General features: G+C 71.0%; 207 protein-coding genes (1 of these 207 running past the window's edge). 64 read left to right on the top strand and 143 right to left on the bottom strand.

Annotation, left to right across the window (positions count from 1 at the left end):
• Positions 1-203: 203 nt before the first annotated feature.
• The 4 genes from ABCS02_RS03245 to ABCS02_RS03230 form a co-directional block, all read right to left on the bottom strand.
• A complete protein-coding gene (locus tag ABCS02_RS03245; RefSeq protein WP_345834165.1) occupies positions 204-773 on the bottom strand; it encodes a protein tyrosine phosphatase in 570 nt (189 codons plus the stop codon).
• A 304-nt stretch (positions 774-1,077) separates the two neighbouring features.
• Positions 1,078-2,277: a trypsin-like peptidase domain-containing protein gene (locus ABCS02_RS03240; protein ID WP_345834164.1), complete on the bottom strand. Its 1,200-nt coding sequence runs from the start codon at positions 2,275-2,277 to the stop codon at positions 1,078-1,080.
• A 254-nt stretch (positions 2,278-2,531) separates the two neighbouring features.
• The gene (locus ABCS02_RS03235; RefSeq protein ID WP_345834163.1) at positions 2,532-3,809 is read right to left on the bottom strand and encodes a chloride channel protein; all 1,278 of its coding nucleotides are present in this window, start codon (positions 3,807-3,809) and stop codon (positions 2,532-2,534) included.
• Positions 3,810-3,853: 44 nt separating this feature from the next.
• Positions 3,854-4,477: a DUF4232 domain-containing protein gene (locus tag ABCS02_RS03230; protein WP_345834162.1), complete on the bottom strand. Its 624-nt coding sequence runs from the start codon at positions 4,475-4,477 to the stop codon at positions 3,854-3,856.
• Positions 4,478-4,558: 81 nt separating this feature from the next.
• Between ABCS02_RS03230 and ABCS02_RS03225 the strand changes: the two genes are divergently transcribed.
• Both ABCS02_RS03225 and ABCS02_RS03220 read left to right on the top strand, forming a co-directional pair.
• Positions 4,559-5,656, top strand: coding sequence for an ionic transporter y4hA (locus ABCS02_RS03225; RefSeq protein WP_345834161.1), 1,098 nt, complete (start codon positions 4,559-4,561; stop codon positions 5,654-5,656).
• A gap of 25 nt (positions 5,657-5,681) precedes the next feature.
• Positions 5,682-6,074, top strand: coding sequence for a DUF1801 domain-containing protein (locus tag ABCS02_RS03220; protein ID WP_345834160.1), 393 nt, complete (start codon positions 5,682-5,684; stop codon positions 6,072-6,074).
• Here ABCS02_RS03220 and ABCS02_RS03215 read toward each other — a convergent pair.
• Positions 6,058-6,639, bottom strand: coding sequence for a TetR/AcrR family transcriptional regulator (locus tag ABCS02_RS03215; protein WP_345834159.1), 582 nt, complete (start codon positions 6,637-6,639; stop codon positions 6,058-6,060). The two genes, ABCS02_RS03220 and ABCS02_RS03215, sit on opposite strands and share 17 nt — an antisense overlap.
• A gap of 87 nt (positions 6,640-6,726) precedes the next feature.
• Here ABCS02_RS03215 and ABCS02_RS03210 point away from each other — a divergent pair, with 87 nt between their 5' ends.
• Complete coding sequence (locus ABCS02_RS03210) at positions 6,727-7,431, top strand: SDR family oxidoreductase (protein ID WP_345834158.1); 705 nt, start codon at positions 6,727-6,729, stop codon at positions 7,429-7,431.
• Here ABCS02_RS03210 and ABCS02_RS03205 read toward each other — a convergent pair.
• Positions 7,410-8,342, bottom strand: a complete 933-nt coding sequence (locus ABCS02_RS03205) for an aldose 1-epimerase family protein (protein WP_345834157.1) — start codon at positions 8,340-8,342, stop codon at positions 7,410-7,412. The two genes, ABCS02_RS03210 and ABCS02_RS03205, sit on opposite strands and share 22 nt — an antisense overlap.
• A gap of 16 nt (positions 8,343-8,358) precedes the next feature.
• Positions 8,359-9,141: a DeoR/GlpR family DNA-binding transcription regulator gene (locus ABCS02_RS03200; protein ID WP_345834156.1), complete on the bottom strand. Its 783-nt coding sequence runs from the start codon at positions 9,139-9,141 to the stop codon at positions 8,359-8,361.
• A gap of 82 nt (positions 9,142-9,223) precedes the next feature.
• Here ABCS02_RS03200 and galT point away from each other — a divergent pair, with 82 nt between their 5' ends.
• The 4 genes from galT (at position 9,224) to ABCS02_RS03180 (ending at position 13,056) form a co-directional block, all read left to right on the top strand.
• Positions 9,224-10,435, top strand: coding sequence for a galactose-1-phosphate uridylyltransferase (galT, locus tag ABCS02_RS03195; protein ID WP_345834155.1), 1,212 nt, complete (start codon positions 9,224-9,226; stop codon positions 10,433-10,435).
• A complete protein-coding gene (gene galK / locus ABCS02_RS03190; protein WP_345834154.1) occupies positions 10,432-11,592 on the top strand; it encodes a galactokinase in 1,161 nt (386 codons plus the stop codon). The genes galT and galK overlap by 4 nt, the downstream gene beginning before the upstream one ends.
• Positions 11,593-11,636: 44 nt before the next feature.
• A complete protein-coding gene (locus tag ABCS02_RS03185) occupies positions 11,637-12,425 on the top strand; it encodes an MBL fold metallo-hydrolase (protein ID WP_345834153.1) in 789 nt (262 codons plus the stop codon).
• A gap of 118 nt (positions 12,426-12,543) precedes the next feature.
• On the top strand, positions 12,544-13,056 hold the full coding sequence (locus ABCS02_RS03180) for a gamma carbonic anhydrase family protein (protein ID WP_345834152.1): 513 nt from the start codon (positions 12,544-12,546) through the stop codon (positions 13,054-13,056).
• A gap of 72 nt (positions 13,057-13,128) precedes the next feature.
• Here ABCS02_RS03180 and ABCS02_RS03175 read toward each other — a convergent pair whose 3' ends face one another.
• From ABCS02_RS03175 to glyA, 3 genes are all read right to left on the bottom strand, one after another.
• Positions 13,129-13,626, bottom strand: a complete 498-nt coding sequence (locus ABCS02_RS03175) for a YbaK/EbsC family protein (RefSeq protein ID WP_345834151.1) — start codon at positions 13,624-13,626, stop codon at positions 13,129-13,131.
• Positions 13,623-14,504 carry a bifunctional methylenetetrahydrofolate dehydrogenase/methenyltetrahydrofolate cyclohydrolase gene (locus tag ABCS02_RS03170; protein WP_345834150.1) on the bottom strand — a complete coding sequence of 294 codons (882 nt, stop codon included), beginning with the start codon at positions 14,502-14,504 and terminating at the stop codon, positions 13,623-13,625. The genes ABCS02_RS03175 and ABCS02_RS03170 overlap by 4 nt, the downstream gene beginning before the upstream one ends.
• An 89-nt stretch (positions 14,505-14,593) precedes the next feature.
• The gene (glyA, locus tag ABCS02_RS03165) at positions 14,594-15,919 is read right to left on the bottom strand and encodes a serine hydroxymethyltransferase (RefSeq protein WP_345834149.1); all 1,326 of its coding nucleotides are present in this window, start codon (positions 15,917-15,919) and stop codon (positions 14,594-14,596) included.
• Between the two features lie 288 nt (positions 15,920-16,207).
• Between glyA and ABCS02_RS03160 the strand changes: the two genes are divergently transcribed.
• Entirely contained in the window at positions 16,208-17,719 is a 1,512-nt protein-coding gene (locus ABCS02_RS03160; protein ID WP_345834148.1) for a family 20 glycosylhydrolase, read from the top strand.
• Positions 17,720-17,834: 115 nt separating this feature from the next.
• Here the strand turns inward: ABCS02_RS03160 and ABCS02_RS03155 are convergent, their stop codons facing one another.
• Together ABCS02_RS03155 and ABCS02_RS03150 are read right to left on the bottom strand one after the other, a co-directional pair.
• The gene (locus ABCS02_RS03155; protein WP_345834147.1) at positions 17,835-18,497 is read right to left on the bottom strand and encodes a hypothetical protein; all 663 of its coding nucleotides are present in this window, start codon (positions 18,495-18,497) and stop codon (positions 17,835-17,837) included.
• 51 nt (positions 18,498-18,548) lie between these two features.
• A complete protein-coding gene (locus ABCS02_RS03150) occupies positions 18,549-20,390 on the bottom strand; it encodes a DUF4012 domain-containing protein (RefSeq protein WP_345834146.1) in 1,842 nt (613 codons plus the stop codon).
• Between the two features lie 151 nt (positions 20,391-20,541).
• Here ABCS02_RS03150 and ABCS02_RS03145 point away from each other — a divergent pair, with 151 nt between their 5' ends.
• The gene (locus tag ABCS02_RS03145) at positions 20,542-23,001 is read left to right on the top strand and encodes a helix-turn-helix transcriptional regulator (protein ID WP_345834145.1); all 2,460 of its coding nucleotides are present in this window, start codon (positions 20,542-20,544) and stop codon (positions 22,999-23,001) included.
• A gap of 11 nt (positions 23,002-23,012) precedes the next feature.
• On the opposite strand, the gene ABCS02_RS03140 is transcribed toward ABCS02_RS03145, so the two are convergent.
• From ABCS02_RS03140 to ABCS02_RS03125, 4 genes are all read right to left on the bottom strand, one after another.
• Positions 23,013-24,257 carry a mannosyltransferase family protein gene (locus tag ABCS02_RS03140; RefSeq protein ID WP_345834144.1) on the bottom strand — a complete coding sequence of 415 codons (1,245 nt, stop codon included), beginning with the start codon at positions 24,255-24,257 and terminating at the stop codon, positions 23,013-23,015.
• 107 nt (positions 24,258-24,364) lie between these two features.
• Positions 24,365-25,267, bottom strand: coding sequence for a carbohydrate ABC transporter permease (locus ABCS02_RS03135; RefSeq protein WP_345834143.1), 903 nt, complete (start codon positions 25,265-25,267; stop codon positions 24,365-24,367).
• Positions 25,264-26,220: a sugar ABC transporter permease gene (locus ABCS02_RS03130; RefSeq protein ID WP_345834142.1), complete on the bottom strand. Its 957-nt coding sequence runs from the start codon at positions 26,218-26,220 to the stop codon at positions 25,264-25,266. The genes ABCS02_RS03135 and ABCS02_RS03130 overlap by 4 nt, the downstream gene beginning before the upstream one ends.
• 7 nt (positions 26,221-26,227) lie before the next feature.
• The gene (locus ABCS02_RS03125; RefSeq protein ID WP_345834141.1) at positions 26,228-27,469 is read right to left on the bottom strand and encodes an extracellular solute-binding protein; all 1,242 of its coding nucleotides are present in this window, start codon (positions 27,467-27,469) and stop codon (positions 26,228-26,230) included.
• Positions 27,470-27,785: 316 nt separating this feature from the next.
• Here ABCS02_RS03125 and ABCS02_RS03120 point away from each other — a divergent pair, with 316 nt between their 5' ends.
• The 9 genes from ABCS02_RS03120 to nagA (ABCS02_RS03080) are packed head-to-tail and all read left to right on the top strand — an operon-like array spanning position 27,786 to position 35,872.
• A complete protein-coding gene (locus tag ABCS02_RS03120) occupies positions 27,786-28,691 on the top strand; it encodes an SIS domain-containing protein (RefSeq protein ID WP_345834140.1) in 906 nt (301 codons plus the stop codon).
• Entirely contained in the window at positions 28,688-29,662 is a 975-nt protein-coding gene (locus ABCS02_RS03115; RefSeq protein WP_345834139.1) for an ROK family protein, read from the top strand. Before ABCS02_RS03120 ends, ABCS02_RS03115 begins: the two co-directional genes overlap by 4 nt.
• Positions 29,659-30,567, top strand: a complete 909-nt coding sequence (locus tag ABCS02_RS03110; protein WP_345834138.1) for a 1-phosphofructokinase family hexose kinase — start codon at positions 29,659-29,661, stop codon at positions 30,565-30,567. Before ABCS02_RS03115 ends, ABCS02_RS03110 begins: the two co-directional genes overlap by 4 nt.
• A gap of 22 nt (positions 30,568-30,589) precedes the next feature.
• Positions 30,590-31,462 carry a class II fructose-bisphosphate aldolase gene (locus ABCS02_RS03105; RefSeq protein ID WP_345834137.1) on the top strand — a complete coding sequence of 291 codons (873 nt, stop codon included), beginning with the start codon at positions 30,590-30,592 and terminating at the stop codon, positions 31,460-31,462.
• Positions 31,459-32,244 carry a DeoR/GlpR family DNA-binding transcription regulator gene (locus tag ABCS02_RS03100; RefSeq protein ID WP_185276578.1) on the top strand — a complete coding sequence of 262 codons (786 nt, stop codon included), beginning with the start codon at positions 31,459-31,461 and terminating at the stop codon, positions 32,242-32,244. The genes ABCS02_RS03105 and ABCS02_RS03100 overlap by 4 nt, the downstream gene beginning before the upstream one ends.
• Positions 32,241-33,401: an N-acetylglucosamine-6-phosphate deacetylase gene (nagA, locus tag ABCS02_RS03095; RefSeq protein ID WP_345834136.1), complete on the top strand. Its 1,161-nt coding sequence runs from the start codon at positions 32,241-32,243 to the stop codon at positions 33,399-33,401. The genes ABCS02_RS03100 and nagA (ABCS02_RS03095) overlap by 4 nt, the downstream gene beginning before the upstream one ends.
• A 40-nt stretch (positions 33,402-33,441) precedes the next feature.
• Entirely contained in the window at positions 33,442-34,314 is an 873-nt protein-coding gene (purU, locus tag ABCS02_RS03090; RefSeq protein WP_345834135.1) for a formyltetrahydrofolate deformylase, read from the top strand.
• Between the two features lie 53 nt (positions 34,315-34,367).
• Positions 34,368-34,727 (top strand): YrdB family protein, encoded by a 360-nt coding sequence (locus ABCS02_RS03085; RefSeq protein ID WP_345834134.1) that lies wholly within the window; start codon positions 34,368-34,370, stop codon positions 34,725-34,727.
• Positions 34,724-35,872 carry an N-acetylglucosamine-6-phosphate deacetylase gene (gene nagA / locus ABCS02_RS03080; RefSeq protein WP_345834133.1) on the top strand — a complete coding sequence of 383 codons (1,149 nt, stop codon included), beginning with the start codon at positions 34,724-34,726 and terminating at the stop codon, positions 35,870-35,872. The genes ABCS02_RS03085 and nagA (ABCS02_RS03080) overlap by 4 nt, the downstream gene beginning before the upstream one ends.
• A 268-nt stretch (positions 35,873-36,140) precedes the next feature.
• Here the strand turns inward: nagA (ABCS02_RS03080) and ABCS02_RS03075 are convergent, their stop codons facing one another.
• From ABCS02_RS03075 to ABCS02_RS03035, 9 genes are all read right to left on the bottom strand, one after another.
• Positions 36,141-36,926 carry a glucosamine-6-phosphate deaminase gene (locus tag ABCS02_RS03075; protein WP_345834132.1) on the bottom strand — a complete coding sequence of 262 codons (786 nt, stop codon included), beginning with the start codon at positions 36,924-36,926 and terminating at the stop codon, positions 36,141-36,143.
• Entirely contained in the window at positions 36,919-37,821 is a 903-nt protein-coding gene (locus ABCS02_RS03070; RefSeq protein WP_345834131.1) for an ROK family protein, read from the bottom strand. The genes ABCS02_RS03075 and ABCS02_RS03070 overlap by 8 nt, the downstream gene beginning before the upstream one ends.
• The gene (gene nagZ / locus ABCS02_RS03065; RefSeq protein ID WP_345834130.1) at positions 37,818-39,347 is read right to left on the bottom strand and encodes a beta-N-acetylhexosaminidase; all 1,530 of its coding nucleotides are present in this window, start codon (positions 39,345-39,347) and stop codon (positions 37,818-37,820) included. Before nagZ ends, ABCS02_RS03070 begins: the two co-directional genes overlap by 4 nt.
• Before the next feature lie 5 nt (positions 39,348-39,352).
• Complete coding sequence (locus ABCS02_RS03060; protein WP_345834129.1) at positions 39,353-40,222, bottom strand: carbohydrate ABC transporter permease; 870 nt, start codon at positions 40,220-40,222, stop codon at positions 39,353-39,355.
• The gene (locus ABCS02_RS03055) at positions 40,219-41,175 is read right to left on the bottom strand and encodes a sugar ABC transporter permease (protein ID WP_345834128.1); all 957 of its coding nucleotides are present in this window, start codon (positions 41,173-41,175) and stop codon (positions 40,219-40,221) included. Before ABCS02_RS03055 ends, ABCS02_RS03060 begins: the two co-directional genes overlap by 4 nt.
• A 112-nt stretch (positions 41,176-41,287) precedes the next feature.
• Positions 41,288-42,637 carry an extracellular solute-binding protein gene (locus ABCS02_RS03050; protein ID WP_345834127.1) on the bottom strand — a complete coding sequence of 450 codons (1,350 nt, stop codon included), beginning with the start codon at positions 42,635-42,637 and terminating at the stop codon, positions 41,288-41,290.
• A 99-nt stretch (positions 42,638-42,736) separates the two neighbouring features.
• Positions 42,737-43,918, bottom strand: a complete 1,182-nt coding sequence (locus ABCS02_RS03045) for an ROK family transcriptional regulator (protein WP_345834126.1) — start codon at positions 43,916-43,918, stop codon at positions 42,737-42,739.
• A 70-nt stretch (positions 43,919-43,988) separates the two neighbouring features.
• Positions 43,989-44,354, bottom strand: a complete 366-nt coding sequence (locus ABCS02_RS03040) for a cupin domain-containing protein (RefSeq protein WP_345834125.1) — start codon at positions 44,352-44,354, stop codon at positions 43,989-43,991.
• Positions 44,354-45,085 (bottom strand): alpha/beta hydrolase, encoded by a 732-nt coding sequence (locus ABCS02_RS03035; RefSeq protein ID WP_345834124.1) that lies wholly within the window; start codon positions 45,083-45,085, stop codon positions 44,354-44,356. Before ABCS02_RS03035 ends, ABCS02_RS03040 begins: the two co-directional genes overlap by 1 nt.
• A 158-nt stretch (positions 45,086-45,243) precedes the next feature.
• On the opposite strand from ABCS02_RS03035, the gene ABCS02_RS03030 reads away from it, so the two are divergent.
• The gene (locus ABCS02_RS03030; RefSeq protein WP_345834123.1) at positions 45,244-46,032 is read left to right on the top strand and encodes a glucose 1-dehydrogenase; all 789 of its coding nucleotides are present in this window, start codon (positions 45,244-45,246) and stop codon (positions 46,030-46,032) included.
• An 84-nt stretch (positions 46,033-46,116) separates the two neighbouring features.
• Here the strand turns inward: ABCS02_RS03030 and ABCS02_RS03025 are convergent, their stop codons facing one another.
• Positions 46,117-47,331: an NADP-dependent isocitrate dehydrogenase gene (locus tag ABCS02_RS03025; protein ID WP_345834122.1), complete on the bottom strand. Its 1,215-nt coding sequence runs from the start codon at positions 47,329-47,331 to the stop codon at positions 46,117-46,119.
• 149 nt (positions 47,332-47,480) lie between these two features.
• On the opposite strand from ABCS02_RS03025, the gene ABCS02_RS03020 reads away from it, so the two are divergent.
• The 3 genes from ABCS02_RS03020 (at position 47,481) to ABCS02_RS03010 (ending at position 48,799) form a co-directional block, all read left to right on the top strand.
• Positions 47,481-47,933, top strand: coding sequence for a GNAT family N-acetyltransferase (locus ABCS02_RS03020; protein ID WP_345834121.1), 453 nt, complete (start codon positions 47,481-47,483; stop codon positions 47,931-47,933).
• On the top strand, positions 47,917-48,273 hold the full coding sequence (locus ABCS02_RS03015) for an MGMT family protein (protein ID WP_345834120.1): 357 nt from the start codon (positions 47,917-47,919) through the stop codon (positions 48,271-48,273). Before ABCS02_RS03020 ends, ABCS02_RS03015 begins: the two co-directional genes overlap by 17 nt.
• A gap of 85 nt (positions 48,274-48,358) precedes the next feature.
• Entirely contained in the window at positions 48,359-48,799 is a 441-nt protein-coding gene (locus ABCS02_RS03010) for a hypothetical protein (protein WP_345834119.1), read from the top strand.
• Between the two features lie 21 nt (positions 48,800-48,820).
• Here the strand turns inward: ABCS02_RS03010 and ABCS02_RS03005 are convergent, their stop codons facing one another.
• From ABCS02_RS03005 to ABCS02_RS02995, 3 genes are read right to left on the bottom strand one after another with little or no spacing between them, the layout of a single operon-like run.
• Positions 48,821-50,611: an ATP-binding protein gene (locus tag ABCS02_RS03005; RefSeq protein WP_345834118.1), complete on the bottom strand. Its 1,791-nt coding sequence runs from the start codon at positions 50,609-50,611 to the stop codon at positions 48,821-48,823.
• A gap of 7 nt (positions 50,612-50,618) precedes the next feature.
• Positions 50,619-51,302, bottom strand: a complete 684-nt coding sequence (locus ABCS02_RS03000) for a response regulator transcription factor (protein ID WP_345834117.1) — start codon at positions 51,300-51,302, stop codon at positions 50,619-50,621.
• A 4-nt stretch (positions 51,303-51,306) separates the two neighbouring features.
• Entirely contained in the window at positions 51,307-51,654 is a 348-nt protein-coding gene (locus ABCS02_RS02995; protein WP_345834116.1) for a response regulator transcription factor, read from the bottom strand.
• A gap of 169 nt (positions 51,655-51,823) precedes the next feature.
• Here ABCS02_RS02995 and ABCS02_RS02990 point away from each other — a divergent pair, with 169 nt between their 5' ends.
• Together ABCS02_RS02990 and ABCS02_RS02985 are read left to right on the top strand one after the other, a co-directional pair.
• Positions 51,824-52,822 carry a hypothetical protein gene (locus tag ABCS02_RS02990; RefSeq protein ID WP_345834115.1) on the top strand — a complete coding sequence of 333 codons (999 nt, stop codon included), beginning with the start codon at positions 51,824-51,826 and terminating at the stop codon, positions 52,820-52,822.
• A 145-nt stretch (positions 52,823-52,967) separates the two neighbouring features.
• Positions 52,968-54,659 (top strand): SdrD B-like domain-containing protein, encoded by a 1,692-nt coding sequence (locus tag ABCS02_RS02985; RefSeq protein ID WP_345834114.1) that lies wholly within the window; start codon positions 52,968-52,970, stop codon positions 54,657-54,659.
• A gap of 64 nt (positions 54,660-54,723) precedes the next feature.
• Here the strand turns inward: ABCS02_RS02985 and ABCS02_RS02980 are convergent, their stop codons facing one another.
• From ABCS02_RS02980 to sucC, 10 genes are all read right to left on the bottom strand, one after another.
• A complete protein-coding gene (locus tag ABCS02_RS02980; RefSeq protein WP_345834113.1) occupies positions 54,724-56,538 on the bottom strand; it encodes an ABC transporter ATP-binding protein in 1,815 nt (604 codons plus the stop codon).
• The gene (locus ABCS02_RS02975) at positions 56,535-58,379 is read right to left on the bottom strand and encodes an ABC transporter ATP-binding protein (protein WP_345834112.1); all 1,845 of its coding nucleotides are present in this window, start codon (positions 58,377-58,379) and stop codon (positions 56,535-56,537) included. The genes ABCS02_RS02980 and ABCS02_RS02975 overlap by 4 nt, the downstream gene beginning before the upstream one ends.
• 446 nt (positions 58,380-58,825) lie before the next feature.
• Positions 58,826-60,028 (bottom strand): dimethylargininase, encoded by a 1,203-nt coding sequence (gene ddaH, locus ABCS02_RS02970; RefSeq protein ID WP_345834111.1) that lies wholly within the window; start codon positions 60,026-60,028, stop codon positions 58,826-58,828.
• A gap of 104 nt (positions 60,029-60,132) precedes the next feature.
• Positions 60,133-61,188 carry a Glu/Leu/Phe/Val dehydrogenase dimerization domain-containing protein gene (locus ABCS02_RS02965; protein WP_345834110.1) on the bottom strand — a complete coding sequence of 352 codons (1,056 nt, stop codon included), beginning with the start codon at positions 61,186-61,188 and terminating at the stop codon, positions 60,133-60,135.
• Between the two features lie 101 nt (positions 61,189-61,289).
• A complete protein-coding gene (gene purH / locus ABCS02_RS02960; RefSeq protein ID WP_345834109.1) occupies positions 61,290-62,870 on the bottom strand; it encodes a bifunctional phosphoribosylaminoimidazolecarboxamide formyltransferase/IMP cyclohydrolase in 1,581 nt (526 codons plus the stop codon).
• Entirely contained in the window at positions 62,867-63,460 is a 594-nt protein-coding gene (gene purN, locus ABCS02_RS02955) for a phosphoribosylglycinamide formyltransferase (protein ID WP_345834108.1), read from the bottom strand. Before purN ends, purH begins: the two co-directional genes overlap by 4 nt.
• Before the next feature lie 59 nt (positions 63,461-63,519).
• The gene (locus ABCS02_RS02950; protein ID WP_345834107.1) at positions 63,520-64,794 is read right to left on the bottom strand and encodes a DUF6350 family protein; all 1,275 of its coding nucleotides are present in this window, start codon (positions 64,792-64,794) and stop codon (positions 63,520-63,522) included.
• A gap of 55 nt (positions 64,795-64,849) precedes the next feature.
• On the bottom strand, positions 64,850-66,235 hold the full coding sequence (locus ABCS02_RS02945; RefSeq protein WP_345834106.1) for a hypothetical protein: 1,386 nt from the start codon (positions 66,233-66,235) through the stop codon (positions 64,850-64,852).
• A gap of 149 nt (positions 66,236-66,384) precedes the next feature.
• A complete protein-coding gene (sucD, locus tag ABCS02_RS02940) occupies positions 66,385-67,272 on the bottom strand; it encodes a succinate--CoA ligase subunit alpha (protein WP_179605066.1) in 888 nt (295 codons plus the stop codon).
• An 18-nt stretch (positions 67,273-67,290) separates the two neighbouring features.
• Positions 67,291-68,454 carry an ADP-forming succinate--CoA ligase subunit beta gene (sucC, locus tag ABCS02_RS02935; RefSeq protein ID WP_345834105.1) on the bottom strand — a complete coding sequence of 388 codons (1,164 nt, stop codon included), beginning with the start codon at positions 68,452-68,454 and terminating at the stop codon, positions 67,291-67,293.
• A 234-nt stretch (positions 68,455-68,688) separates the two neighbouring features.
• On the opposite strand from sucC, the gene ABCS02_RS02930 reads away from it, so the two are divergent.
• Both ABCS02_RS02930 and ABCS02_RS02925 read left to right on the top strand, forming a co-directional pair.
• On the top strand, positions 68,689-70,188 hold the full coding sequence (locus ABCS02_RS02930) for a hypothetical protein (protein ID WP_345834104.1): 1,500 nt from the start codon (positions 68,689-68,691) through the stop codon (positions 70,186-70,188).
• Complete coding sequence (locus ABCS02_RS02925) at positions 70,185-71,024, top strand: oxygenase MpaB family protein (protein ID WP_345834103.1); 840 nt, start codon at positions 70,185-70,187, stop codon at positions 71,022-71,024. The genes ABCS02_RS02930 and ABCS02_RS02925 overlap by 4 nt, the downstream gene beginning before the upstream one ends.
• Here the strand turns inward: ABCS02_RS02925 and ABCS02_RS02920 are convergent.
• The 3 genes from ABCS02_RS02920 to ABCS02_RS02910 form a co-directional block, all read right to left on the bottom strand.
• Positions 71,021-72,073 (bottom strand): FUSC family protein, encoded by a 1,053-nt coding sequence (locus ABCS02_RS02920; RefSeq protein ID WP_345834102.1) that lies wholly within the window; start codon positions 72,071-72,073, stop codon positions 71,021-71,023. The genes ABCS02_RS02925 and ABCS02_RS02920 overlap by 4 nt on opposite strands.
• Positions 72,070-74,592, bottom strand: a complete 2,523-nt coding sequence (locus ABCS02_RS02915) for a UvrD-helicase domain-containing protein (RefSeq protein ID WP_345834101.1) — start codon at positions 74,590-74,592, stop codon at positions 72,070-72,072. The genes ABCS02_RS02920 and ABCS02_RS02915 overlap by 4 nt, the downstream gene beginning before the upstream one ends.
• A 90-nt stretch (positions 74,593-74,682) precedes the next feature.
• Positions 74,683-75,750 (bottom strand): glycerophosphodiester phosphodiesterase family protein, encoded by a 1,068-nt coding sequence (locus ABCS02_RS02910; protein ID WP_345834100.1) that lies wholly within the window; start codon positions 75,748-75,750, stop codon positions 74,683-74,685.
• 64 nt (positions 75,751-75,814) lie between these two features.
• Here ABCS02_RS02910 and ABCS02_RS02905 point away from each other — a divergent pair, with 64 nt between their 5' ends.
• Entirely contained in the window at positions 75,815-76,414 is a 600-nt protein-coding gene (locus tag ABCS02_RS02905; protein WP_345834099.1) for a hypothetical protein, read from the top strand.
• A 26-nt stretch (positions 76,415-76,440) separates the two neighbouring features.
• Complete coding sequence (locus ABCS02_RS02900) at positions 76,441-77,223, top strand: Bax inhibitor-1/YccA family protein (RefSeq protein ID WP_345834098.1); 783 nt, start codon at positions 76,441-76,443, stop codon at positions 77,221-77,223.
• Positions 77,224-77,289: 66 nt separating this feature from the next.
• On the opposite strand, the gene guaA is transcribed toward ABCS02_RS02900, so the two are convergent.
• From guaA to ABCS02_RS02875, 5 genes are all read right to left on the bottom strand, one after another.
• The gene (gene guaA, locus ABCS02_RS02895; RefSeq protein WP_345834097.1) at positions 77,290-78,903 is read right to left on the bottom strand and encodes a glutamine-hydrolyzing GMP synthase; all 1,614 of its coding nucleotides are present in this window, start codon (positions 78,901-78,903) and stop codon (positions 77,290-77,292) included.
• A 10-nt stretch (positions 78,904-78,913) separates the two neighbouring features.
• Positions 78,914-79,363 (bottom strand): DUF3817 domain-containing protein, encoded by a 450-nt coding sequence (locus ABCS02_RS02890; protein ID WP_345834096.1) that lies wholly within the window; start codon positions 79,361-79,363, stop codon positions 78,914-78,916.
• A 4-nt stretch (positions 79,364-79,367) separates the two neighbouring features.
• Positions 79,368-80,174 carry an SURF1 family cytochrome oxidase biogenesis protein gene (locus ABCS02_RS02885; protein WP_345834095.1) on the bottom strand — a complete coding sequence of 269 codons (807 nt, stop codon included), beginning with the start codon at positions 80,172-80,174 and terminating at the stop codon, positions 79,368-79,370.
• Between the two features lie 69 nt (positions 80,175-80,243).
• Positions 80,244-81,608 (bottom strand): cation:proton antiporter, encoded by a 1,365-nt coding sequence (locus ABCS02_RS02880; RefSeq protein ID WP_345834094.1) that lies wholly within the window; start codon positions 81,606-81,608, stop codon positions 80,244-80,246.
• A gap of 3 nt (positions 81,609-81,611) precedes the next feature.
• Positions 81,612-82,139, bottom strand: coding sequence for a TrkA C-terminal domain-containing protein (locus tag ABCS02_RS02875; RefSeq protein ID WP_345834093.1), 528 nt, complete (start codon positions 82,137-82,139; stop codon positions 81,612-81,614).
• A 114-nt stretch (positions 82,140-82,253) separates the two neighbouring features.
• Here ABCS02_RS02875 and ABCS02_RS02870 point away from each other — a divergent pair, with 114 nt between their 5' ends.
• Both ABCS02_RS02870 and ABCS02_RS02865 read left to right on the top strand, forming a co-directional pair.
• Positions 82,254-82,514 (top strand): type II toxin-antitoxin system Phd/YefM family antitoxin, encoded by a 261-nt coding sequence (locus tag ABCS02_RS02870; RefSeq protein ID WP_345834092.1) that lies wholly within the window; start codon positions 82,254-82,256, stop codon positions 82,512-82,514.
• Complete coding sequence (locus ABCS02_RS02865) at positions 82,511-82,765, top strand: type II toxin-antitoxin system RelE/ParE family toxin (RefSeq protein ID WP_345834091.1); 255 nt, start codon at positions 82,511-82,513, stop codon at positions 82,763-82,765. Before ABCS02_RS02870 ends, ABCS02_RS02865 begins: the two co-directional genes overlap by 4 nt.
• Before the next feature lie 5 nt (positions 82,766-82,770).
• On the opposite strand, the gene ABCS02_RS02860 is transcribed toward ABCS02_RS02865, so the two are convergent.
• Positions 82,771-84,648, bottom strand: coding sequence for a glycerol-3-phosphate dehydrogenase/oxidase (locus ABCS02_RS02860; protein ID WP_345834090.1), 1,878 nt, complete (start codon positions 84,646-84,648; stop codon positions 82,771-82,773).
• Between the two features lie 35 nt (positions 84,649-84,683).
• On the bottom strand, positions 84,684-85,820 hold the full coding sequence (locus tag ABCS02_RS02855) for a GuaB3 family IMP dehydrogenase-related protein (protein WP_345835161.1): 1,137 nt from the start codon (positions 85,818-85,820) through the stop codon (positions 84,684-84,686).
• 45 nt (positions 85,821-85,865) lie between these two features.
• Between ABCS02_RS02855 and ABCS02_RS02850 the strand changes: the two genes are divergently transcribed.
• Positions 85,866-87,008 carry an aminotransferase class I/II-fold pyridoxal phosphate-dependent enzyme gene (locus ABCS02_RS02850; protein ID WP_345834089.1) on the top strand — a complete coding sequence of 381 codons (1,143 nt, stop codon included), beginning with the start codon at positions 85,866-85,868 and terminating at the stop codon, positions 87,006-87,008.
• Between the two features lie 4 nt (positions 87,009-87,012).
• Here the strand turns inward: ABCS02_RS02850 and ABCS02_RS02845 are convergent, their stop codons facing one another.
• The 6 genes from ABCS02_RS02845 to groES all read right to left on the bottom strand — a co-directional run bounded on the left by ABCS02_RS02845 (position 87,013) and on the right by groES (position 93,650).
• Positions 87,013-87,402 (bottom strand): tautomerase family protein, encoded by a 390-nt coding sequence (locus tag ABCS02_RS02845; protein ID WP_345834088.1) that lies wholly within the window; start codon positions 87,400-87,402, stop codon positions 87,013-87,015.
• Between the two features lie 36 nt (positions 87,403-87,438).
• On the bottom strand, positions 87,439-89,127 hold the full coding sequence (locus ABCS02_RS02840; RefSeq protein ID WP_345834087.1) for an ATP-binding cassette domain-containing protein: 1,689 nt from the start codon (positions 89,125-89,127) through the stop codon (positions 87,439-87,441).
• A 321-nt stretch (positions 89,128-89,448) separates the two neighbouring features.
• Complete coding sequence (gene guaB, locus ABCS02_RS02835; protein ID WP_345834086.1) at positions 89,449-90,951, bottom strand: IMP dehydrogenase; 1,503 nt, start codon at positions 90,949-90,951, stop codon at positions 89,449-89,451.
• Between the two features lie 81 nt (positions 90,952-91,032).
• Entirely contained in the window at positions 91,033-92,220 is a 1,188-nt protein-coding gene (locus ABCS02_RS02830) for a Fic family protein (protein ID WP_345834085.1), read from the bottom strand.
• Positions 92,221-92,296: 76 nt separating this feature from the next.
• Entirely contained in the window at positions 92,297-93,232 is a 936-nt protein-coding gene (gene rarD / locus ABCS02_RS02825; protein ID WP_345834084.1) for an EamA family transporter RarD, read from the bottom strand.
• A gap of 121 nt (positions 93,233-93,353) precedes the next feature.
• Positions 93,354-93,650 carry a co-chaperone GroES gene (groES, locus tag ABCS02_RS02820; protein ID WP_055894868.1) on the bottom strand — a complete coding sequence of 99 codons (297 nt, stop codon included), beginning with the start codon at positions 93,648-93,650 and terminating at the stop codon, positions 93,354-93,356.
• Positions 93,651-93,802: 152 nt separating this feature from the next.
• On the opposite strand from groES, the gene ABCS02_RS02815 reads away from it, so the two are divergent.
• On the top strand, positions 93,803-94,990 hold the full coding sequence (locus ABCS02_RS02815; RefSeq protein ID WP_345834083.1) for an SAM-dependent methyltransferase: 1,188 nt from the start codon (positions 93,803-93,805) through the stop codon (positions 94,988-94,990).
• Between the two features lie 6 nt (positions 94,991-94,996).
• Here the strand turns inward: ABCS02_RS02815 and ABCS02_RS02810 are convergent, their stop codons facing one another.
• The 4 genes from ABCS02_RS02810 to tsaB form a co-directional block, all read right to left on the bottom strand.
• Positions 94,997-95,632, bottom strand: coding sequence for a DUF4190 domain-containing protein (locus tag ABCS02_RS02810; RefSeq protein WP_345834082.1), 636 nt, complete (start codon positions 95,630-95,632; stop codon positions 94,997-94,999).
• Between the two features lie 103 nt (positions 95,633-95,735).
• Positions 95,736-96,830, bottom strand: coding sequence for a tRNA (adenosine(37)-N6)-threonylcarbamoyltransferase complex transferase subunit TsaD (gene tsaD / locus ABCS02_RS02805; RefSeq protein ID WP_345834081.1), 1,095 nt, complete (start codon positions 96,828-96,830; stop codon positions 95,736-95,738).
• Positions 96,827-97,333: a ribosomal protein S18-alanine N-acetyltransferase gene (gene rimI / locus ABCS02_RS02800; protein ID WP_345834080.1), complete on the bottom strand. Its 507-nt coding sequence runs from the start codon at positions 97,331-97,333 to the stop codon at positions 96,827-96,829. The genes tsaD and rimI overlap by 4 nt, the downstream gene beginning before the upstream one ends.
• Entirely contained in the window at positions 97,330-97,950 is a 621-nt protein-coding gene (gene tsaB, locus ABCS02_RS02795) for a tRNA (adenosine(37)-N6)-threonylcarbamoyltransferase complex dimerization subunit type 1 TsaB (RefSeq protein ID WP_345834079.1), read from the bottom strand. The genes rimI and tsaB overlap by 4 nt, the downstream gene beginning before the upstream one ends.
• A gap of 68 nt (positions 97,951-98,018) precedes the next feature.
• Here tsaB and ABCS02_RS02790 point away from each other — a divergent pair, with 68 nt between their 5' ends.
• The 3 genes from ABCS02_RS02790 (at position 98,019) to ABCS02_RS02780 (ending at position 102,167) form a co-directional block, all read left to right on the top strand.
• Positions 98,019-99,272 carry an ROK family transcriptional regulator gene (locus tag ABCS02_RS02790; protein ID WP_345834078.1) on the top strand — a complete coding sequence of 418 codons (1,254 nt, stop codon included), beginning with the start codon at positions 98,019-98,021 and terminating at the stop codon, positions 99,270-99,272.
• A gap of 80 nt (positions 99,273-99,352) precedes the next feature.
• Positions 99,353-100,660: an MFS transporter gene (locus tag ABCS02_RS02785; protein ID WP_345835160.1), complete on the top strand. Its 1,308-nt coding sequence runs from the start codon at positions 99,353-99,355 to the stop codon at positions 100,658-100,660.
• Positions 100,661-100,673: 13 nt separating this feature from the next.
• On the top strand, positions 100,674-102,167 hold the full coding sequence (locus tag ABCS02_RS02780; protein WP_345834077.1) for a carboxylesterase family protein: 1,494 nt from the start codon (positions 100,674-100,676) through the stop codon (positions 102,165-102,167).
• Positions 102,168-102,296: 129 nt separating this feature from the next.
• Here ABCS02_RS02780 and tsaE read toward each other — a convergent pair whose 3' ends face one another.
• The 4 genes from tsaE to glmS are packed head-to-tail and all read right to left on the bottom strand — an operon-like array spanning position 102,297 to position 106,140.
• On the bottom strand, positions 102,297-102,764 hold the full coding sequence (gene tsaE, locus ABCS02_RS02775; RefSeq protein ID WP_345835159.1) for a tRNA (adenosine(37)-N6)-threonylcarbamoyltransferase complex ATPase subunit type 1 TsaE: 468 nt from the start codon (positions 102,762-102,764) through the stop codon (positions 102,297-102,299).
• A gap of 44 nt (positions 102,765-102,808) precedes the next feature.
• The gene (gene alr / locus ABCS02_RS02770) at positions 102,809-103,930 is read right to left on the bottom strand and encodes an alanine racemase (RefSeq protein ID WP_345834076.1); all 1,122 of its coding nucleotides are present in this window, start codon (positions 103,928-103,930) and stop codon (positions 102,809-102,811) included.
• Complete coding sequence (locus tag ABCS02_RS02765) at positions 103,927-104,283, bottom strand: holo-ACP synthase (RefSeq protein ID WP_345834075.1); 357 nt, start codon at positions 104,281-104,283, stop codon at positions 103,927-103,929. Before ABCS02_RS02765 ends, alr begins: the two co-directional genes overlap by 4 nt.
• Before the next feature lie 6 nt (positions 104,284-104,289).
• Positions 104,290-106,140: a glutamine--fructose-6-phosphate transaminase (isomerizing) gene (gene glmS, locus ABCS02_RS02760; protein ID WP_345834074.1), complete on the bottom strand. Its 1,851-nt coding sequence runs from the start codon at positions 106,138-106,140 to the stop codon at positions 104,290-104,292.
• Positions 106,141-106,181: 41 nt separating this feature from the next.
• Between glmS and coaA the strand changes: the two genes are divergently transcribed.
• The 3 genes from coaA to ABCS02_RS02745 all read left to right on the top strand — a co-directional run bounded on the left by coaA (position 106,182) and on the right by ABCS02_RS02745 (position 107,946).
• Positions 106,182-107,150: a type I pantothenate kinase gene (gene coaA, locus ABCS02_RS02755; protein ID WP_345834073.1), complete on the top strand. Its 969-nt coding sequence runs from the start codon at positions 106,182-106,184 to the stop codon at positions 107,148-107,150.
• Positions 107,151-107,232: 82 nt separating this feature from the next.
• The gene (locus tag ABCS02_RS02750; RefSeq protein WP_345834072.1) at positions 107,233-107,541 is read left to right on the top strand and encodes a helix-turn-helix transcriptional regulator; all 309 of its coding nucleotides are present in this window, start codon (positions 107,233-107,235) and stop codon (positions 107,539-107,541) included.
• An 81-nt stretch (positions 107,542-107,622) separates the two neighbouring features.
• Positions 107,623-107,946, top strand: coding sequence for a helix-turn-helix transcriptional regulator (locus ABCS02_RS02745; RefSeq protein WP_345834071.1), 324 nt, complete (start codon positions 107,623-107,625; stop codon positions 107,944-107,946).
• 22 nt (positions 107,947-107,968) lie between these two features.
• Here ABCS02_RS02745 and glmM read toward each other — a convergent pair whose 3' ends face one another.
• The 7 genes from glmM to ABCS02_RS02710 all read right to left on the bottom strand — a co-directional run bounded on the left by glmM (position 107,969) and on the right by ABCS02_RS02710 (position 114,496).
• Positions 107,969-109,330: a phosphoglucosamine mutase gene (gene glmM / locus ABCS02_RS02740; protein ID WP_345834070.1), complete on the bottom strand. Its 1,362-nt coding sequence runs from the start codon at positions 109,328-109,330 to the stop codon at positions 107,969-107,971.
• 27 nt (positions 109,331-109,357) lie between these two features.
• Positions 109,358-109,858: a 30S ribosomal protein S9 gene (rpsI, locus tag ABCS02_RS02735; protein ID WP_345834069.1), complete on the bottom strand. Its 501-nt coding sequence runs from the start codon at positions 109,856-109,858 to the stop codon at positions 109,358-109,360.
• A 49-nt stretch (positions 109,859-109,907) separates the two neighbouring features.
• On the bottom strand, positions 109,908-110,354 hold the full coding sequence (gene rplM, locus ABCS02_RS02730; RefSeq protein WP_345834068.1) for a 50S ribosomal protein L13: 447 nt from the start codon (positions 110,352-110,354) through the stop codon (positions 109,908-109,910).
• A 199-nt stretch (positions 110,355-110,553) separates the two neighbouring features.
• The gene (locus ABCS02_RS02725) at positions 110,554-111,420 is read right to left on the bottom strand and encodes a tRNA pseudouridine synthase A (RefSeq protein WP_345834067.1); all 867 of its coding nucleotides are present in this window, start codon (positions 111,418-111,420) and stop codon (positions 110,554-110,556) included.
• Between the two features lie 22 nt (positions 111,421-111,442).
• A complete protein-coding gene (locus tag ABCS02_RS02720) occupies positions 111,443-112,483 on the bottom strand; it encodes a GNAT family N-acetyltransferase (RefSeq protein WP_345834066.1) in 1,041 nt (346 codons plus the stop codon).
• 9 nt (positions 112,484-112,492) lie between these two features.
• Entirely contained in the window at positions 112,493-113,797 is a 1,305-nt protein-coding gene (locus ABCS02_RS02715) for an MFS transporter (protein ID WP_345834065.1), read from the bottom strand.
• A gap of 57 nt (positions 113,798-113,854) precedes the next feature.
• Positions 113,855-114,496: a TetR/AcrR family transcriptional regulator gene (locus tag ABCS02_RS02710; protein WP_345834064.1), complete on the bottom strand. Its 642-nt coding sequence runs from the start codon at positions 114,494-114,496 to the stop codon at positions 113,855-113,857.
• Positions 114,497-114,590: 94 nt separating this feature from the next.
• Between ABCS02_RS02710 and ABCS02_RS02705 the strand changes: the two genes are divergently transcribed.
• Positions 114,591-115,484, top strand: a complete 894-nt coding sequence (locus ABCS02_RS02705) for a shikimate dehydrogenase (protein ID WP_345834063.1) — start codon at positions 114,591-114,593, stop codon at positions 115,482-115,484.
• Entirely contained in the window at positions 115,484-117,268 is a 1,785-nt protein-coding gene (locus tag ABCS02_RS02700; protein WP_345834062.1) for a TIM barrel protein, read from the top strand. Before ABCS02_RS02705 ends, ABCS02_RS02700 begins: the two co-directional genes overlap by 1 nt.
• A 69-nt stretch (positions 117,269-117,337) precedes the next feature.
• Here ABCS02_RS02700 and rplQ read toward each other — a convergent pair whose 3' ends face one another.
• The 29 genes from rplQ to rpsJ all read right to left on the bottom strand — a co-directional run bounded on the left by rplQ (position 117,338) and on the right by rpsJ (position 133,124).
• A complete protein-coding gene (rplQ, locus tag ABCS02_RS02695) occupies positions 117,338-117,898 on the bottom strand; it encodes a 50S ribosomal protein L17 (protein WP_345834061.1) in 561 nt (186 codons plus the stop codon).
• Positions 117,899-117,948: 50 nt separating this feature from the next.
• Positions 117,949-118,947: a DNA-directed RNA polymerase subunit alpha gene (locus ABCS02_RS02690; RefSeq protein WP_345834060.1), complete on the bottom strand. Its 999-nt coding sequence runs from the start codon at positions 118,945-118,947 to the stop codon at positions 117,949-117,951.
• Positions 118,948-119,065: 118 nt separating this feature from the next.
• The gene (rpsK, locus tag ABCS02_RS02685) at positions 119,066-119,464 is read right to left on the bottom strand and encodes a 30S ribosomal protein S11 (RefSeq protein WP_018191944.1); all 399 of its coding nucleotides are present in this window, start codon (positions 119,462-119,464) and stop codon (positions 119,066-119,068) included.
• Positions 119,465-119,493: 29 nt separating this feature from the next.
• The gene (gene rpsM / locus ABCS02_RS02680) at positions 119,494-119,868 is read right to left on the bottom strand and encodes a 30S ribosomal protein S13 (RefSeq protein WP_055914002.1); all 375 of its coding nucleotides are present in this window, start codon (positions 119,866-119,868) and stop codon (positions 119,494-119,496) included.
• 150 nt (positions 119,869-120,018) lie between these two features.
• Positions 120,019-120,132 carry a 50S ribosomal protein L36 gene (gene rpmJ / locus ABCS02_RS02675; protein WP_011186712.1) on the bottom strand — a complete coding sequence of 38 codons (114 nt, stop codon included), beginning with the start codon at positions 120,130-120,132 and terminating at the stop codon, positions 120,019-120,021.
• Positions 120,133-120,211: 79 nt separating this feature from the next.
• The gene (infA, locus tag ABCS02_RS02670; protein ID WP_011186713.1) at positions 120,212-120,433 is read right to left on the bottom strand and encodes a translation initiation factor IF-1; all 222 of its coding nucleotides are present in this window, start codon (positions 120,431-120,433) and stop codon (positions 120,212-120,214) included.
• Positions 120,434-120,604: 171 nt separating this feature from the next.
• Positions 120,605-121,435, bottom strand: a complete 831-nt coding sequence (gene map, locus ABCS02_RS02665) for a type I methionyl aminopeptidase (RefSeq protein ID WP_345834059.1) — start codon at positions 121,433-121,435, stop codon at positions 120,605-120,607.
• A gap of 4 nt (positions 121,436-121,439) precedes the next feature.
• A complete protein-coding gene (locus ABCS02_RS02660) occupies positions 121,440-122,048 on the bottom strand; it encodes an adenylate kinase (protein ID WP_345834058.1) in 609 nt (202 codons plus the stop codon).
• Positions 122,045-123,367: a preprotein translocase subunit SecY gene (secY, locus tag ABCS02_RS02655; protein ID WP_345834057.1), complete on the bottom strand. Its 1,323-nt coding sequence runs from the start codon at positions 123,365-123,367 to the stop codon at positions 122,045-122,047. The genes ABCS02_RS02660 and secY overlap by 4 nt, the downstream gene beginning before the upstream one ends.
• An 80-nt stretch (positions 123,368-123,447) precedes the next feature.
• The gene (rplO, locus tag ABCS02_RS02650; protein ID WP_345834056.1) at positions 123,448-124,131 is read right to left on the bottom strand and encodes a 50S ribosomal protein L15; all 684 of its coding nucleotides are present in this window, start codon (positions 124,129-124,131) and stop codon (positions 123,448-123,450) included.
• A complete protein-coding gene (rpmD, locus tag ABCS02_RS02645) occupies positions 124,131-124,316 on the bottom strand; it encodes a 50S ribosomal protein L30 (protein WP_185276507.1) in 186 nt (61 codons plus the stop codon). Before rpmD ends, rplO begins: the two co-directional genes overlap by 1 nt.
• Positions 124,316-125,035 (bottom strand): 30S ribosomal protein S5, encoded by a 720-nt coding sequence (gene rpsE, locus ABCS02_RS02640; protein WP_055913991.1) that lies wholly within the window; start codon positions 125,033-125,035, stop codon positions 124,316-124,318. The genes rpmD and rpsE overlap by 1 nt, the downstream gene beginning before the upstream one ends.
• A complete protein-coding gene (gene rplR, locus ABCS02_RS02635) occupies positions 125,032-125,403 on the bottom strand; it encodes a 50S ribosomal protein L18 (protein ID WP_345834055.1) in 372 nt (123 codons plus the stop codon). The genes rpsE and rplR overlap by 4 nt, the downstream gene beginning before the upstream one ends.
• A gap of 2 nt (positions 125,404-125,405) precedes the next feature.
• Positions 125,406-125,942, bottom strand: coding sequence for a 50S ribosomal protein L6 (gene rplF, locus ABCS02_RS02630; RefSeq protein ID WP_345834054.1), 537 nt, complete (start codon positions 125,940-125,942; stop codon positions 125,406-125,408).
• 7 nt (positions 125,943-125,949) lie between these two features.
• Positions 125,950-126,348: a 30S ribosomal protein S8 gene (gene rpsH, locus ABCS02_RS02625; RefSeq protein ID WP_345834053.1), complete on the bottom strand. Its 399-nt coding sequence runs from the start codon at positions 126,346-126,348 to the stop codon at positions 125,950-125,952.
• Between the two features lie 111 nt (positions 126,349-126,459).
• Complete coding sequence (gene rplE, locus ABCS02_RS02620; protein ID WP_345834052.1) at positions 126,460-127,047, bottom strand: 50S ribosomal protein L5; 588 nt, start codon at positions 127,045-127,047, stop codon at positions 126,460-126,462.
• Entirely contained in the window at positions 127,047-127,406 is a 360-nt protein-coding gene (rplX, locus tag ABCS02_RS02615; RefSeq protein ID WP_158865608.1) for a 50S ribosomal protein L24, read from the bottom strand. Before rplX ends, rplE begins: the two co-directional genes overlap by 1 nt.
• Before the next feature lie 2 nt (positions 127,407-127,408).
• The gene (gene rplN / locus ABCS02_RS02610; protein WP_018191958.1) at positions 127,409-127,777 is read right to left on the bottom strand and encodes a 50S ribosomal protein L14; all 369 of its coding nucleotides are present in this window, start codon (positions 127,775-127,777) and stop codon (positions 127,409-127,411) included.
• Positions 127,774-128,079, bottom strand: a complete 306-nt coding sequence (rpsQ, locus tag ABCS02_RS02605) for a 30S ribosomal protein S17 (protein WP_018191959.1) — start codon at positions 128,077-128,079, stop codon at positions 127,774-127,776. The genes rplN and rpsQ overlap by 4 nt, the downstream gene beginning before the upstream one ends.
• Positions 128,079-128,411 (bottom strand): 50S ribosomal protein L29, encoded by a 333-nt coding sequence (rpmC, locus tag ABCS02_RS02600; protein WP_345834051.1) that lies wholly within the window; start codon positions 128,409-128,411, stop codon positions 128,079-128,081. Before rpmC ends, rpsQ begins: the two co-directional genes overlap by 1 nt.
• Complete coding sequence (rplP, locus tag ABCS02_RS02595) at positions 128,411-128,830, bottom strand: 50S ribosomal protein L16 (protein ID WP_055894786.1); 420 nt, start codon at positions 128,828-128,830, stop codon at positions 128,411-128,413. Before rplP ends, rpmC begins: the two co-directional genes overlap by 1 nt.
• A 2-nt stretch (positions 128,831-128,832) precedes the next feature.
• Positions 128,833-129,612: a 30S ribosomal protein S3 gene (rpsC, locus tag ABCS02_RS02590; protein WP_345834050.1), complete on the bottom strand. Its 780-nt coding sequence runs from the start codon at positions 129,610-129,612 to the stop codon at positions 128,833-128,835.
• Positions 129,612-130,004 carry a 50S ribosomal protein L22 gene (gene rplV / locus ABCS02_RS02585; protein WP_345834049.1) on the bottom strand — a complete coding sequence of 131 codons (393 nt, stop codon included), beginning with the start codon at positions 130,002-130,004 and terminating at the stop codon, positions 129,612-129,614. Before rplV ends, rpsC begins: the two co-directional genes overlap by 1 nt.
• A 24-nt stretch (positions 130,005-130,028) precedes the next feature.
• Entirely contained in the window at positions 130,029-130,310 is a 282-nt protein-coding gene (gene rpsS / locus ABCS02_RS02580) for a 30S ribosomal protein S19 (protein WP_018191964.1), read from the bottom strand.
• 12 nt (positions 130,311-130,322) lie between these two features.
• Positions 130,323-131,162: a 50S ribosomal protein L2 gene (rplB, locus tag ABCS02_RS02575; protein ID WP_345834048.1), complete on the bottom strand. Its 840-nt coding sequence runs from the start codon at positions 131,160-131,162 to the stop codon at positions 130,323-130,325.
• A gap of 24 nt (positions 131,163-131,186) precedes the next feature.
• A complete protein-coding gene (rplW, locus tag ABCS02_RS02570) occupies positions 131,187-131,486 on the bottom strand; it encodes a 50S ribosomal protein L23 (RefSeq protein ID WP_055913959.1) in 300 nt (99 codons plus the stop codon).
• A complete protein-coding gene (gene rplD / locus ABCS02_RS02565) occupies positions 131,486-132,136 on the bottom strand; it encodes a 50S ribosomal protein L4 (RefSeq protein ID WP_345834047.1) in 651 nt (216 codons plus the stop codon). The genes rplW and rplD overlap by 1 nt, the downstream gene beginning before the upstream one ends.
• Positions 132,137-132,141: 5 nt before the next feature.
• Positions 132,142-132,801 carry a 50S ribosomal protein L3 gene (gene rplC / locus ABCS02_RS02560; protein ID WP_345834046.1) on the bottom strand — a complete coding sequence of 220 codons (660 nt, stop codon included), beginning with the start codon at positions 132,799-132,801 and terminating at the stop codon, positions 132,142-132,144.
• Between the two features lie 14 nt (positions 132,802-132,815).
• Positions 132,816-133,124, bottom strand: a complete 309-nt coding sequence (gene rpsJ, locus ABCS02_RS02555; RefSeq protein ID WP_005050520.1) for a 30S ribosomal protein S10 — start codon at positions 133,122-133,124, stop codon at positions 132,816-132,818.
• Between the two features lie 454 nt (positions 133,125-133,578).
• Between rpsJ and ABCS02_RS02550 the strand changes: the two genes are divergently transcribed.
• Complete coding sequence (locus tag ABCS02_RS02550; RefSeq protein WP_345834045.1) at positions 133,579-134,517, top strand: hypothetical protein; 939 nt, start codon at positions 133,579-133,581, stop codon at positions 134,515-134,517.
• 577 nt (positions 134,518-135,094) lie between these two features.
• On the opposite strand, the gene tuf is transcribed toward ABCS02_RS02550, so the two are convergent.
• The 4 genes from tuf to rpsL all read right to left on the bottom strand — a co-directional run bounded on the left by tuf (position 135,095) and on the right by rpsL (position 139,449).
• Positions 135,095-136,288 carry an elongation factor Tu gene (gene tuf, locus ABCS02_RS02545; RefSeq protein WP_055913937.1) on the bottom strand — a complete coding sequence of 398 codons (1,194 nt, stop codon included), beginning with the start codon at positions 136,286-136,288 and terminating at the stop codon, positions 135,095-135,097.
• A gap of 114 nt (positions 136,289-136,402) precedes the next feature.
• Entirely contained in the window at positions 136,403-138,517 is a 2,115-nt protein-coding gene (fusA, locus tag ABCS02_RS02540; protein WP_345834044.1) for an elongation factor G, read from the bottom strand.
• An 87-nt stretch (positions 138,518-138,604) separates the two neighbouring features.
• Positions 138,605-139,075, bottom strand: a complete 471-nt coding sequence (gene rpsG / locus ABCS02_RS02535) for a 30S ribosomal protein S7 (RefSeq protein ID WP_345834043.1) — start codon at positions 139,073-139,075, stop codon at positions 138,605-138,607.
• Positions 139,075-139,449, bottom strand: a complete 375-nt coding sequence (rpsL, locus tag ABCS02_RS02530; RefSeq protein ID WP_055811472.1) for a 30S ribosomal protein S12 — start codon at positions 139,447-139,449, stop codon at positions 139,075-139,077. The genes rpsG and rpsL overlap by 1 nt, the downstream gene beginning before the upstream one ends.
• Before the next feature lie 418 nt (positions 139,450-139,867).
• On the opposite strand from rpsL, the gene ABCS02_RS02525 reads away from it, so the two are divergent.
• Complete coding sequence (locus ABCS02_RS02525; RefSeq protein WP_345834042.1) at positions 139,868-140,710, top strand: WecB/TagA/CpsF family glycosyltransferase; 843 nt, start codon at positions 139,868-139,870, stop codon at positions 140,708-140,710.
• 15 nt (positions 140,711-140,725) lie between these two features.
• Here the strand turns inward: ABCS02_RS02525 and ABCS02_RS02520 are convergent, their stop codons facing one another.
• From ABCS02_RS02520 to ABCS02_RS02415, 22 genes are all read right to left on the bottom strand, one after another.
• The gene (locus tag ABCS02_RS02520) at positions 140,726-141,835 is read right to left on the bottom strand and encodes a hypothetical protein (RefSeq protein WP_345834041.1); all 1,110 of its coding nucleotides are present in this window, start codon (positions 141,833-141,835) and stop codon (positions 140,726-140,728) included.
• Positions 141,836-141,926: 91 nt separating this feature from the next.
• The gene (locus ABCS02_RS02515) at positions 141,927-142,418 is read right to left on the bottom strand and encodes a DUF6121 family protein (protein ID WP_345834040.1); all 492 of its coding nucleotides are present in this window, start codon (positions 142,416-142,418) and stop codon (positions 141,927-141,929) included.
• Positions 142,419-142,452: 34 nt separating this feature from the next.
• Complete coding sequence (locus tag ABCS02_RS02510) at positions 142,453-143,616, bottom strand: hypothetical protein (protein ID WP_345834039.1); 1,164 nt, start codon at positions 143,614-143,616, stop codon at positions 142,453-142,455.
• Positions 143,617-143,716: 100 nt separating this feature from the next.
• The gene (locus tag ABCS02_RS02505; protein WP_345834038.1) at positions 143,717-144,466 is read right to left on the bottom strand and encodes a hypothetical protein; all 750 of its coding nucleotides are present in this window, start codon (positions 144,464-144,466) and stop codon (positions 143,717-143,719) included.
• Position 144,467: 1 nt separating this feature from the next.
• Entirely contained in the window at positions 144,468-145,247 is a 780-nt protein-coding gene (locus ABCS02_RS02500) for a hypothetical protein (protein ID WP_345834037.1), read from the bottom strand.
• Positions 145,244-146,296, bottom strand: a complete 1,053-nt coding sequence (pilM, locus tag ABCS02_RS02495) for a type IV pilus assembly protein PilM (RefSeq protein WP_345834036.1) — start codon at positions 146,294-146,296, stop codon at positions 145,244-145,246. Before pilM ends, ABCS02_RS02500 begins: the two co-directional genes overlap by 4 nt.
• 24 nt (positions 146,297-146,320) lie before the next feature.
• The gene (locus ABCS02_RS02490; RefSeq protein WP_345834035.1) at positions 146,321-147,130 is read right to left on the bottom strand and encodes a prepilin peptidase; all 810 of its coding nucleotides are present in this window, start codon (positions 147,128-147,130) and stop codon (positions 146,321-146,323) included.
• A gap of 9 nt (positions 147,131-147,139) precedes the next feature.
• Positions 147,140-148,750: a polymer-forming cytoskeletal protein gene (locus ABCS02_RS02485; RefSeq protein ID WP_345834034.1), complete on the bottom strand. Its 1,611-nt coding sequence runs from the start codon at positions 148,748-148,750 to the stop codon at positions 147,140-147,142.
• A complete protein-coding gene (locus ABCS02_RS02480) occupies positions 148,741-149,355 on the bottom strand; it encodes a hypothetical protein (protein ID WP_345834033.1) in 615 nt (204 codons plus the stop codon). The genes ABCS02_RS02485 and ABCS02_RS02480 overlap by 10 nt, the downstream gene beginning before the upstream one ends.
• The gene (locus ABCS02_RS02475) at positions 149,352-149,771 is read right to left on the bottom strand and encodes a prepilin-type N-terminal cleavage/methylation domain-containing protein (protein ID WP_345834032.1); all 420 of its coding nucleotides are present in this window, start codon (positions 149,769-149,771) and stop codon (positions 149,352-149,354) included. The genes ABCS02_RS02480 and ABCS02_RS02475 overlap by 4 nt, the downstream gene beginning before the upstream one ends.
• A gap of 114 nt (positions 149,772-149,885) precedes the next feature.
• Positions 149,886-150,353 (bottom strand): prepilin-type N-terminal cleavage/methylation domain-containing protein, encoded by a 468-nt coding sequence (locus tag ABCS02_RS02470; RefSeq protein WP_345834031.1) that lies wholly within the window; start codon positions 150,351-150,353, stop codon positions 149,886-149,888.
• Positions 150,354-150,568: 215 nt separating this feature from the next.
• Positions 150,569-151,045: a prepilin-type N-terminal cleavage/methylation domain-containing protein gene (locus ABCS02_RS02465; RefSeq protein WP_345834030.1), complete on the bottom strand. Its 477-nt coding sequence runs from the start codon at positions 151,043-151,045 to the stop codon at positions 150,569-150,571.
• Between the two features lie 169 nt (positions 151,046-151,214).
• A complete protein-coding gene (locus ABCS02_RS02460; RefSeq protein WP_345834029.1) occupies positions 151,215-152,444 on the bottom strand; it encodes a type II secretion system F family protein in 1,230 nt (409 codons plus the stop codon).
• Positions 152,444-154,087 carry a type IV pilus twitching motility protein PilT gene (locus ABCS02_RS02455; RefSeq protein WP_345834028.1) on the bottom strand — a complete coding sequence of 548 codons (1,644 nt, stop codon included), beginning with the start codon at positions 154,085-154,087 and terminating at the stop codon, positions 152,444-152,446. Before ABCS02_RS02455 ends, ABCS02_RS02460 begins: the two co-directional genes overlap by 1 nt.
• A gap of 13 nt (positions 154,088-154,100) precedes the next feature.
• Entirely contained in the window at positions 154,101-155,771 is a 1,671-nt protein-coding gene (locus tag ABCS02_RS02450) for an ATPase, T2SS/T4P/T4SS family (protein ID WP_345834027.1), read from the bottom strand.
• 165 nt (positions 155,772-155,936) lie between these two features.
• Complete coding sequence (locus ABCS02_RS02445) at positions 155,937-156,167, bottom strand: hypothetical protein (RefSeq protein ID WP_345834026.1); 231 nt, start codon at positions 156,165-156,167, stop codon at positions 155,937-155,939.
• Positions 156,168-156,257: 90 nt separating this feature from the next.
• Positions 156,258-160,133, bottom strand: a complete 3,876-nt coding sequence (rpoC, locus tag ABCS02_RS02440) for a DNA-directed RNA polymerase subunit beta' (RefSeq protein ID WP_345834025.1) — start codon at positions 160,131-160,133, stop codon at positions 156,258-156,260.
• 50 nt (positions 160,134-160,183) lie between these two features.
• Positions 160,184-163,681, bottom strand: coding sequence for a DNA-directed RNA polymerase subunit beta (gene rpoB / locus ABCS02_RS02435; protein ID WP_345834024.1), 3,498 nt, complete (start codon positions 163,679-163,681; stop codon positions 160,184-160,186).
• A gap of 285 nt (positions 163,682-163,966) precedes the next feature.
• Complete coding sequence (locus ABCS02_RS02430; protein ID WP_345834023.1) at positions 163,967-164,998, bottom strand: aldehyde reductase; 1,032 nt, start codon at positions 164,996-164,998, stop codon at positions 163,967-163,969.
• Between the two features lie 55 nt (positions 164,999-165,053).
• The gene (locus tag ABCS02_RS02425; protein WP_345835158.1) at positions 165,054-165,728 is read right to left on the bottom strand and encodes a response regulator transcription factor; all 675 of its coding nucleotides are present in this window, start codon (positions 165,726-165,728) and stop codon (positions 165,054-165,056) included.
• Positions 165,729-165,742: 14 nt separating this feature from the next.
• Positions 165,743-166,900, bottom strand: a complete 1,158-nt coding sequence (locus ABCS02_RS02420; RefSeq protein ID WP_345834022.1) for a histidine kinase — start codon at positions 166,898-166,900, stop codon at positions 165,743-165,745.
• Positions 166,901-166,907: 7 nt separating this feature from the next.
• A complete protein-coding gene (locus tag ABCS02_RS02415; protein ID WP_345834021.1) occupies positions 166,908-167,426 on the bottom strand; it encodes a hypothetical protein in 519 nt (172 codons plus the stop codon).
• A 141-nt stretch (positions 167,427-167,567) separates the two neighbouring features.
• Here ABCS02_RS02415 and ABCS02_RS02410 point away from each other — a divergent pair, with 141 nt between their 5' ends.
• Complete coding sequence (locus ABCS02_RS02410; RefSeq protein ID WP_345834020.1) at positions 167,568-168,443, top strand: fused MFS/spermidine synthase; 876 nt, start codon at positions 167,568-167,570, stop codon at positions 168,441-168,443.
• Between the two features lie 63 nt (positions 168,444-168,506).
• On the opposite strand, the gene ABCS02_RS02405 is transcribed toward ABCS02_RS02410, so the two are convergent.
• From ABCS02_RS02405 to ABCS02_RS02390, 4 genes are read right to left on the bottom strand one after another with little or no spacing between them, the layout of a single operon-like run.
• On the bottom strand, positions 168,507-169,412 hold the full coding sequence (locus ABCS02_RS02405; protein ID WP_345834019.1) for a biotin-dependent carboxyltransferase family protein: 906 nt from the start codon (positions 169,410-169,412) through the stop codon (positions 168,507-168,509).
• Positions 169,409-170,029, bottom strand: coding sequence for an allophanate hydrolase subunit 1 (locus ABCS02_RS02400; protein ID WP_345834018.1), 621 nt, complete (start codon positions 170,027-170,029; stop codon positions 169,409-169,411). The genes ABCS02_RS02405 and ABCS02_RS02400 overlap by 4 nt, the downstream gene beginning before the upstream one ends.
• The gene (locus tag ABCS02_RS02395; protein WP_345834017.1) at positions 170,026-170,802 is read right to left on the bottom strand and encodes a 5-oxoprolinase subunit PxpA; all 777 of its coding nucleotides are present in this window, start codon (positions 170,800-170,802) and stop codon (positions 170,026-170,028) included. The genes ABCS02_RS02400 and ABCS02_RS02395 overlap by 4 nt, the downstream gene beginning before the upstream one ends.
• 4 nt (positions 170,803-170,806) lie before the next feature.
• Complete coding sequence (locus ABCS02_RS02390) at positions 170,807-171,469, bottom strand: CGNR zinc finger domain-containing protein (RefSeq protein ID WP_345834016.1); 663 nt, start codon at positions 171,467-171,469, stop codon at positions 170,807-170,809.
• 72 nt (positions 171,470-171,541) lie between these two features.
• Here ABCS02_RS02390 and ABCS02_RS02385 point away from each other — a divergent pair, with 72 nt between their 5' ends.
• Entirely contained in the window at positions 171,542-172,150 is a 609-nt protein-coding gene (locus ABCS02_RS02385) for a GNAT family protein (protein WP_345834015.1), read from the top strand.
• A gap of 12 nt (positions 172,151-172,162) precedes the next feature.
• Here ABCS02_RS02385 and ABCS02_RS02380 read toward each other — a convergent pair whose 3' ends face one another.
• The 5 genes from ABCS02_RS02380 to ABCS02_RS02360 all read right to left on the bottom strand — a co-directional run bounded on the left by ABCS02_RS02380 (position 172,163) and on the right by ABCS02_RS02360 (position 174,863).
• Positions 172,163-172,675 (bottom strand): SprT-like domain-containing protein, encoded by a 513-nt coding sequence (locus ABCS02_RS02380; RefSeq protein ID WP_345834014.1) that lies wholly within the window; start codon positions 172,673-172,675, stop codon positions 172,163-172,165.
• Between the two features lie 36 nt (positions 172,676-172,711).
• On the bottom strand, positions 172,712-173,317 hold the full coding sequence (locus ABCS02_RS02375; RefSeq protein ID WP_345834013.1) for a tetratricopeptide repeat protein: 606 nt from the start codon (positions 173,315-173,317) through the stop codon (positions 172,712-172,714).
• A gap of 54 nt (positions 173,318-173,371) precedes the next feature.
• Complete coding sequence (locus tag ABCS02_RS02370; RefSeq protein ID WP_345834012.1) at positions 173,372-173,674, bottom strand: DUF427 domain-containing protein; 303 nt, start codon at positions 173,672-173,674, stop codon at positions 173,372-173,374.
• Between the two features lie 78 nt (positions 173,675-173,752).
• The gene (locus tag ABCS02_RS02365; protein ID WP_345834011.1) at positions 173,753-174,322 is read right to left on the bottom strand and encodes a hypothetical protein; all 570 of its coding nucleotides are present in this window, start codon (positions 174,320-174,322) and stop codon (positions 173,753-173,755) included.
• A 4-nt stretch (positions 174,323-174,326) separates the two neighbouring features.
• Positions 174,327-174,863 carry an EVE domain-containing protein gene (locus tag ABCS02_RS02360; protein WP_345834010.1) on the bottom strand — a complete coding sequence of 179 codons (537 nt, stop codon included), beginning with the start codon at positions 174,861-174,863 and terminating at the stop codon, positions 174,327-174,329.
• A gap of 122 nt (positions 174,864-174,985) precedes the next feature.
• On the opposite strand from ABCS02_RS02360, the gene ABCS02_RS02355 reads away from it, so the two are divergent.
• From ABCS02_RS02355 to ABCS02_RS02335, 5 genes are all read left to right on the top strand, one after another.
• Entirely contained in the window at positions 174,986-175,306 is a 321-nt protein-coding gene (locus ABCS02_RS02355) for a hypothetical protein (RefSeq protein WP_345834009.1), read from the top strand.
• A 17-nt stretch (positions 175,307-175,323) separates the two neighbouring features.
• Positions 175,324-176,607: an RNA polymerase sigma factor gene (locus tag ABCS02_RS02350; RefSeq protein WP_345834008.1), complete on the top strand. Its 1,284-nt coding sequence runs from the start codon at positions 175,324-175,326 to the stop codon at positions 176,605-176,607.
• Between the two features lie 75 nt (positions 176,608-176,682).
• Complete coding sequence (locus ABCS02_RS02345) at positions 176,683-177,234, top strand: hypothetical protein (RefSeq protein ID WP_345834007.1); 552 nt, start codon at positions 176,683-176,685, stop codon at positions 177,232-177,234.
• Positions 177,231-177,914, top strand: a complete 684-nt coding sequence (locus tag ABCS02_RS02340; RefSeq protein WP_345834006.1) for a DUF1684 domain-containing protein — start codon at positions 177,231-177,233, stop codon at positions 177,912-177,914. The genes ABCS02_RS02345 and ABCS02_RS02340 overlap by 4 nt, the downstream gene beginning before the upstream one ends.
• Entirely contained in the window at positions 177,911-178,258 is a 348-nt protein-coding gene (locus ABCS02_RS02335) for a hypothetical protein (RefSeq protein ID WP_345834005.1), read from the top strand. Before ABCS02_RS02340 ends, ABCS02_RS02335 begins: the two co-directional genes overlap by 4 nt.
• 39 nt (positions 178,259-178,297) lie before the next feature.
• On the opposite strand, the gene ABCS02_RS02330 is transcribed toward ABCS02_RS02335, so the two are convergent.
• The 3 genes from ABCS02_RS02330 to ABCS02_RS02320 form a co-directional block, all read right to left on the bottom strand.
• Positions 178,298-178,594 carry a DUF1778 domain-containing protein gene (locus tag ABCS02_RS02330; protein WP_345834004.1) on the bottom strand — a complete coding sequence of 99 codons (297 nt, stop codon included), beginning with the start codon at positions 178,592-178,594 and terminating at the stop codon, positions 178,298-178,300.
• 53 nt (positions 178,595-178,647) lie between these two features.
• Positions 178,648-179,163 carry a GNAT family N-acetyltransferase gene (locus ABCS02_RS02325; RefSeq protein WP_345834003.1) on the bottom strand — a complete coding sequence of 172 codons (516 nt, stop codon included), beginning with the start codon at positions 179,161-179,163 and terminating at the stop codon, positions 178,648-178,650.
• Between the two features lie 61 nt (positions 179,164-179,224).
• On the bottom strand, positions 179,225-181,441 hold the full coding sequence (locus ABCS02_RS02320) for an ATP-binding domain-containing protein (RefSeq protein ID WP_345834002.1): 2,217 nt from the start codon (positions 181,439-181,441) through the stop codon (positions 179,225-179,227).
• Positions 181,442-181,693: 252 nt separating this feature from the next.
• Here ABCS02_RS02320 and ABCS02_RS02315 point away from each other — a divergent pair, with 252 nt between their 5' ends.
• On the top strand, positions 181,694-183,394 hold the full coding sequence (locus ABCS02_RS02315) for a DEAD/DEAH box helicase (RefSeq protein ID WP_345834001.1): 1,701 nt from the start codon (positions 181,694-181,696) through the stop codon (positions 183,392-183,394).
• A gap of 224 nt (positions 183,395-183,618) precedes the next feature.
• Here the strand turns inward: ABCS02_RS02315 and ABCS02_RS02310 are convergent, their stop codons facing one another.
• From ABCS02_RS02310 to ABCS02_RS02300, 3 genes are all read right to left on the bottom strand, one after another.
• On the bottom strand, positions 183,619-184,221 hold the full coding sequence (locus tag ABCS02_RS02310; RefSeq protein ID WP_345834000.1) for a TetR-like C-terminal domain-containing protein: 603 nt from the start codon (positions 184,219-184,221) through the stop codon (positions 183,619-183,621).
• A gap of 113 nt (positions 184,222-184,334) precedes the next feature.
• Entirely contained in the window at positions 184,335-185,189 is an 855-nt protein-coding gene (locus ABCS02_RS02305) for an alpha/beta hydrolase (protein WP_345833999.1), read from the bottom strand.
• Between the two features lie 54 nt (positions 185,190-185,243).
• The gene (locus ABCS02_RS02300; RefSeq protein ID WP_345833998.1) at positions 185,244-185,825 is read right to left on the bottom strand and encodes an NUDIX hydrolase family protein; all 582 of its coding nucleotides are present in this window, start codon (positions 185,823-185,825) and stop codon (positions 185,244-185,246) included.
• A 110-nt stretch (positions 185,826-185,935) separates the two neighbouring features.
• On the opposite strand from ABCS02_RS02300, the gene ABCS02_RS02295 reads away from it, so the two are divergent.
• The 3 genes from ABCS02_RS02295 to ABCS02_RS02285 all read left to right on the top strand — a co-directional run bounded on the left by ABCS02_RS02295 (position 185,936) and on the right by ABCS02_RS02285 (position 192,097).
• Positions 185,936-186,586 carry a dienelactone hydrolase family protein gene (locus ABCS02_RS02295; protein ID WP_345833997.1) on the top strand — a complete coding sequence of 217 codons (651 nt, stop codon included), beginning with the start codon at positions 185,936-185,938 and terminating at the stop codon, positions 186,584-186,586.
• Between the two features lie 63 nt (positions 186,587-186,649).
• Positions 186,650-191,314, top strand: coding sequence for an ATP-dependent helicase (locus ABCS02_RS02290; protein WP_345833996.1), 4,665 nt, complete (start codon positions 186,650-186,652; stop codon positions 191,312-191,314).
• A 6-nt stretch (positions 191,315-191,320) separates the two neighbouring features.
• A complete protein-coding gene (locus ABCS02_RS02285) occupies positions 191,321-192,097 on the top strand; it encodes a DNA-formamidopyrimidine glycosylase family protein (protein ID WP_345833995.1) in 777 nt (258 codons plus the stop codon).
• Between the two features lie 22 nt (positions 192,098-192,119).
• On the opposite strand, the gene ABCS02_RS02280 is transcribed toward ABCS02_RS02285, so the two are convergent.
• The gene (locus tag ABCS02_RS02280) at positions 192,120-192,710 is read right to left on the bottom strand and encodes an NAD(P)H-dependent oxidoreductase (RefSeq protein ID WP_345833994.1); all 591 of its coding nucleotides are present in this window, start codon (positions 192,708-192,710) and stop codon (positions 192,120-192,122) included.
• Positions 192,711-192,795: 85 nt separating this feature from the next.
• Between ABCS02_RS02280 and ABCS02_RS02275 the strand changes: the two genes are divergently transcribed.
• The 3 genes from ABCS02_RS02275 to ABCS02_RS02265 all read left to right on the top strand — a co-directional run bounded on the left by ABCS02_RS02275 (position 192,796) and on the right by ABCS02_RS02265 (position 195,780).
• Positions 192,796-193,335, top strand: coding sequence for a hypothetical protein (locus ABCS02_RS02275; protein ID WP_345833993.1), 540 nt, complete (start codon positions 192,796-192,798; stop codon positions 193,333-193,335).
• Between the two features lie 47 nt (positions 193,336-193,382).
• Positions 193,383-193,883: a MarR family transcriptional regulator gene (locus ABCS02_RS02270; protein WP_345833992.1), complete on the top strand. Its 501-nt coding sequence runs from the start codon at positions 193,383-193,385 to the stop codon at positions 193,881-193,883.
• 130 nt (positions 193,884-194,013) lie between these two features.
• Positions 194,014-195,780, top strand: coding sequence for an LCP family protein (locus ABCS02_RS02265; RefSeq protein ID WP_345833991.1), 1,767 nt, complete (start codon positions 194,014-194,016; stop codon positions 195,778-195,780).
• Between the two features lie 80 nt (positions 195,781-195,860).
• Here the strand turns inward: ABCS02_RS02265 and poxB are convergent, their stop codons facing one another.
• Complete coding sequence (gene poxB / locus ABCS02_RS02260; RefSeq protein WP_345833990.1) at positions 195,861-197,594, bottom strand: ubiquinone-dependent pyruvate dehydrogenase; 1,734 nt, start codon at positions 197,592-197,594, stop codon at positions 195,861-195,863.
• Between the two features lie 150 nt (positions 197,595-197,744).
• Here poxB and ABCS02_RS02255 point away from each other — a divergent pair, with 150 nt between their 5' ends.
• Together ABCS02_RS02255 and ABCS02_RS02250 are read left to right on the top strand one after the other, a co-directional pair.
• Complete coding sequence (locus ABCS02_RS02255; RefSeq protein WP_345833989.1) at positions 197,745-198,380, top strand: ScbR family autoregulator-binding transcription factor; 636 nt, start codon at positions 197,745-197,747, stop codon at positions 198,378-198,380.
• 228 nt (positions 198,381-198,608) lie between these two features.
• The gene (locus tag ABCS02_RS02250; protein WP_345833988.1) at positions 198,609-198,986 is read left to right on the top strand and encodes a DUF3566 domain-containing protein; all 378 of its coding nucleotides are present in this window, start codon (positions 198,609-198,611) and stop codon (positions 198,984-198,986) included.
• Here ABCS02_RS02250 and ABCS02_RS02245 read toward each other — a convergent pair.
• Entirely contained in the window at positions 198,967-199,608 is a 642-nt protein-coding gene (locus ABCS02_RS02245; protein ID WP_345833987.1) for a TetR/AcrR family transcriptional regulator C-terminal domain-containing protein, read from the bottom strand. The genes ABCS02_RS02250 and ABCS02_RS02245 overlap by 20 nt on opposite strands.
• 56 nt (positions 199,609-199,664) lie before the next feature.
• On the opposite strand from ABCS02_RS02245, the gene ABCS02_RS02240 reads away from it, so the two are divergent.
• The 6 genes in view from ABCS02_RS02240 to ABCS02_RS02215 are tightly spaced (each overlapping or abutting the next) and all read left to right on the top strand, a layout consistent with a single transcriptional unit that may run on beyond the window.
• The gene (locus tag ABCS02_RS02240) at positions 199,665-200,342 is read left to right on the top strand and encodes a biotin transporter BioY (RefSeq protein ID WP_345833986.1); all 678 of its coding nucleotides are present in this window, start codon (positions 199,665-199,667) and stop codon (positions 200,340-200,342) included.
• A complete protein-coding gene (locus ABCS02_RS02235; protein WP_345833985.1) occupies positions 200,339-201,457 on the top strand; it encodes an AMP-binding protein in 1,119 nt (372 codons plus the stop codon). Before ABCS02_RS02240 ends, ABCS02_RS02235 begins: the two co-directional genes overlap by 4 nt.
• Positions 201,447-202,568: a thiolase family protein gene (locus ABCS02_RS02230; protein ID WP_345833984.1), complete on the top strand. Its 1,122-nt coding sequence runs from the start codon at positions 201,447-201,449 to the stop codon at positions 202,566-202,568. Before ABCS02_RS02235 ends, ABCS02_RS02230 begins: the two co-directional genes overlap by 11 nt.
• Positions 202,565-203,266 (top strand): ABC transporter ATP-binding protein, encoded by a 702-nt coding sequence (locus tag ABCS02_RS02225; protein WP_345833983.1) that lies wholly within the window; start codon positions 202,565-202,567, stop codon positions 203,264-203,266. The genes ABCS02_RS02230 and ABCS02_RS02225 overlap by 4 nt, the downstream gene beginning before the upstream one ends.
• Positions 203,260-203,871, top strand: coding sequence for an energy-coupling factor transporter transmembrane protein EcfT (locus tag ABCS02_RS02220; RefSeq protein ID WP_345833982.1), 612 nt, complete (start codon positions 203,260-203,262; stop codon positions 203,869-203,871). Before ABCS02_RS02225 ends, ABCS02_RS02220 begins: the two co-directional genes overlap by 7 nt.
• Positions 203,868-203,890 carry the 5' end (the start) of a CHY zinc finger protein gene (locus ABCS02_RS02215; protein ID WP_345833981.1) on the top strand. Its footprint extends 301 nt past the window's final position, so 23 of the gene's 324 nt are visible here — the first part of the coding sequence; its start codon is at positions 203,868-203,870; its stop codon lies off the right edge, out of view. Before ABCS02_RS02220 ends, ABCS02_RS02215 begins: the two co-directional genes overlap by 4 nt.

Raw genomic sequence — 203,890 nt, 5'->3', positions numbered from 1 at the left:
ACCTTAGTGATTCGCGCCGCGGCGCCCGGACTGCACGGTCCGGGCGCCGAGGCTCGCTCTCAGGACCGGGACACGATGATCGCGGCCAGCACAAGGGCAGCGACCTCGGCCAGCAGGTCCAGGCCGCCCTCGACGTCCACGAGTTCGCCCCTCCCGATCGTCAGAGCGGCGGCAACCTTCGCGTGCCCAGGATGGCGCCTGAACTACGGCCGCCCGTGACCCCCACCCGCATGTGAGGAGCCGCCCGCGTTCTTCGAGTCGCCGTGCCCGTGCTCGGAGGGTGCGCCCGCTACGGTCGGTGCGCCGGTCGGCGCGGGTGCGGGCTGGTGGGCGCCGGAATTCCCCGGCGCGACGATCGTGGCGCAGTACGCGTCGATCGCTGCGGCGCCGCCTGCCGCCTTCTCCAGCGACGCGTACGCGACCGAGGTCGCGGCGAGGCCGCCGTGCTCGTAGGCGGTGCACAAGCCGTGTGCCGCCGGGCCGGATGCGTCGGGGCCGACCGGGACGGCGGTCGAGGTCGGGTCCGTGGTCGGTTCCGGGGTCGGCGTCGCCGTGTCCGTCGCCGAGTCGGTCGGCTCGGCCGTGGGAGGCGCCGTCGGGTCCGTCGTCGGGTCGGCGGTCGGCGCTCCGATGAGCGCGTGGGCCTCGTCCTGGAGGCCGGAGGGAAGTGCGTCCGCATAGGCGGCCGCCGTCGTCCCGCCGAGGGCGATGGTCCCGAGGGCGATGAGTCCGATCGTGAGCTTGTGGGCGGCGATGACGGAGCTGAGTGACATCCGGTTCTTCCTGACTTCCTGTCGTGGACGGACGCCGTACGGGCCCTCCCTCTCTTAATCGGCCGGATCGTCGCAAAGGTTACGCACAGCCGACACGAAAAAAAGCATCTCCTCCGCCGGCTGACGTCTCCGCACATGTCGCGAACGGAGGAGATCCGGGCGGCGGGACCTCCAAAACGCAGTGAACGGAGGAGATGCCGGGCCGTGGGGGCCGGATCTCCTCCGTTCGCGACGGGCGCGGTGGGCGCGACGAGGCGGTGGGCGAGCCGAGGGTGGGGGCCGACGGCGGGGCCTTTACCGCCGCCTACGCGACCGGGCCCTGCGCCAGGGTCACCTGCGCGGTGTGCGACGCGCCGGAGGCGTCGGTCCAGGAGATGGTCGCGCTGTCGCCCGGGTGGAGGGCGGCGAGCGCGGTCGTCAGGGCCTGCGCCGAGTCGATGGTCGTGCCGTTCACCGCGGTGATCGTGTCCCCGGCGGCCAGCCCGGCGGATTCGGCCGGGCCGCCGGAGACGACACCGGAGATGGTGGCGCCGGCGACCGAGCCGGTCACGGTCCCGGACGACCCGAAGGAGCCGTAGCCGCCCGCCGCGCTGTCACTCGACGCGACCTCCACGCCGAGGAAGGCCGGGTAGCCGATCGTGATCGTCGACGACGCCTGGCCGGACGTGATCTCCCCCGCGATGGTGAGCGCGTTCTGGATCGGGATGGCGTACCCCTCGGTCGCCCCGCCCTGCACGGCGGCGGTGTCGATGCCGATCACCTGGTCCGACGAGTTGAACAGCGGGCCGCCGGAGTCGCCGGCCTGGATGTCGGCGTCGGTCTGGATGAGGCCGTTCAGCGTCTCGGAGACCGCGGTCTGCTCGGCCTGCGTGGTGATGGTCTGGTCGAGCGCCGTCACGGAGCCGGGTGACGCGGAGGGCGTTCCTCCCGTGCCCCCTGCGTTGCCGACTCCCGTGACGGCGTCGCCCACAGCCACGTCCGCGGACGTGTCGAGGTTGGCGGTGCTGAGACCCGAGGCGTTGCTCAGCTGGAGGACGGCGATGTCGTCGGTGGCGTCGGTGCCGACCACCTTCGCGGTGTACTGGGCGCCGGTGGCGACGACGGTGACGCTGATGCTGGTCGCGTCCTCCACCACGTGGTTGTTGGTGAGGATCTCGCCGTCGGAGGTGAGCACCAGGCCGGTGCCCGCGCTCTCGGCCTGGGCGTAGGTGAGCTGCGACGTGATGTCGACCACTCCCACCTCCTCGGCGGCGGTGGCGCTCGCGAGGGTGGACGAGCCGGCGGAGGACGACGAGCCCGAGCCCGAACCCGAGCCGCCGTAGCCTCCGCTGCTCCCGGAGCCGTACCCGTACCCGCCCGAGCCGAACCCGTTGCGGCTCAGCGTGTTGTGGACGCTGCTGGACGCGGTGGAGGCCGTCGTGGCGGTCGAACCGGCGGTGTACGTCAGCGCACCGAGTCCGAACGCCGAGCCGACGGCGAGGGTCGCGGCGGCCGCGGTGGACACCACGATCACCGATCGGCGCCGGCTCCTGGGCGCGCGTGCCGGTGCGGCTGCGGTGGGCGCCGCACCGTTCTCTGCTGCTACGGGGGGAACTCCCTCGACCTCGTCCATGACTGTGGTCCTCTCGACGTCAGGCTTGATGTCGGACAGCACACCGCATGCGAGTGGGAGGCCATGATGCGCAGGTTTTGACTACGCCGGGAGAAAACTTGAGATTCCTATGAATCGGGTCACGGGCGGGTCACGCCGCGATCGGCTCACGCCACCCCGGTGACCCGGCCCCGCTCCAGCACGTAGCCCACCGCCACGGCCCCCGCGATGCAGAGCATGATCGGCGCCAGCATGTCCGGGCCCTGGTTGGTGAACTCCATGACGAGCAGCAGCGCGGTCAGCGGCGCGCGCATGGTCACCGCGAGGAAGGCTGCCGCGCCGAGCAGCGCGAAGGCCGCGAGCGGCTCGCCGGGCCAGAGCAGCTCCCAGACGCCGCCGAGAGTCAGGCCGAGCCCGGCGCCGATCGCGAACGACGGGGTCAGGGTGCCGCCGGCCGCGCCCGCTCCGATCGTGCCGACAGTCGCGGCGGTCTTGACCACGGTGGTCAGCAGGATCACTAGAACCGGCAGCGCCGCCGTCAGCGCGAGCTGGCCGAGCGAGCGGCCGTTGCCGAGGATCGCGGGCAGCCACAGCGACACCACGCCGACCGCGGCGAAGACCAGCGGCATGACGATGAGGATGCCCCACGACTTCGGGCGGTGGTCCTGGGCGAAGCGCGTCAGCCGCACGAACCCGACGGCCGCGAAGCCGATGAGCGGTCCCGCGAGGATCGCCCACACCACGATCTGCGGGCGCAGCGGGATCTGGTGCACGAGGTACAGCGGGTTGGCCGGCACCACCAGGCGGGCGACGAGCGCCGCGATCGCCGACGTGGCGAGGGCGGGCAGCACCGTCGCGAAGCTGATCTCGGCCAGGAGGATCTCGATGGCGAACACCGCGCCGCCGAACGGGACGTTGTAGACGGCGGCGAGACCGGCGCCCGCGCCGCACGCGACCAGGATGCGGCGCTCGCGGGCGCTCACGCCGGCGCGCTCCGACAGCCACGAGGCCCACCATGCCGCGAGCTCGCGCGGGGCGACCTCCCGGCCGATGGAGGCGCCGAGGCCCACGATGATCACCTGGAGGGCGGCGTTGAGGAGCGTGACGACGCCGGGCATCCTGCGCCCGTTGACCGCGGCCTCCACCGAGACGATGGCGCGCGCGGGGCTGCGGCGCCCCCAGCGGCGCAGGAAGTACCAGCCGACCGCGCCGAGGACGCCGGCGAGGACCAGCGCGACGACACGGCTCACGGGCGGGGCGTCGAGCAGCCCCTCCAGGAAGGTCCCCTCCGAGTACCCGAACGCCAGGTGCTGGATGGTGTGCAGGCCGAGGTAGACCAGCCCGCCGCCCACTCCGGCGCCGACGCCGACGAGCGCTGTGACGACGACGAGCCGGGCCAGCCAGGCGGGCGTCGCGCGCGCGGGAACGCGTCGGGAGGAGGGCACGCTCCCAGGCTACTGCCAGCCGGGCCGCGCCCCCGGCAGCCGGCTCACGGAGCCGCGAGGCCGCCGACGGTGAGGAGGTTGACGGTCGTCGTCGTGCACGCCGTGTAGTTGTCGGCCTTGACGAACAGCGACTCGGTCGACCCGGGCGGGTACACGCGGAAGCCGTCGGCCGGCTTCGGCTTGCAGTCCGCGTCGGGGTAGTTGAGAGCCTGGGTGATCTTCAGCGGCGCCTGCGCGGTGCCGCCCGGCTGCAGGACCACCGTGTCGTGCGGGGTGGTGCGGTCGAACTGGGCCGCGTTGCCGAGCTGGGTGCCGTTGCCGTCCCCTACGAACGAGACGCCCGGCCAGCCCTGCAGCGAGCACTGCGTCGAGCCGGTGTTGGTGAGGACGATGGTGACCTCCACGCTGCCCGCGGCGCCGCCTCCGCCCTTGCCGATGGCGCCGGTGAGGTTCGAGGTGGCGCACTGGCCCTGGATGGGCTGCGAGTCGCTGGTCGCGGTCGGGCGCGGTGAGGCCGAGCCCGTGCCGGACGTGGAGTCCGACGAGGCGGGGGACGCCGTCGGGCTCGCGCCCGCGGAGCAGCCGGCGAGGCCCAGCGCGAACGCCGCGGCGAGCACGACGGCGAAGGCGGGCCTGGCGATGACGGAGCGACGCGGCGAGACGGACATGCCCTATTGTCAGCACGCCGAGGCGGTCCGCCCGGCGATGACTCGCCGCCCGGCGCCGAGTTGCACTGGCAGTATGAAGGCATGAGAGCGCTCGGGAGCTGGCTGGCACGCTACTGGACGGTCTTCGTCCCCGTCATCGGCGTCGTCGTCCTGGTCGCGTTCTGGACGGTCGAACTACAGCCGGTCGCCGTCGCGCTGATCGCGGTCGTCCTCGCCGGGACCGTCCTGGCCGCCGTGCAGCACGCGGAGGTCGTCGCGCACCGGGTCGGCGAGCCGTTCGGGTCACTCGTGCTCGCCGTGGCGGTGACGATCATCGAGGTGGCGCTGATCGTGACGTTGATGACCACGGGCAAGGACTCCGCGACGCTGGCGCGCGACACGGTCTTCTCCGCCGTGATGATCACCATGAACGGCATCGTCGGCCTCAGCCTCCTGCTCAGCGCCACCCGGCGGGAGACCACCGCCTTCAACGCGCAGGGCAGCGGCGCGGCGCTCGGCACGGTGACGGCGATGGCGACGCTCACGATGGTGCTGCCGACCTTCACGGAGGCGACCCCCGGTCCGGAGTTCTCGACCGGCCAGCTCGCGTTCGCCGCGATCGCATCCGTCGCGCTGTACGGGATGTTCGTCTTCACGCAGACGTTCGCGCACCGCGACTTCTTCCTCCCGGTCTCCCCCAAGGGCACGCCGCTCACGGAGGACAGCCACGCCGACGCGCCGTCGACCCGCACGGCGCTGATCAGCGTCGGCCTGCTGCTCGTCGCGCTCGTCGCCGTCGTCGGACTGGCGAAGCTCGAGTCCACGCCGATCGAGCGCGCGGTGACCGGGATCGGCCTCCCGCAGTCGTTCGTCGGCGTGATCATCGCGCTGCTGGTGCTGCTCCCGGAGGGCATCGCCGCGTCGAAGGCCGCGCGCCGCAACCGGATGCAGACCAGCCTCAACCTGGCGCTGGGCTCGGCCATCGCGAGCATCGGCCTCACCATCCCGGCCATCGCGGTCGCATCGATCTGGCTGCCGGGGCCGCTGCACCTCGGGCTCGGCGCGAGTCAGATCGTGCTGCTGATGCTCACGGTGGTGGTCAGCATCCTGACGATCATGCCGGGGCAGGCGGCGCGCATCAAGGGCGGCATCCACCTGATCATCTTCGCGGCGTTCATCTTCCTGTCGATCGTGCCGTGACGGTGGTCCGGCGTACGCTCCGGGCATGAGCGGACGCGACCCTCGGGTGGACGCCTACCTGGCGCCGCTGCCGGCCTGGCAGCGGGAGGTCTTCGGCGAGCTGCGGGACATCCTGCACGAGGCGGACCCCGCGATGGAGGAGACGATCAAGCGCTCGGTCCAGCCGTACTTCGTGCTCGACGGCGCCGTCGCGGCGTTCCTCGCGGCGAAGGACCACGTCAACCTGTTCGTCTACGACGGCGGGATCGTGCCGGATCCGGCCGGGCTCATCACGGCGGGCCACGACAACGCGACCGCGCGCACCATCGGGTTCCGGGAGGGCGACCCGATCGACCGGGAGGCACTGCTGGCCTTCCTGCGCCGGCTCATCGCGGACAATCGCGCGGGCGGCTGGCGCAAGCTCACCGGGCGGCGCTGACCGCCGCATCCCACAGCGTCTCCGCTGCGAGCCGGGCGGCCAGGGGCGTGCCGCCGCACAGCGCGGCGCTCGCGGACGCGCCGTCGAACAGGAGCGTGAGCTGCACGGCGAGGACATACGGCGAGTCGGCGCCCGCGGCCTCGGCCTGGCGCTGGAAGTACGCGGTCAGCTCGCCCTTGAAGTGCTGCGCGACCTGCGCGGCGGGGTGGTCCCGGTCGCGCAGCTCGGTGGCGACGTTGACGAACGGGCAGCCGAAGTAGTCGCCGGCCTCCGCCGCGCGGTGGAGGGCGTCGTAGACGTGCAGAACGCGCTCGCGCGGGGTGCGGCCGTCGTCGCCCTCGCTGAAGTAGCCCGCGACCACGCGGGGGCCGTACTCCGTCAGCATGTCGGCGACGATCGCGTCCTTGCTCTCGAAGTGCTGGTAGATGGAGCGCTTGGAGACCTGGGCCTCCTGCGCCAGCCGGTCGACGCCGACCGCGTGCACGCCCTCGCGGATGAAGAGCCGGGCGGCGGCGTCCAGCACGCGCTCCCGGGGCTTGGGGCGGGGTGCGGTCGTCGTGGTCATGCGTCGATTCTAGAGGCCGGGTTGCGCAAAGTAAACCGATCTGTGTACATTGTCGGAAACCGATCAGTTTACTTTTGGAGGATCACCATGACCGATCTCACCGGACGCGTCGCCCTCGTCACCGGCGCCAACCGCGGCCTCGGGGCCGCCTTCGTCGCCGAGCTCCTGGAGCGCGGAGCGTCGAAGGTCTACGCCGCCGCCCGCCGCCCCGAGTCGGTCGACGTCACCGACCCGCGCGTCGTCCCGCTGGAGCTGGACGTGACCGACACCGAGAGCATCCGTCGCGCCGCCGAGACCGCCACCGACGTGACCGTGCTCGTCAACAACGCAGGGATCGGCGTGAACCAGTCGCTCGTCAGCGGCGACCTGGCCGAGATCCATCGCGAGTTCGACACCAACTTCTGGGGCCCGGTGCTGGTCACCCGCGCCTTCGCGCCGATCCTCGCCGCGAACGGCGGCGGCGCGATCGTCAACATGCACTCCGCCCTGAGCTGGTACGCGATCGGCTCGTACAGCGCGGGCAAGGCCGCGCTCTGGTCGGCGAGCAACTCCGCGCGCGTCGAGCTCGCGCCGCAGGGCATCCAGGTGGTCGGCGTCCACGTCGGCTACGTCGACACCGAGATGGCCGCGCACGCGGACGGCTACAAGGTGCCGCCGGCGCAGGTCGTCGCCGAGGCGCTGGACGCCGTCGCCGCCGGAGACGCGGAGGCCGTCGTCGGGGAGACCGCGCAGCAGGTGAAGTCGGTCCTCCACCAGGACGTGCGCGTGCTCTACCCCCAGCTGGCCAGGTAGGAGTCCGACGCGAAGCCGCGCGGGCGGATGCCCCACTGCGCGGTCCAGGTCTCGCCCGGCTTCACCCAGCGCAGGCCCTGGCCGGTGTTGAGCGCGTTCGCCGGGGCGGTCATCGGCTCCACGGCGAGCGCGACCTCCCCGGCCTCCTTCGTGGCGAAGGCCCGGTGCGTGAACACCTGGACGTAGGCGAAGGACGCGTCGCCCCAGAGCGTGACCGTGCGGCCGTCCGCCGCGGCGAGCACGTGCTCGGGCGAGCGGAGGTCGCCGAAGCCGTCGTTGAGGTCGAGGTCGGCGACGATCCCGCCTTCGGAGAGGTCGTACTTCGTGCCCGCGACCGGGGCCTCGCCGGTGACGTTCAGCCGGTCGTCGGTCTCGAACCGGGTGCCGGCGTGGACGGTCAGGGTGAGCTGGGTGGCCGGGACGTCGCCGATGCGCAGGTACGGGTGCGCGCCGATGGCGACCGGAGCGCTCCGCTCGCCGCGGTTCGTCACGGTGTGGGTGACCGTCAGGCCCTCCGTGTCGAGCTCGTGCGTGACGGTGGTGTCGAGGACGAATGGGTAGCCGGGCTCCGGGTAGATCGTCGCCGCCTGCGTCACCGCCGAGTCGGAGCGCTCGACCACCGTGTACGGCCGGTAGCGCAGGAGGCCGTGCGAGGCGTTGCCGAGCGAGGGCTCGGTGATTGCGAGCCGCTGGGGGACGCCGTCCAGCTCCCAGACGCCGTCCTTCACCCGGTTCGGCCACGGCATCAGCACGATGCCGTCGGCCGAGGGCGGGGTGGAGTCCTCCGGGAACGGCTCCAGGATGTCCGCTCCCCCGTACCGGAGGGTGCGGAGGCCGGCCGCCACCTGCGTGACGGTGGCGGTCAGGTCGCCGAACTCGAGCTCGTACTGTTCTCCGGTCGGTGCGCGCATGGCAACAGCGTATTCCTCAGGCGACGGTCACCGGCAAGCCCGCTTCGCGCAGCGACCGCACGGCGTCGGCGGCGGACTCGCCGGTGAGGAGGCCGGCCACGTCCTCCAGCGCGGCGATGCGGCCGACGTGCGTGCGGCCGAGCTTGGAGCCGTCGGCGACGACCAGCGCGCGGCCGGACGATGCCACCATGACGCGCTTGAGGTCGGCCTCCGGGAGGTTCACGTTGGTGATCCCGCCGACGGGGTCGACGCCCGTGCAGCCGATGAAGGCGAGGTCGGCGTGCACGCGCTCCAGGAGGACGGAGGCCAGCGGCTCGACCAGCGAGTGCTGCAGCGGCCGCAGCGTGCCGCCGGTGACGACCACCTGGAAGCGCGGGATGGCGCGCTCCAATTCGAGCGCGATGGTGAGGCCGTTGGTGATGACCGTGACGTCCTCCAGGTCGTCGCGGTCGGCGAGGGCCCGCGCGATCGCGGCGGTGGTGGTGCCGACGTCGAGGAGGACGCTGCTGCCGGACTCGACCAGCGCCGCCGCGGCCGCGCCGATCCTCCGCTTCTCCTCGGCGGACGACTCCAGCGCCTCCTCGAAGCTCGCCTCGCGCGTCCCGGCGCCGCGCAGCACCGCCCCGCCGTGGACGCGGCGGATGCTCTGCTGCGCGTCGAGGGCGTCGAGGTCGGAGCGCACGGTGACGTCGGAGACCTGGAAGGCCTCGCTCAGCTCGGCGACGCGGACGAAGCCGGCACGGCCGATGAGGTCGAGCATCCGCTCGCGGCGGAGGGCGGCGGGCAGCGGTTCGCTCATACCGGCAATGCTCCTGCGCTTGCGTTTACTTGTCAATCCGCAAGTCAATCGGTACATTTGCTTTCGGAAACGAAAGGTAAGCATGGCCGCCATCACGAAGCGCCCGCACCGCCTGTCCGACGGTCGCGACCTCATCTACTACGACGACCCGGACTCCGCGCTCGACCCGGACCGCGCGCCCGACCTGCGCGAGCCCGCGCCGCGGCCGGCCACGGCGACCATGCGCCAGGACCCGCTGACCGGCGACTGGGTCTCCATCGCCGCCGCCCGGCAGAACCGCGTCATGCTCCCGCCCGCCGAGCTGGACCCGCTTGCGCCGGCCACGCCGGGCAACCCGTCCGAGATCCCGAGCCTGTACGACGTCGCAGTCTTCGAGAACAAGTCGCCGTCCTTCGGGCCGCTGCTGGAGGACGCGAACCAGCCGGAGGGGCTCGACGACCTCACCGCGGTCGGGCTGGAGCGCACCCGCACCTCGGTGGGCCGCTGCGAGGTCGTCTGCTTCAGCCCCGCCACCACGGGGTCGTTCGGCAGCCTCACGCCGACGCGCGCCCGCACCGTCATCGAGGCGTGGGCCGACCGCACCGCGGCGCTCTCCGCCCTCCCCAACGTGCGCCAGGTCTTCCCGTTCGAGAACCGCGGGGAGGCCATCGGCGTCACCCTCCACCACCCGCACGGGCAGATCTACGCCTACCCGTACATCACCCCACGAACCAGCGCCCTCATCCGGTCGCTGGAGAGCTACGGGCCGACGCTGTTCGCCGACATCCTGGAGCGCGAGCGCGCGTCGGAGCGGGTCATCCTCGCCGGCGAGCACTGGACGGCTTTCGTACCGTTCGCCGCGCGCTGGCCGATCGAGATCCACGTGCTGCCGCACCGCCACATCCCCGACCTCGCCGCCACCTCGGACGCCGAGCGCGACGAGCTCGCCACCCTCTACCTCCGCGTGCTGCGCGGCGTGGACGCGCTCTACGACTCCCCCACGCCGTACATCGCGGCCTGGCACCAGGCGCCCGTCCACGCGCACCGCGACGACATCCGGCTCATGCTCCAGCTGACCTCGCCTCGCCGCGCCGCGGATAAGCTGAAGTTCCTGGCCGGCTCCGAGTCCGCGATGGGCGCGTGGATCGGCGACATCCCGCCCGAGCAGGCCGCGGCCGCGCTCCGGGAGGCCGTCGCCCGCGCCGACCGCGAGAACCCGGTGGGCGAGCTGCCCGCCGGGATCGCCGGGCTCGTCACCGTGCCGGCCACCGCCTCCACCCCCGCTTCCACCCCCGAAGGAAAGATCCCCGCATGACCGACCTGCGCACCGGCGTCCGCGACGACTTCGTCTCGATCTTCGGCCGGGAGCCCGACGGCGTCTGGTCGAGCCCCGGCCGGGTGAACCTCATCGGCGAGCACACCGACTACAACCTCGGCTTCGTGCTGCCGTTCGCGATCAACCGCCGCACCGTCGCCGCCCTCGGGCTGCGCGACGACCGCACCGTGCGGGTCGGCAGCACGTTCGCGGACGAGCTGGTGGAGATCGACCTCGACCGACTCTCCCCCGACGCGCTCGACGGCTGGTCGGCCTACCCGCTCGGCGTCGCCTGGGCGCTGGGCGAGTTCGGCGCCGACCTCGCGGCCGTCCCCGGATTCGACCTCCTGCTCGACTCGAACGTGCCGGTCGGCGCGGGCCTGTCGTCGTCCGCGGCGATCGAGGGCGCGACCGCGCTCGCGCTCAACGACGTGTGGCGGCTGGGACTCGACCGCCAGACCCTGGCCCGCGTCGGCCAGCGCAGCGAGAACATCGTCGTCGGCGCCCCGACCGGGATCATGGACCAGTCCGCGTCGCTGCTCGGCCAGCCGGACTCCGCGGTGTTCCTGGATTGCCGCTCGCTCGAGTCGCAGATCGTGCCGCTCGGGCTGGAGGAGGCCGGCCTCGCCGTCCTCATCGTGGACACCGGCGTCACCCACGCGCACGCGACCGGCGGCTACGCCGAGCGGAGGGCGTCGTGCGAGGCCGGAGCCGCGGCCCTCGGGGTCGCGTCGCTGCGCGACGTGAGCGTGGACGACCTCCCGCGCGCCCGCGAGCTGCTGGACGACGTGACCTTCCGCCGGGTGCGGCACGTCGTCACCGAGGACCAGCGCGTCCTCGACACCGTCCGCCTCCTGCGCGAGAGCGGCCCGACGGCGATCGGCGACCTGCTCGACGCCTCGCACGTCTCCATGCGCGACGACTTCGAGATCTCGGTCCCGGAGCTCGACCTCGCGGTCGAGACGGCGCAGGCGAACGGCGCGATCGGCGCACGGATGACCGGCGGCGGCTTCGGCGGCTCGGCGATCGCGCTCGTGCCGGTCGACGCGCTCAGCCGTGTGCAGGTCGCGCTCGACGGGGCCTTCGCCGAGCACGGTTTCGGCTCTCCGGAGGTGTTCACGGTGAACGCGTCGGAGGGCTCGCGGCGGGAGAGCTGAGCCGCGTTCATCCGCGCGTCACCGGCCTCCGCCAGAATGGGACGATGAGCGAACCGGAGATCACCTGGCTGAGCCCCGACACGGTCCAGCTCCGCCAGCCCAAGTCGTCGCACTGGGAGGCGCCGTTCCTGTTCCTGCTGTTCGGGCGGGAGCGCGCGCTGCTCATCGACACCGGGGCGACGAACGACGAGCAGGTGTTCCCGCTCCGGGCGGCGGTCGACGCGCTCACCGAGGAGTGGCTGCGCCGCAACCCGGCTGTCTTCACCCGGCCGTATCCGCTCGTCGTGGCGCACAGCCACGCGCACCGCGACCACATCGCCGGGGACCCGCTGCTGGCCGGGCGGCCGGGGACGACCGTGGTCGGGACCACGCCCGCGCAGGTGATCTCGTTCTTCGGCTTCCGCTCGTGGCCGGACGAGACGGTGGAGTTCCCGCTCGGGCGCCGCATCGTCGACGTAATCGGCGGCCCGGGCCACGAGCCCTCCGCTGTGGCGTTCTTCGATCGCGAGACCGGCATCCTGTTCAGCGGCGACACGGTGCTGCCGGGCCACCTTTATGTGCGCGACCGGGCGCAGTACCGGGCGACGATCGAGCGGCTGATCCGCTTCCGGGACGCGCCGACCGCGCCGGTGCGCGAGCTGCGCGGCGCGCACGTCGAGATGTCGGGCACGCCCGGCGTGATCTACCCGCCGGGGACGCTCGACCAGCCGGACGAGCTGCCGCTCCCGCTGCCGCCGCGCATCCTCGACCGGGTGCTCTCGGCGCTGGACGAGTTCCGCGGCGACCCCGGCGAGCGGCTCGTCCGCCGCCGGTTCGTCGTCGCCGCCGACTGACCGCCCCCGCCCCTCCACCCGCCCGCCGCCGAGGGGCACGTCGTTGTCACTTTTTCGCCCCAAAAGCGACAACAACGTGCCCCTCGGCGGTGCGGACGCGCGCTCTAGGGTGGTGGGTATGACGATCATCACGCTCACGGACGGCTCAACCCCCAGCGTCGCGGACGACGCCTTCGTGGCCGCCGGCGCCGTGCTCGCGGGACGCGTGCGGCTGCTCGCCGGCTCCAGCGTCTGGTACAACGCGGTGCTGCGGGCGGAGGCGGAGGACATCGTCCTCGGCGAGCGCAGCAACCTCCAGGACAACGTGTCCTGCCACGTCGACCACGGCTACCCGCTGACCATCGGCGCTGACGTGTCGGTCGGCCACAACGCGGTGCTGCACGGCTGCACGATCGAGGACGGCGTGCTGGTCGGGATGCACGCGACGGTGCTCAACGGCGCGGTCGTCGGCGCGGGCTCGCTGCTCGCTGCCGGGACGGTCGTCCTGGAGGGCGCCGTCATCCCGCCCGGGTCGCTGGTCGCGGGGGTCCCCGGCAAGGTGCGCCGCGAGCTCACCGACGAGGAGCGCGCCGGCATCCTCCGCAACGCGGAGGCCTACCTGCAACACGTCACCGAGCACCCCACACCCTGATCCTGCCGCCGAGGGGCACGTAAACGCCCTAAAAACGCGGTTTTGGGGGCGTTTACGTGCCCCTCGGCGGGGTCAGGACTCCGTGGGGGTGGGCTCGACGGGGCCGGGCTCGCCGCCGGTGATGCGGACGAGCTCGGCGAAGGTCGTCGGGAAGACCGTGTGCGCGTGGCCGGCCGCGGCCCAGACCTCGGGGTAACCCGCGAGCGCGACGTCCACGACGGTGCGCAGGCGCTCCGGGTGGCCGAGCGGCGCGACGCCGCCGATGGTCTGGCCCGTCGCCGCCTTCACCGTCTCGGCGTCGGCTCGGCGAATGCGGCCGCCCAGCCGTTCGCCCAGGAACGCGGTGTCGACACGGTGCGCGCCCGACGTCATCACCAGCAGCGGCTCGCCGTCGATCGTGAAGACCAGGGAGTTGGCGATCGCTCCGATCTCCACGCCCAGCTCGGCCGCGGCCGAGACCGCGGTCGGGGTCGCGGACTCGAACCAGCGCACGCGGGGTTCGATCCCGGCCTCCTGCAGCGCCGCCTCCACCCGCTCGACCGCGGGATGCGTGCGGTCCTCCGCGGTCATGCCAGCGCCCGCTCCGCGGACTCCACCACGTTCTGCAGCAGCAGCGCGCGGGTCATCGGGCCGACGCCGCCCGGGTTCGGCGAGACCCACGCGGCGACCTCTGCCACATCGTCCGCCACGTCGCCCGCGACCTTGCTCTTGCCGGTGACCGGGTCCTCCACGCGGCTCACGCCGACGTCGAGGACGATGGCGCCCGGCTTGACGTTGTCGGCGGTCACGAGGCCCGCGACGCCCGCGGCCGCGACGATCACGTCGGCGCTGCGCAGGATGCCGTCCAGGTCGACCGTGCCGGTGTGGGTGAGGGTCACGGTGGCGTTGTACTCGCGGCGAGTGAGCAGCGAGCCGATCGCGCGGCCCACGGTCACGCCGCGGCCGACGACCACGACGTGCTTGCCGTTCAGCTCGATCCCGTGCCGCAGCATCAGCTCGATGACGCCGCGCGGCGTGCATGGCAGCGGGGTGGTGATCGGGCGGTTGACGTTGAGGACCAGGCGGCCGAGGTTCGTCGGGTGGAGGCCGTCGGCGTCCTTGGCGGGGTCGACCAGCTCCAAGATCGCGTCGGTGTCGAGGTGCGACGGCAGCGGGAGCTGCACGATGAAGCCGGTGCAGTCCGGGTCGTCGTTGAGGTCCTCGATCACCGCCTCCAGCTCGGCCTGCGAGATGTCGGCGGGCAGGTCGCGGCGGATGGAGGCGATACCGACCTCCGCGCAGTCGCGGTGCTTGCCCGCGACGTACCACTGCGAGCCCGGGTCGTCGCCGACCAGGATCGTGCCGAGCCCGGGCACGACGCCCTGCTCGCGCAGCCGCGCCACGCGCTCCTTGAGCTCCGCCTTGATCTCGCCTGCTGTCGCCTTGCCATCCAGAATCTTCGCCGTCACGCCGGCCTCCACACTCGTTACCAACCGTCGAGTACGCGGATAATCCGCGTACTCGACGGTTTCTAGCTGAATATTCGCGTACTCGGCGGTTAGATCGAGGACGGGAGCTCGACCGGGAAGCCCTCCTGGCCGGAGGGGGTGAGGCCGGGGTAGAGCGGGAACGCGGCGGTGAGGGCGTCGACGCGGGCGCGCAGGGCCTTGGTGTCGGCGCCGGGGCGCAGCGCGAGGGCGATGATGTCGGCCACCTCGGTGAACTCGGTGTCGCCGAAGCCGCGGGTCGCGAGCGCGGGCGTCCCGATCCGGAGGCCGGAGGTCACCATCGGCGGGCGCGGGTCGAACGGCACCGCGTTGCGGTTGACGGTGATGCCGACCTCGTGGAGGACGTCCTCCGCCTGCTGGCCGTCGAGCTCCGAGTGGCGGAGGTCGGCGAGCACGAGGTGCACGTCGGTGCCGCCGGTGAGGACGTCGACGCCCACTGCCTTCGAGTCCTCGGCGGTGAGGCGCTCGGCGAGCAGCTTGGCGCCGCGGACGGTGCGCTCCTGACGGTCCTTGAACTCCTCGGTCGCGGCGAGCTTGAACGCGGTCGCCTTGGCGGCGATCACGTGCATGAGCGGGCCGCCCTGCTGGCCGGGGAACACGTTGGAGTTGAGCTTCTTCGCAAGCTCCATGTCGCGGCTGAGGATGAAGCCGGAGCGCGGGCCGCCGATGGTCTTGTGCACGGTCGAGCTGACGACGTCCGCGTACGGCACGGGCGACGGGTGGATGCCCGCGGCCACGAGGCCGGCGAAGTGCGCCATGTCCACCCAGAGCTTCGCGCCCACCTCGTCCGCGATCTCGCGGAACGCGGCGAAGTCGAGCTGGCGCGGGTACGCCGACCAGCCGGCGATGATGACCTGCGGCTTGTGCTCGATGGCCTTGTCGCGCACGACGTTCATGTCGACGGTGAAGGACTCCGGGTCGACGCCGTAGGCGACCGCGTTGTAGAGCTTGCCGGAGAAGTTGAGCTTCATCCCGTGGGTCAGGTGGCCGCCGTGGGCGAGCTCCAGGCCGAGGATGGTGTCGCCGGGGGTGGCGATGGCCGACAGGACGGCCGCGTTCGCGGACGCGCCGGAGTGCGGCTGGACATTGGCGTACTCGGCGCCGAACAGGCTCTTGGCCCGGTCGATCGCCAGCTGCTCGGCGATGTCGACGTACTCGCAGCCGCCGTAGTAGCGGCGCCCCGGGTAGCCCTCGGCGTACTTGTTCGTCAGCACCGAGCCGACGGCTTCGAGAACGGCGCGCGGCACGAAGTTCTCCGAGGCGATCATCTCGAGGTAGTCGCGCTGGCGGCCGAGCTCGAGCTGCAGCACCTCCGCGATTTCGGGATCGACCTCCGCCAGCGGGGCGGTGAAGGTGGACGGAAGGGTGTCGGTCACTATCGGCTCCTTGAAAGCAGGGATGGACAATCGTTGTGCATCGACCCAGGCGCGCGGCCGAATCCATCCGTTCGTTCGAGGTAACCGTTGTCGCTCCCCGATGGTGACCATCTGAGCGCCAGTCGCGACGTGAGCAAGCATAGCAAAGGGGCGTCGAACAGGCCCGTGCTCATCCGCTGGAGGCCTTGCTGATCAGTTAGGACGGCTGCGATACTCGCTGATGGCCGTCCCGCGGGTGGGCAGCGTCGGCCGAACCCCGAGAATCCCCTGACGTGGTTAGGAACAGCCGTGGTCGTGCCTCGCCCCGCCCAGTTCGAGAACACGGGCGACGCGCCCTTCACGCTCCTCCCCGGCGCCAGGATCATCGTCGCGGGGCCGGGGGCCGACGCGGTCGGCCGGCTGCTGCACGTCGAGCTCGCGACGGACTGCCGGCGCGAGTTGGCGGTGGTCCACGAGCCTCCGGCGTTCGGGGACATCGCGATCGTGATCGCGGACGACGAGGGGCCGGCCGGGCACCCGGCGGAGGGCTACACGCTGGAGGTCGCGGCCGAGGGCGTGCGGATCGGCGCGGCCACCGCGGCGGGCGCGTTCTGGGGCGTCCAGACGCTGCGCCAGCTCGTCCCGGCCGAGTGCGAGGGCGACGCGCTCACGGTCGACGCGGTCCGGATCAGCGACCACCCGCGCTTCGCCTACCGCGGCGCGATGCTGGACGTCGCGCGGCACTTCTTCCCGGTCGCGGACGTCAAGCGGTTCATCGACGCGATCGTCCTGCTGAAAGTCAACCACCTCCATCTCCACCTGACCGACGATCAGGGCTGGCGCGTCGAGATCGCCGCGTGGCCGGACCTGACGCGCATCGGCGGCTCCACGGGCAGCGACGGCAGCCGGGGCGGCTACTACACCGCGGACGACTACCGCGCGCTGGTCGCCTACGCGGCGGAGCGGCACGTCACGATCGTCCCCGAGCTCGACATGCCGGGGCACACGAACGCGGCGCTCGCCTCCTACCCCGAGCTCAACCCGGACGGCGTCGCGCCCGCGCTCTACACCGGGTCGGAGGTCGGCTTCAGCAGCCTGCGGACGGGTGACCCGGTCACGGACGGCTTCGTGCGCGACGTGATCCGTGAGGTCGCGGCCCTCACGCCCGGCCCGTACCTCCACATCGGCGGCGACGAGTGCCTCAGCACCCCGGAGGCCGATTTCGAGGCCTTCGTGCGGCGGGCGGCGCAGCTCGTCGCCGAGGCCGGCAAGATCCCGGTCGGCTGGCACGAGATGGGCCGCGCGGCGGGACTCCCCGAGGGGACGGTCGGGCAGTACTGGTCGTTCCGCGTTCCGCGCGGCGATGCGGCCGAGGAGACGCTGGCGTTCGTCCGCGGCGGCGGCGCCGTGATCATGTCCCCGGCCGACGTCGCCTATCTCGACATCGTGTACGAGGAGGGCGACCCGATCGGTCAGGACTGGGCCGACGGCCCGACGGATCTTCGAAGCGCGTACCAGTGGGACCCCGCGCGGATCGTGCCGGGGCTGGGCGACGCGCACATCCTCGGCGTCGAGGCTCCGGTGTGGACGGAGACGATCGCGACGATCGAGGAGGTCGAGCGGATGGCGTTCCCCCGGCTCGCGGCCGTCGCCGAGATCGGCTGGTCGGCGGCTCCCGCGGACACGGCCGAGGTCGTGTCGACGCGCGACTTCGACGACTTCGCGGCCAGGGTGGCGCGGCTGGCCGAGCACTGGGACGCGCTGGGGACGTCGTACCGCCGGGTCGCAGAGGTGCTGTGGCCGGAGGACGCGGCGAGCTGAGGTCCGCGCCCGACGGGTCCGCGGTCCTGTGTGCGCACGCGAAGGGAGCCGGTGACCCATTGGGGCCACCGGCTCCTCTCATTCGGCGAGCGTCAGACTCACCGGGTCGCGATCATCACGCGGCAGCGGTCTCCGCGCTGCGACGGCGACGACGGACGATCAGCAGGACGACGCCCGCGCCGACCAGGAGAGCGGCCGAGCCGGCGATGCCTGCGACCGCGATGTCCGAACCGGTCATCGCGAGGCCGCCGTTGCCGCCGGAGCCACCGCCCGTGCCGGTGCCGGCGCCGTTGTTCGAGCCGTTGCCGTTGCCGTTGCCGTTGCCGTTTCCGTTGTCGCCGTCACCGCCGTCGCCCGGGGGGACCACCGCGTTCGCGACGGTGATCTCGAACGACTCCCAGACCGTGCCGTCGGCACGGAGCACCTGGTAGGTGTAGCTGTCGCCCGCCTGGGACGGGATGACGAACGCGAACGTGTGCGAGCCGTCGTCCTCGGCCGTCGCGTCGAACTGCCCGACCGTCCCCGCGACCGGGGCTGTGCGCAGCGATGCCCTCGTTGCGGTGTGCCCGTTCAGGCCGCTGAGGGTGTGCGTCAGTGCCTCGCCCGCCGTGTAGGTGCTCGTCGGGGCGGTGTAGGTGACCGTCTCGCCCGGGGCGGCGGAATACTTGTCGAGCGAGCCGTGCACCTCACCGCCCGGCGGGTAGTCCGCGTGGGCTGCCGCCGCGGGCGCGAGCGCCAGCGCCAGGGCGACGAGGCCGCCGAAAATCTTCTTCTTCATGGGTTCTCCTTCGTAGGGGATGGGTGTCACTGGCCGACCGGAGCGGTTCGGTCAGCCACAGGTCCCGGGCTCGGCGAAGTGCTCGAACTCGGTGGCGGTGGGGGTCGCGACGACGCGGTCGACGGTCGGCGACCGGCTGGGCAGGGCAGTGAACTCGGCGACGACGACCGACACGGCCCCCGGGGCGAGGTCGACCTGGACGACGGACACGGGATGGCCGTCGATCACCCGGGAGAGGGCCGTGACCTCCGCGCCGTCGACCGTCACGCGTTGCGGACGGAGGCTGTCGGTCGCGGCGAACTGCACCATGGTCCGGATGTGCCCTGCCGGGAGCTCCGGGACGCCGTAGCCGGTCACGACCCAGGGGTACGAGGCGATGTCCGCCGGCGCCGTCGAGGCGAGCGTCGCGGTGGCCGTGACGGTGCTGCCGGCCTTCGCCGTGCCCTTCTTCGCTGTGTCCTTCTTCCCGGTGTCCTTCGTCGCCGGGGCGTGGCAGGTGGCGGTGACGGAGCCTTCGAGGTAGCTGTCCATCTTGCCGGCGGTCCCGTCGGCCAGGAACACCCCCACGGGCGCACCGCGGTCGGTGAGCTGAGCGAGCGGTCCGGCCAGCGGGCCGCCCGCGATCTCGTGCTGCAGCGCGGTATCGGCGAACCAGAGCGAGATGCGGCCCTCGTCCACGGCCGTGCCCAGCGCCTTCAGCACCGGGACGGTGCCGGTCCCCGCGCCGAAGAGCTTGTCGAACATGGCGCGCGTGAGCTCGCCGAAGAACACGTCCTGGTCGTCGCGGCTCTCGATCTCGACGTAGACGTCCCGCAGCAGGACGCGGGAGGCGTTCTCGCTGTTCAGCTCGCGGCCGGCGACGGTGATCGGGCCGGTCGCCGCCAGCAGCAGCCCGATGGTCGCGGTGTCGATCGAGACCACCCCGTCGAGCTCCTGGCCGAGGGCCGCCCGCCAGTGGGCGGCCGTGAGCTCGCCGCTCCGAACGAAGTCGGGCGTGAGGTTGACGTTCTGGATGTACTCGCCGAGCTGGGGCCCGAACAGCGCGCGCTCCTCCGGACTCGCCGCGAGCCCAGCCCCCTCGGCGGGGTTGAGCTGATCGGGGACGAGCTGCCGGCCCAGCTCGATGCGCCCTCCGTCGGCGGTCAGCTCCGAGATGGCCCCCGCGATCCCGCCGGTCGTCCGGAGCTCGGCGTTGTTGTTGAACAGCAGCGCGTAGTTCTTCGCACCGCCCGCGCCGATCGCGGCCGGGAGGACGCGTGCGGCGACCGAGAGCGAGGAGACGGTCCGGTGGAGGCCGTCGACCAGGCCCTCGGCCTCCCGGACGCCGGAGGCCAGCGGCGGCACGAGCGGGCCGCCCGCGGCCTCACGCAGCGTCGTGCGGCCGCGTTCGAGCGCGCGCTCCGCCGCGCGGAGGTGGTCCGCCGTGCCGGCGACGGCGTCGGTGTCGACCGTCCGGTCCGCGAGCGACACGGCGGTCTCCAGCGTGGCGAGGTCGGCGACCACGGGCGCCAGCCCACCGTCGACGGTCTCGTGGAGCGCTTCGACGGTGAGCCGGTACGAACGGAGGTTGGCCCCGGCGAACGGGACGTACTCGGACGCGCGCCAGACGACATCGCCCGTCAGACCCTTGGCGTCGTCCAGGCGGTCGCCCACCGCCCGGAGCCGGTCGGCGCGGGAGGCGGCCGAAACCGGGTCTGCGGCGACCGCGGCGACGGTCGCCGTGGCCTCGGCGCGCGCTGTCGACACGTGACCGTAGGAGATGGCCGCTCTGATGCCCACCCAGGCGGCGCAGGCCACGACGACGACGGCGACGGCGGCGAGCGAGATCAGCACGACACGCGTGACGCGTGCGCGCTCGGCCGCTCTCGCACGGCGGCGCGATCGACCGCTCATAGGCCCCCGACTCCCTTTCGACATCGGGACCCATGTTCTCGTCGGTACCGCGGCGGCCCACCGTCGATCCAGTGATTTACGTGCGGATCGGTCGAGGTTCCGTGCTACTCACCCGACCTTGCGTGGAGCGCCTTACATCTTGCGTATTACCGTGGGGCTGCAGCAGTTCACCCACGCCCCCTGGAGCCAGCCGATGATCGTTCCCCGCGCCGCGGACTCCGCTCCGCTCGCCGGCAGGGACCGCGTCCTGACGCTCGTGCGCGAGCTCCTGTTCTCCAGCGACGCGGACGTCGACCTCGTCGGTCCGCGCCTGAGCGGGCGCTCGACCGTCGTCGACGCGGTGGCCTCCTCCGCGGCCGACGCGCGCAGGACCGTCGTGCGCGTGAACGGCGTCCGGTCGCTGCGCGAGAGCCCGCTCGCCGCCCTCCACGCGGCCGGGATCGGGTTGCCGACGTCCCCGGAGCGCCGCACGGCATCCGCCCTCCAGCAGGCGATCGACGCACTGACGACTGCGATCGGGTCCGGCGCGGCCGCGCTCCTGGTGGACGACGCCGACCTCCTCGACGACGCGTCCACCGGCGCGATCGACGCCGTGCGCCGCGCGACCCGCACGCCGCTGCTGCGCACCCGCGCCCGGCGGGACGAGGGGCCGTCCACGGCGTACGTGGTGGAGGTCGTGCCGCTCGACTACGAGGAGCTCCGGTCGGCCGTCGCGGAGCGCCTCGGCGGTCCCGTCGACGCGAGCGCGATGAGTCGCGTGTACGCGCTGTGCGGCGGCAACGTGGGCCTCGCTCTCGCGCTCGCGGAGCTCGCGGTGCTGGAGGGCCGGCTGGTCCGGGGCTCGGGTGTGTGGTCCGCGACCGGGGAGCTGTGGAGCAGAGCGCTCCGCGGCGCCCTCGACGCCCAGCTCTCCGGACTCGGTCCGGCCGAGCGCGTCGCACTGGAGAGAATCGCCGTGACCGGCGTGGGCGACGTCGCGTCGACGCGCGGGCTGGTCGACCCCGCCGCCCTGGAAGGGCTCGCCGCGGCGGGCGTCCTCCGGATCGTGCCGCACCGCGGACGCCGGCTCATCGCCCTCGATCCCCCGGTCCTCGCCGATCATCTCCGCGACCGCGCGCAGGTGGACGCCCCGCCCACCGACGCCGCGTTCGTGCAGCTCGTGCACGCGGCGGCCGACTCCCGCCACGAGGAGGCGTCACGGGCCTGGTGCGCGGCCCCGTCGCCGGCGTCCGCGCTCGCCCTCGCCCACGCCCTGATGGCCGACACGGGGATGGCGCCGGGCGCGGCCGCCGAGCTCGACCGGCTGCTGGCGGCGTCGGCCGGCCTGCCGGGCGACCCGCTGGACACGGCCGAGCTCGCCGTGCTCCGCGCGCGTCGGTCGGTGGCCGCCGGCGTCGGGCTCGCGGAGGCCCTCGCGGCGCTCCGGGCGGAGGTCGCCGGACTCGGCCCCTTCGCACGGCTCGCGGACGCCGCCGCCGTGATGCTCGCCGTCGAGGTCGGGGCCGAGCCGGCCGTTCCCGAGGAGCGCCTGCGCGACGACCGCGACCTGCCGCCTCTCGTGCGGGTGCGGCTGCTGGAGGCCGCCCGGGCCGTCGCCCTCCGCTGCGGGCGCTTCGAGGATGCCGTGCGTCTCCTCGACGAGCTCGCCAGCGTGCCCGGCGCGTCGACGCCCGTGCGCGACGCGGCGGCACACGCCTACGCGCTCCTCGGTGTGGGGCGGCACGCGGAGGCCGTCGCCTGGGCCGAACGCGGTGCCGCGTCGGCACGCGACCGGCTCGACGCCGGAGCGGTCCGTGCGCACAGCGTCGCCCTCGGGCTGTGCCACCTGGTCGCCGACCGCCCGGCCGACGCCGCCGACGCGCTCACCACGGCGTCGGCACTCGGCACGCCCGCTGTGCCCGGCGCTGCCGTCCAGGTCGCGCTCCACGTCCTCACCGCCGTCATCGCCGTGCGCCGGGGCGACACCGCGTTCGCCGAGCGCGTCCGCGACGAACTCGCCGCCGCGCTGCCGTCGTCCTCGGACGGAGGCCCGCTGTCCGCGGTCGGCGCGGGCGTGTACTGGATCGACGCCCAGCTCGCCGCGGGCAGGGGACGGCCGGACGAGGCCGCCGAGCTGCTCCGCCGGCTGGCCTCGGCCCTCGCGACGAACGGAGAGCTGCCCACGGCCGCGCTCGCACTGCTGACGTCGCTCGAACACGCGATCGACGACGCCGGGCTCGCGGAGGCACGCGCCCTCCTCGATCGTCAGCAGTCCGAGCTCCACGACGCGCACCTCGCGTTCGTCGTGGCCCGGGCAGCGCCCGACTCCGCGGACCTGGACGCGCTCGCGGAGCGGCTCGCCTCGACCGGACGGGCCGGGCCGGGCGCCGCGCTCCGCCCCGCCGGCGACGGCTCCGACGGCGGCGGGTTCTTCTCGACGCCGATTGCGCTGACGGATCGGGAGCGCGAGATCACACGGCTCGTGGCGACGGGACTCAGCAACCCGGAGATCGCGTCCCGCCTCGTCCTCAGCGTCCGCACCGTCGAGAGTCACGTCAGCCGGGTGATGCGCAAGACCTCGGCGACCAACCGAGGCGAACTCGTCGCCCTCGCCCTCCGGCTCGCGCCGTGAGCGAGGTCAGGTCACGGGTAGCCCACGAACCACAACAGCACGAGCGCCACGGGCTGCAGCGCGATCCCCGCCGCCAGCACGATCGTCCTGGCACGACGGTTCCGGGTCAGCCCCGGCGCGCCGGCGAGCGGGGCCAGCGGCATGAGCAGCCGGAAGAGGCTCTGCTGCGGCAGGAAGACCGCGAACAGGTAGAGCGCGTAGCTGGCCGCGTACGCGACCACCTCGGTGCCGAGCGCACGGATGCCCGGCCGGTTCAGCAGCCACGCGTAGCCGCCGATCGCCGCGACGACGAGGAGGGCGCCTGCGACACTCGCGTACCGCCAGGTGAACAGGAACCACGGCGTCAGCGGCACGAAGGCGACCCGTCCGATGAAGCCCGTCCACCAGGACAGCTCGGTCTCCACGTACGCCCCTGGCGTCCCGGTGACGGTGGCCGCGATCAGCGGCCAGGCCAGCCCCGCCACAGCGGTCACCGCACCGGCGACGATCATCGCCACGCGCTCCCGGACGCCGAAGGCCTCCTCTCCCCGGCGCGCCCGCAGCGCGCGGATCACGTACACGATTCCGAGGGTGAGCGGGAGGGCGAGCTCTCCCGGACGGGTGAACGCGGCCGCGACCCCGAACGGGATGACGGTCCAGTACCGCCGCGCCATCGTCGCCAGCAGGGCCGCGAACAGCAGGAGGAAGAACAGGCTCTCGGCGTAGGCGATCTGCAGCACGAACGAGAGCGGGCCGAAACAGAAGAACACGGCCGCCCAGAGCCCGCTGACCGGGCCGACACGCGACGCCACGACCCGGTAGAGCACGAGGCTGGCCGCCGCACCGCAGAGCACCGCGACCAGCACGCCCGCCGCCGGGAACCCGAGCCCGGTCGCGGACATGAGCGCGCGCACGATCAGCGGGTACAGCGGCAGGAACGCCCACTCGTTCTGCTGCACGTCGCCGTCGGCGTCGACAGGCAGAGTCGTCGGATAGCCGTGCTCGACGATGCGCCAGTAATACGAGGCGTCCCAGGTGCCCGCGAAGCCGAGGAAAGTCGGGTGCGTCTGCGGGCTGCCGCCCTCCCAGTGCATCGCGCCGGCGACGAGGTACAGCGCCAGCATGAGCAGCGTCGTCAGCACCCGGGAGGCCGCATAGACGCCGAGCACACCGGCCCACCACGGCATCCGCCAGCGGAACAGCCGCACATGGGCGGCCTCGGTCACGGGCCCGACGGGATCCGCCGGGTGCAGCGAACTCGTGATACCGGCCGTCATCGTCTCGATGCTACCCCGCGCCGATGCAGTGGTGCATCGGGTGCGTCGGGGCGCCCGCGTCGCGCCACACGCACGGGCGCCCCAGCTCGGGATGGCGGCCGCCGCCGCTACTTGACGCTGCCCGCCGTGAGACCTCCGACCAGGCGCTTCTCGATCAGCGCGAACAGGATGACCACCGGGATGATCGCGACGACCGACACTGCGAACACGTACTGCCAGGCCGCGTCGTACTGGCCGACGAACTTGGTCAGCGCAACCGAGAGCGGCTGGTTGGCGTCCGTGGACAGGATGACGAGGCTCGCCGCGAACTCGTTCCAGGAGGCGACGAACGTGTAGATGATCGCCGTGACGATGCCCGGCCAGACCAGCGGGAGCTGGACCCGCAGCAGCACCGTCCACTTCCCCGCACCGTCGAGCTGGGCGGCCTCATCGACCTCCTTGGGCACGCCCGCGAAGAACGTGTGCATGATCCAGATCGCGAACGCCAGGTTGAACGCCGCGTTGACCAGGATCATCGCCAGCCAGGTGTCGTTGATCCCGAGCGCCACCATCTCCTTGAACAGGCCGGTCGCCAGCACGGTCGGTTGCAGCATCTGCGTGACGATCACCAGGAAGAGGAACACCCCGCGGCCCGGGAACCGGAACCGCGCCGTGTAGTACGCGGCCGGGACACAGACCAACAGCACGAGCACCGTCGCGAACACCGAGATGACGATGGTCGAGATCAGGTTGAGCGGCAACGGGGTCTCCGGGGTCGACCACATCGTGAGGTAGTTCTCCGGATGCCACGTCGTCGGGAGGTAGGTCGGCGGGACCGTGAGGATGTTGTCCCTGCTCTTGAACGAGCCGACCAGCATGATCAGGTACGGCGCGATGAAGACCAGGGCGATGACGACGCCCGCGATCACCTTGCCGGCGACGCGCCAGGTGAAGCCGGAGCGCGGGCGGCGGCGGGGCGCGGCGGCGCGCGCGGGCGCTCCGGCGAGCGCGACGGGGGCTGGCGCGGTCACGAGACCTCCTTCATCGGCTTCACGATCCACAGGTAGAGCGCCACGACCACCAGCACGATCAGGAAGTTGATCACGCTGAGCGCGCTCGACAGGTCGATGCGCTGCTCGTTCTGCAGCAGCTTGAACACGTAGGTGGTGGTCGTGTCGGCCTTGTAGCCGGGGATCGTCCCGGTCATCAGCTTGAGGATCGGCAGCGAGTTGAAGACGTTGATGATGTTGATCAGGCTGGCAAGCGCGATCGCGGGCCGCAGGTTGGGCAGCGTCACCCCGAAGTAGGAGCGCATCGCTCCCGCGCCGTCGACCTTCGCGGCCTCCAGCATGTCGCCCGGGATGCCGGCGAGCCCGGCCAGGATCGTGTAGGTCGTGAACGGCAGTGACACGAACACCGCGATCGCGATGGACGACAGGAACGCCGGCACCGGCTCCTTGGTGAAGCCGAACGGCTGCGCGAGCACGTGGATGTCGACCAGGAACTTGTTGATGATCCCGTAGAACGGGTCGAGCCCGTAGACGAAGACCGTCGTCGTCATGACCACGCTCGCCGCCCACGGGACGATGATCGCCATCCGCACCCAGCGCCGGCCGGGGAAGTTCTTGTCGAGGAACTGCGCCAGCGCCAGCGAGATCACCACGGTGACGACCACCACCGAGACGACCCAGATGACCGTGTTGAGGAGGATGCCCGGGATCTCCGGGCGCGAGAGCACCGTGAGGTAGTTCTGCAGGCCGACCGATCCGTGGTCGACGCCGGCGACCGAGATCTTCCGCGTCGAGTTGAAGATCATGTAGCCCGCGGGGAACAGCACGATGCCGAAGATGAGAATGAGCGCCGGCAGCGTCCAGGGCACGGCGTTCCACAGCGTGGTGGAGTTGCCGTGCCCGGCGCGAGGCGCCCCGCGGCGGGGACGGCCGGTGGCCGCCCCCGTCGTGGTCGTTTCGATGGTCGAGCTCATGCCGCTGCTACTGGCCCGTGGCCTTCGCCTGGATGGACTTGAGCAGTGTCGCCGGATCGGCGCCCTGGCCGAGCTGACCGATCTGGCTCTGGACGGCGCCCTGCGCGGCCGACCAGTCCTTGTTGGTCGACGGGTAGAACTTGGCGTTCGGCAGCAGGTCGAGGAACGGCTTGATGTCCGCGTTCGAGCCCATCGTGTCCGCGCCGGTCTTCGTGGTGGGCAGGAAGCCCTCCGCGCCGACCCACTTGGTGTAGACCGCCGGCGAGTAGAAGTAGTCCAGGAACTTCTTGATGGCCGGCCGGCGGTCGGTCTTGCTCTTGAACGCCATCAGGTGGTCGGCGACGCCGAGCGTGAAGGCCGAGCCGTCCTTGGTGGGGATCGGCGCGATCCCGTACTTCAGCGAGGGGTTGTTCTGCTTGATCTGCCCGACGGTCGGCGGGAGGCCGACCTGCATGCCGAGCTTGCCCTGGATGAAGACGTTCATCAGCGGGGTGCGGTTGGTCGAACCGGGGTTCGCCTGGGTGAAGCCCTGGTTGATGATCTTCTGCATCTCGGTGGCGCCGGTGGTGTTCTCCGCGCTGTCGAGGGTGAGCGTCTTGGCGTCGCCGTACCCTCCGCCCGCGCCGTAGAACCAGACGGCGGTCTCGGCCTGGGCCTCCTCGGAGCCGAGCGGCATCCCGTAGGGGGTGATGCCGGCGGCCTTCAGCTTGGCGGCGTCGGCCTCGAAGTCGGCCCAGGTCTTGGGCGGGTCCGTGATCCCGGCCTTGGCGAAGTCGTCCTTGTTGTAGAACAGCGCGCGGGCGGAGGCGATGAACGGGAGCCCCCACTGGGTGCCGTCGATGCTCGCGTTGTCCTTGAACGCCGGCTGGAAGTCGTCGATCGTGGAGGACGACACGATGTCCTTCGCCGGGTAGAGCAGGTCGTCGGCGGCGAAGCCCGCGAACGCGTCGATGTTCAGGATGTCCGGCTGCTTGCCGGCCTGGATGCGCGTCTTGATGACGTTGTTGATGTCGGTCCAGGACTCGACGTCGAGGTTGACGGTGATGTCCTTGTTCTTGGCCTCGAAGTCCTTGATGACCTGCTGCCACTCGGCCTTGGTGTTGTCCGAGTAGCTGGCGACCATCAGGTTGAGGGCGTTGCTGCCGCCCGCCGAGCCGCCCGAACCCCCGCCGAAGCCGCAGGACGCTAGCGTCAGGGTGGCGACCGTCGCTGTGGCGACGGCGGCCCCCCACCGCACTGACTTCTTCATCGACTCTCCTCACTCTCGATACGGATCACGGACCGTCGACGGATGTGGTGCGGATGCGCGACGGTGCGTATCTGGATGATGCTTCGTGATTTGTTTCATGCAGAAACGATCACATGCACTCAATTGATGGTCGAATAATTGCGCATACCCGAGGGGCGCGTCAAGGAACAACCGCGAGATCGTTACACGGGATTTACACACGTCGCCCCGATCCGGCGATATCCAGACCGGAACGATCGAAAATGATCAGTAGACAGACCTAACGCTCATAAGCAATCATTGTCATGACCGAATCGACGGCGAACAGGAGCGAGCAGTGACGGACATCCCCCTCGGAGCGCACATGGAGGCCGAGCTGCGATCGCAGCCGGAGACCTGGGCCCGCGCGGCGGCCCTCCGCGAGGAACAGGCGCTGCTCCCCGCGTCCGGCGAGCGCATCGCCGTCGTGGGCTGCGGAACGTCCTGGTTCATGGCGCAGTCGTACGCCGTGCTGCGCGAGTCGGCCGGCCACGGCCTCACCGACGCGTACGCGGCCTCGGAGGCCGTGATCGACCGCGACTACGACGCGATCGTCGCGATCAGCCGGTCGGGCACGACGACGGAGGTCATCGAGCTGGTCGACGGCCTGCGCGCCCGCTCGCACCGGCCGCGGACGATCGCGGTCGTCGGCGCGGCGGGGACGCCGCTGCCCGACCTCGTGGACGACACCGTGCTGCTGCCCTTCGCCGACGAGACCTCCGTCGTCCAGACGCGCTTCGCGACGACGGCGCTGGCCCTGATGCGCGCCTCCCTCGGCCACGACCTGGACACCGCCATCGCGCAGGCCGCCGCCGCGATCGACGAAGACCTGGACGACGCGCTCCTCTCGGCCGACCAGTACAGCTTCCTCGGCGCCGGCTGGACCATCGGCCTCGCGCACGAGGCCGCCCTCAAGATGCGCGAGGCGTCGCAGTCGTGGACGGAGTCCTACCCGGCGAAGGAGTACCGGCACGGCCCGATCGCGATCGCAGCTCCCGGCCGGGTCACCTGGATGCTGGGCGATGCCCCGGCCGGGCTCGCCCAGGACGTCGCCGCCACCGGCGCGCGCTACGAGGACGCGCCGATCGACGGCCTGGCCGACCTGGTCCGCGCGCAGCGCGTCGCCCTGGAGCGCGCCCGGCGCGCGGGACTCGACCCCGACCGTCCCCGCAACCTGACCCGCTCTGTCATCCTGACCTCGTGAACGCGCACGCTGCCGCCGACGACCGGCTCGGCTCCGGGGCCGCGGTGCTCGCCTTCGACGTCGGCGGCACCGATCTGAAGGCCGCATTGGTGGACTCCACCGGCCGCATCGTCGAGCTGATCCGCCGCCCCACTCCGCTCGACGGCGAGCGCACAGGCGAGGCCGTCGTCGCCGCGACCGCGGAGCTGGCCGCCGGGTTCCGGCGCGAGCATCCCGAGGTGGTCCCCGTCGCGGCGGGCCTGGTCGTCCCCGGACACGTGGACGAGGAGACCGGCGTCGGCGTGTTCTCGGAGAACCTCGGCTGGCGGGACTTCCCGTTCCGCGACCGCGCGAGGGAGGCGTACGGGATGCCGGTGTCGTTCAGTCACGACGTGCGCGCCGCGGGCGAGGCCGAGTACCGGCTGGGCGCCGCCGCGGGCTTCCGCGACGTCGTCGTGATGGCGATCGGCACCGGGATCGCCGGCGCCATCTTCATCGACGGCACGCTGTTCACCGGCGGCGGCATGGCCGGTGAGATGGGCCACTCCCGGGTCGCGGACGGCCCCGACTGCGCGTGCGGCGGCCGCGGATGCCTGGAGGCCGTCGCCTCGGCCGCGGCGATCGCGCGCCGGTACACGGCGATCAGCGGCGTCCCGGTGGCCGGGTCGCGGGAGGTGCTGGAACGGGCGCGCTCCGGCGATCCCGCCGCGCAGCGCATCTGGGACTCCGCCCTCGACGCCCTCGCGCTCGACCTGTCGCACACGGTCGCACTGCTCGCCCCCGAGGCCGTCGTGATCGGCGGCGGCCTCGCGCAGGCCGGCGACGAGCTCTTCGTGCCGCTGGCCCAGCGCCTCGACGCGATCCTCACCTTCCACCGGCGGCCGCAGCTGATCCCGGCGCGCATCGGCGAGAACGCCGGCGTGATCGGCGCGGCGCTGCGGGCGCGGGAGGTCCCGGCCCCGGCCGCCGACGCCCTGAAGGCCGTCCGATGATCCTCACCGTCACCCCGAATCCCGCGATCGACCTCACCTATCGCGTCGCCGCGCTGGAGCCCGGCGAGACGCACCGGGTCGCGCCTCCCGCGGCGCGCGCAGGCGGCAAGGGCCTCAACGTCGCGCGGGTGATCGCGCAGACCGGCGGCGCGTCGTTCGTCGTGACGACCGCGGGCGGCGCCTCCGGGCTGCGCCTGGCCGACGACCTGGAGGCGAGCGGCCTGTCGTCCGAGCTGATCCCGGTGGCCGCGCCGACGCGCAGCAGCGTCGCGATCGTGGACGAGGGCTCGGGAGTCGCGACGATCCTCAACGAGACCGGCGCCGCTCTCTCCCCCGGCGAATGGACCGCGCTGCGGGACGCCGTCGAACGCCTCGCCGTGCCGGCCACCGCGATCGTCGGGTCCGGCAGCCTGCCGCCCGGCGCACCAGAAGGCTTCTACGCCGACCTCGTGGAGGTCGCCACGCGGCGCGGCATCCCAAGCGTCGTCGACGCGAGCGGGACGGCGCTCCTCGCCGCCGCCGAGGCCGGAGCCGACGTGCTCAAGCCCAACCGCCGCGAGCTGGCCGACACGGTCGGCTCGGACGACCCGGTCGGCGGCGCCCGCGTGCTGCTGTCGGCCGGCGCCGGGCTGGTGCTCGTCTCGCTGGGCGCGGACGGGATGCTCGCGGTCGGCGAGAGCCGGACCTGGTCCGCCCGGTTGCCCCGGCCGCTCGCCGGCAACGCGACCGGCGCGGGAGACGCAGCCGTCGCCGCCATCGCGACAGCGCTGGCCGCCGGCATCACCGATCCCGCCGTCCTCGTCCGCCGGGCCACCGCCTGGTCGGCCGCCGCCGTCGTCGCCCCGCTGGCGGGCGAGCTCGACCCCGCATACCCGGAGTACGAGGCCCGCCTCGTGACCTCCTGAACCGACCCACCCGGAGCCCCGCATGCCTCTCGTCCCCACGCTCGACCTCCTGCACGGAGCGGTCGCCGCGCGCACCGGCGTCGCCGCCTTCAACGTCATCCACCTGGAGACCGCGGAGGCGCTGGTGTCGGCCGCCGAGGAGACCCGCCGTCCCGTCATCCTGCAGATATCGCAGAACTGCGCCGAGTACCACGGCGGCCTCGACCCGATCGCCCGGGGAACGCTCGCCCTCGCCGCCGACTCGTCCGCCCACGTCGCCGTCCACCTCGACCACGCGGAGGACCCCGCGCTGACACGGCAGGCGATCGACCTCGGCTTCGGCTCGGTCATGTTCGACGGGTCGAAGCTCCCCTACGACGACAACGTGGCCGCGACCGTGCGGGTCGTCGAGTACGCGCACGCCAACGAGGTCTCGGTGGAGGCCGAGCTCGGCGAGATCGGCGGGAAGGACGGCGCGCACGCCCCCGGCGTCCGCACCGACCCCGTGGAGGCCCGCCGGTTCGTGACCGAGACGGGCGTCGACGCCCTGGCCGTCGCGGTCGGCAGCTCGCACGCGATGACCGAGCGGACCGCCCGGCTCGACCTCGACCTCATCGCCTCGCTCCGACACGCCGTGCACGTTCCGCTGGTCCTGCACGGCTCCAGCGGGGTCGCGGATGAGACGATCGAGGCGGCGATCCGCTCCGGCATCACCAAGGTCAACGTCTCCACCCACCTGAACCGCTTCTTCACCGACGCGATCCGCGCGTACCTGCGCGCGAATCCGGAGGTCGTGGACTCCCGGCGGTACGTGCGGGAGGGGCGTGCGGCCGTGGCGGCGGAGGCGGCGCGTCTGATGACCCTGTTCGACGTCGCCGCCGGCGCGGCGAGCGGAACGGAGACTGCACAGCGATGAACAGAGCGGAACGGCTCAACGCCGTCCTCGACCTCCTGGCCGAGTCGGGCCAGGTGGAGGTCGAGGACATCGTGGCGAAGCTCGACGTGTCCGCGGCGACCGCGCGGCGCGACCTGGACGCCCTGGCGTCGCAGCAGCTGCTGACGCGCACCCGTGGCGGCGCGGTCGGCCAGTCGGTCGCCTACGACCTGCCGATCCGCTACAAGCGCGAGCAGCACGCGCCGGAGAAGCTGCGGATCGCGCAGGCGGCGAGCGCGCTCGTGCCGCGCGGGGCGGTCGTCGGCCTGTGCGGCGGCACGACGAGCACGGCCGTGGCGACCGTGCTCGGTTCGCGGCCCGACCTCATGGAGCCGTCGCCGCATCCCAATCTCACCGTGGTCACCAACGCCATCAACATCGCGGCCCAGCTCGTCATGCGCCCGCAGATCAAGACGGTCGTCACCGGCGGCGTCGTGCACGCGCGCTCGTACGAGCTGGTCGGCCCGTACAGCGACGTCGTGCTGGAGAAGATCACGATGGACATCGCCTTCATCGGGGTCAACGGGATCGACCCGTTGGTCGGCGCGACCGTGCACGACGAGGGCGAGGCGAGCGTCAACTCGCTCATGGCCCGCCGGGCGACCAGGGCCGTCGTCGTCGCGGACTCCAGCAAGATCGGCCGCAAGGCCTTCGCGACCCTCGGCGGCCCCAAGCTGCTGACCACGCTCATCACCGACGACGGCATCACGGCCGAGCAGCGGGCGGCGTTCGTGGAGGCCGGCTTCGAGGTCATCGTCGCGTGACCGGGCACGTCATCCACTCCGCCCGCCTCGTCGGCGAGGGCCGTACCACCCGCGACGCCTGGGTGCTGTTCGACGGCGAGCGCGTCGTCGCGACCGGCGTCGGGGACGGCTGGGTCGGCGCGGTCGCGGGCGACCCCTCCGCCGTCGTCACGGACGCCGACGGCGGCTGGCTGACCCCCGGCTTCATCGACCTGCACGGGCACGGCGGCGGCGGAGCGGCGTTCGACGACGGCGCGGACGCGATCCGCACGGCGATGGCGTTGCACCAGCGTCACGGCACGACGCGCTTCGTGGTCTCCCTGGTGACGGCGACGGTGCCCGAGCTGGCCGAGCGCGTGCGCGGGGTGGCCGCGCTGGCGGCGGACGACCCGCGCGTGCTCGGCTCGCACCTGGAGGGTCCCTTCCTCGACGTGGCGCACAAGGGCGCGCACGACCCGGCCCTGCTGCGCTCGGCGACGCCCGCCGACATCGAGCTGCTGCTGGAGGCCGCGGGCGGCACCCTCCGCCAGGTCACCCTCGCCCCCGAGCTGCCCGGCGGCATGGACGCGGTGCGCGCCTTCGCCGCGGCCGGCGTCGCCGTCGCGGTCGGCCACACCGGCGCGGACTACGACCAGACCCGCGCCGCGTTCGACGCCGGGGCCACGATCCTGACGCATGCCTTCAACGGCATGGACGGCATCCACCACCGCGCACCCGGGCCGGTCGCGGCCGCCACGAGGACACCGGGAGTGACGGTGGAGGTCATCAACGACGGCATCCACGTGCACCCCGAGGTGGTCCGGATGGCGTTCGCCTCCGCTCCCGGCCGCGTCGCGTTGATCACGGACGCGATGGCGGCGGCCGGGGAGGCCGACGGCGACTACCTGCTCGGCGCTCTCCAGGTCGAGGTGCGCGACGGCGTCGCCCGCCTGGCCGAGGGCGGCTCGATCGCCGGCTCCACGCTGACCCAGGACGACGCGCTGCGCCGCGCGGTGCGCGAGGTCGGCGTGAGTGTCGAGGAGGCCGTCCGCGCGCTCACGGAGACGCCCGCCGCCGCGATCGGCCGGAGTGCCGACCTGGGCCGCCTCGCGCCGGGGTACGCGGCGGACGCCGTGCTGCTGGACGACGACTTCCGGGTGCTGCAGGTGTGGACGGCGGGGGTGCCGGTCCCGCGCTAGAACGTCCAACGGCTCACCGCCAGCCCGCTACCCTGGACGGATGGACTCCGCCCCCGCGACCGTCACCTCCAACCACTGGGTGCTGACCTTCAGCTGCGCCGACCGTCCCGGCATCGTCCACGCCGTCTCCGGCGCGATCGTGGCCGCGCGCGGGAACATCACCGAGAGCCAGCAGTTCGCGAGCACGGACACCGGGCGCTTCTTCATGCGCCTGCAGGTGGAGTCCGCGGCCGACCGCGCCGAGTTCGAGCGCGCGCTCGCGCCCGTCGTGGAGCGGTTCGGGATGACGCACCGCGTCGACAATGTGGGGCGCCCGCTGCGCACCCTGGTGCTCGTGTCCACCGCGGCGCACTGCCTCAACGACCTGCTGTTCCGGCAGCGCGCCGGTCAACTCCCGGTCGAGATCCCGCTCGTGCTGTCCAATCATGCCGCGCTCGGCGACCTCGCCGGCTTCTACGGCGTCCCGTTCGAGTCGCAGCAGGTGACCGACCCCGAGTCGAAGGCCGCGTTCGAGGCGCGCATCCTGGAGGCCGTCGAGGAGCACGACATCGAGCTGGTCGTGCTCGCCCGCTACATGCAGATCCTCTCCCCCGCGCTGTGCGAGAAGCTCGCCGGCCGGGCGATCAACATCCACCACTCGTTCCTGCCGGGCTTCAAGGGCGCCAACCCGTACCGCCAGGCCCACGCCCGCGGCGTCAAGCTGATCGGCGCGACCGCGCACTTCGTCACCAGCGACCTGGACGAGGGCCCGATCATCGAGCAGAACGTCGTGCGCGTCGACCACACCCGCAGCGTCCAGGAGCTGGTCGCGATCGGCCAGGACGAGGAGTCGCGCACCCTCACGCAGGCGGTCAAGTGGTTCGCGGAGGACCGCGTGCTGCTTGACGGCGCGCGCACCATCATCTTCCGCTGAGCGGGATCGGCGGGCGCTCAGCCACGGCCGACCCGGATCGGTAGACTGAGCCGGTGACCACGCACGACCAGCAGACCCCGATCAAGGTCGGGCCCAACGACATCCTCCGCTTCGTGCTGGAGCTGTTCGCCATCGTCTCGCTGGGCATCTGGGGATTCGCCGCGTGGCCGCTGCCGTGGAACATCGTCGTCGGCATCGGCGCTCCGGTGCTCGCGATCCTGCTGTGGGCGCTGTTCCGCTCCCCGAAGGCGGTGCTCCACGTCGACGCGTTCGTGAAGGCGCTCGTGGAGATCGTCGTGATGGGCTGCGCCGCCTTCGCCTGGTGGAGTCTGGGGCAGCCGATCGTCGCGTTGGTGTTCGCGGTCGTGGCGACCGTGAGCGGCGTGATCAACGGGCGGCGCGAGTTCGCATGAGCGGCGTCGTCGTCCATGACGCCCGCAAAGTGGATGCGAGCGGACGGGTCGACGAGTTCTGGCTGGTCGCCGAGGACGACACGATCGTCGCGACCGGCTCCGGCACGGGCTGGCACGAGGCCGCCCGCGTCCCCGGCCGCGAGGTGATCGACGCCGGCGGCCACTGGCTGACCCCCGGCTTCATCGACCTGCACTGCCACGGCGGCGGAGGGCACCCGTACGACGACGGGCCGGAGGAGATGCTCGCTGCCCTCGCGACGCACCGGGCGCACGGCACCACGCGCGCGCTCGTCTCGCATGTCGCGAACCCGCTGGCCTCCCTGCGCGAGAGCCTTGGCGTCGTGGCCGACCTGACGAAGGTCGACCCGATGGTGCTCGGCTCGCACCTGGAGGGGCCGTTCCTGGCCCGCGAGCGGCGCGGCGCGCACGACGACGCCTTCCTGCGCGATCCCGGCCCCGAGATGGTGGAGGAGCTGATCGGCGCCGCCCGCGGCACCCTCCGCACCGCGACCATCGCGCCCGAGCTGCCCAACGCCCTGGAGGCGATCGGCGTGCTCATCGAGGCCGGCGTCGTCGTCGGCATCGGCCACACCGCGGCCGACTACGAGCAGGCGCAGCGCGCGTTCGAGGTCGGCGCGCGGCTACTGGTGCACGCGTTCAACGCCATGAACGGCATCCACCACCGTGCGCCCGGCCCGGTCATGGCGGCGATCGAGAACCCGGAGGTGACGCTGGAGCTCATCCTCGACGGCCTCCACGTGCACCCGTCGGTGGCTGGCCTGCTGTTCCGGGAGGCGCCGGGGCGGGTGGCCCTGGTCACCGACGCGATGGCCGCGGCCGGCGCGACGGACGGCGACTACCGCCTGGGCGGCCTGAACGTCAGCGTGCGCAACGGCCTGGCCGTGCTCTCCGGCACCACCACGATCGCGGGATCGACCCTCACCCAGGACGCCGCCCTCCGCAACGCGATCACCCGCGTCGGCCTCGACCCGGTGACCGCGGTCACCGCGCTCACCGCGACCCCGGCCAAAGCGCTCGGCGAATCCCGCCTCGGCCGCCTCCACGCCGGCTTCGCTGCCGACGCGGTCCTCCTCGACCACGACTGGCACGTCCACCAGGTCCTGGCCGCCGGCCACCTCCTCTAACCCGGCTGCACCCACCCCACCCGGCACCCCGCCTCCCCGGGCTCCCTTCGCGGCTAACGGAGGACATCCACCCCACCCAGCCCCGAATCTCCTCCGTTACCCCACATCCGGCCCCTCGCCAGCCCCGATCTCCTCCGTTACCAACCGCTGTCGTCAACGGAGGAGTTCAGGGTCACGCGACTCCCAAAAAACAGCGAACGGAGGAGATCAGGGGCCGTGGGGGCGGGATCTCCTCCGTTCGCGACAGAGGTGGGGTGCGGGGGCGGGGTTACAGGTGCTGCCAGGCGGGTTTGTGGTCGTAGGCGTAGCGGTAGTAGTCGATGTTGCGCAGGCGGGAGGCGGCGGCCTCGTCCACCAGCACGGTGACATGCGGGTGCAGCTGGATGGCCGAGCCGGGGTTGGAGGCCGACACCGGGCCCTCCACCGCGCCGGCAAGCGCCTCCGCCTTGCCCTCCCCGAAGGCCAGAAGCAGCAGGTGCCGCGCCCGCAGGATGGTCGAGAGACCCTGGGTGATGCAGTGCATGGGCACGTCGTCCTCGCTGGCGAAGAACCGGGCGTTGTCGCGCCGGGTCTGCTCGGTCAACGTCTTCACCCGCGTGACCGACGCGAACGACGACCCGGGCTCGTTGAAGCCGATGTGACCGTCCGTGCCGATGCCCAGCAGCTGCACGTCCACGCCGCCGGACTCCGCGATCGCCCGCTCGTAGTCGGCTCCCGCGTGCTCGATCGTCGCGAGGGCGCCGTTCGGGACGTGGATGAGCGAGGGCGTCAGCCCCAGCGGCTCCACGACCTCGCGGGTGATGACCGACCGGTACGACTCCGGGTGGCCGGCGGGCAGGCCGACGTACTCGTCCAGCGCGTAACCGCGCACGTGGGAGACGTCGGTTCCGGCCTCCGCGACCCGCCGGGCCAGCGCCCGGTACACCGGCAGCGGGGTGGACCCGGTCGCCAGGCCCAGCACCGCGTCGGGCTTGGCGGCGATCAGCGCCTGGATGGACTCCGCCGCGAGCTCGCCCGCCGCGTCCTTGTCCGCCACCACCACGACTTCAGCCATCTGCTCCTCCAACGAGCGCCGCACCCAGCGCGGCAACGGGTGTTCCTTCGGGAACGAGGCGCACCCGCCGGGACAGCGCGAGCGACGCGAGGAACGGGGACGTCTCCGCCCATCCGTCGAGCACCTCGTGGACGTCGCGAAGCAGCCGGTCCCCGAGATGACTCAGGCCGCCGCCGATCACCACGGTGTCGACGTCCACGGTCAGCACGAGGACCCGCACCGCTGCGGCGATGCCCTCCGCAAGCCTAGCGGCGATCTCCCTCGCCTCGTGGTCGCCCTCCGCCGCCGCCGCGAACAGCGCGCGAGCCGGGAGCGGGTCGTCCGTCCGCCACTGCCGGGCGATGCCGGAACCGCTCGCGACGGTCTCCAGGCAGCCGCGCTGGCCGCAGCCGCAGAGCGCGCCGGCCGGGTCGACCGGGAGGTGCCCGATCTCGCCCGCGACGCCGGACGCGCCGCGCCAGAGCCGCCCGTCCACGACGATGCCTGCGGCCATCCCCGTACCGAGGTTGAGGTACGCCATCGAGCCGTCGAGGCCGAGCAGGTGGAAGGCGCCGAGCGCGGCCGCCTTCACGTCGTTCTCGACGCGCACGCCGACGCCCAGCCGCCCGGCCAGCTCGCCGCCGAGCGCGAGCCGCTCGACACCCAGGTTGACCGCGTGCGCGACGTGCCCGGAGGCGCTGTCCACCATTCCGGGGATGCCGATGCCGATGGAGGTGAAGCCACCGGCCGGCAGCCCGGTGAGCTCGCCGATCCGAGCCACTGCGGCGACGGCGGTCTCCACGACCGCCGCGTGGCCGAACCCGGTCGCCAGCCGGACCCGCTGCGCCAGTCCGCCCAGGTCGTCGACCGCGACGGCGTCGGTCTTGGTGCCGCCGATGTCGATGCCGAGCCTCACGGGGTGAGCCCCTGTTCGCCGTCGAGCAGCTCGATCAGCGTGCGCCCGACGAGCCGGGAGGCGCCGAAGGTCGCGATGTCCGCGTAGCGGCGGTCGTCGCTCGGCCAGCCCATGTCCACCACGAGCACGTCGCGATCGGCGCGCAGCCGGTCGATCGCCGCGCGCGCGAAGGCGTGCCGGTGGTTGTCCTTGCCGACCACGAGCACCGGGGACTGCGCGGCGAGCACAAGGTCGGGATGGTCGCCCTCGGTGAACACCACCAGCGGGTTGGCCGCGAAGGCCGAGGTCGCGCCGTCCGCCTCGGCAGCGACCTCCGCGAACGGACCCCACGGCGCCTCGCCGATCGCGATGTTCGCGACCGTGTCGACACGGACGACGGAGTACCGGCCGTGGTGAGACCGCAGCCACGACGCCGCGTGCTCGGAGATGTCGAACGCCTCGGCGGCGCGACGCACGTCCGCGGGGTCGATGACCCCGGCTCGGCCCGACGCGGGCTCGTGCGCGGCGCCGTCCGCCCGCACCGCCCCGGCGAGCGCGAGCACGCGCCCGGTAGCCTCCTCGATCCGGGTCGCGGCTACGCGTCCCTCCGCGACCGCCGCGACGATCGCGTCCTCGATCTCCGCGAGCTGCGCGTCGGTGTTCTCGGTCCCGATGCAGAGCAGGTCGCACCCCGCCGCGAGCGCCAGCACCGCGGCCTCCGGGATGCCGCGCTCCCCGCTCGCGCCGTGCATGTCGAGCGCGTCGGTGACGACGACGCCTTCGAAGCCCAGCTCGCCGCGGAGGAGGCCCTCCACGATGGTGCGGCTGAACGTCGCAGGCAGGTCGGGGTCGATCCGCGGCAGCAGGATGTGGGAGGTCATCACCGTCCGTGCGCCCGCGTCGATGACGGCGCGGAACGGCTCCAGTTCACGCTCGCGCAGCTCCTCCAGTGTCAGCTCGACGACGGGAAGCTCCAGGTGCGAGTCGGCCGCCGTGTCGCCGTGCCCGGGGAAGTGCTTGGCGCAGACCGCGACGCCCGCGGACTGGAGTCCGCGCGTCCAGGCGGCGCCCTGCTCGGCGACCACCGCGGGCAGCGAGCCGAAGCTGCGCACCCCGATCACCGGGTTGTCCGCGTTGGAGTTGATGTCGACGTCGGGCGCGAAGTCGAGGTTCACACCGGCCGCGTGGAGCTCCTCCCCCACCCGGCGCGCGATGCCCTCGGTGTACGCGTCGTCGCCGAGGCGGCCGAGGACGGCGTTGCCGGGGAAGGGCGAGCCCGTCTCGTAGTACAGCCGGGTGACGTCGCCGCCCTCCTCGTCGATCGCGACGATGGCGTCGGGGTTCGCGGCGTAGATCGCGTCCGTCAGCGCGCGCAGCTGCGCCACGGACTCCACGTTCTGGCCGAACACGCACACCCCGCCGAGACCGTTCCGCAGGCGCTCCTCCAGCCACGCGGGCAGCGTGGTCCCCAGGAATCCGGGGAGGAGGGTCGCCGCGATGCTGCGACGGAGGGCGGTGTCGGTCGCGCTGGGCTGGGTGACCGACATCCCGCTCACCCCTTGACCGCCCCGCTGACCAGCCCGCTGGTCATGCGGCCCTGGACGAGGAGGAAGAAGATGATGACCGGCACCGCCACCAGGGTCGAGGCCGCCATCACCTGCCCCCAGTCGGTCGCCCGCGACGCGGACTGCTGGATGAAGCCGCGCAGCCACAGCGGCAGCGTCTGGCTGCTGTTCTCCTGCAGGATGACCAGCGCCACCGTGAACTCGTTCCAGGCCTGCAGGAAGGCGTAGACGCCCGACGCGACGAGACCCGGTGCGAGGAGCGGAAAGGTGATGCGCAGGAAGGCCTGCGTGCGGCTCAGCCCGTCCACCATCGCGGCCTCTTCGAGGTCGGCCGGGATGCCGGCGACGAAGCCGCGCAGCATCCAGATCGTGAACGGCACGACGGCGGCGATGTAGATGATGCTGACGCCGATCACCGTGTTCAGGAGGCCGAGTGAGCCCATCAGCTTGTACTGGGCGATGAACAGGCCCTCGGCGGGCAGCATCTGGATGAGCAGCACGGCCAGCACGAACGACGTCCGCCCGCGGAACTTGAACCGGCTGATCGCGAGCGCCGCGAGGAACGCGAACGCCAGGCAGAACACGACGGTGACGAGCGCGACGACCACGCTCATCCCGAGCGCCGGGAAGAACGTCCCGCCGTTGACGACGGCCGAGAAGTTGTCGAACGAGCCGCCGAACGGCAGCCAGGTCGGGGTGGAGCTCTGCAGTACGACGTTCGGCAGCAGCGACGAGTTGAGCATCCAGTAGACCGGGAAGACCCAGATCAGCCCGAGCACCACGGCGAGCGCGCCGAGGAGGATGCGGCCGGGGCGGACCTTCTGCTTCAGCTTGCGGTCGCCGGCGACGGTGGTCATGACTGGTCCTCCTTGAGCAGGTGGCGGACGTAGAACCAGCTCAGGGCGATGGTCAGGATGAGGACGAACACCGAGACGGCGCTGGCCATCGCGAAGTCGCTCGATCCGACGCCGAGCTGGTAGATGTAGGTGCCGAGCAGGTTGGTCTCGCTGGCGATGGAGCCCTTGTCCTGCAGCAGCTTGATCTGGGTGAACACCCGCAGGTCCCAGATGATCTGCAGCAGCAGCACGATCCCGAGCACCGGGCGGATCATCGGCAGGATGATGTACCGCAGCCGCTGGGGGCCCTTGGCGCCGTCCACCTGCGCGGCCTCCAGCACCTCGGTGGAGACCTGGGTGAGCCCGGCGTAGACCGAGAACGCCACGAACGGCACGCTCATCCACGTGACGATGACACCGGCGACGAAGAAGAACGAGAGCGGGTTCTGCAGCCAGTTGTGGTTCTGGAAGTCCAGCCCCCAGGAGGTCAGGACGTTGTTGATCACGCCGCGGCGCCAGTCGAACAGCCAATTCCAGACGGTCATCGCGGCTACGACGGGCATGGCCCAGGCGAGCAGCAGCGTGATCTGGAGGAAGATCCGCGGGAAGCGCGAGATGCCCGTCATCAGGAGGGCGAGGCCGACGCCGATCACGACGGTGACGCCGGCGGTGACGAGGCAGAAGACGATGGAGCGGCCGACGACGACCCACATGTACGGGTCGGAGAACAGCGTGATGTAGTTGTCGAACCAGACGAACGGCGCGGGCCGGCCGAACTGCTGGGCGAGCCCGAAGTGCTGCATCGACGTGATGAGCTGCCAGACGATCGGGTAGCCGAGCGCGAGGAGCAGGATGAGGATGGCCGGCAGCAGCAGGGCGTAGGGGGTGAGCCGGCCTCGGCGCTTGCGCGGCGCGGACGGAGCGGGTGCGCTCGCGGTCGGCGCGGCGGTCACGGGTTCGCGGGTGGTCGTCACGGCGGTCCTCCTTCCGGGTTGGTAGTCAAAAGTCTGGGGGCAGGAGCGAGGGCGCGGAAGGGTGGTGCTGCTTCCGCGCCCTCGCCTGCGGGTTGGTGCTAGGTGGAGGCGATCAGCCGTTCTTCACGTTGAGGAGGGCGTTGATCTTCGTGTCGTACTGCTGGGCGAGGCCCTTCAGGTCGGACGAGTCGCGGATCTTGGAGAAGAACTCCTCCATCACGTTCGCCGCCTCGACACCGGCCCAGCCCGGAGCGGCCGGGGTCAGCTTCGAGTTGGAGGCCGACTCGATGAGCGCCTTCGCGAACTGGTCGTCGCCGAGCGAGGACATGTAGTCCGAGTTCGCCGGGCCCAGGCCGTTCTTGCCGAGCATCTCCTGGTACTCCTTGCTGAAGATGATCTTCAGCAGCGTCTTGGACAGGCCCGGGTTCTTGGACTTGGCCGAGATGCCGATGTTGGAGCCGCCGGCGAAGACCGGAGCGGGCTTGCCGTCGTTGCCCGGCAGCACGTAGGTGCCGAAGGTGTTGTCGTTCCAGGTGCGGACCGCCTTGCCGTCCTTGGTGGACAGGTCGCCGATCGACCAGTGCGCCCAGCCCGGAGCCATGATGGTGGCGGCGGCCAGCGAGGTGTCACCGGTCTTGTTGCCGTTGGCGTCCACCGTCTGATCGGCGTCGTTCAGGTAGATGTACTGGTTCGAGTCCTTGGCGTCGTTCGGGGCCTTGGACGCGTTCTTGTAGATGTCCTGCAGCTGCTGGAGGCCCTTCAGCGAGTTCGCCGAGTCGAGCGTGGCGACCCACTTGGAGCCTTCCTTCTTGGCGATGTCACCGCCGTTCGCGAAGATCCAGGAGATGCCGTCGCGCCAGTCCTGACCGCCGAGGAAGAAGCCGGAGAAGTTCGGGATCCCCTTCGGGTTCTTGGCCGTGATGTCGGCGACGGTGCTGTTGAACTGGTCGAGCGTGGTCGGCACCGAGGCCCCGGCCGCGTTGTAGACGTCCTTGCGGTAGAACATGTAGCGCGAGCCGAAGTAGTACGGCAGCGTGTAGTTCTTGCCGTCGACCTTGCCGGCCTCGACGAAGGACGGGAGCAGCTTGTCGCCACCGAGGTCCTTGTACATGTCCGAGATGTCGAGGAACGCGCCGACGTTGGTGAAGGTCGGCGACTGGGTGTTGCCCATCTCCGTCACGTCCGGCGTGTTGTTCGCGTCCGGGAGCGAGGTGGTGAGCTTGGTGACGATGTCTCCCCAGTCCTGCTGCTCGATCTTGAGCGTCGCCCCGGTCTCCTTGTTGAACTCGGTCTTCAGGTAGTTGCGCAGCGCGTCAGGGGTGTCGGAGCCGACGAGCCACAGGGTGACCGTCTTGCCCTTCCCATCGGTGCTCGGAGCCTGGGCTCCGCCAGAGGCGCATCCGGCGAGCACGAGAGCGGAAGCCGTAGCCACAGCGGCGAGGCCGACGAGCTTTCTCTTCATTGCTGTTCCCTTCATTCGTTCGGGCTTTCTTGAGTGGGTCAGTGTGTGCGGTCGCATCACACCGTCGGTGCAGGGGTCGTGGAGTTGCACGGTGCTGTGTTACGAGACCCCGAGTTGTCCGGAGAGGACGAGTACGGCCGCGCCGCGCAGGACGATGTCCTGCCCCTGCGTGGTCATCCGGACCGCGAGGTCGGCGTGGTTCTCCGCCATCGTCCGGTTCCGGAGCGTGTGGATGGTCGCCTCGGCGAGGGGGCCATCGAGCAGATCGGTCGGGCCGCTCAGCACGAGCTCCGACAGGTTGAGGGCGCCGACGACCGGCGCGAGGGCGATGCCGAGCCGCTGGCCGGCCTCGCGGAGGACGGGAGTCGCGTCGCGACCTGCGGCCTCGGCCCCCCGGATGCCGCGCTGCAGCTGCGGCACGCTGAGCCAGTGCTCCAGCACCTGCTCCCGGGTGTAGGTCGCGTCCAGCCCGAGGTCGGTGCCGACCATGACCTGGCCGATCTCGCCCGCGGCGAAGTGGCTGCCGTAGACGAGCGTGCCGGCGATGATGAGGCCGGCGCCGATGCCGTGGCCGACGCGGATGAGCATCATGTCGCCGGTCGCTCCGCCGTAGCTGTGCTCGGCGAGCACGGCGGCGTTGGCGTCGTTCGCGACGACGACGGGGAGGCCGGTCAGCCGGTGCAAGTCGTCCTGCAGCCGCACGTCCGTCCAGCCGAGGTTGGGCGCGGTGAGGATGGTGCCGGACAGGTCGACGACGCCGGGCGAGCCGACGCCGACGCCTAGGATCGGGGCGGTGGCCGCGCCGACCAGCTGCTGCACGAGCGCGCGGACCTTGGCGAGGGCGCCCTCGCCGGTGGCGGACTCCCCGTCGCCGTCTTCGAGCGGCACCTCCGCCTCGGCGAGCAGCTCGCCGTCGAGGTCCATGACCGCGCCGCGGAAGCGGTCGTGGTCGCTGAGGTCGACGCCGACGATCTGGTGGGCCGTCCGGTTGATGTCGAGGAGCACGGCGGGCTTGCCCGGCCGGGCGGACTCCCGCTGCCCGAGCTCCACCACGAGACCTTCGGCCAGCAGCTCGGCGACGAGGTCGGAGACGGTCACGCGGGTCAGGCCGGTCTCCCGGGCGAGGTCCGCACGGCTGCGCTGCCCGGAGCGGTAGAGGGTCTGGAGGACGAGCGAGCGGTTGTGGCTGCGGGCGTGCTCCGGGAGGACCTTGGAGCGCGGACGGAGCGCCCTGCCGGGGCCGAGGCCTCCCGCGCTGCCGAGCACATCCGTCGTGGTCATGTTTGTTAGTAAAGCTTACGAACAAAAGAAATGCAAGCAGCGAAATGAAGTCGTTACACGAAGAATCCGGCTAGCCGTCGACGTGGACGAAACGCGCCAGCGGCTCATCCACCCGGACGAGGTACGTGGAGAGCATCCGGCCGAGGCCCGGGCCGAGGTCCCGGGCATCGTGCGGAGTGTCCGGCGGGATCAGGAAGCCGTCGCCCGCATGCAGGAGGAGCGTCTCACGATCCTGGATCCGCATCTCCACGGTGCCCTCCACGATGTAGCCGACCTCCTCCCCGGGATGCACGTGCCATCCGGACTCCACGCCCTCGGGGATCTCCGTGAGCACCTGCACGATCTCGCGCCCCGGAATCGAGGCGGGGGCGCGCTGCACCTCCGTGCGCTTCAGCCTCCCCGCCAGTTCGTCGGCCGGCGCCTCGTCCTCCGGCATCAGCCGACCGCGCGCAGCGCCGCGAGGATGACCTCCGCCACGCGCCGCGGCTGGGACAGCATCACCAGATGCGAGCCCTCCACCTCGGTGATGTCGGCGCCGGCGTGCTGTGCCATCCGCCGGACGACGTCCGCCCCCGCGGCCTTGTCGCCGGTGGCGACGACCGCCCACGACGGGAGGCTCTTCCAGGCCGGCACCCCGTTCCGCTCATCGAAGGCCGACGCCGCGACCGGACGCTGCGAGGCGCCGAGAACCGCGGCCTGCACGGCAGGGAGGTCGCCGGCGAACACCTGCGGGAAGTCCGCTGCGGCGACGTACAACTCCACCGCGGTCTCGTCGCCCGTCCCGACCGGAAAGTTCCGCTGCACCAGGGCCGACGCCAGCGCGCTGTCGCGCGAGGTGCCCTCGATCTCGCCGAGGGTCTGCCCTTCGTCCGGCGCGAACGCCGCCACGTAGACGAGCCCTTTCACGTTCCCGAGACCGGTGGCTGCGTTCGTGATCACCGCGCCGCCGTAGGAGTGCCCCACCGCGAGCACCGGGCCGTCGACCTGCCCGATCACGCTCCGGATGTACGCCGAATCCGATCCGATGCCCCGCAGCGGATTCGACGGCGCGAGCACTGTCACGCCTTCCGCCTGCAGCACCTCGGTGAGTGCTGCCCAACTGCCGGCGTCCGCGAACGCCCCGTGCACCAGCACCACCGTGGCGCCGGCGCTGTCGCCTTCTGTCATCGTGTCACCTCGTGAGACGTGTGACCCAGCGTGATTGCTCGCCGCCGGGTCGCCGCTGAACGCCCGCCGGTGCCGGAAACCGGACGATGGCAGGAGTGTACGTCCGCGGACGGCACGCTGGCAGGGCCTCGTTCGCGCAGGAAGCTACACTCCACCTCGTGACCGACTCCTCCCCCGCCCTCGCCCGCACCCCCTTCGCCCTGACCGGCTCCCGCGCCCTGGTGACCGCCGCCAGCCGCGGCCTCGGCCGCGAGATCGCCCTCGAACTCGCCGGCCAGGGCGCCGACGTCGTGCTCGGCGTGCGCGACCCCGACGGCTCGGCCGAGCTGGTAGCGGAGCTGGAGGCGTTCGGCGTGACGGCGCGGGCGATCCGCATGGACGTGCTCGACCTCGCCACCTGCCGCGCAGCGATCGACGAGGTCACCGCCGACCTCGGCCCGATCGACATCCTGGTGAACAACGCGGGCGGCGGGATCAACGCGCCCGCGATCGACGTCACCGAGGAGGACTTCGAGCGCGTCTGGCAGCTGAACACGCGGTCCACGTTCTTCCTCGCGCAGCACGTCGCGAAGAGCATGCGCGCGAACGGCGGCGGCGCGATCGTCAACGTGGCGTCGCAGGCCGGGCTGGTCGCCCTCCCGCTTGAGTCGTCCTACTGCACGGCGAAGGCCGCGGTGGTCCACCTCACCCGCTGCCTCGCGGTGGAGTGGGGCGGCTACGGCATCCGCGTGAACGCCGTGGCCCCGACCTTCATCGAGACGGACGGCACGGCCGACGCGCTCTCCGACGACGCCTTCCGAGCAGACACGATCGAGCGCATCGCGGCGCTGCACCGCATCGGGGTGCCGCGCGAGGTGTCGGGGGCGGTGGCGTTCCTCGCGTCGCCGGCGGCGTCGCTCATCACGGGACAGACGCTGGCGATCGACGGCGGGTGGACGGCGCGCTGAGCACCATCCCCGTTAAACACTCGTGCCGAATGTCGCCTCCAGCACTACAGGAGTCGACATTCGGCACGAATGAGGTGTGGCTGGTTACGCCACGCGCGCCTTCAGGTTCTCGCTGATCGCGTCGAGGAACTGCTCCGTGGTCAGGTACTCCTGCTCCGGCCCGACCAGGAGGGCGAGGTCCTTGGTCATCTTGCCCTGCTCGACCGTCTTCACCACGACGTCCTCGAGCGTGTGGGTGAAGTCGATGAGGTCCTGGTTGCCGTCGAGCTTGCCGCGGTGCGCGAGGCCGCGCGTCCAGGCGAAGATCGAGGCGATCGGGTTCGTGGAGGTCGGCTTGCCCTGCTGGTACTGGCGGTAGTGACGGGTCACCGTGCCGTGCGCGGCCTCCGCCTCGACGACCGAGCCGTCCGGGGTGGTGAGCACGGACGTCATCAGGCCGAGCGAGCCGAAGCCCTGCGCGACGGTGTCGGACTGCACGTCGCCGTCGTAGTTCTTGCACGCCCAGACGTAGCCGCCCTCCCACTTGAGGCTGGAGGCGACCATGTCGTCGATCAGGCGGTGCTCGTAGGTGAGACCGGCCGCGTCGAACTTCTCCTTGTACTCGGTGTCGAAGACCTCCTGGAAGAGGTCCTTGAACCGGCCGTCGTAGGCCTTGAGGATCGTGTTCTTGGTCGACAGGTAGACCGGGTACTGACGGTCCAGGCCGTAGTTGAAGGACGCGCGGGCGAAGTCGCGGATGGACTCGTCCTGGTTGTACATGCCCATCGCGACGCCGGCGCCCGGAGCCTGGTAGATCTCGAACGACTGGGCCTCGCCGCCGTCGGCCGGCTGGAAGCTCATGGTCAGCGTGCCGGGGCCGTCGAAGGTGAAGTCGGTGGCGCGGTACTGGTCGCCGAAAGCGTGACGGCCGATGACGATCGGCTTGTTCCAGCCCGGGACCAGCCGCGGGATGTTGGAGATGATGATCGGCTCGCGGAACACGACGCCGCCGAGGATGTTGCGGATGGTGCCGTTCGGGCTCTTCCACATCTTCTTGAGGCCGAACTCCTCGACGCGGGCCTCGTCTGGGGTGATGGTCGCGCACTTGACGCCCACGCCGTGCTTCTGGATGGCGTGCGCCGCGTCGATCGTGATCTGGTCGTCGGTCTCGTCGCGCTTCTGGATGCCGAGGTCGTAGTACTCGAGGTTCACGTCGAGGTACGGGTGGATGAGGGAGTCCTTGATCGCCTTCCAGATGATCCGCGTCATCTCGTCGCCGTCGAGCTCGACGACCGTTCCATCAACCTTGATCTTGTCCACTGGTTCTCCTGAGGTCTGTGCCGTTTTTCAGCCGGAGACAGCTTACCCGAGTCCGGCAACTATCTTGACATCGAGACAGTTTTGTCAGCGTCCCGTCAGCCGCACCCCGCCGACTATGCGCGGGTCGCCTCGCACGTTACCCTTTCGTTATGGCTGAGTTGAGACTGGAAGAGTTGAGCGCGAAGACCGTCGTCGCGGCGAACGCGCTGTCGTTGAAGCCCGGCCAGGAGCAGTTCATCGCTCCGGTCTCGTACTCGGCCGCCGCCGCGGTCGCCGACCCGTCGACGTCGTGGCAGCGCGTCGTCCTCGACGGCGACGACGTCGTCGGCTTCATCATGGGCGACTTCAACCCCTACGCCGAGCACGACGAGTTCAAGGCCATCCTCTGGCGCATCAACGTTGACGCCGACGACCAGGGCCGCGGCATCGGCACCTTCGCGGTCAAGGCCCTCGCGGCCGAGGCGCGCGACCGCGGCGTCACCCGGCTCCACGTGATCTGGGAGTCCGGCGAGCTCGGCCCGGAGCAGTTCTTCCTGCGCACCGGCTTCCAGCCGATCGGAGAGACGCAGTACGGCGAGACCATCGGTGCCCTCGACCTCTGAGCCGCACGGGTCCGAGCGGTCGTCCGGCGACTCCGACGGCGACGACTTCGCCTCGCGCGTGCTCGCGGTCGTCGACAGCATACCGCCCGGCCGGGTCATGACCTACGGCGACGTCGCCGCGGCGCTCGGATCGCGCGCCGCGCGCATGGTCGGCCAGATCATGGCGTACTACGGCGGTGACGTGCCGTGGTGGCGGGTCGTGCGCGCGAGCGGGCATCCCCCGGCGAACCACGAGCACATCGCGCTGGAGCACTACCGCGCCGAGGGGACGCCCCTGCTCGGCGGCGGGAGGTCGCCGTACCGGGTGGATCTGCGGAGCGCCCGGCACGACGCACGCTGAGATCATCCTCCCGATCGATGCAAGCGCTCAGCTTCATGGTGTTGACTGGACGGGTCTGTCCATGTGAACCCGTCCAGGAGCGTCCGTGCCCCGTACCCGTCGACTCGGCCTCGCCGTCGCCGCCGTCCCTCTCGTCGCCGCCCTCACCGGGTGCTCGGTCGTGTCGGCGTTCACCCCGCACGTCGAACCCTCGATCTACGACACGGCCAAGGACTTCAACGCCGCGGACACCACGCGCATCGGATCGCCCTCGTTCGTCCCGGCCGACGCGACCCTGATCCGGGTCGACTACGACACGCAGAGCGGCGAGGCGATCATGACGTACACGTCGCCGACGCTGCTCACGAAGGACGTCTGCAAGGCGATGACCGTCGCCGCGCCCAAGCCGACCATCCAGGACAGCTGGTGGCCGATCTCCGGCATCCCCGCGAACGCGTCCTACTCGTGCCCGGGAGGCTGGAGCGCCTTCACCATCGCCACGCAGGTGTACGCGGTCCGGCCCGCCTCCGCCAGCACCCACAAGTGACCGCCCGCTGACGGTTCGCAGTCAGGGCCGGCTGCCCTCGGCCACCTGAGCGGGGAGCACGAGCTCCACGATCGTCCCGAGCCCGGCGACCGAGCGCACCTCGACGTGCCCGCCGACGGTCTCCACCCGGTCACGCAGCCCCTCCAGGCCGCCGCCGGGCTCGATGCGCGCTCCCCCGCGGCCGTCGTCCTTCACGGTCACGGTCACGGCGTCGCCGTCATCGTCGCGGGCCACGAGCACCGAGCAGGTGCGGGCGCCGGCGTGCTTGGCGGCGTTCGCCAGGCACTCCGAGACGCAGTAGTAGATCGTCTCCTCGACCACCTCCGGGAGCCGCTCGGCCGGCTCGACGCGCACCTCGACCGGGATGACGCTGCGCTGTGCGAGCTCCTCCAGCGCCGAGCGCAGGTCGCCGTCGGTCAGCACAGTCGGGTGGATGCCGCGTGCGAGCTCGCGGAGCTCCCTCAGCGCGTCAGCGAGCTGCGCCGACGCCTTCTCCAGGTCGCCGACGAGCTCCGCCTGGCCCGCGGCACCGGCCTTCGTCGCGGCGATGCGGAGGCCGATCGCCAGCGACACGAGCTGCTGCTGCGAGCCGTCGTGCAGGTCGCGCTCCAGCCGCCGCCGGGCGAGGTAGCCCTCCTCGACGATGCGCAGGCGCGACTCGCGCAACTCCTGGATGGTCTGCTCCAGGCGGCCGCGCAGCCGGTCGTTGTCCACGGAGAGCAGCAACGCGGAGGACACCGCGTCGAGCAGCCGGTCGTCCTGACCGAGGGCCACGTCGTGCTCGATCAGCGCGATCGGGCCCTGATCCGAATCGATGGCCATCGTCGACCGGCCGGGCCGCTCCGGCCTGTCGCCGTCCGGCATCGCGTCCCCGGCGCTCGTGCGGTACGCGCGACGGTGCTCGTCCCACCAGAACACGCGGAGCGAGTGGTCGTGCAGGGTGCGCGCGAGGCTGGACTCCCAGAGCGCCCTGTCCACCTTGTCGCGCGCGACGATGACCAGGTCCGCCACGCGCGACCGCAGCCCGCGCGCGTAGAACACGCCTCCGACGAACGCCGGCGGGATGAGCGCGATCGCGATCGGCGGGACGAACTCCAGCCCGCCGCTGTCCCAGCCGAGGGCGAAGCTCACCGAGTCCTGCACCGTTCCGTAGCACCACAGCAGCAGCGCGAGCGGCATCACGAACGACACCCGCCGGGCGGGGAGGGAGCTCGTGACCCAGCGCACCGCCAGCCTCCCCGCGACCGTCAGCAGCAGCACCACGCCGACGATGCGCCACGCGACCCCGAGCCAGTAGTCGGCGTCCGGGCTCGGCAGGATCGCGTACGGGTTCGCCACGCAGCCGCAGTCGGCCGGTGCGGGCGAGGAGAACAGCAGGATGCCGAGGAACCGCACCAGGAACGCGCCGCTCAGGGTGTACGCGACGACGCGGTCGAAGCGCGACACCAGGTGGCCGCCCGGATACGTGAGCACCAGGATGCCGACCAGCACCGCCCACAGGTCGGTCACGCCCTCCACCAGCGGCCACAGCCAGCCGATGTCGCGGGTGAGCGGGTACCAGGCCCCCGCCGCCCAAAAGAACGCGGCGCCGACCATCAGCCAGCCGGGCGCCGGGCTGCGGATCGCGCGCCAGGCGATGACGGCGCAGACGACGTAGTCGAGCGCGACCGCGACGAACACGACGGCCCAGCCGATGCCCTGCGGCCGCGGGCCGTAGTCGCCGGTCACCGCGCTGAGCACCTGCGCCAGCACGTTGACGGCGACGGTCACCGTGACGGCGGCGGCCCGCAGCCAGAGGCGCCCGGCCCCCATGGTCGCCTCAGGCGTCCCGGCCGAGGAAGCGCAGCACCGCGAGCACGCGCCGGTGGCCTTCGGTGGTCTCCTCGATGTCCAGCTTGGCCATGATGTGGCCGATGTGCGACTCGACCGTCCGGAGGCTGAGGTGCAGCGCTGCGGCGATGCCCGCGTTGGAGAGCCCCTCCGCCATCAGCCGGAGCACGTCGACCTCGCGCGAGGACAGCGACTCGACCGCGGCCTCCGTCGAGCGCGCGGCCACGAGCACCTGGACGACCTCCGGGTCGACGACCGACCCTCCGGCCGCGACCGTGCGCACGGCGTTCACCAACGCGTCGGCGTCGGCGACGCGGTCCTTCAGCAGGTAGCCGGTGCCGCTCCCCGCGCTCATCGCGCGGATCGCGTAGCCGGCCGTCGTGTACATCGAGAGCAGGAGGACGCCGACCTGCGACCCGGATGCGCGCAGCGTCTCCAGCGCGCGGAGGCCCTCGTCGGTGTGCGTCGGCGGCATCTTGATGTCGAGCACGACGGCGTCGACACCGTCGTCGTCTGTGAGCACGTCGAGCGCCTGCTCTGCGGTGTCCACCGACGCCACGACCTCCACGCCGCCCGCGCGCAGGATCTGCCCGATCCCCTCGCGGAGCAGCACAGCGTCATCGGCGACTGCGACCCGGAGCGGGCGGGTACCCGAGTTGTCTCCCCCGACCACGCGCTTACCTTAGCAGGCTGCGAATCGCCTCACCGGTCAGTTCCGCCTTGGTGATGAAACCCTCCGCCCCGCTCTCGGACACGCGCGTCCCGTAGTCGCTCAGCGAGCGGCTCGACGTGAGCACGACCCGGGCCCCGGTCTCGTGCATCGCGGGCACCAGGTCGAAGCCGTTGGCGTCGGGGAGGCCGACGTCCAGCAGCACCACGTCGGGGGCGAGGGTACGGCTGAGCGCGACCCCGCTGGCGCCGGTCTCGGCGTCCCCGACGACGGAGAAGCGCTCCAGCGTGAGGAGCTCGGCCGCCTGGGCCCGGAACCGTGGGTGGTCGTCGACGATCACAACACGGAGGCACATGCCTCGATTCTCTCCGGCGCCGCCGCGGAGTCGCATCCGTGCCAGCACGCATCGGCAAACGGGTGACCCCCCGGATGCGGCGCATCGGCCGCCGGCAGGAGCATATGAGTCAAGCTCAGCAACGCCCGGACACCCGCCGGCCGAGCCAGAGGAACCCGAGGAGAACGCGATGTCCGCCGCAACCCGAACCGCCTTCCCGAACGGCGCCGCCCGAACGGCAGCCGAGGCGGTCGCGGCGGGCCTCGACGGCCTCCCGCTCGTCGTCCTCGACCTGGACCGCGCCCGCCGCCGGTACACCGCGCTCCGGGAGGCCTTCCCGTGGGTCGACGTGCTGTACGACGTCAGCGCGCTCGCGCACCCCCGCCTGCTCGCGGCGTTCGCCGGCGCAGGCGGCGGCTTCGCCGTGACCCACGACCAGGCGCTCCCCGCGCTGCTCGCGGCCGGCATCGGCGGCCGGCGCATCCTGCACGCGACGCCCGTCAGCCACCCGCACGGGTCGCGCGCGGCGTACGACGCCGGCGTCCGGCACTTCGTGGTCGACGGACCGCACGCGGTGGAGGGCTTCGCCGGCGCGCCCGAGGATCTGCGCGTCCTCCTCCGGCTACGGCCGGGGCTCACGCCGCGGCCCGCGCACCGCGCCGTCGGCGGGATGACCCCGGAGGAGGCGGTGTCCGCGGCCGCGGCCGCGCGTGGGCTCGGCGTCCGGATCGCGGGGCTCTCCGTCGCCCTCCCGAGGGACGCCGGGCCGGCCGAGTACGTGGCCGAGATCGTCCGGTCGGTCGGCGTCGCGGCCGACATCGAGGCGGCGGCCGGATTCCGGCTGCGCGTCCTCGACCTCGGCGGAGGCTTCCCCGGCCGCAGCGGCGAACGCCCCGCCGAGCGTGCGGAGCTGGCCCGCGCGATCCGCGGCATCGTCGCCCCCGCGACCTCCGGCGTGACGGTGACCGCCACGGCCGGGCACGCGGTCACGACGGGCTGCGTGGCCGTCGTCACGGACCAGACCCGCAGCGAGGTCGATCTCGCGACCGCCGGCGAGCTGATCGACGCGGGGGCCGAGGTCGTGGTGATCGACACCGGCTCCTCTCCGCTGCACCGCTTCCCGCTGCTCCGCCTCCCGCTCGGGCGCGGCGCCGAGCACCGGATCGTCCGAAGAGCCGCACACGGCTGATCCGCACAGACCTGGCCGGCGACGGGCCGCCAACCCAACCCGTATCCAACCCCTTGGCCCGTCCCGACCACGGCGACAAGCCCCGGATCCCTCACCCGAGGGCCGGGGCTTGTCCGTTCTGTCGTGTATCGTGTGGGATGTGAAATTGGCATCCCTTCTCCTGGCAAGCACGACAGTGAGCGCCGCCGTGGTCGGCGCGGCTGCGCCCGCGACTGCGGCTCCCTCCGTCTACACCGTCACCGGCACCGTCTTCCACGACGCCGACCGCGACGGCTCCTACTCCCTCGGCGACCTCCCGCTCGCGAATGCGACGGTCGACCTCTACACCAGCGCGGCGGACGCCGCCTCCCGCACCGGCGCGGTGCGCACGGCGACCACCAATGCGCTCGGCGTCTACACGGCGGCCAAGCTTCCCGCCGGCACTTATTACGCCGCGGCGAGCGCCGCCGGCTACCGGTCGACCGCGGTCACCGAGACCGCCGTCACCGGCCTCTCGCTGGTCGGTGTGGCGGACGTCGCGGCCACGAAGCAGACGGACCTCACCGCGACGGTCTTCGCGGACAGCAACGGCAACGGCCTCAGAGACACCGGCGAGGGCAACCTCGACGGCAAGACGCTGATCTTCATCGACGTCCTCGCGACCAAGAAGGCGATCGAGGACGGCTCGCTCGCCTCCATCGACGTCGGATCGGCCATCACCGGCGCCCTCGGCGGCTCCCTCGACCTGGGCGACGCCATCCGTTTCCGCACGACCGCGAACGACCGGCCGGTCACCTTCTCCGATGTCCCGGCGGGCGCCTACGTCGTGATGCGCTCACCGTTCAACCTGACGATCGGCGACCTCCTCGCCAACACCTCCCGCGTCACCGCCCTGATCGACCTCATCAGCTCCGGGAGCGCCGACGCCCTGCTCGCGATGGACCCGTCCCTGCTCGACACCGGCGACATCAGCACGACGCCGCGCAGCGAGTATCTCCACGCGCTCGCCTCCGGCCTCTCCCGCGCGGTCGCCGTCGTCGACGAGGCCGACACTGAGCGGCTGCTCGGCGCGGACGCGTCCGCGCAGCTCGGCACGATCACCGGCACGGTCGCCAAGGCGGCCGGCCTGGTCGGCGGCCTCCCCGCCACGCACTTCGCCGTGGTCGACCGCTGGGGCACCGGCTATCAGCTCACAGACCTGAAGGTGAAGAAGACGACGGACTTCCTGTTCGGCGTCCGCCAGCCGGTCAGCATCACCGGCACCGTGTTCACCGACAGCAACGCCAACGGTAAGAAGGACGGCCTGGAGACCTCCGAGGCCGTCACCCTCACCGCCTACCGTGCGGACGGCACGGTGCTCGGCTCGACCAAGACCCCGGCGCTGCTCGGTTCGTACAAGCTGGGCGGCCTCCCATACGACACCGACATCTACGTGGGTCTCAGCGGAACCACCAAGACGCCCTCGGTGCGCTTCGCGGGCGAGGCGCCCGCGGCGCTCGCGGACGTGACGCTGATCGGCTCGTACCGCCTCGCCGGCGCCGACACGGCCGACTCGGTGAGACAGGACCTCGGCCTCGCGACGCTGACCGCACCGGCCGCGACGGTGGGCGCCGTCTCGGCGTCGGGCACAGCGACGCTCACCCTGACCAACACGACGTCGGCGGCCGTGAGCATCGGCTACCGGGTCAACGGCGGCGCGAGCACGGCGTCGACCGTCCCCGCGAAGCCGCTCCTCGGCTCGGCCGGGACCCGCACGATCACGCTCACCGGCCTCGTCCCTGGCGAGAACACGGTGACGATCGACTGGTCGGCCGGCGTCTACGACGGCGGCACGCTGACCCTCCCGGTCGTGCGCTGACCCCAGCGGACAGCGCGAAGGCCCCGGAAGGAGCGATCCTTTCGGGGCCTTCGTCGCTACAGGCTCAGACCAGCGAGTCCCGCCACGCGGCGTGGAGCTGGGCGAACCGGCCCGTGCCCGCGATGAGCTCGTCCGGCGAGCCGTCCTCCACCACGCGGCCGTGCTCCATGACGAGCACCCGGTCCGCGATCGCCACCGTCGACAGGCGGTGGGCGATGATCACGGCGGTGCGATCTGCGAGCAGCGTCTGCAGCGCCTCCTGCACCAGGCGCTCGCTCGGGATGTCGAGCGAGCTGGTCGCCTCGTCCAGGATGAGCACCGCCGGGTTCGCCAGGAACGCCCGGGCGAACGAGATCAGCTGCCGCTGACCCGCGGACACCCGACCGCCGCGCTTGTTCACGTCGGTGTCGTAGCCGTTCGGCAGGCCCGCGATGAACTCGTGGGCACCGACCGCGATCGCGGCCTCCTCGATCTCCTCGCGGGTCGCGTCCGGCTTGCCGAGCGCGATGTTCTCGGCGACCGAGCCGCTGAACAGGTAGGCCTCCTGGGTGACCATGACGATCGCCCGGCGCAGGTCCTTCGGGTGCATATCCCGCAGGTCCACGCCGTCGAGGGTGACCTCACCCTCGCTCGGGTCGTAGAACCGCGAGATCAGCTTGGCCAGCGTCGACTTGCCCGCTCCGGTGGAACCGACGAGCGCCACGGTCTGCCCGGCCGGGATGTCCAGGCTGAACTCCGGCAGGATGACCCGATCCTGCTTGTACGCGAAGGTCACGTCGTCGAAGCGCACGTGGCCCTCCGCCGTCCACAGGTCGGTCGGGCGCACCGGGTCGGGAACGCTCGGCGCCTCCTCCAGGACGCCCGAGATCTTCTCGAGCGCCGCGGCGGCCGACTGGTAGGAGTTGTAGAACATCGCCATCTCCTCCATCGGGTCGAAGAACCGACGCGTGTAGAGCAGCGTCGCCAGCAGGACACCGATCGCGAGCTGGTCGTTCGCGACCCGGAAGCCGCCGACGAGTAGCACGGCGCCGACCGTGACGTTGCCGATCATCACGAGCCCGGGGTCGAAGATCCCGAACAGCTGGATGACGCGCGCGTTGACGTCGCGGTAGTCCTCGACCAGGCCGCCGAACTCCTTCTCGTTGCGCTTCTCCTTGCGGAACGCCTTGACCGCGCGGATGCCGGTCATGGTCTCCACGAAGTGCACGATCAGCTTCGCCGAGGCCACCCGCGAGATGCGGAACAGCACCTGCGAGCGCTTCTGGAACCAGCGGGTCAGGAAGTACAGCGGCACCAGCGAGCACAGCAGCACGACGCCGCTCACCCAGTCGAGCCAGAACAGCGCGATCGCGATGAACAGCATGTAGAGGAAGCCCTGCACGAGCTGGTTGATGCCCGAGTCCAGCAGCTCCCGGATCGAGTCCAGGTCGCTCGTCTGCCGCGAGATGATGCGGCCGGACGTGTACGACTCGTGGAACTCCAGCGAGAGCCGCTGGGTGTGCAGGAACACCCGCTTGCGCAGGTCGATCAGGATCGCCTGGCTGATCCGCGCGCTCAGCACGGTGTACCACGCGATCAGCACGGCGCCGATGACGCCGGTGATCAGGTACGCGACGCCGGCCGCGGCGACCGGGAGCCAGTTCTGGTTCTGCAGCGCCTTGAGGCCGTTGTCGATGCCGAACGCGATGATCGCCGGTCCCGCCACCTGGCCGGCGGTGCTGACCACGACCACGATCGCGGTCAGCACCAGCCGCGTGCGCAGCGGGTGCAGCAGCGAGCCGAGCAGGCGGAGCGAGCGCCGGCGGATCTGCCGGCTCTCCTCCTTGTTGAGGTCGTTGCGCTCTTCGCCTTCGACGCCCAGGACGGTCGCGGTGCTCACAGGTTCACCTCCTGAAGGATCTCCTCGTCGCGCTCCTCGTCGAGGGAGGAGAGGACGAAACGGTAGTGCTCGTTGCTCACGAGCAGGTCGTGGTGGGTGCCGACGGCCGTGATCCGGCCGTCCTCCAGCAGCGCCACCCGGTCGGCCAGCATGACCGTCGAGGGGCGATGGGCGACGACCAGCGCGGTCGTGGCGGCGAGCACCCGGCGGAGGGCGGCCTCCACCAGCGCCTCGGTGTCGACGTCGAGCGCGGACAGCGGGTCGTCCAGCACCAGGATGCTGGGCGCCGCGGCGACGGCCCGCGCGAGCGCCAGGCGCTGACGCTGTCCGCCGGACAGGCTGAGGCCCTCCTCGCCGACCTTCGTCTCCACGCCCTCCGGGAGCTCGTAGACGAAGCCGGCCTGCGCGATCTCCAGCGCCTCGGTGAGGATGCGCTCCGCGTCGGCCGAGGCCGGGTCGAGCCCGTCGCGGCCGAGCAGCACGTTGTCGCGCACGGAGGCCGAGAACAGGGTCGCGTCCTCGAACGCCATAGCGATCGCCTTGCGGAGGTCGTAGCGGGTGAGGTCGCGCACGTCCACGCCGTCCACCTTCACCGCTCCGCCCGTCACGTCGTACAGGCGGGTGGTGAGCGCGGTCAGCGTCGACTTGCCGCTGCCGGTCAGGCCGACCAGGGCCATCGTCTCCCCCGGCCGGACCGTGAGGTCGATGCCGTTCAGGAGGTCGGGGTAGCGCTCCGGAGAGTCCTGGTAGCGGAAGTGCACGTCGTCGAAGACGAGCTCTCCCCGCGGCTCGGCGATGCGCTTCGGCTCGGCCGGGTCGGTGATCGTGTTGACCTCGTCCATGACCTCGAAGAAGCGGTCGGCCGCGGTGCGCGTGTCGAACGTCATCGAGAGCAGGAAGCCGATCGACTCGATCGGGAACCGGAGCACGGTCGCCGTCGCGAAGAACGCGACCAGCTCGCCGACGGTCAGCTCGCCCTGCGCGGCCAGCCACACGCCGACCACCAGGCAGATGCCGAACGCGACGTCCGGGATCAGCAGCAACCACAGCCAGATGCCTGCGATGGCCTTCGCCTTCTCGATCTCGGTGCCGCGCAGCGCCTCGGCCTGAGACTCGAACTTCTTCAGCGCGTGCTTGCCGCGGCCGAACGCCTTGAGGACGCGGATGCCGTGCACCGACTCCTCGACAGCGGTCGCCAGGTCGCCGGCCTGGTCCTGGCTGCGCCGGGCGACGACCGAGTACTTCTTCTCGAAGACGAAGCCGTAGATCCACAGCGGCACGGACAGCACCAGGAAGATCAGCCCGAGGATCCAGTTCCAGCCGATCAGGATGGCGAAGCCGACGATGATCGTGACGACGTTGACGACGAGCAGCACGATGCCGAACGACAGCCAGCGCCGGATCAGGCTGAGGTCGCTGACGGCGCGCGACAGCAGCTGGCCGCTGGGCCACTTGTCGTGGAACGACACGGGCAGGTCCTGCAGCTTCTCGTAGAGGGCGTTGCGCATCCGCGCCTCGACGTGGGTGCCCGGGGTGAGCACGAACCAGCGTCGCAGCGAGATGAACACGGCCTCGGCCGCGCCCAGCCCGACGACGAGCAGCGCTGCCGGCCAGACGGCTGTCGGGTCGCCGGTCGAGAGCGGTCCGTCGACCAGCCAGCGGAGCACCTGCGGGATGCTCAGCGCGACCAGGCTCGCCAGGAGCGCGGCGACCATGCCGAGCAGGATGCGGGGCGCCGCGGATTTGGCGAACGGCAGGATGCGCAGCAGCGTGCGCACGGTCCCCGAGCGCTTCTTCTGTTCTCTTTGCGGAGGGTGCTGATGGGTTTCAGCGATAGACATGAGTTCCGTTTTCTCTTCGTGCGTTTCTTGTCTTCTTGTTGGGTGCAGGGTCGGCTCCGACCCGTTGCGGCGTGCTGAGAGGTCGCCGAAGGGATGCGTCCACGAGAGCGTGACGTGCCAGGGCTACGGATGCCCTGTGCGGGTGCCGGCGACAGTCAGCCGGAAGCGCGTACCTGCCTGGGACCTACCAGGCGGGGGCCGGCTCCGGGGACGCGTACGCGGCGGCGACGAGCCCGAACACGGTCACGGTTCGTGTGTTCTCCGTCGTTGTCATGGCGTCCTCCCAGTAGCCCGATGCGTCTTCCGAATGCTGCGACAAGGCAGCCCTACAGGATATTCCCAGCATCTCTCAAAGCGCAAGAGGATTTTTCATTCAGCACACGAAGATTCGTGCCGAATGTCGTGAATCGCGCCGCCATTACCGCGATTCGTGCCGAATGTCGGCCTTAGCGGATGCGGATCGACAGGCAGGTCACGCAGCCCTCGAGCTTCTCGAACTCCGAGATGTCGACCTGGATCACCGTGTAGCCGAGGTCCTCGACCAGCGCGACGGAGCCCGGTGCCGACGACGACATCAGCACGGTCTCGTCGTCCAGGACGACGACGGCGGTGCCGTGCGCCTCCGGGACCGGCAGGAAGCGCCCGAAGATCCGCGGGTCGTCCACGATCGGCTCGTAGCCGATCACGGTGCCGTCCGGGAGGGCGGTGACCGCGGTCTTCAGGTGCAGCGCCTTGGTGACCGGCACCGCGACGACCGTGTAGCCGAGCGGGGCGACGAGCGCGCGGAGCTGGCGGATGCCCTCCGCGTTGGTGCGGCCGCCGCGGCCGACGTAGACGGTGTCGCCGACCTTGAGGACGTCGCCGCCGTCGAGGGTGCCCGGCTCCTCGATGCGCAGCAGGCGGAGGCCCTGGGCGCGCAGCGCGGCCTCGGTGCCGGCGATCTCGGGCTTGCGCGAGTCCGCGCCGGGGCGGGAGATGACGGCGGTGTCGCCGAAGACCACGGCCGTGTCCTCCACGAACACGGAGTCGGCGAGCTGGTCGGCGCTGGCGACCTCCACGGTCTGCCAGCCGGCGGCGGAGAGCGCCGCGACGTAGTCGTCCCACTGCTTGTCGGCGAGCTCGCTGTCGACGGCCTCGCGCTCGATGTGGGTGATGAGGCCCTCGCTGAGGTTGCCTGCGGGGATGCGCACGAGCGCGATCTTGCGCGAGGCGGGGGCCCCCTGCGACTCGATGGCGCCGAACACGGCGTAGCCGGCGGTCGGGAACGCGATGGCGACCGCGAGCCAGAACGGGAGGTTGATCCCGATGAACGACGACGCGATCTGGCCCCAGGCCTGGCCGGTGAGCGTGACGTTCAGCGTCGAGAACAGCACGAGCGTGCCGATCGCCGCGCTGATCAGGCCGACCAGGATGCCCGCGACCACCGCGATCCACCGGCGGTCGTACGCGCCGAGGAGTGCCGCGATCGCGGCGAGGACGAACGCCGCGAGCGCGTTCCAGGCCACGTAGGGCGTGATGCTCCCGAGCACGGCCGAGTTGAGCTGGTTCGCGATCAGCAGCACGAGCGTGGCGGCCACCAGGCCGATGGCGGCCACGGCGACGGCGGACACGAGGGAGGCGACGAGCCGGCGGGCCCAGGAGGAAGTCATGGGACAAAAGCCTATCCGACCGGTCCCTATGGGAATGCTGGCATCGCTCGCCGCACGCGGCGTCCCGCTATCGGCCGCGACCGATAGCGGGACGCGGGAGGGGGTCAGGCGTGCGCGGGCTCGCGGAGGCGGGCGAGGGCGATCTCGTCGGCGGCCTCCAGCGTGGTGATGCCGCGCTCGGCGGCGACGTCGAAGACGCGCGAGACGATGTCGCCGATGGCCTCGACGCGCTCGCGGGTGGCCTCGGCCGACGGCTCCGCCTCGTTCATCATCGCCAGGAAGATGACGCCGCCGGCGTTGACGACGAAGTCCGGCGCCCACAGGATGCCGCGGGCGGCGAGGCGCTCGGCGCCGGAGCGCTCGGCGAGCTGGTTGTTCGCCGGCCCGACGACCGCCTTGACGCGCAGCTCGTCGATCACGGCGTCCGTCAGGACGCCGCCCACTCCGGCCGGGACGAAGAGGTCGCCCTCCACGCGGTGCGCCTCGTCCGGCTCCACCCAGGCCGCGCCCAGGGCCTCGGCGAGGGCGCGCTTGGCCGGGTTCACATCCGTGACAGTGAGCACCGCTCCCTCGCTCGCGAGGCGCATGGCGATGATCGAGCCGACGTGACCGAGCCCGAGCACCGTGACGCGGCGGCCGGCGACATCGCGGCTGCCGGTGGCGCGCTCCAGGGTCGCGAGCAGGCCCGCGTACACACCGGCGGCGGTCGCGTCGCTCGGCTCGCCGACGCCGCCCTCCGCGGGCGGGAGGCCGCACACGTGCTCGGTGCGGGTGGCGACAACGGACATGTCCTCGGCGCTCGTGCCGACGTCCTCGGCGGTCATGTAGCTGCCGCCCAGGCTCTCGACGGCGTCGCCGAGGTCGAGCATGACCTCGTAGCGCTCGGTCGGGCTGAGCTGCTTGCCGCGCGGCAGGTAGACGACGGCCTTGCCGCCACCGCGGTTGAGACCGGCGGCGGCGTTCTTGAACGTCATCCCCTCGGCCAGGCGCAGGGAGTCGGCGACGGCCTCCTGCCAGGAGTCGTAGTTCCACACGCGGCAGCCGCCGAGGGCGGGGCCGAGGACGGTGGAGTGCACCGCGATGCTGATGGTGAGGCCGCTCCGCCTCCCCTTCACCACATGCAGTGTTTCGTGCGGAAGGTCGGTGGGCAGGACGGACATCGGTGTCTCCTCGTGGGATCGCGGTGAATGCTGAGGGTCTTGTGGACCGTCGTCTATTCTCCGCGACCCCGCGAGGGGATGCAATCCGGCAGGCGGACGACTCAGTGGAAGAAGTGCCGCTCCCCGGTGAAGTACATCGTCACTTCGGCAGCCTTCGCCGCGGCGATGACGTCCTCGTCGCGGATCGAGCCGCCCGGCTGCACGATCGCGGACACGCCCGCGGCGATCAGGATCTCCGGGCCGTCGGCGAACGGGAAGAACGCGTCGGAGGCGGCCACCGATCCCGCGGCGCGGTCGCCCGCGCGGCTGACGGCGAGGTTGCAGGAGTCCACCCGGTTGACCTGGCCCATGCCGACGCCGACGGAGGCGCCGCCCTTGGCCAGCAGGATGGCGTTCGACTTGACCGCGCGGCACGCCTTCCACGCGAACTCCAGGTCGGCGCGCGTCGCGGCGTCGGCCTCCTCGCCGGAGACGAGCGTCCAGCCGCTGGAGTCGAACTGATCGAAGCGGTCGGCGTCCTGGACGAGCACACCGCCGGAGAGCTGGCGGAACTCGGTCACCGAGCGCGCGTAGCCCTCGGGCAGCCGGAGGATGCGGAGGTTCTTCTTGGTCTGCAGCAGCTCCAGCGCCCCCGGCTCGAAGTCCGGGGCGATGAGCACCTCGGTGAAGATGCCCTTGACCGTCTCGGCCATCGCGAGGGTCACCGTGCGGTTGGCCGCAATGACGCCGCCGTACGCGGACACCGGGTCGCACTCGTGCGCCTTGCGGTGGGCGTCGGCGATGTCGTCGGAGACCGCGATGCCGCACGGGTTGGCGTGCTTGATGATCGCGACGGCCGGCTCGCTGAAGTCGTACGCGCTGCGCAGGGCTGCGTCGGCATCCACGTAGTTGTTGTACGACATCTCCTTGCCGCCGAGCTGCGTCGCCTGCGCGATCCCGCGGCCGGCCGGGTCGGCGTAGAGCGCCGCGGCCTGGTGCGAGTTCTCGCCGTAGCGGAGGGTCTGCTTCAGCTCGGCGCGGACCTCGAACCGCTCGGCGAAGTCGTCGGTCGAGGGGGCCTCCCCGGCGAACCAGGCCGCCACCGCGCCGTCGTAGGAGGCGGTGTGCGCGAAGGCCTTCGCGGCGAGCGCGCGACGCTGGTCGAAGCTGGTGCCGCCCGCGGCGACCGCGGCCGTCACCTCCGCGTAGTCCTCCGGCGAGACGACGATCGCGACGTTCGCGTGGTTCTTGGCCGACGCGCGCACCATCGCGGGTCCGCCGATGTCGATCTGCTCGACCACGTCGTTGCCGACCGCGCCCGAGGCGACGGTCTCCACGAACGGGTAGAGGTTGACGACGACGAGCTCGAACGGCTCGATGCCGAGGTCCTTCAGCTGCTCCTCGTGCGAGGCGAGCCGCAGGTCGGCGAGCAGGCCGGAGTGGATGGCGGGGTGCAGCGTCTTGACCCGGCCGTCGAGCGACTCCGGGAAGCCGGTGACGCTCGCGACGTCGGTCACGGCGTGGCCCGCGTCGCGGATGGTCTGCGCGGTGGAGCCGGTCGACACGATCTCGACCCCGGCCTCCGCCAGCGTCGCGGCGAGGTCGAGCAGGCCCGTCTTGTCGCTGACCGAGATCAGTGCGCGGCGGATCGGGACGACGTCCCGTTCGCGGTAGAGGCTGGCGTCGTGGCGGGGTCCGCTCATACTCGGGAGAGCTCCTTGAGGTCGATGTGTCCGTTGGCGATGTCGAGGACGGCGTCGATCAGCAGCCGTCGCTCCACGGGTTTGATGCGTTCGTGCAGGCTGGCCTCGGTGTCGCCCGGCACGATCGGGACGCGCTCCTGGCTGATCACCGGTCCGGCGTCAACGCCGTTGTCGACCACGATCAGGCTGGCGCCGGTCTGGGTGGCGCCGGCGGCGAGCGCGTCACGGACGCCGTGCGCGCCGGGGAACTCGGGCAGGAACGCCGGGTGGGTGTTGATGAGGTGCGGCGAGAGCGCGTCGACCACGCGCGGCGGCACCAGGCGCATGAAGCCGGACAGGATGACGAGGTCGGGCTCCCAGAGCCGGATCTGGTCCAGCAGCGCGTCGCCCCACTCCTCCCGGCTGTCGTACGAGGTGAAGGGCACCGTGAACGACGGGATGCCGAACTCCTCGGCGTGGTCCAGGCCGTCGGCGTCGCGGTCGGCCCCCACCGCGACGACACGCGCGGGGAACTCGGCGTCGGAGGCGGCCTCCAGCAGCGCACGCAGATTGGAGCCACCACCGGAGATCAGCACGACGATCGAGAGCACGCGACAAGCCTACCCACCCGCCGGGGCGGGCTCCGACCGGCGAGGGAGCGCTCCCCCGCTCAGCGCCGGGCCCGGCCTCCCGCCAGCAGCCCGATGACGGCGGCGACCGCCACCTCCCCCGCCGCGAGCGCGCCGACGAGCCACGGGTTCGGCCCGACGTCGTGCAGCCGGCCGGGGCCGAGCGCACCGGAGGACCACCAGGCCAGGAGGCCGAGCTCGATGCCCGCGACGATGCCGATGCCGAGCGCGGTGAGGACAAGGGCCAGCGGTCCGTCGGTCTGGGCCCTCCTCGTGCCGCGCAGCAGGGCGGCGGCGAGGAAGCCGGCGAGCAGGGGCACGATCACGCCCGCCAGCCCGAAGGTGTAGCCGTGCGCCGGGATGACGCCGAAGAGCGGGACGCCCGGGATCGGCCCGAGCGCGGTCCCGATCGGGCTGACCGTGGACCCGGTGCCGATGGCGAACCCCGGCCCGACCAGCCAGGACATCAGCCAGATCACGAGGTTCGGCAGGAAGGCGAGCTGGGCGACGGTCAGCGCGATGCCCCCGGCGACCCCGGTCTGGAGCTGCTCGTAGAGGCCGATGATCGCGCCGTAGTTGCCGAAGATGAGGAGCGCCAGGAGCAGCGCGGACAGGCCGATGACGATCGCGGTCGCAGCGCTCCCGGCGCGCAGGGCGCCGAGGACCGCGGTGCGGACCGGGGCGGGGACGGCAGCGACCCGGGAGCGGACGGCGACGCTGACCGGCGCGGCGCCCCGGCCTGGGCCCGACGCCGCACTGTCGTCGCCCTTCCGGTCGCCGGCGTGATCGGCGGACGGCTCCCGCACCCCGCGGAGCGCCGCGAAGATGAAGCCGATCCCGATACCGAGCGCGTAGACGAAAGTGGGGAGCACGAAGCCCCGCCAGAGCGACGGCTGCACGAGGTCGCTGCCCGCGGTCGCCGTGACCACGACGGAGATCAGGAAGAACACCGCGAGCGCGGAGACGGCCCCGGTCGAGCGGTACGGCGTCTCGGCCGCGCGCAGCCCGGTGCGCACACCGAGCCCGGCGGTGAGCGCGGCGAAGCCGAGGAGCGCGATCGTCACCTGGAACGGCGCCGCGGCGGCCGGGAGGCCGAGGGATCCGACGAGCTGCGGGTCCAGCGTCACGGTGAGGTTCACGCCGTGCCCGAGCAGCCAGATGTCCGCCGTCGCGCGCCAGATCACCGCGAAGTCCCCGGCGAGATGGTACTGGGCCGCCCACAGCACGGTGAGCGGGACGAGGCAGATCGCCAGCCCGATCGCCGCGACGATGACCGCCTCGAGCGCGGCGAGCAGGGCGACGGTTGTGCGATTCATGACCGGATGGAGCCTACCGGGCGCAGGGTCGCCCGCCCGGCAGACACTTCGGCCCTCAGGAGACGGTCATCACCGGGGTGTCGTCGTCGGCCTCCTCCGGCACCGTGATGACAGGTCGCTGGACGAGCTCCAGGATGGCGATGACGACGGCCGCGATCACCAGCGTCCAGATGATGAGCGACGGGGTGAGCGGTCGCACGAACAAGACGACCGCCGCCGCGATGACCGCCACCGCGGCCCGGAGCAGCACCCGCTGGGCGTAGAACCATTCCCCCACCCGGCCCGTGGTGATCCCGTGCCGCTCGGCGGACTCCCTGACCCAGGTCACCCCGGAGCCGAAGAACCCGCGCAGCTTGCGCGGCACCCCGAACGGGCCGGAGAACCAGCCGACCAGCGCGACGACGATCGCGAGCACCAGCACGGCGACACCGGTGTCCTTCATCGCCGTCGAGACCGTCGTGTAGAGCGTCGTCGCGACTCCCGCCGGCACCAGTCGAGGAGAAGCCGAGGCGATGAAGACGACCTGGCCGATGGCGATGGCGGACACGACGACGATCATCGCGATGGCCAGCGCCGACGCCGCCCCGATCAGCGCCAGGGCGCGGCGTCGCGCGACGATCACGCCGAGCGCGAGCAGGCCGATCGAGACCCACGGGAGCCAGGCACCCGCGACGACGGCGAGGTTGTAGAAGACCTGGAGGGTCGGGATGGACGAGTTCTGCGCGACCGTGATCGTCTTGTCGATCGTGGGGATGCGCGAGGCGAAGCTGATCCCCTGGTCGACGAGGATCTGCTTCACCTTGTCGATGATCGGCCCGAGCTGGACGCCGACCGACCCGTCCTTGCCGATCGCGATCGCCGCCTGCGGATTGCCCTGCATCGTCGCGACGAGCTGGTTGTGGCTGACCCTCAGGGCGTCCTGCCACACCTGGGCGAAGGCGTCGGAGGCCACGAACCGCCCGACTGTGGTCTGGATCAGCGACACGATGCCCTGAGCGAGCGGCACCTTGAGGGCGTCGAGCGCCTTCGTCGCCACGGGTCCCGTGCCGAGGCCGGTGATGCCGTCGATCACCTGCGACGTGAGCTGCGGGATGTCGACGTGCTGCTGGATGACCTTGACCGTCTCGTCCGTGACGTACGCCTGGACGCCCGGGTCCTTCGCGAGCGGCGCGTAGGTGGCGACGAACGCGTCCGTGTCGGTGAGCTGCACCTTCGCCCAGGAGGCCACCACCGCGACGGGCGCCAGGATCGCGCCGATCACGATGAGGACGACGGCGAGCAGGGTCCAGCCCCAGCCCCGCTTGTGCTTCGGCTCCGGCGCCGACGCGAAGTCCGGCAGCGGCTCGGTCGCGTTCTCGTCGAGCCGCCCCCGGAGCGCGGCGTTCTCGGCTTCGAGCGCGGCGATGCGCTGCGCGAGCTCTGTGTTCGTCTGTCGTGGCATCGGCAGCATCCCCCTCCCGGACGGTGGTGGGCTCACTGTAACGCCGCCGAACCGGCCGCGGGCACCCTCGAAACCGGGCTGTGGAAACACGGATCGGGACCGGGCTCCGTGGAGGAGTCCGGCCCCGATCGGCGGTTCGAGCGGTGCTGTTACAGCGCCGCGTAGACCTCGCGGAGCAGCGCGGCGGTCTCGGACGGGGTCTTGCCGACCTTCACGCCCGCGGCCTCCAACGCCTCCTTTTTCGCCTGCGCCGTGCCGGCCGAGCCGGAGACGATCGCGCCGGCGTGGCCCATCGTCTTGCCCTCGGGCGCGGTGAATCCGGCCACGTAGCCGACGACCGGCTTGGTCACGTTCGCCTTGATGAAGTCGGCCGCGCGCTCCTCGGCGTCGCCGCCGATCTCGCCGATCATGACGATCGCCTTGGTCTCCGGGTCGGCCTCGAACGCGGCGAGCGCGTCGATGTGCGTGGTGCCGATGATCGGGTCGCCGCCGATGCCGATGGCGGTCGAGAAGCCCAGGTCGCGCAGCTCGTACATCATCTGGTAGGTCAGCGTGCCGGACTTGGAGACCAGGCCGATCGGGCCCTTGCCGGTGATCGTGGCCGGGGTGATGCCGACGAGCGACTCACCCGGGGTGATGATGCCGGGGCAGTTCGGGCCGATGATCCGGGTCTTGTTGCCCTTCTCCTTGGCGTAGGCCCAGGCCTCGGCGGAGTCCTGCACCGGGATGCCCTCGGTGATGACGACGAGCAGCGGGATCTCGGCGTCGATGGCCTCCACCATGGCGTCCTTGGCGAACGCCGGCGGCACGAAGATGATCGACACGTCGGCGCCGGTCTTCTCGATCGCCTCCACGACGGTGCCGAACACGGGGAGCTCGACGTCGCCGTGCGTCACGGTGGTGCCGGCCTTGCGGGCGTTGACGCCGCCGACGACCTGGGTGCCGGCCTTCAGCATCAGCGCGGTGTGCTTGGTGCCCTCGCCGCCGGTGATGCCCTGGACGATGACCTTGGAGTCCTTGTTGAGGAAGATAGACATTCTCTGATTCGTCCTTGCTTACTTCGCGGCCAGCTCGGCGGCCTTGTCGGCGCCTTCGTCCATGGTGAGTGCGAGGGTGACCAGCGGGTGGTTCGCCTCGGTGAGGATGCGGCGGCCCTCGTCGACCTTGTTGCCGTCGAGACGGACCACGAGCGGCTTGTTGGCCTCGTCGCCGAGGATCTCCAGCGCCTTGACGATGCCGTTCGCGACCGCGTCGCACGCGGTGATGCCGCCGAAGACGTTGACGAACACGCTGCGGACCTGCGGGTCGTTCAGGATGACGTCGAGACCGGCGGCCATGACCTCCGCCGACGCGCCGCCGCCGATGTCGAGGAAGTTCGCCGGCTTGACGCCGCCGTGCTTCTCGCCCGCGTAGGAGACGACGTCGAGCGTGGACATGACCAGGCCCGCGCCGTTGCCGATGATGCCGACCTGGCCGTCGAGCTTGACGTAGTTGAGGTCGGCCTTCTTGGCCTTGGCCTCCAGCGGGTCCGCGGCGGCCGCGTCCTCCAGCGCCTCGTGGTCGGGGTGACGGAACCCGGCGTTCTCGTCGAGGGTGACCTTGCCGTCGAGGGCGATGATGTCGCCCTCCTCGGTGAGGACCAGCGGGTTGACCTCGACCAGCGTGGCGTCCTCGCCGGTGTAGACCGCGTACAGCTTCACGAAGACGTCCGCGACCTTGTCGACCAGGTCGTCCGGGAAGCCGGCGGCCTTCGCGATCTCGACGGCCTTGGCGGAGTCGAGTCCGCCGCGCGGGTCGACCTCGATGCGGGCGAGCGCCTCGGGCTTCTCGACCGCGAGCTGCTCGATCTCCATGCCGCCCTCGACGCTGGTCAGCGACAGGTAGGAGCGGTTGGCCCGGTCGAGGAGCACCGAGAAGTAGAACTCGCGGGCGATGCGGGCGCCGCCGGCGACCATGACCCGGCGGACCACGTGGCCCTTGATGTCCAGGCCCAGGATGGCCTTGGCGGCCTCTTCGGCCTCGTCCGGCGTCTTGGCGACCTTCACGCCGCCCGCCTTGCCACGGCCTCCGACCTTGACCTGCGCCTTGACGACGGTGACGCCGCCCAGCTTCTCCGCGGCCGCGCGGACCTCCTCCGGAGTGTCCGCGACGATGCCCGGAAGGACCGGGACGCCGTACTTCTCAAACAGGTCTCTGGCCTGGTACTCGAATAGATCCACGGTTATCCAATCCGCTGATGTCCGGCGCGCTCGTGACGCTCCGGCGGTTATCTCCTGGGCGGTCCGGCGGGAGAATAGCTCGACGCCGAGATAAATTCGCCAGTGAGAACTTTAGCGCGTCCGACTGAACAGCCCGAATCGGTTTCTCCTCCACAGGGCGGCGCGCAGGACGACCTCTCCACGGATTCGTCCCGAGCCGCCCACGGGCGTTGCGTGGCCGCGACCGTTGAGGGCATGACACATCGCATATCGAACCTCGTGACCGTCTTCGTCCTCGCCGGCCTCGCCGTCTTCCTCGGCATGCTGCACTCGCTCGTCGCGTCCCCCGACGCCCGTGCGCTGACCGGAGCCGGCCACGGCCCCGGCTACCTCTCCCACGACGGTTGGTGGCTCGGCGCCTACCGCCTCGACGACGGCGCCCAGGGCTTCTGCCTGAACGCCGGCAAGCCGAGCCCCACCGGCAACGGCTACGACTACGCGGACGCCGCGGCGCTCGGCTGGTACACGCCGGAGCAGTCGGCCTCCCTCGCGTACATCTCCCGCACCTGGGCGGGAACCGACGACCGGCTGACCGCCGCCGCCGGACAGATCGCGACCTGGCTGGTCGCGGGCCTCGGCGGCCACACGCCGGAGGAGCTCGCGGCCCGAGCCGGGTCGGACGCCGGCCCGGTCCTCGCCCGGGCGCACGAGATGGTGGCCGAGGCCGCGCGTCTCGGCACGTCCTCCGTGCGGGCGGAGGCCGTGCTGGAGCTCGCGGAGACCGGGCCGGGCCGGGTCCGCGTCGAGCTCTCCGTCGTGCGGCCCTCCGGGACCGAGCTCCTGCCTCCCGGCGTCCACCTGGCACGGGTGTCGCTCGACGGAGCGGCCTTCGTGGACGGCGCCGGTGACGCCGAGGTCCCGACCGGGACGGACGTGGCGATCGTGCCGTCCGGCGACGCGGCGAGCGTGACCGTGAGCGCGGCGGCCTCCTTCGACGGGCTGCCGTACGGCGACCGGCTGCTGGTCGCCGCGCCGCGCACGGACGCGCAAGCGGTGCTCGTGGCGGTGCCGGCGACCGCGGAGGCGCGCGCCGCGGCGTCCACGACCGGTCCGTCCCCGCTGCCGTTCCAGCCGATCGTCGCGACGGTGACGAGCGCTCCTGAGGCCCTGCCCGGCGCGCTCATCCACGACCGGCTCACCGTGTCGGTCGACACCGCGGACGGGCTGTTGCCGTCCTGGGGCGTCCGCGCCGTGGACGACGGCTTCGAGCCGGTGGAGGCCGTCGTGGAGAGCACGCTGTACGGCCCGTTCCCCGCTCCCCTGTCGGAGTCGCCCGACGTCCCCGACGGCGCGCCGGTGGTCTGCACGGTGGAGACGGCGGTGGACGGCACGGGCGAGTACGACACCCCCGAGTGCGCCATTCCCGCCGCGGGGCACTACGTCTGGGCCGAGCGGATCGACCCGGCGCGGCTGTCCGCGGGAGGCGGCGGCGAGCGGCTCCGTCCCTGGCGATCGGCGTTCGGCGTCGCCACGGAGATCACGCTGGCGTCGGCTCCCGTGGTCCCGGCGCCCGAGGAGCCTGCGCCCGCGCCGCTCGCGCCGGCTGCGCTGGCGGACACCGGCGGCTCGTGGGCCGCGGAGGCCTGGCCGGCGGCCGTCGGCCTCGGCGGAGCCGGCGCCGCGGTGCTCACCGCCGGACTCGGTCGGCGGCTGCATCGCCGGAACACGGCCTCCCGTTGCAGGATGGACGCATGACCAGCGCCCGCGCCGTCCGTGGCTCGTCGCGATCCGGGGTGACCGGCGAGCTCATGTACCTGCAGCTCACCGGCGAGGCGCTCTGCCTCGCCGGTGGCGGCCGGGCGCTGCTGCTGCAGATCGCGCACCCGGCGGTGGGGCGCGGCGTGGTGGAGCACAGCGACTTCGCCGACCGGATGCTGGATCGGTTCCACGCCACGATGACCTTCGTCTACGCCGCGACCTCCGCGACGCCGGCCGAGTTCGAGGTGGTCCGCCGGCGGGTCAACCGGGCGCACGCCCCGGTGCGCGGCGCGGCCACCGGCTCGGAGCCGGCGTACAGCGCCTTCGACAGAGAGTTGCAGCTCTGGGTGGCGGCGACCCTCTACGCGACGATGGTGGACCTCGACGAGCGCGTCTTCGGCCCGATGGGCCCGGGCGCGCGGGAGGAGCTGTACCGCGAGGCGACCCGCTCAGGCGTCGGCCTCCAGGTCCGCCCCGAGGAGTGGCCTGCCACCGAGGCCGACTTCCAGGACTACTGGGACGACATGGTCGGCCGGCTCCGCGTGACGGACGCCACCCGGGCGGTCGCCGGGCAGATCCTCCATCCGCGGGGTGTGCCGCTCTGGCTCCGCGCGACCCTCCCGGACGCGCGGATCGTCACCGCGGGGCTGCTGCCGCCGAACGTGCGGGACCAGTTCGGGCTGCCGTGGACCCCCGCGATCGAGCGCGGATTCGAACGCCGGATGCGGTTGGCGGAGGCGGTCTACCCCCGGCTCCCGCTACGACTCCGGCAGCGGCCGCGCGACCTGTACCTCGCCCGGTTGCGGCAGTCGCTGAGGGAGGAAGGCGGCTAGCGGGCGAGCACCCGCGATCGCTCGACCCAGCGGGCCAGCAGCACGAGGCCGATCCCGATCGTGGCGCCCAGCACGGTCTCCAGCACGCGGTCGACGACCAGCGTGCCGAGCGGCGCCGGAGAGGCGAGGTGCGACACGGCGAGCGCCATCGGGGTGATGAAGAGCAGGGCCGAGCCGTAGTGGCGGCCGACCAGCATCTCCGCGAAGAACTGGCAGACCACGATCACCGCGATCACCACCAGGGCCGGCGGCGACCACACCAGGACCAGGGCCGCCACGGCGACGCCCCCGATGGTGCCGAGGATCCGGTGGAGCGAGCGGGAGATCGAGTGCGCGGCACGTGCGGGAGGGATGACCGCGACCAGGCTCACCACCGCCCAGTAGGCGTGGCCCAGCCCGAAGGCGAGGGCGAGGCCTCCCGCGAGCAGGACGCCGACGGCGTTCTGCGCCGCGGTCAGCCAGACGCGGCGGTCGCGCAGGACGCTCGTGTCGACGCCGGGGCGGCGGTGCAGCTTCTTCAGGAGCACGGCGCCCGTCCGCGCGGCCCGGTCGCCGGCCGCGCGGCGCAGCAGCCAGCCCGACATCGTCAGCAGCCAGGCGAACGCCGCGACGGCGGCCGCGAGGCCGATCCGGCCCCAGGCCTCCGCCGCGGGCATCGGGATCGCCGCGCACACCAAGAGCGCGAACACGAAGAACAGCGGCTGCGCGGGCAGGAGCTGGAAGGCGGTCGCGAAGAACGTCCCGATCACCACCACGGCCACCAGCAGCACCGCCGCGAGCCACAGCGGCTCGCCCAGCACCGCGGCCAGGACGCCGAGCGCGATGCTCGCCAGGAGCGCGACCGCCGCCACCGAGACGCTGCGGAGGCGGAGCCGGTAGGGCTCGTTGCGACCGTACAGTGCCGTGAACGCGCCGAATGTCGCGTACGCGGCGAGGTCGAGGCGTCCGACGGCGAGCAGGATCAACAGCGGAACCGCGACCGCGGCGGCGGCACGGAAGCCGACCTCGACGCTCAGGGAGGCGAGCTGCTGCCTCGGCCGCAGCCTCACAGCTTGTCGATCGGTGCGATCTTGATGAGGAGCTTCTTCGCGCCCACCTTCTCGAACTGGACGTGCGCGACGCGCTTGGCCCCCTCGCCCGTGACGTTGGTCACCCGGCCGTCGCCGAAGTCCGCGTGCCGGATGCGGTCACCTGGCGCGAGCTCCAGGTCGCCGTTGTCGCGGACCTTGCCGGTCACCCGGTTCGGCCACTCCGCCTTCGGACGCTCGGCCACGGCGCTGCCGCCGACCGGGTAGCTCTCGTTCCAGCGGCCCGCCGTTCCGCCGCCGAGTCCGGGCCGGCGCGCGTTCAGCGCGCGCGACTGCGAGCCGCCGCGCCCGTTCGCCGCACCGGGCGACTGGCGCCAGTCGATCAGGTCGGCCGGGATCTCCTGCAGGTACCGGCTCGGCATCGCGACCGCCGTCTCCCCGAACTGCGCGCGCGTCATGGCGAGCGACAGGAACAGCCGCTTCTTGGCGCGCGTGATCCCCACGTAGAACAGCCGCCGCTCCTCCGCGGGGCCGCCCGGCTCGTTGGCCGACATCCGGTGCGGGAGGAGGTCCTCCTCGATGCCCGTCAGGAACACCGCGTCGTACTCCAGCCCCTTGGCCGTGTGCAGCGTCATCAGCGACACCGAGCCGCTGGAGTCGTCGATCTCGTCCGCGGCCGCGACCAGCGACACCTCGGTGAGGAAGTCGACCAGCGTGCCGTCCGGGTTGTTGCGCCCGAATTCGCGGGTCACCGCGACGAGCTCGTCCACGTTCTCCGCGCGCGCCTCGTCCTGCGGGTCGCGGCTCTTGCGGAGCACCTCCAGGTACCCGCTGCCGTCGAGCAGGAAGGTGAGCACGTCCGCGACCGACGCGGCGCCGGCCGGGTTGGCCGGGTCGATCTTCGCCGCGGCCTCGTCCAGCATTCCCGAGAGCTGCAGGATGGCGCCGGTCACCTTCGGCCCCAGGCCCAGCGACTCGGCGTCGCGCATCGCGTCGCGGAACGTGAAGCCGTTGTCCTCCGCGTAGCTCGCGAGCTGCGTCTCGGTCGCGGGACCGATGCCGCGCTTGGGCGTGTTCAGGATGCGGCGGAGCGCCAGGGTGTCATCGGGGTTGGCGACCGTGATCAGGTACGCCATCGAGTCCTTGATCTCGGCGCGCTCGTAGAACTTGGTGCCGCCCATCACCTTGTAGGGCAGCGCCGAGCGGATGAAGATCTCCTCCAGCGCACGCGTCTGGGCGTTGGTGCGGTAGAAGACCGCCATGTCCTTGTAGTCCATGCCGGCGGCGTGCAGCTTCTCGATCTCGTCGGCGACGAACTGCGCCTCGTCGTGACCCGAGTAGCCGGTGTAGCCGACGATCTTGTCGCCGTCGCCCACCGCCGTCCACAGCTTCTTGTCCTTGCGGTCGAAGTTGTTGGCGATCACGGCGTTGGCCGCGCTCAGGATGTTCTGCGTCGACCGGTAGTTCTGCTCCAGCAGCACCACCTTGGCGCCGGGGAAGTCGCGCTCGAACTCCACGATGTTCCGGATGTCCGCGCCGCGGAACGCGTAGATGGACTGGTCCGAGTCGCCGACCACGGTCAGCGACGCCCCCGGGACGGCGCCGACCACGTCGCGCAGCTTGCTCACGTTGCCGCCGTGCTGCTCCATCTCCTCCGCGATGTCGGGCGAGACCGGCATGGTCAGCTCGCGGATGAGCGAGTACTGCGCGTGGTTGGTGTCCTGGTACTCGTCGACGAGGATGTGCCGGAACCGCGTCTGGTACAGCGCAGCCACCTTGGGGAAGGCGCGGAACAGGAAGACCGTCTCCGCGATCAGGTCGTCGAAGTCGAAGGCGTTGGCCCGGCGGAGCGCCCGCGTGTACTGCCGGAAGATCTCGAGGAACATCACCTCCTGCGGGTCGCTCAGGTTGGCCGAGCGTGCGAAGGTCTCGATGTCGGTCAGCTCGTTCTTGAGCTTGGAGATGCGGCCGGAGGTCCCGGCGACGGTGAAGCCGAGCGTGTCGGCGTCGAGCTCCTTGATGATGCGCTTCAGCAGCGCGCGGGTGTCGCCGGAGTCGTAGATCGTGAAGCTCTGCGTCTTGCCGATGGTCTCGGCCTCCCGGCGCAGGATGCGGACGCACGCGGAGTGGAAGGTCGAGATCCACATGCCCTGCGCCCGGCCGCCGAGCAGCTGCTCGACGCGCTCGCGCATCTCGTTCGCCGCCTTGTTGGTGAACGTGATCGCGAGGATCTCGCTCGGCCACGCCTCCCGGCTCTCGATGAGCCCGGCGATGCGGCGGGTCAGAACGCTGGTCTTGCCCGAGCCGGCGCCCGCCACGATGAGGAGGGCGGCGCCGCGGTACTCGGCGGCCTCGCGCTGCTGCGGGTTGAGCCCGGCGAACAGGCGCTCGTTCGGCCCGCGGCGACCGCCGCCGCTGCCGTCACGCCCCTGGGCCGAGCCGTCGCCGGGGCGCACGTCGCCCTCCCAGCCGTCGAGGATGATCGGCACGGAGGAGGGCACCGCGGAAGAGGAGGAGGGGGCGTCGGGAAGGCTCGTCATGTCTCCAGCCATTTTAGCCGCCGCCACCGTCATCGCGGCCGGGAGCCGCCCCGGCGGCCGGACCCCACCCGCCCGTGCGGCCGACGCGGCTCAGCGCCCGTCCCGCACCGCCACCGCGAGATCGGGATGGTCCGCGAACACCCCGTCCACACCCGAGTGCAGCAGGATCGCGAACAGCCGCCGCCAGTCGCCCCACTCGTCGTCGCGCCCGGGATTCCGGAACTCCGCCGGCAGCATCCCGTTCTCCGGACGGAGGGTCCAGCAGTAGACGAACAGCCCCGCCGAGTGCGCGAGGTCGACCAGGTCGGACGTGACCGCGCCGATGTCGACGCCGCCCTCGTCCTCGCCGAACAGGCCCACCGCCACCGACCCCGAGTGCAGGATCTGCGAGACGTCCACGCTGATCCCGTCCACCCGGTCCGCCGGGGACGCCGCCGAGCCGAGCGCGTAGAGCCCGCGCAGCGTCAGGTCGGAGGCGTAGCCGGGCGCCGCGGCCCCCAGCGACGCGACGCGGTCCGCCGGCGCGCCCTCCGCCTCCAGCAGGTAGACCCGCTGCCCGCGGAAGCCGCCGTCGTGCAGTCGCCCCAGCACCGTCTTCTCGAAGCTCTCGGCGACGAGCCCGGGATGCTCCGACCAGCCCGCCGCGGCGAGCTCGCCCAGGAACAGCTCGTGCAGCGGCAGCCCGGCCGCTTCGAAGTAGGTGGCGTGCTTCAACTCCGCCACCATCCCGAGCGCCCTGCCCGCCGCGTCGGAGGCCGCGTCGACGACCTCCAGGACGTCCGCGAGCCGCAGGATCGGGTAGCGGTCGTCGAAGGTCGCGCTCGCCTGCCGCAGGTGCGGGACGCGCTCCCGCGCCCGCAGCGTGGCCAGCTCGGCCCAGGTGAAGTCCTCAGTGAACCAGCCGGTCAGTGGCAGCCCGTCGACCTCCTTGGTCGTGCGGCGGGACGCGAACTCGGGATGCTCGGCCACGTTCGTCGTGCCGGAGATCTCGTTCTCGTGCCGCACGACCAGCACCCCGTCCTTGGTGGCGACCAGGTCGGGCTCGACCGAGTCGGCGCCGAGCGCGAATGCCAGCTCGTACGCCGCCCGGGTGTGCTCCGGGCGGTATCCGGGCGCGCCCCGATGGCCGATCACGGAGGGTCTGGAGCGGGCGCGCATGTGGTGATCCTAGCCGGGCGCCGAAGCCGTTCCGGTGCGCACCTGCGGGTGACACAATCGGAGTGTGCCCGACCCCGACGGCCTCCCGACCGCGCCGGCGCCCCGTCGCGTGAGCCCGGGGGCGCCCGGCGGCTGGCGCGAGCCGACGCGCGCGCTCGACCTGCACTGGGGCGGCTACCGGGGCCGGTGGATCGCCGGGCTCGCCATGATCGTCATCGGCACGGCCTGCGTCCTGGTGACGACCGCCTACAGCCTGCCGTTCCTGCTGGCCGGCTCGATCCTGCAGCCGGCGGGCTGGGCGGTGATGCCCTCCACGATCGGCCGGAGGGTCGCTGTGGTCGTCCCCGTGCTCGGCTTCACCTGGCTGATGCTCGGCGGCTCCGGCTTCGCCTGGTGCTACGCGATCATGCTGGCCGCCTGGCTGCTCGTCCGGCTCCGGCCGCTCCCGACCTTCGCGGTGCTGCTGCTGCCGATCGCCGCCAGCCTGGTGCTCCCGCTGTTCGTGACCACGTACGGGCAGGGCTGGATCACCATCCTGGTCATGAGCGTGATCGTCGTGGGCTCCGCGTGGCTGGCCCGCGCCGGAGCGGCCGCACTCGATTCATGGCAAGCTGTCAGAACTCTCAGAAACACAACCGATAGGTTGGACGCACCGAGACCGTAAGCGGTCCCCGACAGAGCGAGGAACCCATGGCACTCACCAACCCCGCCTTCTCTCAGAGCGCGGCCTTCAATGCCTCAGCGAGCGCTCAGCAGCTCGAAGAGCTTTACAACTCCCCCTCGGCGACTGCGGCCGAAACCGACCGCATGACCGTCGAGGACACCATCCGCAAGACCGCGGTCAGTTTCGGTGTCCTTCTTGTCGGCGCGGTAGTCGGGTGGTGGGTCCCCGGACTGTGGATCGTCGGTATGATCGCCGGGCTCGTCCTGGCGTTCGTCAACATCTTCCGCAATGCGAAGAAGCTTCCGTCGGCCGCACTCACGCTGGCCTATGCGGGAGCAGAGGGCCTCTTCGTCGGCGGCATCTCGAAGATGTACGAGTCGTTCGCGGGTGGTGTCGTTGTCCAGGCCGTCATCGCGACGATCGTTGTCGTCGGCGTGACGCTGGCCCTCTTCGCGACCGGCAAGATCCGCGCCTCCCGCCGCGCGACCAAGGTGTTCTTCGCCGCGATGATCGGGTACCTGGTCTTCTCCCTGGTCAACATCGTGCTCGTGCTGACCGGCGTCGTGAAGGATCCGTGGGGCCTCCGAGGTTCCTTCGAGATCTTCGGCATTCCGCTCGGTCTGGTGATAGGCGTCCTGGTCGTCATCATGTGCGCGTATTCCCTCGTCCTCGACTTCGACGCCATCCAGCAGGGCGTCAAGAACCGTGCGCCCCGCGCATACGGGTGGGCAGGAGCGTTCGGCATCATGGTCACCGTCGTGTGGCTGTACCTCGAACTCCTCCGCATCTTCGCGATCGCGCGCAACTAACGCGCACACGCAGAAGGGCCGGGATGCTGTCACAGCATCCCGGCCCTTCTCACGTTCGCGGGAGCGTCACTCCCACTCGATGGTCCCCGGCGGCTTCGACGTGACGTCGAGCACGACGCGGTTGACTCCGTCCACCTCGTTGGTGATGCGGTTGGAGATGGTGGCCAGCAGGTCGTACGGCAGTCGCGTCCAGTCGGCCGTCATCGCGTCCTCGCTGGAGACCGGGCGCAGCACGATCGGGTGGCCGTAGGTGCGGCCGTCTCCCATCACGCCGACCGAGCGGACGTCCGCGAGCAGCACCACGGGGCACTGCCAGATCTCGGCGTCGAGGCCGGCCGCGGTGAGCTCGGCACGCACGATCGCGTCGGCGTCGCGGAGCAGGTCGAGCCGCTCCTGCGTCACCTCGCCGACGATGCGGATGCCGAGGCCGGGACCCGGGAACGGCTGACGGCCGACGATGACCTCCGGCAGCCCCAGCTCGCGGCCGATCGCGCGGACCTCGTCCTTGAACAGGGTGCGCAGCGGCTCCACGAGCTCGAACTGGAGGTCCTCCGGCAGGCCGCCGACGTTGTGGTGGCTCTTGATGTTGGCCGTGCCGGTGCCGCCGCCCGACTCCACCACGTCCGGGTAGAGCGTGCCCTGCACCAGGAAGCGGATCGGGTCGCCGTCGTGCTCGGCCTCCGCGATCAGGTCGGCCTGAGCCTTCTCGAACACGCGGATGAACTCGCGGCCGATGATCTTGCGCTTGGTCTCGGGGTCGGAGACGCCGGCGAGCGCGGACAGGAACTGCTCCTGCGCGTTCACCGTCACGAGCCGCACGCCGGTGGCGGCGACATAGTCCTCCTCGACCTGGCGCGCCTCGTCCTTGCGGAGCAGGCCGTGGTCGACGAACACGCAGACCAGCTGGTCGCCGACCGCCTTGTGGACGAGCGCGGCCGCGACGGCCGAGTCGACGCCGCCGGACAGCGCGCACAGCACGCGGCCGCTGCCCACCTGGGCGCGGATCGCGGCGACCTGGTCGGCGATGACGTTGCCGCTGTTCCAGTCGGCGGGGATGCCGGCGGCGCGGTGCAGGAAGTTCTCCAGCACGGCTTGGCCGTACTGGGAGTGCTTGACCTCCGGGTGCCACTGCACGCCGTACAGGCGGCGCTCCTCGTTCGCGAACGCGGCGACCGGGGTGTCGTCGGTGGAGGCCAGCACCTCGAAGCCCTCCGGCGCCCGGGAGACCGAGTCGCCGTGGCTCATCCACGCGGTCTGTTCGGCGGGCTGGCCGTCAAGGAGGCTGCCGGAGCCGTCCGTCGCGGCGCCCGAGACCCGCACGGCGGTCGAGCCGTACTCGCGGCGGCCGGTCTTCGCGACCTCGCCGCCGAGCGCCGTGGCCATCACCTGGAAGCCGTAGCAGATGCCCAGCACCGGCACGCCGAGCTCGAAGATCGCCTCGTCCAGGCGCGGCGCGCCTTCCTCGTACACGCTGGAGGGACCGCCGGAGAGGACGATGCCCGCGGGCCGCTTGGCCGCGACCTCGGCCGCCGTCACGGTGTGCGGCACGATCTCGGAGTAGACGTTCGCCTCGCGCACCCGGCGGGCGATCAGCTGCGCGTACTGCGCGCCGAAGTCGACCACCAGGACCGGGCCGGCGGGCGCGGCCGAGTCGGCCCCGCCGAGGATGTCCGAGAACACTGCGTCGGTGCTAATTTGCGGCCTCCACGTACGTCGCTGCCTCGGCCTCGCGGCCGGCCAGATAGCTCTTGACCTGCTTGGTGATCCTTGCCTCCACGAAGAAGGACAGGAAGGGGATGACGCCGCCGAGGGCGATGGTGACGAACTTCGAGAACGGCCAGCGCATCAGGCTCCACAGCCGGAAGTCGGAGAACAGGTACACGACGTACAGCCAGCCGTGGGCGATCAGGATGCCGGTGCTGAGGTCGACGCCGGTCGGGGCGACCGCGGTCTTGACGGGCACGAACGTGAGCGTGCCGTAATTGCTGAACGCGAAGAGCTGGTAGCCGAAGCCGTATTTCACGAGCATCTCCACGCAGAGCAGCAGGAGCATGATGCCGGTGACGTAGGCGAACACCTGGTAGAACTTCAGCGCCCCGCGGATCTTCGGGAAGTCTTCGAGCTTGGGAGCGAGGGGCATGGATTTATTCTACGTTCCCGGCGTGCGCCCTCGCGTCGTCGCCGGCGGCCGCCTCGGCCGCCAGCGCGCGCTCCTCGTCCTCGCGCTCCTTGGCATCCCGGACCAGCCGGTACCAGAGGAAGATCGCGAACCCGGCGAAGATGATCCACTCGGCCGCGTAGAAGATGTTGAGCCAGTTGAGCTCGGTCTGCTGGATGGGCGGCGGCGAGTCGATCTTCTCGAGCCCGGCGGGGGCCGACCGGTCGACGACGTACGCGTTGTAGACGTCCATGCCGTCCACCCCGGTCCACAGGTTGTAGAGCTGGCCGACACCGAGGGTCGTCATCGCCCTCGGGTTCTTCTTGTCGCCAGGGACCTGCGGCTGCTCGTCGGGGAGGATGCGGCCGACGATCTTCTGCGGCTCCTCCGGCTGCTGGGCGAGCCGCGCCATGACGGACTTCGCGGCCGCCTCGTCGGGCGCCCAGCCGCGGGCCACGGCGAGCGCGATCCGGTCGCCGCCGCCGGCGTCGACGTCCACATGGGAGACGACCCACCAGCCGGACTTGCCGTAGTTGATCCGGTCGTACAGGAGCTGGTCGTCACCGGCCACGAACGTGCCGGTGAACTCCACGAGCTGGCCGACGGACTTGTCCGTCATCGGCCCGTTCGGCTTCGCGACCTGCGCGAGCGGGAGCACCGTCTCGGTCGGCGCGACGACCGCCTTGCCGGACTCGATGGCGCGTTCGAGCTGCCACTGGCCGAGCGCGGCGAACCCCGCGGCGAGCGCCAGCGCGAAGATCAGGGCGCCGATCCAGCGGGGGCGCAGCATCATCTGCAGCATCGTGGTGCCGCCCTGCGGCGCCTGTGCGCCGGCCGGGCTGCCGGGGGTGGTGTCGATGGGTCAGTCCCGCTTTCGTTCGACGGTCGTGTCCTGCTGCTGCATGGCCTGCTCGACGATCCGGTCCACAGCCTGGCGCGTGTCGTCGCGCCTGTCGTCGCGGCGCGTGTCGGAGTCGAGGTCGGCGGTCGCCGCCTCGACGAGTGCGATCTCCTCGTCGAGCATGGGATCGCGCTTCTTCCGCCGGTCGCGCCGCTTGGACGATCCGGACCGGAGAATCATCGCACCGATCTTCTCGGAGTTCGCTGCGAGGATCGGCCCGATCACGGCCATGATCAGCACGTAGAGACCGGCGAACGGCACGATGCGCGCATCCAGCCCCGCGCTGAGCGAGAGCGTCGCCAGGATGAGCGCGAACTCCCCGCGGTTCTGCAGGATGACCGTGGTGTTGATGCCCGCCTGCGGTCCGAAGCCGTTCAGCCACGCGACGAACTGCCCGGCGAGGATGTTGAGCACGATCGTCATGGCCACCGCGATGAGCACCGGCCCGAGGACGGCGGGGAACTTCGCCGGGTCGAGCTCCAGCCCGAAGTTGAGGAAGAAGAACGCCGCGAACACGTCGCGCAGCGGGATCGCGATGTGCTCGATCTTGTTGCGGTACTTCGTCGCGCCCAGCACGAGCCCGATCAGGAACGCCCCGATCGCGTCGGTGACGCCGAGGATCTCGCCGATTCCGGCGAACAGCACCGCGAGCCCGAAGAACAGGATGGTGAAGAGCTCGTCGTCCTTCGTGCGGAACAGCCGGGAGACGTACCTCCCGCCGAACCGGGCAAGCGTGAACATCACCACCAGGAACAGGAACGCGACCGTCAGCTTGCCGACCACCGGCCAGAGCTGGGTCTCGCCGCTCAGCACCACCGACACGATCGCGAGGTAGATCGCGATGAAGATGTCCTCCACGACCGTCACGCCGAGGATCATCGGCGTCTCGGTGTTGGGGAGGCGGCGCAGCTCGATGAGCAGCTTGGTGACGATCGCCGACGACGACGTGGCCGTCATCCCGGCGATGATGAGCGCCTCCCTGGTGCCCCAGCCGACCCAGAAGCCGAACGCGAGGCCGACGCCCATGTTGATGAGGATGTAGGAGCCGCCGGAGACGACCAGCTTGCCGAAGTTGCCGAAGAACTCGTCCTGGTCGAACTCCAGCCCGAGGTTGAACAGCAGCAGGATGAGCCCGAATACCGCGATGAGCTCGATGTAGTTGCTCTCGAAGTCGAGCGGGAACCAGCCGGTGTGCGGGCTCGCCAGCAGGCCGACGAGCATGTAGATGGGGATCGCGGGGAGCCCCACCAGCTTGCCGAGGCGTCCGAGCACGTACGCGACGAGCAGCAGGATGCCGAGGATGATGAGGTCTTCTCCGAGATGCATGGATCAGCCTCCCGGCGGAGCGTCGGACGTGGCCCGCGCGGTCTGACCGGTGCGGAAGAACGCGAACGCCTTGGCGACCTTCTCGGGGGTGCCCGCGACGACGAGCGTGTCGCCGGGGAAGACCTTGAAGTCGGGTGCGGGCGCCGGATTCGCGGAGTCCCCGCGTACGACGGCCACGACGGTGAGCCCGACGAAGCCGCGGTCGCCGGGCGCTCCGAGCTGCTGGCCGGCGATGTAGTCCTCGTAGTCGACGGAGAACCAGTCGATGCTGAGCCCGGGGATCTGGTCGAGCGCGGTGAGCGACTCGGTGATCTGCGTGCCGCCGAGGAGCTCGGCGAGCGTGTGCGCCTCGTCCTCGCTGAGGCGGAGCGAGACCTTGGTCACGTCGGCGCCGTCCTCGTGATCGGAGAACGTGATCAGGTCGCTGTGCCCGGAGCGGTGGGCGATGACGCCGACCTTGCCCCCGTCGTCCGTCACGAAGGTGTGCAACACCCCGACCCCGGGCAGTTTGACCCGTCGAACGTCAACCATTTTCCGTCTCCATCCGTCGCGGGCACTGGATTACAGCCTACCGGAGCGAGGTGGGCGATCGTACATAATGCACGTATTGCTCTGAAACGTACAGAACGGTGCTAAAATCGCGCCGTGAACCAGATCGCCATCTCCGAAGCCCGCGCTCGGCTGTCGTCGCTCATCGACGAGTCGCACACCGAACCGGTCTATCTGACCCGCCGCGAGCGCGCGGTCGCCGCGATCGTGGACGCCGACCAGCTCAAGCACCTCCTGGAGGACGCCGAGGAGCTCGCCGACATCCGCGCCGTGGATGCAGCGTGGGAGGAGACGGAACGGCTGCGCGAGACGCCCGTTCCGTGGGAGGACGTCAAGCGCGAGCTCGGACTCGCGTGACCTACGAGGTCCAGCTCCTCCAGGCCGCGATCCGATCCATCAAGAAGCTCCCTCCCGAAGGCAAGCGCCGGGTCCAGGCGGTCATCGAACTCCTTGGCGACGATCCGCGGCCGCCCGCCGCGAAGAAGCTCACCGGCCGCGTCGAATGGCGCGTGCGTTCCGGAGACTATCGCGTGCTCTACCGCATCGAGGACGGCATCCTGACCGTCGTCGTGGTGGATGCCGGGCACCGGCGCGAGATCTATCGCTGAGGGACTCACTCTTCCTTCGGAGGCGCGTCTGCCGCGGGTGCTTTCGCGGCCGCCGCCTTCGCCGCCGGCGTCTTCGCCGACGCCGCCTTCGCCGTGCGCGTGACCGCGCCCGCCTTCGCCGCCGCAGCGTCCACGTCCACGATGTCCGGCGCCTCCAACCGCACCCGGTCGGCCGACTCGTCGTCCGGCTGCTGCTGGCTGGCGCGCTCGGCCGCGACCCGCTTCAGGTAGGTCTGCACCTCGCGCTCCTCGCGGCCGGAGTCCCAGCCGAGCACCCCGGCCATCAGCGACGCCGCGACGGGCGCCGCGGAGACGCCGCGGTCCCAGGCCTCGATCGAAATGCGGGTGCGGCGGGCGAGCACGTCCTCCAGGTGGAGGGCGCCCTCGTGACTGGCCGCGTAGACGACCTCCGCGCCGATGTAGTCGTCGGCGCCGGGCAGCGGCTGGGCCAGCGACGGGTCCTCGCGGACCAGGGCGAGGATGTCCTCCGTCATCGTCCCGTAGCGGTTGAGCAGGTGCTCGACGCGCGCCGGGTGGAGGCCGGACTCGCTCGCGATGCGGCCGCGCCGGTTCCACGCGGCCTGGTAGCCCTCCGCGCCGACGAGCGGGATCTCCATCGTCGTGCTGGCCGGGATCTTGCCGTCGAGCGCCGACACCGCGGCGTCGATCGCGTCCTTCGCCATCACCCGGTACGTCGTCCACTTGCCGCCGGCGATCACGACCAGGCCGGGCACGGAGTGCGCGACGAGGTGCTCGCGGGACAGCTTGGAGGTCTCCTCCGACTCGCCCGCCAGCAGAGGGCGCAGGCCGGCGTAGACGCCCTCCACGTCCTCCCGGGTCAGCGGGACGTTGAGCACCTGGTTGACGTGCGCGAGCAGGTAGTCGATGTCGGCCGCGGTCGCCGCCGGGTGCGCCTTGTCGAGGTGCCAGTCGGTGTCGGTCGTGCCGATCAGCCAGTGCCGTCCCCAGGGGATGACGAAGAGCACGCTCTTCTCGGTGCGCAGGATGAGGCCCATCTTCGACTGGAAGCGGTCGCGCGGCACCACCAGGTGGATGCCCTTGGAGGCGCGCACCTTGAACTGACCGCGCTCCCCCACCATCGACTGGGTGTCGTCCGTCCAGACGCCGGTCGCGTTGACCACCTGCTTGGCGCGGATCTCGAAGCGCTCGCCGGTCTCCTGGTCGACCGCCTGCACGCCGACGACCCGCTCCCCGACCTTGAGGAAGCCCTCCACCCGGACGCGCGGCGCGATGTGGGCGCCGTAGTGGGCCGCGGTGCGCGCCAGCGTCGCGGTGTACCGGGCGTCGTCGACCTGCGCGTCGTAGTACGTGATGCCGCCGACCAGCGCGCTCGGCGACATGCTCGGGATGGCCTTGAGCACCTGACGCCGGCTGAGGTGGCGGTGGTGCGGCACCCCCGGCGGGCGGAGGCCGCTGTAGGAGAAGATGTCGTACAGCATCATGCCGGCGCCGATGTAGAAGCGCTCCCAGACGTGCTTGTGCAGCGGGTAGAGGAACCGGACCGGCTTGACCAGGTGCGGAGCGATGCGCTGCAGCAGGAGTCCGCGCTCGATCAGCGCCTCCCGCACGAGCCCGAAGTCGAGCTGCTCCAGGTAGCGGATGCCGCCGTGGACCAGCTTGGACGACCGACTGGAGGTGCCGGACGCGAAGTCGCGGGCCTCCACCAGGCCGACGCTCAGCCCGCGGGTGACCGCGTCGACCGCGCTGCCCACGCCGACGATGCCGCCGCCGACGACGAGGATGTCGAGCTCGGTGTCCTTGAGGGCCTGGATCGCGGCGGCGCGCTCAGCAGGACCGAGGCGTGAGGGGTAGCCCACCGCCGTCGACTGCGCGGTGGTGCCGGACGGGGATGTTGTCGCCATCGTTTCCTCCTCCCCCGGCCGCCGTCGGCCAGGACCTAATGCGATTGACGGTGTTCTTGAGTCAAATAGGGCGCGACCACGACCTCGACGCGCTGGAACTCCTTCAAGTCCGAGTATCCCGTCGTTGCCATGCTCCTGCGCAAGGCCCCCACCAGATTCGCAGTTCCCTCGGCCACCGGCGCCGGCCCGTACAGGACCTCCTCGAGCGGCGCGACCTGGCCCACCGCGACCCGGTTGCCACGCGGAAGCTGCGGGTGGTGCGCCTCCGCGCCCCAGTGCCAGCCGCCGCCGGGCGCGTCGGTGGCGCGGGCGAGCGTGGTGCCGAGCATGACCGCGTCGGCGCCGCAGGCGATGGCCTTGACGATGTCGCCCGAGCTGCCGAGGCCGCCGTCCGCGATGACGTGCACGTACCGGCCGCCCGACTCGTCCATGTAGTCCCGGCGGGCGCCGGCGACGTCCGCGACGGCCGTGGCCATCGGGGCGTGGATGCCGAGGGTGGAGCGGGTGGTGGAGGCCGCGCCGCCGCCGAAGCCGACGAGCACGCCGGCCGCACCGGTGCGCATGAGGTGGAGGGCCGCCGTGTAGGTCGCGGCGCCGCCGACGATCACGGGGACGTCGAGCTCGTAGATGAATTTCTTGAGGTTGAGGGGCTCGACGTTCTTCGAGACGTGCTCGGCCGAGACGGTCGTGCCGCGGATGACGAACAGGTCGACGCCCGCCTCCACGACGGTCTGGTACAGCTCCTGCGTGCGCTGCGGCGAGAGCGCGCCGGCGACGGTGACGCCGCCCTCCCGGATCTCGGCGAGCCGGCGGGTGACGAGTTCGGGCTTGATCGGCTCCGAGTAGATCTCCTGCATGCGCCGGGTCGCCTTGTCGGCGGGCAGCTCGCGGATCTCGGCGAGTAGCGGCTCCGGGTCCTCGTAGCGGGTCCAGACGCCCTCCAGGTCGAGGACGCCGAGCCCGCCGAGCTGGCCCATCATGATCGCGGTGGTCGGCGAGACCACCGAGTCCATCGGGGCGGCCAGGAACGGGATGTTGAACTGGTACGCGTCGATGGTCCAGGCGACCGAGACGTCCTCGGGGTCGCGCGTGCGCCGGCTGGGCACCACCGCGACGTCGTCGAAGGCGTACACGCGGCGGGCACGCTTGGCCCGCCCGATCTCAATCTCCATACTCACGGGTTCAGTCTATGGCGCGGCACTGGCAGAGTAGTCAGGGTGACCGTCGACGCCGAGCCCCTCGCCCGCCTCCGCCAGCGCACGAGCGAGAAGTGGAGTCTGTATCCGGACGACGTGCTCCCGCTGTTCGTGGCCGAGACGGACTACCCGCTGGCCCCGCCGATCGCCGCGGCACTGCACGCCGCGATCGACCGCGGCGACACCGGCTACATCGGCGAGGACGACCACGCCAAGAGCGCCTTCGCCCGCTTCGCGCTGGACACTTGGGGATGGGAGGTCGACCCGGCGTCGGTGCTGACGACGACCGACGTGAGCGTCGTCATCGTAGAGTCGCTGCGCATGCTGATCGCCCCGGGCGACCGGGTGGTGATCACGCCGCCGGTCTACCCGCCGTTCTACGAGTTCATCCCGGAGGCGGGCGGCGTGGTCGAGGAGGTGCCGCTCCTGGACGACGGCACGACCTGGTCCCTCGACCTCGACGGCCTGGAGCGCGCCTTCGTCGGCGGCGCCCGCGCGTTCCTGCTGTGCCACCCGCACAACCCGCTCGGCCTCGTCCACCCGCGGCCCGTTCTGGAGGCCGTGGCCGCGCTGGCCGCACGGTACGACGTGGCCGTGGTGAGCGACGAGATCCACGCGCCGCTGACCCACTCGGACGCGACCTTCACCCCGTTCCTGTCGGTGTCGGACGACGCCCGCCGGGTAGGTCTGGCTGCGCACTCGGCGAGCAAGGCCTGGAACCTCGCCGGAGTGAAGTGCGCACTGATGGTCGCGGCCTCGCCGTCCCGGGCGGCGCAGCTCCACGCCCTCCCGGTGGAGGTGGAGGTGCGCACCAGCCTGCTCGGCCGCATCGCGACGGAGGCCGCGTTCGACGACGGCCGGGAGTGGCTGGCTGGGACGCTGGAGTCGATCGAGGCCAACCGCGTCTTGCTTGGCGGGCTGCTGGCCGAGCACCTCCCGGAGGCCGTCTACCGCGAGCCGCACGCGAGCTACCTCGCCTGGGTCGACTTCCGCGGCCTCGGCTGGGGCGACGAACCGGCCGCGCGCATCCTGGAGGAGGCGCGGGTGGCGCTGGTGCGCGGGCTGGACTTCGGGCGCGAGGGGGCGGGGTTCGCGCGCGTGAACATCGCGTGCTCGCCGGAGGTGCTGACGGAGGCGGTGGAGCGGATCGCGCGGCTGCGCTGACCAGTCAGACGTCGACCGTGTAACCCAGCGCGAGGTCGGCGCCGTTGACACCGCGAATGCCCCAGTTGACCTTCGGGGTCTCGAAGAGGGTGATCTCGACACTGTGCGGAGCGATGCCCGTCGCCGCTCGGATCCGATCGAACAGCTCGGCGATCAGTGCGCGCTTGGCCTCGACCGTCCGCCCTTCGAAAAGGGAGACCTCGACGATCGTGTAATCATCGCCTCGATCGGGAGGATAGACGAAGTCGACCGGGTCCAAGCCGATGAAGCGATGGAACCGCTTCTCGGGCGGATAGGCGAGCGCGCTCACGACCGCGCCGTGGATCGCGGCGGACAGCGCCTCCCGATGCCGGTCGATCGTCGCGCGACGGGCGAAGACGGTTACTTGGGCCATTCGTTGCTCACTTTCTCTCCACGTTTCGGCTGCACCTCACCGCACCCGCTCCACCCGCTTCTCATCCCACACCGGCTCCCCCGCCTCGTACACATTCCCGTCCGCCCCGAACACGAGGTACCGGTCGAAGCCGCGCGCGAACCACCGGTCGTGGGTCACGGCGACGACGGTCCCCTCGTATCCCGCGAGCCCGTCCTCCAGGGCCTCCGCCGACACCAGGTCCAGGTTGTCCGTCGGCTCGTCGAGCAAGAGGAGCGTCGCGCCCGAGAGCTCCAGCAGCAGGATCTGGAGGCGCGCCTGCTGGCCGCCGGAGAGCGACTCGAACGCCTGCTCGGCTGACGCAGCGAGGCCGTAGCGGTCGAGGACGCGGCTGGCGGCCTCCCGGGGCATTCCCGCGCGGCGGTCGTCGCCGCGGTGCAGGATGTCGAGGAGGGTCCGCCCCACCAGCGCGGGATGCTCGTGCGCCTGCGCGAACAGGCCGGGGGCCACCCGGGCGCCGAGCTTCGCGACGCCGGCATGCGGCACCGGCGCACCTGCCACCTCCGCCGACGCGAGGTGACCGGCCGACGGGTCGGGATCGCTCCCTCCGGCGGCGAGGAGGCGCAGGAAGTGCGACTTGCCCGAGCCGTTGGAGCCGAGCACCGCGATGCGCTCGCCGAACCAGACCTCCAGGTCGAACGGACGCATCAGACCGGTCAGCTCGAGGCCGTGGCATTCGATGACGCGGCGGCCGGTGCGGGAGCCGGTCAGGCGCATCCGGACGTTCTGCTCACGCGGGCGCTCCTGCGGCGGCCCGGCCTGCTCGAACTTGGCCAGCCGGGTCTGCGCCGCCTGGTAGGCCGAGGCGAGGTCGCTGTTGTACTTCGCCTTCTCCTTGAAGCGCAGCACCAGGGCCTTCAGCTTGGCGTGCTCCTCGTCCCACCGCCGGCGGAGCTCCTCCAGCCGCGCCATCCTCTCCTCGCGGGCGGCGTGGTAGCCGCCGAACCCGCCGCCGTGCGTCCAGGTGGTGTTGCCCGCGCCGCCGAGCTCGAGGGTGACGATCCGGTCGGCGGCGCGCGCCAGCAGCTCCCGGTCGTGGGAGACCAGGAGCACGGTCTTCGGCGTCGAGCGGAGCTGCTCCTCCAGCCAGCGCTTGGCGGGGACGTCGAGGTAGTTGTCCGGCTCGTCCAGCAGCAGCACCTGCTCCGGGCCGCGCAGCAGCGCTTCCAGGACGAGCCGCTTCTGCTCGCCGCCGGACAGGCTTCGCACGCTGCGGTACTGTGCGCGCTCGAACGGGAGGCCGAGGGCGGCGACGGTGCAGTGGTCCCAGACCACCTCCTGGTCGTAACCGCCGGCGTCGGCGTAATCGGTGAGCGCCGTCGCGTAGCGGAGCTGGGTGTCCGTCTCGTCGCGCTCGATGATCGCCTCCTCGGCCGCGGCGAGCGCCTCCGACGCCCGGCGCACGGCGGCGGGCGCGACGAGCACGAGGAGGTCGCGCACGGTCCGGTCGTCGCGGACGTGCCCGACGAACTGGTCCATCACGCCGAGGCCGCCGTCGATCACGACACCGCCGCTGTCCGGCCGCAGCTCGCCGCGGATGATGCGCAGCAGCGTCGACTTGCCCGCGCCGTTCGCGCCGATCAGCGCGGAGACGCTGCCGTCCCCGACCCGGAACGACACGTCGTCCAGGAGCGGCCTCACGTCGGCGAGCGCGTACGAGACGCCCGAGACGTCGATGTGACCCATGACCGGAATCCTGTCTTCCCCGTTGACAAAGCCTTCCAGCTTAGACGAAACCGCCGCCCACGCCCAGCGCCGGCAACGGAGGACATCCCCGCCCGCGCATCCCCGAAACGCACACAACGGAGGAGATCCGAGCCCGCCCCGGCCGGATCTCCTCCGTTACCCGACCCTTACGGTTTCCCGCGACCGGATCTCCTCCGTTCGCGACGGGCAACGCTAGCGGAGGAGATCCCCGCCCGCGCACCCCCAAAAAGCAGACAACGGAGGAGATCCGGGCCCGGGTGGGGCGGATCTCCTCCGTTGGCGGAAGAGGTGACGGGAGGGTCAGCGGCGGTAGTTGGGGGCCTCCACGACCATCTGGATGTCGTGGGGGTGCGATTCCTTGAGCCCGGCCGCGGTGATCCGGACGAACCGGCCGCGCTCCTTCAGCTCCGGGATGGTGCGCGCGCCGACGTAGAACATCGACTGGCGGAGGCCGCCGACGAGCTGGTACGCCACCGCGGACAGCGGGCCGCGGTACGGGACCTGGCCCTCGATGCCCTCGGCGATGAGCTGCTCGTCGCTCGGGACGTCCGCCTGGAAGTAGCGGTCGCGCGAGTACGAGGTCTTCTTGCCGCGGGTCTGGAGGGCGCCGAGCGACCCCATGCCGCGGTAGTTCTTGAACTGCTTGCCGTTGACGAACACGAGGTCGCCGGGCGACTCGGCAGTTCCCGCCAGCAGCGAACCGAGCATGACGCTCTCCGCGCCGGCGACCAGCGCCTTGGCGATGTCGCCCGAGTACTGGAGGCCGCCGTCGGCGATCAGCGGGACGTCCGCCGCGCGCGCGGCCAGCGAGGCCTCGTAGACCGCGGTCACCTGCGGCACGCCGACGCCGGCGACGACGCGGGTGGTGCAGATCGAGCCGGGCCCGACGCCGACCTTGATGGCGTCCGCGCCCGCGTCGATGAGCGCCTGCGCGCCGGAGCGGGTCGCGACGTTGCCGCCGATGACATCCACGTGCGAGGCTCGCGGCTCGTGCTTGAGCCGGTGGATGATGTCGAGCACACCCGCGGAGTCGCCGTTGGCGGTGTCCACGACGATGACGTCCACGCCCGCGTCGACGAGCGTCATCGCGCGGTCCCACGCGTCGCCGAAGAAGCCGATCGCGGCGCCGACGCGGAGGCGGCCCTCGTCGTCTTTGGTGGCGAACGGGTACTTCTCGCTCTTGTCGAAGTCCTTGACGGTGATGAGCCCGCGGAGCCGGCCGTCGGCGTCCACGAGCGGGAGCTTCTCGATCTTGTGCTCGGCGAAGATGGCGACCGCGGAGTCCGGGTCGATGCCGACCGGCGCGGTGATGAGCGGCATGCGGGTCATCACGTCGCGCACGAGCGTGGTGGACCGCTCGAACGGGGAGACGAAGCGCATGTCGCGGTTGGTGATGATGCCGACGAGCTTGCCGTCGCCCTCCACGACCGGGAGGCCGGAGACGCGGAACTGCCCGCAGAGGAGGTCGACCTCCTCGACGGTGGCGTCCGGGGTGGTGGTCACCGGGTTGGTGATCATGCCCGACTCGGACCGCTTCACCTTGTCGACGTTGGTGGCCTGATCCTCGATGGACAGGTTCCGGTGGATGATGCCGATGCCGCCGTGCCGGGCCATGGCGACGGCCATGCGCGACTCGGTCACGGTGTCCATGGCGCTGGAGAGGAGCGGGGTCGCCATGCTGATCCGCTTGGTCAGGCGAGTCGAGGTGTCCGCCTCGCTCGGGATGACGTCGGTGTGCCCGGGAAGGAGCATGACGTCGTCGTAGGTCAAACCGATGAATCCGAACGGATCCGCCTGGTCCATTTCACCCCTATCAAGGTCGCGCGAGTTGTGGATGTCTCATCGTAACGGCACAAGCTGGGCGGTTATTCCGCGGCGGGGAGGTCACGGCGCCTCCCTGCGACCCGCCCGCCTGGCGAACCCGTCGATGGCCGCCAGGATCTGGTCCGAGCGCCAGAACGGGCCGACGTCGTGCTCCGCTTTCGACTTGACGATGCCGGCGTCGAGAAGGGCCTTCATCGGCGGGTAGACATTCGGAGGCTGCACGCCGAGCTCCCGTGCGACCGCCACCGCATCCAGCACCGGACGCCGCACGAGGATGTCGAGAATCTTCCACGCATTGCTGTCTCGGCGTGCGGTCAGCCGCTCGCCCCACTCCGCACGGATTCCGTCGATGTCCGACACCAAGCGTCGCGCATTCCCGACAGCGCGCAGCGACGCGTCAGCGAAGGCGCGGACGATCGGGGCGACATCACCCCTGCGGTACGCCGTGAGCGCAGCGTGGTAGCCCTCCACATCCGCGAGCAGGCCCGCCGACACCGGGACGGCGACGCTCCGCGTGATGCCGCGATGGCGAAGCATGGCCTGGGCCAGCGCGCGCCCGGTACGGCCGTTGCCGTCGGTGAACGGGTGGATCGTCTCGAACTGGGCATGCGCCACGGCGATGGCCACCAGCGAGGGGAGGTCCGGTCGGTCGGCGAAGGCCACCAGATCGTCGACGAGTGCGGGAACCCGTTCGCTCGCGGGCGCGACGAAATCCGCGCCGACCGGGCTGTCGGAGCGCGTCCCGATCCACACGGCCTCCTGACGCCACTCCCCCGGCGTGTGCCGCGGCTGGTCGTGGAGCAGGACCTCGTGCATGGTGAGGATCGCGTCGACCGAGATGTCCTGGGAGAGATCGAGCGCAGCTTGAAGGGATCGGGTGTTGGCGGCGATCTCCTGCGCGTTGCGACCCGTCTTCCCGCCGAGTTCGGCGCTGAAGATCGCACGCGCCGACGCGGTCAGGTTCTCGATCTGGGAGGACGACGCCGCCTCGGAGCGCAGCAGCACGGGAGCGAAGGCGCTCACCCGCGATCCGAGTTCGGCGTCGAACCGGCTCAGCTCCCGGTCGGCCTCTTCGGCCGCCGCGAGGGTGGCGGCGTCAGGGTGCGGGTCGAGCCTCGCGATCAACGGCGGGACAGCAGCACGATAAGCGCGCCGGACGCTCCGCCGTTCGGCCGCGGCTCCCCAGGCAGTGCTCGGGACCCAGACGCGCTCTTCCCAGTCGAGCGCGGGCCAGGGACCGGAAGCCATAACGCCTCCCGACAAGATTATGAGCTAGACAATTAGCTCATAATATCTGCGAACGTCATTATGAGCTAGACCCCCCTCACTCCACCGTCGCGAGATCCAGCTCCGCCTGCCTCTTCCCCTGCCGGGCCGCCACGATCATGTCGACGCTGAGGATGGCGAGGGCCAGCCAGACGATCGCGAAGCCGATCCAGCGCTCGGGCGGCATCGCCTCGTTCAGCACCGCCACGCCGACCAGGAACTGGATGAACGGCGCGAAGTACTGGATGAAGCCCATGTAGACCAGCGGCAGGCGCCGGGAGGCCGCGGCGAAGAACAGCAGCGGCACGGCGGTGATCACGCCCGCGCCGACGAGCAGCACCGTGTGCCACGGGCCGTCGCTGCCGATCGTCAGGCCGACCGTGAGGCTCACGACCACGAGCTGCACGATCGCGACCGGGGTCAGCCACATCGTCTCCAGCGTCAGCCCGGAGACGGCGTCGACCCGCCCGCCGACGCGCTTCTTGATGAGGCCGTAGAAGCCGAACGAGAACGCCAGGATGAGCGCGATCCACGGCACCTGCCCGTAACCGACCGCGAGCACGATCACGGCGATCACGCTGACGCCGACCGCCACCCACTGGGCGACGCGGAGCCGCTCGCGCTGGACGATCACGCCGAGGAACACCGTCACGATCGGGTTGATGAAGTAGCCGAGCGCGGCCTCCACGACGTGACCGCTGACCGTGGCCAGCACGTATGTCTGCCAGTTGACGTAGATGAGCGCTCCGGCGAGGCCCATCGTGAACAGGACCCTGCGGTCCTTCAGGAGCGTGCCGAACGTGCGCCAGGATCGCGTCACGGTGAGCGCGATCGCGCAGAACACCAGCGAGAAGAGCACCCGCCAGGCGACGATCTCCCAGGCGCTGGCCGGCGCGAGCGCCAGGAAGTAGATGGGGAGGACGCCCCAGAGGACGTAGGCGGAGATCGCGTAGGTCAGGCCGGACCTGCGGTGTTCGGTGAGGGGCTGCGGCACTCCCACGACACTACTCCGAACCGCCGGACACGGACGGACCCGGTGGAGGCCGCACGCAGCCCGCAGGGACGACGAAGGCCCGGGCGCAGCAGCGCCCGGGCCTCGGCCGAAAGAAGGTGCGTCAGCGAACGACGACCGCGAGGACGTCGCGAGCCGAGAGGACCAGGTAGTCCTCGCCGCCGAACTTGACCTCGGTGCCCCCGTACTTGGAGTAGATCACCTTGTCGCCGACGGCGACGTCGAGCGGAACGCGGTTGCCGTTGTCGTCGATGCGGCCCGGTCCGACGGCGACGACCTCGCCCTCCTGGGGCTTCTCCTTGGCGGTGTCGGGGATGACCAGACCGGAGGCAGTGGTCTGCTCAGCCTCGACCTGCTTGATGACGATGCGATCTTCGAGCGGCTTGATGGAGACCGACACGGTTGACCTCTTTCTTTGGTGAACTCAGTCTTTGCGAACTCAATGCGTTGCGCGGCTTGCGTTAGCAAACTCGCACGGAGAGTGCTAACACCGAGTCTAGGGGGTGCGTTAGCAGTCCCGCAACGTGAGTGCCAGAAGGTAGCGTGGTCCACATGGACCGGTCCGAACTCGTCGAGCTGCTGAGCCCCGAAGGCCTCCGGCTGCTCGACTCGCTGCCCCCGTACCGGTCCGAGAAGGACGTGCTCGCGATGGTCACCGACCTCCGCAAGCAGGGCCACTCCCCCGGCCTGGTCGCGGCCGTGCTGACGCAGGCGAAGCTGCGGAAGAAGGCGGTCGGCAAGTTCGGCGAGTTCGCCTCCCGGATGCTGTTCACCGAGGCGGGGCTGGAGCAGGCGACGCGCCTGTCGGTCGCTGCGCGCCACGCCGGCCGGTTCCGGGCGGCCGGGCTGACCCGCGTCGCGGACCTCGGCTGCGGCATCGGCGGCGACGCGCTCGCCCTCGCCGCGCTGGAGCTGGAGGTTCTGGCGGTCGACGCCGACGAGGTCACGGCCGCGATCGCCGCCTTCAACCTCGCGCCGTTCCCGTCCGCGACGGTCGAGCACCGGCGCGCGGAGGACGTCAGCCTCCGGGCGATCGACGGCGTCTTCCTCGACCCGGCCCGGCGCACGGCCGGCCACACGGACACCGACCGGCTGACCGACCCCGACGACTACACGCCGTCCCTCGGCTTCGCGTACGAGCTCGCGACCGGCCGCTCGGTCGGGCTGAAGCTCGGCCCCGGCTTCGACCGCGACCTCATCCCGTCGACCGCGGAGGCCCAGTGGGTGTCCGCCGACGGGCAGGTGGTGGAGCTCGGGCTCTGGTTCGGCGCGCTCGCCCGCACGGGCATCCGGCGCGCGGCCCTGGTGCTGCGCGGCGACGAGGCGAACGAGCTGACGGCGGAGGCCGACAGCGAGGACGCCGAGACCGGCGAGCTCGGCGAGTACCTCTACGAGCCGGACGGCGCGGTCATCCGCGCGCGCCTGATCGGGGACCTCGCCCGGCGGATCGACGGACGGATGCTCGGCGACGGCATCGCTTACATCACCGCCGACGAGCCGGTGCCGACGCCGTTCGCGGCGGGCTTCCGCATCCTGGAGACCCTGCCGTTCGCCGAGAAGGACCTCAAGAAGGCGCTGCGCTCACGCGGGATCGGCACGCTGGAGATCAAGAAGCGCGGCGTGGACGTCGACCCCGCCGCGCTCCGGACGCGCCTCAAGCTCTCGGGCGATCGCCCTGCGACCCTGATCCTGACCAGGGTCGCAGGACGTCACACGGCGTTGCTCGCCGAGCGCCTCTGAGCCCGGTCAGTACCGGTAGGTGTTCGAGAAGCTGGCCAGGAAGATCCCCCAGAAGATCCAGAAGATGACCGCGATGGCGACCGACACGAATCCGAGGATGATCCCGGTGAGCCAGAAGCCCTTGGCCTGCGGCTCCCTGGTGCGGCCGATGAAGCCGAGGACGATGGCGGCGACGCCGAAGACGGCGCCGATCCCGAACGCGAGGTTCAGGACGATGCCCGCGATGCCGCCGACGAGCGACAGGATGCTGAGGATCGGCGACTTGGTCGCGGGCGCCGTCGCGTAGGGCTGCGCGTAGCCGGGCGCGGGCTGGCCGTAGGCCGGCTGACCGTAACCGGGCTGGCCGGGCTGCTGACCGTAGGGCTGCTGCCCATACGGCTGCTGACCATACGGCTGCTGGCCGTACGGCTGCTGTCCATAGGGCTGCTGACCGTACGGCTGCTGCGGCGCGCCGTACCCGGGAGCGGCCGGCTGCGCGGGGGGCGCGGGAGGCGCAGGAGGTGCGACCGGAGGCGTCGGCGGGACGCCGTCGGGCGCCGCCGCGGGCGGGATGTCGGAGGACGGCGGAACCGGCTGGGCCGGCGTGCTGCCGTCCGTCCCTTCGGGCTCCGGGGCGCCGGAGGGGGTGTTCGGATCGGACATGCTGCCCATCTCCTTCTCTGGTGAGTTCCTGAGAAATGTCTGTACTGAATCCATCGTCTCAGCGGGCGGACAGCGTGTCAACGCATGCAATCTCCCGGCCGGCTCAGACCTCCGCGACCTGGATGTCCGTGACCGGGAGCGTGGAGTCCGCGCCGAAATCCAGCCGGCTCGGCGAACGGCCGGCCATGATCAGCTGCGCGCCGAGCGCCGCGATCATCGCGCCGTTGTCGGTGCACAGCGAGAGGGCCGGGATCCGCAGGGCCACCCCCGCCTCGGCCGCTCGCTGCACCGCGAGCTGACGCACCCGCGCGTTCGCGACGACACCGCCGCCGAGCAGCAGGCGCGGCACGTCGTGGTCGAGGCACGCGGCGATCGCCTTGGTGATCAGCACATCCGCCACGGCCTCCCGGAACGACGCGGCGACATCGGCGACCGGCACCTCCTCGCCGGCGTCCTGGCGCTGCTCGACCCAGCGCGCGACCGCGGTCTTCAGACCGGAGAAGGAGAAGTCGTAGCGGTGCCGCTCCAGGTCCTTCGGCTTGGTCAGGCCGCGCGGGAACCGGATGGCGCGCGGGTCGCCGTCCGCGGCGACGCGGTCGATCTGCGGACCGCCCGGGTACGGGAGGCCGAGCACGCGCGCCACCTTGTCGAACGCCTCGCCCGCGGCATCGTCGATCGTCTCGCCCAGCAGCTCCACGTCGGAGACCAGGTCGCGCACGAGCAGCAGCGAGGTGTGGCCGCCGGAGACCAGCAGCGCGACGGTCGGCACCTCGACCGGGTGGCCCGGGCCCCCCGCCGCGTCCAGGACGTCCGCCCCGACGTGGCCGACGAGGTGGTTGACGGCGTACAGCGGCTTGCCGAGCGACAGCGCAAGCGCCTTCGCGGCGCCGACCCCGACCATGAGCGCGCCGGACAGCCCCGGCCCGCTCGTCACGGCGATGGCGTCGACGTCGGCGAGCTCGATCCCGGCGTCCGCGACGGCGGTGCGCAGCGTCGGGGTGAGCGCCTCCAGGTGGGCGCGCGCCGCGACCTCCGGGACGACGCCGCCGTACCGGGCGTGCTCCTCCATCGAGGAGGCGATCGTGTTGGAGAGCAGCGTCGTGCCGCGCACGATGCCGACGCCGGTCTCGTCGCAGGAGGTCTCGATGCCGAGGACGAGCGGCCCGTCGCCGTGCGATCCGTGCTGAGCGTCGTTCATGCGATCGTGGTCTCCGGGGTCGGGACGGTCAGGCGCATCACGATCGCGTCCACCCCGTCCGGCTGGTAGTAGCGCGGCCGCACGCCGATCTCCTCGAAGCCGAGCGTGCGGTAGAGGGTCTGGGCGCCGGGGTTGTCGGCGCGCACCTCCAGGAACACCTCGCGGGCGCCGCGGTTGCGGGCCTCCCCGATGAGGGCGAGCATGAGGGCACGCCCGAGGCCGTGCCGCCGCGCGTTCGGCGCCACGGCGATGGTCTGGATGTCGCCCTCGCCCGCGCCGCGCGGGGCGAGCAGGCCGGCGTAGCCGTCGATGCGGTCCGGGTCGTCGAGCCCGACGGCGACCAGGTAGTACCCGTGCGCTCCGGTCACCTCGGAGCGCATCGACTGCTCCGACCACGCGTCGGTGACGAAGGTCGCGCGCTCAAGCAGTATGATCGCGTCGACGTCCGCCTCGGTGGCGCGGCGGAGCTGCCAGGACGGCGCGCTCGGCCTCGGCTCGCTCACGCGCTCACCCGCTTCGGGCCGGCCGAGAGCGTGACATCCGGCGAGCGCAGGTACAGCGGCTCGTCGCGGTCGAACGGGAGGCCGGCGGCGAAGCGCAGCTCGGCGATCATCCCGAGGAGTCCGGCGGAGACGGTGGCCGCTTCTTCACGTGGCAGGTCGGGATGCGGCAGCGCGTCCGGCTTGTCCAGGCCGGGCCCGTCGAGCCGGACCGGGAGGCCGTGCTCGTCCACGCCCGCATACGCCGTCCAGTAGCGCTCGCGGCGGCGCGCGTCGGTCACGACCAGGAGCGGGCCGGCGTGGCCCGCGAGGTAGCGCTCGTACGCCACCGCGTCGTGGCTGACGACGGGGACGAGCGGGCGTCCGGCGCCGAACGCGAACGCGGTCGCGGCGGCGATGCCGACCCGGAGGCCGGTGAACGGACCCGGCCCCATCCCCGCCACGACGCCGGACAGCGCGTCCGGGCGCGTGCCGGAGGCGTCGAGCGCCGCGGCGATGAGGTCGCCGATCACCTCGGCGTGCCGCATGGTGTCCGGCTCCGTCACTTCGGCGAGGATGCCGCCGTCACGGTCGACCACGGCGACACTCGTGCCCGCGGAGGTGTCGATGGCGAGGAGCATGCCTCCAGCCTAGGCGGGATGCGGGCCGCTGCGGACTCGTCCGGTCGCCCGTGTGCGAAGCTGTCGGCATGGCGTCCTCCCCGTCCGGCTCACTGGTCTCGGCCGACGTGCGCCGCCACAACCTGGCGCTCGTGGCGCACCGGCTCGCGCAGCAGGGCCCGCTGTCGCGCAGCCAGCTCGCCGACGCCACCGGGCTCGCCCGCGGCTCCGTGACCGCGCTCGTCGCCGCACTGGTGGAGGCCGGGGTCGTGCGCGAGTCGGAGGAGCCGGAGTCCGCGCCGCGCGGGTCCGCCTCCCGCGGCCGCCCGCTCACGCTGCTGCGCCTGGCGGCGGACGACGTCGCCCTCCTCGTCCTCCAGCTCGACGCCGACCAGGCGACCGCCGTCCTCACGGCGGTGGACGGTCACGCGCTGTTCCGGGCCTCCGAACACCACGGCCGCCCGATGGGCGACCCCGGGCGGGTGCTCGACGTGCTCGCCCGCGTACTCGCCCGCACTCTCGACGCCGCCGCCGGACTCGGCCGGCGCGTGGTGGACCTGACCGTGGTCGTGTTCGCGCCGATCGGCGGAACGCCTCCCGTCGTGGTGGCGGACACCGACCTCGAATGGGGCGCGGTCGACGTGCTCGGTGAGCTCCGGCGACGGGTCCCGGAGCTGCCGACCGCCACGCTGGCGAGCGACGGCACGGTCGCAGCGCTGGCCGAGCTCTCGGAGCTGGAGGCCGCCGGCTCGGCAATCCGCGACCTGGTCTACGCCAAGAGCAACTCGGGAATCGGCGGCGCGGTCGTCGCGGAGGGCGCCCTCGTCGCCGGCGCGCACGGCTTCGCGGGCGCGTTCGGCCACCTCTCGGTCGATCCGCACGGTGTCCGTTGTCTGTGCGGCCAGCGGGGCTGCCTCGTCACCGTGGCCGGCCCGGACGTGGTGCTGGCCGAGGCCGGGCTGACCGCCGAGGTCGGCGAGCACGGGCTGACGGAGGCGCTGCGCGAGCTGGTCGCCCGCATCCAGGGCGGCGACGCACGGGCGACCGCCGCATGGGAGGCCGCGCTGCCGTGGATCGCCCACGCCCTCCGCATCGTGGCGATGACCGTCGACCCGGAGGTCGTCGTGCTGGGCGGGTACTGGAGCGAGCTGGCGGACTCCATCGCCGGCGCGTTCGCGCAGGATGGCCCCTCGATCGCGGCGACCGCGACGCCGATCGCCGTGGTCGCGGGACGGCTGGGCGAGGATGCGGCCCTGCTCGGCGCGGCGCGCGTCGCGCGAGACGCCCTCCTCGACGACCCTCTCGCGCTGACCACGAGCCCGTCGCCGTCCTCCGTGATTTGATTCGACGCTTGAATTAATCGCAGGGATGCGTCATGCTTACGCGGGTAATCACACCCTCGAAAGGACCGACCGTGACGACGATGTCATCGAGCTCCCCCGATCCAGCGCCCCTCTCCGCAGCAACGGCCGCGGCGCCCGACACCGACGCGGTGGACACTGCGGGCACCGTCAGCCCGCTCGCCCGCCGCGGCCTGCTCCCCTCGCTCGCGATCACCTCGCTGGTGCTCTTCGCGACCTATTCCGGCCTGATCAGCGTGCTGCTGCCCAACCAGGTCACGAACATCGACCCGGCTCATAAGGTGGCCAACCTCGCGATCGTGACCACGACCTCCTTCGTGTTCACGCTGTTCGCGCAGCCGATCGTCGGCGCGTTCAGCGACCGCACGCGCTCCCGGATGGGCCGCCGCGCGCCCTGGATGGTGATCGGCACCGCGGTCGCCGCCGCGTTCCTGATCGGGCTCGGCTCGCTGCAGTCCATCCTCTGGATCACGGTGTTCTGGGTCGTCATCCAGGTGGCCCTGAACGCGATGCAGGGACCGCTCAGCGCCATCACGCCCGACCGCTTCCCGCGAAGCCGCCGCGGCGTGGCCTCCGCGATGGTCGGGATCGGCACGATGGCCGGCAGCACCATCGGCGTCATCGTGGCGGGCATCCTCGCCGCGAACGTCGGCCTCGCGTACTCGGCGTTCGGGATCGTCGTGCTCCTGGTCACGCTCGGCTTCGTGCTGTTCAACCGCGACTACTCCAGCAAGGGCATCGAGCTGCCGCCGTTCCGCTGGAGGGCGTTCTTCGCCGGCTTCTGGATCAACCCGCGCAAGCACCCCGACTTCGCCTGGGCGTTCGCGGCGCGGTTCCTGTTCATCCTCGGCTACTTCGTTGCGTTCAGCTACCAGCTCTTCATCCTGACCGACTACATCGGGATGTCGCTGAAGCAGGCGAACGCCCAGATCGGCGTGATCAGCCTGGCGTCGCTCGCAACCACCGTCGTCTCGGTCGCCCTCGCCGGCTGGCTGAGCGACAAGCTCGGGCGCCGCAAGCTATTCATCTACCTCGCGTCCGTGCTGATGATCGTCGGTCTCGCGATGCCGCTGCTGACGCCCACCGTCACCGGGATGCTGCTGATGTCGGCGATCAACGGCTTCGGCTTCGGCCTCTACATGGCGTGCGACACCGCCCTGATGACCGAGGTGCTGCCGGGCGGCGGCGTCGCGGCCGCCAAGGACCTCGGCATCCTCAATGTGGCCACCAACATCCCGCAGGCGCTCAGCCCCGCGATCGCGGCCGTGCTGATCGGCGCGGTCGGCGGCTACCCGGCGCTGTTCGTGTTCGCGATGGTGTGCGTCGCGCTGGCCGCCCTCGTCCTCATCCCCATCAAGTCCGTCCGCTGAGAAGGAGAGCCCCGTGACAGACAGCACCCTCGACCGACCCGAAGTCACCACCGCGGGAGGCCGTGTGCGCGGCCGCTGGCGCGACGGCTCGGCCGCCTTCCTCGGCATCCCGTTCGCCGAGCCGCCGGTGGGCGACCTGCGCTTCGCCGCCCCGGTCCCGCACCGCCCGTGGGACAGCGTGCTCGACGCCGGCGAGCACGGCGCGACCCCGCAGCGCAAGGCGCTCGCGGAGATCACCCTCATCCCCGAGCCGTCTTACCCCGGCGAGTCGACGCTCAACGTGGACGTGTTCACGCCGCGACCCGGCGACGCCGACGCGAAGCTGCCCGTGCTGGTCTACATCCACGGCGGCGGCTACGTCGCGGGGTCGCCGGCCAGCCCCTGGTATGACGGCGCCGCCTTCAACCGCGACGGGATCGTGACGGTCAGCGTCTCGTACCGGCTCGGCTTCGACGGCTTCGGCTGGATCGAGGACGCGCCGGCGAACCGCGGCGTGCTCGACTGGATCCTGGCGTTGGAGTGGGTGCGCGACAACATCGCGTCGTTCGGCGGCGACCCGTCGGCGGTCACGATCGCGGGCCAGTCGGCCGGCGGCGGTGCGGTGCTCACCCTGCTGACGGTGCCGCGCGCGGCCAGTCTGTTCCAGCGGGTCTACTCGATCTCCGGCACCACGGCGAGCGTGACGCTGGACGACGCCGAGCGCTACGGTCGCGCCCTCGCCGCCGCCGCGGGAGTCGCGCCCACCCGGGCCGGGCTGTCCACGCTGACCGAGGAGCGCATCCTGGCGCTGCAGGGCGAGGAGGACGCGGTCACCTCGCCGGAGGCGCCGAGCGACCCGCTGGCCCCGCTGCGCGCGCTGGCCTCCGGTTCGGCGCTGCGCTGGGCTCCGGTCGTGGACGGCGACCTCGTGCCCGCGCCCATCGGCGCGGCGATCGCGGACGGGATCGGCGCGGACAAGGCGCTGGTGCTGGGCGCGACGGACAACGAGTTCACTATGGCGGTCGCCGATCTGCGCGACGCACTGGCCGGGACCGACCCGGCCGGGCTGCTGGCCTCCGTCGGCGTCCCGGCGGAGGCCGCGGACGCCTATGTCGCCGGCCACCCAGGGCTCGACACCGCCGGGACCCTCGGGCAGTTCGTCACGGACGCGATGTTCCGGGCGCCCGCCCGCGAGATCGCGGAAACCCGCGCGGCTGCCGGCGCCCCGGCCTGGATCTACCGGTTCGCGTGGACGTCGCCGACGTTCGGCGCGGCCGTGCACTGCCTCGACGTGCCGTTCTTCTTCGACTGCCTCGACAGCGAGCGGGTGGGCTACATCGCCGGGGAGCAGCCGCCGGCCTCCCTCGCCGACGACGTGCACGGGGCGGCGGTGCGGTTCATCGCCACGGGCGACCCGGGCTGGCCGGCCTACGTGCTGCCGGAGCGCGACGTGCAGGTGTTCGACGTCCCGACCACGGCCGCGGGGGATGGCCTGGCCGACGTCGGCGTGCTTCAGAGCGCGCGCTGACGTCACCGCCCGCGCCGACGGAGGCGACGCCGCCGGCGCGGGCACACTCCTCCACCGCCTACTCGAAGGGCACGTAAACGCCCCTAAAACCGCGTTTTAGGGGCGTTTACGTGCCCCTCGGCGGTGTGGTCAGGCGGCCCAGCGGGGTCCGAAGCCCGTCACGGTGACCGTGCGCGGCTCGTCCGCGTCCAGGTCGACGTCACCGAGGTCCACCGCGCCCAGGTCGTCGTCCGTGGCCCCGGCTCCACCGGTCGGCCGCACGATGTCGACCTCCAGCCACGACTCCGCGACGCCGTCGAGCATGCCGCCGCCCCACTCGACGACCACCACCGAGCCGGCGAAGTCGATGTCGAGGTCGTCCAGCTCCACGGCGCTGCCGAGCCGGTATGCGTCGACGTGGACCAGCGGCGCCCCGTCGGCCAGGCTCGGGTGCGTGCGGGCGAGCACGAAGGTCGGGCTCGTGACCGGGCCGCGGACGCCGAGGCCCTCGCCGATCCCGCGGGTCAGCGTCGTCTTTCCGGCGCCGAGCGGGCCGGTCAGCACCACGAGGTCGCCCGCGACCAGCATCCCAGCCAGCTCCAGCCCCAGCGTGTGCATGTCCTCGCCGGTGTCGACCGTGCGCTCGATCAGGACCCGACCGCTCACGCCGCTCCCCCGCGGTACGTGCGCCGCAGCCGGCCGCCCAGGCGCGTGACGATCTCGTAGTTGATCGTGTCCGCGGCCTCCGCCCAGTCGTCCGCGCCCGGAACGCCCGTCGCCGGATCACCGAACAGCACGACCTCGTCGCCGACCGCGACCTCGGCGTCGCCGACGTCGACCACGAACTGGTCCATCGCGACCCGGCCGGAGATGCGATAGCGCTTCCCGGCGATGGACACCGGCCCTCGGCCCGAGGCGTGGCGCGGGATGCCCTCGGCGTACCCGAGCGGGACGAGCGCGAGCGTCGTCTCGGCCTCCGTGCGGTAGGTGTAGTCGTAGGAGACGCCGGTCCCCGCTGCCACCCGGCGCACCGCCGCGACCCGGCCGCGCAGCGTCATCGCCGGGCGGAGGCCCAGCTCGGCCGCGGACTCGGCGCCGAACGGGCTGAGCCCGTAGACCGCCAGCCCGAACCGCACCAGGTTGAACCGGGACTCCGGGAGGCTGAGCGCGGCGGCGCTGGCGGCGATGTGGCGGAGCTCCGGACGCAGACCGGCCGCCTCGGCGCGCTCGACGCCCCACGCGAATCTGGCTATCGCCGCCCGGTCGTCGTCGGGCGTCGCGTTCGACAGGTGACTGAACAGGCCGCGCACCACGAGCGTGCCCGACTCCTCCAGCTCGTGGGCCCGCGCGACGACGGCCTCCCACTCGGAAGCGGGGATGCCGTTGCGGCTGAGGCCCGTCTCCAGCTTGAGCTGCACGACCGCCGGCCGGTCGGCGCTGCCTGCAGCGGCCACGGCCTCCAGCTGCGCGCGCGACGAGATGCCCACATCCAGGCCGGCGGCGACGGCGGCCGCGAAGTCCTCGTCGGGATCGTGCAGCCAGGCGAGCACGGGCGCGTCGATGCCCGCCTCGCGCAGCGCGAGCCCCTCGGAGATGTCGGCGACGCCCAGCCAGTCCGCGCCGCCGGCGAGGGCCGCGCGGGCGCACTCGACCGCGCCGTGCCCGTAGGCGTTCGCCTTCACCACGGCCATCACGTGCTCGGTCCCGACGATCTCCCGCAGGCGTGCGACGTTCGCGCTCACCGCGTCCAGGTCGACGACGGCCTCCCGGAACCCGCCGCTCACGCGTCGCGCTCCAGCACCACGAACGCGGAGGCGATCCCGGCGTCGTGCGACATCGACACGTGGATGTGCGCGATGCCGCGCTCGGCGACCTGGCGTCCAACGACGTTGTGCAGCACGAAACCCGGGTTCCTCTCTTCGTCGGGCACGATCTCCATGTCGTGCCAGCGCACGCCCTCCGAGCCGCCGAGCGCCTTGATCAGCGCCTCCTTGGCGGCGAAGCGCGCGGCGAGGGAGTGCACAGGCAGGCCGCGCTCGGCCTCCGTGAAGAGACGCTCGCGCAGCTTCGGGGTGCGCTCCAGCGATCGGGCGAAGCGCGCCAGATCGACGACGTCGATCCCGATGCCGGCGATCACGGCGACCTACTCGACGGTGACGGACTTGGCCAGGTTGCGCGGCTGGTCCACGTCCAGGCCCTTGGCCGCCGACAGCTCCATGGCGAAGATCTGCAGCGGGACCACCGACAGCAGCGGCTCGAACAGCGGCGCGGCCAGCGGGATGCGGATGACCTCGTCGGCGAACGGCAGCACGGCGGCGTCCCCGGCCTCGGCGATCGCGATCACGCGGGCGCCGCGGGCGCGGATCTCCTGGATGTTGGAGACGACCTTCTTGTGCAGCTCGTCCGACCAGCGCGGGCTCGGCACCACGACGAAGACGGGCTGGCCCGGCTCGATCAGCGCGATGGGGCCGTGCTTGAGCTCGCCGGCGGCGAACCCCTCTGCGTGGATGTACGCGAGCTCCTTGAGCTTGAGCGCACCCTCCAGCGCGATCGGGTAGCCGACGTGGCGGCCGAGGAACAGCACGGAGCGGGTGTCCGACATCCAGTGCGCGAGCTGGGCGATGGTCCCGTGCGCTTCGAGCACGGTGGCGATCTTCTCCGGAACGGCCTGGAGCTCGGCGACCGCGTCGCGCTGCTGGGCGGCGGACAGCGTGCCGCGCACCCGGCCGAGGTGGAGGCCGAAGAGGTAGAGCGCGGTGATCTGCGCGACGAACGCCTTGGTCGAGGCGACCGCGACCTCCGGGCCGGCGTGCGTGTACAGCGCGGCGTCGGACTCGCGCGGGATGGTCGCGCCCTGCGTGTTGCAGACCGAGATCGCCTTGGCGCCGGCCTCGCGGGCGTACTTGACCGCCATCAGCGTGTCCATCGTCTCGCCGGACTGGCTGATCGAGATGACGAGCGTACCCGCGGTCAGGACCGGCTCGCGGTAGCGGAACTCGTGGCTGAGCTCGACCGTGACGGGCACGCGCGCCCACTTCTCGATCGCGTAGCTGCCGACCAGGCCCGCGTATGCGGCGGTGCCGCAGGCGACGATGGTGATGCGGTCGATGCCCTCCAGGAACTCGTCGCCGATCGCGTCGAGCTCGGGGATGTGCACGGTCTCGTCGACGATGCGGCCGCGCAGCGTGTTCGCCACGGCGTCCGGCTCCTCGGCGATCTCCTTGGCCATGAACGACGACCAGCCGCCCTTCTCGGCGGCGGAGGCGTCCCAGGCGACCTCGAACGGCTCGACCTCGACCGGCGCGCCGGCGAAGTCGGTGACGGTGACGGAGTCGGGGGTGATCGTGACGATCTGGTCCTGGCCGATCGCGAGCGCGCGGCGGGTGTGCTCCACGAACGCCGCGACGTCGGAGCCGAGGAAGTTCTCGCCCTCGCCGAGGCCGATCACCAGCGGGGAGTTGCGGCGGGCGCCGACGACGACGTGCGGCTGGTCCTGGTGCAGCGCGAGCAGCGTGAACGCGCCCTCCAGCCGCGACACGACGCGCTGGAACGCCTCGCTCAGGTCGCCGGTGGCGCGGTACTCGCGGCCGAGCAGCACGGCAGCGACCTCGGTGTCGGTCTCGGACTCGAACGCGAAGCCGTCGGCGAGCAGCTCGTCCTTGAGGCTCGCGAAGTTCTCGATGATGCCGTTGTGGATGACGGCGAGCCGGCCGTCGTCGCCCAGGTGCGGGTGCGCGTTGCGGTCGGTCGGGCCGCCGTGCGTCGCCCAGCGGGTGTGGCCGATGCCGGTGCCGCCGTTGGGGATCGGGTTGACGGTGAGGTCGTCGGCGAGCACGGACAGCTTGCCGGCCTTCTTGGCCGTCCCGAGGTGGCCGTCAGGGTCGATGACGGCGACGCCGGCCGAGTCGTAGCCGCGATACTCGAGGCGCTTCAGACCGCCGAGCAGCACCTCCAGGCTCTTGTCGGTCCCGACATACCCAACGATTCCACACATGCACCCGAGTCTATCGTGGGCGCACCTTAGACTTTTCTCCTATGGCTGAGAACGGCGCCGCTCGCGGCGGATCCACGGCGAACGGCGAATCCAGCACCCCCTTCGTGGAGCTGAGCCGTTCCGACTGGGCCGAGCTGGCGCAGAACACCCGGCTGCCGCTCAAGGAGACCGAGATCGTTCAGCTCCGCGGCCTCGGCGACCCGCTGGACCTCCGGGAGGTCGAAGAGGTCTACCTGCCGCTCAGCCGGCTGCTCAACCTGTACGTCGGCGGAACCAAGCAGCTGCACCGCGTCACGAGCGACTTCCTCGGCGAGCGCGCCCAGCCGACGCCGTTCGTGATCGGCGTCGCGGGCTCCGTGGCCGTCGGCAAGTCGAGCATCGCGCGCCTGCTGCGCGAACTGCTCTCCCGCTGGGACGACACCCCGCGTGTTGAGCTGGTGACGACGGACGGCTTCCTCCTCCCCAACGCCGAGCTGGAGCGGCGCGGCCTGATGGAGCGCAAAGGCTTCCCCGAGTCGTACGACCGCCGCGCGCTGCTGCGGTTCGTCACGGCGGTGAAGAGCGGGGCGCCCGAGGTGCGCGCGCCCTTCTACTCCCACCTGAGCTACGACATCGTGCCGGACGCGGAGATCGTGGTCCGCCGGCCGGACGTCCTGATCGTGGAGGGCCTCAACGTCCTCCAGCCCGCGGGAGGCGGCAACCGGCTCGCGGTGAGCGACCTCTTCGACTTCAGCGTGTACGTGGACGCCAGGACGCGGGACATCGCGCACTGGTACGAGGAGCGCTTCCTCAAGCTGCAGCGCGGCGCGTTCGCGAACCCCAAGTCGTACTTTCACCGCTACTCGCAGCTCACTGAGGAGCAGGCGAGGGCCCGGGCGGCGTCGATCTGGACGGCGATCAACGAGCCGAACCTCATCCAGAACATCCGGCCGACCCGCTCGCGCGCCAAGCTCGTCCTGCGCAAGGAGGCCGACCACACGGTCAGCTCGGTGCTGCTGCGCAAGCTCTGATCGGGGTCCGCACGCTCCGCGCCCAGACGACGGGTGCTCGAAGACTCTGGCCCGGCGCTCCCGCATCCCGTAGTCATGTGGCATGGCAACACCTCGATCGCACGCCGCCCAGCTCTTCGGCCGACGGGTCCGGACCGCACGAGTCGCCCTCGGCGTCAGCCAGGAGGACATCGCCCAGCTCGCGAACATGCACGTGACCAACTACGGCCGCGTGGAACGCGGCGAGGCCAACTCGGAGCTCCACACCATCGTCCGCCTCTCGACGGCGCTCGGCGTGGATCCCGGGGAGCTCCTGGCGGGGCTGTCCGGCGACGGGATGCTCCCCGACCGCGAGCACGCGTACTCCGTCGCGGACTTCATCGCGGCCAAACGTGCCCAGGAGTCGACATGATCATGTCTAAATGCACTACGGATAAGTGCGTATAGTGTTCATCCTCTGGGAAAAGACCACGCAGGAAAACAGAGTAGACGCATGTCGTCCCCGCGCTTTGAAGCAGCCCGCATCCTGGGCGGCCGTCTCCGGGCTCGCCGCGTCGAGCTTGGCCTCTCGCAGTACGAGGTGGCGAACCTCAGCCAGATCGACGTCGCCAACTACGGCAAAGTCGAGCGCGGCGCCGGCAACCCGACGCTGCTGACACTCTTGCAGCTCGCGGTCGCGCTCGAGACCGAACCGGGCGCGCTGCTCGAGGGCCTGGCCGACGTCGCACTGCTGCCGGAGCGCACGCGGCCCTTCTCGGTCTCCGACTTCATGCGCGAGCAGAACGCCCGGCTCGCCCGGGAAGCCGCCGAGAACTGATCGAGGGCGCGCCCCGGACGCTCTAGACGCCCAGCCGCTCTCGCACGACGTCCGCCAGCTCGTTCGCGAGCCGCTCGGCCGTGTGCTGATCGGCGGCCTCCACCATGACGCGCACCAGCGGCTCGGTGCCGGACGGGCGCAGCAGCACCCGGCCGGTGTCGCCCAGGGCCGCCTCGGCGGTCTGGACGGCGAGCTGGAGGGGCTCGTCGGTGTGGACGGCGTGGTGGTCCACGCCCTTCACGTTGACCATCACCTGCGGGTACACGGTCATGACCTTGGCCAGCTCGGACAGCGGCTTGCGCTGACGCGCCATCTCGCTGAGGAGGTGGAGGCCGGTCAGGATGCCGTCGCCGGTGGTCGCGAACTCGCGCATGATGACGTGGCCCGACTGCTCGCCGCCGAGGGCGTAGTCGTTCTGGTTCATCTCCTCCAGCACGTAGCGGTCGCCGACGGCGGTCTCCACGATCCGGATGCCGTGCTCGCGCATCGCGATCTTGAGACCGAGGTTGCTCATCACGGTCGCGACGAGGGTGTCGTCGGTGAGCTTGCCGCGCTCTTTCATGCCGACCGCGAGGATCGCCATGATCTGGTCGCCGTCGACGACGTTGCCGTCTGCGTCGATCGCGAGGCAGCGGTCGGCGTCGCCGTCGTGGGCGATGCCGACGTCCGCGCCGGCCGCGAGGACGGCCTTCGCCAGGTTGTCGAGGTGGGTCGAGCCCACGCCGTCATTGATGTTCATGCCGTCGGGCGAGTCGCCGATGACGGTCACGCGGGCGCCCGCGTCGGTGAACACCTCGGGCGAGATTCCGGCGGCCGCACCGTGGGCGCAGTCGAGCACGACGCGGATGCCGTCGAGCCGGTGCGGGAGGCTCGCCAGCAGGTGCACGACGTAGCGGTCCTCCGCGTCCGCGAAGCGGCGGATGCGGCCGACCTCGGCGCCGGTCGGAGTCAGCTTCTCCATGTCGAGGTGCTGCTCGATGCGGTCCTCGACGATGTCGGGGAGCTTGGTGCCGCCGCGGGCGAAGATCTTGATCCCGTTGTCGGGAGCGGGGTTGTGCGAGGCCGAGACCATCACGCCGAAGTCGGCGTCGAAGTCGGCGATGAGGAAGGCCGCGGCCGGGGTCGGGATGACACCGGCGTCGTAGACGTCGATGCCCGAGCTGGCCAGCCCGGCCGCGACGGCGGCCGAGAGGAACTCGCCGGAGACCCGGGGGTCCCTGGCGACGATGGCACGCGGGCGCTTGCCGGCGGCGCGCCGCGCCTCGGCGCTGCGGCCTCGCGTCAGGACAGCAGCAGCTGCCTGAGCGAGGCCGAGCGCCAAGTCGGCGGTGAGAGGACCGTTCGCGAGTCCGCGGACTCCGTCGGTTCCGAAAAGGCGGGGCATGGACCGAAGCCTAGACGCTGGGATGCGTCAACGCTTGGAGAACTGCGAAGCCTTGCGGGCCTTCTTGAGACCGGCCTTCTTGCGCTCGGTGACGCGGGCGTCACGGGTGAGGAAGCCGGCCTTCTTGAGGGTCGGACGGTTGTTCTCGCGGTCGATCTCGTTCAGCGCGCGGGCGATGGCGAGGCGCAGGGCGCCGGCCTGACCCGACGGGCCGCCGCCGGTGATGCGGGCGACGACGTCGTACGAGCCGATGAGGTCGAGGACCTTGAACGGGTCGGTGATGAGCTGCTGGTGCAGCTTGTTCGGGAAGTAGTCCGCGAATTCACGCCCGTTGACCGTGATGGTGCCGGAGCCGGGGACCAGGCGCGCACGCGCGATGGCCTCCTTGCGGCGGCCGACGGCTGCGCCGGGCACGGAGAGGACGGGACGCGGGGCGGCCGGGGCCGCGCTCTCGGGGGTCTCGGTCGAGTAGGACTCGACGTTCTCGGCAACCTGGGCCGAGTCGATGCTGTCTGCGATCTTCGCCACGATGGTGATAATCCTTTGTCTTTAAGTCAGTCGTGAAGGTCTGGATCGCTTACTGGGCGACCTGGCCGAGCGTGTACTGCTTCGGCTGCTGGGCGGCGTGCGGGTGCTCGCTTCCGGTGTAGACCTTCAGCTTGCGGAGCTGGGCGCGGCCCAGGGAGGTCTTCGGCAGCATGCCGCGGACGGCCTTCTCGACGGCGCGGACCGGGTTCTTCTCGAGGAGCTCCGAGTAGGTGGTGGCCTTGAGGCCGCCCGGGTAGCCCGAGTGGCGGTAGGCCTTCTTCTGAGCCGCCTTCTGGCCGGTGAGGGCCACCTTGTCGGCGTTCACGATGATGACGAAGTCGCCCATGTCCATGTGGGGGGCGAAGGTCGCCTTGTGCTTGCCGCGCAGGAGGGCGGCGGTGTGGCTGGCGAGACGGCCGAGCACGACATCGGTCGCGTCGATGACGACCCAGTCGCGCTGGATCTCGTCTGCCTTCGGGGAGTAAGTGCGCGTCACAGTAGTGGCTGCTTTCTGTATCGAACGGAGGAGTTCGTGAATCCCGCTCCGATGGGGGTTCTCGTCTCGATGAGGCGGGAACCGGGGCCGGTGGAGGGCTCACGTTCGTGTGTCGCGCCGCAGTGAGGCGCGGACACCAAGGGTCAATACTACGCGACACGCCCGGAGAGGGTCAAACCGGGGCCCGCCACCGCGATGGTCAGAGCGACCGCAGCCCGCGCGTCTGCTCCGCGCGCAGGGCCAGCTCGGCGTCGTGCGGGTAGCCCACCTCCATCAGCGTCAGCCCGCGCGCCGGCATCACCTTGAACGCGCTCGTGCGGACCCGGTCGTCCCGGAGCTCGACCAGGTCGCCCGGGGTCAGCGACCCCTCGCCGACCTCCACGCACGCGCCCACGAGCGCGCGGACCATGCTGTGGCAGAACGCGTCGGCCACGACCTCCCCCACCAGCACGCCGTCGTCGTCGCGCCGCCAGGAGAAGTCGAGGAGGGTGCGGATCGTGGTCGCGCCCTCCCGGGCCTTGCAGTAGCTGGCGAAGTCATGGAGGCCGAGGAGGCCGTGCGAGGCCACGTCCATCGCGTCGGCGTCGAGGTCCGCCGAGACCCAGGCCGTCCGGTGCCGCTGGAGCGGGTCGCGCAGCGCCAGGCGGTCGGCGACCCGGTACTCGTACCGCCTCCAGACCGCGGAGAAGCGCGCGTCGAAACCGAGCGGAGCCTCGCCCGCGCGCAGTACGACGACGTCGGCGACCGGACCCAGGATGCCGTTGAGCCGGCGGCCCAGCGCCTCGGCGGGCGCGAGGGGAGGCCGCTTGCCGTGCGGTCTGCGCAGCACGGCGACCTGCTCCGGCGCGAGGTCGACGTGGGCGACCTGCCCGCGCGCGTGCACGCCGGCGTCGGTGCGGCCCGCCACGGTCAGCAGCGGGGCCTCGCCCGCGCGCCGGAAGATCGTGGCGAGCGCGGCCTCCAGCTCGCCCTGCACGGTGCGCAGCGCCGGCTGCCGGCCCCAGCCGTTGAAGTCGGTGCCCTGGTAGGCGATGTCGAGCCGGAATCGGGTCGCCTCGTCGGTCATCCCTCGATTCTAGAGAAGCCGTTCAGTACTCCCGGACGAGCGCCGTCTCGCCGAACGTGGTGACGAACCCCATCCCGGTGTAGAGGCTGTCGGCGCCGGTCGGGCTGGCGGCGTCCACGTCGAGGACGGCCTTCTGCCAGCCGCGGCGCGCGCTCTCGGCGAGCACCGCTCCGAGCAGCGCCGGCGCGATGCGGCGTCCGCGATGCGCGCGGGTGACCGCGACCGTGGAGATGTACGGGCCGGAGAAGCCCTGCCCCGGCCAGTCGTCCTCGTTCACGTCGCAGAGGATCACACCGGCCACCTCGTCGCCGGCCAGCGCCACGAACGACACGTCGGGCGCGAACGTCCCGCCGATCAGCGACTCCCACTGCTCGTCGCTCAGCGGCTGGCTCCCCCAGTGGTCGAGGAAGGCCTCGTCGCGCGCCGCGTGCACCGCGTCGGCCAGCTCGGCTGCGTACGGCACGATCCGCACGTCCTCGGTCGGCGTCACCTCCGGGATCGGCTCGGCCAGGTCCCGTTCCATCGTGTGGAACCAGCGCACCGCGGTGAAGCCCGCAGCCGCCAGCAGCCGCTCGCGATCCGGCGCGCGCCGGTCGGCGTAGCCCACCAGCCAACCCGGCAGCGCCGTCTCGATCGTCGCGAGCTTCTCCTCCCCGCGCGCCCGCTGCCAGGCGATCATCTCACGCCCGATGCCCTTCCCGCGATGCTCGGGATGCACGGCGCCGTTCATGAACTCGCGCACCAGGGAGACCTGCCGCGGCGGCTCCAGCACCGACCCGACGGCCAGCACCGCTCCGTCGTGCCCCAGCGCAAGGAGGGTGTCCCGCTCCAGGTCGAGGAAGCTGAAGGCGAGTTCGTCCGCCAGCTCCTCCCGGGTGGTGAGGTAGTTCGGGTGGTCGACCGCGTCGCTCGCTCGCAGCACGGCGAGCACGGCGTCGGTGTCCGCCTCCGTGACCGGCCGCCACTCCGCGACCAGCGGATGCCGCGGCCGGTACGTCGGCGGCGCCGCCACGCGCTCGCTCAGCGGTGGAAGGTGCGCTCCGACGATCTCAGGCCCCGGCATCCGGCCAGCCTAGCGGCGCCGGCCCAGCTCCGCTGTGGGCGTCCGGGCGGTCTCCCGCGCCGTCAGCGCCGCGATCGTCACGACGACCGCGATCACCGCGGTGAACACGGAGATGACGATCCAGCCGTCCGGTCCGGTGCCGCCCATCGCCGTGACGATGCTCGGAGCGAAGCCGGCCATCAGGAAGCCGAGTTGCGTCCCGATCGCGACGCCGGAGAAGCGCACCTCGCGCGGGAACATCTCGTTGTAGAACGACGGCCAGACCGCGTTCGCCGCCGCGTACCCGCAGGAGAACACCGCCACCGCCAGGAGGAAGGTGACCCAGACCTCCGAGCCGGACATCGAGCGCAGGTAGAACGGCATCAGCGCGGCGCTCGCGAGCGCCCCGTAGATGAACACGGGCTTGCGGCCGATCCGGTCGGCGAGCATCCCGAACAGCGGCTGCGTGACGAGCGCGACGATGTTCGCCACCACGACCAGCCAGAGCGTCACCGACGCGTCCAGCCCGGCGTCGGTCCCGTAGGCGATGGCCAGGTTGCCGAACACTGTGGACACGGCCGCGATCATCGCGAGGAACACCACGCGCAGCACGTCCCGCCAGTGCGAGCGGAGCAGCCCGACCAGCGGCAGCTTCTCGATCTCGCCGCCCTCGGCGGCGCTGACGAACTCCGGCGACTCCGGCAGCGACCGGCGGACCACGAACGCGACGACGACCACGACGGCCGACAGCCAGAACGGAATGCGCCAGCCCACGGAGTACAGCACATCCTCCGGCAGCGCCATGATCGGGATGAACGCGATGGCCGCGAGCACCTGGCCGCCCTGCGTGCCGGTCAGCGTCCACGACGTGAAGAAGGCGCGCCGGCGGTCCGGCGCGTGCTCCAGCGTCATCGAGCTCGCCCCGGCCTGCTCCCCCGCGGCCGACAGACCCTGGAGCAGCCGGCAGAGCACCAGCAGCCCGGGCGCCAGCCAGCCGACGGTCTCGAAGGTCGGCAGGCAGCCGATCGCGAAGGTGGAGAATCCCATCAGCGCGAGCGTGAAGACCAGCACCTTCCTGCGGCCGATCCGGTCGCCGAAGTGGCCGAGGACCACCGCCCCCACCGGACGCGCCACATAGGCGAACCCGAAGGTCGCGAACGACATCACGCGCGCGGTGGTGTCGGCGTCGGGGAAGAAGATGTGCGGGAAGATCAGCGCGGCGGCCGACCCGAAGATGAAGAAGTCGTAATACTCGACGGCCGAGCCGAGGAATCCGGCGAAGGCCGCGCGCACCGGTGTCCGGGTGCGCGTGGGGGCGGGGGCGAGGGCGGTCATCGTCGACACTCGTTTCTGTTCGTTGCTATTCGATCCGCCGGGCGTGCCCGGCAGGGATCAACGGTCCGCGGTGAGGAGCGCGACGATCATGTCGCCGAGCATCCGCCGGTAGTGCCCGGCGCGCGACTGGTTCAGCAGATCGCGGCCGAAGAGGTACCCGAAGGTGTGGCGGTTGGCCACCGGGAACACGCAGAAGGAGCTGATCGCCATGTGCACGTCGGTGGCGTCCAGGTCGTCGCGGAACACGCCCGCAGCCCGTCCGCGCCGCAGCACCTCGTCGATCAGCTCCAGCGCCGGGAGCGCCAGGCTCTCCGGCTCGCCCACCTCGCGCAGGAACGCCGCGCGGTGGATGTTCTCGATCGCCACGAGCCGCACGAAGTCCTGGCGGCTGGTGTGGTGATCGAAGGTGCGTTCGGCGATGGCGCGGATGGCCTCCACCGGCTCGAGACCGGAGACGTCGAGCTGCTGCTCGTAGCCTCGCATCTCGGCGTAGGCGGCCTCCAGCACGCTCACGTAGAGTTGCTCCTTGCCGCCGAAGTAGTAGTAGATCATCCGCTTCGTCGTGGACATCCGGCGCGCGATCTCGTCCACGCGGGCGCCGGAGTAGCCGCGGTCGGCGAACTCCTGGGTCGCGACGGCGAGGATCTCGGCGCGCGTGCGCCCCGCGTCGCGGATCCGCTCGTGATCCAGCCGGGCCATCCCGCCTCCTCGCTAATGAACTATCTGGTACGTTAAGAAACCTCGTGGCGCTTTGTCAAGCGCCGCGGCACCGCACGATGGTCGAGGAGGACGCATGAGCGTGGTCGGAGAGTCGTACCTGGTCGGGCTCCTGGGCGAGGGCGTGCTGCCCTCCCTGACACCTCCGCTGCACGAGCGGGAGGCCGACGAGCAGGGGCTGCGCTACCTCTACCGGCCCATCGACCTGCTCTCATTCGAGGGCGGCGGCGACCTCGACGCGACGATCGGCCGGGTCCTGGACGCCGCCGCCCTGCTCGGCTTCGACGCCCTCAATATCACCCACCCCTGCAAGCAGCGAGTCCTCGCACACCTCGACGAGGTGACCGACTCGGCGGCGGCGATCGGCTCGGTCAACACCGTGCTGCTCGCGGCCGGGCGGCGCGTCGGCCACAACACCGACGTCACCGGTTTCGCCTCCGCGCTCGGCGACGGCCTCCCCGGCGCCGACCTCGGGCACGTCGTCGTCATCGGCGCGGGCGGGGCCGGCGCCGCCGTCTGCGCCGCGCTGCTGGAGGCCGGCGCCTCCCGACTCACGGTCGCCGACCTCGACGCCCGGCGCGCCGCCACGCTGGCCGCGTCCCTCGGGCCGCGGTTCCCGGCGGCGTCCGTCTCCGGAGTCTCCTCCGACGCGCTGCCCGCGCTGCTGGGCGAGCCGGCGAATGCCGTCACCGGACTGGTCAACGCCAGCTTCGTCGGCATGCACACCCATCCCGGCATCCCGCTCGACGCCGGGCTGCTGCGGCCGGACCTCTGGGTGGCAGACGTCGTCTACCGTCCCGTCGACACCGAACTGCTCCGCGCGGCCCGGGAGGCCGGCTGCCGCACGCTCGACGGCGGCGGGATGGCCGTCGGTCAGGCGGCGGACGCGTTCCGGCTCATCACCGGCGCCGAGCCCGACCGCGAGCGGATGCGCGCCCACTTCGCCGCGATGATCCGGGAGGGCCGCTGATGCGCACCTCCATCGCGACGGTCTGCCTGTCCGGGACGCTCGTCGACAAGCTGCACGCCATCGCCGACGCCGGGTTCGACGCCGTCGAGGTCTTCGAGCCCGACCTGATCGCCGCCCCGCAGTCGCCGGAGGAGGTGCGCGCGCTCTGCGACCGGCTCGGCCTGCGCATCGCGCTCTACCAGCCGTTCCGCGACGCGGAGGGCGTGACCGAGCCGGAGTTCGCGCAGGTGCTGCGCCGGGCCGAGGCCAAGTTCGTGCTCATGGACCGGCTCGGCGTCGACACGGTGCTGGTGTGCAGCAACGTCGCCACCGCCTCGATCGACGACGACGCAGTCTCCGCCGCGCAGCTCGGCCGCCTTGCCGACCGCGCCGACGCGCACGGCAAACGCCTCGCGTTCGAGGCCCTGGCGTGGGGCCGGTACATCGACGACTACCGGCGGGCCTGGCGCATCGTGGAGCGCGCCGACCACCCCGCGCTCGGCGTGTGCCTGGACAGCTTCCACATCCTCTCCCGCGGCCACGACCCTGCGGACATCGAGCGGATCCCGGGCGACAAGATCTTCTTCGTCCAGCTCGCCGACGCCCCGCTGCTCTCGATGGACGTGCTCTCCTGGAGCAGGCACCACCGCCTGTTCCCGGGCGAGGGCGGCTTCGACCTCCCGGCCTTCGTCGGCCACACCCTGCGTGCCGGTTACAGCGGTCCGCTGTCGCTGGAGGTCTTCAACGACGTCTTCCGGCAGACCGATCCTGCCCGGACCGCCCGGCACGCCCGCCGATCGCTGACCGTCCTGGAGGACGCCCTCCAGAGCGGCGCAGCCCGCCCCACGGCGGAGCCCCGCGAGCTCGACCAGGTGGAGGTCAAGGCGCAGGACACCGACTCCGTCGCCGCCGTGCTGGAGCGGATCGGCTTCGCGCCGCGCGGCCGCCACGTCACGAAACCGGCGTGGCTCTACGCCGCAGGCGAGGCCCGGATCGTCCTCAACGAGCACAACGCCGCGGGCATCAGCCCCCATGTCGCCGGATTCGGCATCCGCACCGACCGGCCGGAGGAGGCCGCCGCCCGGGCGGAGCGCCTCGGGGCGCAGCGCGCACACCGCCGCGTGCTCACCGGCGAGGCCGACCTCCCGGCCGTGCTCGCGCCCGACGGCACCGAGATCCTGATCAGCGGCCCGGAGAGCAGCCCCGCCTGGCCGGGCGAGTTCGCGGGTGGTCGCGGCACGCCGGACCCCGCGATCCGCGGCATCGACCACGTCAACCTCACCGAGCCCGCCGCCGACATCGAGGAGGCCGTGCTGTTCTACGCCACGGCGCTCGGCCTGAAACGCGAGTCCTCGGCGGAGCTCGCCGGCCCGGCCGGGCTGGTCCGCAGTCAGGTGCTCCGCTCGGGCGACGGAGCGGTCCGCCTGGCGCTGAACGTCGTCCCGCCGTTCGCCGAGCGCACGACGACAGCGGCGCAACGGCACGCACAGCACGTCGCGATCGCCTGCGACGACCTCCACGGGCTGGTCGGTCGCGCGCGAGCGCGGGGCCTGCGCACGGTCCCGGTCTCGGCGAACTACTACGACGACCTCGCCGCCCGCTTCGAGCTGCCACCGGGCGAGCTGGAACGGCTCCGGGACGCCGGGCTGCTCTACGACCGCGACGCGTCAGGCGAGTACCTGCACTGCTACACCGAGACAGTGGGCGCCGTGTTCTTCGAGCTGGTGGAGCGACGGGGCGGCTACGACGGCTTCGGCGCCGCGAACACGCCGGTGCGGCTCACTGCGCAGCACAGCACCGCCTGACCTCGGCTCCACAACGTGAAACGCCCCGCATCCGAACGGATGCGGGGCGTTTCGACAGGATGCGGAAGGTCAGGCCTTCTCGGCCTCCGCCTCGGCGGTGGTCTCCTCGGCGGCCTCGGCGTCGCCGGTGGCCTCCTCGACGACCTCGGCCTCAGCGGCGGTGGTCTCCTCGGACGTGGTGTCCTCGGTGGTCTCCTCCTCGGCGGCCGGCTCCTCGACCGGAGCGGCCTTCGGGGCGGCAGCCTTCTTGGTCGACTTGACCTTCGGGGCGACGGGCTCGAGCACGAGCTCGATCTGCGCCATGGGCGCGTTGTCGCCCTTGCGGTAGCCGAGCTTGGTGATGCGGGTGTAGCCGCCCTCACGCTCGGCGACCAGCGGCGCGATCTCCGTGAAGAGCTCGTGCACGACGGTCTTGTCGCCGATGACCGCGAGGACGCGGCGGCGGGCGTGCAGGTCGCCGCGCTTCGCGAACGTGATCAGACGCTCGGCGTAGGGACGCAGGCGCTTGGCCTTGGTCTCGGTCGTCTTGATGCTCTTGTGCGTGAACAGCGCAGCGGCCAGGTTGGCGAGCATGAGGCGCTCGTGCGCGGGGCCGCCTCCGAGGCGGGGGCCCTTGGTGGGCTTAGGCATGATCGGTTATCTCCAGTAGTGAAAAAGTCGAAGGCTTCGCTGACGCGGCCTCAGATGGTGGTGGACTCGTCCTCGTCGTATCCGCTGTAGAAGTGGGCGCCGTCGAACCCGGGAACCGAGTCCTTCAGCGACAGGCCCATCTCCGTCAGCTTGTCCTTGACCTCATCCACCGACTTCTGACCGAAGTTGCGGATGTTCATGAGCTGCGTCTCCGACAGCGAGACGAGCTCGCTGACGGTGTTGATGCCCTCGCGCTTGAGGCAGTTGTACGAGCGGACCGACAGGTCCAGGTCCTCGATCGGCATCGACAGCTCGGAGCTGAGCACCTGGTCGACCGGCGCGGGGCCGATCTCGATGCCCTCGGCCGCGCTGTTGAGCTCGCGGGCCAGGCCGAACAGCTCGGTCAGCGTGCGACCGGCGGACGCGATGGCGTCGCGCGGGCTGATCGCGGGCTTGGTCTCGACGTCGACCACGAGGCGGTCGAAGTCGGTGCGCTCGCCGGCACGGGTGGCCTCGACGCGGTAGGTGACCTTGAGGACCGGGGAGTAGATCGAGTCGATCGGGATCTGGCCCGCCTCGGAGTACTCGTTGCGGTTCTGCTGAGCCGAGACGTAGCCGCGGCCGCGCTCGATGGTGAGCTCGACCTCGAACTTCGCCTTGTCGTTCAGGGTGGCGATGACCAGCTCGGGGTTGTGGATCTCCACGCCCGCCGGAGCCGAGATGTCCGCCGCGGTGACCTGGCCGGAGCCGGTCTTGCGGAGGTAGGCGGTGATCGGCTCGTCGTGCTCGCTGGAGACGACCAGGCCCTTGATGTTCAGGATGATCTCGGTGACATCCTCCTTGACACCCGGGACGGTGCTGAACTCGTGCAGCACGCCGTCGATGCGGATGCTGGTGACGGCGGCACCCGGGATGGAGGAGAGCAGGGTGCGGCGAAGCGAGTTGCCGAGGGTGTAGCCGAAGCCCGGCTCGAGCGGCTCGATGACGAACCGCGAGCGGAACTCGGAGATGTTCTCTTCGGTGAGCGTAGGACGCTGTGCAATGAGCACTATTGATTCCTTTCGGCTGAGTGTCCGCTATATGACACTCGCGTGAGTGAGGTGGGGTTCGTCACGCCGTCAGGCGGCGGTCCTGGAGGACCGCCGCCTGGGCGGACGTGGAAGAGAACTAGACGCGGCGACGCTTCGGCGGGCGGCAGCCGTTGTGCGCCTGCGGGGTGACGTCGTTGATCGAGCCCACCTCGAGGCCGGCGGCCTGGAGCGAGCGGATCGCGGTCTCGCGGCCCGAGCCCGGGCCCTTGACGAAGACGTCGACCTTCTTCATCCCGTGCTCCTGCGCCTGACGGGCGGCCGACTCGGCTGCCAGCTGCGCGGCGAACGGGGTGGACTTGCGCGAGCCCTTGAAGCCAACTCCACCGGAGGACGCCCACGAGATGACCGCACCGGTGGTGTCGGTGATCGAGACGATGGTGTTGTTGAAGGTGCTCTTGATGTGGGCCTGGCCCACAGCGATGTTCTTCTTTTCCTTCTTGCGCGGCTTGCGAGCGGCCGACTTGGGTGCTGCCATAATATTTCTCCTTCAGTCCTGGTGTCGGCCTAGCGAGCCTTCTTCTTACCGGCGACGGTGCGCTTCGGGCCCTTGCGGGTACGCGCGTTCGTCTTGGTTCGCTGGCCGCGGACCGGGAGGCCCTTGCGGTGGCGGATGCCCTCGTAGCTGCCGATCTCGACCTTGCGGCGGATGTCGGCGGCGACCTCGCGGCGGAGGTCACCCTCGACCTTGAAGTTGCCTTCGATGTAGTCGCGCAGTGCGACGAGCTGGTCGTCGGTCAGGTCCTTGACGCGGATGTCGCCCGAGATCTCGGTCTCGCGAAGGGTCTGAAGCGCACGAGTGCGCCCGACGCCGTAGATGTAGGTGAGTGCGACCTCCACGCGCTTCTCGCGCGGGATGTCGACGCCTGCTAGACGTGCCATGTTGTGGCTTCTCCTGTGATGAGTGGAGGTCTTCAGCGGTCCCGGTGCCTCGGCCTCCTCCGAGGGTGTCCCCCGCCTCCACGCTGGATGGAGGCGGGTTCTGGGATCGCTTCGTTATTCAGTTGAGTCGTGCTGGTACTGCTGCTGCGATCAGCCCTGGCGCTGCTTGTGGCGCGGGTTCTCGCAGATGACCATGACCCGGCCGTTGCGACGGATGACCTTGCACTTGTCGCAGATCTTCTTGACGGAGGGGTTGACCTTCATTGTGCTGTTACCTTTGTTCGCTGTCCTCGTACCCCGCCAGGGGCTACCCGGTGGCGTGGCCGTTACTTACAGCAATCCGTTACTTGTAGCGGTAGACGATCCGGCCGCGGGTCAGATCGTAGGGGCTCAGCTCCACGATCACGCGGTCCTCGGGGAGGATGCGGATGTAGTGCTGACGCATCTTGCCGGAGATGTGGGCAAGAACCTTGTGACCGTTGGTGAGCTCCACGCGGAACATCGCGTTGGGGAGCGCCTCGATCACAGATCCTTCGATCTCGATGACACCGTCTTTCTTGGCCATAGCCTCACTGTCGTTACTCGTAGTGGTTTGCTGGTCGTGCGTTGACTGGCGCCGGACATGCAGAAAGCACGCCTAAGACACCAAGGATCAATCTTATGGGATACCGGCGCATTTCGCCAATTCTGGTCTATCATCTGCGCCCGCTCTGAGCGAACAGGCCCCGAACGGCGCCTATGCGATCGGCGTCGGCGTGATCCCGAACGGCGCGAGCCCCTCGGCGCCGCCGTCGACCGCCGTCAGCACCCAGATGCCGCCGGCGTGCACCGCGACGCTGTGCTCCCAGTGCGCCGCGGCCGAGCCGTCCTCCGTGGCGACGGTCCAGCCGTCGTCCTTCACGTAGGTGTCCTGGTCCCCCAGCACGACCATCGGCTCGATCGCGACCACGAGTCCTGGACGGACCTCCGGGCCTTTGGAGCGCACCCGGTAGTTGAACACCGGCGGCTCCTCGTGCATGCGGCGCCCGATCCCGTGACCGATGTAGTCGGTGAGGATGCCGTAGTCGCCCTGCGACATGATGTGGTCCTCGATCGCCTCGCCGACCTCGTTGAGGTGACGTGCGCTCGCGAGGCGGGCGATGCCGTGCCACAGCGACTGCTCGGTGACGTCGGAGAGCTTCTGGCGCTCCGCGACGCGCTCAGGATGGGCCGGGTCTGGCAGCACGAACGTCCGCGCCGCGTCGCCGTTCCAGCCCTCCTGGATGGCGCCGCTGTCGATCGACAGGATGTCGCCCGGCTGCAGGATGCGCGAACCGGGGATGCCGTGCACGACCTCGTCGTTGACCGACGCGCAGATCGTGTGGTGGTAGCCGGCCTCCAGCTTGAAGTTGGATCTTCCGCCCGTCGCCTCGATCGCGGCCTCGGCGATCCGGTCGAGTTCGAGAGTGGAGACACCCGCAGCGACCGCTGCGGCGACCGCGTCCAGGGACGCCGCGGTCGCCCGTCCCGGCGCGACCATGAGTCGGAGCTGGGCGGGCGACTTGTAGATCGACCGCTTGAAGGCCACGCGCTTACGCGACGGTCTCGTCGGCGCCCGCGAGCGGGTGGATCCCGCGCTTGGCGAGGGCGGCGCGGATGCGCTCGGCGACCTCGTCCACTCCGCCCAGACCGTCGACCGGGACGAGCAGCCCGCGGTCCCGGTAGACGTCGATCAGCGGGGAAGTCTCGCGCACGTAGACCTCCTGGCGGTGCCGGATGGCGTCCTCGGAGTCATCGGCGCGGCCCTGCTCCTGCGCGCGCTTCGTGAGGCGTGCGACGATCTCGTCCTGGTCGGCGACGAGCTGGATGACCGCGGCGAGCTCCTGGCCCTTCGAGGCCAGCAGGTCGTCCAGGTACTTCACCTGCTCCAGGGTGCGCGGGTAGCCGTCGAGGAGGAAGCCGTCCTTCGCGTCGTCCTCGGCCAGCCGGTCGGTGACGAGCTGGTTCGTGAGGCTGTCCGGAACGTAGTCGCCTGCGTCGACGATCGCCTTGACCTGCTTACCGAGCGGTGTCTCGTTCTTGATGTTGGCCCGGAAGATGTCGCCCGTGGAGATGTCGGGGATCCCGTACACGGAGGTGATGCGGGAGGCCTGAGTGCCCTTGCCCGCTCCGGGAGGTCCGACGATCAGCATACGGGTCAACGCAGAAGCCCTTCGTAGTGCCGCTGCTGGAGCTGCGAGTCGATCTGCTTGACCGTCTCGAGTCCGACACCGACGATGATGAGGATGGACGTGCCGCCGAACATGAAGTTCTGGCTGGCGCCGAGCAATGCGAACGCTATCAGCGGGATCAGCGCGATGATGCCGAGGTAGATCGAGCCCGGCAGCGTCACGCGGGTCAGCACGTAGTCGAGGTACTCGGCGGTGGGGCGGCCCGCGCGGATACCGGGGATGAAGCCGCCGTACTTCTTCATGTTGTCGGCGACCTCCTCCGGGTTGAACGTGATGGCCACATAGAAGTACGTGAAGCCCACGATCAGGAGGAAGTAGAGCAGCATGTAGAGCGGGTGGTCGCCCTTGGTCAGGTAGTTCGTGATCCAGGTCACCCAGGGAGCCGGGGCCTTGCCGGCCGCCGGCTGGTTGAACTGGGCGATCAGCGCGGGCAGGTACAGCAGCGACGACGCGAAGATGACCGGGACGACGCCCGCCATGTTCACCTTGATCGGGATGTACGTGTTGTTGCCGCCGTACGTCCGGCGACCGACCATGCGCTTGGCGTACTGCACGGGGATCCGGCGCTGCGACTGCTCGACGAAGACGACCGCGGCGACGATCAGGAGACCGATCGCAATCACCACCAGCATCACCTCGATGCTCTGCGACTGGCCGATGGCCCAGAGCGAGCTCGGGAACTGCGCCGCGATCGAGGTGAAGATCAGGAGGGACATGCCGTTGCCGATGCCGCGCTCGGTGACCAGCTCGCCCATCCACATGATGAGGCCGGTGCCGGCGGTCATGGTGACGACCATGAGCATGATGGCGTACCAGGAGTCGTCCGTGATCAGCTGCGTGCACTGCGAGACGGCCGTGGTACCGAAGAGCGCGCCCGAGCGGGCGACGGTGATGAGGGTCGTCGACTGGAGGACGCCCAGCGCGATCGTGAGATAGCGCGTGTACTGCGTGAGCTTCGCCTGGCCGGCCTGGCCCTCCTTGTAGAGGGTCTCGAAGCGCGGGATGACCACGCGAAGAAGCTGCACGATGATCGACGCGGTGATGTACGGCATGATGCCGAGCGCGAAGATCGAGAGTTTGAGGAGAGCGCCACCCGAGAACAGGTTGACCAGGGAGTAGAGCCCCGAGGTGTCCTGGTTGGCGTTCAGACAGGTCTGGACGTTGGCGAAGTCGACGAACGGCGCAGGGATGAAGGAGCCCAGCCGGAACAGGGCGATGATCCCCAGCGTGAAGAAGATCTTCCGGCGGAGGTCCGGGGTGCGGAAGATCCGCGCGACGGCGCTAAACAAAAGTGCGTCCTGCTTTCCTGTAAGAGTCAGTCGGGTGACCGGAGCTTTCCGGCCACCCGACTGCGCTGCTTTACGGGCGGCTACTTGACGGAGCCACCAGCGGCGACGATCTTCTGCTCGGCAGAGCCGGAGACCTTGTCGACCGCAACGTTCAGCTTAACCGCAATGTCCCCGTTACCGAGAACCTTGACCTTCTCGTTCTTGCGAACGGCGCCCTTGGCGACGAGGTCGGAGATGGTGACATCCCCACCGGCCGGGTACAGCTCGGCCAGCTTCTCGAGGTTGACCACCTGGTACTCGACGCGGAACGGGTTCTTGAACCCGCGCAGCTTCGGCGAACGCATGTGGAACGGGAGCTGACCGCCCTGGAAGCCCGGGCGGACCTGGTAGCGGGCCTTGGTGCCCTTCGTGCCACGGCCCGCGGTCTTGCCCTTGGAACCCTCACCGCGTCCGACGCGGGTCTTGTCCTTCTTGGCGCCTGCGGCGGGACGGAGGTGGTGCACCTTGAGGACCTGCTCGCGGGGCTCCGCGACGTCCTTCTTGGCCGGAGCCTTCTTCGCCGGGGCGGAGACGGTCTCGTCCTTGGTGGAGGCGGCGGCCTTGTCGGCAGCGGCCTTCGCCGGAGCCTTCTTGGCCGGAGCCTTCTTCTCGGCGGCCGGCTTGTCGGCGGCAGCCTTGGTGGTGGTGCTCTTCTTGGCGGCCGGCTTCGAGGCGACGGCCTCAGTGGCCTGCTTGTCCGCCGTGTTTTCAGTTTCGGTGGGCATTAGTCGATCTCCTCAACCTTCACCAGGTGAGCGACGGTGTTGACGTACCCGCGGTTCTGCGGGGTGTCCTCGCGGACGGTGACGTCACCGATTCGCTTCAGTCCCAGACTGCGCAGCGTGTCGCGCTGGTACTGCTTCTCGCTCACTTTCGACTTGATCTGCGTGATCTTCAGGCGCGCGGCCATCAGGCACCTACCTTCTCTGCCTTCTTGGCGGCAGCAGCGGCCTCGGCCGCCTCCGCCTCGGCACGCAGCAGGCGCGCGGGCGCGACCTGGTCGTAGTCGAGACCACGGCGAGCTGCGACGGCACGGGGCTCCTCGAGCTGCTTCAGCGCCTCGACGGTCGCGTGCACGATGTTGATCGTGTTGGACGAGCCGAGCGACTTGCTCAGCACGTCGTGGATGCCGGCGCACTCCAGGACGGCGCGCACCGGGCCACCGGCGATGACACCGGTACCGGCGGCGGCCGGACGCAGGAGGACGACGCCGGCGGCGGCCTCACCCTGCACCGGGTGCGGGATGGTGACGCCGACGCGCGGGACGCGGAAGAAGTTCTTCTTCGCCTCCTCGACGCCCTTCGAGATCGCCAGCGGCACCTCGCGGGCCTTGCCGTAGCCGACGCCCACCAGGCCGTTGCCGTCGCCGACGACCACGAGAGCGGTGAAGCTGAAGCGACGACCACCCTTCACTACCTTGGAGACGCGGTTGATGGTGACGACGCGCTCCAGGAACTGGCTCTTGTCGGCGTCCCGGCTGCCGCGATCGCGGTTGGGGTTGCGCTCCCGGCCACCGCGGCGCGGCTCGCGCTCGCGGTTGTTGTCGGTCGACGCAGCGGTCTCGACCGGCTGCGCGGTCTCCGTTACCTCAGCGGCCACGGTCTGCTCCTTGTTATTCTCGTCGCTCACAGGTTCAGCCCACCTTCACGAGCGCCTTCGGCGACGGCCGCAACGCGACCGGCGTACTTGCTGCCGCCACGGTCGAAGACCACGGCCTCGACACCGGCGCTCTTCGCGCGCTCGGCGACGAGCTCGCCCACCTTGCGGGCCTTGGCGGTCTTGTCGCCGTCGAAGCCGCGCAGGTCGGTCTCCATGGTCGACGCGGAGGCCAGCGTGTGGCCCTTGGCGTCGTCGACGACCTGCACGAAGACGTGACGGGCCGAACGGGTGACGACCAGGCGAGGACGGACCTCGGTGCCCACGACCTTCTTGCGGAGGCGGGTGTGACGACGGCCACGGGCGGCCGCCTTGCTCTTTCCTCTGGTACCCAGAGCCATGATTACTTACCAGCCTTTCCGGCCTTGCGACGAACGACCTCGCCGGCGTAACGCACGCCCTTGCCCTTGTACGGCTCGGGCTTGCGGATCTTGCGGATGTTCGCGGCGACCTCGCCCACAGCCTGCTTGTCGATCCCGCTCACGGTGAGCTTGTTGTTGCCCTCGACCGTGAAGGTGATGCCGGCCGGCGGCTCGACGTTCACCGGGTGCGAGAAGCCGAGCGCGAACTCGACGCCCGCGCCCTTCTGGGCCACGCGGTAACCGGTGCCGACGATCTCGAGGCCCTTGGAGTAGCCCTCGGTGACGCCGACGATGTTGTTGTTGATGAGCGTGCGGGTGAGGCCGTGGAGCGAGCGCGAGGCGCGCTCGTCGTCCGGACGGGTGACCAGGACCTGGCCCTCCTCCAGCTTCGCCTCGATGGGGCTGGCGACGACGAGCGTGAGCTCGCCCTTCGGGCCCTTGACGGTGACGGTCTGGCCGTCGATCTTCACATCGACCCCAGCGGGGATCTCGATGGGCAGTCTTCCGATTCGCGACATGGCGGTGTCACCACACGTAGGCGAGGACTTCCCCACCCACGCCCTTCTTCTCAGCCTGGCGGTCCGTGAGGAGCCCCGAGGAGGTGGACAGGATCGCGACACCGAGGCCGCCGAGGACCTTGGGGAGCTCCGTCGACTTCGCGTAGACGCGGAGGCCGGGCTTGGAGACACGCTTGATGCCTGCGATGGAACGCTCACGGTTCGGACCGAACTTGAGGTTGAGCGTCAGGGTCTGGCCGACACGGGCGTCGGAGACCTCCCAGCCGGAGATGTAGCCCTCGGAGGTGAGGATCTCGGCGATGTGGGACTTGAGCTTGGAGTGCGGCATCGACACGGTGTCGTGGTGCGCCGAGTTCGCGTTGCGCAGTCTGGTCAGCATGTCTGCGACCGGATCTGTCATCGTCATTGCGATTTTCCTTTGTTCACCAGGTTTCGTGCAGCCGTTACACGACTGACGACCTGTGGTGGAAGTGGGCCGGCCGGGCGGCCGGCCCACAAAGAGACAAGACTACTAGGTCTAGTTGCCCGCCTCGTTCGAGCGGAACGGGAAGCCGAGCTGCTTGAGCAGCGCGCGACCCTCCGCGTCGTTCTTCGCGGTCGTGACGACCGTGATGTCCATACCCCGGACGCGGTCGATCCGGTCCTGGTTGATCTCGTGGAACATCGACTGCTCCGTGAGACCGAAGGTGTAGTTGCCGTTGCCGTCGAACTGCTTGTCGCTCAGGCCGCGGAAGTCCCGGATACGGGGCAGCGCGAGCGAGAGCAGACGGTCGAGGAACTCCCACATGCGGTCGCCGCGCAGCGTGACGTGCGCGCCGATCGGCTGGCCCTCGCGCAGCTTGAACTGCGCGATGGACTTGCGGGCCTTCGTGACCTGCGGCTTCTGGCCGGTGATCAGGGTGAGGTCGTTGATCGCACCGTCGATCACCTTGCCGTCGCGAGCAGCCTCGCCGACACCCATGTTGACCACGATCTTCACGAGGCCGGGCACCTGGTGCACGTTCGTGAAACCGAAGTCGCCCTTGAGCTGAGCGGAGATCTCGTTCTTGTACTTCTGCTTCAGGCGAGGCTGGATTTTGCCAGCACTCGTTGCAGTGTCCGTCATTACAGGTCCTTACCAGACTTCTTGGCGTAACGAACGCGGACCGTCTTGGTGACGCCGTCCTTCGTAACGGTCTCGGTGCGGAAGCCGACGCGGGTCGGCTTCTTGGTCTCGGGGTCGACGAGCGCCACGTTGGACACGTGGATCGGAGCCTCGTGGGTCTCGATGCCGCCGGTCTTCGTGCCACGCTGCGTCTGGCCGACGCGCACGTGCTTGGTCACGAAGTTGACGCCCTCGACGATCACGCGGTTCTTCTCCACGAGGACCTCGATGACACGACCCTGCTTGCCACGGTCGCCACCGCGGGCCTGCGAACGGCCCGAGATGACCTGGACCAGGTCGCCCTTCTTGATGTTCGCCATGGTTACAGCACCTCCGGGGCCAGCGAGATGATCTTCATGAACTTCTTGTCGCGAAGCTCACGGCCGACCGGGCCGAAGATGCGGGTGCCACGGGGGTCACCGTCGTTCTTCAGGATCACGGCGGCGTTCTCGTCGAACTTGATGTAGGAGCCGTCCGGGCGGCGGGTGTTCTTCCGCACGCGCACGACGACGGCCTTGACGACATCGCCCTTCTTGACGTTGCCGCCGGGGATCGCGTCCTTGACCGTGGCGACGATGACGTCACCCAGGCCGGCGTAGCGACGGCTGGAGCCGCCGAGGACGCGGATGGCGAGAAGCTCCTTGGCGCCGGTGTTGTCGGCGACCTTGAGTCGGGATTCCTGCTGAATCACTTGGCCTTCTCCAGAATCTCAACCAGGCGCCACCGCTTGGAGGCGCTCAGCGGACGGGTCTCGTTGATGAGAACGAGGTCGCCGATGCCGGCGGTGTTGTTCTCGTCGTGCGCCTTCACCTTGGAGGTGCGGCGGATGACCTTGCCGTACAGGGGGTGCTTCACGCGGTCCTCGACCTCGACGACGATGGTCTTGTCCATCTTGTCGCTGACGACGTACCCGCGACGGGCCTTGCGGTAACCACGGACGAGGGCCTCGTCGGCCGCCGACTCCGCGGCCGCAGCCTTGGTGGTCTCAGCCATTACTTGGCCTCCTCAGTCTCGGTCTCGGCGACCTCGGGGGCCTCAGCGGCCTCCTTCTTCGCCTTGCTCTTCTTCTCTGCCTTGGCGGGCGTGACCTCGGCCGGGGCCGGGGTCGCCCGGATCCCGAGCTCGCGCTCGCGGATCACGGTGTAGATACGAGCGATGTCGCGCTTGACCGCACGCAGGCGGCCGTGGCTCTCGAGCTGACCGGTGGCCGACTGGAAGCGCAGGTTGAACAGCTCTTCCTTGGCCTTCTTCAGCTCGTCGATCAGACGCTCGTCTTCAAAGGTGTCGAGCTCGCTGGGAGCGAGCTCCTTGGTGCCGATCGCCATTACGCGTCGCCCTCCTCGCGCTTGATGATGCGTGCCTTGAGGGGCAGCTTGTGGATTGCACGGGTCATTGCCTCACGAGCGAGTTCCTCGGAGACGCCGGAGACCTCGAAGAGGACCCGACCCGGCTTGACGTTCGCGACCCACCACTCGGGCGAACCCTTACCGGAACCCATTCGGGTCTCGGCCGGCTTCTTCGTGAGCGGACGGTCCGGGTAGATGTTGATCCACACCTTGCCGCCACGCTTGATGTGACGCGTCATCGCGATACGAGCGGACTCGATCTGACGGTTGGTCACATAAGCGGGGGTCAGGGCCTGGATGCCGAACTCGCCGAAGGAGACCTTCGTGCCACCGGTCGCCTGGCCGCTACGGCCGGGGTGGTGCTGCTTGCGGTGCTTGACTCTGCGTGGGATCAACATGGTTATGCCTCAACTCCTGCTGCGGCCGGCGCGGCCTCGGTCGCGGGGGCGTTGCCCCGGCCACCGCCGCGACGCGGACCACGGTCACGGTCGTTGCGCTCGCGCGACGGCTTCTGGTTGGCCTGCTCGCGGGCAAGCTCCTTGTTCGTGATGTCGCCCTTGTAGATCCACACCTTGACACCGATGCGACCGAAGGTGGTCTTGGCCTCGTAGAAGCCGTAGTCGATGTTGGCGCGGAGCGTGTGCAGCGGCACACGACCCTCGCGGTAGAACTCGGAGCGGCTCATCTCGGCGCCGCCGAGGCGGCCCGACACCTGGATGCGGACACCCTTGGCGCCGGCGCGCTGAGCGCCCTGCAGGCCCTTGCGCATCGCGCGGCGGAAGGCCACGCGGGCGGCGAGCTGCTCGGCGATGCCCTGGGCGACGAGCTGAGCGTCGGCCTCGGGGTTCTTGACCTCGAGGATGTTCAGCTGGATCTGCTTGCCCGAGAGCTTCTCGAGGTCGGCGCGGATGCGCTCGGCCTCGGCGCCACGGCGACCGATCACGATGCCCGGACGGGCGGTGTGGATGTCGACGCGGACGCGGTCGCGGGTGCGCTCGATCTCGATGCGGGACACGCCCGCGCGGTCGAGCGAGGTCTTCAGCAGCGTGCGGATCTTGACGTCCTCAGCGAGGTAGTCGCTGTAACGCTGACCCTTCTTCGTGCTGTCGGAGAACCAGCGCGACACGTGGTCGGTCGTGATCCCCAGACGGAAGCCGTACGGGTTGACTTTCTGGCCCATTACTTGCTCGCCTTCTTCGTAGCGTTCGCAACCTCAGCCTCGTCCGGCGTCGCGAGGACGATCGTGATGTGGCTGGTGCGCTTGTTGATCCGGAAGGCCCGGCCCTGTGCACGCGGCTGGAACCGCTTGAGCGTGGTGCCCTCGTCCACGAAGGCCTTGCTCACGTACAGGTCCTGCTCGTCCAGGTAGGTGTTGCTCTGGTCGGCCTTGACGCGCGCGTTGGCGATCGCCGAGGCGACGAGCTTGTAGACCGGCTCGCTCGCGCTCTGCGGGGCGAACTTCAGGATGGCCAGGGCCTCCTGGGCCTGCTTGCCGCGGATCAGGTTGACGACGCGGCGGGCCTTCATGGGGGTGACGCGGATGTGACGCACGCGTGCGATCGACTCCACCATTTCTCTCCTCCTTACGCCACCGCGTTAGCGGCGGCGACCCTTCTTGTCGTCCTTCACGTGACCACGGAAGGTGCGGGTGGGCGCGAACTCGCCCAGCTTGTGACCGACCATGGTCTCGGTGACGAACACCGGGATGTGCTTGCGACCGTCGTGCACCGCGATGGTGTGACCCAGCATGGCCGGGACGATCATCGAGCGGCGCGACCAGGTCTTGATCACGTTCTTGCTGTTGGCCTCGTTCGCGGCGACCACCTTGCGAAACAGGTGCTCGTCGACGAAGGGGCCCTTCTTGAGACTGCGTGGCATCTTCTCGAACTCCTACTTACGCTTCTTGCCGGCGTTACGACGGCGGACGATGAGCTTGTCGCTTTCCTTGTTGGGGTGGCGCGTGCGGCCTTCCTTCTGACCCCACGGGCTGACCGGGTGGCGACCACCGGAGGTCTTGCCCTCACCACCACCGTGCGGGTGGTCGATCGGGTTCATCGCGACACCGCGGACGGTCGGGCGGACGCCCTTCCAGCGCATACGGCCGGCCTTGCCCCAGTTGATGTTCGACTGCTCGGCGTTGCCGACCTCGCCGATCGTCGCGCGGCAGCGGACGTCGACGTTGCGGACCTCGCCCGAGGGCAGGCGCAGCTGGGCGTAGGGGCCGTCCTTCGCGACGAGACGCACCGAGGCACCGGCGGAGCGGGCCATCTTGGCGCCGCCGCCCGGCTTGAGCTCGATGGCGTGCACGACGGTACCGGTCGGGATGTTGCGCAGCGGCAGGTTGTTGCCCGGCTTGATGTCCGAGCCGGCGCCCGACTCGACCACGTCGCCCTGCTTCAGCCCGGCCGGAGCCAGGATGTAGCGCTTGGTGCCGTCCACGAAGTGGAGCAGCGCGATGCGCGCAGTGCGGTTGGGGTCGTACTCGATGTGCGCGACCTTGGCGTTGACGCCGTCCTTGTCGTTGCGACGGAAGTCGATCACGCGGTACTGGCGCTTGTGGCCACCACCGATGTGACGGGTCGTGATGCGGCCCTGGTTGTTGCGGCCACCGGTCTTCGACAGCGGACGGAGAAGGGACTTCTCCGGCGTCGAGCGGGTGATCTCGGCGAAGTCGGCGACCGAGGAGCCGCGACGACCGGGGGTCGTGGGCTTGTAGTTACGAATAGCCATGTCTGTCTTCCTCTAGTCCTTCGCTCAGCCGACGGCCGTGAAGATGTCGATGGAACCGGACTTCAGCGTGACGATGGCACGCTTGGTGTCCTTGCGCTTGCCGAGCCCGAACTTGGTGCGGCGGGTCTTGCCCTGACGGTTCAGGGTGTTGATCGACGCGACCTCGACCTTGAAGATCGACTCGATGGCGAGCTTGATCTCGGTCTTGTTCGAACGCGGGTCGACGATGAAGGTGTACTTGCCTTCGTCGATCAGGCCGTAGCTCTTCTCGGAGACGACCGGGGCGATGATGATGTCGCGCGGGTCCTTGTTGACGGCGGCCATTACGCGTTCACCTCTTCCTTCTTGCTCTTGGACGAGATGAACGACTCCAGCGCGGCCTGCGAGAAGACGATGTCGTCGCTCACCAGGACGTCGTAGGCGTTCAGCTGGTCGTAGGTCAGCACGTGCACGGACGGGACGTTGCGCACGCTCTTGAAAGCGAGCTCGTCATCGCGCTCCAGCACCACGAGGACGTGGCGGGAGGTCGCGACGCCGCTGAGCAGCTCCACGACGGCCTTGGTCGAGGGGGCCTCGCCGGTCGTGAACGCCTGCACGGCGTGGATGCGGCTGCCGCGGGCGCGGTCCGAGAGGGCGCCGAGCAGGGCAGCGGCGATCATCTTCTTCGGGGTGCGCTGCGAGTAGTCGCGCGGGGTCGGTCCGTGGACGATGCCACCGCCGGTCATCTGAGGAGCGCGGATCGAGCCCTGACGAGCGCGACCGGTGCCCTTCTGCTTGAACGGCTTGCGGCCGGCGCCGGAGACCTCGCCACGACCCTTGGTCTTGTGGGTGCCCTGGCGCGCTGCGGCGAGCTGAGCGGTCACGACCTGGTGGATCAGCGGGATGTTGGTCTGAACGTCGAACAGGGAGTCCGGAAGCTCGATGGAGCCGGCCTTCTTGCCCTTGAGGTCGACGACGTCAATCGAGGTAGCCATTTACCTTAGGCCCCCTTCACTGCGTTGCGGACGAAAACGATGCGGCCACGAGCGCCGGGGACGGCGCCCTTGACGAGCAGCAGGCCCTTCTCGGCGTCGACGGCCTGGACCTTGAGGTTCAGGACGGTCACGCGCTCGCCACCCATGCGACCGGCCATGCGCATGCCCTTGAAGACACGGCTCGGGGTCGAGGAGGCGCCGATGGAGCCCGGCTTGCGGTGGTTGCGGTGCGCACCGTGCGAGGCGGAGACGCCCTTGAAGTTGTGGCGCTTCATGACACCGGCGAAGCCCTTGCCCTTGGAGGTGCCCACGACGTCGACCAGCTGGCCGGCCTCGAAGGTGGCGTCCACGGTGAGCTCCTGGCCGGCCGAGTACTCGGCGGCGTCAGCGGTGCGGACCTCGGTGAGGTGACGGCGCGGCGTGACGCCCGCCTTGTCGAAGTGCCCGCCGGCCGGCTTGTTGACCTTGCGCGGGTCGATCTGGCCGTAGGCGATCTGGACGGCGTTGTAGCCGTCGACCTCGGGGGTGCGGACCTGGGTCACGACGTTCGGCGTGATCTCGATGACCGTCACGGGGATGAGCTTGTTGTTCTCGTCCCAGACCTGGGTCATGCCGAGCTTCTTGCCGAGGAGGCCCTTGGAGGTCTTGGTGTCGATGTTGGACATAGCGGCACTCCCCCTTAGAGCTTGATCTCGATGTTGACGTCGGCGGGCAGGTCGAGACGCATGAGCGAGTCGACGGCCTTCGGCGTCGGGTCGATGATGTCGATCAGCCGCTTGTGCGTGCGCATCTCGAAGTGCTCGCGGCTGTCCTTGTACTTGTGGGGCGAACGGATGACGCACACCACGTTCTTCTCGGTGGGAAGCGGCACCGGGCCGACGACGGTCGCGCCTGCACGGGTCACCGTGTCGACGATCTTGCGCGCCGAGGTGTCGATGACCTCGTGGTCATACGACTTAAGCCGAATGCGGATCTTCTGTCCCGCCATGTCTGACTCTCTCTCTTGTTATGGCGTCGTACGAGACGGCTCTTACGAACCGCGCTCGCATTGGACGCAGTGCGACGTACGCGTGGGAAACGCCACTATTCTTCTGTCAACTCACCGCACGCCTCGAGGCACAGAGAAATCCCTGCTTTTCGAAGATGTCGATTGTGAGCATGTCCTGCTACCTGCGGCCTAACCCCTCGACCGCCGGTCCGAAGACTCTCGCGGTGGGCTATGCACTGCCTGGCAGTGATCCGTTCGGAGCGCACGTCAGCGCACTCGTTCCGAAATGTTGAACCAGACAAGTTTGCCAGATCCGGGGCGATGCTGCAACCCGGGCGTGTCGCGGGTGTCCGGCGGCGGTGTGAATTGCCTCCACAGCCGCCCCCGCGCGCCGAGTTCTCCACAGTTTCTAGCCTCCCGCCCACAGCCGCGTGCCCGTCGCCAGGCTGGATCCATGACAGCACTCCACGACACCTCCAGCGCCCCCGCCCGGCTCCACCGCCTCCACCTGCGCGCGGTCGAACCCGGGCGCCATGCGACCCTCAAGCAGGTCGGCCGGCAGCGCTCTGCGCGCCAGCACGTCGAGCGACTGCGGCTGTTCGCGGCGATGCGCTCGCGCCCGCCCGTGTTCGCGTACTGGTCGGCGGCGCTGGTGCACGGTCTCCCCCTGCTCTGCCCTCCGCCCGCCACCGTCCACGTGGCGGCCGTCGGATCGGCCGACCACGCCGATCACGGCATCGTCGCGCACCGTCGCACCGGAGAGCGGCCGGCGGTGAGAAAGCGCGACCTCCTGGCGACGCCGGTCCCCGAGACCGTCGCTGCTCTCGCGGGGAGGACGTCCTTCGTGGAGGGCGTGGTGCTCGCGGACCACGCCCTCCAGACTGGCGCGTACGGCGAGCGCGTTCCCCTCACCACGCGCGAGGAGCTGTTGGAATCCGCCGGCCTGCTGCGCGATCCGCAGGAGCGGCGACGGGCGCTCGCCGTCGCCCGGTTCGCCGACGGTCGCGCCGAGTCGCCTCTCGAGTCGGTGAGCCGGGCCACGATGGCTCTCGTCGGAGCGCCTCCTCCCGACCTGCAGGTGCGGCTCCACGACTTGGAGGGTGTCTTCGCCCGTCTCGACTTCGTCTGGCCTGGGCTCGGACTCGCCGGGGAGGCGGACGGCGCCGAGAAGCTCCAGCACCCGGCCTTCCGGCAGTTCCCGGACGTGCGAGAGGCTCTCGCGGCACGCACGGAGCGGGATCGACGGATCGAGGCGGTGGGGCTGCGCGTCCTGCACTGGCGGTGGGCCACGGGGCGGCGCGTCGATCTGATGCGGGAGTTTCTCCGCCGGGAGGGGGTGCCGCTGGACCCGCGGACCCGACTCGGAGAGCTGGAGCTGGGACCGGGCTCATGACGCACAAAGAACGGGACCGGCGTTCGCCGATCCCGCTCCGAACGGCGCCTCGCGCCGCCGCTCTCGTGGTTCCAAGACCGCCTAGGCGGTGTCCGAACTCTTCGTCCGTGCTCCGGTCAGCGGCTTGGTCTGGTTTGCGAGGTCCATGCTCACCATAGGCAGTCTCCCTTCGTCGACGGACCCGTTCGGTTGAAACGGTGACCTCATTCTGCGCCCGACCCGGCGAGAGGTAAACCCCCGCGGCCTCATGCGCGGGAACTGGTGCGTCGCGATCGCAGGAGGAGGCGGAGGCAGAGGGCCGCCGCGCCGACCGCGCCGGCGCCGATGGCCCGGTGTACTCGAAGGCGTCCGCCCCGGCGAAGCCCGCTTCGGGGGTGTAGTCGCCGCCGCCGGCGGTGCGTTCGACACCACGCCGCCTGCTGCCAGCAGCACCACCGAGATGGGTCGGAATCCGAGCGCGGGAACGAGGACGATGCGGGGACATGCGTGATCACGCCTCTGCCCAAACGACGAAGGGCCGAACCCTCACGGGTCCGGCCCTCAGCCGAAATGCCTGCCCGGTGGACCGGGCGGGGACTTACTTGTTGATCTTGGTCACCGTACCGGCGCCCACGGTGCGGCCACCCTCACGGATGGCGAAGCCGAGGCCCTCCTCCATGGCGATCGGCTGGATCAGCTCGACCGACATGTCGGTGGTGTCGCCGGGCATGACCATCTCGGTGCCCTCGGGCAGCGAGATGACGCCGGTGACGTCGGTGGTACGGAAGTAGAACTGCGGGCGGTAGTTCGTGTAGAAGGGGTTGTGACGGCCACCCTCCTCCTTCGAGAGGATGTAGGCAGTGCCCTCGAAGTTGGTGTGCGGCGTGACCGAACCCGGCTTCACGACGACCTGGCCGCGCTCCACGTCCTCGCGCTTGGTGCCGCGGAGGAGCAGACCACAGTTCTCGCCGGCCCAGGCCTCGTCGAGCTGCTTGTGGAACATCTCGATACCCGTGACCGTGGTCTTCTGCGTCGGGCGGATGCCGACGATCTCGACCTCGGAGTTGATGGCGAGGGTGCCGCGCTCGGCGCGACCGGTGACGACCGTGCCACGACCGGTGATCGTGAAGACGTCCTCGATCGGCATCAGGAACGGCTTGTCCTTGTCGCGCACCGGGTCCGGGATGGACTCGTCGACGGCGTCCATGAGGTCGAGGACCGACTGGACCCACTTCTCGTCGCCCTCGAGAGCCTTGAGGCCCGAGACGCGCACGACCGGGGCGTTGTCGCCGTCGAAGTCCTGGCTGGAGAGCAGCTCGCGGACCTCGAGCTCGACGAGCTCCAGGATCTCCTCGTCGTCGACCATGTCGGACTTGTTCAGCGCGACGAGCAGGTACGGAACGCCGACCTGCTTGGCCAGCAGCACGTGCTCGCGGGTCTGAGCCATCGGACCGTCGGTGGCGGCGACCACGAGGATCGCGCCGTCCATCTGAGCGGCACCGGTGATCATGTTCTTGATGTAGTCGGCGTGACCCGGGGCGTCGACGTGCGCGTAGTGGCGCTTCGGGGTCTCGTACTCGACGTGCGAGATGTTGATCGTGATACCACGCTGACGCTCTTCCGGAGCCGAGTCGATCGACGCGAAGTCGCGCTGCACGTTGGTCGCCGACGGGTACTTGTCAGCAAGCACCTTGGAGATCGCCGCGGTGAGCGTCGTCTTGCCGTGGTCGACGTGACCGATGGTTCCGATGTTCACGTGCGGCTTAGTCCGCTCGAACTTGGCCTTAGCCACTGTGGTCCTCCTCAGGACTCTCGTGCAGACACCCCGGTCGACGGATTTCGACCGGAGGGCCTACGGGATTGGTTTCTTATGTTACGGGATGTTGCCTGGGAGCAGTGACCGAGGTCACTCGCCCTTGCTCTTCTGGACGATCTCGTCGGCCACAGCCTTCGGGACCTCCGCGTAGCTGTCGAACTGCATCGAGTACACCGCACGGCCCGAGGTCTTGGACCGCAGGTCGCCGATGTAGCCGAACATCTCGGACAGCGGGACGTTGGCGCGGACGACCTTGACGCCGCTCGCATCCTCCATGGACTGGATCTGTCCACGGCGGGAGTTGAGGTCGCCGATGACGTCGCCCATGTACTCCTCCGGCGTACGCACCTCGACCGCCATGAGCGGCTCGAGGAGCACCGGGTTCGCCTTGCGCGCAGCCTCCTTGTAGGCCATCGAGCCGGCGATCTTGAACGCCATCTCCGAGGAGTCGACGTCGTGCGAGGCACCGTCGACGAGCGTCGCCTTGACACCCACCGTCGGGAAGCCGGCGAGGACGCCGACCTGCATCGCGTCCTGGATGCCCGCGTCGACCGAGGGGATGTACTCGCGCGGGACGCGACCGCCGGTGACGGCGTTCACGAACTCGTACGAGGTCTCCGGGGTCACCTCGAGCGGCTCCAGGGTGATCTGCACCTTAGCGAACTGACCGGAACCACCGGTCTGCTTCTTGTGGGTGTAGTCGTACTTCTCCACCGTGCGGCGGAGGGTCTCGCGGTAGGCCACCTGCGGCTTGCCGACGTTGGCCTCGACGTTGAACTCGCGCTTCATGCGGTCCACGAGGATGTCGAGGTGCAGCTCGCCCATGCCCTTGATGACCGTCTGACCGGTCTCCTGGTTCTGCTCGGTGCGGAACGTCGGGTCCTCTTCGGCGAGCTTCTGGATGGCCGTGCCGAGCTTCTCCTGGTCGGCCTTGGTCTTCGGCTCGATGGCGACCTCGATGACGGGCTCCGGGAAGGTCATCGACTCGAGGACGACCTGGTGGTCCGGGTCACTCAGGGTGTCACCGGTGGTGGTGTCCTTGAGGCCGATCACCGCGTAGATGTTGCCGGCGGTGACGAAGTCGACCGGGTTCTCCTTGTTGGCGTGCATCTGGAAGATCTTGCCGATGCGCTCCTTCTTGCCCTTGGTCGAGTTCACGACACCGGCGCCGGAGTCGACGCGGCCCGAGTACACGCGCACGTAGGTCAGGCGACCGAAGAACGGGTGCACGGCGACCTTGAACGCGAGGGCCGAGAACGGCTCGGTGGCGTCGGCGTGGCGGAGGATGACCTCCTCCTCGTCGCGCGGGTTGTGCGCCTCGATGGCGGGCACGTCGAGCGGCGACGGGAGGTAGTCGATCACGGCGTCGAGCATCGGCTGCACGCCGCGGTTCTTGAACGCGGAACCGCAGAGAACGGGGTAGATCTCGTTGTTCACGGTGAGCTTGCGGATGGCCGCCTTGATCTCCGCGACGGTGATCTCCTCGCCGCCGAAGAACTTCTCGAGCAGCGCGTCGTCGGTCTCGGCGACGGTCTCCAGGAGGCGGTTGCGGTACTCCTCGGCCTTCTCCTGAAGGTCGGCCGGGATCTCCTGGACCTCGTACTTGGCGCCCATGGTCACGTCACCCTTGGCGTCGCCGGGCCAGACCAGCGCGCGCATCTCGACCAGGTCGACGACGCCGACGAAGTCGGACTCGGAGCCGATCGGGAGCTGCATCACCAGCGGCTTGGCGCCGAGGCGGGAGACGATGGTGTCGACGGTGAAGTAGAAGTCGGCGCCCAGCTTGTCCATCTTGTTGACGAAGCAGATGCGCGGGACGACGTACTTGTCGGCCTGACGCCACACGGTCTCCGACTGGGGCTCGACGCCCTCCTTCGCGTCGAAGACAGCGACGGCGCCGTCGAGGACGCGGAGCGAGCGCTCCACCTCGACGGTGAAGTCGACGTGACCCGGGGTGTCGATGATGTTGATCTGGTTCTTGTTCCAGAAGCAGGTGACCGCGGCGGACGTGATGGTGATGCCGCGCTCCTTCTCCTGCTCCATCCAGTCGGTGGTCGACGCGCCGTCGTGCGTCTCACCGATCTTGTGGTTGACGCCCGTGTAGAACAGGATGCGCTCGGTCGTGGTGGTCTTGCCGGCATCGATGTGGGCCATGATGCCGATGTTGCGGACCTTCTTGAGGTCGGTGAGCACGTCCTGTGCCACAGGGATTCCTCCGAAAAATAGAGAGTGGAAGGGGTGCCGCCCGGGCGCGGCACTGCTACGAGTACAACGCCCGGACGACGAAAATGTTTACCAGCGGTAGTGCGCGAAGGCCTTGTTCGACTCGGCCATCTTGTGCGTGTCCTCGCGGCGCTTGACAGCAGCGCCCAGACCGTTGGAGGCGTCGAGGATCTCGTTGGTGAGACGCTCGGTCATCGTCTTCTCGCGACGACCCTTGGCGTAGCTGGTGAGCCAGCGCAGCGCGAGCGTGTTCGCGCGGTGCGGCTTGACCTCGACCGGCACCTGGTAGGTCGAGCCGCCGACGCGGCGGCTGCGGACCTCGAGGGTGGGGCGGATGTTGTCGAGCGCCTTCTTGAGCGTGACGACCGCGTCCTGGCCGGACTTGGTCGAGACGCCCTCGAGCGCGTCGTAGACGATGCGCTCGGCGAGGCCCTTCTTGCCGTCGAGGAGGATCTTGTTGACGAGCTGGCTGACGACCGGCGAGCCGTACACCGGGTCGGCGACGACGGGGCGCTTCGGAGCGGGACCCTTGCGAGGCATTACTTCTTCTCCATCTTCGCGCCGTAGCGGCTGCGAGCCTGCTTGCGGTTCTTGACGGCCTGGGTGTCGAGCGCGCCACGGACGATCTTGTAGCGGACGCCGGGCAGGTCCTTCACACGGCCGCCGCGGACGAGCACCATCGAGTGCTCCTGCAGGTTGTGGCCCTCACCGGGGATGTACGCGGTGACCTCGGTCCCGTTCGAGAGCTTGACACGCGCGACCTTGCGGAGCGCCGAGTTCGGCTTCTTGGGGGTGGTGGTGTAGACACGGGTGCACACGCCGCGCTGCTGGGGGTTGGACTTCAGGGCGGGAGCCTTGGTCTTGGTGACCTTCGGCGACCGGCCCTTCCGAACCAACTGCTGAATGGTTGGCACTGAACTTCTCCTTTTATGGACTGCACGGTGACAGTTGTTGCTTTTTCCCCGCACCCCGAGCGACCCGCTTCGCGGGCGATCGAGGAGTTGGGGAGTATCGGACCGATGGCCGATATGCCGTGGGGGCGATGATTCCGTGCGGTCTCTCCGCCCATCGGATGAGTACGTGCCGGCCCGCTCGTGTCGGCTCTCGCGAGCACACAACAAGCGCGCGACAGAGCGCACACCCGATAAATACTATCGTCCGCGCGGTGGGCGGTCAAATGAACGAGGGCGTGCTAGCGGGCTGTCCGCGCACAGCGAAAGGGAGGCGCGCGGTGAAGTCTCGGGTGATCACCGGCGCCGCGATGCACCGCGGTGACGGCCGCCCGCGTGGGCCGAAGTCTGGCATCCACTATATATATGCCAATCTTTCCCGGTGCAGACCTTCGAACGCGCCGTCCTGGGCGGCCTCCAGCTCGACCGGGCGGACCTCGACGAGTCCAGCCGCCACGTCATCGACCTCGCCCGCGCGGACGGCGGGATCGTCGTCACCTCCAACGTCTCGATCTCGCGCCACCTGCGCACCGTCGGCCTCCCCGAGCTGGAGGAGCAGACCTCCTTCTGGACCGTCGACGGCGTCCCGCTCACCTGGCTGCTGAGGATCGCGGGCAAGGGCCGGTTCCCCCGCGTCACCGGGACGGATCTGATGAACGCCGTCATCGAGCATCCGGAAGCGACCGACCTGCGCGTCGGCATCGTCGGGGCACACGCGGCCGAGGCGGAGGCGTTCTATCGCGCGCGAGGCCATGCGCACGTGCACGGCGCGGCCCTCCCGTTCGCCGAGCCGGGCAGCCCGGCGCTGATCGACGCCGCGAGCGCGTTCATCGAGCGGGTGCGCCCGGACGTGCTGTTCGTCTGCCTGGGCTTCCCGAAGCAGGAGCGCCTGATCCTGGAGCTGCGGACGAGGCACCCCCAGGGCGTCGTCTACATCGGGGCCGGGGCCGCTGCGCAGATGAACACCGGGCACTTCCCGCGCGCGCCGCACCTGATGCGCCGGCTCGGCCTGGAGTGGGTGTGGCGGATGGGGCAGGACCCGTCGCGGCTCGTGAAGCGATACCTGCTCCAGGACCTGCCGTGGCTCGTCGGGATGATCCCGGTGGCTCTGGTCGAACGGGTGCGGAGCCGGCGCGAGAAGCCCGTGAGGGAGCCTCGTCCGCTCGATGCGGGCTCCGCAGCGGCGGAACGCTCTGCGACCGAGGGCGCCGACCGGGCCGCGTAGCCGCTCAGGCCCTCGTCATGCGCCCGCCTGCGCTCCTGGCCCGCTGTCCGAGATCAGCGGGGTGAAGAGCGCGCCCCCGCCGTCGAAGGTCAGCATGCCGTGGAAGTCGAAGCTCCACGGGTCGGTGTAGCCCTGGCCGGTCGCCCCGTCGGACTTGCGGGTCAGCGTGGCCTCCGCCGAGATGCTGCCTGACGTGCTTTCGACCATCCAGCCTCCCGTCGTCCACACCGGGTCGATCGTGACTTCCGGGCGGGTGTGGAGCTGCCAGCGCACGTCGCTGATGTCGTCGGCGGCGTTGTCCGGGTAAGTGCCGAACGGGCAGTGGGCCGGCACCGCGTCGTGGGAGGCGACGCACCCGTCCAGCCAGGCGTTGATCGTGGTGCGCGCCGCCGCCTGGCCGCCGTCCGAGAGCCGGGCGGTGAACACGGTGGGTGAGAGGGCGCTGCCGGCGGGGGTGGTGGTGATGGCGCGCATGGGGACGTCGAAGTTGGCGCTCGTCGAGACGAGCGCGACCGGGTAGGTGCCGGGCAGCGCGCGGAGGGTGACGGCGGCGCCGAGCGGCATGTTCTCCGGCTTCACGCCGGCGACGGTGTACTGGATCCCGGCCGGGCCCTCGACCATGAGGTCCACGGTGTCGGGCTCGATGCGGCCGAGGCGCCAGAACGGGAGCCCGGGGAGGCCTCCCGCCTTCTCCACGACGAACGAGCGGTCATACGTGCGATCACCCTGCGTGATCTGGGCCTGCACGGTCGTGCTGGCGCCGCGGGTGATCGGGGACTGCACGGTGAAGGAGCTGATGCGGTCGGTGATCTTCGCGTAGGCGGCGTCGTTGAGCAGCACGTCCCCGCTGTTGGCGCGGATCCCGGCCAGCTTCATCGCCGCCTCCGCCTTGCCGTGCTCGAGCTCGCCCAGGTACTGCGCGACCAGCGTGCGCGGGAGGTTCTGGATTGCGATGACCGCCGACAGTGACACGGTGACGCCCGCGGCGGTGACCAGGAGGGTGACGGCGGCGATGAGGGCGATGATCCAGCGGCCCGCGTGCGAGCGCCGGGGTTCGGCGGGAGCGGGCGCGGGTGCGGGGAGGATGTCGTCGGCCGAAAGGGCAGGGGCTGGAGCGTCGGACATCGGAACCTCTCTATCGGGTTCCCGCAGTGTATCGACCGGGGGTGGACCGCCGCGTCCACCCGTTCGGGTCACCCGGCGCGCTCCTGGTCTGCTACTCGTCGCCGGGCCGCTCCCACGGCCAGCGCGGCCTCCCCCGCTGCCGGAAGCGGCCGACCAGGACGAGCTGGTAGAGCAGCATCATCAGGACGGCCGCGGCCCCGGCGGCGATGGCGTAGAGGCTCCCGAGTTGCCCGGCGGCGAAAAGTATGAAGTGCAGGAGGTCGCCGGTCGCGAGCGCGCCGGCCACTCCCCCGGTGAGGCAGTAGGCGAGGTAGCACGCGACGCCCGCGCCGAGCGCGTTGAGCGGCGCGATGCGCTGCTGATCGCCCGGCACGCGGATCCCGGTGAGGATCAGGAGGACGAGGAGCACGGCCACGGCGACGCCCGTCATGATCGGCCCGACCAGCGGCCCGGCCGACGGGTCCGGGATCACCTCGGTGTCCGTCCCGAGCGAGATCAGCCCGAACGCCGCCACGACGACGGCCAGATAGAGGCCGGCGGCGAAGCAGGCGACGACGATGGCGTAGGAACGCTCCTCACGCATGGGAGCCCCCTCGAAAACGGTTCAGTACGGTCGGTCAGTACCCCTGAGCGTACGCGTTGGCGGCCTGGTTCTGGGCGTCCGCGAGGTGCTGCTCGTAGTCGGCCTGGGCCTCCGCGTTGCGCGCCTTCAGCTTGCGTCCGCGCGCGGCGAGCCAGGCTCCCGTCCACACCGACATCTCGCGGGCGATGACGCCGGCGAGGACCGCGAACGGGTTCACCCAGACGCGGCTGAGGATGAGCGCCTGCTCGTCGGCGTTGCGCGACAGGTAGTGCGCGTCCGAGAGCTCGGCGCCGATGTAGACGAGGTAGACGAAGATCGCGACGAACAGGCCGCCGAGGATGTACGCCCACCAGCGGGCCCGGTTGATGATCTGGATGAGCACGACCATCCCGACGAAGAACGCCACGATCGGCGCCCAGCCGGCGAGCTGCGTCGTGAAGTACTGCGTGAGCACCGGCAGGAACTCGCTGCTCGGCGTGAGCATCGCGCCGACGACGACCACGGCGACGGCCCAGAGCACGGCGAACGCGACGGTGCCGACCAGCGCGATGAGGATGCCGATGCCGCGGTTGCTCTTGCGCTTGGGCGGCTCCGGACGCTGCAGGAAGATCGGCGCGACCGGCTGCGGGATGAACGGCGGCGGGGTCTGCGCGGGAGCAGCGGCAGCGGTGGCCTCGCCCTGCGGTGCGGCGGGCGGCTGCTGTGCCTGCTGCTGGGTGGCCTCCGGCGCTGTCGCCTGCTGCGCTGTCGCCTGCTGGGCGGCCTCCCCCGCGATGATGACCGGCGCGGCGGACTCTGCGGGGGACGCGGTGTCCACGGTCGCGTCGCCCGCGGCGGTGGCGCCCTGCTCGCTGGAGGAGCGCGCGACGGCCGCCGCGACGTCGTCGGGCGACGAGGTCACGGGCTCCGGCTCGATCGCCGCGGTCGGCGGGGTCGAGGCGGGGGCGGCGGGCACCTCCGCCGCCGCGTCGTCCGCGGGACGGTTGAGGTGGCCCCGAGCGGAAACGGGCGCCGACGGCGGCACGCTCATCTCCGGGTCGGTGTCGTGAGGCTCACCCGCGGAGGCGGGGGCCGGTTCGGCGTTCGGTCCGGGCTCGGCGGCGGCCGACTCGGCCGGCGCGGTCGCGGGCGGGGTGGCAGGTTCGACCGACCCCGCTTCATCCCGCTTGTCGGCGGGTTCCGGTGTCGTGTCGCTCATGCTGGCACTCCTCGCTGCGCCCCCGGTGGGCACCCTGTGATGTGGTGCCCACTGTAGCAACGGGGGACGGCGGGGCGAGGGAGGTAAGGCGGGAGGGCGGTTACTTGGAGGGGGTGGGGGTCGGAGTCGGCGTGGGCTGGGCGCCGGACAGGACGTAGACGAGGCCCTTGACCGTGTACGTCACCGCGCTGGCCGCGGCGGCGCCTCCCTGGCCCGACGACGCCGACTTGTCCTCGGTGCCCGAGAACCCCGTGACCAGCACCAGCCGTGGGCCGTGCTGGAGCTCACCGAGGAACGCGATCGCCCCGTCGGTCGAGCCCTTGACCGTGATCGTCAGCGGGATCGCGACGAAGTTGCTCGCGGTGATCAGAGAGTTGGTCGTCGTTTTCGGCGCCTGCGGGGCCGTCGGGGCCGCAGGCGCGGTCGCGGTGGGCGCCGGGGTCGGGCTCGGCGACGGGGAGGCCGTGCTGGTCGCAGTCGGGGTCGCGGCGGCCGAGACGGGAGGCGTGTACGCGACGGGATCGGACGGGTCGAAGCCCGTGATCGTCTCGCCCGTCGACGCGGCGAGCACGTGGAGGTCGGCGAGGAGCGCGTCGAGAGAACGGGTCGACGGGATCGAGAGCTGCAGCTTCGCGAGCTGTCCCTTGAACTGGTCGATGTTCGCGTAGTCCTTCTTGAGCTTCTGCAAGGTGACCTCGGACGCCTGGTTGGAGGACGTGATGGTCGCCGTCTGATCCGCTGCGGCGGAGGCCGCCGTGAGCTGCGGCTGCACCCCGAACAGGTAGCCGAGGCCGATGACGAGCGCGATGGCGAGCCCGACGCCCGCGATGACGAGTCGCTGCTTGTCCATGTCACTTTCCCTTCGGGGCGAAGCGGCCGTCGAAGGCCGACGCGTCCAGATGCATGATCGCCGAGGCCGTATAGCCCGACTGGTCGAGGGTGATGCTGCCCGGGGAGACGTCGGCGACCGAGGGAAGCGCGGCGAGTTGCGCCAGCCAGGCGGACACCTCATCGAGGCTCGTGGCCCGCACGTCGATGGTGACGGTGGCGACGCGAGACCCCTCCAGCGGGACCGCCGACTGCTGATATGCGGCCAGCGGCGACGCGGAGTCGATCGTGATGCCGGAGAGCGAGAGTCCTCCGCCGATCGTGCCGCGCACCTTGGTGAGGAACGCGGTCCAGTCGACCTCGGTCGAGGCGCCGACTTCCTGGGCCGCCTTGGTGAGTGCGATCTGGCTCTGCACCTGGCGCACGCCCACGTACTTCTGCTGCTGCTGCGTCAGCGAGACGGTCTGCTGCTGGGCGGCCGAGAGCGACGAGCCCGCCTGCAGGGCGAGGAAGGTGCTGCCGCCGATCGCGCCGGCGACGATGATGATCACGATGACGAGGGCGAGCACCAGACGGCGGGCGATCGCATCGTGACGGCGCGCGGTCTTGACCTCGGGCGGCAGGAGATCGGCCCGCGGCTCCAGGTGGATGAACGATGGGGCGGTGGGCGCCGTTGCGGCCTTGCCCTTCCGCTGGGGTGCGGCCTGCGCCGGCTTCTCCCCTTTCGGGGAGCGGCCGCGACGGCGTCCGCCCTCACCGGGCTCCGGTGTCTCCGCACCCTGGCGGGTCAGCTCGGTGGTCATGCTGCCTCACTTCCCATCGCGAGTCCGAGGGCGACGGTGATGGCCGCCTGATCGTGACGCAGCCGCTGCGCGTCGAGGCTGCGGGAGAGCGCGATCGACGCGAACGGGTCGCCGATCCTCGCCGGTACCCGCGTGTAGTCGGCCACCGCATTCGCGAAGCCGGGAAGCTGTGAGCCGCCGCCGGTCAGGAGGATCCCGGCCACCGGATGCGTCGGTCGCGTGTTCGAGTAATACGAGATCGTGTTGCGCAGGCTGACGAGCAGATCGGCGACGATCTCCATCACGGCGGAGGCGACCGGCTGGCCCTCGGTCGCTGCGAGATCCGGCGCGATGCCGTGGACGCGCTTGAGGCGTTCGGCCTCCTCCGGCGCGACACCGAGGCGGGCGGCGAGACCTGCGGTGATGTCCGAGCCGCCCGCAGCGATGATGCGGACGAACTGGGGCACCCCCTCGGCGGCGACGACCACGCTGGTCGTGCTGGCGCCGACATCCACCAGGGCGACGGTGCCCTGCACGCGTGGCCGCGCCAGGAGCAGGCGGTCGAGCGCGAACGGGATGAGGTCGACTTCGACCGGCGTCAGCCCGGCGGCCTGCACCGCTTTGACGTTGCCGAGCACCGCCTCCTTCACGGCGGCGATGAGCAGTCCGTGTGTGGTCGGACCGTTCTCGGTCATCGACTCCGACACCGGGTAGAAGTCCAGCAGCGCGTCCTGCACGGGTACCGGGAGCATCTCCTGCGCCACGAACGGAAGCGACTCCCGGATGCGCTGGAGGGGCGCGGACGGCACGCTCAGGTCGCGGGCGAGCACGCGCTGGTTGCCCATCCCGAGCACGACCTTGCGGGTCTTGAACCCTCCGACGCTCCAGAGCTGTTTGAGGATGCCGCCCACGGTGTTGGGCTCGAGCACCTCGCCGCGGCTGACAGCGCCCTCGGAGAGCGGGAGCTCGGCGTAGCGCAGCAGCGTCGGCCGGGGCTTGCCCGGGTCGCCGAGTTCGACCGCGCGGATCGTCGTCGTTCCGATGTCCACGCCCACGATCGTCTTAGCCATTGAGCTGTCTCCCTCCGGGCGCCATCACTGGACGCCGATCATGGCGAAGTACGACGCGACGGTAGCCGCACCGAAGAAGATTCCGAACCAGGCTCCGGACAGCATCCACGGGCCGAAGGGGATGCCTCCGGTGCGCTTCACGCGTTTCGAAGCGAGCAGGGCGACGCTGAAGATCCCGCCGAGGACGAAGGCGGCGAACGCTCCGACGACGAGCTGTGCCCAGCCGGCCCACGCGAGGGCGAAGCCGAGGACCGCCGCGAGCTTGACGTCGCCGAAGCCCATGCCGCCGGGACGGACCAGGGCCAGAATGAGATAGAAGAGGAAGAGCGCCGCGGCGCCGATCGCAGCCTGGCCCAGTCGTGCCCAGTCGCCGGCGACGGCGGCCGACGCGCCAAGCAGCGCGACCACGGCGATCGCCGTCGGCAGGACGATCGCATCAGGGAGGCGATGCTTCTCGACGTCGATGATGGCGAGCGCGACGCTCACGGCGGCCAGCCACAGGTAGGCAGTCAGCTCGAGAATGGCCGCTGCCGGCGGGCGCCCGGAGACCCGCAACGGGCCGAGGAACGCGAATGCGACGACGGCGAACAGGAGCGCCGTGCCCAGCTCGACGAGCGGATAGCGCACAGGGATCCGGGTACGGCAGTCGCGGCACCTGCCGCGCAGCAGCAGCCAGGAGAGCACCGGGATGTTGTCGTAGGGCCGGATCGCGCTGTGACATGACGGGCAGGCGCTCGCGGGGCGGAGGATGGAGAGCCCGGCGGGCACGCGGTAGACGACAACGTTGAGGAACGACCCGATGAGCGAGCCGAACAGGGCGACGACGACGACCATGATCGGCACCTATCCCGAGATGTTCCGGGTGGAGAACACCGTGTCGAGGTGTCCGGGGACGGGTGGGGTGGGCGGGTTGTAGGTGCCGTTGTTGAAGTCCACGCCCGGCAATCCCATCGAGACGAAGTTGAGTGTGTACGAGTTGTTGAATCCGACGCCCGCCGAGTAGATCTGCCCCCACCAGGTGCTCCCGGTGTTGGCCAGAACGCACGGGGTGTAGATCATGATCGGCGCGGTCGCGTCGTTGTTCACCTGGTTCTCGATCTTGGTCGTGAGCCCGGGGGTCGGGCACGTGGGCGAAGCGTCCTTCACCGAGTCGGGCGTCACGATGTAGAGCCGGTGCGTGCCCGTCCCTGCCGCGGACGTGATCGTCAGGCTCTTGAGGTCGAACGCGTCGGCGATCAGCGCGACGTCCGTCTTCAGGGTGATGTTGCTGGTGCTGCCCGTGAGGTTCACCATGCCGAGCGGGCATCTCGAGTCGGCGAGTACGACGGTCGGGGTGGTCGCCGCGTTGATGGCGGCGGCGACATCGGGGCCCTGGCAGGTCGCCGGAACGGCCTCCGGCCAGAGGGTCCCCGACGGGTTCGCCCAGTCGGTGTGGCGATACGCGAAGTCGACCCAGTTCGGAACCGTCGGCGGCGTCGGCGTGACGATGCCGGAGACGTTCTGGGTGATGCGGGAGGCAGGGAGTCCGCTCCCGGAGACCGACACGGTGCCCGCGGTCTTGAACGTGCCGCCCACGCTTCCCGAGACGGTCGACTGGCCGCCCGCGGGACCGGCGATGACGCTGCCGCCGACGCTGCCGACGATGCTCACCGGACCGGACGACGTGACGTTGCCGTTCACCTGCGCACCGTTGGCGATCGTCACGACGGGCGAACCCGATCCGCTGCCGTGCACGTTGCCCGTGATGACGCTGTTGTTGCCGACCTGCACGGTGTTGGAGGCCCACAGGTCGCCGTTGATGGTGCACCCGCTCGGAGACTGGTAGGAGCCCGCCCCGAGGATGACATCGCCCTGGATCGTTCCGCCGGTCTGGCAGCTCGCGCTACCGCTTCGGAACTCGATGCCCGGGCTGCTGGTGCCGCTCTGTGTGATCGTGATGTTGGTGATCGTGGAGTCCGTGACGCCGTAACCGTAGACGGCGGCTCCGGAACCCTGGATCGACTGTCCGGGGATGAACGGGATGTAGTTGTAGATGGTCTCCACGGTCCGGGTGACCGCGGACCATGCCGACGCCGTGCCGACGGAGACGATCTTGACCCTGTTGACGTCGCTCGCGGTGGACGGGCAGCCCGTGATCCAGGTCGTGCCGGTGACCGTGCGCTGGTATGAAAGCGTCACCGAGTACTTGGGGGTCACGCTGCTGGTGTACGGCAGGGTGCAGGTGCCCTGGGTCATCTGCGCCGCCACGACGGCCACGCCGGCCTGGGCTGCGGCCTGGGCCTGGACGGCCGCACGGCTCGTGTCGCTGTAGCGGAACGACGTGACAACCATGGTGCTGCCCAGCAGCAGGAACGCCATGAGCACGGCGGCGACGCCGATCACGGCCACGAGCGCCCCGCCCCGGTCGTCACTGCGACGAGGGAGGCGCACGGAAAGGCGACGGATCAGAAGCATGGCGAGCTCACAGGTGTCGTGTTGGCGATGTGGACGGTGGTCTCGATGTGGACGGGCTTCTGCGACCCGTTCACGACATCGAACTTCAGGTCGACGCGCGTTCCGCTCGGGGTGGCGAAGACCGTGGAGGACTGGGCGGCGGAGACGTTCGCGCCGAGCCCGCTTCCGATGATCTCCCAGCTCGAGTCCGGCGCGCCGGACGGCATCGCGATCGCGGCCGCGGGGAAGACCGTCTTGACGTAGATCGAGCCTCCCCCGGCCGGGTTGAAGTACCAGGCGCTGCAGCCGATGGAGGCAGTGGTCTGGGTGGGGTCGCTGGCCGCCGTCATCGAATACACCCGGGCCTGGAGCAGCTGCGCACCGGAGACCGGGTCGGTGGTGACCGACACGGCGGTGGCGTTCGCGACGCCCTGCGTCACCGAGCGGGCGACCAACTGGCCGAGCGTCGCCGACGCCGTGGCGGCCCGGGTGCTCGTCTGCGCCTTGTTGGCGCTGATCAGGAGGCCGGTCACCGCGACGAGGACCATGATGGTCAGCGCGGAGGCGACGATGAGTTCGATCAGCGTGAATCCCTCGTCCGCCTTCTCGGCGTCCCGGCGCATCACGATGCCGCCTTGACGAGGACCAGAGTCGTGACCGAGGCGATGACGGACGAGCTGCCCGACAGGGTCACGGTGACCTTGACCTGGATGGTGCTCGGATACGAGGCCGGGCACGGCAAGGTGACGATCCGGTGCGGCTGCAGGCTGACCCCGCGACCGTCGACCACGGCAGGGACGGTCTCGGTCTGATAGGACTGCAAGGCGGCGCAGGTGGCAGCACGGCTCTGCGCGTCGTCGATCTGCTGACCGGCGAGCTGGCTCGCCGTGGCGATCGTGGTGTTGGTGGAGGTGGCCCGCATCTGGGAGACGAACGCCGGCACGAGTGCCAGGGCGACGACGACCAGCAGGAGCATGGCGACCATCACTTCGATCAGCGTGAAGCCGGAGTCGTCTCGGACGAGACGGGAAGACTTCTTCACGGGTTCACCTCCCTTCGATTTCGGGTCTCTCGGGGTGTGGGTGGGTCTTGTTCGCCGCATATGGCGAAAGGTGGGCGGACAGCCGTGGGATCACGACCATCCGCCCACCGCGGATCAGCAGCCGGCCGGCTTGGTCTTCGACGCTCCGGTCGAGTCGGTCGCGTAGAACACGGTGTGACCGCTGCTCGTGCTCGTCGCGGTGACACAGAAGCCGCTCCCCGCGGCAGCCGGGGTGTAGGTCAGGCTCTGCGTGTTGTTGCTGAGGCTGGCACCACCGCTGATCGCTTCCGGGGTGAGGACCTTTCCAGTGGCGTCGACCACAGCAGTGGAGGCCGGCAGGGCGCCGGTGCTCGTCTGCATGCTGACGACGGCGGTCTTGAGGTTGACGACGTCGGACTGAGCCGAGCTGTCCTTGGCGTTGTCCTGGATACCGAGGTAGACGGGGATCGCGATCGCGGCGAGGATGCCGATGATGATCACGACGACCAGGAGTTCGATGAGGGTGAAGCCCTTCTCGACCTCCTCGCCCTGCAGGAGGGCCTTACGACGGTCGTTCAGCTTGCCCATGAGTCGGAAGTACATTGCAGTTCCATTCGGTCGGATTGGCGGGGAGACCGGGCTGCGAGACTCCCGATCGGCTTCGATGCTATTTCGCGGGTGACGTGCGGCTTAATCCCGCGAGTGGGGGGTTTACGGTATTTCGGTGGCCCCAGTTGAGGGGCTCTGACCAGGGTTTTGTCCGCCAAAACGGGGACAGAAGCCGGGTAGGACTGCTGCCGCCCTACCCGGCGCCGGCGTCACGGGCAGACGCTGCCGGTCGGCTTGGTCTTGGTCGCCCCGCTCGAGTCGGTCGCGTAGAACACGGTGTGATTGGTGCTCGTGCTCGTCGCCTCGACGCAGAACTGGCTGCCGGTGCCCGGGGTGTAGCTGAGGCTCTGCGTGTTGTTGCTGAGGCTGGCGCCACCGCTGATCGCAGCGGAGGTGAGGATCTTCCCGGTGGAGTCGACCACAAGGGTGGAGGGCGACGGCAGGGCGCCCGTGCCCGTCTGCATGCTGACCACGGCGGTCTTGAGGTTGACGACGTCGGACTGGGCCGAGCTGTCCTTGGCGTTGTCCTGGATGCCCAGGTACACGGGGATGGCGATCGCGGCCAGGATGCCGATGATGATCACCACGACGAGGAGTTCGATGAGGGTGAAGCCCTTGTCCGTCTCCTCGCCGGCGGCCAGTGCCTTGCGACGGTCGTTCAGGGTGCCCATGATGCGGAAGTACATTGCAGGTCCATTCGTTCGGGTAACGGGAAGACCGGGCCTAGGAGACCGCCCGATCGAGGCCGATGCTATTTCTCAGGAAACATGCAAGATAATCCCGCAAGTGGGGGGTATTCTTCATTCTTCTGACCCCAGTTGAGGGGCTTTCGATGCGCGCTGAGGCGGGCGCGCGTCAGTGGATGAGCGTGGCGATCTGGAAGATCGGCATGTAGAGCGCGACGATCATGCCGCCGATGACGACGCCGAGGAAGGCGATCAGGAGCGGCTCGATGAGCGACGTGAGCGCCTCCGTCATCGACTCGACCTCGTTGTCGTAGAAGACCGCGATCTTGTCCAGCATCGTCTCCAGGGAGCCCGCATCCTCGCCCACGGCGATCATCTGGGTGACCATCGGCGGGAACACGTCCACGCGTGACATCGGCTTGGCGATCGACTCGCCCTTGCGGACCGAGTCGGCGACCTCTTCGAGGGCGTTCTGGATGACCCAGTTGCCGGAGGTCGCACCCACGATGTGGAGGGCCTGCAGGATCGGCACGCCCGCGCCGATCATGTTCGACAGGTTCTTCGAGAACCGCGCGATCGCGATCTTCTTGTTGAGGGCGCCGAACACGGGGATCCGGAACCGGATCGGGTCGGTATGCCGCCGGACGTCCTCGTTGTTCTTGTTGACCCGCCACCACAGCCAGCTGCCGATGATGAGAACCGCCAGCAACGGACCGAGCCAGACCATCGCCGCCGAGAGGTTGACGAGGATCTGCGTCGGCAGCGGCAGCTGCCCGCCCAGGCTCTGGAACATATTCTTGAAGATCGGGACGATGAAGATCAGCATGATGACGACGGAGACCAGCGACATCACCAGCACGACGACCGGGTAGGTCATCGCCGACTTGATCGTGGCTCGGAGCTTGACCTCCTTCTCGAAGTTCTCCGCGATCGACGAGAGGGCGCTGTCGAGGAAGCCGCCGGTCTCGCCCGCCCGGACCATGCTGATCATCAGCGGCGGGAAGTCCACGTCGTGCTTGGCCATCGCCGCCGACAACGACGTGCCGTCCTCCACGTCGTCGCGCACCGTGGAGAGGATCTCCCGCAGGCGCTTCGACTCGGTCTGGTCCGCCAGGATATTCAACGTCCGCAGCAGCGAGAGCCCCGAGCCGATCATCGTCGCCATCTGGCGGCTCATCACGGCGAGGTCCTTGAGCTTCACGACCTTCTGGAAGCCCGGGATCGTGATCTCCTTCTGGAGCCCCGTGCCCGCCGACGACTCCTGGATGGAGACCGGGCTGAGGCCCATCGCCCGCAGGCGGACGACGACGGCGCCCTCGCTGGGGGCGTCCAGCTTGCCTTTGACGAGCTTGCCGGCGTTGGTCCGCCCCGCGTACGCGAACGTCGCCGAGCCGGCCATCAGCGCACCGTCCCGGAGTAACGGTCGCCGAAGTCCGGCCCGCTCTCGGCGATGGCCCATGCGGAGGCCGCCGTGGGCGACTCCACGCGCTGGATGAGGCGGTCGAGGCCCTGCGGGTCGTGGGCCTTCTCGAACGCGGCGCCGCGGGTGATCGCGCCCGAGTCGACGAGGTCGGCGAGGTGCTGGTCCATGGTGTGCATCCCCTGGTCACGGCCCGCCTGCATCATCGAGCCGATCTGGTAGGTCTTGCCCTCGCGGATGAGGTTCGCGATGGCCGGCGTCGTCAGCATGACCTCGGTCGCGACGGCACGGCCGCGGCCGGACGCCTTCTTGACGAGGGTCTGACAGATGACGCCCTGGAGCGTCGCGGCGAGCTGGGCGCGCACCTGCTGCTGCTGGTGCGGCGGGAACACGTCGATGACACGGTCGATGGTCTGCGGAGCGTCCTGCGTGTGCAGGGTCGCGAAGACCAGGTGGCCGGTCTCGGCGGCGGTCAGAGCGACGGAGATGGTCTCCAGGTCGCGGAGCTCGCCGATGAGGATGACGTCGGGGTCCTGGCGCAGCACGTGCTTGAGGGCGTTGTTGAAGCTGTGGGTGTCGTGGCCGACCTCGCGCTGGTTGACGAGCGCCTTCTTGTGGGTGTGCATGAACTCGATCGGGTCCTCGACCGTCACGATGTGGTCGGCGCGCGTCGTGTTCACCAGGTCGATCAGCGCGGCCAGCGTGGTCGACTTGCCCGAACCGGTCGGACCGGTGACCAGGACGAGTCCACGGGGCAGTTGCGACAGCTTGGCCACACTGTCCGGGATGCCCAGCTCGTGCAGCCCCTTGATCTCCGTGGGGATGAGACGGAAGGCTGCGCCGACCGAGCCGCGCTGCTGGTAGATGTTGACGCGGAAACGCGAGTTCGCGGAGATCGTGAACGCGAAGTCGAGTTCGAGCTCGCGCTCGAACACCGCCCTCTGGCGCTCGTCGAGCAGGCTGAACAGGGCCTCGCGGGTGCGCTCGTGACCCCAGACCGTCGAGGAGCCGGCCGGGGTGAGCGCGCCGTCCACACGGACCATGGGCGCCGCGCCGACCGTCACATGGAGGTCGGAGGCCCGGAGGGTGACGACGGTGCGCAGAGCGGCGACCAGCTCCTGGTCGGCCGCAGCCAGCGCCTCGCGCTCCGCGGGGGTGAGCGTATGGAGGTCGTCCTCGGCCTCCTGTGCGACAGGCGCGGGGGCGGCGGGCGCGGAGGCGGCAGGCGGCTCATACGCGACGGGCGCCTGCTGCGACGGCGGCTCGTAGGCCGCGGCAGCGGGCTCGTACGCCGGAGCCGGCGGCTCGTACGCCGGAGGCTCGTACCCGCTGGTCGGCGCGACGTACGCCGGCGGCTCCACGGGCGCCGGAGCGAACTCGTATGCGGTCGTCGGCGGCGTGTACTCGTAGGCCGGCGCCGGAGGCTGAGCGGCCGGCGCAGCCGTGTCCGCCGGAGCAGGGTAGAACGAGGTCGGCAGCGGGTCCGCGAACGCGTCGAACGGCCCGGAGACCGGGCGCGCCCAGCCCGGGGCCTCGGGAGGCGTCACCGGGATCTCGTAGATCGGGCGACCCTCCGCGGCCTTCGCCGCGTTCCAGCCCTCGTTCGCTGCGTCCGTTGCCATCTGAACCCCTTCCCTACGCGACCACACGCAGAATCTCGTCGACCGACGTCTGACCGAGCTTGACTTTCTCCCAGCCGTCCTCGCGCAGGGTCAGCATCCCCTGCTCGCGGGCGGCCCGGCCGATCTCGGCGCTCGACGCCCGCTCGACGGTGAGCCGTTCGATCTCCTCCGTGACGGCCATGACCTCGTGGACGGCGAGCCGCCCGCGGTAGCCGGTGTTCGAGCAGGCCTGGCAGCCGACAGGGCCGAAGATGACCGGCGGCTCGCCGTCGCTGTCGACGGCAAAGCGCATCCGGATCAGGTCGTCCGTCTCGTACGCGAGCGGCTGCTTGCAGCGCTCGCACAGCCGGCGGGCGAGGCGCTGGGCGACGACGCAGTCGAGGGCGGACCCGACGAGGAACGGCTCGATGTCCATCTCTGTTAGACGCGTCACCGCGCTCGGAGCGTCGTTCGTGTGCAGCGTGGAGAGCACCAGGTGGCCGGTCAGCGAGGCCTCGATCGCGATCTGCGCGGTCTCGTGGTCGCGGATCTCGCCGAGCAGCACCACATCCGGGTCGCTGCGGAGGATGCTGCGCAGGGCGCTGGCGAAGGTGAGGCCCGCCTTCGGGTTCACCTGCACCTGATTGATGCCGGGCATGCGGTACTCGACCGGGTCCTCGACGGTGATGACGTTGATCTCGGGCTTCGACACCGCGTTCAGCGTCGTGTAGAGCGTGGTGGACTTGCCCGAGCCGGTGGGGCCGGTCACCAGGATCATCCCGTACGGCTTGGAGTACGCCGTCTTGAACGTCTCCAGGTTGCGGTCGAGCAGGTTGAGGTCGCGGAGCGTCAGTGACGTGTTGGTGTTGTCCAGGATTCGCATGACGACCTTCTCGCCCCACACCGTGGGGAGGGTCGCGACGCGCAGGTCGATCTGCCGCCCGCCGTGCACGACGGACATACGGCCGTCCTGCGGCTTACGCCGCTCGGCGATGTCGATGTCGCTCATGATCTTGAGGCGCGAGATGACACCGTTCTGCACTGTCTTGGGCGCGGACTGCATCTCGTGCAGCACACCGTCGATGCGGTAGCGGACCCGGAGGCTGTGCTCCCCCGGCTCGATGTGGATGTCGGAGGCGCGATCCTGGATGGCCTGACTGACGATGAGGTTCACGAAGCGCACGATGGGCGCCTCGTCGTCGGCCAGCTCGTCGGTGATCGCGGCAGAGCTGAGCTCCTCGGGGGCGGCTTCGTCCTCGAGGGTGGTGGTCAGGTCGTTGAGCTCGTCGTCCGCCCGGATGTACCGGTCGATGGCGGCGGCGAGGTCGGTTGGCTCGGCCACGACGGCGACGATGGGCATCCGCGCGGCGGCGCGGACGTCGTCCAGCGCGAGGACGTCGCCCGGGTCGGACGACGCCAACAGGAGGGCGCCGTCGACCACGCCGATCGGCAGCACATTGTGCCGTTTGCAGATCGCCCCGTTCACCAGCGCGACCGCGGCCCGGTCGACCGGGTAGTCCACGAGCTCGACGAAGGGCGCGCCGGCCTGGGCCGCGCGGGCGCGCGCGAGCTGCAGCGGTGTGATGGCACCGCGCTCGACCAGTTCGCGCACGACGGACTCCTCCGACGCGGGCTCGCTCACCGAGTCCAAGTACTCGATGGGCAGGTGGCCGTGAAGGATGAGGATCTCTGTCATGGACGCCACGGGGACCTCCTCGGATAGCAGGCCTGCCGGCGTCGGGTCACCGGCAGAGCGTCGCCGTCCCCCGGTCGAGACTCCGGGCGGGGCGAAGCCTTGTCACCCTAACTTCCGCTGAGGCTCGCTCAACAGTCCCGCTTGCGGGTGCCCCATCAACGGGGGACAGCCTCCTCAGCGGCGCCGGAGGTCGCCGCGACGGCTCGCGAGGTAGACGAGGACTCCGGCCAGGACCGCGCAGCCCATCGTCGTCATCCAGAACGGGAGAGTGCCGGCGGCGTGCCCGGAGACGGCCTGCACGATGCCGACCACGAAGCTCACGACGGCGACGACGAGCGCCACGGCGGCGAAGCCGACCATCGAGCGGCCGACCGTGTCGGTGTACTGCAGCAGCTGTCTCCACACGGGTTCTATTGTCCCGTACTCGCGCGGCCACCAACGACGAAGGCCCCCGGCAAGCGCCGGGGGCCTTCGTGGTACGGACTACCTACGAACTCAGTTGTAGGTGCCCGGGGTGTAGTCGTCCGAGCTGAAGCTGTCGAAGTCGACGAAGCTCAGGTCGTTCTCGCTGAACGCGGAGTCGTCGGCGAAGATGCGGTTGGGGTACCGCTCCGCCTTGGCCTCCTCCGTCGCCTCCACCGAGACGTTCCGGTAGCGGGACAGGCCCGTGCCGGCCGGGATGAGCTTACCGATGATGACGTTCTCCTTGAGACCGATCAGCGGGTCGGACTTGCCCTCCATCGCCGCCTGCGTCAGGACGCGGGTGGTCTCCTGGAAGGACGCGGCCGACAGCCACGACTCGGTCGCCAGCGAGGCCTTGGTGATACCCATGACCTCCTGACGGGCGGACGCCGTCTTCTTGCCCTCGGTCAGCGCCGCACGGTTGATCTCGTTGTACCGCGAGCGGTCGACGAGCTCACCCGGGAGCAGGTCGGTGTCGCCGTGGTCGACGACGGTGACCTTGCGGAGCATCTGACGGACGATGACCTCGATGTGCTTGTCGTGGATCGGCACGCCCTGCGAGCGGTAGACGCCCTGGACGCCGCCCACCAGGTGCTTCTGCACCTCGCGGACGCCCTTGACCCGGAGGACCTCCTTCGGGTCGACCGTTCCCACGATCAGCTGCTGGCCGAGCTCAACGCGCTGGCCGTCCTCCACGAGGAGGGTCGAGCGCTTCAGCACCGGGTAGACGTGCGGCTCGTCGCCGTTGTCCGGGGTCAGGATGACCTTGCGGGACTTGTCCGTCTCCTCGATGACGATGCGGCCGGCGGCCTCGGCGATCGGGGACGCACCCTTGGGGGTACGGGCCTCGAACAGCTCCTGCACGCGCGGCAGACCCTGGGTGATGTCGTCCGCGGAGGCCGAACCACCGGTGTGGAAGGTACGCATCGTGAGCTGCGTTCCGGGCTCACCGATCGACTGGGCGGCGATGATGCCGACCGCCTCGCCGATGTCCACGAGCTTGCCGGTCGCGAGCGAACGGCCGTAGCAGGCGGCGCAGACGCCGACCGCCGACTCGCAGGTGAGCACCGAGCGGACCTTGATGTCCTGGACACCGGCGGCCACCAGCTTGTCGATGAGCACGTCGCCCACGTCCTCGCCGGCCTTCGCCACGACGTCGCCGTTCGAGCCCACGGCGTCGGCCGCGAGCGTGCGGGCGAACACCGAGTTCTCGACGTTCGGGTCGCGCGTGAGCACGCCCTCGGCGTCCACGGTCGCGATCGGCAGGTCGAGGCCCTTGGTCGTCCCGCAGTCGTCCTCGCGGATGATGACATCCTGCGAGACGTCCACCAGACGACGGGTCAGGTAGCCCGAGTCCGCCGTACGGAGGGCCGTGTCGGCCAGACCCTTACGGGCACCGTGCGTCGCGATGAAGTACTCCGCCACCGACAGACCCTCGCGGTACGAGGAGATGATCGGACGGGGGATGATCTCACCCTTCGGGTTGTTCACCAGACCACGCATACCGGCGATGTTGCGCACCTGCAGCCAGTTACCACGGGCGCCCGAGGTGACCATGCGGTTGATGGTGTTGTCGACCGGGAAGTTGGCGCGCATGGCCTCGGCCACCTCGTTGGTCGCCTCGGTCCAGATCTTCACCAGCTCCTGGCGACGCTCGAGGTCGGTCGTGAGACCCTTCTCGAACTCCGCCGTGATCTTCGCGGCCTTCTTCTCGTAGCCGGCCACGATCTGCGCCTTGTTCGGCGGGGTCAGGATGTCGCTCAACGACACCGTGACGCCCGAGCGGGTGCCCCAGTAGAAGCCAGCGTCCTTGATCCGGTCGAGCGCCGCGGCGACCTCCACCTTGGGGTAGCGCTCCGCCAGGGCGTTGACGATCGACGAGATCTGACCCTTGTCGGCGACCTCCTCCACGTAGGGGTAGTCCGCCGGCAGCGCCTCGTTGAAGAGGGCGCGGCCGAGGGTGGTCTCCACGATCGCGGTGATCGGCTCGGCACCGGTGTCGGCGGCGTCCGACGGCACGTAGTTGTCGAGGCGGATCTTCACCTTGGCGTTGAGGTGCAGCGAGCCCTGGTCCTTCGCGAGGATCGCCTCGGAGACCGAGGAGAACGCGCGACCCTCGCCCACGGCGCCCTCGCGGACGGTGGTGAGGTGGTGCAGACCGATGATCATGTCCTGCGAGGGCAGGGTGACCGGGCGGCCGTCGGACGGCTTCAGGATGTTGTTCGAGGCGAGCATCAGGATGCGGGCCTCGGCCTGGGCCTCCACCGACAGGGGCAGGTGCACGGCCATCTGGTCGCCGTCGAAGTCCGCGTTGAAGGCGGCGCACACCAGCGGGTGGAGCTGGATGGCCTTGCCCTCGACGAGCTGCGGCTCGAAGGCCTGGATGCCGAGACGGTGCAGGGTGGGAGCGCGGTTCAGGAGGACCGGGCGCTCGCGGATGATCTCCTCGAGGACGTCCCAGACCTGCGGGCGCGAACGCTCCACCATGCGCTTGGCGGCCTTGATGTTCTGAGCGTGGCTCAGGTCGATCAGGCGCTTGATCACGAACGGCTTGAACAGCTCCAGCGCCATCTGCTTGGGCAGACCGCACTGGTGCAGCTTGAGCTGCGGACCCACGATGATGACCGAACGGCCCGAGTAGTCCACGCGCTTGCCGAGCAGGTTCTGGCGGAACCGGCCCTGCTTGCCCTTCAGCATGTCGCTGAGGGACTTGAGCGCGCGGTTGCCGGTGCCCGTGACCGGGCGGCCGCGGCGGCCGTTGTCGAACAGCGCGTCGACGGCCTCCTGGAGCATGCGCTTCTCGTTGTTCACGATGATCTCGGGAGCGCCGAGGTCGAGCAGGCGGCGGAGACGGTTGTTGCGGTTGATCACGCGGCGGTACAGGTCGTTCAGGTCGGAGGTCGCGAAGCGGCCACCGTCGAGCTGGACCATCGGGCGAAGCTCCGGCGGGATGACCGGGACGACGTCCAGGACCATCGCGGCCGGCGAGTTGCCGGTCGCCAGGAACGACGACACCACGCGCAGGCGCTTGATGGCGCGGATCTTCTTCTGGCCCTTGCCGTTCGCGATCTGCTCGCGGAGCAGCTCGGCCTCGGCGGTCAGGTCGAACGCCTGCAGGCGGCGCTTGATCGCCTCGGCGCCCATGAACGCCTCGAAGTACAGGCCGTAGCGGTCCACGAGCTCGTTGAAGTCCGCGTCCTCCGGCTTGAGGTCGCCGACCTTGAGGGTGCGGAACGACTCCCACACGCGCTCCAGGCGGGCGATGTCCTCGTCGTAGGACTTGCGGATCTGGCCCATCTCCTTCTCGGAGGTGTCCTTGACGCGACGCTTCTGGTCGGCCTTGGCACCTTCCTCCTCGAGGGCGGCGAGATCGGTCTCCAGGCGCTGCAGACGGTCGGCGACGCGGGCGTCGCGCTGGTCGGCCAGCGTCTTGATCTCCAGGCGCAGCTCGTTCTCCAGGCCCGGGAGGTCGGCGTGACGGCCGTCCTCGTCGACCTCGATCACCATGTAGGCGGCGAAGTAGATGACCTTCTCGAGGTCCTTCGGCGCCATGTCGAGCAGGTAGCCGAGGCGGCTGGGCACACCCTTGAAGTACCAGATGTGCGTGACCGGCGCGGCCAGCTCGATGTGGCCCATGCGCTCGCGGCGGACGGAGGACTTGGTGACCTCCACGCCGCAGCGCTCGCACACGATGCCCTTGAACCGGACGCGCTTGTACTTGCCGCACGAGCACTCCCAGTCGCGGGACGGGCCGAAGATCTGCTCTCCGAACAGGCCGTCCTTCTCGGGCTTCAGCGTGCGGTAGTTGATCGTCTCGGGCTTCTTGACCTCGCCGTAGCTCCAGCGACGGATGTCGTCAGCGGTGGCCAGGCCGATACGCAGCTCATCGAAAGTTGTTGCGTCGAGCAATGTTTCACTCTCTCCTATAGAAGATTCGTCAGGTGGGTCTGGCTACCGGGTCAGATCTCGTCGATGGACGAGGACTCGAACCGGGAGGAGATGTTGATGCCGAGCTCCTCCGCAGCGCGGAAGGCCTCGTCGTCGGCATCGCGCAGGCTGACCGCCTGGCCGTCGGCCGAGAGGACCTCCACGTTCAGGCAGAGCGACTGCATCTCCTTGATGAGGACCTTGAAGGACTCCGGGATGCCCGGCTCCTGGATGTTCTCACCCTTGACGATGGCCTCGTAGACCTTGACGCGGCCGAGGATGTCATCCGACTTGATGGTCAGGAGCTCCTGGAGCGCGTACGCGGCTCCATAGGCCTCGAGGGCCCACACCTCCATCTCACCGAAGCGCTGGCCACCGAACTGCGCCTTACCACCGAGCGGCTGCTGGGTGATCATCGAGTACGGGCCGGTCGAGCGCGCGTGGATCTTGTCGTCGACCAGGTGGTGCAGCTTCAGGATGTACATGTAGCCGACCGACACCGGGTCCGGGTAGGGCTCGCCGGAGCGGCCGTCGAAGAGCTGCGTCTTGCCGGACGATCCGATCAGGCGGTCGCCGTCGCGGGTCGGGAGGGTGGCGTCGAGCAGGCCGGCGATCTCCTCCTCCTTCGCACCGTCGAACACCGGGGTCGCGACCTTGGTGTTGGGAGCGGCGCTGAACGCGGCCTCGGGGAGCTCGGCGGCCCACTTGGGCTTGCCCTTGATCTCCCAGCCGTTCTTGGCGATCCAGCCGAGGTGGATCTCCAGGACCTGGCCGAAGTTCATTCGACCGGGGACACCCAGCGGGTTGAGGATGACGTCGACCGGCGTCCCGTCCGCGAGGAACGGCATGTCCTCGACCGGGAGGATCTTGGAGATGACGCCCTTGTTGCCGTGACGGCCGGCGAGCTTGTCGCCCGCGGTGATCTTGCGCTTCTGGGCGATGTAGACCACCACGCGCTGGTTCACGCCGGAGCCGAGCTCGTCGTCGCCGTCCTGCGCGTCGAAGACCTTGACACCGATGATGGTGCCCTCCTCGCCGTGCGGGACCTTGAGGGAGGTGTCGCGCACCTCGCGGCTCTTCTCGTTGAAGATCGCGCGGAGCAGGCGCTCCTCGGCCGACAGCTCGGTCTCGCCCTTCGGCGTGACCTTGCCGACGAGGATGTCGCCGGGGCGCACCTCGGCGCCGATGCGGATGATGCCGCGCTCGTCGAGGTCGGCCAGGAGGTCCGGGCTGACGTTCGGGAGGTCGCGGGTGATCTCCTCCTTGCCGAGCTTGGTGTCGCGGGCGTCGACCTCGTACTCCTCGATGTGGATCGAGGAGAGGGTGTCGTCCTTCACCAGGTTCTGGCTGAGGATGATCGCGTCCTCGAAGTTGTGGCCCTCCCACGGCATGAACGCCACGAGCAGGTTCTTGCCGAGCGCGAGCTCGCCGTTCTCGGTCGCGGGGCCGTCGGCGACGACCTCCCCGGCCTCGATGCGGTCGCCCTCGTCCACGACCACGCGGTGGTTGTACGACGTGCCCTGGTTGGAGCGGTCGAACTTGCGCAGGTAGTAGGACTTGATCGTGCCGTCGTCGGCCTGGACGGTCACGGCGTCGGCCGAGACCTCGGTGACCACACCGGACTTGTCGGCGGTGACCACGTCACCGGCGTCGATGGCCGCGTAGCCCTCCATACCGGTTCCGACCACCGGGCTCTCCGAGCGGAGCAGCGGCACCGCCTGGCGCTGCATGTTCGCACCCATGAGGGCTCGGTTGGCGTCGTCGTGCTCGAGGAACGGGATCAGCGACGTACCGACCGACACCATCTGGCGCGGGGAGACGTCCATGTAGCCGATCTCGTCGGCGGGGATCAGGTCGACCTCGCCGCCCTTCTGACGGGCGAGCACGCGCTCCTCGGTGAAGTGGCCGCTCGGGTCGAGCGGGGCGTTGGCCTGCGCGACGACGAAGTCGTCCTCCTCGGAGGCGGTGAGGTAGTCGATCTGGTCGGTGACCCGGCCCTCGACGACCTTGCGGTACGGCGTCTCGATGAAGCCGAAGGAGTTGATCCGCGCGAACGACGCGAGCGAGCCGATCAGACCGATGTTCGGGCCTTCCGGCGTCTCGATCGGGCACATGCGGCCGTAGTGCGACGGGTGGACGTCACGGACCTCGACGCCCGCGCGCTCACGGCTCAGACCGCCCGGGCCCAGCGCCGACAGGCGGCGCTTGTGGGTCAGGCCCGCGAGCGGGTTGTTCTGGTCCATGAACTGCGAGAGCTGCGAGGTGCCGAAGAACTCCTTGATCGCGGCGACGACGGGTCGCACGTTGATCAGGGTCTGCGGGGTGATCGCCTCGATGTCCTGCGTGGTCATGCGCTCGCGGACGACGCGCTCCATGCGGGAGAGACCGGTGCGGACCTGGTTCTGGATGAGCTCGCCGACGGCGCGGATACGACGGTTGCCGAAGTGGTCGATGTCGTCGGTGTCGAGACGGATCTGGGTCTCGGTGCCGTTGCGGAGGCCCTTGAACGTGGTCTGGCCGTCGTGCAGGGAGACCAGGTATTTGATCGTCGCGATGATGTCCTGGACGGTCAGCACCGAGTCGGACAGCGGGGCCTCGAGGCCGAGCTTGCGGTTGATCTTGTAACGGCCGACCTTGGCGAGGTCGTAGCGCTTCGGGTTGAAGTAGAAGTTGTCCAGCAGCGCACGCGCGGCCTCGGCGGCGACCTGCTCGCCCGGACGCAGCTTGCGGTAGATGTCCTTCAGCGCCTCCTCCTTGGTGAGGATGGCGTCCTTCTCCAGGGTCAGCTCGATCGACTGGAAGCCGGCGAACTCGGCGAGGATCTCCTCGCTGGTGAGGCCGAGGGCCTTCAGGAACACGGTGACCGACTGCTTGCGCTTGCGGTCGATGCGGACACCGACCTGGTCGCGCTTGTCGATCTCGAACTCGAGCCACGCACCGCGGCTCGGGATGATGCGGGCCGAGTAGATGTCCTTGTCGGAGGTCTTGTCGGCGGCGGCCTCGAAGTAGACGCCCGGCGAGCGGACGAGCTGGGAGACGACGACACGCTCGGTGCCGTTGATGATGAAGGTGCCCTTCTCGGTCATGAGCGGGAAGTCGCCCATGAAGACCGTCTGGGTCTTGATCTCACCGGTGAGGTGGTTCATGAACTCGGCCTCGACGTAGAGCGGGGCAGCGTAGGTCTTGCCCTTCTCCTTGCACTCGTCGATCGAGTACTTCTTCTCCTCCAGGAACGGGTTCGTGAACGAGAGCTGCATGGTCTCGCCGAGGTCCTCGATGGGGGAGATCTCCTCGAAGATCTCCTCGAGGCCCGTGTTGGCGGGCAGATCCTGGCGACCCTGTGCCTCGGCTTCGGCGACGCGTGCCTTCCACGCGTCGTTTCCGACCAGCCAGTCGAAGCTCTCCGTCTGCAGTGCGAGCAGATCGGGGACGGTGAGGGTGTCCGTGATCTTGGCGAACGAAAGACGAGATGCGGCTCGTCCGTTCTTGGGTGTCTTGTCAGTGTTGGTTGCGTTGCGCGCAGCAGCCAAGGAAATAACCTCCGTGGGCCCCGTCGGGCCAGTTACTGTCGGTCGAGATGTGGTGTTGTGAGGGACGAGGACTCCCAGACACGTCTCGTGCCGCCGTATCTGACCCGATGAACCGGGCCCAGACGCGCGCGAGGGAAGTCAGAGCCGACCGCAATATGAAGGCAAGGGTGTGCGTGGGAGCGCAAAGAACCACTATATGTCAAACTGACGCGCCGTGTCCAGTCTTTTCTTGACCGGAGGCGCAGTCTCGGTGTATAACCGCGCGGACGCTGGGATATTCCCGCGTCAGTGCAGGCGCGGCGGCAGCGAGTCCACCGTCGCGATGACCGCCTCCTCGCGGGAGCGCGGCCGCCAGCCGAGCACCGTCCGCGCCTTCGCGGAGGACCCGTTGCGGTAGACGCCGATGTCGGGCAGCGACCCGCGCACCCGCCGACTGAACGGGGCCGCGGCCTTCAGGACCCACGACGGCATCACGGCGGTGCGCACGCGGTCGCCGGCGGGCGAGCCGAGGTGGCCGCGGATGATGAGGGCGAGCTCCGGCGCGCCCAGGGCGTCGCCCGCGGTGGCGAGGAAACGCTCGCCCGCCGCCTCCGGCTTGGTCATGGCGAGCAGGTGCAGGCCGGCGACGTCGCGCACGTCCACGACGCCGAAGTAGACGTCCGGCAGGCGCGGGAGGCGGCCCTCCCTCACGAGCTTCACCAGCTCGACCGAGCTGGAGTAGTCGGGGCCGAGCACCGGGCCGAGGATGCCGACCGGGTTGACGGTCGCGAGCTCCAGGGAGCCGCCCTCCTTGGCGATGAAGTCCCACGCGGCGTGCTCGGCGAGCGTCTTGGAGCGGACGTACGCGCTGATCGGGCGGCCGCTGTCGAGCTCGGTCCAGTCCACCTCGGTGAACGGCTGCCGCGTCGGGGCGTGGCCGTAGCCGATCGCGGCGAAGGAGGAGGTGAGGACGACCCGCTCCACACCGGCGTCCCGGGCCGCGCGCAGCACGCGCAGGGCGCCCTCCCGCGCCGGCCGCACCAGCTCGTCGGGGTCCTTCGGCTCGGTCATCGGGAACGGGGAGGCGACGTGCAGGACGAACCGGCAGCCGTCGACCGCCTCGGCCCAGCCGGCGTCGTCGAGGAGGTCGGCGACGGCGAACTCCAGCCGGTCCCCCGCGTCCGGGATGCCACCGGCGGCCAGCTGCGACCGCACGTCGGCGGCGCGCTGGGGCGAGCGGATGGTCGTCCGCACCGAGTATCCGGCCTCCAGCAGCGCGAGGACGCAGTGCGCTCCCACGAAACCCGAGCCGCCCGTCACCAGTACCCGATCAGTCATGTGGCCATCCTCCCCCTCGGCGGCCGAACACGCGACCGCGCGCGGCCGGTGTCCGTCAGCGGCGGACGAGCGCGATGGCCTGGGCGCGCGAGGAGACGCCGAGCTTGGCGAAGATCGCGTTGATGTGGGTCTTCACGGTGGAGCCGCCGACGAAGAGGGCGGAGGCGATCTCGCCGTTGCTGAGGCCGTCTGCGACGAGTCCCAGCACCTCGGCCTCCCGGCGGGTGAGCGCGGGGAACCGCTCCACGAGCGCGCCGGCGGGGTCGGCCGGGCGGGCGGGCGGCGCGGAGGTCAGCGAGCCGATGATGCGGGCGCCGACCTCCGGGGCGAAGGTCGCCTGGCCGCGCGCCACGGCCCGGACGGCCGAGGCCAGCTCGGCGCGGCCGGCGTCCTTGGTGAGGTAGCCGCGGGCGCCCGCACGGAGCGCGGTGAGGATCGACTCGTCGTCGGCGAAGGTCGTGAGCACGAGCACCGCGGAGCCCGGCGCCTCGCGCACGATCCGCTCGGTGGCGCCGACCCCGTCGAGCACCGGCATCCGGAGGTCCATCAGCACGACATCGGGACGCTCGGCCACGGCGAGCGCCACCGCCTCGGCGCCGTCGGACGCGGAGCCGACGACCTCCATGTCGGGCAGCAGGCCGAGGACGGTGACCAGGCCGTCGCGGATGATCGCCTGGTCGTCGGCGACGACGACGCGGATGCGGTCGCCCGGTGCGGTGTCGCCGCTCATGCCAGTCACACCGCTCATGCCAGCCTGGCCTCGGCCGTGACGGTGAACCGTCCGCCGTCCGCGGTCGCGGCCACGGAGCCGCCGAGCGGGAGGGCGGAGAAGCGCTCGCGCATCCCCTCCAGGCCGTGGCCGCCGCCCGAGGCAGCGAGCGCGCTGCCGTGCGACGCGACCGGCGACGGGATCAGCGGCGAGGAGACGGTGAGCAGCACCCGTTCATCCTGCCAGTCGAGCGCGGCGTCGACGGGTGCGCCCGGCGCGTGCTTGCGCGCGTTGCTCAGGGACTCCTGGAGGGCGCGCTGCAGAGCGGTCGCCTGGGCGGAGTCGAGCGGCCGCGGCGAACCCGACTCGTGCAGCGCGGCGATCCCGCCGAGGGTGCGGTGCGCGGCGACCAGGTCGTCGAGCGTCGCGCGGAAGTCGGCGGCGGTCACGGTGGTCTTCGCCGTCCCGTCCGGGTCGCGCAGCGCGGCGACCGCTCGGCGAGCCTCGGCGAGTCCGTCCGCGGCGAGTCCGCGCGCGGCCACGACGCGCTCCCGGGCGGCCGTGGCCTCCCCTGCCTCCAGCAGCGCGTCCACCGCGTCGAGCTGGATGACCAGGCCGCCGAGGCTGTGCGCGAGCACGTCGTGGAGGTCGCGGGCGATCGCCACCCGGGCGGCCTCCTCCCGCATGGCGAGTTCGCGCTCCCGCAGCAGCGCTCCCTGCTGCTCGGTGAGGCGGAACTGCCGGCGACTGAGGCCCGCGAAGCCGGCCAGCACGATCCCGGCCATCTCGCCGAGCACCGCCGCCACGGGCGAGCCGAACGGGAGGGCGCCCACCGCGACCAGCGCCGCCGAGACCGCGGCGACCGCCCCGCCGAGCGGCAGCGGCCAGGTCGGGTCCCCGACCAGGTAGAGCACCGCCACGGCCGCGGGGACGATCGCGATCCCGTCGGTGGCCGGCGCGACGAACGCTCCGGTCGCCGCCGAGAGCAGGCATAGCACGAGCGCCGCGCGCCGCCATCCCACGAAGGTGAGGACCGACCGGGCGAGCCACGCCGCCACCGCGAACAGCGCGAGCGCGAGCACCCACGCCGGGCGGTCCTCGGCGTGGGTGCGCACCAGCGACCAGCCCACGGCGCCCGCACCGAGGATGTTCAGTACGAGCGCCAGCAGGCCCGGTCTGCTCCAGAAGTCCACGAGACCATCATGCGGCGAGCGCGGCGTGCCGATCGAGACGCGCCGCGAAGACGGCGGTCCGGGCGGCGCGGTTGGCGGCGAACACCAGGAAGATGACGCCGGTGGCGGTCGCCAGGTGCGCGCCGGCCATCGAGGCCAGCACGTCCACGCCGACACGGACGGCGATGACCAGCACCCAGAGCACCATCCCGAGCACGCCGGTGCGCGACTCGTAGGTCGCGATGTAGCGGGCGTCGTCGCCGAGCCGGATGGGCGACTCCAGCGGGCGGAAGTGCGCGATCGCTCCCATCCACGCGCCGACGGCCAGCGACAGCACGAGCTCGCCGGCCACCACGGCCAGGTCCAAGGGGGTGAGCGAGGTGGGCTTCACCTGCTGCACGATGAGCACCACGCCGACCACCGACATGATCGCCGGGAAGCGCCACATCTTCGCGATCGACACCGGGCGCCAGGTCAGCTGGCGGTAGCCCACCCAGCCGATCAGCAGCAGGATGAGAATCGCGTTGGTCAGCGTCTGCACGTTCATGAGTGGGAGTCCTTCCGGCCGGCATGTCCGGCACCTCTCAAGAGTCGCGTCCGGGCGGCCACGGCGGGACCGCCCGGCGGCGGAGACCGGGTGGAGAGGAGGGTGGAGATCGGGTGGAGGCCGCGGACTACGCTGGACGCCGTGCCACAGAACCCGCCGCTCCCCTCGGTCGTCCTCGCCGAGAGCGGCTACCTCGCCACGATCGAGCCGGACCGCTTCGTGCCGGGCGCGTACCAGCTCGTGGTCGACGGGACCCCGCAGTCGCACGTCGACCTGGACGACCCCAGCCGGCTGTTCTTCGAGTACATCCAGCGGATGGGCAACGTCATCGACCTCATCGGCGAGCCGGGGCAGCCGATCACGGCTGTGCACCTGGGAGCGGGCGCGCTGACCCTCCCGCGCTACATCGCGCACACCCGGCCCGGCTCGCGGCAGCAGGTGGTGGAGCTGGAGAGCCGGCTGGTGGACCTGGTGCGGGAGAACCTGCCGCTCCCCCGCTACGCGCAGATCCGCATCCGGCACGGCGACGCGCGGGAGGTCGTCGGCAAGCTGCCGGCCGGCCTGCGCGGGGAGGTCGACCTCCTGGTCATCGACATCTTCAGCGGCTCGCGGACGCCCGCGCACGTGACGAGCGTGGAGTTCTACCGCTCGGCGGTGTCGCTGCTGAAGCCGGACGGCATCGTGCTCGTCAACGTGGCGGACGGGCCTCCGCTGACGTTCGCGCGCAGCCAGGTGTCGACGCTGGGCGCCGTCGTGGAGAACGTCGCGGCGCTGGCGGAGACGCAGGTGCTGAAGGGGCGCCGGTTCGGCAACGTCGTGCTGGTCGGGTCGAACTCGCCGCTGCCGCTGGAGTGGCTGCCGCGCCTGCTCGCGAGCGGGCCGCATCCCGCGAAGGCCGTGGCGGGCGAGGAGCTGCGGACGTTCGCGGCGGGCGCGCCGATCGTCACGGACGCGACGAGCGTGCCGTCGCCGCCGCCCGCCCGCAGCATCTTCCAGTCCGGCACCCGCCGCGACTGACGCCGAGGGGCGCGTAAACGCCCCTTCCCGCGCGTTTTAGGGGCGTTTACGTGCCCCTCGGCGTCAGGCGTGGCGGAAGTGCACGGCCTGGCCGGGGCGGAGCTGTGCGAAGGCGTCGAGGGAGCGCGCGGCGACGACGGCGATCACCGGGTAGCCTCCCGTCACCGGGTGGTCGGCCAGCAGCACGGTGGGGCGGCCGTCCGGCGACACCTGCACCGCACCGGCGACCATCGGCTCGCTCGGGAGCTCGTCGCGCACGGCGCGTTCGAGGAGCAGCGGCGCTGCCGGGTCGACGCCCCGCGCGTGCGCCGGGATCCGCGGCGGGTCGAGCCGCACCCCCACCCGGTCGCCGTCCGCGCTCGCCCGCCACTCCACCGTGAAGAACGCGTCGAGGGCGGCGGGGGTGAACCAGTCCGCACGCGGACCGCGGTGGGCGCGGACCTCCAGCGGGCCGTCGCCGAGGTCGGCGGTCGGGACGAAGTCGACCGAGGGCACCGGGTCGGCGGGCTCGGCGCCGAACGGGAGGAGGTCGCCCTCCGCGAGCGGGGCAGGGCCGAGGCCGGAGAGGGTGTCGCGCGCGCGGGAGCCGAGCACGGCCTCCGCCGCGATCCCGCCGCGCACCGCGAGGTAGCTGCGGACGCCAACGGCCGGCGGCGCGATCCGGAGCTCGGCGCCGACGCCGGCGTGCACCGCGGTGTCGGGGTCGACCGGGTGGCCGTCGAGCGTGACGCGGGTCGCCGCTCCGGTCACCGCGAACCACACCGCCGACTCGAACCGCGCCGCGAAGCCGCCGAGCAGGAGCTCCAGCCCGGCCGCGTCCGTGGGGTTGCCGACGAGCCGGTTGGCGAGCCCGAGCGCGTTGCGGTCGAGTGCGCCGGACGGGCTCACGCCGACCGCGGCGAGACCGGGGCGGCCGATGTCCTCGACCAGGGCGAGCGGGCCGGGCCGGAGGATGCGGAGGCCGCTCATCCCGTCACCGCCGTGAACCGCACCACGACGCCGGGACGCAGGAGCGCCGGCGGGTCGGCCTCCGTGTCCCACAGCGTCGCGTCGGTGCGGCCGATGAGCTGCCAGCCGCCCGGGCTCGATCGCGGGTAGACGCCGCTGAACTCGCCGGCGAGGCCGACGGAGCCGGCCGGGACCGCGGTGCGCGGGGTCGCACGGCGCGGGACGACGAGGCCGTCGTGGTCGGTGACGAGGTACGCGAAGCCCGGCGCGAAGCCGCCGAACGCGACCCGCCACCGGGAGGCGGTGTGCCGCTCCACGACCTCGGGCGGCGTGATGCCGAGGAGCCCGGCCACCTCGGCGAGGTCGTCGCCGTCGTAGCGGACGGGGAGCTCGACGACCTCCTCGCCGGCGGCCTCGGCAGGCTCGGGGACGGTGCGCTCCACCCAGCCGGCCGCGGAGGCCGGGCTCAGCACGTGCGGGTCCAGCACGATCGCGATGGTGCGCGCGGCGGGGACCAGGTCGAGCACGCCCACCGGACGGGTGCGCTGGAGGCCGGGCAGCATCCCGAGCACGTCGTCCAGCGAGCCGAACTCCACGAGCAGGGCGCTGTCGCCGTACGGAATCACCCGGCTGCTCACGCGAACGGCCTCACCGCGATGCCGGCCTCGTCCAGACCACGGCGCACGGCCTCCGCCATCCGCACCGCGCCAGGAGTGTCGCCGTGCACGCAGAGGGAGTCCGCGGCGACGGCGACCAGGGCGCCGTCCGCGGACTCCACCACGCCCTCGCGCGCGATCCGCACCGCGCGGGCGGCGATGGCGGCCACGTCGGAGAGCACGGCGCCGGGCTCCGTGCGCGGGACGAGCGTGCCGTCCGCTCGGTAGCCGCGGTCGACGAACGCCTCGCGGACGAACCGGAGGCCGCTCGCGCCGGCCGCGCGTTCGACGGCCGAGCCGGGGAGGCCGAGCAGCGGCAACGACGGGTCGAACGCGGCCACGGCCTCCACCACCGCCGCGGCCTGCGCCTGGTCGTGCACGATCCGGTTGTAGAGGGCGCCGTGCGGCTTGACGTAGCGCACGACCGTTCCGGCGATGCGCGCCATCCCGGCGAGCGCGGCGAGCTGGTAGAGCACCTCGTCGCGCAGTTCGGCGGCCGGGACGTCCATGCTGCGCCGGCCGAAGCCCGCCAGGTCGCGGTACGAGACGTGCGCGCCGACGGCGACGCCGTTCTCGGCGGCCAGGCGGCAGGTCGCCAGCATCGTGGACGGGTCGCCGGCGTGGAAGCCGCACGCGACGTTGGCGCTGGTCACCAGCCGCAGCATCGCGGCGTCGTCGCCCATGCCCCAGGCGCCGAAGGACTCGCCGAGGTCGCTGTTCAGGTCGACGCTGGTTCGATCGGCGCGGGGCTCCATCCGCCTATTCTGCGATACCCGCGCCGACACCCGCACGCTTACCGGCCGCGCGGGCACGGTGCGCACGCACCTTCGCGCGGTTGCCGCAGCGCTGCATCGAGCACCAGCGCCGGTTGCCGCTGCGCGAGGTGTCCAGGTACACCAGTCCGCAGTCGTCGGCGGAGCACTCGCGGATGCGGCGGTCGGCGTCCGGCCCGAACAGGCGCACCGCGTCGCGCGCGACCGTGCCGAGCGCCTGGTGCGGGCGCGCGAGGGTGCGTCCGGCCTGGCGGCCGCCGCCGGCCAGCACCGGCGGGATGTCGGGAGTCGCGGCGAACAGGTTCACCACATCCACGTCGGCCGGGCCGAGGGTCTCCGCGCGGCTGGCCTGGCGGGCGAGCCGGCCGATCGCCGCGCGCAGCATCTCGGCGTCGCGGAACTCGCGCTCGCCGGTCGTCGCGGCCACCTCCGGGAAGCGGGACTGCAGCCACGCGCCGAGCTGGCCGGGGTCGTCCACCGACCGCCATTGGGTGTCATCCGCCGCCCCGTCGACGCCACCGAGGACGTCCGCCCCGCCGGTGTAGGCGAAGTCGAGGGCGAGCGCGCCGGAGTCGAACCACCAGCGCAGGCCGTCCGCGTCATCCATCCACTGCCCGGTCTCGCGGGGCAGGAGGGCGTCGGTAGGCACCGAACCAACTTAGTGGGTTTCGAGGTGCGCCGCCGACCCGGAGCGGTCAGCCGCCGATGGGATACTGGTCGGATGACTGCGACCCGTCCCGACCCCCGTGCCGTGCTGGAGGGCGCGACGGTCCGCCTGCGGGCGCTCACCCACGACGACCTGCCCGACCTGCACGACGCGATCGGCCACCCCGCGGTGTTCGAGGGCGGCTGGGGCGGCGGCCTCGCGGCGTACCGCGACACCTACGAGGCGTGGCGGGAGTTCATCCTCCGCTACCTGGCCTGGGACACCGCCAATGTCACCGCGGTCTGCCTCCGCGAGGGCGACCGCATCGTCGGGACCACGACGCTCGGCGACTTCGACCTCCCGAACGGCTCTGCGCACATCGGCTGGACCGCCTACGCTCCGGAGGTCTGGGGCACGCGCGTCAACGCCGAGACCAAGCGCCTCCTGCTCGGCACGGCCTTCGACCACGGGTTCGAGCGCGTCAAGCTGCAGGCCGACGTGCTCAACGAGCGCTCGCGCGCCGCGATCCTGCGGCTCGGGGCGACGTTCGAGGGCGTGCTGCGGCACACCCAGCCACGCGCGGACGGCACCTGGCGCGACACCGCGGTGTACTCGGTGCTGCGCGAGGAGTGGCCCGCCGTTCGCGACGGGCTCGACGCCCGGCTCGCGGTCGCGACGGCGTAGCGGAGCCGCCGCCTAGTCCGCGTCGAGCGCTTCGGTCGCGGCCGCCGCGGCCATCCGCCGCTGAGCCGTCGAGACCTCCCGGTGCACCCAGGAGATCAGGTTCGCCGAGTCGAACCGCCTGCTGCATGCACCGCACGCCAGCGCGCGCGCCGGCTTGCGGTAGCGGTAGTGCGTGTGGCCCTGCGGGCAGGTCCCCACCCAGGGCGCCAGGTCGTCCGCGATCGCGCCGCCGTGCAGCCGCTTGCCCTCATAGCCGAGGTCGAGCGCGATCGCCCGCCAGCGCGGTCCGTGCCCGGCGCGGGAGCCCGCGAGAGCGTGGGCGACCTCGTGCAGCAGGATCTGGTGGATGTCGTCGTCCTCGTAACGGGCGGCGAGGTACCGGGAGACCGTGATCCGCTTGGCCGTGTAGTTGCACAGGCCGGCGCGCGTCTTCGCGTTATCGAAGTCGAAGCTCCAGGCGGCCGGGTCGAGATGCAGGGCGATGAGCGCCTCGGCCCAATGGCGCACGCGATCGAGCTCTGCCATCAGCGTCGGCTCCCTGGTCGGCTCATGCCAGGAATCCTACGCCGGAGAGCCGACGCCGTCTCCGCCGCCGAGGTCGCCCTCGCCGGAGCCCGCGGCGGCGCGCTGCGCCTCCAGGAACCGCTGCACCACGGCCACCGCCGTGAGCGCGCCCTCGATCTCCGCGGGGGACGCGCCGAGCTTCTCACGCAGGAACACGGCGGCCGTCATGTCGGACAGCGCGCTCTCGTACTCCTTCATGTCGAAGTGGACCTTGCCGCGGTTCTGCACCGCGAACGCCTCCAGCGCCGTCCAGTCGCGACCGCGCGCCTCGTCGACGCAGCCGGTCAGCTCCACGAGCGCTTCGTCGAACTTGCCCTGGTACTGCAGCACCTGGCCGCGGCGGATGCGCGCGCCGAGGAGCTGCTCGCGGTCGCCGGTGAAGCGCGCCTGCCGCACCGCCTCGTTGGCGAGCGTGTACGCCTCGTCCAGTCGGCCGAGCAGCCGGAGCAGCACGGTCTTCTCGTTGAGCGCGCTCAAGCTGCGCAGGCTGCCGAGCTCGCCGAGCCGCTCATCGGCAGCCCGCAGGTCGACACGCTCGCGCAGCGTGGACGGATCGTATCCGAGGATGATGCTCAGGGTCGGCTCCCAGGTCGTGCGGTTCACGACAAGCGTAGTCGGCAAACCTGCGTCAACCGGTTACCGCGTGTTCGCCAGCCGTCAGTCGACGACGCGCACGTCCTTCCAGAACGCGACGTAGTTGCTGTAGTCCTTGCCCACGCGGTCGAACGAACTCGGGTACGGCGTGGGATAGCTCCACGCGCGGTCCTGGAGCACTCCGTCGCCGTTCTTGACGGAGAAGTACTGGCACTCGCCCTTCCACGGGCACGTGTACGGAGTCGCCGACTCCACCAGGTGCTCGGAGTTGACGCTCTGCGGCGGGAAGTACCAGTTGCCCTCGATGCGGATGAGGTCCTCGGTCGGGGCCTCGGCGATGACGGTGTCGTTCAGCATTGCTTTCATGGATGCAAAACCTCCTGACTGCATCGAACACCCGTTCGCGCGGGATCATTCCGACGCGAGGGAGTTCATACCGAGCGCTCAGGCGGCTCGCAGCACGCGGACCTCGGCGACCGTTCCGAGCCGGCCGGAGGCGGCGAGCGCGGCGATGTCCTGCCCCGCGGCGATGCGCTCCTGACCGGAGACCGACGCGGTGAGGAGGTGCGCGACGGCGCCGCGCAGGCCGGTGAAGGCGGCGCAGGCGGCCGCGGCCTCCGGCGAGCTGTAGTCGATCCCGAGCGTCGCGAGGGCGTCCACGACCGCGCCGGCGGCGAGGAGGTCCTCAACCGCGAAGCGCGTGCCGTCGCCGGCCGAGGGGCCGCCCGCGGCGACGAGCGCCACCATCGCGCGGCGGCCGAGGCGCACCTGCTCGGCGAGGATCCACTCCGCCACCGCGGCGGCGTCGGCGAGGCCGGCGGCGACGACGGCGCCCGTCCCGGGCAGCGCAGCGGCCTCCGCGACCGGCCGGTCTTCGATCGCGTCGACCCAGACCACCACGTCGGCGTCCGCCGCGACGGCGGCCGCCCCGTCCGCGGCCCAGTCGAAGCGCACCTGGTACTTGGCCTGGCGGTGGGCGGCGGGGACGGTCGAGGGGTCGGTCTGCGAGCTCACCGGATCAGCGTAGCTCGACGCTGAACGCCGTTCTCCCGTGTTGCCCCGTGCGACGCGACCCGTCGGCGCGACGCGCGATGGAGGGCCGCTGCTCGCCGGGGGTGTGCCGCAGCTGGTCGCGGATCAGCTCGAAGTCGTGCCGGGTCAGCTCGATCAGGCCGGCGCGGAGCTGGTAGCCCCAGTCGCGCTTGTCGCGGGTGAAGTCGAGGGAGGGCAGCAGCGGCCGGATCGGCGTCGCGACCGCGTCGTGGTCCCAGTCGACGCGGCGGCGCCAGGGCAGGAAGTCGCCGTTCGGGCCACGCATCTGCGCTCCCTGGGTCGCCTGGAAGACGTCCGCGTCGGCCAGCCTCCCGACCGCCGTGAACTGCTTGAGGGGCTCGCCGTCGAAGGACTCGCGCGGCGAGTAGAACACGAACCCGTCAGAGGGTCCCATCCGCTCCAGCGGCGCGCGGGCGCCGTGGTTGACCTGCGCGTAGCCGCCGGCGACGCCGCGGAGCACGTGATCGTGATGCACCACGCCCAGCCAGTAGCGGATCGCCATGCTCCCGTTGTAGCGCACACGGCGGACATCGCGCGTGGCGACGGGCTGCGGTGTCGATTCCCGGCCCTCCGGCTCGACGTCTCTACGAGCGCTCGACCTGCGCCACGACGGAAGGACCACGGATGCGCTACCTGCTCATGCTCAGCACGGACGGCCCCGCGCCGGCGGAGTCCATCCAGCGGTACACGGTCGAGCTGATCCGTGCCGGGGTGCTCCTGGTGGGCGAGGTCCTCGCGGACGACGAGTGCACGCACGTCGAGCTGACCTTCGGCGGCCCGCAGACCGACGCCGACCTGCAGCCGATCTCGCCAGTGCGCCCGGCCGCCGTGTGGATCGTGCAGACCTCCGATCGCGCCGAAGCCGTCGAATGGGCGCGACGCCTCCCCCTCGGCCGTGGCAGAGTCGAGGTGCGCCGCATCCTGACCGGGGCGGCGGAGACGTGAGCGCGGGAGGAGCGGCCGTGGTGGAACGGGAGCGCGCGGTTGCCGATCGGGCGGCCGCCGACGCCGTGGAGGCCGTCTGGCGCATCGAGTCGGGCAAGCTCGTCGCCGGGCTCGCCCGCTGGACGGGCGACGTCGGCCTGGCCGAGGAGCTCGCCCAGGACGCGCTCGTCGCCGCGCTCGAACAGTGGCCGGAGGCCGGCATCCCGCGCAATCCCGGCGCCTGGCTGACCACCGTCGCCAAGCGCCGCGCGATCGACGGCTGGCGCCGGCGCGAACGCCTCGACGAGCGCTACGCCGCCCTCGCCCGCGACCTGGAGCAGCAGGAGGACGACGACCCCGCCGCCGTCGTCGAGGAGGAGATCCAGGACGACCTGCTGCGCCTGGTGTTCGTCGCCTGCCACCCCGTCCTCGCGCCGCCCGCGCGGGTCGCCCTGACGCTCAAGCTGCTCGGCGGGCTCACCACCGAGGAGATCGCGCGGGCCTTCCTCGTGCCCGTGCCGACCATCGCGCAGCGCATCGTGCGCGCCAAGCGGACGCTGACCGCCGCGCACGTCCCGTTCGAGGTGCCCGACCGCGCCGAGTACCCCGAGCGGCTGGCGTCGGTGCTGGAGGTCGTCTACCTGATCTTCAACGAGGGCTATTCCGCCACCGCGGGCGACGACTGGATGCGTCCCGACCTCTGCCAGGAGGCCCTCCGTCTCGGCCGTGTGCTCGCCGAGCTCACCCCGCGCGAGCCGGAAGTGCACGGCCTGGTCGCGCTGATGGAGTTCCAGGCCTCCCGTCTCCCCGCGCGCGCCACCGCCGACGGCGAGCCGATCCTGCTGCAGGACCAGGACCGCACCCGCTGGGACCGCCTCCTGATCGGCCGCGGGGTCGACGCGCTCGCCCGGGCCGACCGGCTGGTGGGGTCCCGCGGGCGCGGCCCGTACGCGCTGCAGGCCGCGATCGCCGCCTGCCACGCGACCGCTCCCGCGCCGGAGAACACCGACTGGGAGGAGATCGTCGCGCTCTATGGAGCGCTCGCCGCCCTCCAGCCGTCGGCCGTCGTGGAACTCAACCGAGCGGTCGCCCTCTCGATGGCGTACGGCCCGGAGGCGGGCCTCGACGTGGTGGACCGGCTCGTGCTGGACGGCGCGCTGGAGTCGTACCACCTGCTCCCCTCGGTGCGGGCCGACTTCCTGCTCAAGCTGGGCCGGGCCGCGGAGGCCGAAGAGGAGTTCCGGCGGGCGGCGGCGATGACCGGGAATGAGCGGGAGCGGGCGCTGCTGCTGGCGCGGGCGGAGGAGGCCGCCGGCGCGTAAGGGGCCGGCGCGCGCGTCCGGGAGTGCGCCGAGAATGACTGCCCCCGGCGCGGCGGATGCGTGACACTGGGGTGCGTGAGAGTCCTCCTGAAGCTCATCCTCGACTGCGACCCCGACGCGGCCTGGCGCGCCCTGCAGAGCCCCACGGCCTTCCGCGAGGTGGCGCTGCCGTGGGTGGACTTCCGGTCGGACGAGCCGGCGGGCTTCCCGACCGTGTGGGACACGGCGGAGCACCGGGTGAGCGTGCGCGCGCTCGGCGCATTCACGGTCGGGACGCAGGCCATCCGCCTCGACACGCTGCGCTCGGCCGACCCGCGCGAGCGCGCGACGCGCATCCTCCGCGACAGCGGCGGCGGCGTCGGGGGCGTGCTGTCGGCGATCCCGCACCTCGACCACCGGATGGCCATCGCCCCCGACCCCGCAGGCCCGGATCAGGACGGCCGGCTCCGCACCCTGTACCGCGACCGGCTGGTCGTGCGGGCGGGCGTGGTGACGCCGCTCGCCTGGTACGGATTGTGGGCGTTCTGGCAGTGGCGCGGCCTCCGCCTGCGCCGACTCGCACCCACCTGGGCATACGATCCCCCCACGCCCGAACCGGACACAGCCACGACGGAGGCAGCAGCATGAGCACCATCACCCCCGAGCCCACCCCCGAGGTCGCCCCCGGCCGGGGCCGCGTCGCCACCGCCGTGCAGACCGCGGACTGGCGCCGCAGCGTCTTCGCGCTGTACGCCTCGGTGCGCCGGATCGCCGCCTCCGACCCGGCCGCCGCCCACGCCCACTGGATCTCCTGCCGCAACGACCTGTTCTCCTCGCACCCGGCGTCCCCGCTCCTGGACGAGGACCGCGACCGCTTCACGGGCCTCCCGGTGTCGCCGTACGACCCGGACTGGCGCTTCGAGCTGCCCATCCATCCCGCCGAGGAGGCGACCCGGATGGACGTGGAGACCGGCACGGACGGGGTCGTGCCGTTCCAGCTGCTCGGCACGGTGCGGGTCCCGCTCGCGGGCTCGCTCGACGTCTGGCGGCTGTCCTCCTACGGCGGCGGCCTGTTCGTCCCGGTGAAGGACGCCCTCGCCGGGCGCCGCGGCGGCACCTACGGCGGCGGCCGCTACCTGATCGACACGATCAAGGGCTCCGACCTGGGGATGACGGCCGACGACGACGAGACGACGATCGTCCTCGACTTCAACTTCGCCTACAACCCGTCCTGCGCCTACGACCCGGCCTGGGCGTGCCCGCTCGCGCAGGCGGGGAACACGCTCCCCGTCGAGGTCCCCGTCGGCGAGCGGTACGCGGGCGAGTGAGCGTGGAGACGGTCACCCTCTGGCGACCCACCGGCCCCGAGGAGCTCGCCCTCGTCGAAGCCTCGGGCTGGCGGGAATGGCCACCCCGGCTCCCCGATCAGCCGATCTTCTACCCGGTGCTCAACGAGGAGTACGCGACGATGATCGCCCGCGACTGGAACGTCAAGGCGAGCGGCGTGGGCTTTGTGACCCGGTTCGCGGTCGGGAGGGACTACCTCGAGCGCTTCGAGGTGCGCCAGGTCGGCGGGAGGGACATCCTCGAGTACTGGATTCCGGCGGAGGAGCTGGCGGAGTTCAACGCGAACATCGTCGGGACGATCGAGGTCGTGGCCGAGTATCGCTGACGTCGCTCCGCGCGCCGTGCAATCGCGAGCGAACTTCGCTCAGACCGTCTGCCCTGACTGATCGGCACGAACGCGCCTGATGAGCTCCGCGAGAGGCTTCGAGGCGACAGCGGGCTCCTCCAGCGCGCGCTCGACCTGCAGCACTTCGGCCGGGGTGAGTTTGATCAGGGCATCCTCGAGGAGGATCTCGCGGGCATGGTTCAACGCCGGCCCGAGGATGAACGACGTGAGGTCCTGCTGGGCCAGCTCGGCCGCTGCGCGCAGAGTGTCGCGCGCTTCACTGCTCAGCCGGAGGTTGAGTCGTTCGTTCTTGGCGGGAGCGATCGTGTCGGTCATGTGGGCAATGCTATCACGTGTGTACGTACCACGTACTCACGATGCTCTGTCCATCAGCCTGCGGCCTCGAACGTGGCCCTCAAGACTTCCACTGGCATGAACATTCTTAGATGGCGATCCTCCAGAGAGCGGAATCCCATCTTGCGGTAGAACGCACACAGCTCTGTGCTCAAGGCCTCGACCAGCACAACCTCCACCCCGACCTTGTCGGCGACCGTGAGGAAGTTCGCGAGAGCGTGCACCAGGAGTCGCATCCCCAACCCTTGGCCCTGCATCGACGTGTCCACTCCGAGCTGCGCCAAAAGGATCGCAGGCTTCGGATATCGACTGCGGCCCACCCCGAACGCTTCCGCGACCTCGTCCCGGCTCATCGTCCCCGCCTGAGACGAGTGGAAACCGACGATTCGATCTCCGGCAACGGCGAGCACGGTGCGCGTATTGCTCGACCGGTGCGACTGGCCGGCATGCCGCCGGAACCAGTCATTCACCCGCGGTTCGCCGCAGTCGAACTCCGATCGATCAAATTCCGAATCGAATGCGACGAGCCGGACGTCGACTCCCGCACTCATCTCCCGAGAATACAGGAATAACTCAGTTATCGCACAGAAATACTTGTATTACGTGTGTCGCCTAGCCCTCCACCAGCGTCAGTCGCTGCGTCGGCCGGGTCATCGCCACATACAGCGACGCCGCCCCGCGGACGGACTCCGCGGCGAGCGCCGCCGGGTCGGCCAGGACCACCGCATCGAACTCCAAGCCCTTCGCCTCGTACCCGGTCAGCACGGAGATCGGGCGCGTGAGCCCAGCCGCCCCGCGCGCCGCCGCATCGCCGAACCGCGAGCGCACCGCCGCCGCCACGGCCTCCACCTCGGCGGCCGTCGCGATTACCGCGAGCGTCCCCTCCGCGTCGAGCGACCGGTCGTGCGCCACCGCCTCCGCGACCGCTGCCGCGAGTCCGGCGTCCTCCGCCGGCACCCGCCGGATCGGCCAGTCGCCCTCCCGTACCGCGCGCGTCGGCGTGATCGGGAGGCCTGCCTCGGCCGCGATCCGCTCCGCCTCGCGCGTGATCTGCGCGGGCGTGCGGTAGTTGACCGTCAGCTCCTCCAGACGCCAGGCGTCCTTGAACACCGGGCTGAGGGCTTCGTCCCAGCTCGTCGCGCCGGCCGCCGACGCGACCTGGGCGATGTCGCCGACGATCGTGAACGACTTCATCGGGCAGCGGCGCACCAGCACGCGCCACTGCATCGCCGACAGCTCCTGCGCCTCGTCCACGACCACGTGGCCGTAGGTCCACGACCGGTCGGCGAGCGCGCGCTCGGCGGTCGTGCCGCGGTCCTCCTGCTCGGCGAAGCCGTCGGCGAGCTGCTCGGCGGTCACCAGGCCCTGCACGCCCATGTTGCGGATGGCCGCCCGCGCGTTCTCCAGGTCGCGCTTGCGCTGCCGGTCCCGCTCGCGCGAGGCGTAGTCCGCGCGGCCGGGGAAGTCGCCCAGCAGCTCGGCGGCCTCGTCCAGGAGCGGCACGTCCGACACCGTGAACTCCGCCGTCCGGTCGCGCAGCAGGGCCTCCCGCTGCGCCGGCGTCCACCGCGGCGTCAGCTCGGCCAGCCACGACGGGCGCGCGTACAGGTCCTGCAGCAGCTTCTGCGGGGTGAGCGGCAGCCAGGCCGTGTTGAGCAGCACGCGGACGTCGTAGGACGTGCGCAGATCCTCCCGCAGCACCCGGAGGTCCGCGTCGTCGATCGTCGAACCGCCGGCGCGGAGCTGGGCTGCGAGCTGGTCGGTGAGTTCGCCGAGCGCCTGCTTCACGAACGTGACCCGCGCGACGTTGTGCGGCTTGCCGGTGCGCTGCGCCTTCGCGAGTGCGCGCTGCACGAGGTCGGGCTGGACGACGAGGCGCTCGTTGTCGACCACGATCGTCTGCGGCTCGGTGGGCGCCTTCTGCCGCGACTTCACGGCGCGGGAGAGCAGGCGCGCCATCTGGAGGGAGCCCTTCAGGCGGGCGGCCTCCGGCTCGTCCTCGGTCGTGGCCTCCACGCCGGGGAACAGCTCGCCCAGGGTCTGCATCACGACCCCGGTCTCGCCGAGCGACGGGAGGACGGCCTCGATGTAGCGCAGGAACGCGGGCGACGGGCCGACGACGAGCACACCGGAGGCGCTCAGCCGCTGCCGGTTCGCGTACAGGAGATAGGCGGCGCGGTGCAGCGCCACGGCGGTCTTGCCGGTGCCGGGGCCGCCCTGCACGACCAGGGCGCCGCGGATGTCCGAGCGGATGATGCGGTCCTGCTCGGCCTGGATGGTCGCGACGATGTCGTGCATGCGGCCTGTGCGCTGCGCGGTGAGGGCGGCCAGCAGCGCGCCCTCCCCCTGCACCTTCTCGCCGGACGCGTCGCCGTCGAGCAGGGCCTCGTCGAAGACCTCGTCGTCGATCCTGACCACCTGGCGGCCGTTCATGGTGAGGTGGCGACGGGCGCGCACTCCCATCCGCTCGTTCGCGGTCGCCTGGTAGAAGGCGCTCGCCTGCTGGGCGCGCCAGTCCACGAGCAGCGAGCGCTGGTCGTCGTCGCGCAGGCCGACGCGGCCGATGTAGCGGTGGTCGGTGCCGTCGACCTTCTCCTCCAGCAGCAGCCTCCCGAACACGAGCCGGGCGTCCACGTCGCGGAGCTGCACGAGCTGGTCCTCGTACAGGCGGGCGAAGGCGTCCCGTTCGCTGCGCGCCTGGTGGTTGCTCCCCACGCTCTCACGGCGCACCCGCGTCAGCCGCTCCTCCGTCTCCGCCCGGAGCGTGTCGAGACGCTCGTACAGGCCGGAGACGACGGTGCGCTCACGATCGAGCTCGGATCCCTGCACGCGCGAACCACCTTCCGGGATTACGGGCCGACAGTCTACGACGTCCGGCTAGGAATGCGCTCCCAGCAATCGTGCGGCGCGTACCACTAGACTCGGTGAACCAGCACTGCTGGCATGCCGGCGCCGCCGGCCTGCGCGAGCGCCGGGCGGACCCCCGCCGCGCACCACCCTCTTCTTTCCGGCGAAGACGTCGCCCTCTTGCGACGCCGCCGGACCAGCCCGAAATGGGCCGACCCTGCCAGAAAGGCATTTGTGACCAACCAGACTTTCGCCGACTTCGGCGTGCCCGCTCCCCTCGTCGCCGTCCTCGCGGCCGACGGCAAGTCGGAGCCGTTCCCCATCCAGGCCGACACCCTGCCCGACACGCTCGCCGGACGCGACGTCCTCGGGCGCGGGAAGACGGGCTCGGGAAAGACGATCGCGTTCTCGCTGCCGATGGCCGCGCGCCTCGCGGCGTCGGCGGCGGGAGGTCGCCCCTCCCGCGGCTACCGCCGCCCCCGCGGCCTCGTGCTCGCCCCGACCCGCGAGCTCGCCACCCAGATCGACGCGACCCTGAAGCCTCTTGCGGCCGCGCTCGGCCTGACCACCACGACGATCTTCGGCGGCGTCTCCCAGAGCCGCCAGGTGACCGCGCTGCAGGCGGGTGTCGACATCATCGTCGCCTGCCCCGGACGTCTCGAAGACCTGATGAAGCAGGGCATCGTCCACCTCGACAAGGTGGAGATCACGGTGCTGGACGAGGCCGACCACATGGCGGACCTCGGCTTCCTGCCGACCGTCACACGCATCCTCAACGCCACGCCGGCCCGCGGTCAGCGCCTGCTGTTCTCGGCGACGCTGGACAACGGCGTCGACAAGCTCGTCGCCAAGTTCCTCACCAACGAGGTGCTGCACTCGGTGGACGACGCCACCAGCCACGTGGAGGCCATGACCCACCACGTCTTCGAGGTGAGCGACCAGGACGCCAAGAAGGACCTGATCGTGGCGCTCGCCTCCGGTCGCGGCCGCCGCATCATGTTCATGCGCACCAAGCACCAGGCCAAGCGCCTCGCCAAGCAGCTCACGTCGGCGGGCATCCCCGCGGTGGACCTGCACGGCAACCTCAGCCAGGGCGCCCGCGACCGCAACCTCGCGGCGTTCGGCAGCGGCGATGTGCGCGTGCTGGTGGCGACGGACGTCGCCGCCCGGGGCGTGCACGTCGACGATGTGGAGCTGGTCGTCCACGTCGACCCGCCCGCGGAGCACAAGGCGTACCTGCACCGCTCGGGCCGCACCGCCCGCGCGGGGAGCGCCGGCGACGTCGCGACCGTGATGCTGCCGGAGCAGGCGGGCGACGTGAAGTCGCTGCTGCGCGCGGCGGCCATCACGGCGACGCCGCAGCGGGTGACGGCGGAGTCGGCGGCGGTGACCGCGCTGGTGGGCGAGCGCGCGGAGCGCGTCGCGCCGGCGCCGGTCGCTGCGGGCGGCAACGGCGGCGGCCGGGGCGGGAACGGCGGCCGAAACGCGGGCGCCGCGGGTGGCTCGGGTTCCGGGAACGGCGGGCGGCGGCGCCGCGGCGGCCAGAACCGGGCGGCCGGCGACGCTGGGCGCGCGGGCGGCCAGAACCGGGCGGCCGGCGACGCTGGGCGCGCCTCCGGCGGCCAGAACGGCGGCCAGGCCGCGCGCGGCGACAGCGCCGGGAACCGTTCCGGCCAGAGCAGCACGGGCCGCAACCGCCGGAACTCCGGCCGCGATGTCGCGGCCTCGACGGGCGACGGCGCGGGCCGCGGTCACGGCCGCGGAGGGCGCGCCGGCGGCGAGGGCCGCCCCGCTGCCGACCGCAACGGCGCCCCTCAGGCATCCGGCCGCGGCGGTTCGGGCCGCGCGGGCGCTCCGCGCCAGGGCCTCCGCGTCGGCGACGTCGTGAGCGGCAGCACCAGCCGAGGACGGGGCACCCGCCGCGCCCGCGGCTGACCCAGCCCCCTCCAACAACGGAGGAGATCCCGCCCCCACCGGGCTGGATCTCCTCCGTTGCCTGCTTAACGGCCACGGTCCCAGGCCGATCTCCTCCGTTGCCGTCGCCGTAGCTAGCGGAGGACTTTCGGTGCGCGACTGGCGGGATTGTCGGGTAACGGAGGAGATTCGGGCCGCACCTTGCGGGATGTCCTCCGTTGCCGACGTGGCGTGGGCAGGGTGGGTCAGGGTGCGGCGGGGGTGAGGGTGGCGATGCCGGCCTCGATGCCGTCGATCAGGAGGCGGAAGCTGCGGTCGAGGTCGTCGGGGAGGCCGAAGCCCCCGCCGAGTTCGAGGGTGATGAAGCCGTGGAGGGCGCTGCGCAGCATCCGGATCGCGTCGACGGTCGCCTCCTCCGGCAACCCGAAGCCGCGCAGCGCGGCGGCCAGGACGGCGATGGTCTCGGCGGCGCGGGCCGCGAGCTCGGCGTCGTCCTCCGATCCCAGGTGGGGGGCTACCTGCGTCGCCGCATACCGGCCGGGATGGCGGTGGGCGTAGGCGCGGACGGCGTCCGCGGCCGAGTGGAGGGCGTCCGGGCCGGAGCGCCCGATGGTCGCCTCGGCGAGCACCGCGGTCAGCTCGGTGACGCACTCGGTCGCCACGACGCGGCGCAGGTCGTCGAGCGACGCGACGTGCTTGTAGAGGCTCGGCACCGCCACGCCGGCGCGGGAGGCCACGGCGGCGAGGGTCAGCTTGTCGAGGCCGCCTACGCCGCCGGCGTCCACGACATCGAGGGCCACGGCGGCGACCGCGGAGCGGGTCAGCCCGGCCCTAGGCACGGGCGTCACCCGGGTGTGCGACCGCGCTCGTTGCAGCAGCCAGGCCGGCGGCGCGAGTCGTGCACGCGCCGCGCAGCGGCCCCACCCCACCATCCAGCACGGCGGCGCCGCCCGCCCGTGCGCTACGCACGCGCCCCACCCCATCCGCTCCCGCGCCGCTCCGCCAGGAACCCCAGCGTCGCCGGGACGATCACGTCCGGCCGCTGGGCCTGCGGGTAGTGGCCGGACTCGGGGACCCGGACCACCTCCGCGCCGAGGGACTCGATCCAGTCGGCCTCGGCGGCCGGGTCCTTGTAGTCGGGGTCGAGGGCGCCGACGAAGGCGAGGATGGGGGCCTTCACCTCCGGGAGGCGGGGCTCGACGACCGAGTGGGTGAGCTGGAGGGTGAGGTGGCGGAAGGAGCGCAGCCGGCCGGGCTCCTTCATGTTGCGCTTGAGGTCGGCGGTGTGCTCCTTCAGCCACGGGGCGGTGCGGCCCTTGTTGATCGAGCGATAGTAGCCCGCCCAGAAGGCCGGGCCCCACGGGCCGGTGAACAGCACGCGGTACATGCCGTGGATGGACGCGACGGCGAACCGGCTCATCGCGGGGTCGCGCAGCAGCGGGCCGTAGAGCACGAGGCCGACGATCGCGTCGGGGCGCTCGGCGGCGGCCCATGCGGCGGCCGCGGCGCCCATCGAGTTGCCGAGCACGACGGCGTCGCCGCCAAGTTCGTCGATCAGCGCGATCAGGTCGCGGGCGGTGGCGATGTCGCCGAACTCGCGGAAGGTCGTGTCCGACTCGCCGTGCGCCCGGAGGTCGGTGACGGCGACGCGGTAGCCGGCCTCCAGCAGCGGGCCGGTCAGCTCGCGGTAGGTGGAACGGAGATCGCCCATCCCGGGGACGGCGACGACGAGCGGGCCGGAGCCCTCGACGGTGTAGCTGATGCGTCCCTCGGGGCGCTGCAGGTACCGGACCTGCGAAGCGATGGAAGTGTTCATAGCCCTAAAGCTAATACCATTAGCTAACGAGCGCAAGCAGAAACTGAAAACCCGTCAGACGATCTTGCCGACCGACGCCATCGCCGCCTTCACCAGCACGCCGCGACCGCCTTCGAGCTCCTCGCAGACCGTGTGCGAGACCGCCTCCTCCGGCGTCATCCAGGTGATCTCCAGCGCGTCCTGCCGCGGTTCGCAAGTGCCGGTCACCGGTACGACGTACGCGAGCGAGACCGCGTGCTGCCGCTCGTCGGTGAACGCCGACACCCCCGGCAGCGGGAAGTACTCCGCGACCTGGAACGGCACAGGGCTCGCGGGCAGCAGCGGGAACGCCATCGGGCCGAGGTCCTTCTCCAGGTGCCGGAACAGAGCCTCCCGCAGCGTCTCGCCGTACATGACCCGGCCGGAGACCAGCGTCCGGGTGATCTCGCCCACGGCGTTGGCACGCAGCAGCACGCCGACCTCGGTGACCTGGCCCAGGCCGTCGACCCGAACCGGCACGGCCTCCACGTAGAGCAGCGGCAGCCGCCGGCGGATCTGCTCCAGCTCGATGTCGCTCAGCCAGGCGGGACCGGGCTGGACGCCGTCGCCGTCGAGCGGGTCGGGGGTCGGGTCTGGGTCGGGGGTGCGCACGCTCATGCACTGATCCTACGGATGCCGCACCCCGCCGCCACCAGTACAGACTGATCTGTGGACTGCGCCGCGATCTGGGGGCTGTGGAGGACAACCGGACGTGCGCAGAATGGACCATGCCCTTCCCCGCCCCCGAGCTCCACCTCGACCACGAGGCCGTGCTCTGGTCCGCCGGCGAGACCGACCGCGTCGGCCGACCCCGGCTGATCCTCCTGCACGGCTACGGCTCGGACGAGGCCGACCTGTTCGGGATCTCGGCGTACCTGCCGCTGGAGCCGGTGATCGCCTCGCTGCGGGCGCCGATCCCGGAGGGCCCCGGCTTCGCGTGGTTCTCGCGCTTCACCAACATCTCGGTCGACCCGCTCGCGGCCAACGCCGACGCGGCCGCGCGCGCCGTCCTCGACTGGCTGGACGACCAGCCGGACGTGCCGACCGGCCTGCTCGGCTTCTCGCAGGGCGGCGCGCTCGCCATCCAGCTCATGCGTCTCGCGCCGGAGCGGTTCGACTTCGCGGTGACGCTGTCCGCGTTCGTCGTGCAGGGCACCGAGGACGGGGATGCGGCGCTCGCGGAGCGTCGGCCGCCGGTGTTCTGGGGCCGCGGGACGCACGACGACACCATCCCCGCGGCCGGCGTCGCGCGCGCGGCCGAGTGGCTGGCCGCCCACACGGACCTCGACGCGCGCATCTACGAGGGCCTCGGCCACGGGATCTCGCCGCTCGAACTCGGCGACATCTCCTCCTTCATCCGCGCGCACCTTCCGCGCTGACGGCCGGAGGCCCCTCGCGGCCTCCCCTTGGCGGTGTCGGTGGCGGGGAGCAGGATGGAAGCGATGAGCGACGTGCTCGACCGGTTCTCCCCCGCGACCCGTGAATGGTTCCGCGGGGCCTTCGCCGCGCCCACCGACGCCCAGACCGGCGCCTGGGAGGCCATCTCGCACGGCCGGCACGCGCTGGTCATCGCGCCGACCGGCTCGGGCAAGACGCTGGCGTCGTTCCTGTGGGCGATCGACCGGCTGGCGAGCGAGGAGCGGCCGCCCGACGCCCGACGCGGAACGCGGGTCCTCTACATCTCGCCGCTGAAGGCGCTGGGTGTGGACGTGGAGCGCAACCTCCGTGCGCCGCTGGTCGGCGTCACGCAGACGGCGCGGCGGCTCGGAGCCGAGCCTCCGCATGTCAGCGTCGGCGTCCGCTCCGGCGACACCTCGTCGTCCGACCGCCGCGCATTGGTCGCCTCGCCGCCGGACATCCTGATCACCACGCCCGAGTCGCTCTTCCTGATGCTCACGTCGCAGGCGCGCGAGACGCTCACCAGTGTGGAGACCGTGATCGTGGACGAGGTGCACGCCGTCGCGGCCACCAAGCGCGGCGCGCACCTCGCGCTGTCGCTGGAGAGGCTGGATGCGCTTCTCGAGAAGCCCGCCCAGCGCATCGGCCTGTCCGCCACGGTGCGGCCGCCCGAGGAGGTCGCGCGGTTCCTCGGCGGCAGCGCGCCAGTGGAGATCGTGGCACCCGCCGCGGGCAAGCGGTTCGACCTCCGCGTGGTCGTGCCGGTCGAGGACATGAGCGAGCTCGGCACCTCCACCTACGCGAGCGACAACGACGACGGCTCCGCGCCGCAGGCCGGCTCGATCTGGCCGCACGTGGAGGAGGCGATCGTCGAGCGCGTGCTGGAGCACCGCTCCTCGATCGTGTTCGCGAACTCGCGCCGGCTGGCCGAGCGCCTCACCGCCCGGCTCAACGAGCTGTACGAGGAGCGGCTGCTCGGCGGGGACGCGGGAGGCGCGTCCGCCCGGCCCCCGGCTGAGCTGATGGGCGGCTCCGGCCAGACCAAGGGCTCCGCGGCCGTCGCCGATCCGGAGTCGCTGGTCCTCGCCCGCGCGCACCACGGCTCGGTCAGCAAGGAGCAGCGCGCTCTGATCGAGGACGACCTCAAGTCCGGGCGGCTGCGCTGCGTCGTGGCGACCTCCAGCCTGGAGCTCGGCATCGACATGGGCGCCGTGGACCTCGTCGTCCAGGTGGAGGCCCCGCCCTCGGTCGCGAGCGGGTTGCAGCGCGTCGGCCGCGCCGGCCACCAGGTCGGCGAGGTGTCGCGCGGCGTGGTCTTCCCTAAGCACCGCGCCGACCTCATCCACTCGGCGGTCGCGACCGAGCGGATGGTCGGCGGCCTGATCGAGACGATGCGCATCCCGACGAACCCGCTCGACATCCTCGCCCAGCAGACGGTGGCGGCGACGGCGCTGGAGCCGCTCGACGCCGACGACTGGTTCGACACGGTCCGCCGCAGCGCGCCGTTCGCGACCCTGCCGCGCAGCGCCTACGACGCGACGCTCGACCTCCTCGCCGGCCGCTACCCGTCCGACGAGTTCGCCGAGTTGCGGCCGCGCATCGTCTGGGACCGCGACGCCGGCACGCTCACGGGCCGGCCCGGCGCGCAGCGGCTCGCCGTGACCAGCGGCGGCACCATCCCCGACCGCGGGATGTTCGCGGTCTACATGGTCGGCGAGCGCGCCAGCCGGGTGGGCGAGCTGGACGAGGAGATGGTCTACGAGTCGCGCGTCGGCGACGTGTTCGCGCTGGGGTCGACGAGCTGGCGCATCCAGGAGATCACCCACGACCGGGTGCTGGTGTCGCCCGCGTTCGGCGAGCCGGGGCGGCTGCCGTTCTGGAAGGGCGACGGCATCGGCCGGCCGGCGGAACTGGGCGCGGCGGTCGGCGCGTTCGTCCGCGAACTGAGTGCCGCCTCCCCCGCCGACGCCGAGCTGCGCTGCGTGGAGGCCGGGCTCGACGCGTTCGCGACAGCCAACCTGCTGGCGTTCCTGCGCGAGCAGAAGGAGGCCACCGGTCATGTGCCGACCGACCGCACCCTGGTGGTCGAGCGGTTCCGGGACGAGCTCGGCGACTGGCGCGTGGTGTTGCATTCCCCGTACGGCATGCAGGTGCACTCGCCGTGGGCGCTGGCCGTGCAGGCGCGCGTCCGCGAGCGGTACGGGATCGACGCGGGCGCGATGGCGGCCGACGACGGGATCATCGTGCGTATTCCCGACACGGAATCCACGCCCCCCGGTGGCGAGCTGTTCGTGTTCGAGCCGGCCGAGCTGGACGAGCTGGTGACCCTGGAGGTCGGCGGCTCCGCGCTGTTCGCCTCCCGGTTCCGCGAGTGCGCGGCGCGTGCGCTGCTGCTGCCCAAGTACAACCCGGGCAAGCGGTCGCCGCTCTGGCAGCAGCGGCAGAAGGCCTCCCAGTTGCTCGACGTCGCGCGCAAGTACCCGAGCTTCCCGATCATCCTGGAGACGGTGCGCGAGTGCCTGCAGGACGTCTACGACCTTCCCGCGCTGGACGAGGTGGCGCAGAGCATCGCCCAGCGCCGCATCACGCTGGTGGAGGCCGCGACCGAGACGGCCTCGCCGTTCGCGCGCTCGCTGCTGTTCGGCTACGTCGCGGCGTTCATGTACGAGGGCGACAGCCCGCTGGCGGAGCGGCGGGCGGCGGCGCTGTCGCTGGACGCGGGGCTGCTGGCCGAGCTGCTCGGCCGCGCGGAGCTGCGCGAGCTGCTCGACCCGTCGGTGATCGAGCGGGTGGAACTGCAGCTTCAGCGACTCGATCCCGAGCGGCGGGTGCGTGGTGAGGAGGGCGTGGCCGACCTGTTGCGGCTACTCGGGCCGTTGACGGTGGCGCAGGTGGCGGAGCGGTTGCAGGGTGAGGAGGTGGAGGCCGACTCGGATGCGGATGAGGTCGCCCCCGCTCACGCGACCCACGCCACCGCCCTCGCCCACCTGAGCTCTCTGGTCGACGCCAAGCGCGCCCTCGCCGTCACCATCGCGGGCGAGGAACGGTACGCCGCGATCGAGGACGCCAGCCGCCTGCGCGACGCGCTCGGCGTCCCGCTCCCCATCGGCGTGCCGGTCGCATTCATCGAGCCGGTGGACGATCCGCTCGGCGACCTCGTGAGCCGCTACGCGCGCACCCACGGCCCGTTCGAGGTCGCGGAGGTCGCCTCCCGGTTCGGGCTCGGCCCCGCGATCGTGCACGACGCGCTGCGCCGGCTGTCGCGCGACGGCCGCGTCGTGGAGGGCGAGTTCCGCCCGCACGCGACCGGGTCCGAGTGGTGCGACGCGGAAGTCCTGCGGCGGCTCCGGCGGATGTCGCTCGCGGCGCTCCGCCAGGAGGTCGAGCCGGTCGAGACGGCGACGTTCGCGCGATTCCTCGGCGACTGGCAGCACGTCGGCTCCACCCTGCGCGGCGTGGACGCCGTCGCGTCGGTGATCGAGCAGCTCGCAGGGGCCCGCATCCCGGCCTCCGCGTGGGAGTCGCTGGTGCTGCCGAGCCGCGTCGCGGACTACAGCCCTGCCATGCTGGACGAGCTCACCGCCACCGGCGAGGTGATCTGGGCGGGCGACGGCTCGCTGCCGGGCAACGACGGCTGGATCAGCCTCAACCTCGCCGACTCGGCCCCGCTCACGCTGGCCCCGCCGACCGACCACGATCCCGACGAGCTGCAGCGCGGCGTTCTGGCGGCGCTCGCGCGCGGCGGCGGGTACTTCTTCCGGCAGCTCTCCGACACCCTGGGCGCCGAGCGCGGCGAGGCGATCGAGGACGCCGTCCTGGTGACCGCGCTGTGGGACCTGGTCTGGGCGGGCCTGGTCACCAACGACACCCTCGCTCCGCTGCGCACGCTGACCGGCGGAGGAGGCGGCGCCCACAAGCGTCCGCGGCAGCCCACCCGCTCCCGGATGTACCGCGGCCGGGTCGGCGCCCCGCGCACCTCCGCGATGGTCACCCGGATGGGACCTCCGACCGTCGCCGGCCGCTGGTCGCTGCTCCCCGAGCGCGACCTTGACTCCACGGTCCGCGCGCACGGCCAGGCCGAGACGCTGCTCGACCGCTACGGCGTGGTCACGCGCGGCTCGGTGATGAACGAGGGGACGCCGGGAGGCTTCGCCCTGGCCTACAAGGTGCTCAGCGGCTTCGAGGACAGCGGGCGCGCGCGCCGCGGCTACTTCGTGGAGACACTTGGCGCCGCGCAGTTCGCGAGCGGGCCGACCGTGGACCGGCTGCGCACCTTCGCCCGTGATCACACGCAGCCGCGGCCGTTCGACGCGGTCGCCCTCGCGGCGACCGACCCCGCCAACGCGTACGGCGCCGCGCTGCCGTGGCCGGCCGTCCCCGCTCCCACCGGAGGGGTGGAGGGCGGCACCGGCCACCGGCCCGGACGCAAGGCGGGCGCGCTGGTCGCCCTGGTCGACGGCGAGCTCACGCTCTACGTGGAGCGCGGCGGCAAGAGCCTGCTCTGCTTCGCGGACCAGGAGGACGACGGTGTGCGTCCCGCGCTCGTGGCGGCCTCCCGCGCCCTGGCGGGCCTGGTGACCTCCCGCCGTGTCGACAAGCTCGCCATCGAGACCGTCAACGGCGCGAGCGTGCTCGGCAGCCCGCTCGGCGCGGCCCTCACGGAGGCGGGGTTCCTCGCCACGCCGCGCGGCCTCCGGCTGCGGGGATGACGACCGATGCCCGAGGGTGACACCGTCTACCAGACGGCCGCGCGTTTGCGCCGCGCGCTGCAGGGCCGGCTGCTGACCGAGACGGACTTCCGGGTGCCGCAGTACGCGACCGTCGACCTCAGCGGCCGGCACGTCGACGAAGTGGTCAGCCGCGGCAAGCACCTGCTGATCCGGGTCGGCGACCAGACCATCCACAGCCACCTCAAGATGGAGGGCTCGTGGGAGGTGTATCCGCCCGGCGGCCGGTGGCGGCATCCCGGGTTCCAGGCGCGCGTGGTGCTGCAGACCGCCGAGACGCAGGCCGTCGGCTTCCAGCTCGGCGTCCTGGAGGTGGTGCCCCGGTCGCAGGAGGACGCCGTCGTCGGCCACCTCGGCCCTGATCTGCTCGGCCCGGACTGGGACGCCGCCGAGGCCCTCCGCCGGCTGTCCGAGCACCCGGACACCCCGATCGCGGTCGCCCTGCTCGACCAGCGGAACCTCGCCGGCATCGGCAACGTCTACGCCAACGAGCTGTGCTTCGTGCGCGGGATGCTGCCGACCCGTCCGGTGCGGGAGGCCGACCTCCCCGCCACCGTCGACCTGGCGCGCCGGATGCTCGTCGCCAACCGCGACCGCACCGTGCGGGTGACGACCGGCGACACCCGCCGCGGCCGCAACACCTGGGTGTACGGCCGCGACGGGAAGCCGTGCCTGCGCTGCGGGACGCTCATCCGGCGAGCGGAGCTCGGCCGCACCGCACTCGAGCAGCGGGTGACCTACTTCTGCCCCGTCTGCCAGACCTGAGCGCTCGCGAGGGCGGTTCGGACTAGGCGGCGGCGTCCTCGGAGACGTCGGCGTCGCTTTCAACGCGGACGGTGGCGAGAGCCGCGGACCACGACTCGAGCTGGTCGAAGAGCGGCGTCAGGCCGGCCTCCTGCGCGGCGGTCGGCTTCAGCGACCAGTTCTCGAAGTCGTGCTGGAGGCTCAGGCCGACGAACGCGCTGACCGTCGCGACCTGGAGCTGCGAGAGCACGAGCCGCAGGTGCTCGACCGCGCGGGCGCCGCCGAAGACGCCGTAGCTGACGAAGCCGGCCGCCTTGTTGAACCACTCGGCCCCGACGAAGTCGATCGCGTTCTTGAGCACGCCGGAGGTGCTGTGGTTGTACTCGGGCGTGACGAAGAGGTAGCCGTCGAACTCGGCGATCTTGGCCGCCCACGCCTTGGTGTGGTCGTTGGCGTACTGGCCCATCGCGGCGGGCATCGGCTCGTCGAGGTGCGGGAGGTTCCACTCGGCGAGGTCGACGAGCTCGTACTCGGCGCCGTCGCGCTTCTCGGCGTGCTCCAGTACCCAGCGGGCGACGGACTCCCCGTTGCGGCCGGGGCGCGTGCTTCCGATGATGATGGCGATCCTGGTCATGTCAACCTTCCTGATTTGATGACGTGTCACCTTTCGGGAACCTGCGGCGTGCCGCCGGTATTCCCGTGCCCGCTAGGCTCGATCCATGTCCGACCGGCGCGCTCCCGACGACGCTCATCTGCCCGCCGACGCCACCGAGGAGGAGCGCCGGGAGGCCGGCGACCGCCTCCGGGAGCGCATCTATGTGACGTTCACCGCGCTCGCGATCCTGATGGCCCTGAACGCGCACGGCGAGCACCTCGACTCGCCCACAGTGCTGTGGACGCTCGTCATCTCGGTGGTCGGCGTGCTGCTCGCCGGCCTCGCCTCCGACCTGGTCTCGCACATGATCGTGCACAACACCCTGCCGACCGCCCGCGAGTTCCGGCACCTGCTGGCCGTCGCCTCCCGCGCGCTCACGGTCCTCGTCGTCCCGGTGCTCGTGATCGTGGCTGCGATGCTCGGCTGGATGGAGGCCCGGACGGCCGTCGTGATCGCCATCACCGCCCTCATCGCGTCGCTCGCGGTGATCGCGCGCATCGCGGTGTCGCGCACCGGGATCGCCGGGTGGAAGCAGCTGATCGTGCTCGTCGGCATCGTGGCGCTCGGCGTGCTGGTCGTGTTCCTGGAGCAGCTCGCGCACTGAGGCCCGGCGCCACAGCGCTCTGTCGTGGGCGCGTGCAAGGATGACGTATGCCGATCGCGCGCACCCGACCCGATCCGCGCAAGCTGAGCGTTGCCGAAGCGGAGCTCTTCCACGCGTTCTACTTGATGCGGCGCGGTTTCGACCGCACCCTGGACGCCCAGCTCCAGCGGGACGACGGCATCTCCATCTCCGAGCTGGAGGTGCTCATGGCGCTGGTGCGGTCGCCCGGGCGCCGGCTGCGCGTGCGCGACCTGGTGGAGCTGACCGGCTGGGAGAAGAGCCGCGTCTCCCACCAGGTCACCCGCATGGAGGGCCGCGGCCTGGTGGAGCGCGAGGATTGCGCGGAGGACCGGCGCGCCAGCTGGATCCGGCTCAGCGGCGACGGGCGCCGCGTCGTCGTGCGGGCGCTGCCGAAGCACACCGCGACGATCCGCCGCATCCTCTTCGACGCGCTCACGCCGGAGCAGCAGGACGAGCTGCTCGGGATCTCCACCCGGATGACCGACGCCATGGCAGCAGGAGACGCACCCTCCGAACCGGATGCATGAGGGTTCTCGCAGCGCCGATCGCCCGTTTGCCGTGAGCATGCTGAGAACTCCTCGCTGATGTGCTGGTCATTCCGCCGGAACACCGCGGGAAACCAGGCTGTTCTAAGCACGGACCCCCTAGCGTCATGATGTGCGACGCCCGAACTATCCCTCAGGTGACTCCGGCGCCGGCCGGGACGACCGTCCCGAGCCGCCGACCGAGGTCTTCGGACGCGTGCCCGCAGCCGACCCGCGCCGGCCGGTGCGGGCGACGCGGCCGGCGTCCGGCGTGCCCTCGGGGCGCAACGGCGGGCGGGCTGCCGGCGCTGCGGGAGCGGGCGCCGCGGCGGGTGCCGGTTCGGGTGCCGCCGGTGCGGGAGCCGCCGGCGCCGGGAGCGCAGGCGCGCCCTTCGACCTGTTCGGACTCTCCGGCTCGCCGGACCCGCGCCGGGCGGACGGCGGCTTCGGCGACAGCGGCTTCGGCGATGGCGGCGATGGCTCCGGCGGCGGCGCGGGCGGGGGCAAGCCCCCGAAGAAGCACCGCCGCGCCAAGCGCATCATCGCCTGGACCGCGGCGGGACTGGCCGTGCTCCTCGTGGTGGTCGGCGGTTACGCCGCCTACAGCTACTTCCGCTTCGTCGGCGGCGTGAACCACGTCAACGTCATCAGCAAGACCGGCAACGACGTGGACGGCGCCGACCAGAACATCCTGCTCGTCGGCGACGACCACCGTCCGGACAACGCGACGCAGGCGGAGCTGAACCAGCTCAGCACCACCGCGGACGGCGGCGGCACCAACACGGACACGATGATGATCCTGCACATCCCGGCCAACGGGAAGTCGGCGACCCTCGTCTCCCTCCCCCGCGACTCCTGGGTGAACGTGCCCGGCCACGGGATGAACAAGCTCAACTCGGCGTTCTCGCTCGGCAACGGCGGCAGCGACCCGACCAGCGGCGCCAAGCTGCTCATCCAGACGGTGGAGAACCTCACCGGGCTGTCGATCGACCACTACGTGCGCGTCTCCCTGCTCGGCTTCTACACGATCGCGAAGGCCCTCGGGCCGGTGCAGGTGTGCCTCAACAACGCGGTGAACGACCCGTACTCCGGCGCGAACTTCCCGGCGGGCGTCTCGACACTGGACGCGCAGCAGGCGCTGTCGTTCGTGCGGCAGCGGCACGGCCTCCCGCGCGGCGACCTCGACCGCGTCGTGCGGCAGCAGTACTTCCTGTCGGTGGAGGCGCACAAGTTCCTGTCCGCGGGGACCCTGCTGAACCCGGGGAAGCTCACGAGCGCCCTCGACGCGATCAGCGGCTCGCTGGAGACGGACCCCGGGCTCAACTTCCTCCAGCTCGCGGCGCAGATGCAGGGTCTCACCGGCGGCAAGATCCAGTCGGCGACCATCCCGATCTCCGGCACGCCGACCATCACGGTCGACGGCTCCGACCTGTCGATCGTGCAGGTGGACACCGCCGCGATGCCGGCGTTCGTCAAGAGCCTGACGGGCACGCCGTCCGCCTACGACAGCGCGACGGCGGCCAAGCCGGCCGACACGAAGGTGACCGTGCTCAACGGCGGCAGCATGAACGGCGCGGCGGGCACGGCGACGCAGACCTTCAAGGCGGCGGGCTTCACGACCGGCACGGCCGGCGACGCGAGCTCGCAGCAGACGACGACCATCCAGTACCCGTCCGGTCAGGAGTCGCAGGCCAAGGCCGTGGCGGCGCTGCTCCCGGGCGCCGCGGTGCAGGAGACCGGCAGCGTCAAGAGCGTCACCGTCGTCCTCGGCGAGGACGGCCTGATGCCGACCGCTCCCGGCGCCGCGTCCACGGGCGGCAGCGCTCCCGCCGCTCCTGCCCCCGCGCCGACCCACTCCGGCCCCACCACCAACTACTCCAGCACCGTCTGCATCAACTGACCCCGAAGCCATCAGTTCCGGACTTGTGTACGGCCGAGCACGGCGTGTCGCGTACACAACTCCGGGACTGATGCAGGCGGCTAGTCGAAGAGGCGGCGGAAGACGTTGGTGTCGGCGAGGTCGATGAGCTCGTCGCCGCGGCCGGACATTATCGTGCGGAGGGCGTAGAGGGTGAAGCCCTTGACCTGCTCCGCGGTGATGGCGGGCGGGATGCTGAGCTCCTGGCGGGCGGTCACGACGTCCACCAGGGCGGGGCCGTCGTGCGCGAACGCGGTGCGGAGGGCGCTCTCCAATTCGTCCGGCTTCTCGACGCGCTGGCCGTGGATGCCGATCGCCTGCGCGACGCGGGAGAAGTCCGGGTTCTCCAGGCCCGTGCCGAAGTTGACGAACCCCGCGGCCTTCATCTCGACCTCCACGAAGTTGAGCGAGGAGTTGTTGAACACGACGATCTTGACCGGCAGCTTCCGCTGCACCAGCGTCAGCAGCTCGCCCATCAGCATCGCGAGGCCGCCGTCGCCCGCCAGCGCGACCACCTGCCGCCCCGGGAACGCCGCCTGCGCGCCGATCGACTGCGACAGGGCGTTGGCCATGCTGCCGTGGTTGAACGAGCCGATCAGCCGGCGGGAACCGTTCATCCGCAGGTAGCGGGCCGCCCAGACCACGGGCGAGCCGACGTCGGGGATGAAGACCGCGTCCTCGCTGGAGAGCTCGCTGATCAGCCGCGCGACGTACTGCGGGTGGATGGGCGTGCGGTTGCGGTCGTTGACGGCCAGCTCGTCCAGGCTCTTGCGCGCCTTCAGGTAGTGCTGGCGGGACGCGTCGAGGTGCTTGGTGTCCTTCCGGTCCGCGAGGAGCGGGAGGAGCGCCTCCACCGTGTCCTTCACGCTGCCGACGAGGCCGAGGTCGATCGGCGTGCGCCGGCCGAGGTTCTCGCCGCGGATGTCCACCTGGATGATCTTCGCCTTGGACGGGTAGAACTGCTGGTACGGGAAGTCGGTGCCGAGCATGAGCAGGGCGTCGCACGACTCCATCGCCCGGTAGCCGGAGGAGAACCCGAGCAGGCCGGTCATGCCCACGTCGTAGGGGTTGTCGTACTCCACGAACTCCTTGCCGCGCATCGCGTGCACGACGGGCGCCCGGAGCGCCCCGGCGATGTCGATGAGCTGCGGGTGGGCGCCCTCGACGCCGGCGCCCGCCAGGATCGTGACTTTCTTCGCGGCGTTCAGGATGCCGGCGGCGGCCTTCAGCTCACCGTCGGTGGGCCGGGTCACGCGCGGCGAGTACAGGATCGGCGCGGACGGCTTGCGGCCGACGCTGTCCGCGAGGAAGATCTCGCCCGGGATGACGACCACCGCGACCCCGCGACGCTCGATGGCCGTGCGCATCGCGATCTCCAGCACGCGGGGCAGCTGCTCCGGAAGACTCACGAGCTCGGTGTAGACCGAGGCCTCCCGGAACAGCCCCTGCGGGTGGGTCTCCTGGAAGTAGGTGCTGCCGATCTCGGGCCCGGGGATCTGGGCGGCGATCGCGAGCACGGGCACCCGGCTGCGGTTCGCGTCGAAGAGGCCGTTGATCAGGTGCAGGTTGCCGGGGCCGCAGCTCCCGGCGCAGACGGCGAGTTCGCCGGTGAGCGCGGCCTCCGCCGCCGCCGCGAAGGCCGCGGCCTCCTCGTGCCGCACGTGCTCCCAGGTGATGTCTCCCGCGCGGCGCAGCGCGTCGGTGAAGCCGTTGAGCGAGTCGCCGGGGATACCGTAGACGCGCTTCACTCCCGCGTCCCGGATGATCTCGACGATGGTGTCGGCGACGGTGGTCATGCGGCGTCCTCCTCGGTCGGCGTGGCTGCGACGGGTGATCCGGCTGCGGATAGCGCTCACGCTACTCCGCGGGCGCGCGTCGCGTCTGGTCCTGTCCGGCCGGATTCATGCATCCACCACGTAGGTCCGCAGCACTACTGTGTTCAGGTCATGGTCACGCAGTCTCGCGCCCTCGCCACCCGCGACGCCATCCTCCGGGGTGCGGCCGAGGTTTTCGGCGCGCGCGGCTACGGACTGGCCTCCATCTCCGACATCGCGAAGGCTGCCGGGCTCACGAAGGGCGCGCTGTACTTCCACTTCGCGTCCAAGGACGAGCTGGCGCTCGCGGTGATCGGCGAGCAGCACCGGCGCACGATTGAGGCCTCGGCCGCGATCCTGGCGGAGGGCCGGCCCGCCCTGGAGTCGCTCGTGCTGCTCAGCAGGAGCCTCGGCCGTCAGCTCCTGGAGGACCCGGTGGTGCAGGCCGGCATCCGGCTGACCACCGACGTCGGGACGGCCGAGCAGGCGATCGTCGAGCCGTACGAGGACTGGTTCCGCTCGATCGAGGAGCTGATCAGGAAGGCGATCGACGAGGGCGACGTCTCCGAGCGCGTGGACCCCGCGATGTTCGCGCACCTGCTGTCGCCCGCGTTCACCGGGGTGCAGCTCGTGTCCGCGACGCTGACCGGGCGCGCGGACCTGCTGCAGCGCATCCGGGAACTGTGGATCCTGCTGCTGCCGGGGATCGTGGCCGACGGGCGGCTGGACGCGCTGCGGGCGCTGCCCGACCTCGTCGTGGAGGGGTGAGCCCCCTCCGGGACCCGCCCGACCGACATCCCCCCAGTGGTCGCCGTTGCGACGTGTACGTCGGTCGGGCGTTCGCCCCCGCACGAGCCATATTACATGCATAACCGGTCGATCGGTTTGTTTCGACGCCCCATCGCTGGCGGGGTTCCCTCGGGCGTGTCGGTTAGACTCACCCGATGGGGGATCCGCGCGAGCGGGTCGAGAGCAGCACCACCGGGGAGGTCGCCGATGTCGGCACGGACGAAGCAGAAGAAGCGCGCGACGATGCGCCTCGTCTACATCGACTTCTGGTCCGCGCTGAAGATGTCGTTCCTGATCAGCATCGTGCTGGCGGCCGTGACCGTCGTGCTCACCCTGCTCGGCTGGTCGGTGCTCGACAAGGTCGGGGCGGTCGGCTCGATGACGACGTTCCTGGAGAGCATCGCGGGCGCGCAGGGCGCCGCCCTCGTCGCCGGGCTGACCTTCGGCAACGTGATGATGTTCACGCTCGTGGTGTCGCTGCTGGAGGTCATCGTCGTGTCCTCGCTCGGCGCGATCTTCGCGGCGCTGTTCAACCTGGCGACCAACGTGGTCGGCGGGTGGAAGGTCACGTTCGGGAGCGACTAACCCCCGCGCTCTCCGGGGCGTCCCCGTCGGGTGCGAGGCGCTGGAGGCCGCCCACGAGGAGCCCCACCCCGAACGCGAAGGCGGCGGCGGAGTCGCCCTCGTCGAGCGGGTCGGCGGCCTCCCCCGTCGCGAGCACGCCGATGCTGTCGAACTGCATCCGCTGCTGCTCGTGGGAGACGTGACCGAGCACGAAGTGCAGGAGCGCGGTGGCGGCGCGGGCGGCGGTCTCAGCGTCGAAGCCTCCCGAGCGGACGGCGGCCTCCAGGCGTTGCTGGGCCGGGGCGGCGCCCAGTCCGAGCGCGGCGGTGCTGGCGACCACCTCCGCGCCGTCGCGGTAGGCGAGCAGCGCGTCGCGGAGGGCGGCGGCCTCGGCGCGCACCCGGTCGGGCCAGGAGGCGTCGGCAGGGGTGACGGCGGCGCGCCCGACGATACGGTCGGCGAGCTCGGCCAGGAGGGTCTGCTTGTTCGGGAAGTGCCAGTAGAGCGCGCTGGGCTGCACGTCGAGCGCGGCGGCGAGGCGGCGCATGGTGAGGTCGGGGAGGCCGTAGTCGTCGAGGATGCGCAGGGCCGTCTCGGCCACGTCGTCGCGGCTGTGTCTGCGTGCGCTTTCGTTTCCGGTCACGGTTTCACTATAGTGAACGCTGTTCAGGTGAACAGTGTTCAGGTGAAGGAAACCCGATGACCGACTCCCCCCGCACCACCCCCGCCACTCCCGCGACGGCCGAGAGCGCGGCCTCCCGGCCCGCTGCTGTCCGCCCCACCCGCCGCGGTCTCGACGCGACCGACATCGCGCGCGTCGCCGTCGTCGCCGCGATCGTCGCCGTGCTCGGCCTCCCCGGCGGCTTCACGGTGTTCGGCGCTGTGCCGATCACGGCGCAGACGCTCGGCGTCATGCTGGCCGGCGCGCTGCTCGGGCCGTGGCTCGGCGCACTCTCGATGGCCGTGCTGCTCGCCCTCGTCGCCGCCGGGCTCCCTCTCCTGGCCGGCGGACGCGGCGGTCTCGGCGTGTTCGTCGGAGCCTCGGCCGGCTACCTGGTGGGCTGGATCGTCGGCGCCGCCGTCATCGGCCTCATCGTCCACGCGGGCAACCGCAAGCCCGTCGTCTGGCGCACGTTCGTCGGTGTCGTGGTGGGCGGCATCGGCGTCGTGTACGCGTTCGGCATCCCCGTGCAGAGCTTCGTCATGCGGCTGCCGCTCGGCCAGACCGCGTTCCTCAGCCTCGGCTTCCTGCCGGGCGACCTCATCAAGGCGGTGCTCGCGACCGCGATCGTGGCGACGCTGGTCCGCGCGTACCCGCGGGCCTTCCGGCGCACCTGGGCTCCCGCTCGCCGTCGGGACGACGTTTCCGCCGCATGAGTCCGATCGTCCCGCTGCGCGACGACGACCCCGCCCTCCTGGAGCTGCTCCGGGAGGCACGGTCGGCCGGCGACGTCCCGCTCGTGATCGACGGCCGGAGTCCGGCTTCGCACCGGGCCGCGGCCGTGGACGCGGCGTCGCGCGCCGACCTGGAGGGCGCGGGCGGGTCCGACCGGATCGGCTGGGCGACGCTGACCTCCGGCAGCAGCGGGACGCCGCGGATCGTCCTGCGCAGCCACGTATCGTGGGCGTCGTCGTTCGCCGCGGTGGCGGAGTTGCTGGGCGGCGGCCGGGCGGTCGCCCTCCCGGCGCCCGCATCGTCGTCGCTGACGCTGTTCTCGCTCGCGCACGCGCTCGACGGCGGCCCGCGGGCGGTGCTCGACGGCGGCGCGGCCGACTGCTTCCACGGCACCCCGGAGTCGCTGCGCCGGCTGCTGGAGTCGGGCGTTGCGTCCGGCATCCGGGCCGCGCTGGTCGGCGGCTCGCACCTCGACCCCGCACTCCGGGCGAGGGCCGAGGCGGAGGGGATGCGCGTGACCGCCTACTACGGAGCGGCGGAGTTGTCCTTCGTGGCCCTCGACCACGGCGACGGGCTGGTGCCGTTCCCGGGCGTCGAGGTGCGCGTGCGCGACGGCGAGCTGTGGGTGCGCTCGGCGTACGTGGCCCGCGGCTACGCCGGCGCGCCCGGCCCGCTGCGTCGTGACGGGGCCTGGGCGACGGTCGGCGACCGCGCAGAGCTCGTGCGCGCGGCGGACGGCGGCGAGCGCATCCGCCTTCTGGGCCGCGCGGACGACGCGATCCTCAGCGCGTCCGCCACGATCGTGCCGGACGAGGTGGAGGCAGCGCTGCGCTCGGTGCCCGGCGTGCGGGACGCGGTGGTGTTCGGCCTCCCGACCGGCCGTGTCGGCGCGCTCGTCGCCGCGCTCGTGGAGCCCGACGGGAGTCTCCCACCGCTGGCCGAGCTGCGGGCGGCTGCCGCCGAACGCCTCGCGCCTGCCCACCGTCCGCGTCGCTGGTACGCTGCTGAGCTGCCGCGGACCGCGACCGGGAAGCCGGCGCGTGCGGAGGCCGTGCGGCGGGTGCTGGAGGGAGAGGTGCGGGCGATTGAACGCTGAGCCCCCCGTCATCGTCGCGGCACGCCGCACCCCCATCGGCACCCGCGGGCGTGCCCTCGCGCGCCTGCGCGTTGAGGAGCTGGCCGCCCCGGTGCTCCGCGCGGCCCTGGCTGACGCGGCGACCGCGACGGGCGCGCCGATCGACGTCGCGGACGTCCTGCTCGGCAACTGCATGGGCCCCGGCGGCAATCCGGCCCGCGTCGCGGCCCTCGCCGCGGGGCTGGACCCCGCGATCCCCGGCGGCACCGTCGACCGGCAGTGCGGCAGCGGGCTGGCCGCGATCCTCGACGCCGCCAGCGCGATCCGGGCGGGCGACCGGAGGCCGCGGCTCGCGGGCGGTGTGGAGAGCGCCTCCACCGCGCCCGTCCGCTCGGTCGACGGGGTCGCCTACGAGCGGGCGCCGTTCGCGCCGGAGGGCTTCCCCGACCCCGATATGGTCCAGGCTGCGGAGGATCTGGCCGCCCGCGACGGCATCCCGCGGTCGCGGCTCGACGCGCACGCCGCGCGCAGCCACGAGCGGGCGCGCGCCGCGCTGGCGGGCGGGCGGTTCGCGGACGAGCTGGTGCCCCTGGCCGGGCTCGACCGGGACGACGCGATCGGCGGGGCAGAGCGGCTGCTCCCCCGGCTGCCCGCGCTGTTCCCCGGCGGCGCGCTCACGGCCGGGACCTCCACCCGGATCGGCGACGGCGCTGCCGCGGTCGTCGTGGCCCCGGCGGGTGCTGCGCCCGGGCTCGCCGTGCGGGCGGGCGCGGTCGTGGGGTGCGACCCTGCACTGCCCGGGATCGGCGCGGCGCCGGCGATCCTCGCCGCGCTCGCGCAGTCGGGCGTCACCGCGCAGGAGGTCGCCGCGTTCGAGCTGGTGGAGGCGTTCGCGTCGCAGAGCATCGCGGTGCTGGAGCGCATCGGTGTCGCGGAGGACGACCCGCGCGTCTGCGCCGACGGCGGCGCGCTGGCGCTCGGCCACCCGTGGGGTGCGAGCGGGGCGGTGGCCGTGGTGCGGCTGTTCAGCCGGCTCGTGCGCGGCGGGGCGCCGGCGGGGACGCTCGGGGTCGCCGCGGCGTCGGTCGGCGGCGGGCTGGGCGTGGCCGCGGTGTTCGAGGTGGTGCGATGAGCGCCCTCCGTCTCGACGGCGTCGGGGTCCGCCTCGGCGACGTCGACGTCCTCCACGACGTCACCCTCGACCTCGACGCCCGCACCATCGCCGTGATCGGCGAGAACGGGTCGGGGAAGTCGACCTTCGCGCGCCTCCTCGGCGGACTGGTCGCGGCCTCCGCCGGCGAGCTGCGCGTCCTCGGGCTCGACCCCGCCCGCCAGGCCGCCGAGCTGCGGCGACGGATCGCGGTCGTCTTCAGCAACCCGGACGCGCAGATCATCATGCCGACCGTCGCGGAGGACGTCGCCTTCTCGCTCCGTGCCGACCGGATCGGGCGGGAGGAAACGGCGGCGCGCGTCGCCGACGCCCTCGACCGCTTCGGGCTGACCGAGCTGGCGGACCGGCCCTCCCACGACCTGTCCGGTGGCCAGAAGCAGCTCCTCGCGCTGTGCGGCGCGTTCGTGCGGCGGCCGGAGCTGGTGATCGCGGACGAGCCGACCGCCTACCTGGACGCCCGCAACGCCCGCCGCGTCTCCGACCACCTGCTGGAGGACGCCGACCACCGGCTCGTCCTGGTCACGCACGACCTGGCGCTGGCCGCCCGCTGCGACACCGCCGTGCTCTTCGCCGGCGGCACGGTGGCCACGATCGGCTCGCCGGGGGACGTGGTGGCGGCGTACGAGCGTCTGCTCGCCGAGGGGAGCCTCCCGTGCTGACCCTCTACCGCCCGGGGACGGGACCGCTGCACCGGATGCCGGCCGGCCCCAAGCTGCTGCTGGTTCTCGCGGCGGTGCTCGCGGTGTCGCTGCTGCCCTCCACCTGGGTCGCGGCCGCCGTCGCCGCGGGGCTGCCGGTGGTCGCGTACGCGCTCGCGGGCCTCGGCGACGGGGCGCTCGGGATGCGCGAGCTCGCCCGTCAGGTGCTCGCCGTACGCTGGGTGATCGTGATCACCCTCGGCGGCCAGCTCCTCTTCCTCGGCCCGGAGCCCGCGGTCGCGAACACCGCGCGCGTGACGTCCGCGGTCGTGCTCGCCGCGTTGCTGGTCCTCACCACGCGGGTCGCCGACCTCCTGGACGCCGTCGAGCGCGGCCTCCGACCCCTCGCGGCCCTGCGGGTCGACCCGGCGCGGACGGCGCTGCTGCTGACGGTGACGCTCAGCACGGTGCCGGTGCTCGCGGGGCTGGCGCGCGACGTCAGGGACGCTCAGCGCGCACGGGGCGCCAGGGCCGGACTGCGGGCGTTCGCGGTGCCGTTCCTGGTGATGGCGTTCAAGCACGCGGACGAGCTGGGCGACGCGTTGACGGCACGAGGCGTGCGATGAGCGGCGGCCCGCGCGTGCT

Source organism: Microbacterium sp. X-17, from assembly GCF_039615055.1.
Note: the sequence above shows the minus strand (reverse complement) of the source record. Positions and strands in the feature narration are given on the sequence as shown.

Coding starts and splice junctions, on each gene's coding strand:
- ABCS02_RS02720 (WP_345834066.1), bottom strand. CDS start 112,483: ATGCCGGGGCCTGAGATCGTCGGAGCGCACCTTCCACCGCTGAGCGAG.
- ABCS02_RS03205 (WP_345834157.1), bottom strand. CDS start 8,342: ATGCGCGCACCGACCGGAGAACAGTACGAGCTCGAGTTCGGCGACCTG.
- ABCS02_RS02280 (WP_345833994.1), bottom strand. CDS start 192,710: ATGACCAGGATCGCCATCATCATCGGAAGCACGCGCCCCGGCCGCAAC.
- ABCS02_RS02355 (WP_345834009.1), top strand. CDS start 174,986: ATGCGCTACCTGCTCATGCTCAGCACGGACGGCCCCGCGCCGGCGGAG.
- ABCS02_RS02855 (WP_345835161.1), bottom strand. CDS start 85,820: ATGGAGATTGAGATCGGGCGGGCCAAGCGTGCCCGCCGCGTGTACGCC.
- ABCS02_RS03140 (WP_345834144.1), bottom strand. CDS start 24,257: ATGACGGCCGGTATCACGAGTTCGCTGCACCCGGCGGATCCCGTCGGG.
- ABCS02_RS03035 (WP_345834124.1), bottom strand. CDS start 45,085: ATGACAGAAGGCGACAGCGCCGGCGCCACGGTGGTGCTGGTGCACGGG.
- nagZ (WP_345834130.1), bottom strand. CDS start 39,347: ATGTCGGTCACCCAGCCCAGCGCGACCGACACCGCCCTCCGTCGCAGC.
- ABCS02_RS02880 (WP_345834094.1), bottom strand. CDS start 81,608: ATGCATCTCGGAGAAGACCTCATCATCCTCGGCATCCTGCTGCTCGTC.
- ABCS02_RS03125 (WP_345834141.1), bottom strand. CDS start 27,469: ATGAAGAAGTCAGTGCGGTGGGGGGCCGCCGTCGCCACAGCGACGGTC.
- ABCS02_RS02900 (WP_345834098.1), top strand. CDS start 76,441: ATGGCACTCACCAACCCCGCCTTCTCTCAGAGCGCGGCCTTCAATGCC.
- ABCS02_RS03130 (WP_345834142.1), bottom strand. CDS start 26,220: ATGAGCTCGACCATCGAAACGACCACGACGGGGGCGGCCACCGGCCGT.
- coaA (WP_345834073.1), top strand. CDS start 106,182: ATGGCTGAGAACGGCGCCGCTCGCGGCGGATCCACGGCGAACGGCGAA.
- ABCS02_RS02885 (WP_345834095.1), bottom strand. CDS start 80,174: ATGATGCTGCGCCCCCGCTGGATCGGCGCCCTGATCTTCGCGCTGGCG.
- ABCS02_RS02925 (WP_345834103.1), top strand. CDS start 70,185: ATGACCAGCGCCCGCGCCGTCCGTGGCTCGTCGCGATCCGGGGTGACC.
- ABCS02_RS02915 (WP_345834101.1), bottom strand. CDS start 74,592: ATGACGAGCCTTCCCGACGCCCCCTCCTCCTCTTCCGCGGTGCCCTCC.
- ABCS02_RS02300 (WP_345833998.1), bottom strand. CDS start 185,825: ATGAGCGTGCGCACCCCCGACCCAGACCCGACCCCCGACCCGCTCGAC.
- rpsM (WP_055914002.1), bottom strand. CDS start 119,868: ATGGCACGTCTAGCAGGCGTCGACATCCCGCGCGAGAAGCGCGTGGAG.
- ABCS02_RS03060 (WP_345834129.1), bottom strand. CDS start 40,222: ATGACCACCGTCGCCGGCGACCGCAAGCTGAAGCAGAAGGTCCGCCCC.
- ABCS02_RS02395 (WP_345834017.1), bottom strand. CDS start 170,802: ATGGAGCCCCGCGCCGATCGAACCAGCGTCGACCTGAACAGCGACCTC.
- ABCS02_RS03100 (WP_185276578.1), top strand. CDS start 31,459: ATGAACAGAGCGGAACGGCTCAACGCCGTCCTCGACCTCCTGGCCGAG.
- rplF (WP_345834054.1), bottom strand. CDS start 125,942: ATGTCGCGAATCGGAAGACTGCCCATCGAGATCCCCGCTGGGGTCGAT.
- ABCS02_RS02840 (WP_345834087.1), bottom strand. CDS start 89,127: ATGGGTCACATCGACGTCTCGGGCGTCTCGTACGCGCTCGCCGACGTG.
- ABCS02_RS02860 (WP_345834090.1), bottom strand. CDS start 84,648: ATGGCGACAACATCCCCGTCCGGCACCACCGCGCAGTCGACGGCGGTG.
- rplQ (WP_345834061.1), bottom strand. CDS start 117,898: ATGCCTAAGCCCACCAAGGGCCCCCGCCTCGGAGGCGGCCCCGCGCAC.
- ABCS02_RS03180 (WP_345834152.1), top strand. CDS start 12,544: ATGACGATCATCACGCTCACGGACGGCTCAACCCCCAGCGTCGCGGAC.
- tsaD (WP_345834081.1), bottom strand. CDS start 96,830: ATGAACGACGCTCAGCACGGATCGCACGGCGACGGGCCGCTCGTCCTC.
- ABCS02_RS02460 (WP_345834029.1), bottom strand. CDS start 152,444: ATGGCCGGCTCGGCGACGTTCGCGTACGCGGGGCGGACCAACGCCGGC.
- ABCS02_RS03040 (WP_345834125.1), bottom strand. CDS start 44,354: ATGCCGGAGGACGAGGCGCCGGCCGACGAACTGGCGGGGAGGCTGAAG.
- rpsH (WP_345834053.1), bottom strand. CDS start 126,348: ATGACGATGACAGATCCGGTCGCAGACATGCTGACCAGACTGCGCAAC.
- rpsS (WP_018191964.1), bottom strand. CDS start 130,310: ATGCCACGCAGTCTCAAGAAGGGCCCCTTCGTCGACGAGCACCTGTTT.
- ABCS02_RS03150 (WP_345834146.1), bottom strand. CDS start 20,390: ATGAGCGGTCGATCGCGCCGCCGTGCGAGAGCGGCCGAGCGCGCACGC.
- rplP (WP_055894786.1), bottom strand. CDS start 128,830: ATGTTGATCCCACGCAGAGTCAAGCACCGCAAGCAGCACCACCCCGGC.
- ABCS02_RS02485 (WP_345834034.1), bottom strand. CDS start 148,750: ATGCTTCTGATCCGTCGCCTTTCCGTGCGCCTCCCTCGTCGCAGTGAC.
- rplX (WP_158865608.1), bottom strand. CDS start 127,406: ATGGCGAACATCAAGAAGGGCGACCTGGTCCAGGTCATCTCGGGCCGT.
- ABCS02_RS02995 (WP_345834116.1), bottom strand. CDS start 51,654: ATGTGCCTCCGTGTTGTGATCGTCGACGACCACCCACGGTTCCGGGCC.
- ABCS02_RS03110 (WP_345834138.1), top strand. CDS start 29,659: ATGATCCTCACCGTCACCCCGAATCCCGCGATCGACCTCACCTATCGC.
- purU (WP_345834135.1), top strand. CDS start 33,442: ATGGACTCCGCCCCCGCGACCGTCACCTCCAACCACTGGGTGCTGACC.
- guaB (WP_345834086.1), bottom strand. CDS start 90,951: ATGGACCAGGCGGATCCGTTCGGATTCATCGGTTTGACCTACGACGAC.
- ABCS02_RS02930 (WP_345834104.1), top strand. CDS start 68,689: ATGACACATCGCATATCGAACCTCGTGACCGTCTTCGTCCTCGCCGGC.
- ABCS02_RS02815 (WP_345834083.1), top strand. CDS start 93,803: ATGGACCGGTCCGAACTCGTCGAGCTGCTGAGCCCCGAAGGCCTCCGG.
- purH (WP_345834109.1), bottom strand. CDS start 62,870: ATGAGCGGACCCCGCCACGACGCCAGCCTCTACCGCGAACGGGACGTC.
- ABCS02_RS02790 (WP_345834078.1), top strand. CDS start 98,019: ATGGCGTCCTCCCCGTCCGGCTCACTGGTCTCGGCCGACGTGCGCCGC.
- ABCS02_RS02275 (WP_345833993.1), top strand. CDS start 192,796: ATGTCCGACCGGCGCGCTCCCGACGACGCTCATCTGCCCGCCGACGCC.
- ABCS02_RS02515 (WP_345834040.1), bottom strand. CDS start 142,418: ATGCGTGAGGAGCGTTCCTACGCCATCGTCGTCGCCTGCTTCGCCGCC.
- ABCS02_RS03045 (WP_345834126.1), bottom strand. CDS start 43,918: ATGACCACGACGGATGTGCTCGGCAGCGCGGGAGGCCTCGGCCCCGGC.
- ABCS02_RS02330 (WP_345834004.1), bottom strand. CDS start 178,594: ATGACCGACACGATCGCTCCCGCCAAGAACGAACGACTCAACCTCCGG.
- rpsJ (WP_005050520.1), bottom strand. CDS start 133,124: ATGGCGGGACAGAAGATCCGCATTCGGCTTAAGTCGTATGACCACGAG.
- ABCS02_RS02965 (WP_345834110.1), bottom strand. CDS start 61,188: ATGTCCGTCCTGCCCACCGACCTTCCGCACGAAACACTGCATGTGGTG.
- sucD (WP_179605066.1), bottom strand. CDS start 67,272: ATGTCTATCTTCCTCAACAAGGACTCCAAGGTCATCGTCCAGGGCATC.
- rplO (WP_345834056.1), bottom strand. CDS start 124,131: ATGCCCACCGAAACTGAAAACACGGCGGACAAGCAGGCCACTGAGGCC.
- ABCS02_RS02510 (WP_345834039.1), bottom strand. CDS start 143,616: ATGAGCGACACGACACCGGAACCCGCCGACAAGCGGGATGAAGCGGGG.
- rplE (WP_345834052.1), bottom strand. CDS start 127,047: ATGACGGACACTGCAACGAGTGCTGGCAAAATCCAGCCTCGCCTGAAG.
- ABCS02_RS03215 (WP_345834159.1), bottom strand. CDS start 6,639: ATGACCACGACGACCGCACCCCGCCCCAAGCCCCGGGAGCGCGTGCTG.
- glmS (WP_345834074.1), bottom strand. CDS start 106,140: ATGTGTGGAATCGTTGGGTATGTCGGGACCGACAAGAGCCTGGAGGTG.
- ABCS02_RS02520 (WP_345834041.1), bottom strand. CDS start 141,835: ATGTCCGACGCTCCAGCCCCTGCCCTTTCGGCCGACGACATCCTCCCC.
- rpsC (WP_345834050.1), bottom strand. CDS start 129,612: ATGGGCCAGAAAGTCAACCCGTACGGCTTCCGTCTGGGGATCACGACC.
- ABCS02_RS02745 (WP_345834071.1), top strand. CDS start 107,623: ATGTCGTCCCCGCGCTTTGAAGCAGCCCGCATCCTGGGCGGCCGTCTC.
- ABCS02_RS02415 (WP_345834021.1), bottom strand. CDS start 167,426: ATGAACGTGCAGACGCTGACCAACGCGATTCTCATCCTGCTGCTGATC.
- ABCS02_RS02455 (WP_345834028.1), bottom strand. CDS start 154,087: ATGGCAACGGACGCAGCGAACGAGGGCTGGAACGCGGCGAAGGCCGCG.
- rpmC (WP_345834051.1), bottom strand. CDS start 128,411: ATGGCGATCGGCACCAAGGAGCTCGCTCCCAGCGAGCTCGACACCTTT.
- rpmD (WP_185276507.1), bottom strand. CDS start 124,316: ATGGCCGCGCGCCTGAAGATCACGCAGATCAAGTCGAAAGTGAGCGAG.
- ABCS02_RS03230 (WP_345834162.1), bottom strand. CDS start 4,477: ATGTCCGTCTCGCCGCGTCGCTCCGTCATCGCCAGGCCCGCCTTCGCC.
- ABCS02_RS03210 (WP_345834158.1), top strand. CDS start 6,727: ATGACCGATCTCACCGGACGCGTCGCCCTCGTCACCGGCGCCAACCGC.
- ABCS02_RS03105 (WP_345834137.1), top strand. CDS start 30,590: ATGCCTCTCGTCCCCACGCTCGACCTCCTGCACGGAGCGGTCGCCGCG.
- ABCS02_RS02750 (WP_345834072.1), top strand. CDS start 107,233: ATGGCAACACCTCGATCGCACGCCGCCCAGCTCTTCGGCCGACGGGTC.
- nagA (WP_345834133.1), top strand. CDS start 34,724: ATGAGCGGCGTCGTCGTCCATGACGCCCGCAAAGTGGATGCGAGCGGA.
- ddaH (WP_345834111.1), bottom strand. CDS start 60,028: ATGACTTCCTCCTGGGCCCGCCGGCTCGTCGCCTCCCTCGTGTCCGCC.
- infA (WP_011186713.1), bottom strand. CDS start 120,433: ATGGCCAAGAAAGACGGTGTCATCGAGATCGAAGGATCTGTGATCGAG.
- ABCS02_RS03155 (WP_345834147.1), bottom strand. CDS start 18,497: ATGAAGAAGAAGATTTTCGGCGGCCTCGTCGCCCTGGCGCTGGCGCTC.
- ABCS02_RS02360 (WP_345834010.1), bottom strand. CDS start 174,863: ATGGCGATCCGCTACTGGCTGGGCGTGGTGCATCACGATCACGTGCTC.
- ABCS02_RS02295 (WP_345833997.1), top strand. CDS start 185,936: ATGCCCTTCCCCGCCCCCGAGCTCCACCTCGACCACGAGGCCGTGCTC.
- rplD (WP_345834047.1), bottom strand. CDS start 132,136: ATGGCTACCTCGATTGACGTCGTCGACCTCAAGGGCAAGAAGGCCGGC.
- ABCS02_RS02500 (WP_345834037.1), bottom strand. CDS start 145,247: ATGACCACCGAGCTGACCCGCCAGGGTGCGGAGACACCGGAGCCCGGT.
- ABCS02_RS03020 (WP_345834121.1), top strand. CDS start 47,481: ATGGCTGAGTTGAGACTGGAAGAGTTGAGCGCGAAGACCGTCGTCGCG.
- ABCS02_RS02945 (WP_345834106.1), bottom strand. CDS start 66,235: ATGCCACGACAGACGAACACAGAGCTCGCGCAGCGCATCGCCGCGCTC.
- ABCS02_RS02240 (WP_345833986.1), top strand. CDS start 199,665: ATGACCGACTCCCCCCGCACCACCCCCGCCACTCCCGCGACGGCCGAG.
- rplW (WP_055913959.1), bottom strand. CDS start 131,486: ATGGCCGCCGTCAACAAGGACCCGCGCGACATCATCATCGCCCCGGTC.
- ABCS02_RS02270 (WP_345833992.1), top strand. CDS start 193,383: ATGCCGATCGCGCGCACCCGACCCGATCCGCGCAAGCTGAGCGTTGCC.
- ABCS02_RS02490 (WP_345834035.1), bottom strand. CDS start 147,130: ATGGTCGTCGTCGTCGCCCTGTTCGGCTCGCTCATCGGGTCGTTCCTC.
- ABCS02_RS02325 (WP_345834003.1), bottom strand. CDS start 179,163: ATGAGTGCGGGAGTCGACGTCCGGCTCGTCGCATTCGATTCGGAATTT.
- ABCS02_RS02465 (WP_345834030.1), bottom strand. CDS start 151,045: ATGTACTTCCGCATCATGGGCACCCTGAACGACCGTCGCAAGGCACTG.
- ABCS02_RS02785 (WP_345835160.1), top strand. CDS start 99,353: ATGTCATCGAGCTCCCCCGATCCAGCGCCCCTCTCCGCAGCAACGGCC.
- ABCS02_RS02710 (WP_345834064.1), bottom strand. CDS start 114,496: ATGGCCCGGCTGGATCACGAGCGGATCCGCGACGCGGGGCGCACGCGC.
- rpmJ (WP_011186712.1), bottom strand. CDS start 120,132: ATGAAGGTCAACCCCTCCGTCAAGAAGATCTGCGACAAGTGCAAGGTC.
- ABCS02_RS03050 (WP_345834127.1), bottom strand. CDS start 42,637: ATGAAGAGAAAGCTCGTCGGCCTCGCCGCTGTGGCTACGGCTTCCGCT.
- ABCS02_RS03005 (WP_345834118.1), bottom strand. CDS start 50,611: ATGGGGGCCGGGCGCCTCTGGCTGCGGGCCGCCGCCGTCACGGTGACC.
- rplC (WP_345834046.1), bottom strand. CDS start 132,801: ATGTCCAACATCGACACCAAGACCTCCAAGGGCCTCCTCGGCAAGAAG.
- ABCS02_RS02725 (WP_345834067.1), bottom strand. CDS start 111,420: ATGACCGACGAGGCGACCCGATTCCGGCTCGACATCGCCTACCAGGGC.
- rplB (WP_345834048.1), bottom strand. CDS start 131,162: ATGGCTATTCGTAACTACAAGCCCACGACCCCCGGTCGTCGCGGCTCC.
- ABCS02_RS03225 (WP_345834161.1), top strand. CDS start 4,559: ATGAGAGCGCTCGGGAGCTGGCTGGCACGCTACTGGACGGTCTTCGTC.
- ABCS02_RS03220 (WP_345834160.1), top strand. CDS start 5,682: ATGAGCGGACGCGACCCTCGGGTGGACGCCTACCTGGCGCCGCTGCCG.
- rpsG (WP_345834043.1), bottom strand. CDS start 139,075: ATGCCTCGCAAGGGTCCCGCTCCGAAGCGCCCCGTCGTCGCCGACCCG.
- ABCS02_RS02235 (WP_345833985.1), top strand. CDS start 200,339: ATGAGTCCGATCGTCCCGCTGCGCGACGACGACCCCGCCCTCCTGGAG.
- ABCS02_RS02290 (WP_345833996.1), top strand. CDS start 186,650: ATGAGCGACGTGCTCGACCGGTTCTCCCCCGCGACCCGTGAATGGTTC.
- ABCS02_RS02430 (WP_345834023.1), bottom strand. CDS start 164,998: ATGACTGATCGGGTACTGGTGACGGGCGGCTCGGGTTTCGTGGGAGCG.
- ABCS02_RS02715 (WP_345834065.1), bottom strand. CDS start 113,797: ATGACCGCCCTCGCCCCCGCCCCCACGCGCACCCGGACACCGGTGCGC.
- rpsK (WP_018191944.1), bottom strand. CDS start 119,464: ATGGCAGCACCCAAGTCGGCCGCTCGCAAGCCGCGCAAGAAGGAAAAG.
- ABCS02_RS02830 (WP_345834085.1), bottom strand. CDS start 92,220: ATGGCTTCCGGTCCCTGGCCCGCGCTCGACTGGGAAGAGCGCGTCTGG.
- ABCS02_RS03075 (WP_345834132.1), bottom strand. CDS start 36,926: ATGGCTGAAGTCGTGGTGGTGGCGGACAAGGACGCGGCGGGCGAGCTC.
- ABCS02_RS02910 (WP_345834100.1), bottom strand. CDS start 75,750: ATGCGCGCCCGCTCCAGACCCTCCGTGATCGGCCATCGGGGCGCGCCC.
- ABCS02_RS02470 (WP_345834031.1), bottom strand. CDS start 150,353: ATGTACTTCCGACTCATGGGCAAGCTGAACGACCGTCGTAAGGCCCTC.
- ABCS02_RS03245 (WP_345834165.1), bottom strand. CDS start 773: ATGTCACTCAGCTCCGTCATCGCCGCCCACAAGCTCACGATCGGACTC.
- ABCS02_RS02990 (WP_345834115.1), top strand. CDS start 51,824: ATGTCCGCCGCAACCCGAACCGCCTTCCCGAACGGCGCCGCCCGAACG.
- ABCS02_RS03175 (WP_345834151.1), bottom strand. CDS start 13,626: ATGACCGCGGAGGACCGCACGCATCCCGCGGTCGAGCGGGTGGAGGCG.
- ABCS02_RS02845 (WP_345834088.1), bottom strand. CDS start 87,402: ATGGCCCAAGTAACCGTCTTCGCCCGTCGCGCGACGATCGACCGGCAT.
- rplR (WP_345834055.1), bottom strand. CDS start 125,403: ATGGCTCTGGGTACCAGAGGAAAGAGCAAGGCGGCCGCCCGTGGCCGT.
- rpsQ (WP_018191959.1), bottom strand. CDS start 128,079: ATGGCTGAGACCACCAAGGCTGCGGCCGCGGAGTCGGCGGCCGACGAG.
- ABCS02_RS02380 (WP_345834014.1), bottom strand. CDS start 172,675: ATGGCAGAGCTCGATCGCGTGCGCCATTGGGCCGAGGCGCTCATCGCC.
- ABCS02_RS02340 (WP_345834006.1), top strand. CDS start 177,231: ATGAGCACCATCACCCCCGAGCCCACCCCCGAGGTCGCCCCCGGCCGG.
- ABCS02_RS02370 (WP_345834012.1), bottom strand. CDS start 173,674: ATGAAAGCAATGCTGAACGACACCGTCATCGCCGAGGCCCCGACCGAG.
- ABCS02_RS03185 (WP_345834153.1), top strand. CDS start 11,637: ATGAGCGAACCGGAGATCACCTGGCTGAGCCCCGACACGGTCCAGCTC.
- galT (WP_345834155.1), top strand. CDS start 9,224: ATGGCCGCCATCACGAAGCGCCCGCACCGCCTGTCCGACGGTCGCGAC.
- poxB (WP_345833990.1), bottom strand. CDS start 197,594: ATGACCACCGTCGCCGACACCATCGTCGAGATCATCCGGGACGCGGGA.
- ABCS02_RS02505 (WP_345834038.1), bottom strand. CDS start 144,466: ATGGACAAGCAGCGACTCGTCATCGCGGGCGTCGGGCTCGCCATCGCG.
- ABCS02_RS02950 (WP_345834107.1), bottom strand. CDS start 64,794: ATGAATCGCACAACCGTCGCCCTGCTCGCCGCGCTCGAGGCGGTCATC.
- ABCS02_RS02425 (WP_345835158.1), bottom strand. CDS start 165,728: ATGAGCGGCGACACCGCACCGGGCGACCGCATCCGCGTCGTCGTCGCC.
- tsaE (WP_345835159.1), bottom strand. CDS start 102,764: ATGCACACGCTGGGGCTGGAGCTGGCTGGGATGCTGGTCGCGGGCGAC.
- ABCS02_RS03200 (WP_345834156.1), bottom strand. CDS start 9,141: ATGAGCGAACCGCTGCCCGCCGCCCTCCGCCGCGAGCGGATGCTCGAC.
- ABCS02_RS02255 (WP_345833989.1), top strand. CDS start 197,745: ATGGTCACGCAGTCTCGCGCCCTCGCCACCCGCGACGCCATCCTCCGG.
- ABCS02_RS02250 (WP_345833988.1), top strand. CDS start 198,609: ATGTCGGCACGGACGAAGCAGAAGAAGCGCGCGACGATGCGCCTCGTC.
- pilM (WP_345834036.1), bottom strand. CDS start 146,296: ATGGCTAAGACGATCGTGGGCGTGGACATCGGAACGACGACGATCCGC.
- ABCS02_RS02705 (WP_345834063.1), top strand. CDS start 114,591: ATGAGCGTGGTCGGAGAGTCGTACCTGGTCGGGCTCCTGGGCGAGGGC.
- ABCS02_RS02305 (WP_345833999.1), bottom strand. CDS start 185,189: ATGAACACTTCCATCGCTTCGCAGGTCCGGTACCTGCAGCGCCCCGAG.
- glmM (WP_345834070.1), bottom strand. CDS start 109,330: ATGCCCCGCCTTTTCGGAACCGACGGAGTCCGCGGACTCGCGAACGGT.
- ABCS02_RS02225 (WP_345833983.1), top strand. CDS start 202,565: ATGAGCGCCCTCCGTCTCGACGGCGTCGGGGTCCGCCTCGGCGACGTC.
- ABCS02_RS02285 (WP_345833995.1), top strand. CDS start 191,321: ATGCCCGAGGGTGACACCGTCTACCAGACGGCCGCGCGTTTGCGCCGC.
- ABCS02_RS02550 (WP_345834045.1), top strand. CDS start 133,579: ATGACAGCACTCCACGACACCTCCAGCGCCCCCGCCCGGCTCCACCGC.
- tsaB (WP_345834079.1), bottom strand. CDS start 97,950: ATGCTCCTCGCCATCGACACCTCCGCGGGCACGAGTGTCGCCGTGGTC.
- ABCS02_RS02385 (WP_345834015.1), top strand. CDS start 171,542: ATGACTGCGACCCGTCCCGACCCCCGTGCCGTGCTGGAGGGCGCGACG.
- ABCS02_RS02890 (WP_345834096.1), bottom strand. CDS start 79,363: ATGCCCCTCGCTCCCAAGCTCGAAGACTTCCCGAAGATCCGCGGGGCG.
- rplV (WP_345834049.1), bottom strand. CDS start 130,004: ATGGTGGAGTCGATCGCACGCGTGCGTCACATCCGCGTCACCCCCATG.
- ABCS02_RS02405 (WP_345834019.1), bottom strand. CDS start 169,412: ATGAGCGGCCTCCGCATCCTCCGGCCCGGCCCGCTCGCCCTGGTCGAG.
- ABCS02_RS02810 (WP_345834082.1), bottom strand. CDS start 95,632: ATGTCCGATCCGAACACCCCCTCCGGCGCCCCGGAGCCCGAAGGGACG.
- ABCS02_RS02975 (WP_345834112.1), bottom strand. CDS start 58,379: ATGTCTATCGCTGAAACCCATCAGCACCCTCCGCAAAGAGAACAGAAG.
- ABCS02_RS02875 (WP_345834093.1), bottom strand. CDS start 82,139: ATGGTTGACGTTCGACGGGTCAAACTGCCCGGGGTCGGGGTGTTGCAC.
- galK (WP_345834154.1), top strand. CDS start 10,432: ATGACCGACCTGCGCACCGGCGTCCGCGACGACTTCGTCTCGATCTTC.
- ABCS02_RS02700 (WP_345834062.1), top strand. CDS start 115,484: ATGCGCACCTCCATCGCGACGGTCTGCCTGTCCGGGACGCTCGTCGAC.